The sequence below is a fragment of the Bacillus sp. FJAT-27231 genome (assembly GCF_001183975.1).
GTDB lineage: Bacteria > Bacillota > Bacilli > Bacillales > Domibacillaceae > Pseudobacillus > Pseudobacillus wudalianchiensis.
On sequence record NZ_LFZU01000001.1, the window covers coordinates 3,017,328 to 3,200,813 of the forward strand.

173 protein-coding genes, 20 tRNA genes, 1 rRNA gene, 1 riboswitch and 4 other annotated features (1 of these 199 cut by a window edge) are annotated in these 183,486 nt (G+C 42.0%); of the genes, 45 read left to right on the top strand and 149 right to left on the bottom strand.

Features of this window, described 5'->3' with window-relative positions; all coding sequences use genetic code 11:
* On the bottom strand, nucleotides 1–137 hold the 5' end (the start) of the coding sequence (locus AC623_RS14475) for a hypothetical protein (protein WP_049663597.1). It extends 1,438 nt beyond the left edge of the window; the window shows 137 of its 1,575 coding nt (coding positions 1–137); its start codon is at nucleotides 135–137; its stop codon lies off the left edge, out of view.
* A 121-nt stretch (nucleotides 138–258) separates the two neighbouring features.
* Nucleotides 259–591, bottom strand: coding sequence for a hypothetical protein (locus tag AC623_RS14480; protein ID WP_156187051.1), 333 nt, complete (start codon nucleotides 589–591; stop codon nucleotides 259–261).
* Between the two features lie 171 nt (nucleotides 592–762).
* Between AC623_RS14480 and AC623_RS14485 the strand changes: the two genes are divergently transcribed.
* Nucleotides 763–1,521: an STAS domain-containing protein gene (locus tag AC623_RS14485; RefSeq protein WP_049663602.1), complete on the top strand. Its 759-nt coding sequence runs from the start codon at nucleotides 763–765 to the stop codon at nucleotides 1,519–1,521.
* 45 nt (nucleotides 1,522–1,566) lie between these two features.
* On the opposite strand, the gene AC623_RS21800 is transcribed toward AC623_RS14485, so the two are convergent.
* The 5 genes from AC623_RS21800 to AC623_RS14505 form a co-directional block, all read right to left on the bottom strand.
* Nucleotides 1,567–1,713: a hypothetical protein gene (locus AC623_RS21800; RefSeq protein WP_197091026.1), complete on the bottom strand. Its 147-nt coding sequence runs from the start codon at nucleotides 1,711–1,713 to the stop codon at nucleotides 1,567–1,569.
* Between the two features lie 73 nt (nucleotides 1,714–1,786).
* Complete coding sequence (locus AC623_RS14490; RefSeq protein ID WP_049663604.1) at nucleotides 1,787–2,347, bottom strand: GNAT family N-acetyltransferase; 561 nt, start codon at nucleotides 2,345–2,347, stop codon at nucleotides 1,787–1,789.
* A 26-nt stretch (nucleotides 2,348–2,373) separates the two neighbouring features.
* On the bottom strand, nucleotides 2,374–3,459 hold the full coding sequence (locus AC623_RS14495) for an acetyl-CoA C-acyltransferase (RefSeq protein WP_049663605.1): 1,086 nt from the start codon (nucleotides 3,457–3,459) through the stop codon (nucleotides 2,374–2,376).
* 4 nt (nucleotides 3,460–3,463) lie between these two features.
* Nucleotides 3,464–4,927 carry an AMP-binding protein gene (locus tag AC623_RS14500; RefSeq protein ID WP_049663609.1) on the bottom strand — a complete coding sequence of 488 codons (1,464 nt, stop codon included), beginning with the start codon at nucleotides 4,925–4,927 and terminating at the stop codon, nucleotides 3,464–3,466.
* Nucleotides 4,928–4,965: 38 nt separating this feature from the next.
* Nucleotides 4,966–5,520, bottom strand: a complete 555-nt coding sequence (locus AC623_RS14505; RefSeq protein WP_049663612.1) for a biotin transporter BioY — start codon at nucleotides 5,518–5,520, stop codon at nucleotides 4,966–4,968.
* A 247-nt stretch (nucleotides 5,521–5,767) separates the two neighbouring features.
* On the opposite strand from AC623_RS14505, the gene AC623_RS14510 reads away from it, so the two are divergent.
* Together AC623_RS14510 and AC623_RS14515 are read left to right on the top strand one after the other, a co-directional pair.
* Nucleotides 5,768–6,625 carry a TetR/AcrR family transcriptional regulator gene (locus AC623_RS14510; protein WP_049663616.1) on the top strand — a complete coding sequence of 286 codons (858 nt, stop codon included), beginning with the start codon at nucleotides 5,768–5,770 and terminating at the stop codon, nucleotides 6,623–6,625.
* A 44-nt stretch (nucleotides 6,626–6,669) separates the two neighbouring features.
* Nucleotides 6,670–7,890 (top strand): MFS transporter, encoded by a 1,221-nt coding sequence (locus tag AC623_RS14515; protein ID WP_049663617.1) that lies wholly within the window; start codon nucleotides 6,670–6,672, stop codon nucleotides 7,888–7,890.
* A gap of 57 nt (nucleotides 7,891–7,947) precedes the next feature.
* Here AC623_RS14515 and AC623_RS22135 read toward each other — a convergent pair whose 3' ends face one another.
* From AC623_RS22135 to AC623_RS14560, 8 genes are all read right to left on the bottom strand, one after another.
* Nucleotides 7,948–10,002: a PAS domain S-box protein gene (locus AC623_RS22135; RefSeq protein ID WP_049663621.1), complete on the bottom strand. Its 2,055-nt coding sequence runs from the start codon at nucleotides 10,000–10,002 to the stop codon at nucleotides 7,948–7,950.
* Nucleotides 9,974–10,843 carry a CheR family methyltransferase gene (locus AC623_RS14525; protein WP_049663622.1) on the bottom strand — a complete coding sequence of 290 codons (870 nt, stop codon included), beginning with the start codon at nucleotides 10,841–10,843 and terminating at the stop codon, nucleotides 9,974–9,976. The genes AC623_RS22135 and AC623_RS14525 overlap by 29 nt, the downstream gene beginning before the upstream one ends.
* Nucleotides 10,844–10,850: 7 nt before the next feature.
* Nucleotides 10,851–13,571 (bottom strand): response regulator, encoded by a 2,721-nt coding sequence (locus AC623_RS14530; RefSeq protein WP_049663625.1) that lies wholly within the window; start codon nucleotides 13,569–13,571, stop codon nucleotides 10,851–10,853.
* A gap of 352 nt (nucleotides 13,572–13,923) precedes the next feature.
* The gene (locus tag AC623_RS14535) at nucleotides 13,924–14,352 is read right to left on the bottom strand and encodes an RDD family protein (RefSeq protein WP_049663627.1); all 429 of its coding nucleotides are present in this window, start codon (nucleotides 14,350–14,352) and stop codon (nucleotides 13,924–13,926) included.
* A 25-nt stretch (nucleotides 14,353–14,377) separates the two neighbouring features.
* Nucleotides 14,378–15,781 carry a M48 family metallopeptidase gene (locus tag AC623_RS14540; RefSeq protein ID WP_049663628.1) on the bottom strand — a complete coding sequence of 468 codons (1,404 nt, stop codon included), beginning with the start codon at nucleotides 15,779–15,781 and terminating at the stop codon, nucleotides 14,378–14,380.
* Nucleotides 15,782–16,409: 628 nt separating this feature from the next.
* On the bottom strand, nucleotides 16,410–16,955 hold the full coding sequence (locus tag AC623_RS14550) for an MFS transporter (protein WP_049663634.1): 546 nt from the start codon (nucleotides 16,953–16,955) through the stop codon (nucleotides 16,410–16,412).
* Nucleotides 16,952–18,388: an FAD-binding oxidoreductase gene (locus AC623_RS14555; RefSeq protein ID WP_049663637.1), complete on the bottom strand. Its 1,437-nt coding sequence runs from the start codon at nucleotides 18,386–18,388 to the stop codon at nucleotides 16,952–16,954. The genes AC623_RS14550 and AC623_RS14555 overlap by 4 nt, the downstream gene beginning before the upstream one ends.
* A gap of 261 nt (nucleotides 18,389–18,649) precedes the next feature.
* A complete protein-coding gene (locus AC623_RS14560) occupies nucleotides 18,650–20,137 on the bottom strand; it encodes an N-acetylmuramoyl-L-alanine amidase (RefSeq protein WP_231603513.1) in 1,488 nt (495 codons plus the stop codon).
* Nucleotides 20,138–20,388: 251 nt separating this feature from the next.
* Here AC623_RS14560 and AC623_RS14565 point away from each other — a divergent pair, with 251 nt between their 5' ends.
* The gene (locus AC623_RS14565; protein WP_049663641.1) at nucleotides 20,389–20,532 is read left to right on the top strand and encodes an acid-soluble spore protein N; all 144 of its coding nucleotides are present in this window, start codon (nucleotides 20,389–20,391) and stop codon (nucleotides 20,530–20,532) included.
* A 51-nt stretch (nucleotides 20,533–20,583) separates the two neighbouring features.
* Here the strand turns inward: AC623_RS14565 and AC623_RS14570 are convergent, their stop codons facing one another.
* Together AC623_RS14570 and AC623_RS14575 are read right to left on the bottom strand one after the other, a co-directional pair.
* Nucleotides 20,584–21,402 (bottom strand): squalene/phytoene synthase family protein, encoded by an 819-nt coding sequence (locus AC623_RS14570; protein WP_049663644.1) that lies wholly within the window; start codon nucleotides 21,400–21,402, stop codon nucleotides 20,584–20,586.
* A 278-nt stretch (nucleotides 21,403–21,680) separates the two neighbouring features.
* Nucleotides 21,681–23,264: an S-layer homology domain-containing protein gene (locus tag AC623_RS14575; protein ID WP_049663648.1), complete on the bottom strand. Its 1,584-nt coding sequence runs from the start codon at nucleotides 23,262–23,264 to the stop codon at nucleotides 21,681–21,683.
* A 363-nt stretch (nucleotides 23,265–23,627) separates the two neighbouring features.
* Between AC623_RS14575 and AC623_RS14580 the strand changes: the two genes are divergently transcribed.
* Complete coding sequence (locus AC623_RS14580; protein ID WP_049666668.1) at nucleotides 23,628–24,647, top strand: AI-2E family transporter; 1,020 nt, start codon at nucleotides 23,628–23,630, stop codon at nucleotides 24,645–24,647.
* Between the two features lie 257 nt (nucleotides 24,648–24,904).
* Nucleotides 24,905–26,386, top strand: a complete 1,482-nt coding sequence (locus AC623_RS14585) for an amino acid permease (protein WP_049663650.1) — start codon at nucleotides 24,905–24,907, stop codon at nucleotides 26,384–26,386.
* A gap of 48 nt (nucleotides 26,387–26,434) precedes the next feature.
* On the opposite strand, the gene AC623_RS14590 is transcribed toward AC623_RS14585, so the two are convergent.
* From AC623_RS14590 to AC623_RS14635, 9 genes are all read right to left on the bottom strand, one after another.
* On the bottom strand, nucleotides 26,435–27,109 hold the full coding sequence (locus AC623_RS14590; protein WP_049663652.1) for a hypothetical protein: 675 nt from the start codon (nucleotides 27,107–27,109) through the stop codon (nucleotides 26,435–26,437).
* A 101-nt stretch (nucleotides 27,110–27,210) separates the two neighbouring features.
* The gene (locus AC623_RS14595; RefSeq protein ID WP_049663654.1) at nucleotides 27,211–28,425 is read right to left on the bottom strand and encodes a S1C family serine protease; all 1,215 of its coding nucleotides are present in this window, start codon (nucleotides 28,423–28,425) and stop codon (nucleotides 27,211–27,213) included.
* A 632-nt stretch (nucleotides 28,426–29,057) separates the two neighbouring features.
* Entirely contained in the window at nucleotides 29,058–30,449 is a 1,392-nt protein-coding gene (locus AC623_RS14605) for a sensor histidine kinase (protein ID WP_231603516.1), read from the bottom strand.
* Nucleotides 30,439–31,113: a response regulator transcription factor gene (locus AC623_RS14610; RefSeq protein WP_049663662.1), complete on the bottom strand. Its 675-nt coding sequence runs from the start codon at nucleotides 31,111–31,113 to the stop codon at nucleotides 30,439–30,441. Before AC623_RS14610 ends, AC623_RS14605 begins: the two co-directional genes overlap by 11 nt.
* Nucleotides 31,114–31,190: 77 nt before the next feature.
* Nucleotides 31,191–31,700, bottom strand: coding sequence for a DUF1648 domain-containing protein (locus tag AC623_RS14615; RefSeq protein ID WP_049663664.1), 510 nt, complete (start codon nucleotides 31,698–31,700; stop codon nucleotides 31,191–31,193).
* Between the two features lie 56 nt (nucleotides 31,701–31,756).
* The gene (locus AC623_RS14620; protein ID WP_049663666.1) at nucleotides 31,757–32,200 is read right to left on the bottom strand and encodes a GNAT family N-acetyltransferase; all 444 of its coding nucleotides are present in this window, start codon (nucleotides 32,198–32,200) and stop codon (nucleotides 31,757–31,759) included.
* A gap of 18 nt (nucleotides 32,201–32,218) precedes the next feature.
* Nucleotides 32,219–32,536, bottom strand: a complete 318-nt coding sequence (locus tag AC623_RS14625; protein WP_049663667.1) for a hypothetical protein — start codon at nucleotides 32,534–32,536, stop codon at nucleotides 32,219–32,221.
* Between the two features lie 131 nt (nucleotides 32,537–32,667).
* Nucleotides 32,668–34,383, bottom strand: coding sequence for an assimilatory sulfite reductase (NADPH) hemoprotein subunit (gene cysI / locus AC623_RS14630; protein WP_049666670.1), 1,716 nt, complete (start codon nucleotides 34,381–34,383; stop codon nucleotides 32,668–32,670).
* A gap of 28 nt (nucleotides 34,384–34,411) precedes the next feature.
* Nucleotides 34,412–36,232: an assimilatory sulfite reductase (NADPH) flavoprotein subunit gene (locus AC623_RS14635; protein ID WP_049663668.1), complete on the bottom strand. Its 1,821-nt coding sequence runs from the start codon at nucleotides 36,230–36,232 to the stop codon at nucleotides 34,412–34,414.
* A gap of 372 nt (nucleotides 36,233–36,604) precedes the next feature.
* Here AC623_RS14635 and AC623_RS14640 point away from each other — a divergent pair, with 372 nt between their 5' ends.
* The gene (locus tag AC623_RS14640; protein ID WP_049663670.1) at nucleotides 36,605–37,042 is read left to right on the top strand and encodes a YueI family protein; all 438 of its coding nucleotides are present in this window, start codon (nucleotides 36,605–36,607) and stop codon (nucleotides 37,040–37,042) included.
* A gap of 260 nt (nucleotides 37,043–37,302) precedes the next feature.
* Here AC623_RS14640 and AC623_RS21555 read toward each other — a convergent pair whose 3' ends face one another.
* The 4 genes from AC623_RS21555 to AC623_RS14655 all read right to left on the bottom strand — a co-directional run bounded on the left by AC623_RS21555 (nucleotide 37,303) and on the right by AC623_RS14655 (nucleotide 39,686).
* Nucleotides 37,303–37,455, bottom strand: coding sequence for a hypothetical protein (locus tag AC623_RS21555; RefSeq protein WP_156187053.1), 153 nt, complete (start codon nucleotides 37,453–37,455; stop codon nucleotides 37,303–37,305).
* Nucleotides 37,456–37,771: 316 nt separating this feature from the next.
* Complete coding sequence (locus AC623_RS14645) at nucleotides 37,772–38,857, bottom strand: M42 family metallopeptidase (protein ID WP_049663671.1); 1,086 nt, start codon at nucleotides 38,855–38,857, stop codon at nucleotides 37,772–37,774.
* Between the two features lie 77 nt (nucleotides 38,858–38,934).
* Nucleotides 38,935–39,423, bottom strand: a complete 489-nt coding sequence (locus AC623_RS14650; protein ID WP_049663673.1) for a dUTP diphosphatase — start codon at nucleotides 39,421–39,423, stop codon at nucleotides 38,935–38,937.
* Between the two features lie 14 nt (nucleotides 39,424–39,437).
* The gene (locus AC623_RS14655) at nucleotides 39,438–39,686 is read right to left on the bottom strand and encodes a DUF1294 domain-containing protein (protein ID WP_049663675.1); all 249 of its coding nucleotides are present in this window, start codon (nucleotides 39,684–39,686) and stop codon (nucleotides 39,438–39,440) included.
* Nucleotides 39,687–39,840: 154 nt separating this feature from the next.
* On the opposite strand from AC623_RS14655, the gene AC623_RS14660 reads away from it, so the two are divergent.
* Complete coding sequence (locus AC623_RS14660; RefSeq protein WP_049663676.1) at nucleotides 39,841–40,050, top strand: hypothetical protein; 210 nt, start codon at nucleotides 39,841–39,843, stop codon at nucleotides 40,048–40,050.
* Nucleotides 40,051–40,131: 81 nt separating this feature from the next.
* Here the strand turns inward: AC623_RS14660 and rplT are convergent, their stop codons facing one another.
* The 21 genes from rplT to AC623_RS14765 all read right to left on the bottom strand — a co-directional run bounded on the left by rplT (nucleotide 40,132) and on the right by AC623_RS14765 (nucleotide 61,186).
* Entirely contained in the window at nucleotides 40,132–40,491 is a 360-nt protein-coding gene (rplT, locus tag AC623_RS14665; RefSeq protein WP_049663679.1) for a 50S ribosomal protein L20, read from the bottom strand.
* Between the two features lie 32 nt (nucleotides 40,492–40,523).
* The gene (rpmI, locus tag AC623_RS14670; RefSeq protein WP_041097707.1) at nucleotides 40,524–40,724 is read right to left on the bottom strand and encodes a 50S ribosomal protein L35; all 201 of its coding nucleotides are present in this window, start codon (nucleotides 40,722–40,724) and stop codon (nucleotides 40,524–40,526) included.
* Nucleotides 40,725–40,747: 23 nt separating this feature from the next.
* Nucleotides 40,748–41,266 (bottom strand): translation initiation factor IF-3, encoded by a 519-nt coding sequence (gene infC / locus AC623_RS14675; protein WP_176713617.1) that lies wholly within the window; start codon nucleotides 41,264–41,266, stop codon nucleotides 40,748–40,750.
* Between the two features lie 77 nt (nucleotides 41,267–41,343).
* Nucleotides 41,344–41,473 (bottom strand) — a sequence feature (ribosomal protein L20 leader region).
* A gap of 121 nt (nucleotides 41,474–41,594) precedes the next feature.
* Nucleotides 41,595–43,535 (bottom strand): threonine--tRNA ligase, encoded by a 1,941-nt coding sequence (gene thrS / locus AC623_RS14680; RefSeq protein ID WP_049663682.1) that lies wholly within the window; start codon nucleotides 43,533–43,535, stop codon nucleotides 41,595–41,597.
* 51 nt (nucleotides 43,536–43,586) lie between these two features.
* Nucleotides 43,587–43,814: a binding site (T-box leader), on the bottom strand.
* A gap of 63 nt (nucleotides 43,815–43,877) precedes the next feature.
* The gene (dnaI, locus tag AC623_RS14685) at nucleotides 43,878–44,810 is read right to left on the bottom strand and encodes a primosomal protein DnaI (protein WP_049663686.1); all 933 of its coding nucleotides are present in this window, start codon (nucleotides 44,808–44,810) and stop codon (nucleotides 43,878–43,880) included.
* Nucleotides 44,810–46,198: a replication initiation and membrane attachment family protein gene (locus AC623_RS14690; protein ID WP_049666672.1), complete on the bottom strand. Its 1,389-nt coding sequence runs from the start codon at nucleotides 46,196–46,198 to the stop codon at nucleotides 44,810–44,812. Before AC623_RS14690 ends, dnaI begins: the two co-directional genes overlap by 1 nt.
* A gap of 85 nt (nucleotides 46,199–46,283) precedes the next feature.
* Nucleotides 46,284–46,742, bottom strand: coding sequence for a transcriptional regulator NrdR (gene nrdR / locus AC623_RS14695; protein ID WP_049663688.1), 459 nt, complete (start codon nucleotides 46,740–46,742; stop codon nucleotides 46,284–46,286).
* A gap of 117 nt (nucleotides 46,743–46,859) precedes the next feature.
* Nucleotides 46,860–47,237, bottom strand: a complete 378-nt coding sequence (speD, locus tag AC623_RS14700) for an adenosylmethionine decarboxylase (protein WP_041097721.1) — start codon at nucleotides 47,235–47,237, stop codon at nucleotides 46,860–46,862.
* Between the two features lie 283 nt (nucleotides 47,238–47,520).
* Nucleotides 47,521–48,549 carry a glyceraldehyde-3-phosphate dehydrogenase gene (locus AC623_RS14705; RefSeq protein ID WP_049663691.1) on the bottom strand — a complete coding sequence of 343 codons (1,029 nt, stop codon included), beginning with the start codon at nucleotides 48,547–48,549 and terminating at the stop codon, nucleotides 47,521–47,523.
* Nucleotides 48,550–48,780: 231 nt separating this feature from the next.
* Entirely contained in the window at nucleotides 48,781–49,095 is a 315-nt protein-coding gene (locus AC623_RS14710) for a hypothetical protein (protein ID WP_049663692.1), read from the bottom strand.
* Nucleotides 49,088–49,297: a helix-turn-helix transcriptional regulator gene (locus tag AC623_RS14715; protein WP_049663694.1), complete on the bottom strand. Its 210-nt coding sequence runs from the start codon at nucleotides 49,295–49,297 to the stop codon at nucleotides 49,088–49,090. Before AC623_RS14715 ends, AC623_RS14710 begins: the two co-directional genes overlap by 8 nt.
* Before the next feature lie 137 nt (nucleotides 49,298–49,434).
* Complete coding sequence (gene coaE / locus AC623_RS14720; protein WP_049663696.1) at nucleotides 49,435–50,037, bottom strand: dephospho-CoA kinase; 603 nt, start codon at nucleotides 50,035–50,037, stop codon at nucleotides 49,435–49,437.
* Nucleotides 50,038–50,056: 19 nt separating this feature from the next.
* Entirely contained in the window at nucleotides 50,057–50,689 is a 633-nt protein-coding gene (gene ytaF, locus AC623_RS14725; protein WP_049663697.1) for a sporulation membrane protein YtaF, read from the bottom strand.
* A gap of 66 nt (nucleotides 50,690–50,755) precedes the next feature.
* Nucleotides 50,756–51,592 (bottom strand): DNA-formamidopyrimidine glycosylase, encoded by an 837-nt coding sequence (gene mutM / locus AC623_RS14730; protein WP_049663699.1) that lies wholly within the window; start codon nucleotides 51,590–51,592, stop codon nucleotides 50,756–50,758.
* Nucleotides 51,593–51,624: 32 nt separating this feature from the next.
* Entirely contained in the window at nucleotides 51,625–54,252 is a 2,628-nt protein-coding gene (gene polA, locus AC623_RS14735; RefSeq protein ID WP_197090978.1) for a DNA polymerase I, read from the bottom strand.
* Nucleotides 54,227–56,026 (bottom strand): two-component system histidine kinase PnpS, encoded by a 1,800-nt coding sequence (gene pnpS / locus AC623_RS14740; protein WP_049663702.1) that lies wholly within the window; start codon nucleotides 56,024–56,026, stop codon nucleotides 54,227–54,229. The genes polA and pnpS overlap by 26 nt, the downstream gene beginning before the upstream one ends.
* A complete protein-coding gene (locus tag AC623_RS14745; RefSeq protein ID WP_049663703.1) occupies nucleotides 56,023–56,736 on the bottom strand; it encodes a response regulator transcription factor in 714 nt (237 codons plus the stop codon). The genes pnpS and AC623_RS14745 overlap by 4 nt, the downstream gene beginning before the upstream one ends.
* A gap of 162 nt (nucleotides 56,737–56,898) precedes the next feature.
* The gene (mdh, locus tag AC623_RS14750; RefSeq protein ID WP_049663705.1) at nucleotides 56,899–57,840 is read right to left on the bottom strand and encodes a malate dehydrogenase; all 942 of its coding nucleotides are present in this window, start codon (nucleotides 57,838–57,840) and stop codon (nucleotides 56,899–56,901) included.
* Between the two features lie 90 nt (nucleotides 57,841–57,930).
* Entirely contained in the window at nucleotides 57,931–59,220 is a 1,290-nt protein-coding gene (gene icd / locus AC623_RS14755) for an NADP-dependent isocitrate dehydrogenase (protein WP_269429939.1), read from the bottom strand.
* Between the two features lie 97 nt (nucleotides 59,221–59,317).
* Complete coding sequence (gene citZ, locus AC623_RS14760) at nucleotides 59,318–60,436, bottom strand: citrate synthase (RefSeq protein ID WP_049663715.1); 1,119 nt, start codon at nucleotides 60,434–60,436, stop codon at nucleotides 59,318–59,320.
* Nucleotides 60,437–60,730: 294 nt separating this feature from the next.
* Nucleotides 60,731–61,186 carry a DUF441 domain-containing protein gene (locus AC623_RS14765; RefSeq protein ID WP_049663717.1) on the bottom strand — a complete coding sequence of 152 codons (456 nt, stop codon included), beginning with the start codon at nucleotides 61,184–61,186 and terminating at the stop codon, nucleotides 60,731–60,733.
* A gap of 107 nt (nucleotides 61,187–61,293) precedes the next feature.
* On the opposite strand from AC623_RS14765, the gene ytvI reads away from it, so the two are divergent.
* Nucleotides 61,294–62,424: a sporulation integral membrane protein YtvI gene (gene ytvI, locus AC623_RS14770; RefSeq protein ID WP_049663720.1), complete on the top strand. Its 1,131-nt coding sequence runs from the start codon at nucleotides 61,294–61,296 to the stop codon at nucleotides 62,422–62,424.
* Nucleotides 62,425–62,453: 29 nt separating this feature from the next.
* Here the strand turns inward: ytvI and AC623_RS14775 are convergent, their stop codons facing one another.
* The 8 genes from AC623_RS14775 to dnaE form a co-directional block, all read right to left on the bottom strand.
* The gene (locus tag AC623_RS14775) at nucleotides 62,454–62,840 is read right to left on the bottom strand and encodes an FxsA family protein (protein ID WP_049663725.1); all 387 of its coding nucleotides are present in this window, start codon (nucleotides 62,838–62,840) and stop codon (nucleotides 62,454–62,456) included.
* 165 nt (nucleotides 62,841–63,005) lie between these two features.
* Complete coding sequence (gene pyk / locus AC623_RS14780; RefSeq protein ID WP_049663726.1) at nucleotides 63,006–64,766, bottom strand: pyruvate kinase; 1,761 nt, start codon at nucleotides 64,764–64,766, stop codon at nucleotides 63,006–63,008.
* Nucleotides 64,767–64,794: 28 nt separating this feature from the next.
* On the bottom strand, nucleotides 64,795–65,754 hold the full coding sequence (gene pfkA, locus AC623_RS14785) for a 6-phosphofructokinase (protein ID WP_049663728.1): 960 nt from the start codon (nucleotides 65,752–65,754) through the stop codon (nucleotides 64,795–64,797).
* A 213-nt stretch (nucleotides 65,755–65,967) separates the two neighbouring features.
* The gene (accA, locus tag AC623_RS14790; RefSeq protein WP_049663730.1) at nucleotides 65,968–66,918 is read right to left on the bottom strand and encodes an acetyl-CoA carboxylase carboxyl transferase subunit alpha; all 951 of its coding nucleotides are present in this window, start codon (nucleotides 66,916–66,918) and stop codon (nucleotides 65,968–65,970) included.
* Entirely contained in the window at nucleotides 66,915–67,787 is an 873-nt protein-coding gene (gene accD, locus AC623_RS14795) for an acetyl-CoA carboxylase, carboxyltransferase subunit beta (protein WP_049663733.1), read from the bottom strand. The genes accA and accD overlap by 4 nt, the downstream gene beginning before the upstream one ends.
* Nucleotides 67,788–67,863: 76 nt before the next feature.
* Nucleotides 67,864–68,472, bottom strand: coding sequence for a FadR/GntR family transcriptional regulator (locus AC623_RS14800; RefSeq protein WP_082174438.1), 609 nt, complete (start codon nucleotides 68,470–68,472; stop codon nucleotides 67,864–67,866).
* A 4-nt stretch (nucleotides 68,473–68,476) separates the two neighbouring features.
* Complete coding sequence (locus AC623_RS14805; RefSeq protein WP_049663735.1) at nucleotides 68,477–69,715, bottom strand: NAD(P)-dependent malic enzyme; 1,239 nt, start codon at nucleotides 69,713–69,715, stop codon at nucleotides 68,477–68,479.
* Between the two features lie 107 nt (nucleotides 69,716–69,822).
* Nucleotides 69,823–73,173: a DNA polymerase III subunit alpha gene (gene dnaE / locus AC623_RS14810; protein ID WP_231603518.1), complete on the bottom strand. Its 3,351-nt coding sequence runs from the start codon at nucleotides 73,171–73,173 to the stop codon at nucleotides 69,823–69,825.
* Between the two features lie 146 nt (nucleotides 73,174–73,319).
* Between dnaE and AC623_RS14815 the strand changes: the two genes are divergently transcribed.
* A complete protein-coding gene (locus AC623_RS14815; protein WP_049663739.1) occupies nucleotides 73,320–73,655 on the top strand; it encodes a YtrH family sporulation protein in 336 nt (111 codons plus the stop codon).
* Entirely contained in the window at nucleotides 73,652–74,161 is a 510-nt protein-coding gene (ytrI, locus tag AC623_RS14820; RefSeq protein WP_049663741.1) for a sporulation membrane protein YtrI, read from the top strand. The genes AC623_RS14815 and ytrI overlap by 4 nt, the downstream gene beginning before the upstream one ends.
* A 64-nt stretch (nucleotides 74,162–74,225) precedes the next feature.
* Here the strand turns inward: ytrI and AC623_RS14825 are convergent, their stop codons facing one another.
* Entirely contained in the window at nucleotides 74,226–75,167 is a 942-nt protein-coding gene (locus AC623_RS14825) for a DHH family phosphoesterase (protein WP_049663742.1), read from the bottom strand.
* A 96-nt stretch (nucleotides 75,168–75,263) separates the two neighbouring features.
* On the opposite strand from AC623_RS14825, the gene AC623_RS14830 reads away from it, so the two are divergent.
* Nucleotides 75,264–75,569, top strand: coding sequence for a YtpI family protein (locus AC623_RS14830; RefSeq protein WP_049663745.1), 306 nt, complete (start codon nucleotides 75,264–75,266; stop codon nucleotides 75,567–75,569).
* Nucleotides 75,570–75,746: 177 nt separating this feature from the next.
* Here the strand turns inward: AC623_RS14830 and AC623_RS14835 are convergent, their stop codons facing one another.
* A complete protein-coding gene (locus AC623_RS14835) occupies nucleotides 75,747–77,060 on the bottom strand; it encodes a DRTGG domain-containing protein (RefSeq protein WP_049663747.1) in 1,314 nt (437 codons plus the stop codon).
* 114 nt (nucleotides 77,061–77,174) lie between these two features.
* Complete coding sequence (locus tag AC623_RS14840; protein WP_049663749.1) at nucleotides 77,175–77,855, bottom strand: metal-dependent hydrolase; 681 nt, start codon at nucleotides 77,853–77,855, stop codon at nucleotides 77,175–77,177.
* Between the two features lie 144 nt (nucleotides 77,856–77,999).
* Between AC623_RS14840 and AC623_RS14845 the strand changes: the two genes are divergently transcribed.
* Both AC623_RS14845 and AC623_RS14850 read left to right on the top strand, forming a co-directional pair.
* Nucleotides 78,000–79,094 (top strand): M24 family metallopeptidase, encoded by a 1,095-nt coding sequence (locus tag AC623_RS14845; RefSeq protein ID WP_049663751.1) that lies wholly within the window; start codon nucleotides 78,000–78,002, stop codon nucleotides 79,092–79,094.
* Between the two features lie 81 nt (nucleotides 79,095–79,175).
* A complete protein-coding gene (locus tag AC623_RS14850; RefSeq protein ID WP_049663753.1) occupies nucleotides 79,176–79,625 on the top strand; it encodes a universal stress protein in 450 nt (149 codons plus the stop codon).
* Nucleotides 79,626–79,792: 167 nt separating this feature from the next.
* On the opposite strand, the gene argH is transcribed toward AC623_RS14850, so the two are convergent.
* The gene (gene argH, locus AC623_RS14855; RefSeq protein WP_049663755.1) at nucleotides 79,793–81,187 is read right to left on the bottom strand and encodes an argininosuccinate lyase; all 1,395 of its coding nucleotides are present in this window, start codon (nucleotides 81,185–81,187) and stop codon (nucleotides 79,793–79,795) included.
* Nucleotides 81,184–82,398, bottom strand: coding sequence for an argininosuccinate synthase (locus tag AC623_RS14860; RefSeq protein ID WP_197091018.1), 1,215 nt, complete (start codon nucleotides 82,396–82,398; stop codon nucleotides 81,184–81,186). The genes argH and AC623_RS14860 overlap by 4 nt, the downstream gene beginning before the upstream one ends.
* A gap of 209 nt (nucleotides 82,399–82,607) precedes the next feature.
* On the opposite strand from AC623_RS14860, the gene AC623_RS14865 reads away from it, so the two are divergent.
* From AC623_RS14865 to AC623_RS14875, 4 genes are all read left to right on the top strand, one after another.
* Entirely contained in the window at nucleotides 82,608–82,907 is a 300-nt protein-coding gene (locus AC623_RS14865) for a hypothetical protein (protein ID WP_049663758.1), read from the top strand.
* Nucleotides 82,908–83,082: 175 nt separating this feature from the next.
* A complete protein-coding gene (locus AC623_RS21165) occupies nucleotides 83,083–83,214 on the top strand; it encodes a subunit I/II of b(o/a)3-type cytochrome C oxidase (RefSeq protein ID WP_065408784.1) in 132 nt (43 codons plus the stop codon).
* Between the two features lie 14 nt (nucleotides 83,215–83,228).
* Nucleotides 83,229–83,717: a cytochrome c oxidase subunit II gene (locus tag AC623_RS14870; protein ID WP_049663762.1), complete on the top strand. Its 489-nt coding sequence runs from the start codon at nucleotides 83,229–83,231 to the stop codon at nucleotides 83,715–83,717.
* Nucleotides 83,714–85,366, top strand: a complete 1,653-nt coding sequence (locus AC623_RS14875) for a b(o/a)3-type cytochrome-c oxidase subunit 1 (protein ID WP_049663765.1) — start codon at nucleotides 83,714–83,716, stop codon at nucleotides 85,364–85,366. The genes AC623_RS14870 and AC623_RS14875 overlap by 4 nt, the downstream gene beginning before the upstream one ends.
* A 90-nt stretch (nucleotides 85,367–85,456) precedes the next feature.
* Here AC623_RS14875 and AC623_RS14880 read toward each other — a convergent pair whose 3' ends face one another.
* Entirely contained in the window at nucleotides 85,457–86,308 is an 852-nt protein-coding gene (locus AC623_RS14880; protein WP_049663766.1) for an EcsC family protein, read from the bottom strand.
* 253 nt (nucleotides 86,309–86,561) lie between these two features.
* On the opposite strand from AC623_RS14880, the gene AC623_RS14885 reads away from it, so the two are divergent.
* On the top strand, nucleotides 86,562–87,155 hold the full coding sequence (locus AC623_RS14885) for a YitT family protein (protein WP_231603521.1): 594 nt from the start codon (nucleotides 86,562–86,564) through the stop codon (nucleotides 87,153–87,155).
* A gap of 105 nt (nucleotides 87,156–87,260) precedes the next feature.
* Here AC623_RS14885 and AC623_RS14890 read toward each other — a convergent pair whose 3' ends face one another.
* From AC623_RS14890 to sppA, 7 genes are all read right to left on the bottom strand, one after another.
* Nucleotides 87,261–88,451, bottom strand: coding sequence for an acetate kinase (locus tag AC623_RS14890; RefSeq protein WP_049663770.1), 1,191 nt, complete (start codon nucleotides 88,449–88,451; stop codon nucleotides 87,261–87,263).
* A 61-nt stretch (nucleotides 88,452–88,512) separates the two neighbouring features.
* Entirely contained in the window at nucleotides 88,513–89,502 is a 990-nt protein-coding gene (locus tag AC623_RS14895) for a class I SAM-dependent methyltransferase (protein WP_049663772.1), read from the bottom strand.
* Nucleotides 89,503–89,757: 255 nt separating this feature from the next.
* Nucleotides 89,758–90,258: a thiol peroxidase gene (tpx, locus tag AC623_RS14900; protein WP_049663773.1), complete on the bottom strand. Its 501-nt coding sequence runs from the start codon at nucleotides 90,256–90,258 to the stop codon at nucleotides 89,758–89,760.
* A 109-nt stretch (nucleotides 90,259–90,367) separates the two neighbouring features.
* Nucleotides 90,368–90,799 carry a GerW family sporulation protein gene (gene ytfJ / locus AC623_RS14905; protein WP_049663774.1) on the bottom strand — a complete coding sequence of 144 codons (432 nt, stop codon included), beginning with the start codon at nucleotides 90,797–90,799 and terminating at the stop codon, nucleotides 90,368–90,370.
* 27 nt (nucleotides 90,800–90,826) lie between these two features.
* Nucleotides 90,827–91,447 (bottom strand): DUF2953 domain-containing protein, encoded by a 621-nt coding sequence (locus AC623_RS14910; protein ID WP_049663776.1) that lies wholly within the window; start codon nucleotides 91,445–91,447, stop codon nucleotides 90,827–90,829.
* Nucleotides 91,448–91,587: 140 nt separating this feature from the next.
* A complete protein-coding gene (locus AC623_RS14915) occupies nucleotides 91,588–92,181 on the bottom strand; it encodes an RDD family protein (protein WP_082174440.1) in 594 nt (197 codons plus the stop codon).
* Nucleotides 92,182–92,192: 11 nt separating this feature from the next.
* On the bottom strand, nucleotides 92,193–93,203 hold the full coding sequence (sppA, locus tag AC623_RS14920; protein ID WP_049663778.1) for a signal peptide peptidase SppA: 1,011 nt from the start codon (nucleotides 93,201–93,203) through the stop codon (nucleotides 92,193–92,195).
* Between the two features lie 144 nt (nucleotides 93,204–93,347).
* Between sppA and AC623_RS14925 the strand changes: the two genes are divergently transcribed.
* A complete protein-coding gene (locus AC623_RS14925) occupies nucleotides 93,348–94,148 on the top strand; it encodes an NAD kinase (RefSeq protein WP_049663780.1) in 801 nt (266 codons plus the stop codon).
* Between the two features lie 574 nt (nucleotides 94,149–94,722).
* On the opposite strand, the gene rarD is transcribed toward AC623_RS14925, so the two are convergent.
* From rarD to ezrA, 5 genes are all read right to left on the bottom strand, one after another.
* Nucleotides 94,723–95,652: an EamA family transporter RarD gene (gene rarD / locus AC623_RS14930; protein WP_049663783.1), complete on the bottom strand. Its 930-nt coding sequence runs from the start codon at nucleotides 95,650–95,652 to the stop codon at nucleotides 94,723–94,725.
* A gap of 142 nt (nucleotides 95,653–95,794) precedes the next feature.
* Nucleotides 95,795–97,375 carry an acyl-CoA synthetase MbcS gene (gene mbcS / locus AC623_RS14935; RefSeq protein WP_049663784.1) on the bottom strand — a complete coding sequence of 527 codons (1,581 nt, stop codon included), beginning with the start codon at nucleotides 97,373–97,375 and terminating at the stop codon, nucleotides 95,795–95,797.
* 135 nt (nucleotides 97,376–97,510) lie between these two features.
* On the bottom strand, nucleotides 97,511–98,713 hold the full coding sequence (thiI, locus tag AC623_RS14940) for a tRNA uracil 4-sulfurtransferase ThiI (RefSeq protein WP_049663786.1): 1,203 nt from the start codon (nucleotides 98,711–98,713) through the stop codon (nucleotides 97,511–97,513).
* Between the two features lie 5 nt (nucleotides 98,714–98,718).
* Nucleotides 98,719–99,855 carry a cysteine desulfurase family protein gene (locus AC623_RS14945; protein WP_049663790.1) on the bottom strand — a complete coding sequence of 379 codons (1,137 nt, stop codon included), beginning with the start codon at nucleotides 99,853–99,855 and terminating at the stop codon, nucleotides 98,719–98,721.
* Nucleotides 99,856–99,996: 141 nt separating this feature from the next.
* The gene (ezrA, locus tag AC623_RS14950; RefSeq protein WP_049663791.1) at nucleotides 99,997–101,685 is read right to left on the bottom strand and encodes a septation ring formation regulator EzrA; all 1,689 of its coding nucleotides are present in this window, start codon (nucleotides 101,683–101,685) and stop codon (nucleotides 99,997–99,999) included.
* Nucleotides 101,686–101,875: 190 nt separating this feature from the next.
* On the opposite strand from ezrA, the gene hisJ reads away from it, so the two are divergent.
* Together hisJ and AC623_RS14960 are read left to right on the top strand one after the other, a co-directional pair.
* Nucleotides 101,876–102,694, top strand: a complete 819-nt coding sequence (hisJ, locus tag AC623_RS14955) for a histidinol-phosphatase HisJ (RefSeq protein WP_049663793.1) — start codon at nucleotides 101,876–101,878, stop codon at nucleotides 102,692–102,694.
* A gap of 30 nt (nucleotides 102,695–102,724) precedes the next feature.
* The gene (locus AC623_RS14960) at nucleotides 102,725–103,207 is read left to right on the top strand and encodes a GAF domain-containing protein (protein ID WP_049663795.1); all 483 of its coding nucleotides are present in this window, start codon (nucleotides 102,725–102,727) and stop codon (nucleotides 103,205–103,207) included.
* 92 nt (nucleotides 103,208–103,299) lie between these two features.
* On the opposite strand, the gene AC623_RS14965 is transcribed toward AC623_RS14960, so the two are convergent.
* A complete protein-coding gene (locus AC623_RS14965; protein ID WP_053104154.1) occupies nucleotides 103,300–105,126 on the bottom strand; it encodes a sensor domain-containing diguanylate cyclase in 1,827 nt (608 codons plus the stop codon).
* 422 nt (nucleotides 105,127–105,548) lie between these two features.
* Between AC623_RS14965 and rpsD the strand changes: the two genes are divergently transcribed.
* Together rpsD and AC623_RS14975 are read left to right on the top strand one after the other, a co-directional pair.
* A complete protein-coding gene (gene rpsD, locus AC623_RS14970; protein ID WP_049663797.1) occupies nucleotides 105,549–106,151 on the top strand; it encodes a 30S ribosomal protein S4 in 603 nt (200 codons plus the stop codon).
* A gap of 274 nt (nucleotides 106,152–106,425) precedes the next feature.
* Nucleotides 106,426–106,875: a hypothetical protein gene (locus tag AC623_RS14975; protein ID WP_049663799.1), complete on the top strand. Its 450-nt coding sequence runs from the start codon at nucleotides 106,426–106,428 to the stop codon at nucleotides 106,873–106,875.
* Between the two features lie 513 nt (nucleotides 106,876–107,388).
* Here the strand turns inward: AC623_RS14975 and AC623_RS14980 are convergent.
* From AC623_RS14980 to acsA, 6 genes are all read right to left on the bottom strand, one after another.
* Entirely contained in the window at nucleotides 107,389–108,207 is an 819-nt protein-coding gene (locus AC623_RS14980; protein ID WP_049663801.1) for a hypothetical protein, read from the bottom strand.
* A 15-nt stretch (nucleotides 108,208–108,222) separates the two neighbouring features.
* The gene (locus AC623_RS14985; RefSeq protein ID WP_049663802.1) at nucleotides 108,223–110,658 is read right to left on the bottom strand and encodes a heavy metal translocating P-type ATPase; all 2,436 of its coding nucleotides are present in this window, start codon (nucleotides 110,656–110,658) and stop codon (nucleotides 108,223–108,225) included.
* A 286-nt stretch (nucleotides 110,659–110,944) separates the two neighbouring features.
* Complete coding sequence (copZ, locus tag AC623_RS14990; RefSeq protein WP_049663804.1) at nucleotides 110,945–111,151, bottom strand: copper chaperone CopZ; 207 nt, start codon at nucleotides 111,149–111,151, stop codon at nucleotides 110,945–110,947.
* A 16-nt stretch (nucleotides 111,152–111,167) separates the two neighbouring features.
* A complete protein-coding gene (locus AC623_RS14995) occupies nucleotides 111,168–111,506 on the bottom strand; it encodes a metal-sensitive transcriptional regulator (RefSeq protein WP_049663807.1) in 339 nt (112 codons plus the stop codon).
* Nucleotides 111,507–111,711: 205 nt separating this feature from the next.
* Nucleotides 111,712–112,974 (bottom strand): tyrosine--tRNA ligase, encoded by a 1,263-nt coding sequence (tyrS, locus tag AC623_RS15000; RefSeq protein WP_049663808.1) that lies wholly within the window; start codon nucleotides 112,972–112,974, stop codon nucleotides 111,712–111,714.
* 57 nt (nucleotides 112,975–113,031) lie between these two features.
* Nucleotides 113,032–113,243: a binding site (T-box leader), on the bottom strand.
* 118 nt (nucleotides 113,244–113,361) lie between these two features.
* Nucleotides 113,362–115,080 (bottom strand): acetate--CoA ligase, encoded by a 1,719-nt coding sequence (acsA, locus tag AC623_RS15005; protein WP_049663810.1) that lies wholly within the window; start codon nucleotides 115,078–115,080, stop codon nucleotides 113,362–113,364.
* Between the two features lie 201 nt (nucleotides 115,081–115,281).
* On the opposite strand from acsA, the gene AC623_RS15010 reads away from it, so the two are divergent.
* From AC623_RS15010 to AC623_RS21560, 4 genes are read left to right on the top strand one after another with little or no spacing between them, the layout of a single operon-like run.
* Complete coding sequence (locus AC623_RS15010; protein WP_049663811.1) at nucleotides 115,282–115,914, top strand: GNAT family N-acetyltransferase; 633 nt, start codon at nucleotides 115,282–115,284, stop codon at nucleotides 115,912–115,914.
* 17 nt (nucleotides 115,915–115,931) lie between these two features.
* Nucleotides 115,932–116,579, top strand: a complete 648-nt coding sequence (locus AC623_RS15015) for an acetoin utilization AcuB family protein (RefSeq protein ID WP_049663812.1) — start codon at nucleotides 115,932–115,934, stop codon at nucleotides 116,577–116,579.
* Nucleotides 116,549–117,736 carry an acetoin utilization protein AcuC gene (locus tag AC623_RS15020; RefSeq protein WP_269429922.1) on the top strand — a complete coding sequence of 396 codons (1,188 nt, stop codon included), beginning with the start codon at nucleotides 116,549–116,551 and terminating at the stop codon, nucleotides 117,734–117,736. The genes AC623_RS15015 and AC623_RS15020 overlap by 31 nt, the downstream gene beginning before the upstream one ends.
* A gap of 53 nt (nucleotides 117,737–117,789) precedes the next feature.
* Entirely contained in the window at nucleotides 117,790–117,963 is a 174-nt protein-coding gene (locus tag AC623_RS21560; RefSeq protein WP_156187054.1) for a hypothetical protein, read from the top strand.
* Here AC623_RS21560 and motS read toward each other — a convergent pair.
* The 12 genes from motS to AC623_RS15080 form a co-directional block, all read right to left on the bottom strand.
* Complete coding sequence (gene motS, locus AC623_RS15025; RefSeq protein ID WP_049663815.1) at nucleotides 117,951–118,673, bottom strand: flagellar motor protein MotS; 723 nt, start codon at nucleotides 118,671–118,673, stop codon at nucleotides 117,951–117,953. The two genes, AC623_RS21560 and motS, sit on opposite strands and share 13 nt — an antisense overlap.
* On the bottom strand, nucleotides 118,670–119,479 hold the full coding sequence (gene motP / locus AC623_RS15030; RefSeq protein WP_049663816.1) for a flagellar motor protein MotP: 810 nt from the start codon (nucleotides 119,477–119,479) through the stop codon (nucleotides 118,670–118,672). Before motP ends, motS begins: the two co-directional genes overlap by 4 nt.
* A gap of 151 nt (nucleotides 119,480–119,630) precedes the next feature.
* Nucleotides 119,631–120,626, bottom strand: a complete 996-nt coding sequence (gene ccpA / locus AC623_RS15035) for a catabolite control protein A (RefSeq protein ID WP_049663818.1) — start codon at nucleotides 120,624–120,626, stop codon at nucleotides 119,631–119,633.
* Between the two features lie 72 nt (nucleotides 120,627–120,698).
* Entirely contained in the window at nucleotides 120,699–121,775 is a 1,077-nt protein-coding gene (locus AC623_RS15040) for a bifunctional 3-deoxy-7-phosphoheptulonate synthase/chorismate mutase (protein ID WP_049663821.1), read from the bottom strand.
* A 269-nt stretch (nucleotides 121,776–122,044) separates the two neighbouring features.
* A complete protein-coding gene (ytxJ, locus tag AC623_RS15045; protein ID WP_049663823.1) occupies nucleotides 122,045–122,371 on the bottom strand; it encodes a bacillithiol system redox-active protein YtxJ in 327 nt (108 codons plus the stop codon).
* 64 nt (nucleotides 122,372–122,435) lie between these two features.
* Entirely contained in the window at nucleotides 122,436–123,143 is a 708-nt protein-coding gene (locus tag AC623_RS22365) for a YtxH domain-containing protein (RefSeq protein ID WP_442853539.1), read from the bottom strand.
* Nucleotides 123,144–123,161: 18 nt separating this feature from the next.
* On the bottom strand, nucleotides 123,162–123,653 hold the full coding sequence (locus tag AC623_RS15055; RefSeq protein WP_049663825.1) for a DUF948 domain-containing protein: 492 nt from the start codon (nucleotides 123,651–123,653) through the stop codon (nucleotides 123,162–123,164).
* Between the two features lie 332 nt (nucleotides 123,654–123,985).
* The gene (gene murC, locus AC623_RS15060; RefSeq protein ID WP_049663827.1) at nucleotides 123,986–125,290 is read right to left on the bottom strand and encodes a UDP-N-acetylmuramate--L-alanine ligase; all 1,305 of its coding nucleotides are present in this window, start codon (nucleotides 125,288–125,290) and stop codon (nucleotides 123,986–123,988) included.
* A 206-nt stretch (nucleotides 125,291–125,496) separates the two neighbouring features.
* Entirely contained in the window at nucleotides 125,497–128,538 is a 3,042-nt protein-coding gene (locus tag AC623_RS15065) for a DNA translocase FtsK (RefSeq protein ID WP_053104155.1), read from the bottom strand.
* A gap of 150 nt (nucleotides 128,539–128,688) precedes the next feature.
* A complete protein-coding gene (locus tag AC623_RS15070) occupies nucleotides 128,689–129,498 on the bottom strand; it encodes a DUF1444 domain-containing protein (protein ID WP_049663828.1) in 810 nt (269 codons plus the stop codon).
* A gap of 84 nt (nucleotides 129,499–129,582) precedes the next feature.
* Nucleotides 129,583–129,894, bottom strand: coding sequence for a thioredoxin family protein (locus AC623_RS15075; protein WP_049663830.1), 312 nt, complete (start codon nucleotides 129,892–129,894; stop codon nucleotides 129,583–129,585).
* Nucleotides 129,895–130,393: 499 nt separating this feature from the next.
* Nucleotides 130,394–130,912, bottom strand: a complete 519-nt coding sequence (locus AC623_RS15080) for a DUF84 family protein (protein WP_049663832.1) — start codon at nucleotides 130,910–130,912, stop codon at nucleotides 130,394–130,396.
* A gap of 165 nt (nucleotides 130,913–131,077) precedes the next feature.
* Between AC623_RS15080 and AC623_RS15085 the strand changes: the two genes are divergently transcribed.
* Nucleotides 131,078–131,947 carry a hypothetical protein gene (locus tag AC623_RS15085; protein ID WP_197090979.1) on the top strand — a complete coding sequence of 290 codons (870 nt, stop codon included), beginning with the start codon at nucleotides 131,078–131,080 and terminating at the stop codon, nucleotides 131,945–131,947.
* 89 nt (nucleotides 131,948–132,036) lie between these two features.
* Here the strand turns inward: AC623_RS15085 and AC623_RS15090 are convergent, their stop codons facing one another.
* The gene (locus tag AC623_RS15090) at nucleotides 132,037–133,110 is read right to left on the bottom strand and encodes a M42 family metallopeptidase (protein WP_049663834.1); all 1,074 of its coding nucleotides are present in this window, start codon (nucleotides 133,108–133,110) and stop codon (nucleotides 132,037–132,039) included.
* Nucleotides 133,111–133,273: 163 nt separating this feature from the next.
* Here AC623_RS15090 and AC623_RS15095 point away from each other — a divergent pair, with 163 nt between their 5' ends.
* Entirely contained in the window at nucleotides 133,274–133,594 is a 321-nt protein-coding gene (locus AC623_RS15095) for a PepSY domain-containing protein (RefSeq protein WP_049663836.1), read from the top strand.
* A gap of 126 nt (nucleotides 133,595–133,720) precedes the next feature.
* Here AC623_RS15095 and AC623_RS15100 read toward each other — a convergent pair whose 3' ends face one another.
* Nucleotides 133,721–134,578: a YtnP family quorum-quenching lactonase gene (locus AC623_RS15100; RefSeq protein WP_049663838.1), complete on the bottom strand. Its 858-nt coding sequence runs from the start codon at nucleotides 134,576–134,578 to the stop codon at nucleotides 133,721–133,723.
* 150 nt (nucleotides 134,579–134,728) lie between these two features.
* Between AC623_RS15100 and AC623_RS15105 the strand changes: the two genes are divergently transcribed.
* On the top strand, nucleotides 134,729–135,304 hold the full coding sequence (locus AC623_RS15105; protein WP_053104157.1) for a YhcN/YlaJ family sporulation lipoprotein: 576 nt from the start codon (nucleotides 134,729–134,731) through the stop codon (nucleotides 135,302–135,304).
* Nucleotides 135,305–135,379: 75 nt separating this feature from the next.
* On the opposite strand, the gene trmB is transcribed toward AC623_RS15105, so the two are convergent.
* The 4 genes from trmB to thpR all read right to left on the bottom strand — a co-directional run bounded on the left by trmB (nucleotide 135,380) and on the right by thpR (nucleotide 138,625).
* Nucleotides 135,380–136,021 (bottom strand): tRNA (guanosine(46)-N7)-methyltransferase TrmB, encoded by a 642-nt coding sequence (trmB, locus tag AC623_RS15110; RefSeq protein WP_049663841.1) that lies wholly within the window; start codon nucleotides 136,019–136,021, stop codon nucleotides 135,380–135,382.
* 57 nt (nucleotides 136,022–136,078) lie between these two features.
* A complete protein-coding gene (locus tag AC623_RS15115) occupies nucleotides 136,079–136,855 on the bottom strand; it encodes a phosphotransferase family protein (protein ID WP_049663843.1) in 777 nt (258 codons plus the stop codon).
* A gap of 228 nt (nucleotides 136,856–137,083) precedes the next feature.
* A complete protein-coding gene (locus AC623_RS15120; protein WP_049663845.1) occupies nucleotides 137,084–138,058 on the bottom strand; it encodes an NERD domain-containing protein in 975 nt (324 codons plus the stop codon).
* Nucleotides 138,059–138,064: 6 nt separating this feature from the next.
* Nucleotides 138,065–138,625 (bottom strand): RNA 2',3'-cyclic phosphodiesterase, encoded by a 561-nt coding sequence (gene thpR, locus AC623_RS15125; RefSeq protein ID WP_049663846.1) that lies wholly within the window; start codon nucleotides 138,623–138,625, stop codon nucleotides 138,065–138,067.
* Between the two features lie 163 nt (nucleotides 138,626–138,788).
* Here thpR and cysK point away from each other — a divergent pair, with 163 nt between their 5' ends.
* Complete coding sequence (gene cysK / locus AC623_RS15130; RefSeq protein WP_049663849.1) at nucleotides 138,789–139,718, top strand: cysteine synthase A; 930 nt, start codon at nucleotides 138,789–138,791, stop codon at nucleotides 139,716–139,718.
* A gap of 120 nt (nucleotides 139,719–139,838) precedes the next feature.
* Here the strand turns inward: cysK and pepV are convergent, their stop codons facing one another.
* Nucleotides 139,839–141,263: a dipeptidase PepV gene (gene pepV, locus AC623_RS15135; RefSeq protein WP_049663852.1), complete on the bottom strand. Its 1,425-nt coding sequence runs from the start codon at nucleotides 141,261–141,263 to the stop codon at nucleotides 139,839–139,841.
* Nucleotides 141,264–141,678: 415 nt separating this feature from the next.
* Between pepV and AC623_RS15140 the strand changes: the two genes are divergently transcribed.
* Entirely contained in the window at nucleotides 141,679–141,900 is a 222-nt protein-coding gene (locus AC623_RS15140) for a DeoR family transcriptional regulator (protein WP_041097857.1), read from the top strand.
* A gap of 69 nt (nucleotides 141,901–141,969) precedes the next feature.
* Here the strand turns inward: AC623_RS15140 and AC623_RS15145 are convergent, their stop codons facing one another.
* The 3 genes from AC623_RS15145 to AC623_RS15155 all read right to left on the bottom strand — a co-directional run bounded on the left by AC623_RS15145 (nucleotide 141,970) and on the right by AC623_RS15155 (nucleotide 145,305).
* Nucleotides 141,970–142,689 carry a pseudouridine synthase gene (locus tag AC623_RS15145; protein WP_049663855.1) on the bottom strand — a complete coding sequence of 240 codons (720 nt, stop codon included), beginning with the start codon at nucleotides 142,687–142,689 and terminating at the stop codon, nucleotides 141,970–141,972.
* Nucleotides 142,690–142,710: 21 nt separating this feature from the next.
* Nucleotides 142,711–143,613, bottom strand: a complete 903-nt coding sequence (locus AC623_RS15150) for a DMT family transporter (protein WP_049663856.1) — start codon at nucleotides 143,611–143,613, stop codon at nucleotides 142,711–142,713.
* A 72-nt stretch (nucleotides 143,614–143,685) separates the two neighbouring features.
* A complete protein-coding gene (locus tag AC623_RS15155) occupies nucleotides 143,686–145,305 on the bottom strand; it encodes a putative polysaccharide biosynthesis protein (RefSeq protein ID WP_049663858.1) in 1,620 nt (539 codons plus the stop codon).
* 180 nt (nucleotides 145,306–145,485) lie between these two features.
* Between AC623_RS15155 and AC623_RS15160 the strand changes: the two genes are divergently transcribed.
* The 4 genes from AC623_RS15160 (at nucleotide 145,486) to AC623_RS15175 (ending at nucleotide 149,958) form a co-directional block, all read left to right on the top strand.
* Nucleotides 145,486–145,911, top strand: a complete 426-nt coding sequence (locus tag AC623_RS15160) for a MarR family winged helix-turn-helix transcriptional regulator (RefSeq protein ID WP_049663860.1) — start codon at nucleotides 145,486–145,488, stop codon at nucleotides 145,909–145,911.
* Nucleotides 145,912–145,978: 67 nt separating this feature from the next.
* On the top strand, nucleotides 145,979–146,635 hold the full coding sequence (locus AC623_RS15165; RefSeq protein ID WP_049663861.1) for an HlyD family secretion protein: 657 nt from the start codon (nucleotides 145,979–145,981) through the stop codon (nucleotides 146,633–146,635).
* 13 nt (nucleotides 146,636–146,648) lie between these two features.
* Complete coding sequence (locus AC623_RS15170) at nucleotides 146,649–148,418, top strand: DHA2 family efflux MFS transporter permease subunit (protein WP_049663863.1); 1,770 nt, start codon at nucleotides 146,649–146,651, stop codon at nucleotides 148,416–148,418.
* 286 nt (nucleotides 148,419–148,704) lie between these two features.
* Nucleotides 148,705–149,958, top strand: coding sequence for an NAD(P)/FAD-dependent oxidoreductase (locus AC623_RS15175; RefSeq protein ID WP_049663865.1), 1,254 nt, complete (start codon nucleotides 148,705–148,707; stop codon nucleotides 149,956–149,958).
* A gap of 35 nt (nucleotides 149,959–149,993) precedes the next feature.
* Here AC623_RS15175 and AC623_RS21175 read toward each other — a convergent pair whose 3' ends face one another.
* The 4 genes from AC623_RS21175 to AC623_RS15190 all read right to left on the bottom strand — a co-directional run bounded on the left by AC623_RS21175 (nucleotide 149,994) and on the right by AC623_RS15190 (nucleotide 154,665).
* Nucleotides 149,994–150,149: a YpzG family protein gene (locus AC623_RS21175; protein ID WP_077247147.1), complete on the bottom strand. Its 156-nt coding sequence runs from the start codon at nucleotides 150,147–150,149 to the stop codon at nucleotides 149,994–149,996.
* Nucleotides 150,150–150,419: 270 nt separating this feature from the next.
* On the bottom strand, nucleotides 150,420–150,725 hold the full coding sequence (locus tag AC623_RS15180) for a rhodanese-like domain-containing protein (protein WP_049663868.1): 306 nt from the start codon (nucleotides 150,723–150,725) through the stop codon (nucleotides 150,420–150,422).
* Nucleotides 150,726–150,741: 16 nt separating this feature from the next.
* Entirely contained in the window at nucleotides 150,742–153,153 is a 2,412-nt protein-coding gene (gene leuS, locus AC623_RS15185) for a leucine--tRNA ligase (RefSeq protein ID WP_049663871.1), read from the bottom strand.
* 45 nt (nucleotides 153,154–153,198) lie between these two features.
* Nucleotides 153,199–153,419, bottom strand: a binding site (T-box leader).
* Nucleotides 153,420–153,468: 49 nt separating this feature from the next.
* On the bottom strand, nucleotides 153,469–154,665 hold the full coding sequence (locus AC623_RS15190; RefSeq protein ID WP_049663873.1) for an MDR family MFS transporter: 1,197 nt from the start codon (nucleotides 154,663–154,665) through the stop codon (nucleotides 153,469–153,471).
* Nucleotides 154,666–154,854: 189 nt separating this feature from the next.
* Between AC623_RS15190 and AC623_RS15195 the strand changes: the two genes are divergently transcribed.
* Nucleotides 154,855–155,808, top strand: a complete 954-nt coding sequence (locus tag AC623_RS15195; RefSeq protein WP_049663875.1) for a TIGR01212 family radical SAM protein — start codon at nucleotides 154,855–154,857, stop codon at nucleotides 155,806–155,808.
* A 20-nt stretch (nucleotides 155,809–155,828) separates the two neighbouring features.
* On the opposite strand, the gene AC623_RS15200 is transcribed toward AC623_RS15195, so the two are convergent.
* The 4 genes from AC623_RS15200 to AC623_RS15215 form a co-directional block, all read right to left on the bottom strand.
* Nucleotides 155,829–156,014: an H-type small acid-soluble spore protein gene (locus AC623_RS15200; protein WP_049663877.1), complete on the bottom strand. Its 186-nt coding sequence runs from the start codon at nucleotides 156,012–156,014 to the stop codon at nucleotides 155,829–155,831.
* A gap of 85 nt (nucleotides 156,015–156,099) precedes the next feature.
* Complete coding sequence (gene mmuM, locus AC623_RS15205; protein ID WP_049663879.1) at nucleotides 156,100–157,044, bottom strand: homocysteine S-methyltransferase; 945 nt, start codon at nucleotides 157,042–157,044, stop codon at nucleotides 156,100–156,102.
* A 51-nt stretch (nucleotides 157,045–157,095) separates the two neighbouring features.
* The gene (locus AC623_RS15210; RefSeq protein ID WP_049663882.1) at nucleotides 157,096–157,914 is read right to left on the bottom strand and encodes a basic amino acid ABC transporter substrate-binding protein; all 819 of its coding nucleotides are present in this window, start codon (nucleotides 157,912–157,914) and stop codon (nucleotides 157,096–157,098) included.
* 262 nt (nucleotides 157,915–158,176) lie between these two features.
* A complete protein-coding gene (locus tag AC623_RS15215) occupies nucleotides 158,177–162,124 on the bottom strand; it encodes a tetratricopeptide repeat protein (protein WP_049663884.1) in 3,948 nt (1,315 codons plus the stop codon).
* Nucleotides 162,125–162,251: 127 nt separating this feature from the next.
* On the opposite strand from AC623_RS15215, the gene AC623_RS15220 reads away from it, so the two are divergent.
* Nucleotides 162,252–162,824 carry a tRNA (mnm(5)s(2)U34)-methyltransferase gene (locus AC623_RS15220; protein ID WP_049663885.1) on the top strand — a complete coding sequence of 191 codons (573 nt, stop codon included), beginning with the start codon at nucleotides 162,252–162,254 and terminating at the stop codon, nucleotides 162,822–162,824.
* Nucleotides 162,825–162,967: 143 nt separating this feature from the next.
* Here AC623_RS15220 and AC623_RS15225 read toward each other — a convergent pair whose 3' ends face one another.
* Genes AC623_RS15225 through AC623_RS15235 form a run of 3 tightly spaced genes read right to left on the bottom strand, consistent with a single transcriptional unit; the run spans nucleotide 162,968 to nucleotide 165,915 of the window.
* Complete coding sequence (locus tag AC623_RS15225) at nucleotides 162,968–163,969, bottom strand: LLM class flavin-dependent oxidoreductase (protein WP_049663888.1); 1,002 nt, start codon at nucleotides 163,967–163,969, stop codon at nucleotides 162,968–162,970.
* Between the two features lie 32 nt (nucleotides 163,970–164,001).
* Complete coding sequence (locus tag AC623_RS15230; protein ID WP_049663889.1) at nucleotides 164,002–165,096, bottom strand: tetraprenyl-beta-curcumene synthase family protein; 1,095 nt, start codon at nucleotides 165,094–165,096, stop codon at nucleotides 164,002–164,004.
* 9 nt (nucleotides 165,097–165,105) lie between these two features.
* A complete protein-coding gene (locus AC623_RS15235) occupies nucleotides 165,106–165,915 on the bottom strand; it encodes an alpha/beta hydrolase (protein WP_049663891.1) in 810 nt (269 codons plus the stop codon).
* Nucleotides 165,916–166,050: 135 nt separating this feature from the next.
* Between AC623_RS15235 and AC623_RS15240 the strand changes: the two genes are divergently transcribed.
* Nucleotides 166,051–166,578: a gamma carbonic anhydrase gene (locus tag AC623_RS15240; protein ID WP_049663893.1), complete on the top strand. Its 528-nt coding sequence runs from the start codon at nucleotides 166,051–166,053 to the stop codon at nucleotides 166,576–166,578.
* 27 nt (nucleotides 166,579–166,605) lie between these two features.
* On the opposite strand, the gene metK is transcribed toward AC623_RS15240, so the two are convergent.
* Entirely contained in the window at nucleotides 166,606–167,805 is a 1,200-nt protein-coding gene (metK, locus tag AC623_RS15245) for a methionine adenosyltransferase (RefSeq protein ID WP_049663895.1), read from the bottom strand.
* A 147-nt stretch (nucleotides 167,806–167,952) separates the two neighbouring features.
* A riboswitch (SAM riboswitch) is annotated at nucleotides 167,953–168,118 on the bottom strand.
* 238 nt (nucleotides 168,119–168,356) lie between these two features.
* Here metK and pckA point away from each other — a divergent pair.
* Nucleotides 168,357–169,943 (top strand): phosphoenolpyruvate carboxykinase (ATP), encoded by a 1,587-nt coding sequence (gene pckA / locus AC623_RS15250; protein ID WP_049663896.1) that lies wholly within the window; start codon nucleotides 168,357–168,359, stop codon nucleotides 169,941–169,943.
* A 39-nt stretch (nucleotides 169,944–169,982) separates the two neighbouring features.
* Here the strand turns inward: pckA and AC623_RS15255 are convergent, their stop codons facing one another.
* From AC623_RS15255 to AC623_RS15270, 4 genes are all read right to left on the bottom strand, one after another.
* Nucleotides 169,983–170,225 carry a DUF2584 domain-containing protein gene (locus AC623_RS15255; RefSeq protein WP_049663898.1) on the bottom strand — a complete coding sequence of 81 codons (243 nt, stop codon included), beginning with the start codon at nucleotides 170,223–170,225 and terminating at the stop codon, nucleotides 169,983–169,985.
* Between the two features lie 25 nt (nucleotides 170,226–170,250).
* Nucleotides 170,251–171,027, bottom strand: coding sequence for an alpha/beta hydrolase family protein (locus AC623_RS15260; RefSeq protein WP_049663899.1), 777 nt, complete (start codon nucleotides 171,025–171,027; stop codon nucleotides 170,251–170,253).
* A gap of 21 nt (nucleotides 171,028–171,048) precedes the next feature.
* Nucleotides 171,049–171,525, bottom strand: coding sequence for an RNA deprotection pyrophosphohydrolase (gene ytkD, locus AC623_RS15265; protein ID WP_049663901.1), 477 nt, complete (start codon nucleotides 171,523–171,525; stop codon nucleotides 171,049–171,051).
* Nucleotides 171,526–171,639: 114 nt separating this feature from the next.
* On the bottom strand, nucleotides 171,640–171,951 hold the full coding sequence (locus tag AC623_RS15270; protein ID WP_049663903.1) for a hypothetical protein: 312 nt from the start codon (nucleotides 171,949–171,951) through the stop codon (nucleotides 171,640–171,642).
* Between the two features lie 170 nt (nucleotides 171,952–172,121).
* Here AC623_RS15270 and AC623_RS15275 point away from each other — a divergent pair, with 170 nt between their 5' ends.
* Complete coding sequence (locus tag AC623_RS15275; protein ID WP_049663905.1) at nucleotides 172,122–172,370, top strand: DUF6154 family protein; 249 nt, start codon at nucleotides 172,122–172,124, stop codon at nucleotides 172,368–172,370.
* A 98-nt stretch (nucleotides 172,371–172,468) separates the two neighbouring features.
* Here the strand turns inward: AC623_RS15275 and AC623_RS15280 are convergent, their stop codons facing one another.
* Nucleotides 172,469–172,909, bottom strand: coding sequence for a Dps family protein (locus AC623_RS15280; RefSeq protein WP_049663906.1), 441 nt, complete (start codon nucleotides 172,907–172,909; stop codon nucleotides 172,469–172,471).
* 129 nt (nucleotides 172,910–173,038) lie between these two features.
* Between AC623_RS15280 and ytzI the strand changes: the two genes are divergently transcribed.
* A complete protein-coding gene (gene ytzI / locus AC623_RS21180; RefSeq protein WP_082174444.1) occupies nucleotides 173,039–173,203 on the top strand; it encodes a YtzI protein in 165 nt (54 codons plus the stop codon).
* A gap of 13 nt (nucleotides 173,204–173,216) precedes the next feature.
* Nucleotides 173,217–173,486, top strand: a complete 270-nt coding sequence (yidD, locus tag AC623_RS15285) for a membrane protein insertion efficiency factor YidD (RefSeq protein ID WP_049663909.1) — start codon at nucleotides 173,217–173,219, stop codon at nucleotides 173,484–173,486.
* A gap of 183 nt (nucleotides 173,487–173,669) precedes the next feature.
* Here the strand turns inward: yidD and AC623_RS15290 are convergent, their stop codons facing one another.
* The 5 genes from AC623_RS15290 to AC623_RS15310 form a co-directional block, all read right to left on the bottom strand.
* Entirely contained in the window at nucleotides 173,670–175,115 is a 1,446-nt protein-coding gene (locus AC623_RS15290; RefSeq protein WP_049663911.1) for an o-succinylbenzoate--CoA ligase, read from the bottom strand.
* A gap of 221 nt (nucleotides 175,116–175,336) precedes the next feature.
* Nucleotides 175,337–176,155, bottom strand: a complete 819-nt coding sequence (gene menB / locus AC623_RS15295; protein WP_049663912.1) for a 1,4-dihydroxy-2-naphthoyl-CoA synthase — start codon at nucleotides 176,153–176,155, stop codon at nucleotides 175,337–175,339.
* Between the two features lie 17 nt (nucleotides 176,156–176,172).
* Entirely contained in the window at nucleotides 176,173–176,982 is an 810-nt protein-coding gene (menH, locus tag AC623_RS15300) for a 2-succinyl-6-hydroxy-2,4-cyclohexadiene-1-carboxylate synthase (RefSeq protein ID WP_442853540.1), read from the bottom strand.
* Nucleotides 176,973–178,736, bottom strand: a complete 1,764-nt coding sequence (gene menD, locus AC623_RS15305; RefSeq protein WP_049663916.1) for a 2-succinyl-5-enolpyruvyl-6-hydroxy-3-cyclohexene-1-carboxylic-acid synthase — start codon at nucleotides 178,734–178,736, stop codon at nucleotides 176,973–176,975. Before menD ends, menH begins: the two co-directional genes overlap by 10 nt.
* A complete protein-coding gene (locus AC623_RS15310) occupies nucleotides 178,729–180,144 on the bottom strand; it encodes an isochorismate synthase (RefSeq protein WP_049663918.1) in 1,416 nt (471 codons plus the stop codon). Before AC623_RS15310 ends, menD begins: the two co-directional genes overlap by 8 nt.
* A gap of 253 nt (nucleotides 180,145–180,397) precedes the next feature.
* On the opposite strand from AC623_RS15310, the gene AC623_RS15315 reads away from it, so the two are divergent.
* Nucleotides 180,398–181,147 carry a TraR/DksA C4-type zinc finger protein gene (locus tag AC623_RS15315; RefSeq protein WP_049663919.1) on the top strand — a complete coding sequence of 250 codons (750 nt, stop codon included), beginning with the start codon at nucleotides 180,398–180,400 and terminating at the stop codon, nucleotides 181,145–181,147.
* A 55-nt stretch (nucleotides 181,148–181,202) separates the two neighbouring features.
* Here AC623_RS15315 and AC623_RS15320 read toward each other — a convergent pair.
* The 21 genes from AC623_RS15320 to rrf form a co-directional block, all read right to left on the bottom strand.
* Nucleotides 181,203–181,274: transfer RNA gene (locus tag AC623_RS15320), tRNA-Glu, on the bottom strand.
* Between the two features lie 4 nt (nucleotides 181,275–181,278).
* Nucleotides 181,279–181,369 (bottom strand) — tRNA-Ser (locus AC623_RS15325).
* Between the two features lie 10 nt (nucleotides 181,370–181,379).
* Nucleotides 181,380–181,454 (bottom strand) — tRNA-Asn (locus AC623_RS15330).
* 6 nt (nucleotides 181,455–181,460) lie between these two features.
* Nucleotides 181,461–181,534: transfer RNA gene (locus AC623_RS15335), tRNA-Ile, on the bottom strand.
* Between the two features lie 14 nt (nucleotides 181,535–181,548).
* A tRNA-Gly gene (locus tag AC623_RS15340) sits at nucleotides 181,549–181,622 on the bottom strand.
* Between the two features lie 8 nt (nucleotides 181,623–181,630).
* A tRNA-Phe gene (locus tag AC623_RS15345) sits at nucleotides 181,631–181,703 on the bottom strand.
* 34 nt (nucleotides 181,704–181,737) lie between these two features.
* A tRNA-Asp gene (locus AC623_RS15350) sits at nucleotides 181,738–181,814 on the bottom strand.
* A gap of 4 nt (nucleotides 181,815–181,818) precedes the next feature.
* Nucleotides 181,819–181,892: transfer RNA gene (locus tag AC623_RS15355), tRNA-Met, on the bottom strand.
* Nucleotides 181,893–181,907: 15 nt separating this feature from the next.
* A tRNA-Ser gene (locus AC623_RS15360) sits at nucleotides 181,908–182,000 on the bottom strand.
* 16 nt (nucleotides 182,001–182,016) lie between these two features.
* Nucleotides 182,017–182,093: transfer RNA gene (locus AC623_RS15365), tRNA-Ile, on the bottom strand.
* Between the two features lie 6 nt (nucleotides 182,094–182,099).
* Nucleotides 182,100–182,173: transfer RNA gene (locus AC623_RS15370), tRNA-Met, on the bottom strand.
* Between the two features lie 18 nt (nucleotides 182,174–182,191).
* Nucleotides 182,192–182,267: transfer RNA gene (locus tag AC623_RS15375), tRNA-Ala, on the bottom strand.
* A 37-nt stretch (nucleotides 182,268–182,304) separates the two neighbouring features.
* Nucleotides 182,305–182,378 (bottom strand) — tRNA-Pro (locus tag AC623_RS15380).
* Between the two features lie 15 nt (nucleotides 182,379–182,393).
* Nucleotides 182,394–182,470 (bottom strand) — tRNA-Arg (locus tag AC623_RS15385).
* A 13-nt stretch (nucleotides 182,471–182,483) separates the two neighbouring features.
* Nucleotides 182,484–182,572, bottom strand: a tRNA-Leu gene (locus AC623_RS15390).
* Between the two features lie 6 nt (nucleotides 182,573–182,578).
* Nucleotides 182,579–182,653 (bottom strand) — tRNA-Gly (locus AC623_RS15395).
* A gap of 35 nt (nucleotides 182,654–182,688) precedes the next feature.
* A tRNA-Leu gene (locus AC623_RS15400) sits at nucleotides 182,689–182,770 on the bottom strand.
* A gap of 7 nt (nucleotides 182,771–182,777) precedes the next feature.
* A tRNA-Lys gene (locus tag AC623_RS15405) sits at nucleotides 182,778–182,853 on the bottom strand.
* 4 nt (nucleotides 182,854–182,857) lie between these two features.
* Nucleotides 182,858–182,933: transfer RNA gene (locus tag AC623_RS15410), tRNA-Thr, on the bottom strand.
* Nucleotides 182,934–182,953: 20 nt separating this feature from the next.
* Nucleotides 182,954–183,029, bottom strand: a tRNA-Val gene (locus AC623_RS15415).
* Between the two features lie 9 nt (nucleotides 183,030–183,038).
* Nucleotides 183,039–183,154, bottom strand: a 5S ribosomal RNA gene (rrf, locus tag AC623_RS15420).
* Nucleotides 183,155–183,486: the final 332 nt, after the last annotated feature.

Here is a 183,486-nt window from a genome sequence, read left to right on the forward strand (position 1 = left end):
TCATCTGAGGTATTTGTCCGATAATATTGTTGCATCGACGGTTGAGGTATTCGGATTAATGGTTGAGCAATATACATCAATGGTTGAGCAATATGCATCAATGGATATTCATCCCAGTCGTTTCTCTCCTTTTTCATCTTTTTCCCTCCTTCCTTACAAAGGGTACATTCGCCACTTTTCTTCCTTATACTACAAATGTCTGATTAGGTTCTGTGGAAAGAAGCTGCCTAGATATTCAGGCAGCTTCTCTTATAAAACTTATTGGCCCCATCCTCCCGGATAATACGGATACTGCTGAGAATAATATGGATATTGCGAATGATATGGCATCGGTCTTGGTCTCGGTCTTGGATAACCATAGTGGTGATACGGATACTGTTGTGAGTAAGGGGAAGACTGGTGATAAGGAGAATACGGCTGCATTTGATATGGTTGCATTTGATATGGCTGCTGCATTTGGTACGGCTGCATTTGATATGGCTGCTGCATTTGGTACGGCTGCATTTGTCTATCATCTTCCAAATCGATGTTATTTATTTCTTCTTGTGCAATAAACTGATCATCTTCAAAATTAAAATTTTGGTAATGCAAAATAATGGCCCCCTTTATTTTTTGCCTGCCCTTTACCATATGCGCCTCATTCATAATATGTGTACGTCCTATCCAAACGAAATGTATGTCATGTATATTAGGAGTCTTAAGAAGTCTATGCTATATCTACGCTATAATGGAGCAACAAAAAAAGAGATAAGGTGAAAACTTATGAATGCAATCGGTCAATTACCATCAAACGTGTCTCTTTTACATGCCTTGGACAGTTTAGGTGAAAATATTATTATTGCTGATAAAGACTATACGATATGCTGGATGAACTCAGAAGCAGCCAGCTTACTATCAGCCATAGCTCCTCTTTATAACTTATCGAACGTAAAAGATATGATTGGTCAAAAGATGGATATGTTCCACTCCCAACCGGAATTTCAACGAAAGATTATGAAAGAGATAACTAAAAGCCACCGAGCGCGCATTACGATTCGCGACCGTTACGTTGCCGATATTGTGATCACAGCTATACAAGACGACAATCATAATGTGACAGGTTATATTGTGATCCTTATGGATGTAACAACGAAGGCAGAGGAAGAGGCAAAAAATGAAAAACTTATTCAAGCGTTGTCTGTTCCTATTTTAAAAGTGTGGAAAAAAACAATCGCTCTTCCTCTCATTGGGGAAATGGATGCTGTTCGTGCTGATAGAATTCTTACTTCCATTTTAAAAGAATGTGTAACACACGATATTCAATTTTCTTTAATCGACCTAAGCGGATTATATAGCTTTGACGAAGGAATTAGGGTACATTTACAACAATTGAATGATTGTTTAAATTTAATCGGAACAAAGTGTATTATTGTTGGCATTACCCCTGAATTAGCTATGTCAATTGGTGAGTTAAATACGAACATCCCAACTTTCAATACAGCTCATGCCGGCTTGGAGTATGTATTAAAGCATCAAAACTAAAAATTCTCCTTATCACAGCAAAAGTGATAAGGAGAATTTACTTGATTATTTTCTCAATTTGTTTTCTTCATCATAAGCAATCAGCACAATGTTCTCTCCTAATTCCTGTCTCAACTCTTGTTCCAATGACTGCACTCTTTGCAGGTGGTTTTTGTCCAGGTCAGCGACGGGGAAACGTTCGTATACACTCATTTCCATGGGCTCCTTTCGTTTATACTGCCCTTTATTTTTCCCGTCTGCCTTAGCATTATGCAGTGCTTGTGGCTCATTTGATTTTCGAATAAATACAGGTGTTCCGCAAGTCTTTTCCATCGACCGCTACGTCATCGTGACGCAAGGTGCCTTCTAAATAAAAACCGAGCTTTTCGGGGATCGCCCGGCTCTTGCTATTTTTTTCATCGCAGCGAATTTCCACCCGCCGTGCCTGTAACACGTCAAAGGCAAAATTCGTGAGTGCTTCAACCGCTTCCGTAATATAGCCTTTACCGCTTTGGCGCGTATCAATCCAATAACCGATTTCAAATTTCGGCACATTCCAGTTCATGCGGTGCAACCCCGTTGAGCCGATAAATTCTCCCGTTTCTTTATGAAAAATATGAAAGCGTAAATCTTTACGCGTTAAAAATTCAGCATGTGCCTCTCTTACATTGGCCTCTGTTTCCTCTAAGCTTTGTTTATGCTTCGCAAACGGCAGCCAGACTTGCAGCTCTTCCCTTGAGACATTGATTGCTTCATACACCATTTTTCCGTCTCCTGGCATTGGCATTCTAATCCATAGCCGTGCCGAGTAAAGTTCACTTGGGAAATCCAGCAAAATCGGTTCCACTTCTATCCCCCCATGGTATGGCTTTTTCACCTGATCGCTTCAAATAAAACGGCTGTGCCGACACCTCCGCCGCTCCCTAAGGCAGCAATTGCATAACGAGCTTCCGGCCTTCTTTGCATTTCATAAAACAGCCGTGTTACTAAAATAGCCCCCGATGCGCCATAGGGATGTCCAAGTGTCAGAGCCCCTCCCTGAACATTTAATTTATGAACAGGAATGTCGAGCTCTCGGGCACAAGCAGCTATTTTGACAGCAAAGGCCTCATTTATTTCTATTAAATCGATATCCTCGATCGTTAAATGATTACGTGCCAGCAGCTGCTGAATAGCCGGCACTGGAGCAATGCCTGGATAATGAGGATGAACACCAGCCACCTGGCTGTCAACAAAACGCATGACTGGCTGAAGTTGATGAGCTAGCGCGGTTTGTTCCTCCATAACGAGTACGGCGCTAGCTCCATCATGGATGCCGCAGCTATTAACGGCTGTTACTGTGCCGCCTTCTCTCTGAAAGACGGCTTTCGCTCTTTTGGCGAGTTTTTCAATATCTCGCCTCTTATAAAATTCCTCGTCGCTTCTTAAAGAACCCACTTGCATAATCTCTGGCTCATAGAGCCCTTCTTCAAAAGCTTTCCAGCTTCGTTCGCAGCTGATTCTTGTCCATTCATCCTGTTCTTCTCTCGTAATGGCATAATCTTGTGCTACATATTCGGCGGCCATCCCCATATCAGGATCACCAATGTGATCAGGGGAAAAACGGGCACGAGCCGGAAACGGGGAGGTACTTGTACTTTCCGTCCCGCCCGCTATATATACCTTCCCTGCCCCTCCTTGAACAAAATAACAGGCCATCCGAATCGCTTCCAAGCCAGCACTGCATTGACGGTCAATCGTCAACCCTGGTACAGAAAGCGGCAAATCAGCCTGTAATGCGGCTAAACGGGCCACATTCCCGCCAGGCCCAACAATGTTTCCTAAAATGACATCATTGACTTCAATCTCTATTCCCTTTGCCAGGCACTGAAGCAAAGGAGCTGCTAATTCATGTGGGGCCCATGATTTCAGCGCCCCGCTCTTTTTTCCAATTGGTGTCCGCTTAGCCTTCACAATCACTGCTTTATAAATGGGAGAACACCTCTTTTTCTAATTTTTCCTTCAATTGCGCCCGGGCAATTTTCCCGCCGGCTGTCATCGGAAACTCATCTAAAAAAAACCATCTTCGTGGAACCTTATAGGAAGTTAATCGTTCTTTACAAAGTTTTCTCAGTTCTTGCTTCATGGCTTCTCCTTTTACAACAGCTGTAATGACCTCTCCCCAATAAGAATCCTTCATTCCCACTACAGCCGCTAGTTCCACTTTCGGATGCATGGATAAGACTGCTTCGATTTCTTCAGGGAACACATTCATTCCTCCGTATAAAATCATGTTCTTCTCTCGCCCTTTTATGTACAAAAACCCTTCTTCGTCCAGGTATCCCATATCATCAACCGTGCTCCAGCCCTGTGAATCCTGCACCGGTTGTACGCCTGTTTCTTTTATATAGCCGATACAAACTAAATCGCTTTTTACGTAAATTTTCCCGGTTTCATATGGAGCTGCCGTTTCCCCGCCCTCTGTACGAACTTCAACCTCTACACCGTAACAGGGCTTGCCGACTGACTCTGGTTTCTCGCTATGTTCATCATTTGACAACACGGTCACGAAGCTTAACTCCCCAGCTCCATAGAATTCGAACATCTGCAGATGCGGGAACAGCCTTCGTATCTTCTGTTTCGAACCTTTTTCCCATTTCGCCCCCGAAGAAATAAACGTTAAAGGCTTCTCTACCATCTCTTCTTTTCTTAAGAGAGCCTCAATCATTGTCGGCACAAGATAGACAACGGTAATCGGGTAGTGGTGCATAATGCGCAACGTTTCAGACGAGGAAAACTTTTCCAATAAATAGACAGTGCCGCCTAAAAACAGGGTACTGATCGCTCCGTAGAGAAAATGAGAATGAAAAAGCGCACCCGGTATGAGTACACATTCATTTTCTGTAAGTCCAAAATCATATTCGTTGCATTTAAAACTAGCCAGCCAAGAGCGATGAGAACGGATAAACGCTTTCGGTTCTCCTGTAGAGCCTGATGTAAACCCCATGTAAAAAGGGGTCTCCTCCTCCACTTCTTCTCCCGAACGGGCTTGCATCCCATCTATTTCTTTTGACACTTTATCCCATGTAAAAACAGAGAAATGCGTAGAATCGATTTTTTTATGAAAGTTGCTGGTCGTTACGATAAAAGCGGGAGAACAAATGCGAAGCCGCTTTTCTAATTCATGACTATTCCATCTCGGTTCTAACGGAACAGCCGTCCAGCCAGCTGCTGCAGCTCCGGCAAATAATTGCAAAAACGGCAGTCCATTCTCCATGAGAATGCCTACCGTTTTGTTATGTTTTTTCTTTAACTCTAGCCAATTGGCCGTTTGCCATACGAGCGCATGCCAATCACGCCAGCTTACTTCCCGGTTTGATGTTTTTATCGCCAACTGTTCAGAATGACGACAGGCGTGATCAGCATAAATAGAAGTAATAGCCGACATCCATTCTGCCTTCCTTTCTGCTTAAGAGAACGCGTATTTTATCCTGCTTTTGCAAACTGTCTTGCAATAACCGTTGATTTTCTTAACTTATAGACTAAATAAGAAGCTACCGTTGCTTTCATAATGTCTCCTGGAATATAGACAAGACTGATTTTAATCGTATGAACAAGTGGAAGATCCATCACGAAAGCTTGTACCGGTATACCGAATAAATAAAGGGTAAATACACCAGCGGTTAAATTAACAAGCAAAATTTTCTTTAACGTTAGGACTTGAAAACGGGAAAGCAAAAATCCAAGTAAAGCCGCCACAATGGGATAGCTGAACAAGTAGCCAGCACTCGGTCCAACAAATACACCGATGCCTCCGCGGCCGCCCGATAGCAGCGGCAATCCGGCAGCAACTAGTAATAAGAAAGTAGCTTGACTCATAAATCCAAGCCGGGCACCTAAAATACCGCCAGCTAGAACAACACCTAATGTTTGCAGTACGATCGGTACTGGGGTAAATGACAATGTGATCGGTGGTACCATTCCCAATACGGCCATAACAGCTGCAAATAAAGCTACATATGTAATTTCTCTTGTCTTCACGCAAATTCCTCCTTATTCTCCCTATCTAATAAACTGAAAACACTGTCAGTTTATTATCGTCAAACAAATTTGTCAACTTTTTTTTTATCAGGTTAACAAATGTTTTATCATTAAATGATCTTTCCTATTTTCATAAAATATTTCGCTTACCGAAACTTTTCCGTGTAAATTAAGAAGCAAGTGTGTTAGAATGGAACAATCGTGACTACATGGTCAAATCAAAAACCGAATGGTTGGGATCATAAAAATGAATGAGAAAAAACGAAAAATCCTGCTTACTGCTATGAAGCTCTTTTCGAAAAAGAACTTTCACCAGACATCCATGCAGCAAGTAGCTGATGTATGCGGTATATCCAAGGGCAGCCTCTATACTTATTTCAAGTCAAAAGAAGAGCTGCTGCTGGATATTTTCTCTTATTATTATCAGTTGCTAAACGATCAAATTGCTGCTTCAGCCAAAGACAGTGATACGCCGCAGGAAGCTTTTATCCGCGAGATTGCTATTCGCATTCGTCACTATTGTCAATTTCAAGAGTTTTTCCTTATGCAGCTGCATGAAATTAAAGGATTGGAAGATAAGTCGCTGAACCAATATGTCCGGCAGGAAAACGCTAAATTACTTCGCAAAACGGAAAAAGGCATTGTCTCTGTATTCGGACAGGAAACCGCTCCGTATGCAGCTGATTTAACAGCTACTCTAAAAGGAATGCTCACTTCATATATGCGTGGTGTGATGGAAGAGGGAACCGCTTGTGATTTCAATGCGCTCGCTCATTTTTTATTTCTTCAAGTGGAAGCGGCAGCTCAAGCACTGATCGAAAAGCAGCCGGATCCATTTTTCGTTACGCCGCTTTTACAGGAGCTGGCGGATGGCGGTCAAGAGGAGACCGTACATCCACTCTATATTGTACGAAAAATGAAGGAGTCATCAGCTGCTCAGCAAGAGGCCATGATCGCGGAAACGATTGACATACTGGAAAAAGAATTAAGGGAATTAAAGCCGCGGCCTGCTCTGTTAGCTGGGATGATCCGGAATTTAAAAGACAACCAAGAGCTAGTCCAATTAGCGGGAGAGTTAGAAAGAATAATCGGTTTATATGAATAATGTGTTTAAAAATGAAGAGAGTGAAAAGAAAGTAGGCTGATAATATGTCACAAAAAAATGCACACCAATTCCCCCTCCTCATTTTAATGGCCAATATGTTTATCGTCATGACAGGTATCGGTCTTGTGATTCCTATTATGCCGACAATCATCCATCATTTTGGGGCTGGCGGGAAAACATTTGGCGCGCTAATTGCTACCTTTGCCTTAGCGCAATTTATCTTCTCTCCGCTTGCCGGAGATTTATCTGACCGGCTTGGCCGAAAAAAAGCGATTGTCTTTGGGTTGATTCTTTTCTCCTTCTCCCAATTTTTATTTGCTTTTTCACAGCAGCTTGTCTTGCTTTACATTTCACGTGTTTTTGGGGGCATTGGAGCTGCTTTTATGATTCCATCCATGATGGCTTTTGTGGCAGATATTACGACCGTAGAGACACGGGCAAAAGGAATGGGCCGGCTAGGGGCCTCCATGTCGCTCGGTTTTGTTGTTGGTCCAGGAATCGGCGGCTTTCTGTCCACGCTTGGTTTGCGGGCTCCCTTTTTTATTGCCGGAGTGGCTGCCGCTTTAGCTGCCCTTTTATCCATACTTTTTTTGAAAGAGCCAGAACGTGCAGCTATTCCAGCAGCTGCCCCTAAGAAGCGGGATCCTTTATTAAAGCAGCTGGCTCTATCAACAAAGAAACCATACTTTATTCTTCTTATGATGATGTTTACTCTTTCTTTCGGCCTTGCCAACTACCAGGCAACAATCAGCTTATATACGAACGTTAAATTTGGTTTTAGTCCATCTGATATTTCCATACTAATGGTCGTCGGAGGCTTAATCGGTGTTATCGTGCAAGCCTTTATTTTGGATAGAGCATTGAGGGTATTCGGCGAAGTTCGTGTGATGAATACGATGCTTGTCGTCGCAGCAGCAGCTATGCTTGCCTTGCTGCTTGCAACTGGATTTGTTTCGGTTCTTGCCATATCTGCCTTTTTCTTTACGGCTGCTTCTTTGCTGCGCCCGGCTATCAATACGACCGTTTCCAAAATGGCTGGAAGCGAGCAAGGATTCGCCGCTGGTATGAACAACGCCTATATGAGCATTGGCAATATGATCGGTCCAGCTCTTGCGGGAACCCTATTTGATATAAACATGGCCCTTCCTTATATATTCGGGGCTTTTATTATTCTTATTACACTCATGATTTGTATAAAATGGGCGCGGAGTTTAAAAAAGAAACAAAATTTGCGTACTAACTATCATCCCCGTTCGACTCCGTAACAAGACAAAGAAGCGAGGCAATCCCAAAGGTACCTAATACCATGGCATTGCCTCGCTTTAATTTTCTTCCGTTAGAGTAAAGCGAATGAAAAAGGTCGTTCCCTGCTCACTCGTTTTTAAATCAATGATGGCATGATGACGCTCCGCTACGCTATAGCAAATAGCTAGTCCCAGCCCCGTACCTGTATCTTTCGTTGTAAAGAAAGGTGTTCCGATCATTTCAAGCAGCTCCGGTTTAATTCCGTCTCCTTCATCTTTTACTTCCAACACGACTTGGTCTTCTTCCGTGTATGTTTTTAATACCAATTTCCCCCCAGGCTTCATTGCTTCCAATCCATTTAAAGACAGATTTAGAATTAATTGACTAATTTCTTTTTCATCTAGGTGAAATTCAGGGCATTCCCCTAACTGAAGTGAAACGAATTTGTCATTCATCAGGGCTTCTGCTTGGATTAATGGATACAATCCCTCAATCACTGGGTTAAGGTACTGGCGTTTCTTATTGCTCACCTTATTCTTCGCTAAATTCAAAAACTCCGTAATGATAGAGTTCGCTCTATCTAACTCCCCCAGCATTAAATCAACATACTTCACCATTAAACTTCCTGGATCGCTCTTTGAAAGCTCCAAAAACCCTCTAACCGTTGTCATGGGGTTGCGGATTTCGTGGGCGATGCCAGCTGCCATTTCTCCAACTAGATACAAGCGATCTAGCCGAGCTACCTCACTCTCCAACCGCACTCGCTCGGTAATATCTGTAACAGCACTTAACACACATGTTTCGCCTTGGATTTCAAGAATTTCAGTCGATAGTAATCCATGCCGTATGGCGCCTGATTTCGTTTGATACTGAATTTCAGCATTTTGTACACATTCGCCTTTTTTCAAATGGCCTACACCTGCGATATTAAGAATAGGAGCCGTTTGATTCAATACTTCTTCGTGAGTATAGCCAGTATGTTGGAGCCAGCTTTCATTGACATCGATGTACTTTCCGTCTTCTAATGTACGAAGTTCAATTAAAGAAGGACTCGATTGAAAAATTTTATAAAAGTGCTCTTTTGATAGCCGAAGAGCTTCTGCCATCTTCTCACGCTCTTCTACTTCTCTCCGCAGCTGCTCATTAGCAAGTGACAACTCCCTGGTTCGTTCCTCCACTAGTTTTTCCAAAATATCATATTGCCGCTTTCGTTCTTTCTCCATTTTTTTCCGATCTGTAATATCACGAATAGAACAAACGAAAAGATACTCTTCTTCGACCTGTGCCTCTCCGATCTGGATTTCAACCGGAACTTCTCTCCCCTCTTTATTCTTTACGGAAGCTTCAAGCAGCTGACCCGTCATTTCTCTTACGTAATCCATGAGCGAAGGGGAAAATCCAGGCAGAAGATTGACCATATGTTTTCCAAGAAGCTCACCTGTTGTATAGCCAAACATACGCGTAACAGCCGGATTAACTGACAAGATACAACCTTGCTCGTCGAAGGTAATAATCGTATCAAGCAACGTTTCACCAATCACTCGTGCTAATTCTTCATTTTTTCGTAAATTGTGCGTTGTCCGTTCTAGCTTCTCATTTACTTCCTTTAATTCATTCTGTCGCCGCACTTCACTTTGTTCTCTCACCTTTTTGTGATTTTGATAGATCTTCACAAATTGTTGAACCTTTAATTTTAATGTTTCAGGATGAAAGGGTTTAAATATATAATCGACTGCTCCGACACCATAGCCTTTAATGACATTTTCCATTGTCTGATTAATGGCTGTAATAAAGATAATCGGAATATACTTAGATTTTTCTCTTTCTTTAATAAGATTGGCCGTTTCAAACCCGTTGAGGCCAGGCATTTGTACGTCTAGCAAAATAACAGCAAATTCCTGTTTTAGCACATGTTTTAATGCTTCTTCACCTGAATTTGCACAGACGAGGTGATAATCAGGCGAAGCGAGTACCGCTTTCAATACGAGTAAATTTTCTGGATGGTCATCAACCATTAGAATATTCACCTTAGAATGACCCTCTTCTTCACCTTGCGGCTTTTCCTCCTCACTGCTTGCTGGCATGACCTCGGTGAATAAAGAACTATTGGATCTTTCTGTATAATTTTTCAATAGGGTCCACTTCCTTGTAAGAGTTTGCAATGCTCGTGAACTTAATTCCTTCCTTACTACCGAGCCCAAGAATCCCAGACTGGATCAAGCTTTCATGAAAAAGGTGATAGACACGATTCTGGAGCCGTTTATTAAAATAAATCATAACATTTCGGCAAATAATGACGTGGAACTCATTGAATGAGCGATCGGTGGCTAAATTGTGCTCAGCAAAAACAACATTTTTTGTTAAAGAAGGGTGAAAAGCTGCATTTGTCTGCTTAGCCGTATAATACTCGGAAAAAGCCCGCTTTCCTCCTGCTGCCAAGTAATTTTTTGTGTAGAGCTGCATTTTTTGCAAGGGAAATTCACCAGTTTGTGCATACGTCAGGACACCGTTATTCATGTCTGTCGCATAAATTGTGGTTTTTTCATATAATCCTTCTTCATGTAAAAGGATAGCCATAGAATATACTTCTTCCCCAGTAGAACAGCCTGCGTGCCAAATTTTAACAGACGGGCAGGTTCTTAAAAATGGAACGACCTTTTTTCGAAAGGCCAGAAAAAAGTTTGGGTCGCGGAACATTTCCGTTACATTAATTGAAAAGTCTTCAAACAATTTTTGCATAACAGAAGGGTCATGCAAGATCTTTTCTTGTAATCCTGAAATACTATCTACTTTCTCTGTGCTAACTCGGTTCCAAATTCTACGTTTCAAAAATGGAGGAGCATAGTCTCTGAAGTCAAATCCATAGTATCGATAAATTCCTTCCAGTAATAATTCTATCTCTACCATTTCCAATTCCTCATTCGTCATATATTCACGATAGTCCGCTTGCTCTTTTATTTTGTACACCCTCATCCTCCGCCTATCTATATAACCAAACTTGTATAATGGAAAATAGTTGTTCTAAATCAATTGGTTTACTGATATAATCCGAAGCGCCAGCATCAATGCACTGTTGCCGGTCATCTTTCATTGCTTTTGCTGTAAGAGCAATAATAGGCAAATGTTTAAATTTAGGCACTTCACGTATAGCCCGAATAGCTTCAAAGCCGTTCATTTCCGGCATCATAATATCCATAAAGATTAAATCAATCTCTGGATTTTTTTGTAGAAGCACGATCCCTTCCTTGCCGTTCTCTGCAAACATCACTTCCACCTGATACTGCTCAAGCGCTGCCGTTAAAGCAAATATATTTCTGATGTCATCATCTACGATCAATATTTTTCTTCCTCTAAATGCGAGCTGTCTCCTATCGGTTTCTTTTTCCTCATCCACTAACAACGAATAGGATAGCGGAGAGGGAAACTCTGTACTTGCTTCTCCCACAATGGCAGCTGCTGTCTCTTTTTCAAAAATAGAAGCCATTGCATGTTTCGTTTCTTGATAATCGGGTAAATGTAATGTAAATGTACTTCCACTATACTCTACACTATCTACTTCAATGAAACCGCCTAATAAATGAGCGATTTCCTTACTGATAGAAAGACCTAATCCTGTTCCTCCATATTTACGGCTAATAGTACCGTCGGCTTGTTGAAAAGCCTCAAAAATAATGTCTAAATTCTCTTTTGAAATGCCAATACCTGTGTCCTTAACGGTAAACAACACTAGACCTGACTGTTTATCCCTTGCGTTTTCAACTACTAAGGATACAGCTCCATGCTCAGTGAACTTAAAGGCATTGGATAATAAATTCTTTAAAATTTGCTGCACTCGCTGCTTATCCGTTCGAATCGTTTCCGGGAGACCCGCGGCCAGCTCAATATTAAATTGAATCTTCTTTTCGTGAGCTATAGGCGCAAATTGAGTCTGTACGAAGTCTTTAATGTCACTTACCTTTACATCTTCAAACACGACTTCCATTTTTCCTGCTTCTACTTTCGCTATATCCAAAATGTCATCAATTAAATTTAATAAGTCCTTTCCTGAAGTGAAGATCGTCTTAGCGTACTCTACTTGTTCCGACGAGAGATTGTTCTCGGTATTATCAGCAAGCATTTGAGCGAGAATCAGCAGGCTATTTAGCGGGGTCCGCAGTTCATGAGACATATTCGCTAGAAATTCAGACTTATATTGCGAACTAATTGTTAACTGCTTTGCTTTATCCTCCAACATTATTTTGATTTCTTCTAATTCCCTCGTTTTCTGCTCAGACTGTTCATTTTGCTCTTCAAGTTGTTCATTTACTGCTCGCAGTTCCTCTTGCTGCAATTGAAGCTCTTCAGACTGGCTTTGCAGTTCTTCATTCACCACCTGAAACTCTTCTAACAGCTTTTCGACTTTCATATGATTTAATGTTCGATTAATATTCATACCAATATTATCAATTACTTCTTGAAGGAACGTTTGTTCAAGCTGGCCAAATTCATTAAATGAAGCAAGCTCGATTACCGCCAATACCTCTCCGTGAAATTCTGCTGGTATCACGAGTATGTTGGAAGGCAGTGAAGAACCGAGACCAGACTCAATCTTTATATAATCGCCAGGAACTTGTTTAAGCGAGATCGTGCGATTTTCCAGTGCACACTGTCCAACAATTCCTTCCCCTAAATAAAAGCTCTCCTTTATAGAAGAATGAGTGTCCGCGTAAGCAGCCAGCTTTCGTAATTTCTCCTGCTCCCCTTCTCTCTCTTTTATGTAAAATGCCCCGTAATGGGCTCCTGAAATGCCCGCTACCTTATTGATAAACCATTGTGCTAATGCATCTAGATTATCGATCCCTGGATACATTTGCGCTACTTCAGCAATTTTAGTACTTAACCAGCTTCTTTCCTCTGCTTTATTTTTTAATTCTTTTTCTTGTTTAGAGTGTTCTTCAAGAGCTTGAGCCATGGAATTAAAGGCGGAAGCGATTTCTCCGATCTCATCCTTTGTCGTTACCTGTACACGCGGCAATTGCTCTGAGCTGTCAGAAGCTACTTCCTTCATAACGGAAGTTACCTTTCGCAAGCTCCCTGTTATGCTTCTTAAAATCCATGCTGTCACAGCGAGACCAACGAGGAATACAATGACTACATAGGTAAAAATAATTTGATTTGTCCACTGATACGTCTTAACAGACTTCTCCAATTCTTCATCGATCGTTTGCTTTTGAATTTTTTGCAACTCTCCAGCAATTCCACTCATTTCCTCTCTCACTTTTCGACTGTCATACCAGAAAATTTTTAACATTTCCTTATCTTGGCCGTTTTTTGCTAGAGTATCTGTTATGTCTTCTAGTTCACTATAGGTTCTACCTAATCTATTTAATTCTTTGATTAACTTTTGAGATTGTTTCCGTTTATCTAACTGCTCCAGAGAATCAATAGCTTTATGAACATTTTGAAGAGCCTGAGTTCTATTCATTTCTAACTCGTCTATTAATTCCTTCGGCGGATTGGAAATTAATCCTCTTGATTCGCGGCTAAATATATTTAATTCATTTTGAATGGTATTTGCTAAATTAAGCATCTCATAGTTTTTAACTGTAACATTTGTATTTTGGCTAAGTTGATTCATCATCACCATGAGAATAAAATATGAAAAAATGAACAATACAAAAAGAAAGCCAAATCCGATATATAACTTTGTTTTAAGTTTCATTTTATCCCCTTTCTTTGGCAGTTATTTTATGAGTACACAAGCTATAAATAGGAAGCAATAAAGACTTTTTGCGGATGTATTTAAAATAAGATAATACTTATATGATAAGTCCATAAGTTACAATTTTCAAACAGATTTTCCATTCTTCGGATATAATTCCTCTTAACGCTTTCCCATAACATTCTCTTTTAAAGTTTCATAGAGAAATCTAAGCTGAATTTTTTGTTTATAAAAAGATAACGAAAAAAGCTGGCTTCCTTCGAAGCCAGCTCAATCGATTTCATCTTACCTAAAAGAAAAGATTTCTTTAATCCTATTGAACGAGTTGTTTTTCATTCCTCCGAGCTCTCCCTTAAAGAGAAACAATCTTTGATGACTGAGGAGTGTCATGGGTTACGTAAGTGCCAGCGATGAAATCGTGAATCGCGCGCTTATCATCTCGCAACCCGACCATAAAAGCACTGATAATGATACCGATCCCTAATGTTAATACGTAGACGAGACCTGCTACAAGTGTCCGCAGCAGCATAGCCCCAATGCCTAGTTTCTCACCATTCACCTTGGCAATGCGAATCCCCATTATTTTCTTCCCTACTGTATATCCCGACCAAACAACAGGAATAATCAGCGCATAGAGGACATTCAGTGTATTGGTAAGTGGGTCACCTTCCAAATCCCCTGTAATAAAATAACTAATAACAGATAAAGGAATTCCAATAATAATTGCATCTAATAAATTAGCTGCTAACCTTCTCCAAAAACCCGCTGGTTGTCTAATCATGTAAATATTCTCTCCTTTTCACTAGTTAACTGACTTTCTTTAATAATTCAATAATAGGACGATTGCCTGATTCAATAGCATGCATTAAAGCGGTCATATTTCCGCTGTCCTTGTGCTTAGGATTCGCTCCTAGCTTTAGCAGTACAGCGACGGTTGACGGATCTTCACTAAACACCGCATAAAGTAAAGGAGTGGTTTCATCTTCTTCACTTTGATAATTTGGATCCCCTCCTGCTTCTGCCAATCTCTGCACCATCTTTGCATTCCCCTGCTCGGCAGCTTTCGAAAAAGGAGTCATCCCATAATAATCCTCTTCATTTGGGTCGGCACCAGCTTCTAACAGTTGATCCACCAGTTCTTTATTGTTATCCAACACCGCCCAGTGAAGTGGTGTATACCCTTGATTATCTGTTAGTTGGACGTCTTCTCCTTTTCTAATAAAAGCAGCAACTGCCGTTGTATCTCCCTTTACAACCGCTTCAATCATTGGAGGAATTGGCTCCGCCGCAGCTTCCTCTTCGTCATAGTTTTCAAAATCGTCTGCTAACATAAAATCAGCGGCTTTTTCCAATATATACACCCCACCGGCTATCACTAAGCCAAAAAACAGTCCAGCCATCGGCACCCATAACCAAACTAACTTTGAGGTTCTTCTGTGAATCATGACTTTCTCTGGCTCAGCGAAGAATAAAGCAATTTCATGAATTCGTTTAGGCAAGGGCGGATGTGTGGAAAGAACCTCGCTTAGCCATACAAAGAACCCCTTTTCCTTGTTCATCTGATCTAAATATTCCGCTCGATTGACCTGCTTATAGAGTACCTTGCCAACCGCAAAGATCGTTAAGCTCTTTTTAGCTGCCTCTCTATTATTGATATAATATGCAGCATAGCGATCACATGTGTACTCGCACGCTCGCAAATATAATTCGGCAATGCCTGGAATCCACATAGCTGGCAAGATAAATAGTGTTTTAGACAAATGATTACGCTTAATATGCGCCAGCTCGTGCGCTATGACAAAAGCTAACTCCTCTCTCGCTTGTTGCTGTGACAGTTCAAAAACTTCCGAATACAATACGACCATATTTCGCCCAAAAAAGCGGGTAGCAAATGCATTCAACACTCCTTGGGACTCCACGACATACACATCAGGTACATACAAAATGTCCATTTTCTTGCAAAGCTCTTTTACTTGCTCATACACATCTGGGAACTGCCTCTCCGTTAACTTTACAGCGTTTGTACGTATATATCCGATTGAGAGAGCATGTAAAAATAACGAGATAGCGAGCAGCCCAAGAATAATAAAAATACCTACAATGGAAAACAAAAAAACAGCATACGTAGCGACACTCAGTATAAGAACAAGCCAAAAATATTTTTGCTCATTTTTGTGAACGAGACTCTTAAGAGGCACATCTTGATTCATTTACTTATCATAGCTCCTTTATTTATCATCATCTTAGAATAACAACGGGCAAGAGAATATACTATAGGAATATAGTGGTAAATTAAGCTATTTTCGGAAAAGGAAAATGCTTTACTGCTAGGTTTTCAATAAATCTTATGAAGCCATTTCCTTCATTCCTCATCTCTTCTTTTCATTTCGTAACCTTCCTCAGCACTACCGCCTGTAAGACTCACTTTCCCATTGTCTACCGAATATAAATACGGCACATGCGGTTTATCTATAAAGACGACCTCCACTGTTTTGCTTGACCTTAAAAAGCTATTGTCCTGCATTAAGACCCAATCGGTATCTGGATATTTCTTTGTTAATTACTCATTCACCCACCCCTTGCTGCCATGCCATTCTTGAAGAGCATTCTCTTCCTTGTAAATGAGACAATACACTTCTGCAGTTGCCACGATGAGGGTAATGAATAAGAATAAAACTCTTCGTTTTTTCCATACGGGGCCGTTCCTGTCAATATAAGAACAGGCACTAGCAGAATAGAAAACAGAACGACACCATTAGGGCCTATCATTTTTCTCCTCCACCGCCGAATAACAGGCTAGAAAAAGATTCAACTATCCAGAGAGACGTATTGATTTCATTAAGAAGCAGCTTGTTCCGGCTTTTTGAATAGAATTATCCCACTCATTACGTAGATAAAAGAAGCTAAGTAAAAGATGGTCCCAATTGTAAGAAAATCAACAATATAGCCCGTTAAAATAATGGCTATAGCCGCTCCAATTGATGTCCATGTATGATAAGCGCCAATTTGTTGTCCCGCTCTTTCTTTCCTCACGTGACGGGCGAGTGAAGTTTTCTCTGTATTTTTCTGCAGAGCGCCTAGCAGCCCCATAAAAATTTGCAGCACATATACTTGCCATACCTCTGTGACAAGCGGAAAAAACAAGAGAATGACAGCCATTCCCCAGGTATATATCACAAGCAGAAGTTGATCACCTAACTGGTCAGCGCTTTTGCCAATAACCGGATAAGCGACAGCGGATGTTAATGCAAACAAGCCATACGCCCAGCCAAATTGCGCATAGCTCTCTCCCACATTTCGTAAAAGCAAAACGTAAAAAGGAAAAATCATGCTGCCTGCCATCATAATTAAGCTCTGCGATAAAATAAACCGTCGAAAATTCATTTTCCGTACTCCTCGTAAAATAAATTAATAAAGCGTTCAGCTGGATCATATTTTCTTTTCATGCAGAAAAACTCTTGGCTGCGAGGATAAGCCGTGTGCAGTTGTTCCATCGACGGATACGCATAATATGGCAAGTAATAGCTTCCCTTGTGATCGAGAGTAACATCAATCATCTTACGGATCACTCCCTCTGTTTGATCAATTTCTTTTGAAGACCTGCCTTGATTAATAAGCAAAACAAGTGCAAACATATCCTCCTTAGCATAAGACAATACCGCTTGTTCATCCTTTTCTACATATCGGATAGTAATGTTAAGTAAGTTAAATTCCTTCTCCTTCTCGAGCACAGTTCGCAAATCATCAATGTAATCCATGAATTCATTCACCGGAATGAAGTATTCCTGCAGCACCTCTGTCCGGCTGCCATTTTCATATTCCATAAACGCTGTTTCCGACCTCATCACATTGTTTCTGGTTTCAAGCTCGCCGTTCCCTCTTTCCATATAGATACGCTGAAGCTCCCAGAACTTGTTTTTGCCCCAATCGCTATAACGAGATAAGCCAAGCAGCAATTTCGGAGCCGCTACAATCCTGTCTTCCTTCAATGAACTGTGAGCGGCTAGCCCACTTTGGTCAGCAGCAAGTGTCCAATCGGTTACATACATTTCCTTTAAGTACGTATCTGGCGCCACAGAAATGCGAGCGAGATGCATTTTCACCTCCGGGTTGTCCGCCACTTTTTTAAAATAAGAAGTATATTCCTTGTAATCTATCATTCTCGTATTTTTTTCATATAGCTCATCTTTTGCCAGCGTCAAAGTAACATCAAGAATAACGCCAAACAGACCATACCCGCCGATTACTAGCGAAAAAAGCTGCTCGTTTTCTTCTCTGCTAACGTTGATAATATGACCGTCAGCTGTTAAGAGCCGAAAAGATTCAACAGTATCAATTAAAGAGCCATAACGGATATCCCGGCCATGAACGTTTACACTAAGCGAACCGCCAATCGTAAAAATGTTTTGTGACTGCATCACTTTTACTGCCAAACCATACGGATTAATATACTGTTGAATATCATCCCACGTTGCTCCACTTTGAACAGTTATCGTTCGTTGCTGCGGATCAAAACGGAGAACTTTTTTGTACTTTTTCATGTCAATGACGGTTCCATTTGGATAGTAAGTATGTCCTCCCTGACTATGCTGCATGCCAGCGATCGACAATTTATCCCCCGTTTTATTTGCCCGCCGTACGATATCCTGCAATTGTTTTTCACCCTCTGCCTGTTTGATGCTTTTCACAGCTATTGGCAGCAATCGTCCAGCATCTTCAGCCACTGGACGTAAAAGTTTTTGTTCATACATATAAATAGAGCCCGCAAAAAGCAGACTGTATCCAATAAAAAAAGAAACAATTACTTTTTTATTCATAAACGCGTCTCCTGAAAAAATTGTCTAATTTTATCTTAACATATGAATTAACAATATTTTATTTAAAATCAATAATTTGGAAATAACTTTTTTCAGGTATGCTTTATTTGGTTTTATACCTATTCAAACTATTTTTTGGGAAATAACTTAAAAAGGGAAACAGCATAGTAATCGGTCAATCTTCCCTGCTTTTTTCACAAAAAAAGGAAGCTCTCAAAAAGCTAGTGAATCATTAGCCTTTAAAAGAGCTTCTCTTCTACATTATTGTGCTACATCATAAAGGGAATCGACTTGATAACCTTTAGCTTTATAGTAATCTAAAATACCAAGATAGATTGCTTTAGCAGCAGCTGTACGCCAATAATCTGATTTTAGTTTTTGATTGTCGTTTGCATTATCGATAAAACCAAGTTCAGCAAGCGCCGCCGGCATACTGTTATATTTAATAACATAATAATTAGCTGTTTTTACACCGCGATTTTTTAATTGTAAAGCGTTCAGCATCCGTTGCTGGATTTTTGTTGCTAACAATTTACTGTCAGATACGTACGGGTTAGTAGCTGCGGCCGAGTAGTAGAAAGTCTCCGTGCCGTTACCTGCTCCATTGCTGGCATTCGCATGGATACTAACAAATACATTGCCGTTTTTGCTTTTAGCAAACTTTGTCCGATCAGACAATGATGGGAATGTATCACCTGTACGGGTCATGTACACTTTAAATGGCGTTTTCTTCAAAAATTCATTTACTTTTAACCCCGTATCCAAGACAACATCTTTTTCATTTATCCCAAAACCAGAAGCACCAGGATCGCTGCCGCCGTGACCCGGATCTAAAATAAGAATTTGATTAGCTAAACGCGGATCTGCCTTGTCAATCACATCAGGCTTCTCAGTTTTGTTATCTGTATTCTCATTTTTGTCTGGTGTGGCTGGTGGTGTAACCGGCTGATCGATTTTGGTATCTGCGACTTCTGTATTACGCAGGTAACTTTTATGAACAAACCCCGTAATATTATCTGCTTTCACATAAATCCAACTGCCTACTTCGTGACCGCCAAGTATTTTAATATTTTTTTGTAAAGAAGCAGCCTTCTTATAATTTGTGGACGGGCCTGTACGTACGTTTAAATTATTCGTGTTGACCCAAAACGTCTTCGTAAAACTACTCGTATCCTTTATGCGGAATTCGGGATTAATCGCACGTGCAAGAAAAACTGAGAAGTCTGCTCGGATAATTCTCTGACTCGCTCCAAATGTACCATCTTCCATACCACTTGCAATACCCCGGGACATTAATGACTTCGCCGCACTAGAAAGCGTTCCATCAAATGGATAGCCAAATGCCTTTGACAGCATAACAGCCATCTCACCACGTGTCACTTCTTGATTAGGAAGAAATTTATTTCCACCGTAACCGGATAAGAGCCCCTTATCTACCGCTGATTGAATATAACCTGACGAAAAGTTACCTGCTGGTACATCTTTAAAAATGGTTTCTCTCTTTTTACCATCTAATTGTAAAGCGCGGCCAATAAAAGTAGCTGCTTCTTCTCGGGTTACAATTTTATTACCGGCAAATGTTGTAGCTGATGAGCCAGTTGCAATTCCTCCTTCAGCTAGATAGTTCACTTCTTTTTGTGCCCGGCTAGGCACATCTGTAAAACCACTTGCTTGTGCTGTTGCATGAAATCCAAAAAGAGGAAGAACTAATAGAAATGCAAACATAACCAAAAACGGACTCTTCTTCACAATTTTGTCTCCCTTCACAAATTTTACCATTTTATTCTAGCACACACCTTTTCTTCTAGATATACAAATTTCGACTTCTACTATTTTTTTCGGTAAAAAGGGCGAGTTATGTAGCTTTCTATTTTCGTTGTAATAATAAAAATATTTTTGTAATGATATTGTAATAAATCAACTAGATAGAAATTATGAAAAAATAAGGAAAATAATTTTTTTGCTAATGGCAAAGCTATAAAACGAAAGGAGGAATTTTCATGAGCAAACCAAAAACAAGCAGAAATCAATTTGCTTCGAATGATACTGGCTCGCCCCCTACGTCCTTTGAGGGAAACAAAGGCAAGAAAATGCAGGACACTTCCGGAAAGCATGCTCAAGTGATTCAAACAAAAGGCGAGTAACAAATTATTTTATAAAAAAACAGAAAGCGGCACAGCCGCTTTCTGTTTTTCCTACTTCTCTATTACTTGACTGACCATTTCTGTTACTTCTGCTCTGCTCATTTTTTCTTTTCCTTTTTCTAAAGCATTAAGCGTACCATGAGCAAGGGCAAGGGGAATTTTACAAAAATTGAGGATGGAGCCTGATTTAATATCTTCTATATACACATCGGCTAAAGCTAGATTGCGCTTAGCATATTTAAACATATCATCTAATTCCCAGCCTTCAGGAAAGAAGCTGACACCGCGCTCTCGGTCTTCAATATGGTTGCGAAGAATATTGACAGACTGTAAACCGCGTCCATAAGCAATCGCCAATTGTTTATCCGTTTCTGTACCGTCGTACCACTTCCAAATATCAGAAAGCATCACTCCAACGAGACCGGCTACGTAGAAGGTATAGTCGTCCAGATCTTCCTCGTCTTTTACTTTCCATCCCTTCAGCGCCCAGTCTGCCATGCCCTGTGCCATTACAGAGGTGGCATTTAGCACAGTATCAACAACTGTTGCAGGGCAAAATTTAATCCAATCACCGAGCCGTACCGTCACTTCTGGCAAGTATGTGCGATAAGGCTCAATAATGGAATCAAATTTCTCTTTGTTAAATGATCCTTTTAAGATTTCGCTGATAGAGGTTAGCAAGCTATTTTTCGACGTTGATTCTAGTTCTGGATGATCTTCAATCTCATCGATCGCTCTCATACATAAGTAAGCTGATGCGACAGCTTCCTGCACACCCGGTGCAAGCTGGCTAATCGGAATGAAAAACGTCCTGCTCGTCTCCTTCAGCACGTTAATCGCATCTTTTTGTAAATCATTCGTTTCGCTCATCTTTTGCTGCCTCCTACTATTTTCGCTATTATGCGCTAAATATTCTCAAAAACCGATAGTTTTTTCACTTGTACTTGTATTTTAACATAAAATCTTTATTTCTTATTCAATTGATTTTTATAAAAGATAACCATAATATTTAGCCTATTTTCCAAGGGCAAGATATGCCATATAATTTTGGAGAACATCACTTCATGACCTTTAATATACTGGCTATTTATTATAACAAAAAAAGCCATCCCCGGCTGTCTTCCAGCAAGGAGATGGCAAAAAGCAGTTTATTGTTCTTCCTCTACATCAAAATAAATTTTTTCTACGCCTGTAAATGGAACAGTAGAATCTCCTAGTTTCACAGTTGAGAAGATCAGCAGTGCATGTTCTTGCTGATTGTAGAACATTTTATTGATATTTCCATATGTTCTAAGCTGATCAAAAGGTTTCATTGTCGTATAGTCATACGCTTGAATGTAATTTTTCTTATCAGCTGTGTATAACTCTCCGTACTGAGAATCAAAAGCAACAGAAGTGTACGGACGATCTAATTTTCCGAAAAAGACCATATCAGAACTTGGCGTAGCAGAAGAGCGGAAAATATGCCCTGTGCTGTTAAAGAGATACTTTCCATCCGGTGAAATGGTTAAGTCCTTGTTCAAAGCATAATCTCCATGATAAGGAGAACGCTGTTCTGGGCTTAATACTCCATCTGTAATCGTAAATGAACTCATGTTTCTTGGCGAAAGGGCGGTCGTGATAGTATAAAGTCTTTTCTGGGACGGATGCATTTGTAAAAGCGTTTGCTCATAGATCATTTGTGAGCTAAGAACTTCGCCCGTACTGCCATTATAGCTGACTAACTTCGTATGCTGTCCCGAACCTGATGAAATATAGACGATCCCATTATTATCCGCTTCAATATCGAATGGATCGATGTCAATATTAATGACTTTTTCTTGTTTCATTGTTGCCGCATCAATGACGGCAAACGCTCCTTGCTGGTCTTTATCAAACCAATAGGAACTATGCTTTCCCTTTAATTGTGTGACATATACTTTGTTATTCGCATAAGCAATTCTTTCCGCGGGGAGGCTCATTTCTACAGACTCTACTTCATACGTATCATAGTTAAGAGCAACGACCTCATTCATACTGCCATCTAATAGATAGATAATAGGCTCTGTTGGATTCATTGCATAATCAACGATATCAAAATCAAATAAAGCTTCTAAATACGTATCCGCAATTTCCGGATTATCTGGTTGAAAGGTTGGCTCAATGACCCGAGCCATAAAAGCGGAGAACTGAGCACGGTCAATTGTTTTTCCAGGCTGGAAGGTGCCATCCTTATACCCTACTGTAATATTGTTAGCTGCTAATGCAGAGATAGACCAGTAAGCTTTTGAAGACATCGGTACATCTTTAAATCCTTTTGGATAAATACCGCCTAATTCATAAGCTCTTACGAGAATAATCGCCATTTCAGCACGTGTTAAATTTCCACGTGGATCAAAGATATTATTCCCCTTACCATTAATAATCCCCATTTCTACTGCCTTTGCTACTTCTTCATAGCCACGGTCCCCCGGCTTGATATCCTTAAAATTCGGATTAGGCGCCTTGCCAAGCTCCGGTTTCATTTCACGTATAATCATCTGTACTGCCTGTACACGCTGAATAGGAAGAGACGGCCGAAATGTTCCATCCGGATAACCTAAAATAATTCCTTTACTCGTTAAAAACTCAATTTCTTTCTTAAAACTAGATACATCCTTAAATGATTGAACTTCTGCAGCCTGGCTATTACCTGGTAAAATAAGACTAATGACTAACAAAAAAGTGGCACATTTTGTTAATAACTTAGACAAATACAACTTCCTTTCTAAAATTTGTTAGCCCATATTATATCCTAGCCTAGATATTTATTCTCTAGTAAATTATAACTATTTATTTCTCAGTAAAGTATTCTTTTTCGATTTACAAGCAATCTGGTTACTACTATCAAATCTTTAAAAAGATTAAGCAACTTTTTATAGAAGAACGAAAATTAGGACATTACTATACAGTAAAGGGAAATATATCCTGCGTTATAGCCTTTCTCATAATTATTATGGGAAAAAACTCTCTAGCTACTTGTAAACTTTGCTCAGCGAGTTGATAATAAAATGAGATAGAACAAAGAAAGATTTTATAACAAAAGGTGAGAAACTTGCTAAGGAGTCATAATGGAAATGGATGAGATAAAAGGGTTTTTTCAAAAAAAAGGAGTTAAACGTATCTTTATCGCCAGTTTAATTATTTTAATTTTATTCCTCATGAGAAGTATGATCAATTTAATACTTCTTACATTTATATTCGCCTTCTTAATGAATCGTCTTGTAGAATTCGCAGCTAGGCGGATCCCGTTAAACCGCAGGCTCCTCGTTGTGTTGATGTATTCACTCATCGTTGGCCTGTTAACATTTGGGCTCGTGAAGTACTTACCTATTATTACCATAGAAATTGGTCAGCTTATTAAGCGTATTACAGCTTTCTATGCTCAGCCCCACGATAATATTTTTATGAACTACGTCGAGAAGATCATTTCCAGCGACCAAATCACTGCCTACCTAGAAAACGGTGTATCTTTCCTGCTTAAATCCTTTAGTGATATTAGCAAAATAAGCATTGATATTTTAATATCTTTAATTTTAAGCTTATTTTTCTTATTGGAAAAATCACGGCTTCAAGAATTCACAAGAAAGTTTAAAGAAAGTAAGATTGCCCCTTTCTATTATGAAATTGAATTTTTCGGGAAGAAATTCACACGCACTTTCGGAAAAGTGATTGAAGCGCAATTTATCATCGCTTTTGTCAACTGTATCTTATCCGTTATCGCGTTAACAATTCTAGGATTTCAGCAAATATTCGGATTAGCAATCATGATCTTCTTCCTTGGTCTTATTCCCGTTGCTGGAGTGATTATTTCACTCGTTCCTCTTTGTTTAATTGGGTATACTATTGGCGGCTTTATGAAAGTAATCTACGTTATTATCGCTATTGCCATTATTCATGCGATTGAGGCGTATATTTTAAATCCAAAACTGATGTCCTCTAAAACAGATTTACCTGTTTTTTATACGTTCGTTGTACTTCTCTTCTCAGAGCATTTTTTTGGTGTATGGGGATTGATTATCGGCATTCCGGTATTCGTCTTCTTGCTTGATGTTTTAGAAGTAACGAATAAAGAAAGCGGAGCCCCTTTATCTTAATAGTTTTTCCAAAAGCCCTTTTCTAAAAAAGAGGGCTTTTTTATTTGTTCCAACGCCCTGTTTGGTAAGGATCATTTACAAAATACAACATTTTCCGACAAAAAATGCAAAAAACTTCTTTTCTTTTTATCGCTTTCGTTTTATGATGTGTATACGCTTTCAGCAATCGCTTGTTTACTCTCTCTTTTGGAAAGGGTATGTAAGTAAAGCATAGTTACCATGCAGCATTTGTATTTCATCATCTTGGAGGTCAAACTATGAGTAATCAATCTTTGCAAAATGGTGCAGTTAGCCAAAATGGCGAATTAAAGAAAGGGTTGAAAGCAAGACATTTAACGATGATCTCGCTAGGCGGCTCAATTGGCACTGGTCTTTTCTTAGGAAGCGGATTTGCTATTTATTCAGCAGGTCCTGGAGGCGCTTTGCTTGCCTACCTTATTATTGGTGTTATGGTTTATTTTATTATGACAAGCCTTGCGGAGCTGGCAGCTCTTATGCCAACTAGCGGAGCATTTAGCACATATGCAACGAAGTTTATCGATCCTTCCCTCGGTTTTGCTTTAGGATGGAATTATTGGTACAGCTGGGCGATCACGCTTGCGGCTGAATTATCCGCCTCCACACTCGTTATGAAGTTCTGGTTTCCGAATAGCCCATCGTGGTTATGGAGCGGTTTATTTTTGCTATTGATCTTTGGATTAAATATATTATCTGTTAAAGGTTATGGAGAAGGGGAATACTGGTTCTCTTTTATTAAAGTAACGACCATTATTATTTTCATTATCGTTGGCTTTCTCATGATCTTTGGCATTATGAATGGTGGAGAGACGATTGGTTTCCACAACTTTACTGTCGGTGATGCACCTTTCCATGGAGGGATGCTAGCGGTCCTCGGCGTTTTTCTAGCAGCGGGATTCTCTTTTCAGGGCACTGAAATTGTGGGTGTAGCAGCCGGAGAAAGTGAAAACCCTCGTGAGAATGTTCCAAAAGCAACACGGACTATTTTTTGGAGAATTCTTTTATTTTACGTACTTGCCATTTTAGTCATTGGATTAATTATTCCTTATACAAATGAAAGCCTTAAGAGCGATAACGTTATGGTGAGTCCGTTCACACTCGTATTTGAAAAAGCGGGTCTTGCATTTGCGGCCTCTGTCATGAATGCCGTCATTTTAACGGCTGTCTTATCTGCTGGAAATTCAAGCTTGTATGCTTCTACCCGTATTTTATATGCTATGGCGAAAGAAGGACAAGCTCCTCGCCTCTTTGGCAAATTAAATAAACGCGGTATTCCAGTGGCTGCACTTGTAGCAACTACTTTAGTAGGCTTACTTGCTTTTTTTGCCTCCATCTTTGGAGACGGCGTTGTTTATATTTGGCTTCTCAATTCTGCTGGAGTTACAGGCTTTATTTTCTGGCTGGGTATCGCAGCAAGCCATTATCGCTTTAGAAAAGCTTTCTTGGCCCAAGGGTATTCACTTGATCAGCTTCCTTACCGGGCAAAGTGGTATCCGTTCGGACCTATTCTCGCATTTAGCATTTGCCTTGTCGTCTTACTGGCACAAAACTATCAAGCCTTTCTTGGCGGACATATCGACTGGACGAGCGTCGTTTCTTCTTACCTCGGTATTCCGTTATTCCTAGTCGTATGGTTTAGTTATAAATTCATCAAAAAAACAACGGTTGTTCCGTTAACAGAGTGTGAAATTGATATGGGTGAAGACACAGCAACTAAATAAATAAGAAAGAACCGCTTGCAGCTGCAGGCGGTCCTTTCCTATATGTGATTAGTTCTTCATTTTATGGCCATCGAAAGGGAGATGATCAACACCAAGGTCAGCCAACTGTTGTTTTGCTTTTGCGACAAGGTCTTTGGCTTTTTTCTTTGCATCTTCGTCCAGATTGGCAAATAAATCCTGTATTCCATATTTTTCCGGAAGCTTAACCCCTAATTTCTCTAATTGTGTATGGGCTTCCTCATGAGTGATGGTTCCTGCATGTTCCTTCTCCATGATTGCTTTAGCTTTTTCCTTTGTAGCTTCGTCTAAGTTAGCGAATAAATCTTCTCTACCATCTTTTGCTGGAACTTTACCCCCTAATTCTTCTAATTGAGTATGGGCTTCCTCACGAGTAATCGTGCCTGCTCTTTCTTTCTCTATAATCACTTCCGCTTTTTTCTTTGTAGCTGCATCTAGATTAGCCAGCATCTCTCTCTTGCCGACTTTTTCTGGAACCTTGACTCCAAGTGCTGACAGATCAGATTTCAGCTTGTCCATAATCTCCTGTACTTGTTTCTGTGTTGCACTATCGGCAGAAGCTTTTACCTTCTTCACCTGTTGGACTGCTGATGCCGTTGTAGCTGCTGGTTTGGCAGCTGCCAGTACAGAAGCTCCAGCTCCTCCCAAAACGCTTAAGGATAAAGCTCCTGTCATAACATAACTTAACACTCTGTTTTTTTTCATTAAAAATTCCTCCTTCATTTGTTTGCCTTATACGATGTTACTTTATCCGGCAATGGTGAAAAGACGGTGAAAAGGGAAGCTGCTTCAGCATTTTTTCTCTTTTACTTTTCGCTTAGCTTTAACGTCACGCTCATTTGCTTACCGTTTCGGTACAATCCTATTTCCACTTTTTCTCCTATTTCTGCTTTGGAATAAAGATACTTTCGAAATTCACTCGTATTGCTAACTTTTGTTCCATTCACTGATTGGATAACATCTTTTGCCTGAAGACCAGCGGATACAGCAGGTGAAGCAGTTTCCACTGCCGCAATGACTACTCCCTCCTTTACGTTAGCTGGTAGACCGAGCTGGCTTTGTAATACGGTATCTGGCAGCTCACTTACATCTTGAAGGCTGACACCAAGGTAAGGTCTTTTCACTTTTCCGTCTTTTAATAAATCCTTAATAATTGGCATGACATCTTCGCTAGGAATGGCGAACCCTAGTCCTTCTATGCCGCTTTCTGAAATCTTCATGCTGTTAATGCCGACGACTTGTCCAGCGCTATTAATTAAGGCTCCTCCGCTGTTACCGGGATTAATAGCGGCATCCGTTTGGATCACAGTCAGATCCCATTGGCCTTCCGATGTCGAAACAGGAATCGTTCGGTCTTTTCCACTCACAATCCCCTGGGTGACTGAGCTTGCCAAATCAAGCCCAAGCGGATTGCCAATCGCTGCTACTTGTTCGCCAAGCTGCAGCTTCGACGACTGGCCAAAAGCTGCTACCTCAGTCACGATGCTGCTATCTGTTTTTAAAATAGCTAAATCAGTCAATGGATCGGTTCCCACGATTTCTGCTGCTGCTCGCTTTCCATTTTTAAGGGCAATTTCTACTTTATCCGCTCCTTCTACAACGTGATTATTCGTCACGATAAAGGCGTGATTGCCCGACTTTTTAAATACGACCCCTGAACCAGTTCCAGCCTCCTGTTCATCTCCCTGTGCAGGATCATCGAACTGAAAAAAACCTGTCTGTTGTTTCTGAAGATTGACTACGCCAACAACAGCTTCATTAATCTTGCTAATGGCATTAACCATACTATTTGGAGTAGCGGCTGTTTGCTGTACATTTAATCCTGATTGATCTGCTTTATTGTTCTGCATAACAGCGGCGCTCCCTTTATCCATCGTTGGCAGTTCCCCGTTCGCCCCGAGAAAAGGGGATAAGTAAAGAACCGTTGCTCCCCCAACGATCGCACCTGTAAACGAAGTGAACAGCGGCTGAAGTCTTCCTTTTTTCTGGCGTTTTTCTTTTTTTGGTTCTTGTTCATACATATTGGCTGTCTCCTTTTCACTATAGATTCTTTATCTGATACAAATTTTATAAAACGTTAGTGAAAAGACGGTGAAAATGGATAAAAAAATAAATCGATTAATAAGGGTGATAAATCAAAGAAGGAGAAAATTAGGAAAGAATGTTAAAAGCCACATCATGGCTTCACGATGCGGCTTTTAACTTTTACACTGATTAGCTATTCAATTTTTTAGACAGACTAGTTGTCTTTATTAGCTCACTAAGCCTCTCATTTCTCTCGCGATCTAATTTTATTTTCTCATTCATGAATGTAATCACTTTTATAACGAAATAAATGCCCACTCCCGTAAGGACCAGATAAATTACAATAGGTAAAAAAGTGAAAAAGATAAAGAATCCGTCTGATGCGAACAGCGTGCCATTGAACATAAAAAACCCTCCTATTCAGTTGATGAAATGGGACTGTTATAAATCCCTCTATTTTATTAATCATAACATGAACAAAGTGGATAAGAATGGATAGATCCCAAATTTATCAAGTAGCGAAACAAATAAAGAGAAGGTTAGAGAATGATATACAAACAAAGACGGTTTTGATCGCTGGGCTCAAAACCGTCCTTTTCGATATAACATCATTCTATTTTGCTACCATCTACCCTTCCTGTATGATCGGCAGACGGACGATAAATGTGCTCCCTTTCCTTAGTTTGCTGTCTACTCCAATGGTGCCGCCGTGAATTGTAACAATCCATTTAGCAATCGAAAGACCGAGACCGTGGCCTCCCATTGCTCTTGATCGTGATTTATCTGAACGATAGAAGCGGTCAAAGATCCGGGTACAATCCTCTGGTTCGATACCGATGCCTGTGTCTTGTACCGTTATGGACAATTCTCTCTTATCCATCGTTAAAGAAAGATTGACCTTTCCTTCGTCCGGTGTGTACTTAATGGCGTTATCCAGCAAAATATAAAGAAGCTGGGTGAGCCGCTCCGGGTCACCGCTTACCGGTACGGCTGGAGGTGTGTCAAAATCGAGACTAATTTTTTTCTCTTGAGCCAGTGGGTAAACAGACTCTACCACTTTTTCGGCAGTTGGACGAAAATCAAACGGCTTAAGCTGATGTTCAATAATGCCCGAGTCACTTCGGGCTAGAACGAGCAGATCACTCACTAATTTTGTCATTCGCTTAACCTCAGTCTTCATATTGACAAGCAACTTGCGGACAAATGGATCTTCCTCCATTGAATCAGTCATTTCGATCGCATTAATAGAAGACAGCATAATGCTTAGCGGTGTACGCAGCTCATGCGAGGCATCACCAACGAATTCTCGCTGACGGGCAAATGCCTGGGAAATAGGGATCATCGCTTTCTTTGACATGTAACGGCTCATAAATAGAGCTACTCCAAAAAACAGAACAGCCAATATCACTAATACAATAAGAAGCCATTTAAATAGTTGATGAACAAATGTGATATCCTTCCCGATATATAACATGCCAATAAACTGGCCATTATAAAAAAGCGGGCGGCCGTCAATCATTAACTTCACTTTTGCATCATCGCCGATTCGGCGGGGGCCATGGCCTATTTCCTCTTTTTTCGGAACCGTAATTTGCAATGTTTCTTCTCGGACCTCATTTGTTCTTGGTATCCATCCTTGTAGCAGCTGCAACAGGTCCATACGCATTTGAGGAAGCATTTCCTGTCCCATTACAAGATTGCCCTCTCTATCTACCACGTAATAAAAAAACTGATCCACACCTGCTAAGACAATTTGCTGACTCTCAAGTCCCTGTAATTCTTTCAATGTGTTCTCTGCTAAATAATCCAATATAATTCTTGATTCGCGATGCGTTAATTCTCCGAGCTCACTTTTTTGATCTTCCATCACAACCACATAGACTAAGAAATAAACGATCACCACAAACAGGGCAAGAAACAGCATCATCAAACCACTGTAAAAGAAAGTGAGCCGGGATTGTGTATTCTCAAAGATGTCTGACTGTATGTTCTTTCTTCGTAACGACCACTTATTTTTCAATTTTATAGCCAACCCCTCTGATGCTATGGAGGACGTCTTGCTTTCCAAACATATCGAGCTTTTTTCGCAGCAGCTTTACCGTCGCATCAATGGTCTTCGTAGACACATCTGCATCATATCCCCATATCCGGTCTAAAATAACTTCACGCGGCAGCACTTGTCCTTGATTTTGTGCAAGCAAATCGAGTAATTGAAACTCCCGCGGACTAAGCTGGATTTTTTTGCCGTCATATTCAATCATTTGGCTCGTTCGATTGAGGAGGATGCCTTGAACTGTTATCGTCTCTTCTACAATAGGCGCATAATTCCGTCGAGACAACGCCCGCAGCCGTGCTAGCAGTTCATCGACTTCAAAGGGCTTAATAAGGTAATCATCCGCACCCGAATCGAGTCCTTCAATTCGGTCTTCCACCGTGTCCTTAGCCGTCAGCATGAGAATAGCTCTCGAATAACCTTCTTTCCGTAAGCGGCGACATACCTCAATCCCGCTACCATTTGGCATCATCCAATCTAGTACGAGCACATCATAATGAGAAGCAGTTGCATAATCATAGGCATCCTCGCCGGTCTTCACCCATTCTACACGATATCCGCCTTTTTTCTTCAGCATGTAAGCCGTTAACTCACCGAGCTGCTCGTCGTCTTCTGCTAAGAGAATGTTCATATCGGCTCCTCCTTTCTTTTATCTTTTTACTGTACTCTCTTTTAATGAAAAAAGAGTGAAAACGCACGGCAGGTTTCTTATTTATTCTTACCTATTTTGTTATTTCGATAAAGAAAGACACCGATCGTTCCAAGCATGACGATTAGAAAAATAGGGAGCTCAAAATAGCCTAGACCGGCTTCTTTCCCATGCGACCATTGTACGCTTTGCCAGCTCGTGTACACGAGAAATATAATGATCTCAGTTTTCACTATGTTCAGCATTAATCTCGTATTCATAAATTGCTGATCCTTGTTTTCTTCTGTTAAGTTAGGAATATTGTAGACATGCGGCATTTTCTCTAAAATGGTCATGCCTCCCCATAGCATCAGCGTAATCGCAGGGAGAAACCATACCATCCTCTTATTTCCCCATCCATCCGCTTCTCCTTTAGCATTAAAATGAATCGGTACTTGATCAGGCAGTGTTTGCCATTGCACAAATAAATAGATGGCATTTGCTATAATCAAAAGCAGCGAAACAACAGTGGATACTTTTTCAAAGGTTGTCTTTGATTCCTTTATTGCTGACCCATTGTCAACGCTCATCCTGTCCCTCCTTTGCGTCTTGTCATTCAGGCAGCCTCTTGTTTTTTGACATTTGCTTATAGTACGATCTTAAATACGCAGCTGACTTTATCATAGCCCATCTTTTCTGCATAAAATCGATGTGCCTCTTCTCGTTGCAGCCCTGATGATAGAGCAACACTTTCATAGTGATTCTTCTTTGCCCATTCATGGACAAATGTAAGCAGCTTTTTTCCATATCCATTAGAACGTCTAGAAGCGTCTGTGACTAAGTCGCATACCCACACAAACCTGCCATAATACAATGTGATCATTGGCTTAAAACCGACTGCTGCTACTATTTTTTCTTCCTCATATAAAGCAAATAATTTATAATGATCTTTCTCTTGCGCTTCAGAAACGAGGGCAAGATATGTTTCTTCATTCAAGTGGGTGCGCAGCTGTTTTATAACCGAAAAAGCCTCAAAAATGTCTTTTTGGCTCTTTAACTCTCGAATACTCGTATTCTTTGCCTTACTCATTCTGTTCCACTCTCTTTCTTAAGATTGTCGCATTCTTAAAAGCAGCTCTTCTATAATCGACCAGTTTTTCACCCATGTGAACAGACGGACAACATGAAAAGGCACGACAAGTACAATAACTAGAAGAACCGAAAAGAATACGACAAGACTAATGAATTTCATCTTGCCTGCTTCTCTGTAAATAATGGCTCTAAAGCTCACATAAGCTCCGATAAGCAAAAAAATGAACCCTACTGCTAACAGATACTCAACAAAGTTACTCAAGACAAAAGAAAGTCCGACAAACATCACTCCGATAAAAGAAAAAATAACAGACGATAAACTATGTACTTGCATACTATCTCCTTTTTACTCCATTGTACCAATTATTCGATCTAATGGGTACGACGCAAAAAAGCAGGAGCCTAGATAGCCCCTGCTTTCTATGAAAACAAGATAAACCCCTTTATTTGTTAACCGCTCTCCTATTAACTGTGGAAGTCTGTTCCAGAATGAACTTCCTTCACGATACCAGTCCGAATAACATAATCACCGAAATGTTCGCCTTCTTCCCGCTCTTTGGCATACTGGGAAAGAATCGGACGAAGAGAGGCTAAAATTTCTTCTTCTCCCAGATTTTCTTTATAAAGCTTGCTCAAACGATGGCCAGAAAATCCAGCTCCTAAATACATGTTGTATTTTCCAGGAGATTTTCCAATAAAAGCAATTTCAGCTAATGCCGGACGAGCACAACCATTCGGACAGCCCGTCATACGAATCGTAATTTCCTCTTCGTGCAAACCGGCCTCTTCTACAATGTCTTCAATTTTCCCAAGCAAATCAGGAAGATAACGTTCTGCTTCTGCCATTGCAAGTCCGCATGTTGGAAGGGCAACACAAGCCATTGAATTTCTGCGCAGCGCTGAATAATGCTTGCCGTCTGTAAGTCCGTATTGCTGAATGAGTTCAACAATTTGATCTTTCTTCTCATTTGTCACATTAGCGATAACGAGATTTTGGTTAGGTGTGAGTCGAAAATCCCCGGTGTGAACTTTAGCAATTTCTCTTAAACCAGTCATCAGCGGGTATCCTTCTAAATCGGCCACACGGCCATTTTGAATGAATAAAGTAAAATGCCAGTTGCCATCGCTTCCTTCCACCCATCCATAGCGATCGCCGTTATGGTCGAAGTGGAAAGAGCGTGCTTCTTCCAGCTCCCAGCCTAATCGCTTATGCAGCTCTTGTTTAACAGAGTCAAGTCCTAGTCGATCAACCGTATACTTGAAGCGAGCATACTTTCTAACAGAACGATCCCCGTAATCCCGTTGAATCGCAATCACTTTTTCTGCTACATCAAGAATTTTATCCGGCGTGCAGAAGCCAATAACTCTCGCCAGCTGTGGATATGTTTTTTTATCACCATGGGTCATTCCCATTCCGCCGCCGATCGCGACGTTGAAACCAGCTAGTTTTCCGTCTTCAATTACGGCAATAAAGCCTAAATCCTGCGAGAAAACATCTACGTCATTAGAAGGTGGGACAGCGATGCCGATCTTGAACTTCCGCGGCAAGTAAAGTGCTCCGTACATCGGCTCGACTTCTTCTTCTGGACTGCCTGCTACTTTTTCCTCATCTAGCCAAATTTCATGATACGCTCTCGTACGCGGTGAGAGATACTCACTCAATTCGCGAGACCACTCATATACTTCTGAATGAATCTCTGATTGATATGGGTTAGGATTGCACATTACATTCCGGTTAACATCTCCACAAGCTGCCAACGTATCCATTAAAACGGCATTAATTTCCTGAATGCTTTTTTTCATGTTCCATTTTAAAATACCGTGCATTTGGAATGCTTGACGAGTCGTTAACTTTAACGTTCCATTTCCGTACTTGTTAGCAATGTCATCCATGGCGAGCCACTGCTCTGATGTTGCTACACCGCCTGGAGCGCGTACCCGTACCATGAATTGATAGGCAGGTTCAAGCTTCTGGCGTTCCCGTTCATTTCTCAAGTCCCGGTCATCTTGCAAATAGCTGCCGTGAAATTTCATTAGACGATTATCATCATCTGGAATTCCTGCTGTAATCGGATCAGCAAGCGTTTCTGCAAGCGTGCCACGCAAATAGTCGCTCTCTTTTTTGATCCGTTCGACGTCACTCGGAGGACCTTCCGGCGCCTTTAGTACTTTATCTTCGATCATTGTCTTAGCTCCTTTCACTCAAGGCTTAATATACATCGCGCTGATATCTCTTTTGCTGCTGCATACCAGCAAGATAAGCCTCTGCCTGCTCCCGGCTTACGCCGCCTTCTTGTTCAATAATGCGAATCAGTGTTTCATGAACGTCATGCGCCATATTTTTTTCATCGCCGCAAATATACACCACGGCTCCTTCTTCAAGCCATTGGTAAAGATCTTGGCTATTTTCAAGCATTCGATGCTGAACATAGACTTTTTCTTCTGTATCCCTTGAAAAAGCAACATCCATTCTTGTTAGCACATCTTTTTTAAGCCATTGCTGCCACTCTGTTTGATAAAGAAAATCTGTCACAAAATGCTGATCACCGAAGAACAGCCATGTTTTCCCCTGAGCAGCCAATTCTTCCCGCTCTTGAAGAAATGCTCTGAACGGTGCTGCTCCTGTGCCAGGCCCAATCATAATAATAGGTGTATCAGGATTAGCTGGAAGCTTAAAGTTTTGGTTGCGTTGAATATAAACCGGCAAATAATCCCCTGGCTGAAGCCGCTCAGCACATTGGATGGAGCACACGCCTTTTCTGCTGCGTCCATGAGCATCATATCTTACTGTTCCAATCGTAAGATGCACTTCATCCGGGTTCGCTCTCAAGCTGCTGGAAATCGAGTAAAGACGAGCTGGCATTTTACGTAAAATGGAAACGAATGTGCTGGCTGGCACTTCCGCAAAATGAAAGTCTTGAACTAAATCAAGGAGGTCACGACCTTCAATGTAGGCACGTAATTCTTCCTCTTTTCCCGGTGATACTAGTTGGTGCAGCTGCTCATCGGAAGTGAGCTCTGTCGCTTTTTGAAGAAGCGGTTTCGTTAAGACTGTCACTTCATAATAAGAGATGAGCGACTCACGCAGTGAACGTGTTTCCCCTTGCTTGTTCACCGTGATTGTCTCATCAGGGTTCCAGTTCATTTTTTGGATGATAAGATCGACCAGCTCTGGCTCATTTTCCGGATAAATTCCTAGACTGTCTCCCGGTTCAAATTCCAGATTCGATCCCTCAAGAGATAGTTCAAGGTGTCTCGTCTCTTTGTTTGATCCTCGGCCATTTAAATTGATACTTTCAAGAACCTCTGCCTTAAAAGGGTTTGTTCGTGAGTAAACAGACTGCTCCGCCGCTGCTCCTGCTCCAACGGGCACTAACGGAGAAAAAGCTTCCTCAGCCTTTGCTTCACTTAAGCTATTTAAGACGCCTTCCAACCACTCAGCAGCCGGTTCGTCATAATCTAAGTCACAGTCAAAGCGCGGATAAAGACGCTGGGCGCCTAACTCTTCTAACCGCTTGTCGAAGTCTTTTCCGGTTTTACAGAAAAATTCATATGAGCTGTCTCCTAAAGAAAGAACAGAGAAGCGCAAATCCTTCAATTGCGGTGCCCGTCTGCCATGAAGAAACTCATAAAAAGAAAGGGCATTGTCTGGTGGATCTCCTTCTCCATGAGTACTTACCAAGATCAGAAGATTTTGAACCTTTTTAATGCTATTTGCTTTAAATTCATTCATCGGAGCAAGGGTGACTTGAAAGCCGCGCTCTTGTAATGTTGCTTTCACCTTCTCGGCAAGCCCCTGCGCGTTACCTGTTTGAGAACCAAAAAGAACAGTCACTTCTTTGGACACGGTCGGACCAGTTTGTTGAGAGCCAAGTTCGCTCCCTGCCACTTGCGGAAGGATAGTACCAGCTGATCCGGCAAGATACCCGCTCAACCACATTTTTTGTGGTTCTGTCAGCGTTGACAAAAGACGATTAAGGAGCTCTGATTGCTCCTGACTAAAAGGACTGTTCATTACTTGAAGTTGCAATGATATCCACCTCACAAAGGAATATAGATGATCAATCATTCACCCTTGAAGAATAAATGATTGTGTTCGCCACAATCAGTAAGATCATAAAGGAAAATAACTAAGAAAACGATGTCTCCCCTATTATTGACGCGGCTATGTACTAACGAGAAAAATCCACATCAGTGTCTGAATGATTAATTTTTATAATATATTCATTATTCCTATATGTCAAGTAGGTTTTATGCCCGCTTATTGTAATTATCCTACTCCTTTCTTCTTTTAAAAGGGGTTCTTGAACTAAATAATCCAAATGATTTTCCAAATTCACGAGAAAAGCATATTCTGTGATTAATCAAAATTATTCTTTATCAAAATGTGAGGAGCTCCATAATGTCTAAAAAGAATGTAGACGATATTTTGCAGGAAGGGATTTATGGCAAAAAGGAAATCAATCCTGAAGAACGGCGAAAGTTTCTTGGTACTTTAAGAGAAAGAATTGTAGCTGCACTGCTCATGGGTCAAGTGAGAGAAAAAGAGGTTTACCCGGAATTAATCAACCTTATGAAGGAACATCCTAACGCCAAATTGTATTTAAATGGAACACTGAATATGAGCTATTTAAAAAAATACATCACGGCCGCTGAAAAACACGAACTTCCGTACACGGTGGTTATAAACAAAAACGCTGACACCCACATCGGGCTCGTTTTGGCTTATGATTATGCGATCGATAAGGAAGACATTTTCCTTTCCAGACCGCAGCAAAAGCAACAAGCTAAAAAGAAAAGCAAATGGCCTTCTCTCTTCAAGTGGCTAAAGCGAAAATAAGATGAATGGATATGTTTTTTCCGAAAATAGAAAAGAGCTGTCATGAGATTCTTTCCATGACAGCTCCACCTTTGTATGTGAGAAAAATTAGCTGCTTTTTCAACTTTCTTTCGCGTTGATCAAGCGCCTTCCGCTTCGACGCACACGATGTGCTAGTGAGGGCGTTGCGACACGATGTCGCGCCTTTAGCCGTCGTTCCTTTTTTGTCCAGCTGCTGGTGCTTAGCGGCTAGTGGACTTCCTGCTCCTCTTTGCGATAAGTCAACATCGAATCACTCTCGCTCTTCGTGTTTCCTTTATCTCATGCGGAGCCGTCCAGTCCATACGCCGCTGATCAAGCACCCTCCGCTTTTCTTTTTGTCCAGCTGCTGGCTCTAGGGCGTACGGCGGTTTCGAAATTTTTATTGGAGTCAAAGAACGACTCCTATAGAAATTCCTCCAACCTCCTATCGCCCTGAACGAGCGCCTTCCGCTTTTCCTACTGTCCAGCTGCGCCTCCTTGCCCCTCGAGGTCATAAGCCGATCTGGCTGTGTGGCTGAAGAACGCCACTTCGCCATTTCGTCTTATGCTTGTCGGGGCAGAGCAGTCGGCTCCGCTTTTCTTACTGTCCAGCTACAGCGGCCAGCCCGTACGGCGGTTTCGGTCTCTCGGTCGGAGTCTGAAGAACGACTCCTTGTCGAGCCCTCCAACCTCCTATCGGGCTGATCAGGCCGCTTTCGCTTTTCTTTATTAATCAAATTTGATTTTGTTTACTGTGTCTTGGTCTAGTCGCAGGATGACTTCTCCGATGAGTTTGACGGCGTTTTCGTAATCGTCACGGTGAAGCATTGCGGCGTGTGAGTGAATATATCTTGTGGCAATCGTGATGGATAGACTTGGTACGCCGCCTGATGTTACGTGGATGGCACCAGAGTCTGTACCGCCGCCTGCCATAGCATCAAATTGGTAAGGGATGTTTAATTCGTCAGCCACATCGGTTACAAAATCGCGTAATCCTTTATGTGAAACCATAGAGGCATCATATAGGATAATTTGAGGGCCATCGCCCATTTTGCTCATCGCTTCTTTGCTGGAAACACCTGGTGTGTCGCCGGCGATTCCCACATCTACACCGAACGCGATATCTGGCTGGATCGCCTGGGCTGATGTCTTTGCCCCGCGCAGTCCCACTTCTTCTTGTACTGTTCCAACACCGTATACAGTATTTTTATGCTGTTTGTTCTTAATATACTTCATGACGTCAATGGCGATCGCACAGCCAATACGGTTGTCCCACGCTTTTGCAAGCAGCATTTTTTCATTGTTCATGACTGTAAATTCGAAGTAAGGTACGACCATATCGCCTGGACGCACGCCCCACTCTTGCGCTTCTTCTTTGCTCGATGCCCCAATATCGATAAACATATCTTTAATCTCTACTGGCTTTTTGCGCGCTTCAGGAGATAAAATATGCGGCGGCTTGGAACCGATCACTCCTGTGATATCCCCTTTTCTCGTTACAATGGTTACGCGCTGTGCAAGCATTACTTGGCTCCACCAGCCGCCTACTGTTTGAAAACGGAGGAATCCTTTGTCATCAATTTGTGTAATCATGAAGCCGACTTCATCTAAATGGCCGGCAACCATAATTTTCGGCCCATTTTCAGCTCCTGACTTTTTAGCAATTAAACTTCCCAGGTTATCTGTTGTTACTTCATCTGCAAACGGCTCTATGTATTTTTTCATAACGGCCCGTGCTTCACGCTCATTGCCGGCAATTCCTTTAGCATCCGTTAAATCCTTCAGCATCATCAATGTTTCGTCCATTTTAGCCATACACCATTCCTCCTGTTAAAAAATATGGATCCGTTTTCATTATACGTATTTCTCTTATATTATACAAAAATTTCCGCTTAATACCCTTGCTGCTGTCTTTCATAGTTGACTTCATTCTTTGCCACATAGGCTCCTTCTACTTCTTCTGCTGAGAACCCTAGCAAGCGGCCAAGTGTAAAATAGTTTTGAAGCAACTGTTGATATGTATCCGCTGACTTCTCCCGTTTGAATACATGAACTGCTTCATATACATGAAGAAACTGCTCTGTCACTGAACCTGCTGCCTCTGCTTCGGCTATAACTGCTTCTTGTTCTAAAGAGCATGTTAATCCAAGTGATAAAATAAAGTGAACACCATCTACGAATTCCTCTAAAATAAACTTGCGCTCACTTGGCTGTTTTAAACTCCAAAATTTAAAACAGCGTGTTTCATTCGCCAGTTCTCCAATCTCTACGAGCAAAGCCAGCACTTTTTTGTCAAACAAGTCAGCTTCTTGCAAGCCATGTTCTGTTTCAATGTATTCGTCGAGTGCCCGCTGCATGCGGAACAGCTTTAATAAATTCATCTTTTTTCCTCCATTCATGAAAAATAAACTAGTAGACCAAGATCAATTAACGCTAGGACAGGCATGCCATACTTAAACGATAGATGCTTTGTTTTATGGCGGTAGGTCTGCATAGCTATCCAGCTGCCAACTGCCCCTCCAATAAGAGCCAGCAGCCAAAGCGTTCTCTCACGCGTTCGCCATTTTCCCTGCTTTGCTTTTCGCTTGTCATTTCCCATTACCATATAACTGATTAGATTTATCAAAATAAAATAAATAAGCATGCACTCACTCCTCCATGTTAGTTTAGCAAAAAAATGGACTCATGGTGATGATGAATCGAGCGTAAAGATGGATTTTCATGTTCTTAATAATTGCATAACAATACAGGCTTGGGAGAACAATACAAAGAAGAATAACGGAAGCAGGTGAACATCCATGCCTCGAGAAAGAGCAAACATCCAAACGAACAATGGCGACCCACATTTTGATGGAAGATACGAAGGAATTATTAATGATCCTGAGGGTACGGCACAAATCGGCGTTCGGGTTGACGGCAAGCAGACAGAAAGCCCTTATGAGGTGACAAAACTAAAAGAAGATCCAGAAATGGACCGGTTCAAACGCTTTTTTGACGGTAAAAAATAAAATTAGCTTATAAACTATCTTCTTATTCATGCCTATAAAAAACAGGCCCGCTAAAAAGCGGACCTGTTTTTGAAAAACTTCTTATTTATTTAACTGAGCTTTAGCAGCGTCAGCTAATTGGTTGAACGCTTGTAAATCGCTAACAGCTAAGTCAGCAAGCATTTTACGGTTTACTTCGATACCTGCAAGCTTTAAACCGTGCATTAAGCGGCTGTAAGAAAGGCCGTTCATGCGAGCAGCTGCATTGATACGAGTAATCCAAAGCTTACGGAAGTCGCGTTTCTTCTGGCGACGGTCACGATAAGCATATTGTAAAGATTTCATAACCTGTTGGTTAGCTACTTTATATAAACGGTGTTTAGCACCGAAAAAACCTTTTGCTAATTTAAGAACTTTTTTACGACGTCTGCGAGTTACTGTTCCGCCTTTTACGCGTGGCATAATATTTCCCTCCTAAAATATAAGTGCTGGTCTTACTTAAGATTGTCTAGCATATGGCGAATGCGTTTGAAATCGCCTTTAGATACAAGAGTTCCTTTGCGGAGCTTACGCTTTTGCTTTGTAGATTTGTTGGCAAATAAATGGCTAGTGTAACCATGAGAACGTTTTAATTTACCAGAACCTGTTTTTTTGAAACGTTTCGCTGAGCCGCGGTGAGTTTTCATTTTTGGCATTTTCGTCTTCCTCCTCAAACTGATTACTTTTCGTTTTTAGGTGCTAATACTAAGAACATACTGCGGCCGTCCATTTTTGGCTTTGTTTCCACAGTAGATACTTCTTTACATGCTTCAGCAAAACGATCAAGTACGCGTTGGCCGATCTCTTTGTGAGTAATCGCGCGCCCTTTGAAACGAATGGAAGCTTTAACTTTGTCGCCTTTTTCCAAGAACTTAATCGCATTACGTAATTTTGTATTAAAATCGTGTTCCTCGATTGTCGGGCTAAGGCGGACTTCTTTCAAGTTAATAATTTTTTGATTTTTACGTGCTTCCTTATCCTTCTTCTGCTGCTCAAACTTAAATTTGCCATAGTCCATAATACGGGCAACTGGCGGTTTTGCATTTGGCGCAACAAGCACGAGGTCAAGGTTCACGCGTCCGGCAATCTCAAGAGCTTCGTTCTTTGATTTAACACCAAGCTGCTCTCCATTTTGGTCGATTAAACGGACTTCACGGGAGCGGATCCCTTCGTTTACAAACATATCTTTGCTAATAATGAGCCACCTCCAAGGTTTTTTAGAATAAACGATGCTATTCCGGAACACACATTGACACCCAGCGATTCTCGGTTTTTATGCAATAAAAAATGCGGGCATGAGTGCATACCCGCATAAAACGACATAAGTGTCATTTATCATTACATTCAAACCTGCCAACTGCTGATGCGTCAATCAGGTGAGAAGCGGGTGCTTCTTCTTGTTTATGTGTATTCAGTTCACCTTAGTATTATATCATAACGAGCATTATTCGTCAACTCATCGAAAGCAATTCAACAAAAACAATTCTAACAAAGTTTGTTTCATTAAGCAACACCTTTTTGAAATGTTATGCTTTTTTTGCTTCTTTTTTTATCATATCAATAAAATCGCTGAACGCCACTGTTTCCGATTTTTGCTCACCGTATTTACGAACATTGACGGAATTTGTTTCAATTTCTTTATCACCGACTACGAGCATGTACGGAATTTTTTGCATTTGCGCTTCACGGATTTTATAGCCGATCTTCTCATCGCGGCTGTCAAGCTCTACGCGAAGGCCTGCTGCACGCAATTTTTCCTGTACCTCTTTTGCATAGTCGAGATGAACATCAACAGAAACTGGAATAACTTGTACTTGGACCGGCGCCAGCCAAGTTGGGAAGGCTCCTTTGTATTCTTCAATTAAGAAAGCAACGAAGCGCTCCATCGTTGAAACAACACCACGGTGAATAACAACTGGACGATGTTGCTTGCCGTCCTCACCGATGTATGTTAAATCAAATCTCTCTGGGAGCAAGAAGTCAAGCTGAACAGTAGACAATGTTTCCTCTTTGCCTAGAGCCGTTTTTACTTGCACGTCAAGCTTCGGCCCATAAAACGCTGCTTCCCCTTCTGCCTCGAAGTAGTCAAGCCCCATTTCATCCATTGCTTCTTTCAGCATGCTTTGTGCCTTATTCCACATTTCATCATCATCGTAATATTTTTCAGTATCTGCCGGATCACGATAAGACAGACGGAATGAGTAATCATGCAGCTCGAAATCTTTATACACTTCTAAAATTAAATGAACTACTCGCTTAAATTCGTCTTTAATTTGATCTGGACGAACGAAAACGTGCGCATCATTCAATGTCATGCCGCGTACACGCTGCAGGCCGGAAAGGGCTCCTGACATTTCATAGCGGTGCATCGTGCCAAGCTCCGCAATTCGGATTGGCAGTTCACGATAAGAATGAATACCGTTTTTATAAATCATCATGTGATGCGGGCAGTTCATCGGGCGTAACACAAGCTGTTCGTTATCCATATCCATAATTGGGAACATATTTTCTTGATAATGATCCCAGTGACCACTCGTTTTATAAAGCTCTACATTCGCCATTACAGGCGTATACACATGGTGATAGCCTAAACTTTCTTCTTTATCGACGATATAGCGCTCGATAATACGGCGTATCGTTGCGCCTTTTGGCAGCCACATCGGCAGCCCCTGACCAACTTTTTGTGAGCTCATAAAAAGATCCAGCTCTTTGCCGATTTTACGATGGTCACGCTCTTTTGCTTCCTCAAGCATCTTCAAATGGTGCTCTAAATCTTCTTTTTTGAAGAAAGCTGTACCGTAAATGCGCTGCAGCATTTTATTGTCGCTGTTTCCACGCCAGTAAGCTCCCGCAATGCTCAACAATTTAAATTCTTTAATTTTATTTGTAGATGGAACGTGTACACCGCGGCATAAATCAAAGAATTCACCTTGTTCGTAAATGGTCACTGTTTCATCTTCCGGAATGGCATCGATTAACTCTATCTTATACTCGTCGCCAATTTCCTCATACAGTTTTTTAGCTTCATTACGGCTCACTTCTTTACGAACAACCTCTAAATTTTCGCCGATAATTTTTTTCATCTCTTTTTCAATTTTCGGCAGATCCTCTGGTGTGATGGATTCATCAAGGTCAATATCGTAATAGAATCCACCTTCAATGACAGGTCCGACACCAAGTTTCACTTTATCTTCCCCATACAGGCGCTTAATCGCTTGAGCCATTAAATGAGCTGTACTGTGACGAAGAATTTCCAAAGCGTCTTCATGATCTGGTGTGACAATTTCCAGGCTGCCGCTTTCTTCGATCGGTGTGCGCAAATCAAGCAGCTTGCCGTCTACCTTTCCAGCAAGTGCTTTTTTCTTTAAGCCCGGGCTGATTGATTGGGCAATTTCTTCTGTTGTTGTTCCTTTTGGAAACTCCTTGACTGATCCATCAGGAAACGTAATATTCAGCATTTCAGACATTTTCAACACTCCTTATTTTTTGACAAAATAAAAAACCCCGCCCTTCAAAAATGAAGGGACGAGGTTTATATCGCGATTCCACCCTACTTTTCAACAAAAAAACGTTGAAATCTCCAGATCAGATAACGGCTGCTGCCGGCGGTCCATTACTAACAGTGCTGTGTTCACGGCCGAAGTTCAAAGGTGGTAAGCATAGTCCTCGTGTTAGGAAAGTTTCAGCCTTGCTTTCCCTCTCTGGAAACCGTAAGAAAATACTCATGTCCTTATCAAAACTTGTCTCATTATTTACATGTATGACCGTATTATAGTCCTTGATTATCTAAAAATCAATAGACTTGCTTTTTATTTTCGACGATTGGTCCCTTTCATTTCCACAGGATTAGTCAAAGATTTAATTCTCTCCATGACCCGCTTAGCCTTCATCTCTTCCCTCTCCCCACGCTGGGAATGAGCTAAATGATGCTCGAGCTCCTTATAGCTGAAATTCGATGTGAAAAACGTCGGCAATCCCTCAAGCATACGGAACTGCAGAATCGTGCCAAGAATCTCATCGCGCATCCAGCTCGACATTGCTTCGGCACCGATATCATCAATCATTAGTACAGATGCTTTTTTAACGAGCTCAAGCTTCTCATTTATGGATTGATCATTAAGCGACTGCTTCATTTCTCGAACAAATTCTGGAAAATAGATGATTAAGGAGGAAACGTCTTTGTCCGCTAATTCATTCGCAATCGCACCTAGTAAATAAGATTTCCCAACGCCAAATAATCCGTGAATAAACAACCCTTTCATTTCACTGCCTTCAACATAGTCTTTCGTAAACTGCCGAGCCAGATTAATGGCTGGTATTCTCCCAAGGTCATTAAAATCGAGATCGGAAAAACGAGCATTCAAAATGTCTTTCGGTACATATAGACTTTTGATCAGCTTCTCATTCTTTCTCTGTTCATCATCACGAATTTTACGTGGACAGCGATGGTAGTCAATATCAATGCCGCCGCGGCGCCAAACAAGCTTTGGCTCAAAACCTTTCATCACATTAACGCATTCCTGAAGGCTTGGGCACTTTTCACAGGAGAAACTTTGCGTTTTATATTCGTATAGCTTCATTAAATGTTTATCCAGCACATCAGGAGTAATGTCGTCTTGATGCTCCCGCAAAAAAGCATAAACAGCCGGATCATTTAAAATCTCCCGACGCGTCTGTTCATATCTAGATTTAAAGTCCGGGGACTGCTTTAATTTATTCAGCGTCTCACCTATTCGCTTCATTACGATTTGTCACCTTCTTTCTCGGCCGTTTGATTTTTAATTTCTTCTACTAAAGCCTCCCTCATGGCTTTTAACTTTTCTTCATCATCAGGCGGAAGAGAGGTTGCCTTTTCCTCTTCATTAAACCAATAAGGCAGCTTTTCTGTACGAGTTACCCTTTGCTTTGGCTGTTGCTTGTTTTTTGCCCATTCAGCATACTGACGATGTTCATTTTTAGCAAGCTCCATCGCATCCTTTACCGTTTTTACTTTTTTACGGGCCCAGTGGGAAGCGATTTTTTCTATATAGCTTTTCGTCAGCTTCATATCAGTTTTCAGCATAACATATTGAATCAGAACATTAACAACACCAGCTGGCAGCTTATACTGAAAGAGTACGCCTTCAATCACTTGCATATCGGCACTTGATGGAAGACTGCCGGAAATATCAATCAACAACTGCCGCGGTGAAACCGTTTCTAAATAATAGATCAATTCTTCTTCTTTCGTTGATGGTTCACTTTGAACAGTACGCAGGGCCTCTGGCTGAGATAGATAAATGAGCTCAGGCAGCTGTTCATTCCGTTCAAGCTGATACCAATCACGGGCTGATTTACGTAATACCTCGATATCAATTTCATCCTTTTCATCGACGGCTGTAAGCAATAGGTTCTTCATTTCTAGTGGTTCAATTCCATAAAGATGGGCCAGTTTGACAATGGTCTCTTTCACGAGCGGTGTCAGTGCTGATTTAGCTACAACCACTCCTTGAAGAGAGCTTTCCAATAAGCTGAAATCAAATTGATCCACCTTCAAAGAAACCCCTTTTCTATCCGGCTTAGCCATAAACAGCTTGCCTTCCGAAAGAAGACTATCTTCCATCACATCACGGTCAAGCGGCGGCAGTCCGGCAGAAAAAACCTCCTGGAAATCTTTTGTAATTTCTAGATGATCATCCGTACACGTAATATCGTCTGAAAAAAACTCTTTCACTCTCAAAAAATGGGAACGGCCGATTTTTCGGTAAAGAAATACATTCAGCATCCCATCGTTAAAAAACTGTTCTGGTGTAAGCGGCGGCTGCAGTTCATATACGAACTCACGCAGATCGCCAGTCTTTCTAACGAATGTTTTTAATAATCCAAGCGCTTCTAATTTGAGTCGGGATTCATAAATCTCTTGAAGGTTTTGATCAAGAAAATTCATTAAATAATAGTGATTAGCTGTCTGCGAACGTAATCGATTTTCTTCTACTTCCGCCCAAAGTGTCATATATAAGCTAAAGCAATTCGTTCCGAGGAGTGGTTGATACAAGAACGTTAAAATACGCCGGTCCGTTTCATGAAGCATACCATTCAAGCAAACTATGTATTCATCCACCGGCTGAATTTCGTTCCAATGTCTTTTCATGTTCATCATCTAACCTTTCAATGTTGAAACTTCTTGTGCTGACCGATGAAAAAAAGCTAGAGAACGGGTCGTTGCCTCCAGCCTGTTATTTTTCTTTTTTAATTAATTCCTTTAATTCATCTAAAAACACATTAATATCCTTGAATTGGCGATAGACAGAAGCAAATCGCACATAGGCTACTTCATCAATGTCTGCCAGCCGGTCCATGACCATTTCTCCAACTTTTTCTGATTGAATTTCTGAAAATCCACAATTCCTAATTTCTTTTTCGACGTCCATCGTTAGTTTTTCAAGCTGCTCAAGTGAAACCGGACGCTTTTCACATGCTTTTATTAAACCGCGCAAAAGCTTGTCACGATTAAATTCTTCTCTCGTGCCTTCCTTCTTCACAACGATCAACGGCAAATCTTCCACTTTTTCGAAAGTCGTAAATCGATAAGCACAAGATTCACACTCCCGGCGCCTGCGGATCGAGCGTGCTTCATCTACCGGTCTTGAATCGATTACGCGAGTGCCATTATGCTGGCAGGCCGGACATTTCATTCTACCAACTCCGATTCTAAATTGATTACTCTCATCATATTAAAAAGAAACAAAATGCACAAGGCACTATCACGTAAATAAATGAAAGAGGTGTATGCGCGAGCATACACCTCTTTGTTATAACACACTTGCTTCTTGCTTCATTTGTACAGGGCCCATTCCCCGAGGCATTTCCATTTTTTCCTGCGTCTGTGCCTCCAGCGCCTCTGCAATGTAATTAGCAGCAATGTTAGGATCAAGGTCTCCGCAAGTATATACATCAATGCTCGCGTAGCCATGTTCTGGAAAGCTGTGAATCGTTAAATGCGACTCAGAAATAATGACGACACCACTTACTCCTTGAGGAGCAAATTTGTGAAACGCCACTTCCCGGATTTCAGCACCTGATTTTAATGCAGCATCCACAAAGATTTGTTCAATTGTTTCCATATCATTCAATTTTTCAAGATTGCAGCCCCAAAGTTCTGCAATTACGTGACGACCCATAGTATCCATGATCGCTTCCCCCTTTTACAATTTTTAGAGATTCGTTGTAAAAGTATAACCACCACGGGGGAAAGTTAGTCCGAAGAGGTCCTAACCCTTTAAGCGGTTATTTATTTCACGAAGATTAGTATACTGTGAACAGTTTAATTTTGCAACATCTTGTCAAACATTTTTCTAAAGGATTTTTTAGAAAATTCTATATACAAATAAAGGAAGCAGATAAAGCCCGCAGATCGTTATCTGCGGGCTTTATTTACTTTTAGAGGATATAGGCCAATCCTCTATTTGCAGATTATGCGTTTACTTCAACTTTTTTTTTCATATTTTCAGCAACATAGTTTACAAGGTCAACGACGCGGCAAGAATAACCCCACTCGTTGTCATACCAAGCAAGAACCTTCACCTTTGTTCCTTCCATTACGATCGTCGATAAACCATCGATGATAGAAGAATGAGGATTTGTATTGAAATCAACCGATACTAATGGTTCTGTTGTGAATTCGATGATTCCCTTTAATGGGCCTTCAGAAGCTCTGATGAAGGCATCGTTCACTTCATCTACCGTTACTTCACGCTTTAAGTCTACTACAAGGTCAACTAGAGAAACGTTAGAAGTTGGCACGCGCAAAGCCATACCGTGAATTTTTCCTTTTAATTCCGGAAGAACAAGGGATAAAGCCTTAGCCGCACCTGTAGATGTTGGGATAATGGATTGAGCACATGCACGAGCACGACGCAAATCTTTATGCGGGTTATCAATGTTGTTTTGGTCGTTTGTATAAGCATGAACTGTTGTCATTAGACCATTTTCAATGCCAAATGTGTCATTCAGCACTTTTGCTACCGGAGCCAGGCAGTTTGTTGTGCAAGATGCATTAGAAATAACCTCATGCTTTTCAATATCTAAGTCGTCCTGGTTAACACCCATTACGATTGTTACATCTTCGTTTTTACCTGGAGCAGTAAGTACGACTTTCTTTGCGCCAGCTTCTAAATGAAGAGCTGCTTTTTCACGGGCATTGAATTTGCCTGTTGCTTCGATTACAATATCAATGCCAAGTTCTTTCCATGGAAGCTCACGTGGATCACGGTTATTCACTAACTGAACACGCTTGCCATTTACGATTAGAGCATTTTCTTCTACTTGAACATCTCCATCGAACTTGCCATGATTTGTGTCATACTTAATCAAATGAGCAAGCGTTTCTGCAGGATAACTTGCATTCACCGCAACAATCTCAAATGTATCCTCTAAAATTGCTTTACGGAAGACCATTCTCCCGATACGTCCAAACCCATTAATCGCTACTTTCGCCTTCATACACTGGCTCCTCCTATATAAATAAATGTTATACTTAATTGTTTTTTTATCTGCAATTAGTATAACATATTTACCTCCAAGTGGAAGCCTAAAAACCGCAAAATGATAAATTTAACTATTCAGAAAATAATGCACAAATCAGCTGCTTAGCTAATGAAGGCTGAATGAATCATCATCTCTTTAATCGAGCTATTTCGATTGCATTCCCATTCGTTTCATTCCCGATCAGCTTTAGTTTTGACCGCTGAAATAAATGCTAGTAATGATAAGAGAAATGTTGTGCGCAACCCAGATACCGGTCATAAGAAAAAATGAGAAAGAGATACCGTCATACACAATAATGAATGCCCAAGCAACGAGTAGAATGATAGAGGTTACATTCCAGGCAGCTGCTTTCGAACGAGTCGTAACGTATTGCTGGCGTTCATCAAATAATCGTTTTTTCTCGCCGATACGACGGTTAATGAAATAAATAATAATGGTAATAATCACGCCAAGCAGTAAACCTGACAATCCTATTAAGTTATTTGCTGCTATTTCACTCAATATTCTCATCTCCTTCAAAAATAAATAAATCTTCAATATGACAATTAAACAATTGGGCAAGCTTATGGGCTAAAACGAGAGAAGGGTTATATTTGCCTTTTTCAAGCGAAATAATAGTTTGTCTTGATACATTTAACTTTTTTGATAGTTCTTCCTGCGTGATGTCTCTCTCTGTGCGTTTTTCCCGAATCTTATTTTTCATTCTTCCTCCCCTTCTCATTAGTAAAGTAAACTTTACGTAAAGTTTACTTTACTTTCATTCTAGTTGTCAAGCTAGCTTGACAACTAGAATGCTTTATTCATTTTATCCGTAAAAAAACCCGTTCACTGTGGAACGGGTCAAGGCGTCAGCTGCCAGTCTTCAATTATTTTCAGAAGCTGTTTTTTCGTTTGTTCAATCGTACCATTATTGTTAATCACCGCATCTGCCTTTTCTGCTTTTTCTGCAAGCGGCATTTGAGACGCAATGCGGGCTTTAGCTGCTTGTTCGCTTAGATTATTGCGGGCCATCAGCCTGTCCAGCTGCGTTGCTTCATCGGTATACACAACGATCACCTTATCTACCATCCATGTTAGTCCACTTTCATATAAAAGTGGAATATCCATGATAATTGTTTCCTTCCCCACTTCAATAGCGGCCTCTTTTTCAGCCATCATGAACTGGCGAACAGCTGGATGCACAATACTGTTTAATTTCTTTCTCTGCTTCTCATTATTGAAGATCATGTCACCCAAACGGCTTCTATCGAGTGAACCGTCGGGCAAAATAACGCTGACTCCAAATACTTCTGCAATCTGGGAAAGCGTCTGGCTGCCCGGCTCTACTACTGCCCGGGCAGCCACGTCCGCATCTACAATTACATATCCTCGTTCTTTTAATAAGCGGCTAACCGTGCTCTTTCCGCTTGCAATGCCTCCTGTTAGTCCAATGATTGCTGCCATTACTTTCCCCTCCAAACCTTTAAATCTTTAACGTGCCTAAAATAATGAGTAAAATGCCAGGAAAAAAGGAAAGTCGCTGTACCCATTGGATGCTCGCAAATTTTCGACCGCAAGCAAGACCGCCTGTCACAAACAACAAATTCATAATAGCGACGGCCGCTGCAAGCCCAATAGCTGAATAGCCGAGCATGGCAGCCCCTATTCCTGCCCCAAACGCATCTAATGACAGCGCGAAACCGAGTAGCAATGCCTCTAAACTGGTAATGGTGCCGGATTGATCCAGATCAGCAGCTGTCGGCCTTTTAAAAATATGAATGACCACCCCGAGCCGTTTCAATTCTAAATGAATAAGCTGTTTTTCTTCAAGATGCTCGTGCTTTTGCTCTTCCCGAAAAAATTGCCAAAGCACCCAAGCCCCGAGTGCAATTAGAATAATTCCGCCGATCCGTCCTGCTGCTGCCTCGCTAAACCAGCGGCTTATCCAATGGCCGGTCCCCATAGCAACGAGAAGTGCTGATGCCGAACAAAGCGATAAAATGATGGAAGACTTCACTGGCAATTTTAACTTTTTTAACCCATAAGCAAGACCTGCACTAAAACTATCTAAACTGACTGCCGCTGCCAACATAAACAACGAAAGATACCCATCCATCCAACAGCTCCTCCCCTGTCAAAACGTTACTGTAGTATATGGAAGGACAGATGGGAAGGTTCAGTCTTATCTAGGCGAAAGCGGCTGGCAGTTGGGACAAATATGGGTTCCTCTTCCGGCTGTTCTTATTTTTATGATCAATTCACCACAATGTTTACAAGGTTCTCCTTTGCGGCCATAGACGAAATGAGTCTCCTGAAAGGTGCCGGCTTGCCCTTGGCTGTTGACATACGAACGAACCGTGCTTCCTCCTTTATCAACCGCTTCTTTCAAGGTAGAGATAATTTCTTTATGCAGAATCTTGATCTCTTCTTCGCTGAGAGAATTAGCTTTCCTTTCAGGATGAATTCCTGCACGGAACAATGCCTCATCTACATAAATATTGCCGAGCCCGACAAACACTTTTTGATCAAGCAGCACAGCTTTAATATTTCTTTCTGTTTTCTTTAGCTTACTCTTTACATATTCAAGAGAAAAGTCCTCTGAAAATGGTTCAGGACCGAGCTGTGATAATGGTAGAGAATCGTGCTCTTTTCCCCGCTCAAATAAATGCATCGTCCCAAATTTACGCACATCACGGTAACGCAGCTGTGAACCATCTGTGAAGGTGAATAAAATATGGGTATGCGGCTCCTCTTCTTCTCCATCTTCATGCAGCCGGTATTTACCTTCCATTCGCAAATGCGACACGAGTGAATAATGATCGAGCGCAAAAATTAAAAATTTCCCTCTGCGCAATACATCGTGAATCGTTTCACCGACTAATGCATCAGCAAATTGCTCCGCCTGTTCAGGTTTTTTGATAATGTTAGACCATCGGATTTCCACTTGTTGAATCGTCTTGCCGACGACCAGCTGTTTGAGGGTACGCCGGACAGTTTCTACTTCAGGCATTTCAGGCAAGCTGCTCTCTCTCCTCTCTATTCTGTCTTTTATTATTTAGCATCGTACCATGTCGGCCCGTATGCATAATCTACTTTCAGTGGGACTTTTAATTGAATGGCCTGTTCCATTACTTCTGGAACAAGCTGCTTCATCGTTTCAATTTCTTCTTTTGGCACTTCAAAAATCAATTCATCATGCACTTGCAGTAACAGCTTAGATTGAAGCTTTTCCTTTTCTAGCCTTTCAGCCACATCAATCATAGCTTTTTTAATAATATCAGCGGCACTTCCCTGAATGGGTGTATTCATAGCTGTTCGCTCTCCGAAACCGCGCAAGTTAAAGTTACGGCTGGTGATTTCCGGAATATAGCGACGACGTTGCATCAAGGTAGTGACAAAGCCTTTCTCCTTTGCCTCCCGGATGATAGAATCCATATACTCTTTTACGCCTGGATACGTATGCAAATAGCGATCAATGAAAGTGCCTGCTTCTTTTCTCGTAATGCCAAGGCTTTGGGACAATCCATAATCGCTAATGCCATAGACGATACCGAAATTCACAGCCTTTGCCTGCCGGCGCATGTTACTGTCCACTTCATCCTGTGAGACATGGAACACATCTGCAGCAGTAGCCGTATGTATATCAAGATCATGTAAAAAAGCATCAATCAACTTCTCATCATTCGCGATATGAGCCAGTACACGCAATTCAATTTGCGAATAGTCAGCTGCGAAAATAACAGAATCGGGTTCTGATGGAATAAAAGCTTGACGAATTTTTCTTCCTTCCTCTAATCGAATCGGGATATTCTGCAAGTTAGGCTCTGTCGAACTTAACCGGCCTGTTTGTGTCAATGCCTGATTAAAGCGCGTGTGGATTTTGTGAGTATCCGCATCAACTACTTTAAGCAAGCCTTCAATATAAGTAGACTGCAGCTTGCCAAGCTGACGGTAATGTAAAATATGCTCGACAATTTCATGGGAGGGCGCCAGTTTTTCTAGAACCTCCGCTGACGTGGAGTAGCCTGTTTTTGTCTTTTTGATAGGCGGCAGCCCCAATTTTTCAAACAAGATCGTACCGAGCTGTTTCGGTGAGTTAATGTTAAACTCTGTGCCCGCAAGAGAGTAAATCGTCTGCTCAATGTCTGCCAGCTTGCTTTTTAGCTCCTCGCCCATTTCTTTCAGACGGTCTACATCAACTTGAACCCCTTCAGATTCCATATCAGCAAGAATAAAGGCAAGAGGCAGTTCAAGCTCATAAAGCAATTCAAGCTGCTGATTTTCCTCCAGTTCCTTCAGGCAAACTGATTTTAGCTCTTCAATGGCCGCTGCTTTGGAAGCAATATGCTCAGCATAAGTAGATTCTTCAGGAAGTCCGCGTTTAGCGCCTTTCCCATATACAGTTTCATCCGATTGAATAGATGAAATCCCATGCAGCTTCCCTACAGCCGCAAAATCTTCCGGCGACTCAGACGGGTTCAGTAAATAAGAAGCCAGCCAAACATCAAAGTCTATTCCTCTCAGCTCAATTCCATGCCGCCTTAACCCGATAATGGTCCGTTTCGCATCATAAACTGATTTTTTCCTCGTCTCATCCTCCGCCCAAGCTTTAAAGGCAGCTGATTGTAGTGCCGCTTCGGCAGGAATAAAGCACGTGCCCTTTTCTCCGCTTACTCCGAAGCCGACAACATCAGTACGATGGTAGTTTTCAGTGATCATTTCTAAATAAAAGGCCATTTCTCCGCTGAACAAGTCTTCTGTCACTTCAGAAACGAGCTCATAGCTCATTGTTTCATGAACAGGGGCTTCTTCTGCTGGTCGATCAAGCTTTTCAAGCAATGAATTAAACTCCAGTTCTTTAAACAGCTCATATACTCTTTCATTGTTGGATTCCTGATATTGCAAATCACTTAAGGAAAAATTAATAGGCACCTCTCGTAAAATGGTAGCGAGCTCTTTGCTCATAACAGCCATCTGCTCATGCTCACGCAATTTTTCCTGCAGCTTTTTACCACTTACTTCATCAATGGAGGAGAGCAGCTTTTCTACAGAACCAAATTGCTTTAACAACTTGATCGCTGTTTTCTCGCCCACTCCTGGAACACCTGGAATGTTATCAGAAGAATCCCCCATTAATCCTTTCATATCGACGATCTGTTCTGGCGTTAATCCATATTTTTCTTCTACATGAGCTGGAGTATATTCTTCAATATCGGTAATTCCTTTTCTTGTAATACAGACCGTTGTGGCATCCGAGGCAAGTTGCGTCAAATCTTTATCACCGGAATAGATTTTTATCTCATATCCATCTTTTTCTGCTTCAAGCGACAGCGTACCGATAATATCATCTGCCTCATAATTTTCTAATTCATATTGGGCGATCCCATATGCTTTTAATAATTCTCGAATATAAGGAAATTGCTCAGATAGCTCAGGTGGCGTTTTTTGTCGGCCGCCTTTATACTCATCGAATGTCTTATGTCTGAACGTTGTTTTTCCGGCATCAAAAGCGACGAGAAGATGAGTTGGCTGTTCCTCTTTTAATACCTTTAACAGCATCATCGCAAAGCCATATACAGCGTTGGTATGAACACCTTTATTATTATTCAGCAAAGGCAATGCAAAAAACGCTCGGTAGGCAATGCTGTTGCCGTCAATTAATACGATTTTTTTCTTCAAAGCGACCTTCCTCCTCATTCTGCTTTTTTAACGAAACGGTAAATGTTGTCCCTTCATTGGCTTTACTCTTAACAAAAATCTCGCCATCATGCGCTTCGATAATATGCTTAACAATCGCTAAACCGAGTCCAGTACCTCCTGAATTACGGCTTCTCGCTTTATCTACCCGGTAGAAACGCTCAAAAATCCGCGGCAGCTCTTCTGGATTCATCCCAATACCATTGTCTTCTACCTCGACAATTACCCGGTCATCCTCTTCAAATGCTCGAACTTCTATATGGCCGCCTTCTTGTGTATACAAAATGGCATTTGTCATTAAATTAAAGAACACTTGCTTTAATCGACCGCTATCTCCCTCAATCCATAAATTCTTTTCTAATTGAAGGGATAAATCAATCTGCTTCTCTTCAAACCGTTTTTGTAAAGATGGCAGCATATCCGTAATGAGTGCATCTACCGATAGCTGTGTGATATTTAAGGAAATTCCTTTTTGCTCAATCTTGGACAATTCTAATAAATCCATTACAAGCGATTGCATTCGTTTACTTTCTTTTAAAATAATAGTAAGAAACATCTTTAACGCTTCTTTATCTTCTAGCGCACCATCTAGTAAAGTTTCGGTAAAGCCTTTAATAGAAGTAATTGGCGTTTTCAATTCATGGGAAACGTTCGCCACAAAATCTTTACGCATTTGTTCAAGCTTTTTCAAACTTGTAATGTCATGGAATACAATTAGTACCCCTTTCCACTCGGCATTCGTCCCAATAATAGGTGCACCTGATACCTCAAAATGTTTCCTTTCGATGCCAAGCGGCAATAACAGCTGTCTGCGTACATTTTGTTCGGTCATGAAAACTTCTTCAACGATGTCAATAACTCGTTCATGAGGAATCGCCTCATGATACCTTTTCCTTATTAACTGCTTCTTTTCTAAATGAAAGTGACGTTTAAATGACTTATTGACCATCGTGATAAAACCGCGGTCGTCAATCAAAAGCAACCCGCTTTCCATATTTTCGATTAAAGTTGAAAGTCGGTTTTGATGCATTTCCTGCGCCTGCATCATCTCTTGTAAATTACGGGCAAGAATATTAATCGACGTATTCAGCATGCCAACTTCATCAGGTGGAATTTCATGCGTTCTCGCCCGATAATTCCCTTTTGCTAGCTCTATCGCTACCTTCGTTGCGGATTCGATTGGTTTCGTATAACGATTTGTAATTTTTGTACTAAACAATGTAAGCAAAACGAGAGAGGCTCCGAGTGAGAAAAGCAAAATTAGCCAAATTTGCCGGTAAATATTGTCTAGATCCTTGACCTTTGTATTTAATACAATCATTCCGTCCTTTTGGCCGTCTTTATTTTTTATCGTCCGCCAATGATAGTGTTCACCGAATTTATTAAAAAGAGATTCTCGATAGGCAGTAGAAGCCCCCATCCCAGCCAGCCTTTTAACAATTTCCTGATGATCAGAAATAGTCGAGTCATCAAAAGCACCACTATCAAAAACCAATTTTCCCGAAGCATCAGCAAGAGAGATTCGAACCTGCAGCTGTTTACTCCAGTCTTTTACCATATCCGTATTAAAAGCCTGCAAGCCGCCTTCCCGGTTAATTTGTCCTGCCAATACTTCTGTCTCTTTTTCTAAGCGCTCATTAAAGGTGGATAAATAATAGCCTTTGAACATTTGTCCAAGAATAATGCCGAGAGCAACTAGAACTAGAACCATTAAAGAGAGAAGGGCAAGCATTAGTCGGGTACGAAATTTAATCATGAAGGCTTTGGCTCCTCTAATTTATAACCTAATCCACGAATGGTTTTTATGTACTCTGGCTTTCTTGAATTTTGCTCAATTTTTTCCCGCAAATGACTTATATGTACATCGACAATTCTAGTGTCACCAGCAAAGTCGTATTTCCAAACAGCACTCAATAGCTGGTCGCGTGTTAACACACGGCCTTTATTCTCCATAAGGTAAAGCAACAATTCAAATTCTTTTGGAGTAAGCTCTAATAAATTCCCCTGGAAATACGCTTCATACTTCTCAGGATAAATTTCAATATCTGCCACAACGAGCCCTGTGTCCTCTGTAGGGATTTCTTCTATTTTCGGCACATGCTGCAAGCGGCGCAAAATAGCCTTAACCCGTGCCAGTAATTCTCTCGGGCTAAACGGCTTCGTCATGTAATCATCTGCACCAAGCTCAAGACCGAGTACTTTATCAAATTCTTCATCCTTTGCCGTCAGCATCAAAATCGGCGTTGACACTTTTCGCTGTCGCAGCTCTTTGCACACTTCCATTCCATCCAGCTTGGGAAGCATCCAATCTAAGACAAGCAAATCTGGAGATTCCTCTGTTGCTCTCTTCAGCGCTTCCTCTCCATCAAATGCTGTGATGACTTCATAGCCAGCTTGTTCTAAGTTATATTTAATGAGTGTTACAATGGATGGTTCATCATCTACAACTAAAACTTTTTTATTCATTTTGTCCCCCTTGGAAAGTAATTAGCCATTCCTTATCAATTATACCTTAACCTTTTCGCGTTGAAAAAGGAAGAACCCCAAGGCTTAAGCAATGGGTTTTCCTGACCTCTAGAAAAGGAAAAAGCCCATCAATAGAATTGACAGGCTTTCATATAGAACTACTTATTCAGAGAGAACATCCATAACGTTACGTACAGACTCTATTGATTTTTTCAAAGCAGCTTTCTCATCTTCAGTCAGTTCCAGTTCAATTACTTTTTCGATACCATCTTTACCAAGGATCGTTGGGACGCCCAGATACAGTCCTTCATAACCATACTCACCTTCAAGATAAGCAATAGCTGGAAGGATACGACGCTGATCTTTTAAAATGGCTTCAGCCATTTCAACAAGAGAAGCCGCTGGCGCATAATAAGCCGATCCATTACCTAAAAGGGAAACGATTTCGCCGCCTCCTTTACGTGTACGCTCAACAATGGCGTCTAGCCGATCTTTTGGAATGAGAGTTTCCAATGGGATGCCGCCTGCGTAAGAATAGCGAACAAGCGGAACCATATCATCACCATGACCGCCAAGCACGAAGCCTGTAACATCTTTAACAGACACATTTAATTCTTGAGCAACAAATGTACGAAAACGTGCTGTATCAAGAACACCCGATTGACCAATAACACGATTTTTAGGGAAGCCAGATTCTTTAAATACGGTGTAAGTCATCGCGTCTGCAGGATTTGTTAAGACAATAATGTGACAGTTCGGAGAGCTTTTTACGATTTCAGCTGTAACAGCCTTCATCACTTTTTGATTGGTTTGCACCAAATCATCACGGCTCATTCCTGGTTTGCGGGCAATACCGGCTGTAATGATTACGAGGTCAGAATCTTTCGTCTCTTCATAGCTGGATGTACCGATAATATTTGTATCAAATCCTTGCACCGGACTCGCTTCAAGCATATCGAGCGCTTTACCTTTTGTTGGTCCTTCAGCTTGCGGAATATCAACTAGTACAATGTCTCCGAGTTCTTTTTGTGCGAGTAAAAATGCCGTAGTGGCTCCTGTAAATCCCGCACCGATGACGGAAATCTTTTTGCGTTTTAAAGACATGGAAAGTTCCCCCCTTATAATTAGGTAATAGGTAAAGTGCAGAATATATGTAACACCGTTCTTCTTATAGAAGAACGGTGTTGCTTTGAATTAAAGATTTTTGATTAGTTCGTCAGCAAACTCAGAAGTTTTTACTTCTTTCGCACCGTCCATTAAACGTGCAAAGTCGTAAGTAACTACTTTAGATGCAATTGTTTTTTCAACAGATGCAGTGATGAGTTTAGCTGCTTCATTCCATCCTAAGTGTTCAAGCATTAATACACCTGAAAGTAGAACGGAAGAAGGGTTCACTTTATCAAGCCCTGCATATTTCGGAGCTGTTCCGTGTGTCGCTTCGAAAATAGCATGTCCTGTTTCATAGTTAATGTTTGCCCCTGGTGCAATTCCAATTCCGCCAACTTGAGCAGCAAGCGCATCAGAAATATAGTCACCATTCAAGTTCATTGTAGCAACTACATCGAACTCTTTTGGACGAGTAAGAATTTGTTGAAGGAAAATATCAGCAATTGCATCTTTAATGATGATTTTGCCAGCCGCTTCTGCATCAGCTTGTGCTTTGTTCGCCGCTTCTGTTCCTTGCTCTTCTTTAACTTTATCGTATTGAGCCCAAGTGAATACCTTATCGCCAAATTCTTTCTCGGCTAATTCATAGCCCCAGTTTTTAAAAGCGCCTTCCGTAAATTTCATAATGTTACCTTTATGTACTAAAGTAACAGATTTACGGCCTTCTTTAATAGCGTAATTAATAGCAGCACGTACTAAACGAGTTGTTCCTTCTTTAGAAATTGGCTTAATACCGATACCTGATGTTTCAGGGAAACGGATTTTATTTACACCCATTTCATTTTGCAAGAAGTCGATGATTTTTTTCACTTCATCAGAGCCTTCTTTGTATTCGATACCAGCATAGATATCTTCTGTGTTCTCACGGAAGATCACCATGTCTGTATCTTCGGGACGCTTAATTGGAGAAGGAACTCCATCAAAGTAGCGAACAGGGCGTAAGCAGACGAATAGGTCTAACTCTTGGCGAAGTGCTACGTTCAATGAACGGAAACCGCCACCGATTGGTGTTGTTAAAGGACCTTTGATAGCGATTAAGTATTCGCGAATTTGTTCTAAAGTTTCTTCCGGAAGCCATTCACCAGTTTTGTTAAATGCTTTTTCTCCGGCATATACTTCTTTCCATTCGATTTTTTTCTCGCCGTTATATGCTTTCTCAACAGCTGCATCTAGCACGCGGGAAGCTGCTGCCCAAATATCAGGGCCAATACCGTCCCCTTCAATAAATGGGATTACTGGGTTGTTTGGTACATTTAAAACTCCGTTTGTTACAGTAATTTTTTCGCCTTGTGTCATGAAAAATACCTCCAATTCCATAATCAAAGGTTAGAGGCATGCGCCCTCTAACCTCTCCTTTGTTACTCAATCTTTATTACAACAATTTTTTATGATTTTGTAAATATGAGTATGAGAGTTACTTGCGCTCACCAATTGGTACATACTCTTGCATACCAGGACCTGTGTACTCAGCACGTGGACGAATTAAACGATTGTTCGAGTATTGCTCCAAAATATGCGCGAGCCAGCCAGATACACGGCTTACCGCAAAGATCGGCGTAAACAAATCGTGCTCTATACCTAGGCTGTGATAAACAGATGCTGAATAGAAGTCTACGTTTGGCGGAAGCTTCTTCTGAGATGTCACGATCTCCTCAATCTGAGTGGACATATCGTACCATTGCGGCTCTCCCGTTAATTCAGTCAATCTTCTTGACATTTCTTTCAAATGCTTTGCACGAGGGTCGCCTTGACGATATACGCGGTGACCGAAGCCCATGATTTTTTCTTTATTGTTTAACTTGCTTAAAATATACGGTTCTACATTATCAACGGAGCCGATTTCAGACAGCATCTTCATTACTTGCTCATTGGCACCGCCATGAAGTGGTCCCTTTAAAGCAGAGATGGCTGCTGTTACACCTGAATAAACATCAGATAAAGTAGCTACACATACACGGGCTGTAAATGTAGAAGCATTTAATTCGTGGTCTGCATGCAGGACGAGTGCTTTATCAAACGCTTCCACTTCTACCGCTTCTGGCTCTTTTCCGGAAAGCATATAAAGGAAGTTCGCTGCTAAACCTAAATCCTTGCGTGGCGCTATTGGCTCTTGGCCTTTACGGATACGTGCAAACGCAGTGACTAGCGCAGGGATTTTTGCCTGCAAACGAACCGCCTTACGGTAATTAGCCTCTTCATTCATGACATCTGCTTCTTCATCATACAAACCGATCAAGGAAACAGCCGTGCGAAGGGCAGCCATTGGATGGACTTTATCAATTGGATACATTTTAAAGTGGTTAAATACTTCTTGAGGAAGATCATAGTTGTCTGACAGTTGCTGCTTTAGCTCATCTAATTCTGTTTGTGTAGGAAGCTTACGGTGCCACAGCAGATAAATCACTTCTTCAAAGCTTGCATTTTCCGCTAAATCATCGATGTTGTATCCTGCGTATGTAAGGGTGTCATCAATAATAGAGCTCACTGAAGATGTTGTTGCTACTACTCCTTCTAATCCACGAGCGGTCGTCATAATCATTCTCTCCTTCGACTGTTAATTTCCCCCATTGTTTTTTGAAACCCCCTCATCTACTGAGTGCCTGCTCAGTAAGGTTTCGTACAAAATACGAACATATAAAATACGAACATACAAAAGATTGCGCTTTCACCTGCTATTATAAACAATAAACTGGGATTTGTGAATGGAAAGTGTCTAAAAACATACAAAATCGTCATGGCCTCTCAATAAAACACGGGGAAAAAACATGCTATATTAATAAATTATTTTCCTTCCTTCAATCATTATACATTGGAATAGATGGAATTTCTAATGAAACCACTCGATAATCTTCATAGCTGTGTAAGCAATGCCCGCACCGATTAACGGACCAACCGCTACACCATTAAAAAGTGCGACCGCTGCAACGGTTCCAAAAACAAGTGCCGTCGTTATATGAGGATCCTCTGCTAGCAGCACCACTCCGCTTTTGCCGAGAAGAGCGACAAACACTCCAGAAACGAGGGCAATCCATGCATAAGGCGACTTCAACGAGTGACCAAGCTCTCTAAAACCAATCTCTCCAGTAGCAATAGGGACAAGTACAGCAATCGTGATAATCGTTACCCCCCAATTAATTCCTTTAGATTGAACAAGAGTAAAAATCTTATTGTCCAAACCAATTATTTTAAGTGCAAGCAGGACTATAATAGCAATAAGCAACGATTGATTTTTAGCCATTACAGCGATGACGAGCAGCATGAATAAAAATAAATAAGCCTGCATATGTTTCCCCCTTCCTTTTCATGCATTTTTTGTCGTTATAATACGAGCCATTTTTCTTTCTCTCCCTTGTCCCTCTTGATACAATGTGAAGCAGAGGAGGTGAGCTTGTGAACCCATCTAGTCGGCAAAGGCTCATGCGTTTACTCATTGTCATTGTTTCTGCTATGTTACTTATTGTCTCGTTATATTATATTACAAAAGTAACATATCCATTTATCATTGGCTTTGCTGTCGCTTTCCTTATACAGCCCTTCATTCGCTTTATGGAAAAGAAGGCCAGATTGCCACGCGCCGCCGCCGCCGTTACAGCGATTATTCTCATTCTAGCTGTTTTCGCAGGCGGAATTACACTTCTTATTGCTGAAATCGTTTCTGGCGCCAACTATTTTGCCTCTGTCGTTCCCCGCCACGTTCACGTTGTGGTCGAACAGATCGAGACAATGTTTGCTTCCCAAGTCATTCCGTTCTATGAACGAGCAGCTGGACTGTTTCATTCGCTTGATACTGGACAGCAAGAGACGATTTCTACAAATATCCGAGAAGCAGGAGAACAGTTCGCCTCAACAGCAGGAGAATTTATCCAAAACTTCTTTTTAAAGCTTCCTAAATTAATTTCCTGGATTCCTAATTTCGCGACTGCCTTAATCTTCTCATTTCTTGCTGCTTTTTTCATCAGCAAGGATTGGGAAAAGCTTCAACATCGTACAGTCAATTATTTACCTATAAAGGCACGAACAAGCTTGAGCAAGGTATTTGCAGCTTTAAAAAGAGCTTTATTTGGATTTTTACGTGCACAGTTAACACTGATTTCGATTACTACCTTTATCGTTCTGGTTGGGTTGCTTGTTTTGCGGGTCAACTACGCTATTACACTCGCTCTAGTAGCTGGACTTGTTGACTTGCTCCCGTATCTAGGGACAGGCACGCTGTTTGTACCATGGATCGCATATGAGTTTATCGCTGGGGATCCCGGGCTTGCGATTGGGCTGACTGTTTTATATGTGATCATTATCGTTCAGCGCCAGATTATGGAGCCAAAAGTACTGTCTTCAAGTATCGGGCTCGATCCGCTGGCAACACTGATTGCCCTCTTTGTCGGCTTTAAGCTTGCCGGATTTTTCGGCTTGATTCTCGGTCCAATTACGCTCGTGATTTTGAATGCCCTTCATAGTGCAGGAGTGTTCACCGATTTACGAGACTATATTATGGGGAAGGAAGTACCCCCTCCGGCAAAATAAAAAAACGTCAGTTTATCGCTGACGTTTTTTTATTTCATTACAATAACATTTCTATTTTGGAAGGTGCGGCGAAACAAACGCAGTAAAAGCGGCTTAAGCCCTTTGCGTGTATAAGGAAACAATAGCAGAAAGCCTGCAATGTCTGAAACAAACCCTGGGGCTAACAATAGCAGTCCACCAAATAAAACGCAGACTCCATCCATAACCGCATCACCGATAAATAGTCCCCTTTGGATATCTTCACGCATCTTTGTAACCGCCTGCATCCCTTGCTTCTTAGCAAAATAAGCTCCTAAAAATCCCGTTGTCAAAATCAGCAGAAACGTCGGTAACACGCCAATCGTTTTTCCAGAAAACATTAACAAACTAATTTCTAGTGCCGGGACAACAATAAAAACAAACAGTAGGTATCTCAACGGATATTCTCCTTTTTAGACAGGTTATGTTCCTCTTCATTGTATCATCCCTCAAGAGAGATCTGCAAAAATAGAGCAGTATTGTTCATTATTCCCGTGGGTTTGCTCACCATTCTGAACACACTAAAAAACCGACCAATAGCGGCTGGTCGGTTTTTTTGTTAGTTAAAGGACATTAGCATGCCCATTATAAATAATGCCTCTTGCTGCATCTACCGTAATTTCTTGGCCGTCTTTTAAAACAGTCATGGCATTTTCGACTCCAACAAGAACGGGTACCCCGAGATTAATGCCAACAACAGCCGCATGGCTCGTTAAACCGCCTTCTTCTGTAATAAGAGCTGCACATTTTTCAATAGCCGGCACCATATCTCTATCGCTGCCAATCGTAACGAGAATATCGCCTTCTTTTACCTTCTCAATCGCTTCTGCTGCACTTCTCGCCACCACTACTTTTCCGTAAGTGGACTTTCGTCCGATTCCCTGACCTTTCATTAAAATATCGCCGACAACATGGATTTTCATCAAGTTTGTCGTGCCTGCTTCGCCTACCGGAACACCAGCTGTAATCACGATTAGATCGCCATGCTTGATAAGACCGGTATTCAAGCTTTGCTGGACGGCAAGTTCAAGCATTTCATCTGTTGTCTTTACTTTCGGTCCGATATTTGGAAATACTCCCCAAACCAATGCCAGGCTGCGCGTTACCCGCTCACTGGACGTAACAGCTACGATTGGCGCTTTGGAGCGGTAGCGTGAAATCATTCGTGCTGTATGGCCGCTCTCCGTTGGTGTAACAATCGCTTGTACATCTAAATTATTAGCTGTATGAGCAACGGCCTGTCCAATGGCATCCGTCATCGTATGTCCGCTTACTTTACTGCGTGTCGATATAATCTCCGAGTAATTCAAAGCTGTTTCCGTACGGTCAGCAATGCTGTGCATCGTTTGTACAGCTTCAAGAGGGTACATACCGGCTGCTGTTTCTCCGGAAAGCATAATCGCATCTGTACCATCGAAAATAGCGTTCGCTACATCACTCGCTTCCGCCCGTGTTGGACGCGGATTGCGCTGCATGGAATCAAGCATTTGAGTTGCTGTGATAACTGGCTTGCCGAGAGTATTACAGCGTTGAATTAACCTTTTTTGCACGAGCGGCACTTCCTCAGCAGGAATTTCTACGCCAAGATCCCCGCGTGCTACCATCAAGCCATCGGACACATCAAGAATACTATCGATATTATCGACTCCCTCTTGATTTTCGATCTTCGGGATAATTTGAATATGGCTTGCCCCATATTGCTCAAGTAATTCATGAATTTCAAGAACATCGGATGCTCGACGGACAAATGAAGCGGCAATAAAGTCAACGTCCTGTTCAATGCCAAACTTAATATCCTCTGCGTCTTTTGCCGTAATCCCTGGGAGCTTGATCGATACGCCAGGTACGTTTACACCTTTTTTATTTTTTAGGGTGCCACTATTAAGTACTTTTGTTTGGATTTCTCCCTCTTGCTTATGAATGCCTGTCACCTCGAGGGCGATTAAGCCATCGTCTAAAAGAATTTTGCCACCTGGCTTTATATCATCTATTAATCCTTCATATGTAACTGAAAACTTTTCAGGCGTGCCGAGTACTTCACTCATAGACACTATTACCTGGCTGCCAGCAGTTAGTTCGATAGCATCATTCTCCATATTATGTGTACGAATTTCAGGTCCTTTTGTATCTAATAGAATCCCAATTGTTTTTCCCGTCTTTTTCGCTGCTTCGCGGATATTTTTAATCCGTTGTGCATGCTCCTCATGGTTTCCATGAGAGAAATTTAAGCGGGCAATATTCATGCCTGCCTCCATTAATTTTTCAAGCATGGACGGGCTTTCACTTGCCGGACCAATTGTACATACAATCTTTGTCTTTCTCATCTCTTGACAGCCTCCTCGTGAAAATCAATTAAATAGATAACTCTTTTGCTAACTGGGAAATATTTAAATCCAACTGATGTGGAAGGGCAAGAGCTTCTACAATGTCATAGTCTACCAACTTATTGTGTTCAATGCCAACTGCGCGTCCACCTTTTCCAGCTAACAAAAGTTCAACAGCTCTTGCTCCAAGTCTGCTTGCAAGCATACGGTCCGCAGCTGTTGGCGAACCTCCTCTTTGCATATGACCTAACACAGATACCCTCGTTTCGATACCGGTCATTCTCTTTACTCTCTCAGCAAATTCATTACCGCTCATGACTCCTTCAGCCACAATAATGATGCTGTGTCTCTTGCCGCGTTCTAATCCTTTTTGCAAACGCACTTTAATAGACTCCATGTCAAGCGGCTCTTCTGGAATTAAGATCGTTTCCGCTCCACCAGCAAGCCCTGCCCACAATGCTAGATCTCCGGCATTTCTTCCCATTACTTCTACGATAAACGTCCGCTCATGAGAACTAGCTGTATCACGGATTTTATCAATTGCATCAATGATTGTATTTAAAGCTGTGTCAAAGCCAATGGTAAATTCTGTGCCCGGAATATCATTATCAATGGTCCCCGGTACACCGACACATGGATAGCCAAGCTCGGTAAGTGCTTTTGCTCCACGGTAAGAACCGTCGCCGCCAATCACAACAAGCCCTTCAATTCCGTTTTTTTTCAACTGCTCTAAACCTTTCCTTTGTCCTTCTGCAGTTTGGAATTCAGGACATCTTGCTGAACGGAGAATCGTTCCGCCCCGATGAATAATATCACCAACAGAACCAACTTCCATCTTATGAATATTACCCGAAATTAACCCTTGGTATCCTTGATAAACTCCATATACCTCTAGATCATGATAGATAGCCTTACGGACAACAGCTCGAACAGCTGCGTTCATTCCTGGTGCATCGCCGCCGCTCGTTAACACTCCGATACGTTTCACATGGCTCCCTCCATCCTGCCTATATCTTAAAAAAAATATACAGCGACCTTTTTTACTGCTTTATTAGTCTCTTCTAAAATAACAGAAAGGTCTGACCTTCACAATGTTTATCAAAATTCCTTATAGATTACCTTAAAGTTATTCCCAAAAAAAGAACGTGCTTATCATCGTATCGCACGTTCTTTTTTCCCGCTGTGTATTTAACTAAAACAACTAGAGCGTATATTCTCCAATTTGTTTGTATTTTATATAACGATTGTCCAATAATTCGGGGATCGATAGCTGAAGCAGTTCCTGCAATGCCGGCTTCAACATTTGATCAATTAAAGCTGCCTGTTGAGCGATATTTCGATGAGCGCCACCGCTTACCTCAGGAATAATGGCGTCAATGACTCCAAGCTCCTTTAAATCACCTGCTGTGATTTTCATCGTCTCTGCCGCACGTTTTGCCTGGGAAGCATCTTTCCAAAGCAGAGCAGCAGCCCCCTCTGGAGAGATAACAGAGTATGTTGAATTCTCTAACATAAATAATTTATCTCCAATGCCTAGAGCAAGAGCGCCTCCGCTTCCACCTTCACCGATTACGATACAAATGACTGGCACTTCCATACCCGCCATTTCAAATAGGTTTCTCGCAATGGCTTCACTCTGGCCACGCTCTTCAGCCGCTTTTCCGGGATAAGCCCCTTTCGTATCAATAAGACAAATAATCGGACGCTTGAACTTTACTGCCTGGTTCATTAAACGAAGAGCTTTACGGTATCCTTCCGGGTGTGGCATACCAAATGTACGCTTGATATTCTCCTTCGTATCACGGCCACGCTGATGTCCGATCACTGTGACTGGCAGTCCATGGTATTTTGCTACTCCGCCAACGATCGCAGCATCATCGCCAAATAATCTGTCACCGTGAAGTTCCATAAAATCAGTAAATAAATGCTGAATATAATCAAGCGTTGTTGGACGTTCTGGATGTCGAGCCATTTGGACGCGATCCCATGGCGTCATGCTTTCATAAATGTCTTTTTCAAGCTTTTTCAAGCGCTGCTCCAGCTTTTCAATTTCTTCTGTTAAATCTACATCTGAAGTAGAAGTAAACTCTTTTAACTCAGCAATCTTTCCTTTTAGTTCCATTACTGGTTTCTCGAATTCTAAACCAATCATGCCAATTCACCACCCGGTTCATGTATATCGAGCAAAAAGGCGATCTTCTCTTTCATATCATGACGGTGAATGACCGCATCAAGCTGGCCATGCTTTAATAAAAATTCAGCCGTCTGGAAGTCTTCTGGAAGCTTCTCACGGATCGTCTGTTCAATAATCCGTCTGCCTGCGAATCCGATAAGTGCCCCAGGCTCTGCAAAGTTATAGTCTCCTAGCGACGCAAAGCTAGCAGATACGCCTCCAGTTGTTGGATGTGTCATAATAGAAATAATGAGTCCGCCATTTTCACTAAAACGTTTTAAGGCCACGCTTGTTTTAGCCATCTGCATTAATGAAAGAACACCTTCTTGCATTCTAGCTCCGCCTGAAGCCGTGAAAATAATGAACGGTACATTTCGTCGGCCTGCCTCTTCAATCGCTCTTGTAATCTTTTCACCAACAACGGATCCCATGCTTCCCATACGGAAATTAGCATCCATAATGGCCACGACTACTTCATGGCCTTCGACTTGGCCCACACCAGTTAAAATCGCTTCATTCATTCCTGTTTTTTGTCGATCTGCCTCTACCTTTTCCAGGTATCCCGGAAAGTTCAGCGGATTAGTTGAAGAAAGCGCAGCATCTAACTCTTGAAACGTTCCTTCATCGATAAAAGAATCACGGCGTTCAAGGGACGTCATGCCATGGTGATGACCACACTGCAAGCAAACATTTAAGTTTTTCTTTAGTTCTTTCGTGTACATAATCTTTTTACATTTTGGGCATTTTTGCATTATGCCTTCAGGTACGTCTTGCTTGCTGGCTTCTGTAGGTATCGTCGCATACTTTTTCTTTTTCGGTTTTTGTTTGTTAAATAAGTCTTTAATCAAGTTGCATCCTCTCCCTATAAAAAGCTTGAACATAGTTATGTGACTTTATGAGGCGGACGACAAAAAATAGAACAGCTTAAAGCTGCTTATAAGTATCAAAAATATCTTTTATATTTCTTGTCTTTATTATATAAATTAAGTGGACAAAGGCCTCTTTATTCATTAGCAGCCTATCCTCTTTATGAATCGCATCTGCATAATCGGACACGATTAGCCAGATTTTCTTTAAAAGTGAATTGCCATTTATACTCATTAAAAAAGTGAAGAAATCATGTTCTGTAAAGGACGCATCTTTTATTTTTTCAGTAAGCTCGGACATGTGCTTCTCAAGATCCGGCAACATGACCAAAGAAGACAAACAGCCCATTTCAATGATTTCTTTCGTTAAGCAGACGTCTTTTTTCGTCTGTTGCCTTTGTAAAATGAATGTGCTGAGCAGCTGAACGAGCTGATGGTCATTAAAGTCGCGAAGGAATGTTCCCTCTCCCCTTCTTGTCTCAATTAATCCAAGCAGTTCGAGAGCCCGCAGCGCTTCTCTAATAGAAGACCGCGAAGCAGACAGACGTTCAGACAGCTCCCGCTCTGATGGCATCTTATCTCCCGGAACCAATCCGTCTGCTGCGATCATGTCACGAATCTTTTCAACGACTTGCGCGAATTTTGATTGCGGTCGTTGATTTTCCATTGCTTTATTCACCTTTTCCGATTAAAGCCAATTGCATCGTACGTTGACGAATTTCCTCTGGATCTGCTTTTAAGCGGGCAACACCCGTTTCCATTGCTGCTTTTGCCACTGCTGCCGCTACAGCCGGCGCTACACGCGGATCAAATGGTCCAGGAATCACGTAATCAGCGTTTAGCTCTTTTTCATCAATCAAACCAGCGATGGCCGCTACAGCCGCATGCTTCATTTGTTCATTAATATGTGTTGCACGCACATCAAGCGCGCCACGGAAAATCCCTGGGAAAGCCAGCACGTTATTAACCTGATTCGGGAAGTCTGAACGTCCTGTTCCAATTACGCGGGCCCCTGCCATTTTTGCCTCTTCCGGCATTACTTCCGGAATTGGGTTTGCCATAGCAAAAATAATCGGCTCTGGGTTCATCGTTTGGATCATTTCTTTTGTTAAAGCACCGGCAACAGATACACCAATGAAAACATCAGCACCTTTAATAACATCTTCTAGTGAGCCCTCTTGGCGGTTGATGTTAGTAAACTTAGCTACTTCCTCTTTAACAGGGTTCATCCCTTCCTGGCGGCCCTCATAAATAGCTCCGCGTGAGTCACACATGACGATATCACGAACACCATAGCTCGCTAAAAGCTTAATAATGGCAATACCGGCTGCACCGGCACCGTTAGCCACAATTTTAATGTCTTTGAACTTTCTGCCCGTTAATTTAAGCGCATTGAGAAGGCCCGCCGCTGTTACAATAGCTGTTCCGTGTTGATCATCATGGAACACAGGAATGTTTGTTTCTTTCTTTAGACGTTCTTCGATTTCAAAACAATGAGGAGCAGCAATATCTTCTAAGTTGACACCGCCAAATGTTGGCTCCATTAATTTTACAGTTTCAATAATCTTTTCTGGATCTTCTGTATCTAAGCAAATTGGAAAAGCGTCTACACCGGCAAAGCTCTTAAATAGGACCGCTTTTCCTTCCATAACTGGCATTGCTGCCTCTGCACCAATGTTTCCTAAGCCAAGAACAGCCGTACCATTAGAAACAACTGCTACAGTATTTCCTTTAATTGTATAATCAAAGACGGTTTCAGGCTTTCCATAAATTTCCTTACATGGCTCTGCGACGCCTGGCGAGTAAGCAAGACTTAAATCTCTAGCGTTTCTCACTTTTGTTTTAATGCCAGTAGACAACTTCCCTTTATTTGTTTTATGCATATGCAATGCTTCTTCTCTAAGTGACATTCTTTTTTCTCTCCCTATTTCAGCAAGTCTAACCGCCTTCAGTGGTCAGACCACGTTTTCGTCTATTACACACAATAAACTATCGAAGATAAGTTGTAAAGTAATAATTATTTCAATACGACATTCTCTCTGCCGAGGATCATCGTCAATTCTTCTACTAATTGTTCTGTTGGCTTAACCGAATTTTTTTCATGAAGTTTAACGGTCTGCCGGTTCTTTTCATAGTGGAGCACGACAGGTGTTGCTCCTTTAAAGCGGTTGATTAATCGGTGAACGTCTTCGAGAATCAAATGCTCGTCCGGTGCTTCTGGTATTTTTATGTACAAGGTTTTGGCTCTTTCAGCTTGCCGCTCTTGCACTTCTTCTATGCTATGCACCGCTTTAATAATCAGCTGTTTCCCTCTGCTTCTTTCCTCTACGTTTCCTGTTAAATAAAGAATAGCGCCTTTTTCAAGAAGAGAGGAGCAGTTCCTATAGGAAGGCGGAAACAGAACACCTTCTATTTCACCGCTGCTGTCCGAACAGTGAAGAAAAGCCATGTTTTCCCCTTTTTTTGTACGAATGACTTTTACCTCATTTATGAAAGCACCGATGGAAACATGCCGGCTGCCCGGAGACAAATCCGTAGATGGGACAGCTCCTGACTGCCTAAAAAGCTGTTCGTATGGCTCTGTTGGGTGAGCTGACAAATAAAAACCAAGCACTTCTCTCTCATGCTGAAGTTTAGCTTCCATACTCATCGGTTCTGCTTGTGCATATTTCGGTTTTGGAAAAAAATCATCTTCTATAAATAAATCATCTTCCGCACTATATGTTGGCCGAATAAGCTGCGCATGTTCAATCGCAATATCAAGCGTGGTCAAAAGAACAGCCCGGTCTTCATTAAACTCATCAAATGCTCCTGCAAATAAGAGAGCCTCCAAAGCTTTGCGATTCACGATGTTAAGAGGCACACGGAGACAAAAATCAAACAAATCAACGAAAGGGCCTTTTTCCCGTGCCTCTATAATTGCCTTTAGCATCCCCGCTCCAATACCTTTGATGGCGGCGAGACTAAAGCGGATCTTGTTCTCTTCAGCTTTAAATGGATAATAACTATTATTGATGGAGGGGGGCAGCAAAGAAATTCCCATTCCTTTTGCTTCAGACACATATTGTTTTATTTTATCCTCATTGCCGATTGCAGAACTTAGTAGCGAAGCCATGAAAATAGTTGGATAATGAGCTTTAATGTACGCCATTCCATAGGCAATAAAACTGTAGGCGACTGCGTGGCTGCGGTTAAATCCATAATTGGCAAATTGAACAATTAGATGATAGATATCTTCTGCGACTTCTTTGCTATAACCGTTTTTCATTGCTCCTTCTACAAAATGGCGTCTTTCGCTGTTGAGCACGTCCTTTTTCTTCTTACTGACAGCCCGTCTTAAAAGATCTGCTTCTCCCAGCGAAAATCCTGCAAGTCTAGAAGCAATCTGCATAATTTGCTCTTGATAGATCAGCACACCATATGTAGGCTCTAAAATAGCTTGTAAATCTGGATGTGGGTAGTGAACCGGCTGATGCCCGTGCTTTCTCTCTATATAGAGAGGAATGCTTTCCATCGGACCCGGCCGGTAAAGTGCATTCACTGCTACAATATCCTCAAAATGATTTGGCTGCAGCTTCTTGAGCACGTTACGCATTCCCTCTGACTCTAGCTGAAAAATCCCGGTCGTTTTTCCTTCTCCAAGCAACTGAAACGTTTCTTTATTCTGTAAAGGTATATTCTGCAAAGTTAGTCTTTTTCCTTCAATATAATAAATTGAATCAAGCATTCTTTCAAGAACGGACAAATTGCGCAGACCAAGCAAATCAATTTTCAATAAGCCAAGCTCTTCAAGTGCGTCCATCGGAAATTGGGTCAGAAGTACTCCATCATGCCCTTCCTGGATGGGAACTAATTCAGTCAAAGGCTGATCAGTGATAACCATCCCCGCCGCATGGGTAGACGTATGACGCGGCAGCCCTTCAAGCGTCAAAGCGGTTTGATAAACCTTCTCATGTTCATTCGTTTCGTTCACCCACTCCCGGAAGCGGACAGAATCTGTGTAGTGCTGTTGAAGCGTAAGTCCAGGACGCGAAGGAATCATCTTAGACAACTGCTCAAGCTCTTTAGATGTAAAGCCGAATACTCTCGCCACGTCTCGTATGACTGCTTTTGCAGACAGCGTACCAAACGTAATAATTTGCGCGGCGTGAAGCGATCCATATTTATTAACAACGTAGCGAATGACCTCATCCCGCCGATGATCAGGAAAATCAAGATCAATGTCAGGCATCGTCACACGCTCAGGATTAAGAAACCGTTCAAACAGCAGGCCATATTCAAGCGGGTCAACGGTTGTAATACCGAGAACATAGGCAACGAGGGAGCCGGCGGCTGATCCCCTTCCCGGCCCTGTCAAAATAACCCTCTCTTTTGCAAATTTCATAAAGTCCCAAACAATAAGAAAATAGTCACAGAACTCCATTTTTTCGATCGTTTCCAGCTCGTATTCAAGACGATCAACGTACGCTTTCTCTGTGGAAGCCCCCACTTTTTCCAAACCTTTATAGCAAAGTTCCCGTAAATAGTCGGAAGCTGATTGATGATCTGGCAACGGATATTTAGGAAGCAGGCGGCGGCCGAATGAGATATCTACTTCACAGACCTGCGCAATTTTTTCGGTTTGTTCCAGTGCATCTGGTAAATCAGCAAATAAGTTCGCCATTTCTTCTTTCGACGATAAGTAAGCTTGATTATTGTCATCTATCTGCTTATCTGCTAATTTCACGCCATCCTTAATCGCTTCCAAACATTGAACGGCAAATGCATCTTCTTTATTTAAATAAGTGACCCGGTTAGAAACGAGCAATGGAATAGAAAGAGAGATACTTAGCTGCTTCATTTCCTCAATGATCGTTTCCTCGTTCTTTCTCTTGTGGCGCGCAATAGATAAGAAAAAGTGCTCTGGTTCAAATTGTTCTTTCAATAGCTGAGCAGCTTTCTTTGCCTGGACAGGATCCTTTAGAAGTAATTGTTCTACTTCCCCTTCTGCTCCCGGTGTAAAAGCAAATAACCCGGCAGAATAGCCTTTCAGCCATTTCAACGGAATTCCTTCTTTCGCTCTTGATTGAATAGCACTCGAAATTTTAAGCAAATGATGATAGCCTGTATTGTTTTTAGCCAATAAGACAAGTGGATAAGAACGGTCTTCCCCCATTACACTTTCAATATCAGCAATCAAACCAATAATCGGTTTGATCCCAACTCGTTTGCATGCTTTATAAAAAGGAATAACTCCATACATCACATTGCGATCCGTAATGGCAAGCGCACCGTAGCCCATCTCTTTCGCCTTTACAGTCAACTTGTCGATGGCTATGGCACTGGACAATAGGCTGTAGCCTGTCTGAACTTGCAGATGTGTAAACATCTTTCTCATCCTTCCTTGACACTTTTCGTCCCTAATGTCTTTCTCCATTATAAGACGGCCGCTGTAAAAAAGAAAATACGTTCTGGTTTCATAGGAACCTATCTTTTTACATATATAGTAGAAAGACAAGCTAATATGGAGGGTATATGGCGCAGACTTTTTTTGATGAACTGTTTAAATGTTATTTCATCGCATTTGGTGTTCTGCTTGGCGGCTCTTTGATCGGAGGGGTGGCGTCATTTGCCACCGGGAGACCGCTTCTTACCGGCATTTCACAAATTAGTGAGGGCTTGCGGATTTGGGCTATTATAGCAGCTATTGGAGGAACGTTTGATACAGTCTATAGTTTTGAGCGAGGTTTTCTAAATGGAGAAACGAAAGACTTATTTAAGCAGTTTCTGCTCATTTTGTCAGCAATGGGCGGAACGGCTACTGGAACAGCTATTATCGTATGGCTAACCGGGGAGCATATTTCACCATGAGAGTCCCCTCTTTGTACAGGCAAAAGAAATTACAGGTTTTGCTCGCCGGGGCAGCGATTGGTTTTTGCCTTAGCTGGCTGCTCTTTCTTTATCTGTTTGGTGCTATGCAGGAGAGGCAGGCTGCCTTATTAGAAAAACATAAAAAAACAATTGATGAATTAAAAGTACAACTAGACATCTGGCAGGAGGAATACAAAGAGCTAAATAAAAAAAACCTGCACAAGCTGACTGTGCAGGAAATCGAGATTGATATTATCAATTATAAAAAATATGGTATTGATGACGCTCAAAGTATTTTTTCAGCGAAAGAACAGATCAAGAAAGATCTATCTGTCTTATATGCTAAAGACCTGGAAACGGTTTATTCTCATAAAGAACTAATCAGGCAAACGATCGAAAATAAAACGTTAAAAATTAATAAACGCAGCTATTCCCTCCATGTAAAAGAATGGTACTTTTACACAACCGTTCATATCCAGCTGGAACTAGACCTAGAAGGCGGTTAACTCCTGTAAACGTGAAGAGTCGTGAAATTAGAAGAAAGCAAGCGCTGGTCAACAACTTAGATTCTTATCCATCTTCCCGGCAGAGTGCTTCTAGGTCAGCCGCTACGTTTTCTGCCTCTTCCCATGAGTAGACAGAAGCACCAGCAGCGAGCGGGTGTCCGCCTCCTTTATATTTTTTGGCGATTTGATTGATTACAAGCTTTTTCGAGCGCAAGCGGACACGAATTTGATCGGCCTCTTCGATAAAAAAGACCCACGCTTTAATTCCCTTTACATTGCCAAGTGAGCTGACGAGCAAAGATGCTTCCGAAGGGACTACATGGAATTCATCAAGAAGCTCTTTTTTTAGGGTAACAGAGGCCGCCCCGCTCGGTGACAAACTGAATGTTTGTAAGATGTAGCCTTGCAGCTTTAATACTTTCTCATCTGTTTCATACATTCGATTAAATAGCTCATTACGATCAAAGTTAAACTGAAGCAACTCTCCGGCAAATTCCATTGTACGCCGCGTAGTACTAGGATAAAGAAAGCGGCCCGTGTCACCAACAATACCTGCAAATAGCAGTCGAGCTGCCTCATCATTCAAACGCAATCCCTCATCTTGGCCGCTTTTATATAAATCATAAATCATTTCACTGACAGAGCTGGCAGATGTATCGACCCATAAAAGATCACCGTACGGATCCTCATTCGGATGGTGGTCAATTTTAATCAACTCTTTTCCAAGCCTGTAGCGCTGGTCACAAATTCTCTCCTGATTCGCTGTATCGCAGACAATCACAAGTGCCCCCTTGTATTCCTTATCTGAGATCACATCGAGTTTACGCAAATAAGCGAGTGTTGGTTCTTCCTTCCCGACCGTGTAGACTTTTTTATCAGGGAAAGAAGCGCGCAGCATCTCCCCTAAGCCGCCTTGCGAGCCATAAGCATCCGGATCAGGACGTACATGGCGATGAATAATGATCGTATTATACTCTTTTACTTTTTGAATAATTTTATTTTTCATTCCTGTCTCCTTTATGACATTCAGTTTTTTTCACTAGAATTTCTTCCCCATTCTCGTTACAATGAAGATATTTGAACAAATAATGGAGGAAAACCAATGCCCGTTTTAGCTTTTATTATTGTTTTATCGTTTGCTTTTTATATTTTCTACAAAGTTCAGTATGTTCGAAGCAGACGGCCGATGGAGAAAAAATGGCTATCCGCTAAATCTAGTATGGCCCTTGGCCTGTTTGTTGGTTTCTTTGGCCTAAATACATTATTTATCCAGCAGACGACAGTATCCTATATCGTAGCTGCTTTCTTTTTACTAATTGGCTTTTCTAGTCTGTGGGCAGGGTTCAAGGCCTACCGCCACTTCCTGCCTTATGCTCAAAGAGAAGCAGAAGAATTAAAAAATCAATAACTTACTGCGAAGGGGATGTCTGAACACAAAGAGGTGGAGACATCCTTCTTCTTGTTTTAATGAGCCCCACTGTTCTATCCCCGTATCTTCTATTGTATATCATTGTATTTATGAGGCTAAACACAAATTGCGCCCAAGCGTTTACTCTTAGATTCACAAGAAAGACGCAGCACACCTTTATTGCCTATCCAGTATTTGACACATCATGAGGGCTTTTCCGACGAGCATGCCTCCGTTGTAAACCTCAACGTCTACCTTTCCGAATTTTCGGCCGACTTCAAGCAAGTTTGGGCGAATCTCCAGCAAACTTTCCATTTGTACTGGCTTTGAAAAATAAATAGTAATGTTTTCTACCACAATATCGCCTTTTTTCTTGGCACGCAGGGAGCGTCTTGCAGCCTCTGTCACAATCGTAGTAAATACGCCATATGAAATGGCACCGAGCTGATTAGTCATTTGCGGTGTGACTTCGAATGTATAAATTTCTTCCGCTCGATCGCCCAACAAATCAATTTGATTGGTAATGGTGTCATCAAGGGTTTCTCCCATTTGCGGCTGTCTTTGAGCCATCTGAAGTGTTTTCAATACATCCTGCCGGCTAACAATTCCTTGGATCCGGTTTTGATCATCGACCACCGGCAAAAGTTCAATGCCTTCCCAAATCATCATATGCGCGGCAGCGGCTACACTTGTATTCATGGTGACGGTAATTGGCTGTTTGGTCATAACTTTTTCAATAGGCGTTTCTTTCTCAGCTCCCATGATGTCTTTTGCGGTGACGATCCCTTGCACTTTTAACTGGCGATCCAGCACAGGAAAACGGCTGTGAAGGGTTGTTTGATTTTTTTCCATCCAATGACTGACTTTATCGCCGATTGTCAACGAAACAGTCTGGTCAAAAGGAGTAAAAATGTCGCCTACTAACACAATCTCTTTTTTAATGAGTTGGTCATAGATGGCCCGGTTGATCATAGTAGCTACGGTAAATGTGTCATACGTTGTCGTAATGACCGGCAGTTCTAATTCGTCCGCAAGTTTCGTTACATGATCGTCCGCTTGAAATCCGCCAGTAATTAATACCCCTGCTCCGGCTTGTAAGGCCAGCTCATGTGCTTTCGTCCGGTTACCAACAATTAATAAGTTATCCGGTCCGGTATACCTCATCATCGCTTCAAGCTTCATCGCACCGATCACAAAACGGTTTAGCGTTTTATGAAGACCGGCCCGTCCTCCAAGCACCTGGCCATCAATAATATTCACGACTTCTGCAAAGGTCAGCTTTTCGATATTCTCTTTCTTTTTCTGTTCTATCCGAATGGTCCCGACACGCTCAATGGCTGAAACAAACCCTTTCGTTTCTGCATCTTTTATCGCTCGATAAGCCGTTCCTTCACTGACCGAGAGCGCTTTCGCAATTTGCCGAACAGAAATTTTTTCTCCAATCGGTAATCCCTCTATGTATTGTAAAATTTGTTCATGTTTTGTAATCAACTGTTTCACCTGTCCCTTTTAGACTCGCTAATACAGTTATTATACTTTGAAAAGGATAGGGATTCAATTCAATTAATAAAAGGCTGCAAGGTTCTTCTTGCAGCCTAAAGACTGTTACAATTCAATGGATTGTCCAGGTTCTAACACTGTGCCATTTTTCGCTTCCAGCTTTTCAACAAATGCATGTGGATCCTGTTTGATCGGCGGGAATGTATCGAAATGGATTGGAACTACCTGCTTTGCCTGTAAAAATTTTGCGGCCAACGCTGCATCATCCGGCCCCATTGTAAAATTGTCACCAATCGGAAGAAAAGCCACATCAATTGGATGCAATTCACCAATTAGCTTCATATCAGAGAAAATTCCGGTATCGCCGGCATGATAAATCGTTTTTCCTTCAGCCATTAATAAAACACCCGCTGGCATCCCCATATAAAGGAACGTACCGTCTTCCTGCTGGATTCCTGACCCGTGGAACGCTTGCGTAAATTTCACACGGCCGAACTCAAATTCGCGGCTCCCGCCGATGTGCATAGGATGCGCATTCACGCCTTGATGGCTAAGATAAATAGCCAATTCATTTACAGCAATTACGAGTGCATTGCTCTTTTTAGCAAGCTCTACTGTATCCCCCACATGATCGCCATGTCCATGCGTTAAAATAATGAAGTCCGGCTTCTCGTTTTCCACCTGTAAATCTGTTAAGTCATTGCCTGTGATAAATGGATCAATCAAAATCGTCTTCCCGTTTGTTTCCACCTTTACGATTGAATGTCCATGGTAAGATATTTTCATATGTAAAAACCCCTTTCTAAAAAATAGTTCCACTCCTACTATTCGATGAAACACTAAATTCCCCTTCATGTCTACTTATTTACTTACTCATGATTTATTGATACCCTTTTAGTTGGTAAGTGCATTGTCTAAGGAGGAAACAGCATGAACAAACGACTAGCGAAATTAATGGATTGGATGAAGGAAAAAGAAATTTCCTTTGCCTTTATTACCGCTCCGGAAAACGTCTTTTATTTAACCGGCTTTAGAAGTGACCCTCACGAACGGCTTCTCGGTGTTGCCGTATTCCCTGAGGCTGAGCCTTTTCTCGTCTGTCCAAAACTAGACGCATCTGATGCTAAAAACAGCGGCTGGACATTTGAAATCGTCAGCCATTCGGATATTGAAAATCCATGGGAAATGATTGAGACTCGAGTGAAAAGCCGTGTAAGCAGCGTTAAGCGGCTAGCGGTAGAAAAACAACATTTAAATGTGGAACGCTACGAAGAACTTTCTGGACGCTTCCCTAGTGCCGTGTTTGTGGCAGCTGAAGAAAAAATGCAACAGCTCCGCATGATAAAGGACAAAGAGGAACTCGCCTTCTTAAAGAAAGCAGCAGAATATGCTGATTTTGCTGTAAAAACCGGTGCCGATGCGATTCGCGAAGGCAAATCAGAATTGGAAATTCTTGCGGAAATTGAGTTTGAAATGAAGAAACAAGGCATTGCAGAAATGTCTTTTTCTACAATGGTATTAACCGGTAAAAATGCGGCTTCTCCACACGGAACGCCGGGAAGCACAAGAGTGCAAAAAGGCGATCTCGTCCTATTTGATCTGGGCGTTGTCTATGAGGGATATTGCTCCGATATTACCCGTACTGTCGCCTTTGGAGATATTTCGGACAAACAGCGTGAAATTTATGAAACAGTCTTAAAAGCTGAACAGGCAGCGGTCGCAGCTGTAAAACCAGGAATGATGGCAAAAGAGATCGACCTAACGGCTAGAAACATCATTGCAGAAGCGGGCTATGGAGACTTTTTCCCACACCGCCTCGGACATGGTCTTGGCATCAGTGTCCATGAGTACCCGGGCATTACAGAAACAAATGAACTTGTGTTACAGGAAGGCATGGTTTTTACAATTGAACCTGGAATTTATGTACCAGATGTAGCTGGCGTGCGCATTGAAGATGATGTTTATGTGACAGCAGACGGAGTCGAAATTCTAACATCCTTTCCAAAACAATTAACATTTGTTTAAATTATTTCATAATTTTGGACACGTCTGAGCTGTAACTTCTTCCCTTTTCATGTAAAATAAAAAGAAAAGGGGGAATCAATGATGACTATGAAGTATGAAAGTATTCTTGTAGCAGTTGACGGTTCAAAAGAAGCGGAATGGGCTTTTCGAAAATCAATCGAAATTGCTAAGCGCAATAATGCTGTACTCAACCTTGTACACGTGATTGATACCCGTTCTTTTGCAGCAATTGAAGCGTATGACCGTTCAATTGCTGAGCGAGCAACGACTTATGGCGGTGACTTGCTAAAGGAATACAAAGCAACAGCTGAGACAGCAGGGGTTCCAACCGTTAACACCTATGTTGAATACGGCTCACCGAAAGTTATCATCCCTAAAGATGCTGCCAAACAAGTAAAAGCAGACTTAATTGTATGTGGTGCAACTGGCCTAAATGCCATGGAGCGCTTCCTCATTGGAAGTGTTTCCGAACACATTACCCGTTCTTCTAATTGCGATGTTCTCGTTGTACGGACTGATAAAGGAGAATAAGCATGAAAACAAGCAGCCACTCCGCTCATTCGGAGTGGCTGCTTGTTTTTCCAAGAAGTTCTCTAAATTTTATAGATGGTTCTTTACTTCTGCGGAGTTGTTCATACTCCGTGCAGTTTGTTCATTACTTACGCCGAGTTCACTTTTTTAACTAAAAAAACAGCCCCTTACTTCTTAAGGGGCTGTTCGTCATTGATCAAGCGTTTAGCTGTCTCGATTTGGAGCTGAACCTGGTCGAAACCAGTGCCGCCTAAAGACTTCCTTCTTTTAACGGCCTCATATGGAGACAACACTCGATAAATGTCTTCTTCAATGCTCTCAGACGCTGACTTTAGCTCCTCTAAAGACAGGTCGGCAAGATAGCATTGATGTTGAATGCAGTGAAGCACAAGCTTTCCAACGATTTCATGTGCTTCACGGAATGGAATGCCTTTTGACGCTAAGTAATCAGCGAGCTCCGTGGCATTGGAGAAGTCATTGTGGACAGCTTCCTCTAAGCGGCCCTCATTCACCTTCATTGTCTGAACCATTCCTGTAAAGATTTTCAAGGAACCAATGATCGTATGTACCGTATCAAACATGCCTTCTTTGTCCTCTTGCATATCTTTGTTATAAGCAAGCGGCAAGCCTTTTAATACGGTGAGCAAACTGAACAGGTTACCGTAGACACGCCCTGTTTTTCCGCGGATTAATTCCGCCATATCAGGGTTTTTCTTCTGAGGCATAATACTTGAGCCAGTCGAGAAGGCGTCGTCCATTTCGATGAACTGGAATTCCTGGCTCGACCAAAGAATCATTTCTTCAGCGAGACGGGACAGATGCATCATTAAAATAGAGGAACTGCTCAGGAACTCAAGGATGAAGTCCCGATCACTGACTGCATCCATGCTGTTGGCATATACCCCGGAGAATCCGAGTAGATCTGCTGATAATTCACGATCAATCGGGAAAGTGGTTCCGGCAAGCGCTCCCGCCCCTAAAGGCGAGACATCTATGCGCTTCAATCCCTCTTGAAACCGTTCTTTATCACGTTGCAGCATCCAAAAATACGCCATTAAATGGTGGCCAAATGAAATTGGCTGTGCTCTTTGCAGATGAGTATAGCCAGGCGCAAGTGTTTCCACATGCTGCTCTGCTTTCTCCACAAGAGCTGTTTGAAACTGCTCGATTAATCCAATGATAAGTTTGACTTGCTTCTTCAAGTACAAATGCATATCAGTGGCAACTTGATCGTTACGACTGCGTCCGGTGTGCAGCTTGCCGCCAACCGCGCCGATTTCTTCGATCAAATATTTTTCCAAATTTAAATGGATGTCCTCTTGGGCAACCGAGAATGTTAATTCACCTTTTGAAGCTTTCTGCTGTAAAGCTTCAAGGCCGCCCAAGATTTGGTGCATTTCTTCTTCTGTTAAGATGCCTGTTTTTCCAAGCATCGTCACATGTGCTATGCTGCCTTGCAGGTCTTCAAAAACAAGCTCCTGATCAAAGTGGATAGAGGCGCCGAATTCATCTACCCATTCTTCTGCTGATTTTTGAAAGCGCCCTCCCCAAAGTTTACTCATTGATTAACTTTCTCTTTCTCTTGCTGAACCATAGAGTTCACTTTTGTCGGCAGACCCCATAGTTGGATAAATCCTACTGCTGCTTCATGGTCAAATTGGTCTTCTGTTGTATACGTAGCGAGCTTCTCATCATATAGTGAATACTCAGATTTTCTTCCCTCAACAATCGCATGACCTTTAAACAGTTTCACACGCACTGTACCTGTCACAAACTTTTGTGTTTCTTTTAAGAAGGCTTCAAGCGCTTTTTTCAAAGGAGAGAACCATAAGCCTTCATAAATAAGCTCTGTTAATTTCTTTTCAATGACTGGCTTGAAATGAGCCATTTCTTTTACAAGTGTTAAATCTTCCAGTTCTTTATGCGCCAAAATTAATGTCATAGCACCTGGGCATTCATATACTTCTCTTGATTTAATGCCAACAAGACGGTTTTCTACGTGATCGATTCTGCCAACGCCATGCTTGCCAGCAATTTCATTTAATTCAAGAATTAATTGAGCTAAAGAGTAGCTTTGGCCATTTAATGCAACTGGAACGCCTTGCTCAAATTGAATTTCAATGATTTCTGGAACGTCCGGTGTGTTTTCAAGAGAAGCTGTTAAATCATAAGCATCTTCCGGAGGAGCTGCCCATGGATCTTCTAAAATACCACATTCGTTGCTTCTTCCCCATAAGTTTTGGTCGATAGAGAATGGGCTGTCTAAGTTAATCGGAATAGGAATATTGTTTTGTTTTGCATACTCAATTTCCTCTTCACGTGACCATTTCCAGTCACGTACAGGTGCTAGTACTTCAAGATTTGGATTTAGTGCTTTAATGGATACTTCGAAACGAACCTGATCGTTTCCTTTACCCGTACATCCGTGAGCAACGGCGACCGCATTTTCTTGTTCAGCTACCTCTACTAGCTTCTTTGCAATAAGCGGACGGGATAGCGCGGATACTAGCGGGTATTTACCCTCATATAATGTATGGCCTTGAAGAGCAAGCAATGCATATTCATTTGCATATTCTTCTTTTGCATCGATCATGTAGCTGGCTACAGCTCCAACTTGCAATGCTTTGTTTTTAACAAACTCTAAATCTTTTCCTTCCCCTACATCTAAGCAGCAGGCTACTACGTCATATCCTTTATCTTTTAACCATGGAATGGCAACGGATGTATCTAGACCGCCGGAATAAGCTAAGACTACTTTCTTGTTCATTGTTATTTCCTCCTCTGAGCTGTCATCTATTAGTATAAATATACATTTAATTTTATTTTTATTCTTTTCTCTGAATAAAATATACCATTTTATTTTTCGCTTTTCAAGTACTTATTTGAAAAAAATTCATTTAGTTGAATAAATAATCATCTTTTTGATTTCTTTTGCCAAATTATTAGTAAACAGCTACGATAAAAGAAAAAAAGGAGTTTCCTATGCAGTTTCTTTTCGATGAACGTCTAGGTATTTCACTTCCCTATTCGTTGAAAGATTGGAGTGAATACTCTATAAATGAACAAGAATATATCTTGAATGAATGGGAAAAGATTCGCGGAAGCATTCCCGATCGAATTCGGGAACTCGAAAAAAAGATTAATGCCAAACAGGCAAATCTTGAACAAGAAGAAAGCTTTATCCTATCTTGTCGCCTTAATGAAGAAATTAGTGACCTTGCTTCTATTATTAATGACCTGTGGCTTTGGTTTCGTACGACACCCTCTCTAAAAAATGAATAGGGCATTAAAAAGACTGGCAGCGAAGGAATGCTGGTCTTTTTAATTTATTTTTTTAACGTCACGAGTTCTTCACATAACCGTGAAATAATCTTCACATTTATGTGAAAACAATCACAAGTTTTTGCAATAAGATAAAAGTAGATATTTTAACCCATTAGCAAAGGAGCATAATCACATGGAAAAAGACAAGGAAAAAACGTACAAAAAAGATTCCTTAAAAGGCACGCTCTTTTCTGTACTTGCTGTTGGCGGCTTCATCCTGTTGTCCTGGTTTACGGTGTGGAGTTTATTTTTATCTAGAATATGACTGGAGGAAGTTTTATGCATTTACACAAGTATGAAAAAATTTGGCTTGCCTTTGGAATTGGCTCACTCATTCTGTTTCTTGTCATTGTTGGGATTAATGCATTTGTAACGGGCCATCAACCGCCAAGCTCTGACAAAACCGTGGATCCACAAGTAGTGGGAGAGATCGCTCCCTTTAATAAACCCGGTTTGAAGAAAATCGGTGAAAATGAATATCAGCTTGTTGTGCTAACGTCTGCTTTTTCCTTTGATGTTGGGACACAGGATAAAGTAGTGGAAATTCCAAAAGGCGCAAAGGTTCATATTATTGCTACAACAAAAGACGTAGTTCACGGATTTGAAATTGCTGGTACAAACGCTAATATGATGCTTGAACCTGGCCATATTAGTGAAACAACTCAAACCTTTCGGGAAGAAGGAGAATTTACTCTCTTATGTAATGAATACTGTGGAAGCGGACACCATTTGATGCACGCTAAAATAAAGGTGGTTGATCAATCATGATCGAAACAGCAGTTAAAGTAAACAAGAAAGATGCAAAATTAGCGTTAGCCCATATCATTGTAGCATTTATCGCTTTATTTATCGGAGGATTGTGTGGATTTCTACAAGTATTAGTCCGTTCTGGAAAAGTACAATTACCGGGAGGAATCGGGTATTACCAAGTTCTCACCGCTCACGGTGTACTGCTTGCCCTTGTGCTAACAACATTCTTCATCATCGGCTTCCAGTTTGCCGGTATGAGCCGGACTGCCGGAGCTTTATCGAACAAAGCCCGCTTAACTGGCTGGATCGGTTTTTGGATTATGACGATTGGTACTGCACTTACTACATTTTATATTTTAATCGGAAAAGCTTCTGTTCTCTATACATTCTATGCACCACTTCAAGCTCATGTTGGTTTCTACATCGGCTTAGCTCTTGTCGTTGTCGGAAGCTGGATTTCAGGATTCGCGATGTTTGCCCATTATGCAAGATGGAAAAAACAAAATCCTGGTCAAGTTGGACCGTTATTAAGCTTTATGTCTGTTGTAAATATGGCTCTCTGGCTCATCTGTTCCTTAGGGGTAGCTGCAACCGTCTTACTTCAATTTATTCCTTGGACATTGGGATGGACAGATGGCATTAATGTATTAGTGAGCCGTACACTATTTTGGTATTTCGGACATCCGCTTGTATACTTTTGGCTGCTTCCTGCTTACATGGTATGGTATGTTGTTATCCCAAAAGTCATCGGTGGAAAGATTTTCTCTGATTCTCTAGCAAGAATGTCATTCATTCTCTTTTTATTCTTTTCTATTCCTGTCGGCTTCCATCACCAATTAACCGAGCCGGGAATTTCTCCGACTTGGAAATACATTCAGGTGGTACTAACATTGATGGTTGTTATTCCATCTCTTATGACCGCATTTAGTATGTTTGCAACGTTTGAGCGGTTTGGCCGTTCTAAAGGAGCAACAAGCTTATTCGGCTGGCTAAAGTTTCTGCCATGGAACGATGCTCGCTTCCTTGTTCCTTTTATTGGAATGGTTGCTTTCATTCCCGGAGGCGCCGGTGGTCTTATTAATGCATCGCATCAGTTAAACCAAGTCATTCATAACACGATTTGGGTAACCGGGCATTTCCATTTAACCATCGCTACGACAGTCGTTCTTACTTTCTTTGGGGCTGCCTATTGGCTCGTTCCCCATTTAACAGGAAGAACGTTTACGAAACAACTGAACCAACTCGCCATTGTTCAAGCAGTTGTCTGGTCTGTCGGGATGACAATCATGTCAGGAGCTATGCATTGGGTAGGTCTATACGGAGCTCCGCGTCGCTCTTCCTTCTCTGACTATGGAGGCTCTGCCCAAGCTGCTGATTGGATTCCTTATCAAATTGCTCAAGCTGTCGGCGGCTCTATGCTCTTCCTTGGTATTATACTCGTCTTGTATATTATCGTTCAACTTTTATGGTTTGCACCAAAAGGGGAAGAAGAATTCCCTATTGGCGAAGCAGAAGAAAAAGCAGAAAAAACACCGTTGTTCTTTGATAAATGGTGGTTATGGATTACGATTGTGGTCGTATTAATTTTACTAGCGTACAGCATTCCATTTACACATATGATCCAGGAAGCACCTCCAGGATCTCCGGGGTATAACAGACTCTGTTAATTCAGAAAAGCAAAAGGAGCTTGTTACGCGCCCTATTGGATAGGCTTTAACCTAAGAACCGGTTGGATACACGTATCCAACCGGTTTTATTCATTTAGTAGAGCTTGCCGCTTCTCTCTTTTCCAGCAGCCAGCGGTATTGATAGTACTTTTCAGCGAATTCAGTCATATTTTTTGTCATTCGATAATTTGTTCCAGCCCCAATGACTAAGCTAATGAGCGGCAGGTTTGCCATCTTTTTATTTTTAAACATCGCGATAGCGAGTAACTTCCCTAGCTGCTTCACCGGACCTTCCATCCATGTCAGATCGGTCAACTGTTCCGCTTCATTATAAAAATAAGGATGATCCCGTTCTTCTAATTCAATCAGCAGCTCTTGCCAGCCTTCTGCCTTCAACCGTTCCGGCAAAGCACCAGCGTGAAAGACTTTTAGAGAAGCGATCATTTCAAATGGCAGCTGAGGATCATAGCCATAGGTCATAGCCGTAATTTGGATAGCCCGCAAATTGAGAATAGCCATAGCCGCAAAGTCAGTACTGATTGGAATAGCTCCGCCTGTTCCAGTTATGCCTCCCTGAATGAGCGAATATAACCGATGTCTTGTTGATTGTTGACTATTTAAATAGCGAATCTGATCAATGGTTAACTTTTTTAAATCATCAAGTGTCTCCACATCTTCTCTGAATACACGAGCCGACGTTAAAATTCGTTCTCTCGCTTCATTTTGGAACTGCGAGCCTTGAAGCAGCGAGTGCATATGAAATAGCACGTTATCCAACTGTCCGAAAAAAGCAGAAAGCGTCTCTTCCGGTATAGCTGCCAGCGCACTGTTTAACCATCTTGAATATGTATATTGAAAATCATTGCCACCATAATCAGCAAGGGACTGTTCCCACGCCATAATTTCTTCCCATACGACTTTATCTCGTTCCGTCCAAGCCATATTTGCTTCCTCCTTCCATGCTGTTTCTCGTTCTTTTTATTTTCTATGATTGCCGAACAATTGTCAATTTCCGCTCCTTTAAAGGCAATTGTTCACTTTATAGCTGCGCTCGCCCTGCATAAAGGTTATTTCACTACTCCCTTCTAATTAAAAAGGGGCTACTTTCTAAATCTATATAAGCATTCGCGTTAGTCATTCCAGACATAGCCAATTCTCCACCTGCATATTTTTTAACAATAGAGTTGGACAAGGGGTGAAGAACATACTAAAAAAAGTAATTACCATCGGATTGGCAGCAGCGCTCATCGGAATAGGCATTAACGTATTTATCTTGCCCTTCCAGCTTCTTGAAGGAGGCGTTTTTGGAATTGGTTTATTAATTAACTATTTATGGGGTTTCAAAATCGGTATGACTATTATATGTGTGAATTTGCCTATTTATCTTCTTGCCTTTAAAATGGAACGCTCTTATTTCTTTAATAGTTTGTACGGAACTCTTTTTACCCCTATCGTGATCGACCTTCTTCTACCGTTAAAAGGAATGATTGAGCTCCCCATTTTGATGAGTGCCTGCGTTGGAGGGATGTTCATCGGAACAGGAACCGGCTTAATGCTGAGATATCGCTCATCTCCGGGCGGGATCGATTTATTGGCTCTTTTACTTTCAAAGCATTTTTCCGTTAATGCCGGTTTTTTTATTTTCTTTATCGACTCTCTTATCCTCACTTCCGGCCTATTGATTTTTAAAGACCGAATGATGATTTATTCTTTATTTACCGTTGTGAGTGTGGCCTTCCTAGTCACCGTCCTTACCTCTTTTCGCTCAATCAATGCCTATCTCAAATAAAACCTCTGGTATGGACATAGCCGAGCAGTCCTTTACCAAAGGTTTTATACCGTTATATTGCATTTATAAAAGACAAGACCAACTCATGGTCTCTATCCTTCAATTTTATAATCCCGCTAATTTTACTGTATCACAGGCGATCATGACTTCTTCATCTGTTGGAATAACGATCACCTTAACCGGAGAGTGAGGATAGTTAATAAAAGACTCTTGCCCGCGAACCTCATTGCGGGCTGGATCCCAGTACACCCCCATGAACTCTAGTCCGCGAAGTACCCGGCCGCGAATAACAGGGCTGTTTTCCCCAATGCCTGCCGTAAAGATGATAGCATCTACGCCTGACATACGCGCGGCATAGGATCCGAGGTATTTATGTATCCGGCCAGCGAATACTTCAAGAGCAAGCTCTGCACGTTCATTGCCTTTGGCTGCTTCTTCTTCAATGTCACGCAGATCACTTGAGAAACCAGATACTCCAAGCATCCCGGACTCTTTATTTAATACGTCGAGCACCTCATCCGCTGTTTTTCCTGTCTTCTCCATAATAAAAGGAATGAGGGCCGGATCGATATTCCCAGATCTCGTTCCCATTGTAACACCCGCAAGCGGCGTAAACCCCATGGACGTATCAATTGATTTACCGCCACTAATAGCTGCAATGCTCGCTCCATTTCCGAGATGACAAGAAATGAGGCGGAGCTGTTCAATTGGCCGTTCAAGTAATTCGGCTGCCCGCCGTGAAACATACTTGTGGGAAGTACCGTGAAAGCCATATTTACGAATCCCGTAATCTGTATAATAGTGATACGGCAAACTGTATAGGAAGGAGCTTTCAGGCATGGTCTGGTGAAAAGCTGTATCAAAAACAGCTACAGCCGGCACATCAGGAAGCACTTCTTTAAACGCACGGATTCCTGTCACATTTGCCGGATTGTGGAGTGGCGCTAAATCGGACAGCTGTTCAATCTTTTCGATGACTTCGTCTGTGATCATCACAGAGTCTGTAAATACTTCTCCTCCATGGACAACACGGTGGCCAATGCCATTGATCTCCTCAAGTGATTGGATAATCCTCATGTTGGTTAATTTATTTAAGAGAATTCGAACGGCTTCTGCATGGTTAGGAATATCCATGATTTCTTTTTGTTTATGTCCGTCTACGGTAATGTTGAATAAAGCTCGCGGCAGGCCAATTCTTTCTACAAGTCCTTTTGTGATGACTCGCTTTTCCGGCATATCAAACAGCTGAAATTTTAATGAGCTGCTGCCGGCATTGATGGCAATAACTTTTGACATAAAGACCTCCTCATTTTTGCAAAGTACTGGCACGACCGCCTTTGTCCAAGTTGTTTAATGATCACTTATTTTCTTTAAACCATGCTTCCAACTTCATCATGATAGACTGCATGGCTTGACGATCTTTCATAGACGGCATTGTCGCTAAAAATACTTGTTTCGGCGCAGGAATGCCCGCTTGCTGTTTTTGTAAAATCAAAATACTTTTAGCCGCCTGCTTGTTTTTAAACATCGTCATCGGCAATTGAATCAGTCCTTGAATATGAACAGTTTTTTGGAAAAAGCGATGTAATTTCTCAGCACCTTCTTCCTCAAACAAGCCGTTTGGAATGAGGAAAAACAGGTAACCACCAGGCTTTGTATGCTTCACGCTTTGTTCTATAAATAAATGATGAGCGTACGAATGGCCCTCTTCTGCTTTCAGTTCATAGTCTGCTGCTCTTCTATCATTTGGATACCAGCCGAATGGCAAGTCACAAATTACCGTATCAACTGGATCGATTAATAACGGTTCCAGTGCATCTTGATTATAAAATTGGACAGATTTCTCCAACAGATTTGCTCCGCACCAAGCGAGCTTTAGCAATAAATCATCTACTTCTACGCCAGCAGCCGTAATCGATGCTTCTGACTGGTGATTTAAAACGGTTAATAATAGATTACCTGTTCCAACGGCAGGGTCCAAAATAGCGAATTCTTTCTTACCGCTCATAAATTTCTCTAATAAATAACTCATGAACAAGCCGATAGAATCGGGTGTCATCTGATGATGCGGCTGAACATTCTCTTGCATGCCTTTTAAAATAGCGAACTGATAAGCTTGACGGATCTCCTCTTGTGAATAATCAGCAAGCTTCGTTTCCTCATATTTTTTCCATACCCGTTTCTTCGTAAAATCGCTCATTTCCTCTTGTAAAATTTTTTCTTGGAACAGGTTCTCAGCTGTTTCTGCTAAAGCATCCAAATATGTGCATTCCAGCTCTTGTTGAAGAATAGCAGCTGTTTCATCAAAACGATGAAATAAGTGTTCGACCGGGGAAATTTCGTTCATATTTGCTCCTCCTGTAAGCCGTTATCGATTAAAAAGACTGACCCCATAAAGAGCCAGCCCGAGAATGTAAACAAAGTCTACTTTATATACTATCAGGCTGGTTGAAAACATTTGTCTTTCGAGGCACAAAACCTGACAAGAAGCGGAGTGACCATCAAGGTCATGAACACCGCAGTCAGGCGGGCAACGAAGAAAGCGAGCGTTTGTCAACAGCCTAAGGCTGGCCCGTAAAGAGCCAGCCTTTCATTTTTATTTTTACTTGGCGTTTTTTGCTGCCTCAAGTGCTTTTTCGTAGTCAGGATGATTTGTTCCTTCACTTACATATTCTACGTATGTAACTTTGCCTTCGCCATTTACGACAAAAACGGAACGTGCCAATAGACGAAGTTCTTTCATGTGAACGCCATAAGCATCACCAAATGACATCTCGCGGTGATCAGAATAAATTTTCACATTTTCAAGTCCTTCTCCTGCACACCAGCGTTTTTGAGCGAACGGCAGGTCAGCAGAAATTGTAATGACTTCTACGTTATTTACTTTAGACGCTTCTTCGTTAAATTTGCGAGTTTGCTGCTCACATACTCCTGTATCAATGGAAGGAATCACACTGATTAAGCGTACTTTGCCGTTAGAATCAGCTAACGTCACCTCAGATAAATCCGTTGCAAGCACTTTAAAATCGGGTGCTTGATCGCCCACCTTTACTTCATTTCCAACCAGCGTAACTGGGTTTCCTTTGAATGTTACATTTGCCATATTCCTAATCCCTCCTCCATCTTTTTCACACTTAATATCATACTTGTTTGAAAGAGAGAAATGCAAGAAAAAGCCTTGCCGTTACCTGGCAAGGATGAACTCTCTTTTCTTAAATCGTATAATCTGAGGAAGGTTTTTTATTGGATGATTGTTTAGATTGATTTTTCTGATTGAGCATACTCTGAATTTTATCAATAACAGCTGGTGCTAAATCAATAATTTTATCAAGCAAGTGTGTATTTTCATCTAAGTGGAGCATGCGCACACCGCTTGAATTCACGATTAAAAAAGCGATAGGCGTAATGGATACACCGCCGCCGCTACCGCCGCCGAACGGGCTCTTTCCCTTTCCTTCACCCTGTTTATCAATCATAAACTCACTTCCCCCTGCCGCAAATCCAAAGCCGACTTTTGAAACTGTCATAATCACACTGCCATCGGGTGTCTCTACCGGATCACCGATAATGGTATTAACATCAATCATATCTTTTAAATTTTCCATAGCCGTCGTCATCAATCCTTCGATTGGATGGTCACTCATATTTATCCCTCCAGTTGTTTAAACGTTTTAAAAAAATAGGCCGGCAGTAGAGCTTTTCTTTCTGTGGCGCCGGTGAAGAAAAAGTTGAATAACTGCAGATATAGCATGCCCTATCCGAAAGGAAATCATACATGACCATTCCACCTTCCATACGGACTGGCCGAAAACTGGCGTTACCTCAAGCTCAGGTCTAGCGGTCATCTGCACCATACGATGTGCGGCTGAAATGACACTGCCTTTTAGAGCCCAAAGCGCTCCTGCTGCTGTCCCCGTCCAGGCTGCATCTTTCATTCCAACAACCGTCCTCCAAGAAAAAGTACGAATCTCTATTTTTTTGAAAAACGAACGAACGATGTATTGTAGACTTTCGATATATTCTAGCTTCTCCTTCACCTGTATGAGAAAATCCTCTGCCTCTCTAGGCGAGACTTCTTTATATTCTTTTTTTCTGACAGACTTAGATGTTTGTCCTTTCGTAAATGGAATGTAAAACGTGTAGGATAAAAGCCCATAAAAGAAGAAAAAACGAATATATGCTTCTGTCTTCTCAGGCATACGGAGAAAGTAAAAGAGGAGTTGGATTTTTAACAAGCACACAATGAATAAAAAGATCAGAAAAATAGCTAGTCCCCACCACAGATAAGCCATAACGCTCCCTCCTTTTCCGCTAAACAGTTTGTCCTTTGGAAAAAGAAAGTAAACATGATGAAAAACCCATATTGTTCAAATCACTGCCTAGAAAAACAAAGAAAGCCGCCGGCAGTCCGCCAGCAGCCTATAAAGCTTCCTTATAAAGAAGGAGCCGGTGTCTGAACCATTAATGTATGTTCATGAATGACTGTTGTTCCGGCAAAATAATCATGCAGCCCTTGCTTCTTTGATAAAAAGGCAATAAGTATATACAAAAATGGAATAGTTACGGATAAATAGCGGCCGATCCATTCCCGAAACAGAACAGTCTTCCAAGAAAGTTCGGAATCAGTTAATGAAATAACCTTTAAACCGAACACCATTTTTCCGATCGTTTGACCTTTCCACTTTGTCATCAAAACAAAATACAGATAAAAGACAAGAGCTGTGGCAATATTAACTGCTGAAAACAATCCACTATTTGCCACCTCAATATCTAATGCTCGGAATAGAGGATAAATGAAAAGGCGAGAAATGCTTCCGACGACGATTAAGTCAAGAAGATACGCCCAAAACCGCATCCAGAATCCAGCATAATGAAAAGCAGAAACAGCAGGTGGCAGCTTCTCTTCTACCACTAGATTCTCTTCAAGTGGTGTCTCTTCTGTTACGTATGCTGCGACTTCGTTATCTTCTTGCTCCTTGACATGCTTTTGTTCTTCAATTTCGTGATTCGAATCTTCTTTCATCATCTACCCCTCCTTTATTCCGCGTATAAATACATAAGCCGCGGAGAATTTGGATGTGAAAAGATCTTCATGAGCGCCTGTGCTTCTTCATTTCCACCAATCAACTGCTGTGCTTTCATCGTTAAGAAAGATGGAAAGCCAAAGTTTGGCTCGTACGTCACTACTTGGGCGCCTTTTAAATTTTTGTCTTTCTTTAACGCAGCAATCGTATCTTCAAGGTACCCAAAATCATCAATTAAATTTAGCTTTTTAGCCTGTCGGCCATCATATATACGTCCATCAGCTATTTTTTTCACTTGGTCTTTTGACAGTCCACGACCATTAGCGATGACATTGACAAAGCCATTGTAAGAATTGTTAATCATCGCTTGCAGGATTTTTCTTTCTTCTTCTGTCATTTCCCTTGTTGGGCTCATAATATCTTTGTGAGGACCGCTTTTGATCGTAACAAAATCCACTCCATACTTCTTGGCAAGCTTCGAGTAATTAACACTTTGCATAATGACTCCAAGTGAACCGGTTAACGTTTCAGGACTAGCGTAAATCTTATCAGCAGGAGCTGAAATATAGTAACCTCCAGAGGCGGCCATAGAGCCCATTGATACATAAACTGGCTTTTTGGCTTTTTCTTTTATTTCTAAAATCTTGTCGTGGATTTGTGCACTTTCTACTACTCCTCCACCTGGTGAGTTCACTTGCAGAATGACTGCTTTGATTGTGTCATCCTCCTGTACTTTATCAAGTTTCTTCATAAATTGCTGATGATTATAACCGGGTGAAGAAAAAAAGGACTCTGTCGTGCCTGTATCTTGGATAACTCCTTCAACTGGTAAGACGGCGATTTTACGGAAGGCATCCCCTTCCTCTTCTACTTGCTCAGTGAAATCTTCTTCACTGGCGCCCATAGCGGTTTCCAGAGCCTTTGAGATATCCGTTTTGACTGCTATAGAAGCTGTGTTGACAATAATGGACACAATAAATAACCCAGCAGCCAACGCAAGGGCAACTATTCTTTTTTTACTCAATTTACTCTCTCCTTCCCTATTCTGTAATCTGCCAGCTTCGAAAAATCGACTGGCACATGGTACACTAAAAAAGAGGTTCACCTTATTCTAACAAAACATTCAATCATAACCATACTAACTTTCCCAAAAAAAGGAGACTTTCTTATGGATGAACGTCGCAATGTCTATTTTTTTGAAACCCGTCGAGCTAATGTGGCAGAAAAAGTAACAGAATTAAAAAAGCTTGCGGAGAAAAATAACTTTATTATCGTCAACAAATCAGAAGAAGCAAACATTATCGTCAGCGTAGGCGGCGACGGTACATTTTTGCAAGCTGTCCAAAAAACCGGTTTCCGGGAAGATTGCTTATATGCGGGCATCTCCATCTTTAATGAATTAAATATGTATTGTGATTTCTATGCAAACGATACCGCAACCTTAATTGAAGTGATGTCAGAAGCAGAAATGGAAGTTCGCCGTTACCCCGTTTTACAAATTTCCTTGGATGAGGAAGCTGTTTTTTACTGTTTGAACGAATTCAGCATAAAATCCAGCATTATCAAAACAATGGAAATGAATGTCTATATCGATGATCTTCATTTTGAAGTATTTCGCGGTGATGGCATGATTATCGCTACACCTACCGGCAGCACAGCTTATAACAAATCGGTAAACGGTGCTGTTGTCGATCCGCTTCTTCCATGCATGCAAGTCAGCGAGCTGGCTTCACTGAACAATAAACGTTACCGCACACTCGGGTCCCCGTTTATCTTGAGCGGTGAACGCACACTCAAATTAGAAATGCTCAAAGGAAGCAACAACTACCCCATCATGGGCATCGACAACGAAGCACTGAGCATTCAGCATATCGAAGAAATCAACATCTCACTAAGCGACAAACGCATCAAAACCTTAAAACTAAAAGACAACTCCTTCTGGCACAAAGTAAAAAGAGCCTTTTTATAAGAAAAGCGGAAGGCGCTCGTTCAGTGCGACAGGAGGTTGAAGGAATTTCTGTTGGAGTCGCTCTTTGACTCCTGCAGAAATTTCGAAACCGCCGCACGCACTAGCGCCTGCAGCTGGACATAGAAAAGCGGAGCCGACTGCCCTGCCCCGACAAGCATAAGGCGAAATGGCGAAGTGGCGCTCTTCAGCCACACAGCCAGATCGGCTTATGACCTCGAGGGGCAAGGAGGCGAAGCTGGACATAGAAAAGCGGAGGGTGCTTGTTCAGCGGCGTATGGACTGGACGGCTCTGCATGAGATAAAGGAAACACGAAGAGCGTTAGCGATTCGATGTTGACTTATCGTAAGAAGGAGCAGGAAGTCCACTAGCCGCTAAGCACCCGCAGCTGGACATAGAGGAACAACGGCTAAAGGCGCGACATCGTGTCGCAACGCCCTCACTAGCACATCGTGTGCGTCGAAGCGGAAGGCGCTCATTCAGCTTCTATAGCTAAACTATGCAAAGCTAACTGTTTTCAAGAGTCTTTTTCCGCCTAAATAGGAAAAAGGAAGCGTCCAAACGGACATTTATCCGTTAGGCGCTTCCTTTTTCATGTTTCCTCGTAATAAGATGTCTTTTTTGATACCATTTCGTTTGGGCGAAAGTAAAAATAACGAGCGCAATCCAGATAAACGCAAAAGAGATGAATTGTACTCCCGAAAACGGCTCATGGTAAACAAATACGCCCAATAAAAGGGTCATCGTTGGCGTAATGTATTGCAAAATTCCAATCATAGATAATGGGATCCTCGGCGCTCCTGCTGCAAATAGGAGCAATGGCAACGCTGTGACGGCCCCGCCGAGCATTAATAATAAATCAGTAGAAAGCGAGCCAGAGAAAAGCGAAAGCTCAGCTTTTGTCCACCAATACATTAAAAAGCCGACAGCAATGGGGGTAACAGCAAAGGTTTCAAGTGTCAAACCGACAGCTGCCTCAACTTGAATTGTTTTTTTCATAAGTCCGTATAAAGCAAATGTTATCGCAAGACCGAGAGAAACCCACGGCAGCTGGCCATAGGCAATCGTAAGAATCGCCACACCAATTGCCGCAAAAAACACAGAAAAAACCTGCGCTTTAGACAAAGACTCTTTCAATACAAAAACCCCAAGGAGTACGCTCATAAGCGGATTAATATAATAGCCAAGACTCGTCTCAATCACGCGGTCACTGTTGATAGCCCATATAAATAAAAACCAATTGCCACTTACAAGAAAAGAAGCAATGACAAGGGTCATCGCTTGTTTCGGCTTTTCTTTCATTGTTCTCAGTGTAGCTCTTAAATTTCCTAGCTTTCTAGTAAACAAGAGAAGCAATGCCATAAAAACAAACGACCATAACACACGATTAGCAAGAATTTCATGAGCTGTTACGTGCTCAAGAAACTTCCAGTATATTGGAAACAATCCCCACAATAAATAAGCAAAAAATATATAGAGAGCTCCTATCTTTTTCTCTTCGTTCATGTGATCACCTATTTCTTTCTACTCCCGAAATAAATTCCATTATACTCCTTTCCTTTTAAAAATCAATAGAGCAGATAGAGAAATAATCAAACTGGATCAGTTAAAAAACCCGCTCAAGGAGCGGGCTTTTACTAGCGCAAGATTAACTTTTAACCTCCTGCTCAGCCTGACGCAATTCAATGCGGCGAATTTTGCCGGAGGTGGTTTTCGGTAATTCTTCAATAAATTCAATCTTTCTAGGATATTTATAAGGAGCTGTTAATTCTTTTACATGGTTTTGCAGTCTTTCTATCAGCTGCGGATCTTTAGCATCCACGCCGTCCTGTAACACAACAAAAGCTTTAACGATATGGCCGCGGATTTCGTCAGGGCTGGCAACAACCGCGCACTCCTTCACATCTGGATGCTTCACAAGCGCGTCTTCTACTTCAAATGGGCCGATCGTATAACCGGAACTGATAATAATATCATCTCCGCGGCCTTCAAACCAATAATAACCGTCTTCATCTTTTTTCGCTTTGTCGCCAGTTAAATAATAGTCTCCTCTAAATTGCATAGCCGTCCGTTCTGGATCCTTATAATAATGTTTGAACAAAGCTGGCGTATCGACGTGAACAGCAATATCTCCAACAATACCTGCTTCTACTGGTTCTCCGTCATCATTGATAATATCCACACGGTTGCCCGGCGTTGGTTTGCCCATTGATCCAGGCTTCACTTCCATTCCTTTTAACACTCCAATGACAAGCGAACTTTCTGTCTGGCCATAGCCATCTCGCACATCTACGTTGAAATATTTCCGGAATGTATCAATGACTTCACGGTTTAAAGGTTCTCCAGCCGACACAGCACTATGAAGGCTCGATAAATCATAGTCGGCTAAATTATCGACCTTCACCATCAGACGATATTCGGTTGGCGTGCAGCATAATACGTTAATTTTGTTTCTTTCGAGCAGTTCTAAATACTTTTTCGGCTCAAATTTGCCGTTATAGACAAAACCAGTGGCTCCCGAGCCTAATACGGATAAAAATGGACTCCATGTCCACTTTTGCCAGCCAGGGCCCGCTGTAGCCCATACCGTATCTCTGTCCTTAATCCCAAGCCAGTTAGGGGCTGCTGTTTTTAAATGAGCATATCCCCACGCATGCGTATGAACAACCCCCTTTGGATTGCCTGTTGTACCTGACGTATAAGGCAGAAAAGCAATGTCGTCCTTTGAAGTATCCACTATCTCTAATTCATCAGACGCTCGTTCCATCGCTTTCTCAAGATCTGTCCAGCCGTCTGCCTCACCTCCAAATGAGAAAGTTAGCAAGTCTGCTATTTTATCAACCTGTTTAAATTGCTCCACGAACGGTGCATAGCAGACAACCCCCTTCACACCAGCATGTTCAATTCGATAATTTAAATCTTTCGTGCGCAACAATTCTGCACTTGGAATAACAATCAAGCCGATTTTAAGGGCTGCTAGAAACACCTCGTATGCTTCAATTAAACGAGGCACCATAATTAAAATAGAGTCCCCTTTTTCTAAGCCGCTCTCAAGGAAAGCGTTTCCAATCTTATTTACGTTTTTAATTAACTTTGCATATGTAATCTCTTTTTTCTGGCCAGCTTCATTTTCCCACTTTAAAGCTAGTCGATCGGGGTCTTTTGCAAACTTCTCCACTTCCATCACAATGTTATACTTTTCAGGCGCAAGCAAGTCTTCTCTTTTCATGATCCTACCCCCTTCATAATATAGTTTCATTATACAGAATAATGGAAAACTTTGAAATATTTTAAGGACCGGATAAGAAATTTATCCAAGAAAAAAGCCCTAAAGCCGCCTGCTCTCCGACTTCAAGGCTTTTTTTTAAAGCAAATCAGAAAACTCGCTGTTTTCTTTTTCCTGCGGAAGCTCGATCGTCTCCATGTTTTCGATCGCCTCATCAATCATCTGTTCAAAATTAACAAAGCTCTCAAAATGCTGTACTTTCTCCAGCTTCGGTCTTGTTTTTGGTGACGGCGGTGTAAAGATCGTACAACAATCTTCGTAAGGTAAAATCGAGATGTCATGAGTGCCAATTTTGCGGGCTACATCAATAATATCAAGCTTATCCATAGCAATCAGCGGACGCAATACCGGTGTGGAAGTCACATCATTAATCGCTCTCATGCTTTCAAGCGTCTGACTTGCTACTTGTCCAAGACTTTCCCCTGTTACAATGGCAAGCCCTCCACATTTCTGGCGGATTTTATCAGCGATCGCGAGCATCATCCGTCTTGTCGAAGTCATTGTGTAATTTTCTGGTACCTGCGCTTGAATCTTTTGCTGAATAGCTGTAAAAGGAACGATATGAAGCTTAATTTCAGCTCCGTACGCTGTCAGCCGCTCAGCTAAATCCACGACTTTCTGCTTGGCCCGCTCACTCGTATACGGGGGGCTGTGAAAATGAATCGCTTCGATTTCAACTCCCCTTTTTAACATAAGATAGCCAGCCACAGGACTGTCGATCCCCCCTGAAAGCAGAAGCATGGCTTTTCCGCTTGCCCCCGACGGCAATCCAGCCGCTCCCGGATACTTTTCACAAGATAAAAAGACGCCGCCCTTTCGAACTTCTACAAGAATATTAATGTCAGGATTTTTTACGTCAACTGTTAATTCCTCTATATTTCTGAGCACATGGCTTCCGATCGCATAATTAATTTCATTTGTATCTAACTCAAACTCTTTGTCGGAACGGCGGGCAGACACCTTAAATGTTTTTCCCGGACTAAAATTCCGTTTAACAAGCTCCAGAGCAGCCGTTTTCATTTCCTCGATATTCTGGTCTGTCCGAACAACTGGGCTGAACGATTGAATGCCAAATACATTGCCCAGCCGCTCCTTCACCGCTTCAAACGGTGTATCATTCAAATGAATAAACATCCGGTCGCGGCCTAATTCGATCTTGATATCACGAAATTCTTTTAATACGAGCAGAATATTTTTTTTAAGCTTCGTAATAAATTGCTTGCGATTCCGCCCTTTTGTAGAAAGTTCGCCGTAGCGAATGAGTATACGGTCATAATTCATGATGGTCACCTCTGGACTTTTGTTAATGTAGGAATTGTTTCTGTTAGCACACGGATAAATGTTTGTGCTTCTTCTAGCGTATTTTCATATGATAAGCTTAGCCTCATGCTGCTGTCCGCGACACTTTCCGGCACCCCCATCGCCGTTAGCACCGTGCTTGTCTTTTTCTGTCTTGAAGAACAAGCACTTGTTGTAGACAAATAGCAGCCTCTCTCCTCAAGTGCATGAATCAGCACTTCCCCCTTTGTCCCAGCAATCGAAAAGTTTAAGATATGCGGTGCACAGCCCTCTTCAGGCGTATGAATCACGGTGCCTTTCATTCTTGTTAATTCTGAACGTAAATATTGCTGAATCTCTTTCATTTTCGAAAAGCCTGCCACTCGCTTTTCCTCTGTCAAACGCAGAGCTTTCGCCATTGCCACTACTCCGCCTGTGTTTTCCGTGCCGCTGCGCCAGCCGCTTTCCTGGTTGCCGCCAGATAAAAGCGGAGAAAGGTTCACTCCCTTTTTCTTATATAACAAACCGTTTCCTTTTAATCCGTGAAACTTATGGGCAGACAAAGAACAAAGATGAATGCCTTTAAGGTTTAATTCAACTTTCCCCCGCCCCTGTACATCGTCCACGTGAAATAAAACTTTTGGGTACCTTTTTAACAACTGACTGATTTCTTCTATTGGCTGAATCGTGCCCGTTTCGTTATTCACATGCATGATTGAAACGAGAATGGTGTTATCTGTCAGGGCGCTCTCTAGTTCTTGCACAGATATTCTGCCAGAGGCGTCCACCGGCAAATACGTAACACGAAATCCCAGATCCTCTAACTGACGGCACGCATTCAAAACAGCAGGATGCTCCGTCTTTTGGGTAACGATATGAGTTCCCCGTTGCTTATAAGCAAGCGCTGCTCCTTTTAAAGCCAGGTTATTCGCCTCCGTGCCTCCTGATGTAAAGATCATTTCTTCGGGCTGTCCACCTATTAGTGAGGCAATTTGCTTACGCGCTTCATTCAAAAGCCGATCCGCCTGCACACCAAGTTGATGAAGAGAGGAGGGGTTGCCAAAAAATTGTTCATTCACCTTTGTAAAAGCAGCCAAAGCCTCGTTATATGGTTTCGTCGTTGCGCTATTATCAAAATAAATCATGTTCGCACCTGCTTTATGTCAGTTTGTTCAGCTATTTATCATATCATAGCTGCGTTTTGAAGAAAACTTTACACTTGCCAGTTGCAGCTCAAAAAAGCGATTCCGGCTAAATGGACAGCTGCTTTGCCGGAATCGCTTCTCTTATTTTTTATTCATCATATCCTCAAGCTGCTTTAAGCCTTTTGGATCCACTTTATCAATCGCCGTAGCCGCTTCTTCTAAGGCAGAACGATAATCATAATTACGAAAAGCACGCTCGGCCTCGGAAAGCTGATCGCCGATCATCGGATGAGAACGCTTATATCTATTTCCATATTGAATGATCCGTTCAGCAAGCTCAGCTTGTTCAATCACTTCGACTGTTTTTCGTTCAAGATTGCTTACAGAAGAAACAGCCTCCCCTAATTTTTCCTGAACAGCTTTCATATTCAGCGGTTTTTCGTTTAACGCTTGGACTACATCTCCAATACGGCCAGTCGTCTCTTCCGTTAAGGATTGGTAAAACTCCGGTACGCCCGGCATATTGCTTTTGTTTACCATGCGGAAGATCTCATTAATCTTTTTGCGAAGCTCTGCCAGACTTTCACGTGCCGCCATTTCATCTTTGCGAAGCGTCTTTAAAAAGCGGCCGAAGCTTTCTTGTTCTTTCTGTAATTCTTCAAGCTGAGCTTTCAGCTCTTGTAATTCGTCATGTAAAAAAGAATATGCCGTATTTTGCTGCGTAATTTTTGCTTCAAGTAAGTCATACCTCTTAATGAGCCGGAAAATATCTTCTTCCAGCTTCCGAGGAACAATCCACTCTTCTTTAGCTAGCTGGTAGCTTTGGCGAACATGTTCAGTTTCTGTTTGCAGCTCCTCATTGGCATCCCTTATATTTTCTAACTGATTTCTTGTTGCTTGTTCATTTTTCACAATAAAATGTTTAGCATCGACTTCTTTTTCAAGCAGCTCATAAAAGAATTCTATATTATCTTTTACCTCTTGAATCCCTGCTTCTACCTCGCTCGTTTCTGTCTTTACGATAAAATCCTTATAAAGGGCCAACTGCTTGCGCAAGCTGGCCACTTCTTTCTCCAACTGCAAGTGGTCAAGTAAATAACCATTTTGTGTCATTTCTTTGTAGCCGGATTCAATTTCAGCTAACTGAGCTGGTAATAAATTAGTCGTTTCGGCCATTAAAACCGGTATGACTTCCATTTTATGTAGGATGGTGTCCATATCATGAGTTAGTTTTAAAATAATTTCTCTTGCTGCTAAGTAGTTTCCTTCATTCGTCAATTCTTCAAATTTATCAAACTCAGATGATAAAGCATCAAGCTGGATTTCAAGCAAGGAAGCCGCCTTGCCAAATGTATGGCGATGAGCAAGCAGCTGCTTTCTTACTGCCCGGCGCTTTTCCTTTAGCTCTTCGCTTTCCTTGCGATTGCTTTCTTCGCTGCCAATTAAGTCATTTAGCTCTGTTAGGATCCCGTTCACTTTTTGTTCGGCCTCTTCTAATCGATTCGCGATCGATTCATTTATTTCTTTCGATTTGCCAAATCGGAACTGATCGGCCCGCTCTTCTGCCTCAAACAATTTTTCTTCCACGTCTGCTAAATCAACACCCAGCACTTCATCCCATGTTTGACGCCAACGATCAAACATTTCTTCCGTCTGCCCTGTCATATTAAGCCGCTTTACCTTTGTCAGCTCATCTGTAACCGGGCGATTCATGATTTCTACTTTCCTTTTTTCCAATTCGTTAATGTCTTTGTATATTTTTTTTCTATTAAAATAGGCGATAACTGATAGAATAGCTGCTATTAAAATTGCAGCAATGATGAATTTCATCGTAAGCCCCCTGTTCTTCTGCCTGCAAAAGTAGTCGTTTCATCTATGTGTATTATATAAATTTCACTCAATTATTACTAATGATACCATAGGATGTGACATTTTTTGACGACAAAAATCGTTTTTTTTTAGCTGGTGCTTAAAATTTTTGTTACACTTGAATTATGACTATTTTTTCAGGGGGATGTTTATGAAAAGAGACGGACATATTCACACACCCTTTTGTCCTCACGGAACGAAAGACACGCTCGACAGTTATATTGAAGAAGCGATTAATCAGGGGTTTTCACAATTAACTTTCACGGAACATGCACCTTTGCCTTTCGGCTTCATAGATAGCACACCTACACAAGATAGCGGGATGGAGCTTGGAGATCTGGATGCTTATTTTTCTGCTTTGCAGCGGGTAAAAAAAGAATATGCGGCGGATATCTCGATCCAGGCCGGTCTGGAAGTTGATTATATCGAAGGCTTTGAAAAAGAAACGACCGCTTTTTTAGATGAATATGGTCCGCTTCTTGATGACTCTGTTTTGTCTGTTCACTTTTTAAAAGAACAATCCAACTGGTACTGCCTTGATTATAGTGCTGATGTATTCGAGGACATGATCGGCATTTTCGGATCCTTAACAGCTATTTACAAAAAATACTACGAAACGGTGCACCGCTCGATTAAAGCTGATCTTGGCCCATTCAAGCCGAAGCGTATCGGTCATATAACACTCGTCCACAAATTTCAGCATCGCTTTCCAAACGAAGTGAGCTTCGACCTAGAAATAGATTCTATTTTAACAGCAATTAAAGAGAACGGCTATGAGATTGACTTTAACGGCGCAGGTCTAATGAAACCATTGTGTTTAGAGTCTTATCCATCACCGGAAGTCGCTCAAAAAGCTTTGGATATGGGCATTTCGCTTGTCTATGGGTCAGATGCACACCAGGCAAAAGACATTGGCCAGGGGTATGACAAACTGTTTCCTCTGCCATCAAAATCAATTTCTCAATTATAAACACCATATTGAATAAAGGAGTAACAAAGTATGTTTCAAACAACTAGTTATACAGGGACGAAAGAAGAAAATTATAACCTCATGATCAAACAGCTGCAGGCATTACTTGAGGGAGAAAGCAATCAGATTGCTAATTTAAGCAACGCGTCTGCCTTGTTAAATCAATTTCTGGAGCGGGTTAACTGGGTCGGGTTTTACTTAACGGAAGGAAACGAGCTCGTCCTCGGCCCTTTTCAAGGTCTGCCAGCCTGTGTGCGTATTCCTTTCGGAAGAGGCGTCTGCGGCACTGCAGCTAGCGAAAAGAAAACACAACGTATTGCGGATGTGCATGCGTTTCCTGGCCACATTGCATGCGATGCCGCCTCTCAGTCAGAAATCGTCATTCCCTTAATAAAGGATGGCCACGTCTTCGGCGTATTAGATATTGACAGCCCGGAAAAAGACCGCTTTGATGAAATAGATGAAAAAATGCTTGAAGCTTTTGCTCTCGCTTTAGTAGAGTGCTTACAATAACCGATAATCTCTGTCTTAGCTTCCTCGCTAAGACAGAATTTTAATATCACTAGTTTTAAAAGCAAAAAGAGCTGATGAACACTCAGCTCTTTTTACACACAACAATGACTAATAATGCTTTTATTCTTCCCTGTCTTCTTCGCCTCGTATAGCGCCGTATCTGCATCGTTAAATAATTGCTTTTGAGAGGACGGATTCTTCCTTGACCAACAGGACAATCCGCAAGAAATGGTAACCGAAGGCTTTGTACTTACTGCTACTTTGCGTATAATGTTCTTAGCCGTTAGGGCCCCCTCTTCTATAGAACAGTTTGGTAAATAGATGGCTAGTTCTTCTCCTCCCCAGCGAGCCGCGACATCCTCTTCTCGAGTAGAATTCTTCATAATTCCCGCTATTTGAATCAAGATTTCATCACCCGTCTGATGTCCGTATGTGTCATTTACTTTTTTAAAATTATCAATATCCATTAATAAAAAGACACCTTTTTCGTCTTTCTCAAGCGATTTCTGAAGACATTGATCTAAGTAATTTCTCGAGTACAGCTTGGTCAAATGATCGGTTATAACCATCTTCTCTAATTTTTCTCTTAACATAGCATTTGCCAAAGCAAGCGTGGAATGATGGATAAGCGACTGCAAGAGCTTGTACATTTCAAAAGTAAAACTATAGGGCTCTTTTTTCAGCACAACGCAAAAGCCTCTAAGCTCATCTCCTTGCTCCATCGGCACAGCCATCATCGCGTGAAAAGTTAAACAGATGTTGTCCAATTTATTCGCTAATTCACCAATAAAAAAAGCCTCTTTCTCTTTTCTCAGCTTCTCAGAAACGAAATGAATCAATTCCTTTCCTTCTCGTTCATAGAAAAAAGGACTACTGCCCGACATCGTTTCAGTTTTCGTTTCGTTTAGAAAGATAAAGCCGACTGCACCGGCATGGAAAGAGCGAATAATTTGCGAGTGTAAGAAGTTAGTAACATCTGAAAAACGCAAACTTGAATTTAACTTGTGGGAGGCATCATTGATTAGCTGTAAATCTGCATTTAGCTGTCTTGACTGATCATAAAGCATGACCTTTTCGATCGCACCCCCACCTGCATCGGCGAGCATGCGAATAAACTCTTTTTTAGTTTCAGGAATGCCACGCTCCCTCAACAGCGTTACTTTCAAAACGCCGTATACTCCTTGTTTACCTATCAAGGGAGCATATAGAACGCTAGATGCCTCATCAACCTGAATGGTGCCAGTCGTATACGAAACCATGCCTGCTTCACTTACTTCATCAAAATTAAAGTGACTGACCGGCAGATCTGTATACGTCCCCTCCATAGCCATAAGAAAATGATAAGAGCAAGAAGGGAAAATTTTCTTCAGAGTGAATATAATTTCTCTTAATACAAACTCAACATCTGTGGAAGAGTGAAGTTTTCCTGTTACATTAAATAATTCCTTATATCTTGCCACTCTTCCTTCCATCTCGTAAACATAATTTGCCCAGTCAATAAGCCGGCTGCTTTCCTCAGCAAAAAATAACAGATCCTCTTCTGTAAGGTTGATCATGACATTTTTATCTGCCTGTAAAAATAAATATGTTTCTTTATTTTCACCAAAACCCGTTAACCGAAATCCTATATTATAAGGTCCGGGTATTGGCCAGTCATGTTCCTCCCCTTCTAAGAGAAGATATGGCTGTGTAAAAGCTTGTCTTAACGCTTCTTGATCTTTAGAGGTATTATTTAATACTGCCTCCGGATTGATTACAGGGAATATTTGTAACTGTTCAGTACAGAATTGTCTGCCTACAAGACAGAGCCACTTCTCTTGAAAATTCTCCATATTAAAAGTATCCTGAAAAGCGGACATCAAGTCATATAGCAATGCTTTCCAGCTTATCGCCCACTTACTTTCATAACGCTGATTCATGTAGTGATCACCTGCCATTCTAATTGCACAAAACAGCTGTCTTCCCTTTTCTTACTATTTCAAAGAGTTATCTATTATTGCAAATTTAAATACTTAAAGAACAATGCTGGCAACTAATAATAGGATAATTATACCACAATACCTAAGCCAAAAGACTTAATAAATTTATTATTTTTCTTATATTGTAATCCTTTCTTGACAGAACTGCCAGTCAATTATATACTAGCATTTGTGTAAAATAATGCAGCCTATGTGAACACCTTCATACGTTCATTTTGTTCCTTTGCCTTTTATGGCAAATGGTGTATCGCGTAACCCTCTGCTGCTGGGGCGATGGTACATGAAAATAAAATGGCTTGATTGCTGTCTCACACGGTTTTTATTTTACAACAAAATAAAAACATTAAAGGAGGAGCTATATTATGGCTCGCTATACTGGCCCAAGCTGGAAAATTTCCCGCCGTCTTGGAATCTCTCTAAGCGGAACTGGTAAAGAATTAGAAAAACGCCCTTATGCACCTGGACAACACGGTCCAAACCAACGTAAAAAATTGTCTGAATACGGACTTCAATTACAAGAGAAGCAAAAGCTTCGTCATATGTACGGTGTAAATGAGCGCCAATTTAAAAACTTATTCGTAAAAGCTGGTAAAATGAAAGGCGTTTACGGCGAAAACTTCATGATCCTTCTTGAATGCCGCCTAGACAACCTTGTTTACCGTCTTGGCCTAGCTCGTACTCGCCGCCAAGCACGTCAGCTTGTTAACCATGGTCATGTTCTTGTTGATGGAAAGCGCGTAGACATCCCATCTTACCAAGTAAAACCTGGTCAAACAATCTCTGTTCGTGAAAAGTCTAGAAACCTTGCTATCGTTAAAGAATCAATTGAAGTAAACAACTTCGTACCTGATTATTTAACATTTGATGCAGACAAGCTAGAAGGTACATTCACTCGCCTTCCAGAGCGTTCTGAACTTCCAGCTGAAATCAATGAAGCGCTTATCGTAGAGTTCTACTCTCGTTAATAATCTGGGTAGTAAACCTGGTTATGAAAAACCTGCAAAACGTTGTTATATCAATGTTTTGCAGGTTTTTTCTTTTCTTTGTATTTTTATTCCATCTCCCAATCATGCTATAATGATGCGACAACCTTCTTTCCTCATTAAAACTCCTTTTTCATATTTTTAACTCCGGAGCTTCCCAACAATATAGAAAATTAAATATCGATAAACTTTTCCCTATTCCCACTTTAAAACTCCCGGCATAAACTGTTCTAAAGCACGTAAGGAGGTATCAACTTTGCAACCTTCTCAGAACACTCAGCTAAGTTTGCCATCCCCGTCTCAGTGGGGGATCGACGCCACAGTAGGTGAAAGACCTATCGTTTCAGGTGCACTCATCATTAACTCTGTTGCCGGTAATCAGGTAAACGGAACCATTAATTTTCGCGGCACCTATATTCCAATTAGGGGATATTGGAATGAAAGAACCAAACAAATAAGATTTGATTCACCCTATGCCGCGTATTCTGGTCAATTATCTATATTTGATAATCCCTCTATTGGAGTTCGACAGTTTGTTTTAAATGGAATGCTTATAATGAAGCCTCCCTCTTTACAAGCAGGCGAGTATGGAACTTGGATTGCTACAACTAACACGGCTCTCACTGGTCCTCCTATGAGCACTTCTACCTTGCCGCCTGTTGGGGCCTTTTTAACATCAGATTATCTTTATGGGCCTGAACGTTAAACAGAAAGTGTTTCTATCTAAAAGTATCCTAGCATATGTGTTATTTCTCCTTTTGTTAGTTGCTCCCTGGGCAGAGCTCAAAACAAAAACTTAACTTACGAGTAACTGATATGTACTAAATAAACCTAAACGAGCGAGTGCCCAATTTGGCACTCGCTTGTTTAGGTTTCTAGTCTCTTTTTTCAGTTAACCCTTCCTGAAAAACACGCCCTAAAAGGGGGTGCCATCAACAAACTAGAAAGATGTAAAATCAATGGAAAAAATGAGTAATTTAATTCAGTCGATAAGTCCCTTTCAACTGTCACCTGATCAGCTAAAGTCTCTTTTCAAAGTACGCCCGCATTATTTACGAGATCTTTATGAAGAAATATGGAAATATAGAAACTTATCTTATACAGGCGTGTAAAATTCCAGAAAGCAGTTTACTTAAGCTAAATATCCGTTTGCTTGAATAGCAAATAAAATAAGGATGTGACAGGAAATTTCCTGTCACATCCTTTGTCTGCCTCGAGACTAATTAATTTTTATAACGTAAGGATACACTTGGACTTTCCCACCTTGTTTAAATTCAGCCCATACTTTGTAAATTCCAGGCTGTTCAAATTGTGTTTCAAATACAGGAGCTTCTCCTTCTAAGGGATGAACATGAAGGTAATTTTCAGCCTGTTCATCTAAAATGACCACATGCCCCATGGCTCCTAAATACGGTTCAATTTTTTCCTCGTCAAGATCAAATGTTAAGGTAACAGGCGTCCCAGCAGTATGGGCGCTCATATTCATTTTGACCGTTTCATTGCCTACTGTCTTCGTCAAATCTTTGTCTGGAATTACAGTATGTGCATGGTCATGAGAGGATGGAGCTCCTATAACTATTTCCAACGGTAAAACATGATAGGATAACTTTTTAGGCTTTATATCCACAAAAGCCTTATACGTCCCTTTCTTTAATTCTTGTTCTACTTGGAACTTTCCTGCTCCTATTCTTTGAGGATGTAAATGCCAGTACTGCTCTAGTCCTTCATCTACCACAATCAAGTGCAGAAGCTTTTCATGATTGACTTCAAGGTCGTCAACCGGATTTCCTTTTTGATCCTGAAGCATGATCGTTATATGTTTGTTCTCGTATTCAATACTCGCCGTTACATCACTTTTAACAGGTGGCACTTTTTCATGATGATCATGTGCAGCTTCCTTTGCCGCTTCGGGTTCGTTCTGTTGATGATACATTTCCGAAGACACCGATTTCCCTTTAGACGTTACATGATCGTATATCGTATAGACACCTATCACTGAAGTCAGGTATAAAATAGCTGCTATTGCCCACTTCTTCATCGTTTCACCCCTTTTTTACCCACGATTCATTTCGTTTACTTTCACTCTTTGTAAACGCAAAGCATTTAACACAACGGACACTGAACTAAACGCCATTGCTGCTCCAGCGAGCCAAGGAGCCAAGAGCCCAAGAGCCGCTACAGGAATTCCCAACGTGTTGTATCCAAACGCCCAGAACAAATTTTGCTTAATGTTTCTAATCGTTTTTTTGCTCATCATGATGGCATCCGCGATACTGTTCAAGTCGCCTCGCATCAGCGTAATATCTGCCGCTTCCATCGCTACATCTGTTCCCGTGCCGATCGCCATGCCAATATCAGCTATCGCTAATGCTGGTGCATCATTGATTCCATCTCCCACCATCGCCACGCGTTTCCCTTGCTGCTGCAATTTCTTGACTTGCTCCGCTTTTCCTTCTGGCAACACTTCAGCGATCGCTGCATCAATCCCCACTTCATTGGCAATCGCTTGAGCTGTTCTTCTGTTATCACCTGTTATCATGATGACTTCAAGACCAAGATCCTTTAATCGCTTAATAGCCTCTTTTGATGTTTCTTTGACAGTATCGGCCACCGCTATAATTCCCGCATACAGTCCATCAATCGCCACAAGCATAGCTGTTTTTCCGTTTTTTTCGAGCTGCTCCATCTGATCTTCAGCCGCTCCGATGTTAATTTGAAACTTTGCCATTAATCTTCTTGTGCCAATTAATATCTCTTTATTTTCTACTTTTGCTTTAATGCCAAAGCCCGGTATTGCTTCAAATTCCTTGATATCCAAAAGTGAAATATTTCTTTCTTTTATGCCTTGGACAATTGCTTCTGCTAATGGGTGTTCCGATTGTTTCTCAGCTGAACCGACTAATTGGGCAAAGACTTCTTCCTCTATATCCCCTTCAATGATGATGTCTGTTAAAACAGGTTTGCCATTTGTTACTGTACCCGTCTTATCTAAAACAACAGTTGTAATTTGATGAGTCATTTCAAGATGTTCGCCGCCCTTGAATAAAACACCATATTCTGCCGCCCGGCCTGAACCAGCCATGATAGAAGTTGGGGTGGCTAACCCTAAAGCACATGGACAAGCAATGACTAGTACAGCAATCAGTTTCTCTAAAGCGACAGCAAATTCGCCCGGACTTACCCATACGTACCAAATGAAAAATACGATAACGGCAATGCTCACTACAATCGGGACAAATATACCTGAGATATGATCCGCTAATCTTTGAATAGGAGCTTTTGAACCTTGTGCCTCTTCAACGACTTTAATGATTTGCGCTAAAGCTGTATCTCTGCCGACTTTTGTGGCTTTTATCTTTAGAAAACCATTTTTATTAATCGTTGCGCCAATAACATGATCCCCTGCCGTTTTATCGACTGGGACACTTTCTCCTGTAAGCATAGACTCATCAAGTGCAGAACGTCCCTCTATGATTTCTCCATCCACTGGTATCTTTTCTCCAGGTTTTACGTAAATCACATCGCCAACGACTACTTCGTCCAATGATATTTCTATCTCTGATCCATCTCTTAGCACCGTGGCTGTTTTCGCCTGCAAGCCCATTAATTTTTTGATGGCTTCTGAAGAACGGCCTTTTGCACGGGCTTCAAATAATTTTCCTAGGATAATCAAAGTAATTAACACAGCACTCGTTTCGAAATATAACTCCGGCATATGATGATTCGAACCGATAGAGAGGATCGCTAAATATAAACTGTAAAAATAAGCGGCCGATGTTCCTAAAGCGACTAATACATCCATATTGGCACTTTTATTTTTTAGTGCTTTATAGGCCCCTACATAAAATTGTTTGCCGATGATGAATTGGACAGGTGTAGCAAGAGCCAGTTGAACCCAAGGATTCATAAACATATCCGGCAGCCAGATAAAAGAAGTGAATTCAAAATGGCTAACCATCGCCCATAAAAGAGGAGCAGATAAAATGAAAGAAAAAATAAACTTTCCTTTTTGTTTTTCGATTTCCTTCTCCCGATAATCAGAGCTTTCGTTCATTTCATCCTGTTTGACTTTTGCTTCATAGCCAATCTTCTCAACACGATTCATCATCTCTTGAATACTCACCTGTGAAGGATTGTATTCCACTGTGGCTGTTTCCAAAGCTAAATTAACCGTTGCATTGTTCACGCCCTCTAATTTATTTAAGCCCTTCTCTATTCTTGTTGCGCAGGCTGCACATGTCATGCCAATTAAGTCAAACTCCGCTTTTTCCGACACAACATCGTATCCTAAATCTTTCACTTTCTTTTCGAAGTCCAAGACATTTGTAACAGAGGGATCAAACTTCACTGTCGCCTTTTCAAGAGCTAAATTGACTGTCGCTTCATTAACTCCTTCTAATTTGTTAAGACCTTTTTCTATCCTGGTTGCACAGGCTGCACATGTCATACCGGCAATAGGCATTTGCACTTCTTTTTGTTCTGAACGCATTGCACTTCCCCCTTGAAAGCTTTTTACTGACTGAAAGACAACTATCATTATTGATTAAACGGTCTTATCTGGTTCCTTAGCAAACCTGTTATATCATCATCACTTAATATGCAGCGAAATATTAAACTCATTGACCGATGCATTAGAATTTTATGGTGACTGTTCATACCATTATACTATACCCCCCTAACCTATGTGTCAATCATATTAAGTTTTTAAATATACTTTTGCCTTTACAGTAGGGACCTCTACAAAAAGAATGGATGTGCTTAGCACATCCATTCTTTTATTCAACGTCATATCCTTGATCGTCAATCGTCTCTTTAATTTTATCTAAGCTTACTTTGCCTGCGTCATATTGCACTTGCACTTCCCCATTTTCTAATGCTACTTTTACGCTATCAACTCCTGGTAATTCACCAACACTTCCTTCAACCGCTTTAATACAATGACCGCATGACATTCCGCTTACTTTTAATGTGATTGTCTCCATGTGATTCCCTCCGATATTATTTTTTCATTAACTTTTGTACTGTTACTAATACTTCATCGAGAACTTCAAGGTCGCCTTCTTGAATTCTTTCGAGAACACAACTTTTCATATGCCCTTCTAAAAGAATTTTTGCTACGCTATTGAGGGCTGACTGTGTAGCTGCGATTTGCGTAATTACATCATCACAATACGTATCTTTTTCAATTAACCCTTTAATCCCCCGAATTTGCCCTTCAATTCGATTTAAACGAGTCGTTAAGTTCTTCTTGACCTTGTCAGAATGGTGGCTCTTTCGGTCAGAACTAACGGAACCACAATGCTCAGTTTCTATCAACTCTTCGTTTTCATTATTCATAGGATGACCTCCTCACCATTAATATACAATACCCCCCTATTGTATGTAAAGAGATTTTGATTTTTAAAAAATACAAGTGTAAAATGACAACTTAACTAAAAGAGGAACTGTCTTTGTATTATATAGTTCTCTTGCTTACTTTATTTTACTCTCGTTAATAAGAAAGAGGAAGTTCCCTCACTAGTTGGAACTTCCTCTTTTTTACTTACTTGTATTTAATTAAGTAGTATTTCTTCTTGCCGCGACGGATGATCGTAAATTCGTCTTCCATTTTATCTTTTTGAGATAAGACGTAAGCTGTATCGGTTACTTTATCACCGTTAATAGAGATGGCACCGTTTTGAACATCCTCACGTGCTTGGCGTTTGGAGGAAGAAATGCCGGCTGCTACAAGCAAATCTACTAGACCAGCTTCTTCTCCACTTTCCTGCTCAAACGATGGCACATCCTTGAAGCCTTGTTTAATTTCTAAAGCCGTCAAGCTCTTAACATCACCGCTGAACAAAGCAGCGGTGATTTTCTGCGCTTGCTCTAGTGCTTCACTTCCGTGGATTAAGCGAGTCATTTCTTCAGCTAGCGCTTTTTGTGCTTTACGCAAATGCGGCTCTTCTTTAACAGCTGTTTCAAGCTCTTCAATTTCTGCTGGCGATAAGAAGGTAAAGATTTTTAAATATTTTACGACATCGGCATCAGCTGTGTTAATCCAGAATTGATAAAACTCGTATGGCGATGTTTTTTCCGGATCAAGCCAAATGGCGCCGCTTTCCGTTTTACCAAACTTCGTGCCGTCTGCTTTCGTAACGAGTGGAATTGTTAAGCCGTATGCTTTGTCGCCCTCTGGCTTCATTTTGCGAATTAACTCTAATCCTGTTGTAATGTTCCCCCATTGGTCACTGCCGCCGATTTGCATTTTACAATTGTGATGTTCATATAAATGCAGAAAATCCATCGCCTGTAAAATGGTATACGTAAACTCTGTGAAAGAGATACCTGTATCTAGTCTAGATGCGATCGTGTCTTTAGCAAGCATATAGTTTACACCAATATGCTTTCCGAAATCACGCAAAAATGTCACGATGTCCATGGACCCTGCCCAGTCATAGTTATTGACAAGCTTGGCGCCGTTTTCTCCTTCAAAGGTAAAAATTTGTTCAAGCTGCTTTTTAATGCAAGTCACATTATGTTGAACCATTTCAAGCGTCTGCAGTTTTCTTTCTTCCTTCTTGCCGCTTGGATCCCCAATTAGACCAGTAGCTCCACCGACAAGCACAATCGGACGGTGCCCATTATTTTGGAAACGGCGCAATGTTAAAAATGGCAGTAAATGGCCAATGTGCATACTATCAGCTGTTGGATCTACTCCACAATAAAGAGAGATCTTTTCTTTTTCTAACAGTTCTTTAATGCCCTCTTCATCTGTTTGTTGGTAAATAATGCCTCTCCATTGCAATTCTTCTAATAAATTCATGTGTCGTCTTCCTTTCTTTCCTGCATTTTTGCAAAAATAAAAACGCCCCTGCACTGCTGCAGGGACGCTATTAAGCGCGGTACCACCCAAGCTTGAGAATCTATTTCTCCACTTCATTTCGATAACGGTTCTTCCGTTTGCTGCTACAAATAACGTTCACAGCAAAAGCTCCAGGAGGTAATTCATTCAACTATTTGTACCGATTCCCACCAACCATCGGCTCTCTTCAACAGGGATAGCGAACTACTAGATCCTTTCATAGCTTGCGTATGTAAATGTATAGGTTCTATTTAAACAAAGCCATCTAAAAAAGTCAAACCTGTTTTCAAAAAAATCGGCTTTGAAACGTTTAATGAATAGTTTCAAAGCCGATATCGTTGACTATTATTAATCCTCCATTGTAGACAAGTCACCTGTAGGAAGATCAAGCTCCCACGCTTTTAAAACGCGGCGCATGATTTTTCCACTGCGTGTCTTTGGCAGTTTGTCACGGAATTCAATTTCACGAGGCGCTGCATGAGCAGCTAGTCCTGTTTTTACAAACTGGCGGATTTCTTCTTTTAATTCATCCGTTGGTTCATATCCTTCCTGGAGAGCAACAAATGCCTTAATAATTTCTCCACGAACAGGATCCGGCTTGCCAATAACGCCCGCTTCTGTAATAGCCGGGTGTTCAATTAACTTACTCTCAACCTCAAACGGACCTACCCGTTCGCCCGCTGTCATAATGACATCATCTACGCGGCCTTGGAACCAGAAGTAGCCATCTTCATCCATATAAGCAGAGTCTCCGGATACGTACCAATCCCCTGGCATAAAGTAAGATTCATATTTTTCTGGATTGTTCCAAATCGCCACCATCATAGACGGCCAGCCTTTTTTAATAGCGAGATTGCCCATCCGATTTGGAGGAAGCTCATTTCCGTGATCATCTACAATAGCTGCCTTCACTCCTGGGACTGGCTTGCCCATGGAGCCTGGACGAATGTCCATAGACGGGTAGTTACAAATCACAAGGGCACCTGTTTCTGTCATCCACCATGTATCATGAATGCGGCGGTTAAATACTTTCGCACCCCAGCGGATCACTTCCGGATTAAGCGGTTCTCCCACACTAACAATATGACGAAGGGAGCTTAAATCAAATTTCTTTACAATCTCATCCCCAGCTCCCATCAGCATACGAAACGCAGTTGGAGCACTGTACCAAACGGTAATCTTGTAATCTTCGATTGTTTGATACCAAGTTTCCGGCTTAAAGCGGCCTCCCACAATGACATTTGTTGTTCCTGTCAGCCACGGACCGAAAATCCCGTAAGATGTCCCTGTTACCCAGCCTGGATCAGCTGTGCACCAATAAATATCATCTTCCTGCAGGTCTAACACCCATTTAGCTGTCATGTATTGCTGAACCATCGCTCGGTGAACGTGCAGAACGCCTTTCGGTTTGCCTGTTGATCCAGATGTGTAATGAAGAATCATGCCGTCATCTAAATCCATCCATTCAATATCAAACGAAGCATCGGCTTCTTTTATTTTTTCATTAAAATCTATATATTTTTCACCAGCCGGTACGTTATCGCCGACGACAAAAATCTTTTCTAAATCGGGTAAATCGTTAACAGGCACACGGTCAAGCAGTTCAGGGGTGGTTACGAGCACTTTCGCACTGCTGTCTTCTAAACGGTCACGAACGGCTCCTTCCATGAAAGCTTCAAAGAGTGGACCAACAATGGCTCCGGCTTTGATTGTACCAAGTACAGTGAAATATAACTCTGGTGAACGTGGCATAAATACGAAAACACGATCTCCCTTTTCCACTCCACCTGCTGTCTTCAATACATTAGCTGCCTTGTTCGTATATTCTTTCATTTCTGCGAACGTATACTTTTCATTCCTGTCAGCATCTCTGTAGTAGAGCGCGACTTTCTCTTTAAGATTGGACTCTGCATGACGATCAATTGCCTCGTAAGCGATATTGATCTTCCCAGTTTCAGACCAAGAAAATTTCTCCTCAGCCTCTTTCCAATCGAATGAAGCATACAACTCATCGTAATCTTTTAAATTATAATTTCCTTCTTGCACCGTTAGAGTTTCCAATTTCATAAGACCGTTTCCCCCCTATGTAAGAATACACCACCATTATATCTCAATTTTCCATTTTTCACAATTTTGAAACAAAAAGTTATCTATTTATCTACTATTCGTCATTTTAAGAGCAGACAATTACGAAAATTTAGTGAAAACGCTTTGCAAAAGGTAAAATCAGGTATAATACAGGTATGGAATGATGAAGGCGGTGACTTGATGAAGCACAGAAAAGAGTATCATTCACAAGAAGTAACCATGGCAGAGGGCAAAATCATGATTGAAGGACCAGTTTCTGCAGAAGCATTAGCTGCTATGACCTTTCATGAAGGGCTGATTGCTTTTCGCCAGCCTAAACAGCAGCATCAGGCGCTTATAGAAATTGCTAAACTTCCGGAAGGGCGTATTATAATTGCCCGCAATGATGACGTTATTGTCGGTTATGTAACCTACCTCTATCCTGATCCACTGGAAAGATGGTCGGAAGCTAACCTTGATAACTTGATTGAACTAGGAGCGGTCGAGGTTGCTCCTCCTTACCGTGGTGCGCAGCTCGGCAAAAATATGATTCAGCTGTCGATGCTTGATGAAATGATGGAGCACTACATTATTATTACAACCGAATACTATTGGCACTGGGATCTGAAAGGGACTGGATTGAATGTTTGGGAGTATAGAAAAATAATGGAAAAAATGATGAATGCCGGCGGCTTGGTATGGTATGCAACAGATGATCCTGAAATCAGTTCACATCCTGCAAATTGCTTAATGGTACGGATCGGGAAATATGCGGATCAAACGGCAATAGAGCGGTTTGATCAAGTTCGCTTCATGAATCGCTTTATGTATTAACCAAGGGGGATGGATAAATGATAGTCGAACAAATTATGCAGCAGACAGTCTATACATTGTCTCCGGACGATAAGATTGGTACAGCGCTGCAATTATTCAGGGATAAAAAGATCCGTCATGTGCCAATTGTAGATGAAAAAGGGGCACTCGTCGGCATTGTAACGGATCGTGATGTGAAAGACTCCACACCGTCTATTTTAAAAAAGGATTTAAGTGAAGAAGAGCTAAATAAACCACTCTCTTTAATTATGCAAAGAGATGTTGTGACCGGTCATCCGCTTGATTTTGTGGAAGATATTGCTGCCGTCTTCTATGAATATAACATTGGCTGCATGCCGATTGTTCAAGGAGGAGAAATCGTCGGCATTGTAACAGAAACAGATGTGCTCCATACGTTTGTTGAGCTGACTGGCGCCAATCAACCTGGCTCCCGTATCGAAATTAAGCTGCCTAATAAACCAGGCGAACTGTTTGATGTAGTAAGCATTCTTAATAAGCGGCGGGCAAATATTCATAGCGTATTGGTGTATCCGGATAAAGAAGATGAGAATTCGAAAATTGTTGTATTCCGTGTACGAATGATGAATCCAATTGGTGTAATTGACGATTTAAAGAAGGAAGGGCACGATGTGCTATGGCCAAATATGCCGGGCATGCCTTCATGAAAAAAGAAGCAGTATTCGTTTATTCGGATCAGCTGCTTTCCTACAAATTTTCCGAAAATCATCCCTTTAATCAATTCCGGCTTACCTTAACCCTCGACTTGCTAAGAAAAATAGATAAAATTCAAGAAAGTGATATCGTTCCTCCCCGTATCGCAACAAAAGAAGAATTACAGCTTATCCATGATGCTGCCTACGTAGAGGCTGTTCAAAAAGCCGGCAGAGGCGAGCTGTCTCTTGATATAGCGGAAGGATATGGCTTAGGGACAGAAGATACACCAATGTTTGAGGGCATGCATGAAGCCAGCGCTCTTCTTGTCGGGGGCACCTTAACAGCTGCCGATTGGGTCATGCAAGAAAAAGCTGCTCATGCCCTGCATTTAGGGGGTGGACTCCATCACGGTTTCCGGGGGAAAGCATCGGGTTTTTGCATCTACAATGACAGTTCCGTCGCCATTAAATATTTGCAGGAAAAGTATCATGCCCGTGTTTTATACATTGATACAGATGCTCATCATGGCGACGGCGTCCAATGGTCTTTTTACGACGATCCCGATGTGTGCACACTATCTATCCATGAAACTGGCCGTTACTTGTTCCCAGGCACAGGAAATGTAAACGAACGCGGACAAGGCAAGGGCTATGGTTTTTCTTTTAACCTTCCCTTAGATGCGTTTACGGAAGATGAGTCATGGCTTGAGGCTTATGAAACCTCTATATGGGAAGTAGCCGACTTTTTTAAACCTGATGTGATCTTAACGCAAAATGGAGCGGATGCTCACTTCTATGACCCACTTACCCATTTATCGGCCTCCATGAACATTTATAAGCGTATCCCCGAAGTTGCTCATCAAGTCGCTCATCAATATTGTGACGGACGCTGGATCGCTGTCGGCGGAGGCGGCTATGACATATGGAGGGTCGTTCCACGGGCCTGGGCATATATTTGGCTAGCGATGACTAGACACTCAGATGTATCGGGTCCCCTGCCAAAAGCGTGGCTTGAACAATGGCAGCCTAAATCACCGGTACAGCTTCCTGCTGAGTGGAACGATCCTCCAGGCGCCTATCCTGCTATCCCTCGAAAACCAGAAATCGAGGAGAAAAATCGGCTAACCTTGAAAAAAATGCTTTATCCGCTTCGCCAACAAAAAAAATAAGCATCATCCTCAGCCATGCCCTCTTATAGTGAATCGGGGGGAAGATAGGCAAAATGCTAAAACTCACTCATCCGTCGATTTGGTCTTTTACTTTTGGCCATCACCGATGCTGGATCTACGGAATAAAAATTCAACCTGTCTATTTAAAAACAACAAAAACGCTTGAAGCGATTCAAGCGTTTTTGTTTGCTGATGATAGGCTAGTGTCATTCGCTCATTCTTTATAAGTTGGATCAGAGATGACAATCTGTACCCGACGATTCTTTTGCATATTTTCTTCATTCGTATTAGGAACGAGCGGCCGTGTGTCCCCGTAGCCGACAGCGATGAACCGTTCAGAATCAAGACCATTATTATCAATAAAAAATCGAATAACACTGCTTGCCCGCGCGCTCGAAAGTTCCCAGTTAGATGGATAGATCGAGTTTTTAATCGGCCGATTATCTGTATGTCCTTCTACTTTTACAAGGTTAGGGATGTTCTTTAGAAGCTTCCCTGTTTTCTCGAGAAAAGGATAAGCCTCCTGCAAAATAACGGCGTCTCCTGTGCCGAAAACAATTTGCTCCTGCAGGACAAGTACAACTCCCTGTTCATTCCTAATCGCTGCAGCCGTGTCTTCAAGTCCGTTCTCTTTTAAGTATTTCTTCACTTCTCTCGCAAGCTTATCAAGTGACTGTTCATTGAGATCGGCTTCTTTCTTATTCATCTCTTCAGATGGATATTCTCCGGGCACAATCGAATCATTTGTTTGAAAGATAGCTTGCTCATTAAACGACTGAGCAATTGATTTAAATTTAATTATATCAATTTGCGACATAGAGAAGAGTAAGATAAAAAATACTAAGACGAGTGTGACAAGGTCAGAAAACGTCACCATCCATTTTGGGGCCCCTTTTTGCTCCGGTCGTTTGCGAGAGGGACGGCGACGACTAATCATAGCTCTGCCGCCTCACCTGTAGTCAACGCGCTCACTGTCTTTCCTTCACTTCCAGCTAAAAACGCCTGCAATTTCTCTTGAAGAATCTTAGGATTTTGCCCCGATTGTACGCCTACGACTCCTTCGATAATGATTTCACGGAAGAATATTTCTTTTTCCGTTCTTAGTTCCAGCTTTGCAGCCATCGGTAAAAAAACAAGATTAGCAAGCAATGAACCATAAAGTGTAGTGATCAAAGCTACGGCCATATTAGGACCGAGGGAAGTAGGATCATCCAAGTTTTTCAACATAAGCACGAGCCCAATTAAGGTGCCGATCATTCCCCAGGCCGGTGCATAATCCCCGGCTTTTTCCAGCATACTTCTTTTCTTTCGATGGCGTTCTTCTAAAGCAAGAATTTCAGCGTTCATAATATCTACGAGCATATCCTGCTCGATGCCGTCAATCGCCAGCAACATGCCTTTTCTCAAAAAGGGATTCTCTTCTTTTTCCAATTCTTTTTCAAGTGTTAACAGCCCTTCACGACGAGCTTTCTCAGACAGTTCTACGAATCGTTGAATGAGTGCTTCTAAATCGAGCTCTTCTTCACGAAACGCTTGTTTTGCAACGGTAAACAGATGCTTTATTTCACTCAATGGAAAGTTAATTAACAAACCAGCAGTAAGTCCGCCAAGAACGATTAAAATCGATGGCAAATGAATAAATGACGTAAAGCTGCTTAAGCCCCCGCTCGTTAAAACGGCAAATGCTAGTAAGGTAATCCCCAGAAGGATGCCAATTGGTGTCAATGCATCAAATTTTTTCATTGGTTCTCCCCTATCCCCTATTACAACTGCATTTTCTCTCTCTATTTATAGTTAGTTGGTGATTTTCACTGCAGGCGGACGCTTTCCGACGCCATGAACTAGTGAAAAACCAACTCTTTCTCTTTAACAGAAACTGTTATTGAAAAAATTCTTATTTCGTTGATCCTCTTGTTTCAATGCGGTGAGGCAGAACAACAATTGGACTTTCTACTTCTTCTTTATTCATATATTTTGTTAAGAGCCTCATGGCAACTGCTCCAATATCATACAATGGCTGCACAACAGACGTTAGCTGCGGGCGAACCATTAAAGCAAGCTTTGTGCTTTCAAAGCTAATTACTTCTAGTTCCTCAGGGATTTTCACACCGCTATCCTGGGCACCATGAATAACACCAAGTGCCATTTCATCTCCGTTGGCGAAGACGGCTGTCGGTTTGACAGAAGCCGTTTCTAGCTTGTGCCAAGCTTCTATTCCAGATTCATACGTGTAATCACCGTCCACCACTAACTCCTCTGTCAGCGACAGGTTAGCGGCAGCGAGTCCTTCTTTGTAGCCCTCTAACACATATTGGCTGATCGTATCATCAAGTGGCCCATCAATAAAGGCAATATGTTTATGGCCTTTTTCTGTTAGTGAGTTCACCACATCAACGGCTGCTTCCCGATAGTCAATATTGACGGACGGTATTTTTCCTGTCGGCTCTAGGGACCCTGCCAATACAACAGGAACAGGAGAACGTTCGAACTCTTCTACATGCTCCTGTGTAATCCGGCTGCCCATAAAGACGAGTCCATCTACTTGTTTACCGAGCATCGTGTGAATTAAGCGGATTTCTTTATCCTTATTTTGATCAGAGTTACTTAAGATAATATTGTACTTATACATTGTAGCGATATCTTCAATTCCTCTAGCAAGCTCTGCATAGAAGATGTTTGAAATATCCGGAATGATTACGCCAACTGTTGTTGTTTTCTTACTCGCTAGTCCACGAGCAACCGCATTTGGACGATATCCGAGTCGCTCAATTACTTCTAGAACTTTTTTTCGGGTCGCTGGCTTTACATTCGGGTTTCCATTTACCACCCGGGACACCGTAGCCATGGAGACACTCGCTTCCCTTGCTACATCATAAATTGTTACATTCATTTTTATATCTTCTCCTTCATATTAGCTTTTATCTCTATCTTAACAAAAAAAACTCCTGTGAATACACAGGAGTTACGCTTTTACAGGAATACTTTGAAGAACTTCTTTATAAAATTCATCAAATTGTTGCAAATTCATTTGCTGAGCAGAGTCAGAAAGCGCTACTGCCGGATCTGGATGAACTTCTGCCATTACTCCATCTGCTCCAATAGCTAATGCTGCTTTTGCTGTTGGAATCAATAAATCACGACGTCCTGTTGAATGTGTCACATCTACGAAAACAGGCAAGTGAGTTTCCTGCTTCAAGATTGGCACCGCCGAGATATCAAGCGTGTTCCGTGTCGCACGCTCGTATGTGCGGATACCACGCTCACAAAGCATAATTTGGTCATTACCACGAGAAATGATGTATTCAGCTGCATTGATGAATTCTTCAATCGTAGCAGCAAGACCCCGCTTCAGCAATACTGGTTTTTTCACACTTCCAGCTGCTTTTAACAATTCAAAATTCTGCATGTTGCGGGCTCCGATTTGGATCACATCAATGTATTCGCAAGCTACTTCAATATCAGCTGGGTTAACAATCTCACTGACAACGGCAAGATTGTATTCATCTGCTACTCTCTTTAAGATTTTCAATCCTTCTAAACCAAGACCTTGGAAATCGTAAGGAGAAGTACGCGGCTTAAATGCCCCACCGCGGATTAATTTTAACCCTTTATCTTTAATGGCTTGTGCCACCTCAGCTACTTGTTCATATGATTCTACAGCACATGGTCCGAACACGAATGTCGGTGAACCATCTCCAACTCTCTCGCCGCGAATCTCTACGATTGTGTCCTCAGGCTTCTTCTTACGTGAAACGAGAAGTGCCTTTCGATGGTCATCTTGTTGCAATTCCAAGCCTGCTTTAAAAATTTCTTTAAACAAATGCTCAATTGTTGAATTTTCGAATGGACCGCTATTGCTTTCAACAATCTTATTCAGCATCGCTCTTTCGCGGACAGGATCATAACGGTTGACACCCTGTTTCTCTTTCACTCTTCCAATTTCCTGAACAAGTGTAGCTCGCTCGCTAATAAGGCTTAGCAATTCCGTATTTATTTCATCAACACGTTGTCTTAACTGGTCTAGTTCCTGGTTACTCACAATTATCATCCTTCCGCTCTAATATATTATCCACAATTCCCTCTAATCAGCTGCTATGTTTCCCCGTTTAAGCTTCACTCTTTCGCCGGCTGAAAAAATAAAGCAAGAGAAAAATAATCATTTTTAATGTTAGGGATTATTATAAAACAAACATTCTGAAATGTCACGAATATTTTTCTTTAATTATTAGACGCTTTTAAGCGTTAAAGTAAAAAAGTGAGTAAAACGTTTAAAAAGAGGGGTTTTCCCCTCTTTCTAAACGCCTTATTTTATTTTTGGGAACTTACTTGTTCTAATTGCTCCTTTGTAATTTTCCAGTGGGATTCATTCCAGATAGGCTGCCCCTTTTCGAACAAAAATGCTTGTGGGGACTGGTGAATAATATTATACTCCCCTGCTATGTAATTAGACAGCTCTCTTGAATCCTGAACAGCTAGGTAATACCCTCTTTCTTCAGGGTGCTCATGTAAAAAGGCCTGATATTCATTAAAAGCGCTCGAGCTTACCGGGCAAGTTGTACTATGCTTTAGAAAAAAGAAACGCTTGTTTTCTTCGACCAATCTTTCAAAATCAGCAATTAAGTCTACTTTTTCCATAAAAGTCACCTTCCCATTTAAAGTTTCATTAATAAAAAAAACAGCGGACAAGCCGCTGTTTTTTTTATTTGTTGTTCTTCTTATTATTTTGCTTGCCATTAGTTGAATTATTTTTATTTGAAAAATCATTATTGTTCTTAACAGCATTATTTGGCGCGTTATGGCCGCCGCCCTGTACCTTTTCATCTACACCTACATCTGCTGAATTAGCATAAACAGAAGGAGATGGCTTAGATGATTGATTAGAGGAGCCTGCTGAGCCTGATTGAGAGCTATTAGAAGATCCATTGGCTCCGTTGACACTCTTTTCTGTTTGATCAAATGCTTTTTTTGTTTCTTCTAACTTTTGAGTGACAGAATCTTTAACAGAGTCGGCTGTTTCTTTTGCCTTGTTCATCATATCATCTGTACTGCCATTGCCTGTTGGCATGACTGTTTTAACTTTATCCATTAAGACACCGGATTGTTCTTGAACAGATTGAGACAAAGTAGCTGTTTTGTCTTTCGCCGCTGTTGCAAGATTACTGCCTTTTTCCTTTGCCATTTCGGTCCATCCGCTAGCTCGTTCCTTCAACGTGCCAGCTTGAGAATTAAAGTCTTCGCGCAGTTCTTTTCCAGACTTCGGAGCCATGAATAACGCAGTGGCCGCACCAACAAGTCCACCGACAAGGGCACCGATTAAAAAGTCTTTCGTGTTCATCGTACCGTCATCATAGATGTTGCCTGATTCATAATTATCGTACTTTACGTTTGGCTTCTTCATTTGTCCCATATTCCTCTCTCCTTTTCCTTAATAGTTTGGCTGGCGAGTTACAGGTGAAGTTGACTCTGGGGCAGATAATTCTCTGGCATTCACCTTAGCCGACTGCTCTTCTTTTCCGTCTTTAAATTTTTCGACGAGTTGTTTAACAATATTCCCCCACTGTACTGCTTGAGAAATTTTATATTGATTTTTCTCCATTTGTGAGGCAACTGTTGTTGTTACTTTATTAATAGACTGGTTCAAGTTTTGAACTGTTGAACCAACATCTTTAATAGCATACACAACTGTATTTAACTGTTCTGTTTTATGCTGGACATCTTCAGCGAGGGCATTCGTCTTATGTAATAGCTCTGTTGTTTCCGCTGTGATTCCCTGCATTTGACCTTCCAATCTGTCTACTGTTCTGGAAAGACTGTCTAAAGTTTTGTCAACTGATTTTAAAGTTTTTGACAAGTTTAAAACAAGAATTAAAAAAGCAATCGCTGCTATGGCAGCACTCAAATACAAAATAATTACCACTATGCGACACCTCCTACAAAGTTCTTAATTACTATACACTAAAGTTACCCCACAAACAAAAGCTTAAACACTGATAACTTCTCTCAAACGTTATTTTTTCCTGCTTATTTGCTTAAAAAGCATAAAATGTTCACGGTTTAGCCACAGCTTTTTATTAGGCTCTATTAGACTTAGTTGTTCATTTTTGCTACAGGAGGCTGCGGAACATAGTCCTTCCGCTGCGATCAACTATTAAAAAAGAATCCCCCACCTTAACAAAGCCCTTTATTAAAAAGAAAAGCTGCCGGAAAATCCCGGCAGCTGACGAGAAAATGACAGCTGCCACCTTCTCATTATTGTTCATTCAAATACTTTTCATACGCAGACTGAAACTTTTGAATGTCTCCTGCCCCCATAAAGATTAAGACGCCATCTTTATGTTTAGAAAGGGAAGAAGTATCTCCTTCCTTAAGCAAAACAGAGCCAGGAACTCTTTTCTGTAGATCTTCAATCGTCAACTGACCTTGATGTTCACGTGCCGAACCGAAAATATCACACAAGTACACAGCATCTGCCCCACTCAGGCTTTCGGCAAAATCGTCTAAGAAGGTTTGCGTTCTTGAGAACGTATGTGGTTGGAAAATCACGACAATTTCTCTATCTTGATATTTTTGGCGTGCTGAATTAATGGTTGCTTTAATCTCCGTTGGATGATGAGCATAATCATCTATCAGCACTTGCGTTCCGATTGTTTTCTCTGAAAAGCGCCGCTTCACTCCTCCGAACGTAAGCAGTCTTTCTTTCACAATCTCCGTATCAATTTCTTCATATTGACAAAGCGCAATAACAGCCAGCGCATTTAAAATGTTATGATCACCGAATGTCGGAATTTTAAATGAAGCATAGAATGTATGGCGCACAAAAACATCAAATGTCGTGCCGCTTGAATCATGTTGGATATTGCGGGCTTGAAAATCATTTTCTTCCGCAAATCCATAAAAAACAACCGGTACTTTGGCATGGATTCGCTGTAAATGTTCATCGTCTCCACACGCAAAAATGCCTTTTTTCACTTTCAAGGCCATCTCCTGAAAAGCAGAGAATACGTCTTCCACATCAGAAAAGTAGTCCGGATGATCAAAGTCAATATTCGTCATAATGGCGTAGTCGGGAGCATAAGACAAGAAATGGCGGCGGTATTCACACGCTTCAAAGGGAAAATATTCCGCTTCCTTTTCTCCTTTGCCCGTACCGTCTCCAATAAGGAAAGAAGTTGGCTTTGCTCCGCTAATCACATGAGCGAGCAAGCCTGTCGTCGATGTTTTCCCGTGAGCACCCGTTACCGCAATACTTGTAAAGCTCTGCATAAAATCTCCAAGAAAGCGGTGATAACGGATCACAGGCAGTTGTAATTCGTTCGCTCGTTGAATCTCCTCATGATCATCTGGAAAAGCATTGCCAGCAATAACAGTCATGCCAGGCTGAATATTATCGGCCCGAAATGGCAGGATCGGAATGCCCGCTTCCTCCAGTGCTTTTTGAGTAAAAAATGATTTATCAACATCAGAACCTTGCACTTGTTCACCTTGATCATGAAGTACCTGTGCAAGGGCGCTCATTCCCGAGCCTTTAATTCCAACAAAGTGGTATGTTGTCATAATAGAACCTCCAGCATTCGTCTATCCGTAAGCATTATATGTATTTTAAGCCGTTTTGCCCTTTTATAGACGACGGACAGTTAGCATTTTACATTGAAACATTATAACACTTTTTTGAGCGGCTGACTATGCAGCCTTTTGCTCCTTATGAAAAAAGGGAGGCTGCATGCAAGCGTTGCCTCCACATATTTCCTCAAAAGGGAATATCAGTTTGCATTTGAATCATGAAGTGTTTGCAATTCCTCTTCTGTTAAAAGAACTTCTCGCGGTCGGCCAGCCCGTTGTCCAGATACGAATCCTTGCGTTTCCATCATCTCGATTAATCGTGCGGCCCGATTATAGCCAATTTTAAAATGACGCTGTAAAAGCGATGTAGACGCGCCTCCCTGTTGAACGACAAATTCACAGGCTTCTGGAAAAAGTTCATCTTCCGTTTCTGAAATGGCGGCTTTTTGTAAAAGCTCTTCCTGCTCAAATAAATAATTGGGCTCTTGTTCTTTGCGCACATGCGCGACGATAGTATCAATTTCATCATCAGACACAAATGTACCTTGCAAGCGGACCGTTTCTGATGCTCCATTGTTTAAAAAGAGCATATCTCCACGGCCGAGCAGCTTTTCTGCACCACCTGTATCAATGATTGTACGTGAGTCTACCTGTGAGGACACCGAGAAGGCAATCCTCGTTGGGATATTCGCTTTAATTAAACCAGTAATAACGTCAACAGAAGGACGCTGTGTAGCGACAATTAAATGAATACCACATGCCCGAGCTTTCTGAGCAATCCGGCAAATCGCCTCTTCTACATCAGCTGGCGACATCATCATTAAATCTGCCAGCTCATCAATAATAATCACAATATAAGGCAGGTGCTCACTTTTTCTTCCATGCTCCGCTGCTTTCTCATTGTATTTCGTAATATCCCGAACGCCGGCATGAACAAATAATTCATAGCGCCGTTCCATTTCCTCCACTGCCCACTTCAAAGCAGCTGTTGCCGCTTTTACATCGGTAATGACAGGGCTGACTAAGTGAGGAATGCCATTGTAAGGAGCCAGTTCTACCATTTTAGGGTCGATCAGCATCAATTTTAGCTCATGCGGAGCTGCTTTATATAAAAGACTAACAAGGATCGAATTGATACAGACACTTTTCCCTGAACCAGTCGCTCCCGCAATTAAGCCATGCGGCATTTTCTTTAAATCGAGCACAACCGGCTCACCAGAAATGTCAAGGCCGAGCGCCGATGTAAGCGGCGAAGCATTCTCTTTAAATGCCTGACTCGAAATAATTTCGCTAATTTGCACAGGACGGCCCTCTTTATTTGGCACTTCAATCCCAATCACTTGTGTGCCCGGGATCGGCGCCTCAATTCGAATATTCCGTGCAGCAAGACTTCGTTTAATATCATCTGTTAAATTGGTAATCTTGCTTACCTTCACGCCTCGCTCCGGCTCTACTTCAAACCTGGTGACGGATGGCCCGACAGTCACATTTACAACCGAAGCCTTTACGTTAAAGTTCTTGAAGGTTTCATTTAATACCTCACTTTGGGCATCTACGAACTCCCCGCTCATTTCTTTTACAACAGGAGGAGCTAAGTAGTCCTCGTAAGGAAACACGTAATATTCGGGTTCAGAGCGATCCTCGCTGTCTGCTGCAGGCACCTCAGGCTCCGTCGGTTGCAGTAAGGTATCTTCTACCCTTTCTTCAACATGGCAAATAACGTCGCTTGCTTCTGCAACAGCCGGCTCTTCCGGCAGCTTGGACGGTTCTTCCTTTCTTTGTTTCCATAATTCCCGGTCTTGCTTCAGCATAAGAACATTAAATGGTGTTTGCTTTCTCTTGCGGCTTCTTTCCTCTGCTCGAGACACTCTTTTTTCTTCTGGCAGTTTTCCATCTGGATTTTCCGGCGGAGCTGGCTTTTCTGTTATTTCAACTTGTACAGCTCCTTCCTCTACCAACGAAGCAGCGGATTCTTCTTTGTATATTAGGTCTGCTGGTTTTGCAGCTGCCTCTTCTTCCTTGTATACCGATTCTGCCGGTCTCGCAGCCATTTCTTCTTTGTACACCGGTTCCGCTGTTCTCGCAGCTGCTTCTTCTTTGTGTACCGGTTCTACTGGTCTGACAGCTGCCTCTTCTTCCTTGTATACCGATTCTGTCGGTCTCGCAGCCATTTCTTCTTTGTACACCGGTTCCGCTAGTCTCGCAGTTGCTTCTTCTTTGTGTACCGGTTCCACTGGTCTGGCAGCTGCCTCTTCTTCCTTGTATACCGATTCTGTCGGTCTCGCAGCCATTTCTTCTTTGTACACCGGTTCCGCTGGTCTCGCAGCTGCTTCTTCTTTGTGTACCGATTCTACTGGTCTGACAGCTGCCTCTTCTTCCTTATATACCGACTCTGTCGGTCTCATAGCTACCTGTTCTTCTTTGGATGCCAGTTCTGCTAGTCTCACAGCTGCTTCTTCTTTGTATACCGGTTCTGCTGGTTTTGCAGCTACTTCTTCGTATACTGATTCTGCTGGTTTCGCAGCTATCTCTTCTTTTGCAAATGATGAAACAGCTTCTACATCAAAAGCTTTTTTCTTTTCCTCTGATTTGAATAAAAGCAATGGTTCTTCTTTTTCCGGTAATGTTGGTGCTGGCTCTTCCTGTTTAGCTGAATCAGCTGCTGTAAATATCACTTTTTCTTCCTTATCGATTTTTATTGTTTCCGCCTCTACTTTTTCTTTAGAAACAGGTAGACTCTCTTCTTCTCTAGCAGCAACTGGAGTTACTTCGACTTGATCATACGGTTCCTCCCTATCTTCCGCCTTGTTTTTCGGCCGTTTTTGAAAGCCGTATATAGGGGATGGGACCTCTGTAGGCTTAAAAGGCCCAGGAGAGACTTTGTAAGTTGGAATTGGTTTAGTCGGCTGTTTAGCACGCGGCTCTTCTTTCTTTACAGAACCGTGCTCTTGTTCCGGGCTATTGCCGAGGAACTCTTGTTTTTCCAAACGTACCTTTCTTTCCCGTCGGGGCTGAATGGCCTCCTGTCTACGGCCTCGTAATTCTCTTGAAGGGTAGCGATAAGCTATTCTAGTTTTCATTTCCTGTGACTCTTGCAGCCGTTCAGAGGACAAAGAAAAATCCGGCTGTTCGGCTGTTCTTTGCAGAGTCACTTCTTTTTGTTGAAGCAGCTCAACCGGCTGTTCAACTTCTTCATCTATTTCTTCACGAAACAATCCGATTATTCTCTTAAAAAAACTCATTAAAATCACCTTTTCTTTTTAAAATCCCTTCTTATTTTAACAGCTTTTTCCGCTAGGATGATAGCAAATAAAGACATTTGAGACTTTTGCACCGAAAAGCACAAAAACCTTGAAAGCGTCTATCCACTTTCAAGGTTTTTTACATACCGCTTATTTATTTTCTCGTTCAACCGCTCGATTCTTCGCCATAATAAAGATCGGTTCTAGCGTTCCTTCTTCATAAATGAAAGAAAGAGCGGTAATGGGAACATGGCCGCCTGTGAAAAAGCTCATCGTCATTTGAGCCAGCACATCATAACCTGTTTCATTACGAATATCTCCAATAATGAGTACATCGCCGTGTGGAACGGCTACCGTCATTTCCCCCTGTACCTGCTCCGCCATTTCTTTTAGAAACTTATCATTTAAAATTCGGCTGGCGTCATAGCCGTCGTTCGTATTGAGGAAATAAAAGATGCTGCCTGCTACTTCGTCTCGTTTTACGTTTGTTGGCAAAGAACGCAGATTAAAGCGCGCCATTTCACGAAGCCGTTCTTTTGTCCAGCCTTCTTTTTTCATTAATCGCTCATCAATCAAACGATAGGTCTTTCCAAGATCGAGTGCATAATAAATATTTGTTTCTGCTGTATGTTCATCAATAAAAAACGGCACTCCTTCTTCCACTTCCTTAGGAAATGAAGTAGAGCGAATAACAGGGAAAATATTCTTTTCCTGATCCGATAAAGAATGATCTGTGCCCATGACAGCTAATGCTTCTTCTACATAGTAGATAACCTCATCAATGGCTTTTTCTTTTTTCTCATGCCATTTAGCCACAATACCTGGCAATGAAACGGTTATCCCTTTTCCAGATTCTTCATTTTCAATTCGCAGCTCGTCTTTTTCTCTGTCAAATAAAAACGAACGATTTTCCTGCTGTAACCGTTCTTCAAGAATACGTCTTAATTTTTTCGAGTCCACCATTTCTCTCCTTTCTCAAGAAAGACGCCTGGTTAGCCGGCTGTTAAGGTAATAGGCTGTGCCGGTGAACCAGACGGATATGCTTTATAGTCTTTCGATAAACTGCTCGATCTCTTCCTTTGTCTTCCGATTTTTGCTAACAAAACGGCCAAGCTCTTCGCCGTTTTGGAAGGCAACAAAACTTGGTATACCAAAGATATCCATACTGATACATAAATCAAGAAAATCGTCCCGATCTACATAAATAAAAGTATATTCATTATATTTTTCTTCGATTTCTGGCAGTACCGGTTCAATCACCCGGCAGTCCGGGCACCAATCAGCAGAAAATAAAAAGATATGCTTCCCTGATTCTTTTAATTGCTGGAATTCTTCCATTGATGCTAGTTTCTTCACCCTTACTTCCCTCCCATTGAAATGGTCATTTAGCTGAGGTTGACCAGCCTTTCTTTCTCATAGTTTCAGATATGAGTAAGCTTATCATAAGGGGTGCCGCAAATGAAGCAGAAAGTCTTACAGAAACACCCTTGTCTCAAAGCTCATGGCCGAAAAGATCTTCATCTGTTAAATCATCGTATGAACAATGCCAATGGTGCCACAGCATAAGCTTCCTGCTAATCCGCCGGGCGTGATCCCTTTTTTCAGCCAATAGGCTTCCAAAATCATTTTTCCTTACACCTTTTGGCTAGTGAGAAGACCTTGGCAGCTTGTTTTTGCGACAAAGGAAGCAGCTACCAGGCTGTTTACAAACGCTCGCTTTCTTCGTTGCTCGCCTGCCTGCGGTGCTCATGACCCTGCTGATCACTCCGCTCCTCGTCAGGTCTCGCGCCTCGAAAGACAAACGTTTTCAACTAGCCTGAGGGATTGAACATAGACTTTGTCTACACTCTGGCACTTACTTCTTATTTATTAACAAAAATTGTCCTAACAGTAATTTTGCCACATGAAGAAACATTTCATCCCTCGTGACAAGTCCGTTTGTAAAAACGCCAATAGCCCCTTCGTGCTGGCGGATTTCTTCGCGGGCAGTAAATCGCTCCATAACAGGGCCAAGCTCTTCGCCGCTGCGAAGTTGTTCAGCTATCGTTGGGGGCAGTAAAATCCTAGCTCCTCCTGCTGTTATAATAACCTGCTCTTCAACAGCAAGCGCTCCCCAGTTGCACAAAAACAGGCCTGCGTCTGTTTCCATGACTCCGCCTTCAAGGCCGATCCCGATATCAGCATTCGCTTCTGTTAGAGCATTTTTGGCCCGGTTGACGGCTCCCTGCCTCGTTTCTTCATCGGAAAACGGCTGTTCACTTACGTTAGACGGAACCGATATACTCTCTATTTCTGCTTGTAAGCCGGCCGCTTCAACCGCTTTCTCCAAAGCTAGCTTTTTTGCTCTATTTAATGAACCAATAGCAATTCTCAAGTGATCCCTTCTTTCTTTTATAAAAGGCTGTATTCAAGATGAATATAGCCTTGTGAAAACATCATCACTACAAATTATAAGACGGGAATAAATTTCAAACAACTTCACGATCTTTGAGTATTCGTCTCCGGTATTGCTAATAAGATGGATTAAGGAGGAATGACAGTGGATACTGAAGATTTATGGATGGGAGGCTTTTTTCAAAAAGAAATCAAGAAAACAGCTAATTACCCTCAGCTCCGCGGGGAAGATACAAACCAGAAATATTTTCGTCCCTCCCGCCTGCCCGCTTTGAACACTCGCGTTCGTTCGTTTACTTTTTTTAATCCATACTACACAAAACCTCCAGAGGACATCCAGTTGCCTTCTACTTTAACGGCTGCACCGGAGGATACAATTTTAAATTATTTTAGCGTATTGCGAGAAGCAGCCTATTTTTCTGAAGGAGAAGGAGGAGGTTGCGGCACAGTAGGAATGGCAGCCATCCCTTATCCAGTCGCTTACCAATTTCTTGATAAAGAATATCAAAAGAGAGTGAGCTATGAAAAATTCTTTCACTCTTTCCGCGGAATCGGCCATATTACTTTAATTAAATTAAATAAGGTGAAAACTTCGCATTATTTTGTTGAGCTAGAGACGATTGAAGGAAGCGCGAAGGACGTTACTTTTTTTGCTTATTATTACGGTTTTATAACGGTTATAAAAGAAAAGGAATCGTATAAAATTCACGATATGACCTTTCACGGTGAAGACTTTCTATGTGCACCTTATCATGGATGGGATCACGAAGCGGAGGCAGTCGTAGACGTTAAATACGGTGAATGGTGCAAGCTTGTAAAGAAGAGATACCCTACTTATAAAAATAATTATGTGAAACATATTTATGTTCACGGGACAGACGGCCACGATTACCTGTTCGTATTTTTTGAATTAACCAATGGCACAGATGTGGAAATCGCTCAATTTAAAAGGAGAGCCAATGGGAGGTGGATACCGATAAAAATAGATCCTGAGAAATGCCTCAAGCAACGATAGAAGGTGAATTTACTGAGTCTTTCCAGCAAGCTAAGACCTGCTTCACTGAGGGCAGGTCTTAGACTGTTTTCATCTATCTTGTACTTTACTCAACTTCCTGCCTTTAACGAAGCAACTGTCGCTTTGTCACTTGTTTTTACAAGACGAACAAGCAATTCTTTTGCTGCAGCATAATCATCTACATGAATGATGGAAGCGTGTGTATGAATATAGCGTGAACAAATGCCAATAACGGCGCTTGGCACCCCTTGATTAGACGTATGAACACGTCCCGCATCTGTCCCTCCCTGCGAAACAAAGTATTGATAAGGGATATTGTGGCTTTCCGCTGTATCTAAGATAAATTCCCTCATACCGCGGTGAGTCACCATCGTTCTGTCAAAAATACGCAGGAGTGCTCCTTTGCCGAGCTGGCCAAATTCTTTTTTATCCCCCGATGCGTCATTTGCAGGACTGGCATCAAGAGCATAGAAAATATCGGGCTTAATCATTTCAGCCGCTGTTTGGGCGCCGCGCAGGCCGACTTCCTCTTGTACAGTTGCACCAGAATAAAGCGTATTCGGCAGCTTTTCCCCCTTCAGCTCTTTCAGCAATTCAATCGCAAGCCCGCATCCGTAACGGTTGTCCCACGCCTTAGCCAGGATTTTCTTCTCGTTCGCCATTGGCGTGAAAGGAGATACCGGCAGGATAGACTGCCCCGGCTTAATGCCGATTTTCTTCGCATCTTCTTTGTCATCGGCTCCAATATCAATGAGCATATTTTTTATCTCCATCGGTTTTTTGCGCTGTTCTTCACTTAATAAGTGAGGAGGGATTGAGCCAATAACCCCGATAACAGGACCGTTGTTCGTCATAATTTGTACACGCTGAGCGAGCAGGACCTGTCCCCACCAGCCGCCAAGAGGTTGAAACCGAATCATTCCATTGTCAGTAATTTGAGTAACCATAAAGCCCACTTCATCCATATGGCCAGCCACCATCACAACAGGCTCATGATCTTCTCCTTTTCTTACGCCAAAAATACTGCCTAGACCATCTTGCACAATGTCATCGGCGTACATTTCTAACTGTGTACGCATAAATCGGCGCACGTCATGCTCGTTTCCAGGAGCCCCCGGCAGTTCGGTTAACGTCTTAAAGAGTTCTAGCGTTTCTTTATTCATGCTCTAATCTCCTTTTCAAGTCTCGATTGCCTTCATTCTACAGAAAATTGGACTAGACTTCCAGTTTGACTATGACGATTTTCTGAACATGAAAGACAGAAGTTTCAGCATTTTTCAAATTAAGGTATACTTATATCAATCTATAAAAATAGGGGTGAAAAATATGAATACGAATTGGGGTACATTTATTTTAGGAGCAGTTGCAGGTGCTGCAGGTGCCGTACTCGTACAGCAAAGTTTAACAAAGACTACATACGTCTCCGCGGAAAGAGCATTAAAAGAAGTGAAAGAAGCATTTAAATCAGAAGGCACGATCGATGGATCTTGGATTAAAATGAAGCCAGAACCAATCAAGAAAGTCGGCATGGACAAAATGGTATACAAAGGCGGAGTTTCCCGCACCATTGGCCAAGAAAGAGAGCAATTTGAATTTATTGCTGACTCTAAAACCGGCGCCATTATGGACGTATATAGAACTTATTAAGCCGAAGCTGCTTTTTGACACTCTCAGGCTGATGGAATGTTTTACCTTTCAGGACCTGAACTTAATGGAAAGTGAACGTTTATTAACAGCCTGAGGGCTGTCCTTAATAGGCAGCCCTTTTGATCATTAATTTTCAACAGCCGCTTTTTCTCTCTTTACTGCCTCGATCATCTCTCCGTGTTCATTCCACTTCACTGCACGGTATACAGCATCATGATAAAAGAAAAACCAAGCGTTTCTTTCCATTCCTTCCGGCAGCCATTTTTGTTTAGCTGCAATCGAATCCATTGGATAATCATCATACGCCAGTACCCATAGCACATTTTGGTGGGCATGTGTCGGCATCAGATCTGCCATATGAATGAGCCATTCTCCGTTACGCTCCATTGTAATAATCGAATGACCGTTACTGTGGCCGCCTGTATGAATCATTTTGACTCCTTTAATTGGCTCGATCTCTTCCTTATAGGTTTGAACTTGCTCCTCAATTGCTTCCCAATTTTCCTTCCAATACGTGTTTTTAGAACGAATATTAGGGTTTCTCATCTCATCCCATTCGATTTCTGATGTATAAATGACAGCATTCGGAAAAGCAGGCACAAGCTTGTCCCCTGTCCGTTTTGTTAATCCGAGTGCATGGTCAAAATGCATGTGAGTCATTAGAATGATATCGATATCGGCAGGCGTGATGCCTAATTCAGCCAATCCTTCTTCCACCTTTGATTCTTCATGCACTCCATAATTGCGAATCTGCTTATCGGTTAACCGGCCGTTTCCAATTCCCGCTTCAATTAGAATATTCTTTCCATCCATTTGAAAAAAAATAGGATCCGTTCGTAATGTCACTTGATTCTTTTCATTACTGTCGTATTTTTTTGACCACAATGGCTTCGGCACCACCCCAAACATGGCGCCTCCATCCATGTTGGTTACCCCGCCATTTAACCATGTTAATGTTAAGCCCCCCACTTTTAGTTCTTCCAATTTATAATCCCCCCTTCATGTATACGCATTCATTGTAACATTTCTTAGAATATTGTGTCATTTGATGGAATGACTGCAAACGGTTAGATGAATAATTCCTTCCTGTTCTGCTCAACTTAAAGGTGTACATTAACGAAAGGAGTCTATCTCATGATAAAGCTAAGATATATGATCATTGCATTTTTACCGTTTGTTTTGTTATTCGGATGTAACAAGACAAATTCAGTGGATGAACGCCAAGGCATAGATATTGAAAATGCTCGATATAACCCTCCAAATAATCAAACGTTTGATGGGGATCGAAATGATCGGAATAATCAAAGCCGTACGCTCACTACTGATGATAACAACGGTAACAACATGGTTAACGACAACAATAACAACAATAACAACGGCATGGAAGTATCGGATCAGGCAGAGAGCCAATTGGAGAAGTTAAAAGAAGTACGCGCCGCTAAAGTAATTGTCACGGATCATACTGCCTATGCAGCGGTAATGCTGAATAATGGAAATCAAGACAAACTGACTAACCAGCTTGAAGACAAAATCGCGAATGAAGTAAGAAAATCGGATCGCAGCGTTCAAAAGGTATACGTATCAGCCAATCCGGATTTCATGCAGCGGATGCGGGATTATGGAGATCGGCTCAATGCAGGTCATCCAGTAGCAGGATTATTTGATGAATTTACAGAAACGGTACGCCGAGTATTCCCAGATGCCCGTTAAAGTAATTCCTATCCTAAAAAAAGATGTCTTAGCAGATTGAACCTGCTAAGACATCTTTTTGCACTTTAAAGAGCACTATGAACGAAACTGCGCTTCTACCCTATAAATCCGCTGGCCCCTCTGGGAAAATTTCTCTTCATATTCTGTCATAATATTGCCTTCATAATCACTCTTGTGAAGATCGAGACTTAAGAATGTAAGCAGCATTCCATAAGCAGAAAAGCTTTGCAGAGAGTATTCAAATAAGCCTTGATTATCTGTTTTAAAATGAATTTCTCCACCATCCGGCATAATATCCTCATACAGCTTTAAAAACGATCGATACGTCAAACGCCGTTTTTCATGACGTTTTTTCGGCCATGGGTCTGAAAAATTCAAATAAACGCGGCTAACATCTCCCTTGGCAAAATACTGGTCAAGATTTTTAGCATCTACGTTTAACAACTTCACATTCGGAAGCTCTGCTTCAATAAGCCGGTCTAAAGCCGTCACAATGACACTTTCATACAGCTCGATTCCGAGAAAGTTAACGTCCGGATGAGCTTTTGCCATTTCCGTAACAAATTGGCCTTTCCCCGTTCCTACTTCAATGTACAACGGGTTATCATTATTAAACACCTGTTTCCAATCGCCTTTATGATCTTCCGGCTTTGGAACAATATATTGCGGGTAGGCCTCGATTTTTTCCCGAGCCCACGGTTTATGTCTTAATCGCATTCTGGCACCTCATTAAAAAATGTTTCGTTCAAACCATATCACGCTTATCCGTTACATTCAAGAAAGAATATGCGCTAAGTCACGAAAGCCTTCTTTCACCTCTCGGCTGCGGCCTGTTTCTTTATTCCATTGGAGCGATAAAAGCGTCTGGGCTAATACATACCACTTCATTCGTAAGCCTAGATGCGGAGTGTAGACGAGGCCATACTGAGCGAGCCAGCTTTCCCACTGGCTTTCCTCAATGTATGTATACAGCATCATCCCCAGATCAACAGCCGGATCGGCAATTAACGCTCCATCCCAATCAATTAAGTATAGCTCATCTTCATCTGATAATAACCAATTATTATGATTAATATCTCCGTGGCAAACAACATACTCTCCATGGCCAACCTCGGAAAGCCGGCTTCGAAGGAATCGAAAGGCCCTTTGGACATCTTCATCACTTTGTATTTCCTCATCAAGCTGCCGTTCAATCTCTGCTAGGATCATCTCAGGTTCTACCGGCTCTTTTCCAAGCTTTTCAAGCATGGACAACAACGGCTGGGAAGAATGAATCTTACTCATTAGCCTCGCTACCCGGCTATCTCCCATCTCTATTGGAGCAAGCTCACGACCTTTGAGCCAATGCTGAGCTGTAATGACATCTCCGTTTTCCAGTCGTTTTGTCCAGATCAGCTTCGGAACAATCCCTTCAACCGACAAAACCGCCAAAAAAGGAGACGAATTTCTTTTTAAGAATAATTGCTGTCCTCCATGCTTGGCCGCATAAGCCTTTCCGGTTGCTCCGCCGGCTGGAGTGATTTCCCAATCTTGTCCAAGTAAGTGTTCCACCGTTAGTCACCTTCATTTTTGTTGGGCTTCTTTCGCACCCGAATAAAAAAGACAGCTATCGATTCTTCCTACAATAGCTATCTTCGTACTATGACAGGCTGCATTTTTTATTCTGTCATCTACGCGTTCATTTTAAAAGTTATCTAATATTTTATCACGAAATAGTTTCTTCGGCTAGGTATTTCGCGCATGCTTATGAATAGACATTTGATGAAGAAGATACTTTTTTTATTCTTTCTTATCCTCCGCCTCATTCATAAACAAAAATCCAGGGTCTTCATCCCATTCTGGCCGTCGGACACTCGTTGTTTTCCCAAAGTCGAGAATGCTTTTCGCTGCTTTCAATTGAATATTTTTTAACGGAGAAGGCATGCTTCTCATACGATTAAACCAATCTGGAAAAGTTCGGCTGTCTATGATGTCCAGCCCATACGGCGCGCCTGGGTAATCAATGAACCCATTACGGGAGACGATCGCTTTTTTTACCGGAAAGTCAAGCTCCTGCAATTGAAATAAATTCTTTACTACAGCTTCCATCCGGCTCATTGCGAGCATTGGACTCAGGACTCTTCCTTCCTCCTTCCCGCTTCTCTTAAGCCAAAAATGCTCTGTAGAACCAACGTACACGGCTTGTTCTTCCTCTTCCAAAAATGTCAAACACCAGGCTTCCGTTGGGGCTAATAAAATGACATCCAGTTCCATCGGCGCCTTTTTCAACTGAAGAACAGGCTCATACAACAAAAGAAAGCTGTCCGGCAGTCTTTGCAGGAAAAACCTTAACCGCTCATCATGAAAATATCTTGGGTCAATATACGATTTTTCCCGTACGGTTGAGCTGGCCCATTTCACTTGAAAAGTAAATAACTGTTCGAGAAACTGCTGTTTTAATTCCTCTAAGTTAGCCGCTGAGCTAACTTGAATCGTTTCAAACAGGGACTGCTCTTCTTCTGCAGTAGCAGCTTCCTCGTCTTTGCCAAACCGGAAAAGGGACTTTAGTTTATGTACCATTCCTGGTTCTTCGGCTTCTTCCTCGGCCTCCTCAATCGTCAGGGTATCCAGCTCCTCTTTCCAGCGATTCCGCTCCCAGAATTGCCGCATGCTTTCCCACTGTTGTTTTTTAAGCCGGGCAAACTGGGCCGGATAATGAAAAACGTCTGTTTCATATCTAGAAATGTAATCCTGTAGCTTAATCAACTGCGCCATGTTTCTTTATTCCTTTCCCTCACCTTTATGTAATTCTATTTTTTCCTTTATTTTATATTTCGGACTCCTATCCAAATAAGTTTCGTATAAAACAACAGATTCTGCTAAAAAATTTTCCTTTAGCTCTAATGGCGGCAATTGAAAAGACGTTTCCCCCTTCCATTTTCTAGCGATTGTAATGTGAGGACGAAACGGTCTGTTGTCAAGAGTAAACCCTGCTTCTCGACATGCTGCACTTACAGTTGCCTGTAATTGATTGAGACGGCTTTCCTCTTGCACGCCCGCCCAGAAAATACGCGGCTCTGTCTTTTTACCAAAAAAACCGAGATGGTCAATGACGAGAGGAAAGGCTTCTATTTCTTTTTCTTTTATAAAAGAAGCCATAAGTGAAATAGCCTTCTGAAGCGGCTCTTCTTCTGCTGCTCCTAGAAAAGCCAACGTCAGATGTAAATCTTGCTCATGAACAAAACGAGCAAATGGAAGCTGCTGCTCTTGGATCCTTTGATGAAGATCCTGTTTTAATTCCAATGGCAGAGGAAGGGCAAAGAAATAATGATTACGACTCATGTCAGCTACCCCTTTATCAGTGATTTTCCCTCTATTCTACCAAACGCGTTGGATGTTTCCAAATCGAAAAAAAAACGTATATTCCTATCTGTATTGATTGGATTAATACGAATTAATATGCTAATAATAGAAGTAAGAAAAATGGATGGAAGGATGAACAACAGTGAAAACCGTTAACAACATTGCTGAGTTAATCGGGGACACTCCCCTTGTAAAATTAAACCGTTTAGCCTCTGAACAGGGAGCGGATGTATATTTAAAGCTGGAATTTTTTAATCCAAGTAAAAGTGTAAAAGACCGGGCTGCCTATAACATGATCGCAGAGGCCGAAAAAGCCGGTTTGCTAAAGCCAGGAGCGACTATTATCGAACCAACGAGCGGCAATACGGGCATCGGGCTTGCTATGAATGCCGCAGCTAGAGGCTATAAAGCTATTTTAGTGATGCCTGATACGATGACAAAAGAACGAATTAACCTTTTAAAAGCGTACGGGGCAGAAGTGGTACTGACACCAGGCGATGAAAAAATGCCCGGCTCGATTCGAAAAGCAGAAGAGCTTGCAAAAGAGATTCCTAATAGCTTTGTTCCGATGCAATTTGATAATCCGGCTAACCCGGATGCCCACCGGAAAACAACAGCAGTAGAAATTTTGGAGGCTGTAAAGCAAATCGGCAAGAACCTCGGGGCTTTTGTCGCTACAGCTGGCACAGGCGGCACTATTACCGGGACAGGTGAAGTATTAAAAGAACAGATTCCCGACTTAAAAGTTCACGTAGTAGAGCCTGCTGGTTCTCCTGTCTTATCCGGCGGCAAACCAGGTAAGCATAAGCTCGTTGGCACAAGCCCTGGCTTTATTCCAAATACACTGCATGAAGATGTGTACGATTATATTTATAAAATTGAAGATGAGGATGCCTATGAAACGGTGCATCGTCTCGCCCGTGAAGAAGGAATCCTCGTAGGTCCTTCATCAGGTGCCGCTTGCTATGCCGCTATCCAAACAGCGAAAACCTTAACGAAAGACGATATTGTCGTATGCATCGCCTGTGATACAGGTGAGCGCTACTTATCAAGTGATTTATTCCAGTCATAATAAAAACGCCCTTCCAACTGGTGGAAGGGCGTTTTTATTTGGTTCTCAGGTCAGTATTTAAAGTTTTTTGGTCAGTAAACTCCCGGTATTGGCCAGTAACCTTCCCAAAAACATAAGTAATTATTTTTCTCCTGCTAGCTCCCAAATAGTTTGAGCATAAATAGCGGTCGCTTTTAGCAAGTCCTCAATAAACATGTATTCATCTTTTTGATGGGCAACGTCCTCCCGTCCAGGGAACAGTGCGCCAAATGCCACTCCTGTTTTTAAACTGCGGGCATAGGTGCCTCCTCCAATAGATAAAAGCTCTGCTTTCTCTCCCGTTTGTTCCTCGTACACTTTACAAAGCGTCTGAATGAATGGATGATTTTGGTCGACATGATGTGGAGGACTGTCGGAAAAATTCTCAATCTTGAAGCGCTCCTCAGCCAGACGTTCGGTTAACAACGCTTTTTGCTCCTCTAGTTGAAACGTAACAGGATAACGCATATTCAAACCAAGTCTTCCTCCAGTATCTTCATGAAATGCCAGCTTCCCTACATTGATGGTTAAGTCACCCGTTATTTTATCGCTATAGTCTATCCCTAACTTTCTTCCACGGGATTCTTCGAAGAAAAACCGGCTCGTGAACTGAAAAAAGTGAGCCGCTTTTTTATCAAGTTCTCTGCCAGCTAAGAACTCTGCCAAATAAAGGCCGGCATTTTTCCCAAGATCTGGCTCCATCCCATGAGCAGAAACACCTTTCAATTCTAAAATTAACCTTCCATTGTCAATATAGGAGCGGTCATCCAATCCATGCTCATCGACAAACGCCCGGTAGCTTTGAATCACTTCTGTCTGTCCGCGGTTCACGGTTACCGCGGCTTTTGCATAATCAGGTACCATATTATATCTTCTGCCTGCTTCAAAAGAGTGAACAATGATGTCACCAGAGCGCCCCTGGGTAAGCTCATCAGACTGTTGAACAACGTCAAAATCAGCAATTCCTTTTTCTGCAAAGATGATTGGAAAGTCTGCATCCGGAGCAAAACCGACAGCTGGCATTTCTTCTTTTTCAAAATAACGATCCACACAACGCCATTCGCTTTCCTCGTCCGTACCGATAATCATTCGTACTCGCTTATGTAAAGGCAAACCAAGCTCTTTCACAATTTTCATGGCATAGTAAGCAGCCATTGTCGGTCCTTTGTCATCGATAGCCCCTCGTCCAAATATCTTTCCATCCTTTATTTCTCCACCAAACGGATCGGTTGTCCAGCCGTCTCCTTCTGGTACAACATCCACGTGACACAAAATACCAACAAGTTCTTCTCCCGTTCCGAACTCTACATGACCAGCTAGATTGTCCACATTTTTTTCTGTAAATCCATCTTTCTGCCCGAGGTTCAGCATAAAATCAAGTGCTTCTTTTACCTGTTCGCCAAGTGGAGCATCTGGGGTCCCTCTTTTTTCATCAAGCACACTTTTGATGGCGATTAGAGACTGCAAATCCTGCAAAAGCTCTTCTTTCCTCTTTTCTACTTCAGCCTGCCAATTTATTTCTTGCATGTATATTTCCTCCTATCCATCTTTTTCTTTATTTTACCTTTATTGTCCCTAAAAAAGAATAAATACCTCTTCATTCGCCAGCTCTGTTAAAAATGAATACTTTTAATCCTTGATTGGAGCGGAAAGCGCCCGTCTGCAGGAAAAGCAACCATTCAAACTAACAATAAAAGTTTCTCTCTAATTGTTAGTTTTATAAAAAAAAGGGTACATACTATATGAAGAATCATGAATTTAAGTATTTTTTCTAGAAAAATGAATATAAATGAGGTAAAATACAATTGTCAGACATCTTATATCTCTAGTAAAGGAGTTGTCTGCGACACATTAACTACATATGTACCGGGAAGCATACCGCTTCTCTATAAACCGTCGTCTGTTGTATTGCCTCTGTGAAAAAAGATGAGGGAGTGGTTATTTGAAACCTTCAACAAATCGGATGCTAAATCGGATCAAATCAGTCTATATGTTTATTAAAGAAAACGGGACTGTTTCGACTCAGGAAATCGTGGATGAATTTGGTATCACTCCTCGCACCATTCAAAGAGATTTGAATGTGTTAGCTTACAACGACTTGGTCATTAGCCCAAGCCGTGGCAAGTGGACAACGACACAAAAGAAAGTTCGAATGACGTCATGAACAAGCCCCTGCCTGAATTGGCAAGGGCTTTTTTTGTTATAGGCTTTGTTAGCCATAAATGCTTTGCTGTTACTCTTTCCCGGCACCTTTTAAAAGCGCTACCTCTTCCTCCGTCAGCTCCCGATACTCGCCAAGATCGAGTTCTTCATCAAGCTGAAGCGGCCCCATAGAAATCCGCTGTAAGTAGACGACTCTCTTGCCAACAGCTTCAAACATTCTTTTTACTTGATGAAACTTTCCTTCTGTAATAGTGAGCTCAATATCTGAACGCAGACCGCTTTTTAAAATAGTTAATTCACCCGGCTTTGTTATATATCCATCGTCGAGCGTCACACCTTTCCGAAAAGCTTCACGGTCCTCTTCTGTTACTTCACCGTCAATAACGGCAAAATACGTTTTCGGCACATGCTTTTTAGGAGAAAGCAACTGATGAGCAAGCACACCGTCGGTTGTTAACAGCAGCAAGCCTTCCGTGTCTTTATCAAGACGGCCGACTGGAAACGGATTAAATACAGCATGTTCAGCTTCCAGTAAATCAACAACCGTTTCCTCCCTCGTATCTTCTGTTGCTGAAATCACACCTGGTGGTTTATTCATCATTAAATAAATAAACTCACGATAAAACACTTCTTCCTCATAGAGCATAATATGATCGTTCGTTGGGTCGACATGCTGTTTAGCATCTTTGATTACTTCTCCATTGACTGTAACCGCTCCAGCCTTTAACAGCTGCTTCACTTCCTTGCGGCTTCCATGGCCTATATTTGCCAATAATTTATCAATCCTCATCCCAATCCTCCGTTCCTTTTATTACTTCGCTCGAGATAACATTAATACCGTTATGATAATACAAGCCGTTCCAAACCACTCGCCAAAACCGAATGGAACGCCCAATAAAAAGACAGACAAAAAGACGGCAGACAGCGGTTCAGCACAAGCGAGCAGGCTTGTTTCTGATGCCCGTAAATAATGAAGGCTCTCCACATAAAAGTAAAAAGCTAATAAGGTGCCAAACACAATCACAAAGCTCACTCCGGCTACTGTCGCCAAGGAAATAGTCCCTTCAAATTTCCAAGGAGGATGGATAAAGCTGAATGCTACCCCGGCTACTGTCATGGCCCATCCAACTACTAAAATGGATCCCCATCTTTTCAACAATTCGAGCGGGTGCAGCGTATAAAAAGTAAGGGCTACTGCCGAGCTCAATCCCCACACTAATGCTTTCCCGGAAATCGTCAGCTCGTTTAGGTTTCCGCCTGTTACTAAAAAGAACGTTCCCAATACAGATAAAAGAACAGCGATGATCTCCTTGGATGCCGGCCTTGCTTTTGAACGAATAGCGAGATAGAGTACAATCAACACCGGAGCTAGATATTGAAGTACGGTCGCGGTCGCGGCATTTCCACTTTTAATCGCTGCGAAAAAAGTATATTGCACACCAAGCATGCCAAGCAGACTAAAAAGAACAAGAGACGGCCAACTGAAGCGGTCCCTCCACATATCAAAGATTGCTTTCTTTTCTTTTATCGCCGCGAAGAGGAGCAAGAGCAAGCCCGCTAGCAGCAATCTCGCTGTTACAAGCCATTCTACCCCAACTCCCTGCTTTTGAAAAAGAAACTGGGCGATCACACCTGATGCACCCCAAAATAAGGAACTGGCGAGAACCATAATAATTCCCTTTGTTCGTGATGGATAGGCAAGCTCTTTTTCCATATTTCTCCTCCTCTCTTTTTAATAAGAAAAGCAGTTTCCTTTAAAAGGAAGCCTGCTTTTCTCGTCCATCATTCAAGCTTTTGCTTTTCTAAATTTATTTTTTATCCGATCAAGCCTTGCGCCAAGCAAGTCATTCGCCAAACCAGTCCGGAAGCTTAAGAAGAAATAAACGACTGCTCCGACTGTCGCACAAATCGCGATCAAAAGCGTACTCTGAATTTTGCTATCGATAGCAAAGAGCGGATGGAGAACAACATACACACCAAACACGACAGCTGCCATAATCAAATTAAATAAGGTAATCTGACCGATCTTCCCTCCGATAGACCGAAGCGAGTAACCGGCATAGTATCTAATCACAAGCAGGTTAATAATAATGGAAGCACCGTATCCGATCGCTGTTGCGTAAATAGCGCCTTCCCCTTGGAACAATTTAATAAGCGGAATATTAAGCGCAAATTTTAACAGAATACCGAACAGCAGGCTCAGCACAGTGAAGCGCTGTTCATTGATTCCTTGTAAAATAGCAGCAGTTACGGTAAAGAGAGCGAACAAGATCGCAACAGGCGCATAAGTCCGTAAAATATCTGTACCTAGACTGCTATGTTCATAAAAGGCTGTATAAAAAGGCTCGGCCAGCAGCATAATACCTACAACAGCCGGAACAGTTAAAAACAAGAGCACTTGAAACGTCTGATCTAGCTGCCTTTTTACCTTATCGGCTTCACCCGATACGAAAGAGCTGGTAACGAGCGGCACAAGCGTCATGGCAAAAGCCGTTGCTAACGAAACAGGAATAATAACAATTTTTTGCGTACTGAAATTGACGATTCCGAAAACTGTATCCGCTACTTTTGCCTGTCCGATGGCTGACATCGCTCGGTTAAATGTCACTGTATCAACAAGCTGATAAAGCGGAATGGCAATCCCAACGAAAATAAACGGAATGGCATAGACGACGATCTCGCTGTAAATATCGAACAGCTTCACCTCTACCTTGCTTTCGTCCTGCTTGAGCAGTTCATCCAAATGCTGTTTTCGCTTCTTCCAGTACCAAAACAGCACAAGCAAACCGAATACGGCTCCAACAAACGCAGCAAAGGTGGCAACGCCAATCGCTTCCACAACCGTCCCTTTTAATATGTTTAAAACGACATAAGCACCGGCAAGTAAAAAGACAATACGGGCAATTTGTTCAATAACTTGCGAGACAGCCGATGGCCCCATAGACTGATGCCCTTGGAAAAAGCCACGCATTAAACTCATAAACGGAACGATAATAAGAGCAAAGCTGACCGCACGAATAACATACGTTACTTCCTCTACCGTATAAATTTGTTGTTGGTCAACGATCATAATGCTCGCGAACCACGGAGCACAAGCATACATAATAAGAAATGACAAGAAGCCTGTAATGGACATAATCATAAGTCCCGATTTAAACAACCGACGGCCAACCGCATACTCACCAAGCGCATTATATTTGGCAATAAATTTAGATACAGCGAGCGGTACACCAGCTGTCGCTATACTGATGAAGATGGTATACGGCACATATCCATATTGATATAATGATGTCGCTTCTTCTCCAACAATCGAGTAAAATGGTATAACATAAAACAATCCGAGAAACTTTGAGATAAATGTTCCTAATGTTAAAATGAATGTTCCTCTAATCAACTTCGAAGACATAAAGATTCCCTTTCCATTCTTCTAAAATAAATGCAAATGCTAAAAATCAGTTTACCTCTTTCCTACCGTTCAAGCAATTTATTAAACAAAAATTTTATTATTTAACAAAGTAAATAGTTGACTTAGTTAAGTATTTTCTTTTAGAATAGGCTAGTGCAAAAAGCCGCAAGGAGGATGATCATGGAGAACAATCGGCACACGAAAGAGAAAATGAATGAACTGGCGGCTGTCCTACGGGCATCTTTCAGGTCATTTAAGCGTGAACTGTCGGTTATGATTGGTGATAAGCTTACAAATAACGAATACTCTGTTTTAAAGTTGCTCTCCTCTCCGGATGTAAAAACAGTCACAGAAATTTCAAAAGAGCTCAGTGTATCTGTCAGTCATATCACAAATTTAACGGACTCACTCGTTAAAAAAGAACTGATTAGGCGCCAACGTTCCACAACAGATAGAAGGATCGTTGAGATTTCCCTGACTGAAAAGGGGGCAGAACTCACCAATGAACTGAAAGAGAAAAACGTTGAGTTTCTATATGAAAAGTTTGGGCAGCTCACACCGGAAGAGCTCAACACATTCATTGAATTATTTAAAAAGATTCAATGATTTTTTTGATTAATAGTTAATAAAGTTAACTATTAATGTTATGAACATTTAAAGGAGTTGTATCGAAGTGAATGTAAAAAAGCTCATTTTTTTAAACATTTTAACGATTGTTATTTTAATCGGCGGCGGTTTTCTCGGTTATTACTTTTTCACTCAGACCAATAACTACGTAAAAACGGATAACGCCAAAATTGACGGCCAACAAATGGCAGTTGCTGCTCCAGCGGCTGGGAAGCTCGTAAGCTGGAATGCAGAATTCGGCAAGAAATACAGAGCTGGCACTAAGCTTGGTGAAGTTGAAACTCAGTCTCCTACTGGAACAGGCACAATAAAAGTTCCGGTTACTCTGCCACAAGATGGAACAATTGTTGAAGAAAAAGCTGTTAAAAACAGCATGGCGGCTGCAGGTACACCACTTGCTTATGCTTATGATTTAAATAACCTTTGGGTAACAGCAAATGTAGATGAAACAAAAGTTGAAGATCTTTCCGTTGGTGAAAAAGTAGATATTTATGTAGATGCGTATCCTGATACAACATTAACAGGAAAAGTGAAAAAAATTGGTCTTGCGACAGCGAATGTATTCTCTATGCTGCCATCAAGCAATTCAACAGCTAACTATACGAAAGTTACACAAGTCGTGCCGGTAACCATTTCAATTAACGATCAAAAATCATTGGATATCGTACCCGGCATGAATGTTTCCGTTCGCATTCACAAATAAGGAGGAGGGATAAATGGCATCAGCTTTTCTAATTGGTTACGTTATTTTATCCGTTATTGTGGTCGCTTTTGTTAATAAGCGTCTAGCCGCGAAACGCAGAAAAAAAGAAACAGCTTTGCCTGTTATAGAAGCAGAAACATCTCAACAAGCAGCTGTTGCTGTCCAGCAGGAAACCATCTCTTCGAAAACAATACAGCCTGAAAACATTCAGGAAGAAGCTCAGGAAGAAATAGGGGCTGAAGTAGCCCGTGAAATTCATTCTCCAGAAGAAGAACCTAAAAAGCGAACTGGAGCTGTTCTGGCCGTTTTATTATTCGGAATGTTTATTGCAATTTTAAACCAAACATTAATTAACGTGGCACTGCCCGTTATGATGAGCGACTTTAATGTATCAACAAGTACGGCTCAGTGGTTGATGACCGGCTTTATGCTTGTCAATGGGATCATGATCCCAATCAGTGCCTTTCTAATTCTAAAATACGGTTTTCGAAAGCTCTTTATTTTATCTATGCTTTCCTTTACAATTGGCTCTCTCATCTGTGCTGTTTCCGGAACATTCACAATCATGATGATCGGCCGTGTTATTCAAGCAATCGGTGCAGGTGTACTTATGCCGCTTGGAACAAATGTCTTTATGACGCTTTTCCCTCCAGAAAAGCGCGGAGCTGCCATGGGAACAATGGGGATTGCGATGATTCTTGCTCCCGCGATCGGCCCGACGCTTACGGGGTGGGTAATCCAGCATTATGAATGGAATCTTATGTTTTATGGCATGTTCATTCTCGGTATAGTGGATATCCTTCTGGCGACCCGCCTATTCCACCTTAAGAGTGAAACAGTTGATTTGAAACTTGATGTGTTCAGCCTTGTTACCTCTTCTATCGGATTTGGCGGTTTGCTATACGGCTTTAGTGAAGCCGGCAACAATGGATGGGATAGCGCAGAGGTTATCTTATCGATTATTATTGGGATTATCTCTCTCGTGATCTTTGTTTGGAAACAGCTTGTTTCAGAAACACCTATGCTTAACATGAATGTATTTAAATTTAATATGTTCACCTTTACCCTTCTGATCAACTCCATCATTACGATGGCATTGTTCGGCGGTATGCTGCTCTTGCCTGTTTATTTGCAAAATATCCGCGGGTTTACACCAATGGAATCAGGCTTATTGCTTCTTCCTGGTGCCTTGATTATGGGGCTGATGGGACCCATTGCCGGGAAGATATTCGATAAATACGGCATTCGCTGGCTTGCTGTGGTTGGATTGGCGATTACAACATATGGAACCTATGAATTTACCCATTTGACAGCCGACACTCCATACCGCAGCATTCTCATGATTTACATTTTGCGCTCATTTGGGATGTCCCTTATCATGATGCCGATTATGACAGCTGGAATGAACGTGCTGCCAATGAAGTTAATCGCTCACGGCACAGCGATGTCTAATACGATTCGCCAAGTTGCTGGCTCAATTGGAACAGCTTTTCTCGTTACGATTATGACGAGACAAAGTTCTTTCCATATGGCTGATTATGAAAACCAGGTTACGACGACGAATTCTTTTATTCAAAATAAAGTCGCTGCCTTAAGCCAAGCATTTGGCGGCGGAGAATCTGGTTATATGAAGTCTATTCTCACGCTGTATAGTGAAGGCATGAAACTGTCAACGATTAAAGGGATTAATGATGCCTTTGTCGTAGCTACCGTTTTGGCAGGTATTGCTCTGCTGCTCGCCTTCTTCCTGCCTTCTAAAAAGAAAGGAATAGCAAAACCTTAATGAATAGAACCCTCTAGCGGTTCTCTTTCAGGCTGTTGACAAACGCTCGCTTTCTTCGTTGCTCGCCTGTCTGCGGTGCTCATGACCCTGATGGTCACTCCGCTCCTCGCCAGGTTTCGCGTCTCGAAAGACAAACGCTTTCAATCAGCCTGACGGTATACAAAGTAGACTTTATTACAATCTTTGAAGAGAACCCCCTAGCGGTTCTCTTTTTTGTAATGATTGACAACTAGTGAATAAATCAACTACTATGAAAAGAATTGTTCAAGAAAGAAGGGTGTCCATAATGGAGTATGATGTAATTATCGTCGGCGGCGGTCCCTCCGGCTTAATGGCAGCGATTGCAGCAGGTGAGCAAAAAGCACGTGTATTACTTGTTGATAAAGGCAGCAAACTTGGACGGAAGCTCGCGATATCAGGCGGCGGCCGCTGCAATGTGACAAACCGTTTGCCTGTTGATGAGATTATTAAGCATATCCCCGGTAACGGGCGTTTTCTATATAGTGCCTTCTCCATTTTTAATAACGAAGACATCATTCGGTTCTTTGAAAACTTGGGTGTCGCTCTTAAAGAAGAAGATCATGGGCGTATGTTCCCAGTAAGCAATAAGGCCCAATCAGTCGTGGATGCCCTGCTTAACCGGATGAAGGAACTCCATATTGAGATTCGGGTCAATACAGCGGTAGCTGACCTTCTCTTTGAAAATGACCGTACGGCTGGAATTGTTTTACGGGATGGTCAAATTATCCGCAGCCACTCTGTTGTCATAGCGGCAGGCGGCAGCTCGGTTCCCCATACCGGGTCTACTGGCGATGCCTATCCGTGGGCAGAAAAAGCTGGCCACACCGTGACAGAGCTTTACCCGACTGAGGTGCCGGTCACTTCTGAAGAACCCTTTATTAAGGAGAAAAAACTGCAAGGGCTGTCACTTCGCGATGTAGCCGTCAGTGTCTTAAATCCTAAAGGCAAGCCCATTATCACTCATCGAATGGATATGATTTTTACCCATTTCGGCCTATCCGGGCCGGCAATCCTGCGCTGCAGTCAATTTGTCATCAAAGCACTCAAGAAAAGCAAAACAGGCGAAGTGTTTATGGCTATTGACAGCCTGCCTGATAAAAATGAAGAAAAATTATTTCAGGAAGTTCGCCAGCTGCTCGCTGACCATCCAAAAAAAGCAGTAAAAAATATCTTAAAGGGCTTGTTGCCTGAGCGTTATTTACTCTTTTTACTTGCCGAAGCGGGCATCGACGAAGAAATACCTGGCAACGGTGTCAGCACAGAAAAAATTCGACAGTTTGCTCACTTATGCAAGCAATTCCGCTTGGCCGTTAATGGCACGCTCCCGCTTGAAAAAGCCTTTGTAACGGGCGGCGGAATCTCGATTAAAGAAGTGGATCCGAAAACAATGGCTTCTAAGAAAATGCCCGGCTTATTTTTTTGCGGCGAAGTGCTCGACATCCATGGATATACAGGCGGTTACAATATTACTTCCGCCCTTATCACCGGCCGGCTTGCCGGTTTAAATGCAGCACAGTAAAAAAGCAGGGAAAGCTCCCTGCTTTTTACTTTATACTAACAAAACCGGTTTTCATTTGAGACGCTTTGGTTAATTCTTGTGCGCAACGACACCTCTGTGTGCCCGTTCACTTGTGAATTTGTCCGCTTCGGTCTCGTCCAATTATGGTGAAACTTCTGAGAGTTCGGATCAAGCCAATCTTTTCTGCTCATTACGCTCACCTCACCGGAAATTTGTAAAAGGATATTCACTCGCTGAATATCCTTTTTAGCATGTGTTAAATAGATCGAAGTATGACTGATTCTCAATATTTAACGCATAAGTCATGATATAAGCTTTTTAGTCCTGATATATTCTACCCGACTCTTGATATCGCCCACTTATCTATAGATATAGCCGCTCTCATTCCAGATAACATTAGCTGGATCATTCATTTTCCCACAAAAAACTGTCCCCTTATTAATAGGGGACAGCTGATCACTTTATTTTGTTTCTCCCGTCCATTCAAGCATGCCGCCTGTCATATTGCGGACCTTGAAACCTTGATCTTGCATATAGTAGCAGATGTTTTCACTGCGGCGGCCAGAACGGCAAACGAAAATGTATTCTTTGTCTTTATCAAACTGATCTAAATGCTCTGGAATAGTTCCCATGACGATGTGCTTAGCTTCTGGAATTTTTCCGCCAGCCACTTCCTCGTCTTCACGCACATCAACAATCTCTAATTTTTCTCTATTAGCTAGTTTTTGTTTCAATTCTTCTGGTGTAATTTGTGGAATTGGTTCCATATTCCCCACCCTTTCTTTAGTTCGCTACGATATTCACGAGCTTGCCTGGTACGGCAATGACCTTGCGCACTGTTTTGCCGGCAATTTGTTCTTGTACTTTTTCGTCGTTCATTGCAATTTGTTCCATCTCTTCTTTTGTTGCTTCTTTAGAGATCATTAATTTTGCTTTCATTTTGCCATTTACCTGAATAACAATTTCTACCTCGTCATCTACAAGCTTAGACTCGTCGTATGTCGGCCATGCCTGATAGCTGATCGTCCCTTCATGTCCTAGCTTTTCCCACATTTCTTCTGCTAAATGCGGAGCCACTGGAGAAAGTAATTTAACAAAGCCTTCCACATATTCTTTAGGAATCGCAGTTGCTTTATAGCCCTCGTTAATGAACACCATCATTTGAGAAATCGCGGTATTGAAACGTAAGTGTTCATAGTCTTCTGTCACTTTTTTCACCGTTTGATGGTATACTTTTTCAAGCTCATTGCCCGCATCAGTAATCTTTTCGCTCAATTCACCATTTTCTTGAATGAATAAGCGCCAAATACGGTCAAGGAAGCGGCGAGCACCATCTAAACCAGTTGTAGACCAGGCAATAGAAGCATCAAGCGGTCCCATAAACATTTCATATAGGCGAAGTGTATCCGCTCCATGACTTTCTACGATTTCATCTGGATTGACAACATTTCCTTTTGATTTACTCATTTTTTCGTTATTTTCGCCAAGGATCATTCCTTGGTTAAACAGCTTTTGAAACGGCTCTTTCGTATGAACGACGCCCAGATCGTATAACACTTTGTGCCAGAAGCGAGCGTACAATAAGTGAAGCACGGCATGTTCTGCTCCGCCGATATAAATATCAACCGGCAGCCATTCTCTTAGCTTGTCCTCAGCCGCAAGCGCTTCACTGTTACGAGGGTCGATAAAGCGCAGGTAATACCAGCAGCTTCCCGCCCATTGCGGCATTGTATTCGTTTCACGGCGGCCTTTTTTGCCTGTTTCCGGATCAACGATATTAACCCACTCATCAATATTAGCAAGCGGTGATTCACCTGTTCCACTCGGTTTAATTTCCGTTGTAACGGGAAGCATAAGCGGCAGTTCTTCTTCCGGAACTGTGCTCATTGTGCCATCTTCCCAATGGATAATTGGAATCGGCTCTCCCCAATAACGCTGGCGGCTGAACAGCCAATCACGAAGACGGTATGTTACTTTCTTCGTACCAATACCATTTTCTTCAAGCCACTCGATCATTTTTTGAATCGCTTCTTCTTTATTTAAGCCATTTAAAAAGTTAGAGTTTACATGTTCTCCATCACCAGTATACGCTTCTTTTTCAACGTCTCCGCCAGCCACTACTTCCTTAATCGGCAGATCAAATGTTTTAGCAAACTCATAATCACGCTCATCGTGTGCAGGCACCGCCATAATTGCACCTGTTCCGTAGCTCATTAATACGTAATCCGCAATCCAAATCGGCATTTTCTCGTCATTTACTGGGTTGATGGCATACGCACCCGTAAAAACACCTGTTTTCTCTTTGGCAAGGTCTGTACGTTCAAGATCACTTTTCGCTTTAATGTTGTCTAAATAGCCAGCAACAGCCTCTTTCTGTTCATCCGTTGTAATTTTCGCTACAAATGGATGCTCTGGCGCTAAAACAGCGTATGTAGCTCCAAAAAGTGTATCTGGACGCGTCGTGAATACCGTAAATGTTTCATCATGGCCATCGATCGCGAATGTCACCTCTGCTCCTTCTGAACGGCCGATCCAGTTGCGCTGCATGTCTTTAATGCTTTCCGGCCAGTCGAGCTCTTCTAAATCTTCTAGTAAACGGTCAGCATATGCTGTAATTTTTAACATCCACTGCTTCATTGGACGGCGTTCAACCGGGTGGCCTCCCCGCTCACTCTTGCCATCGATCACTTCTTCATTGGCAAGTACTGTTCCAAGAGCCGGACACCAGTTAACCGCTACTTCATCAATATAAGCTAAGCCTTTTTTATAAAGCTGCAGGAAAATCCACTGCGTCCATTTATAATACTCTGGATCTGTCGTATTAATTTCCCGGTCCCAATCATAAGAAAAGCCGAGTGACTTAATTTGACGGCGGAAGTTATTAATGTTTTGTTCAGTAAATTCTGCTGGATCATTTCCTGTATCTAGTGCATACTGTTCTGCCGGCAGACCAAACGCATCCCACCCCATCGGATGAAGAACGTTGTAGCCTTGCATCCGCTTCAGGCGCGATAAAATATCTGTTGCTGTATAACCTTCCGGATGGCCGACATGAAGGCCGGCTCCTGATGGATAAGGAAACATATCAAGCGCGTAAAATTTAGGCTGTTCTTGTTTTTCAGTTGTTTTAAACGTTTTATTGTTTTCCCAATAATGCTGCCATTTCTTTTCAATCTGCTGATGATCGAAACTCATCTGTAACACCCTTCCATGTTGAATATTAAAAAACTCCCGCCCCATAATTGGGACGAGAGTATAGTTCCCGCGGTACCACCCAGATTAGTGCCCTCAATCGGCACCCTGCTTTATGTCTTTAACGCAGATCAGCGGCAGGCACTACTAATTATGATTCGCACCTGCAATTCCAAAGGCGAGTTCATGAGGTTTCGGACTGGCTTGCACCTACCGCCAGCTCTCTAGAGCCGAAAGTCATCATTACTACTCCTTGTCATCATCTTTTGCTTATTCAATCTACGACTATTTTAGACAAAATTGCCCACAGTTGCAAGCTTAAAGAGCAGATATGGAAGGAGATGGGACTTCTTTTCTTTTTTTCAGCGGACGGTCGTAAACCATTGTTAAGCTGATACTAACAAGCAAGAATGCCATCAAAGTCACAAATAACACCGACATGCCGTATACGTCAACGAGGATTCCACCAAACACAGGGCCAAACATCCGCCCGGCTGTTGCCGTGCTATTCACGATCCCTTGATAAAATCCTTCCCGCCCTTTAGGGGATAGCTGACTGGCTACGGTTGGCACAGCCGGCCAGACGAACATCTCACCGACGGTTAAAATAAGCATCGCTGCTAAAAAGCCTTTAAAGTCGCTCGCAAAGGCCGTAATCCCGAATGATCCCATGAAAATAATAATGCCAATCACCATTTGCTTTTTCAAGTTATCTTGGAAAGTCCGGACGAAAAAGTTAACGAGTGGCTGGCCAAATACAATGAACAAACCGTTAATCGTCCACAAAAAGCTATATTCTCCTAAGCTGATATTAACTTCTTGTGTATAGTTTGCAATAGTCGATTGCCACTGTACGTAGCCAACCCAGCAAAGCATATAAGCTGTACATAATATAAAAAGAGCTGTAAGCTTGCTGCGGTTTTTTACTTTTCCATTTTCCGCAATGATATTTGTCTGTACTCCCGCAACATTGGCCATCTGACGGTAGCCAAAAGCGGCGATGAGAAAGAAAGCAGCAAACATAAGCATGTTCGCCATAAAGATATAATTAAATGAAAAGGAAGCAACGAATCCACCCATGGCAGACCCTAGCGCCACTCCCGCGTTTTGTGAGATGTAAATAGCGTTGAAGGCACGGCGTCCTCCCTCCGGCCAAATAGCACCGACAAGCGCATAGACAGCCGGAAAAATAACTCCTGTTCCAAAGCCAACAATCGTTAAAAAGATTACATAATGGGACCAGCCATGCCACATTGTCATGCCTGCCATCGCCATTAGGTTCAAGCCTGCTCCAAGTAAGATCGTTCGATAGCCGCCAAGCCGGTCAAAGAAAGCCCCGCCGAGCAAGTTGCCGACAACGTTAGCACCAGCATTTAACATTAAAACAATCCCTGCGACTGACAAGGATTTCCCTAATTCACCATGTATGTAAATGGTATTGAGAGGCCATAAGAATGAAGCACCTGTCACATTAATCACCATGCCGACTACTAGCAGCCAAACTGCTTTTGGCATACTGTATCCCCTCCTGTTTTATTCAATTATTTCGAGTGCCAAAATAGTATTGTAGAATGCCTACCCAATATTTTCAAGCTGTTTGCTGAACTTAAAATTCTGACTAATCCCCTTAAAATGGAGCTCGCTTTCTCTCGACTACTCATGATAAAATTTTCTTTATGCAGCAGAGAGGTGAGAAGAATAAACATGAATCCGTTTCCTTATGCAAGTGACAATAAACGTTACCATACATGGAATTACCATTTACGCCATCACTTTGGACACAAAGTATTTAAAGTAGCACTGGATGGCGGGTTTGACTGCCCAAATCGTGATGGCACGGTCGCATTCGGCGGCTGTACTTTTTGCAGTGCAGCTGGCTCCGGGGACTTTGCCGGCAGCCGGACTGATAGTCTGGAAAAGCAGTTCTGCGATATCAAGGAAAAAATGCACCGCAAATGGAAAGATGGCAAATATATGGCGTATTTTCAAGCTTATACAAATACCCACGCTCCGGTAGAAGTATTAAAAGAAAAGTATGAAACCGTTCTGAAACAAGAAGGAGTAGTCGGCCTGTCTATCGCCACCCGTCCAGACTGCCTTCCGGATGATGTCGTTGACTATTTGGCTGAACTCAATAAACGGACTTATTTATGGGTAGAACTCGGCTTGCAGACTGTCCATGAAAAAACAGCGGCTCTTATTAACCGGGCACACGACTTTTCTACTTACGTGGAAGGTGTAGAAAAATTGCGTAAGCATAACATTCGTGTCTGCTCTCATATTATTAACGGCCTTCCTCTTGAAACACCGGACATGATGATGGAAACTGCTCAAGCAGTGGCTAGTCTTGATGTGCAAGGGATAAAAATTCATTTGCTGCACCTATTAAAAGGCACACCAATGGTCAAGCAATACGAGAAAGGATTGCTCGAATTTCTATCACTCGACGATTACGTTAACCTCGTTTGCGACCAGCTGGAAATTTTGCCGCCAGAAATGGTCATCCATCGCATTACCGGCGACGGACCTATCAACTTAATGATCGGTCCCATGTGGAGCGTAGACAAATGGACCGTTCTGAACGCCATTGACGCCGAACTGCAGCGACGCGACAGCTGGCAAGGAAAAAGGGATCAGTCCCTCATCACTTCAAAGTGATGAAGGGACTGATCCCTTTTTTATGCTTTTTCTTCTTCTAAGTCTTTGATGGCGACTTGTGTTCTTTCTTCTAGCGGTCCTCTTAGGTGGACGGTTGCCATTTTTTCATCTTCATGCAATTCATCAATCCAAATGGAAACACCTTGGAATGTCACGTCAATATCTGCCGGTGAGGAAACGATTTGTTTTGCGCGTTGGATATCCACTTTGCTTACCTCCTAAATGATGTAATAAACCTATTTTTTGAAAGTAAGAAGATTTTATACATGTAGGCAAAATGGAAACGCCTTGTCATCTATCGGCTTTTGACCAAACGGCAATAGTTTTTATATTTTCAGGTCTTGTTCGACAGCATCCACCGATCAAGCGTGCACCACACTCATACCAATCCGCAATGTTGCTTGCGTAATCTTCTTTAGATGGCGCTCCAGACCACGTCTTAGTGGAGGCATCGTATATTTCACCTAAATTAGGATAAACGACAATGGGCTTTTCTGTGTGACCCGCTATGCTTTTAATCAATGAAGAAATATGTTCAGGAGATGTACAATTGATTCCAACAGCTGCTACTTGTTCATGCTGATCGAGCCAAGATGCACACTCCGCAATGGGAATGCCATTATTAATATGAAGATCATCTTTTGCACTAAAGCTAATCCACGCATAAGTTTTAGGAAACTCCTCTTCTAACAACCTAACAATCGCTTTAGCTTCTATCATATTAGGAATGGTTTCGCATGCCAGCACTTCCGCCCCTGCCTCAATTAAAGCTTTCATACGTGGTCTATGAAAATGAATTAGTTCCTCTTCCGTTAACTTGTAATCGCCACGATATTCTGATCCATCCGCGAGAAAGGCACCATAGGGTCCGATCGAAGCAGCTACAAACGGTTTTGGCCGGTTATCCAGATTTTCGAGCTGATTCCAAAATTCATCTCGTGCTTCTCTTGCTAGTTGGACAGACGTTTGAATCAAATCTAATGTTTCTTCTTCCTGCAGACCATGCTGGGCAAAGCCTTCGACTGTAGCTTGGTAACTCGCTGTGATAGCGCAATCTGCCCCTGCATGAAAGTAATCCATATGGACTTGTTTAATAATAGTTGGCTTTTCCATCAAAATCTTGGCTGACCACAGACTGTTATTTAAATCACAGCCATACTGCTCAAGTTCTGTAGCCATTGCTCCATCTAATACGATTAACGGAAATTTCTTCAAAATCGCTTCTATAGGGTTCATCATTGTTCCTCCGTTGGCAACATATTGATAATTAGCTCTCATTGCTGGCAATTATTGTGCGGTTTGCAACGCCTTTATGTCAGGCTCTGTTCCCAGCCATTTTTTGTATATTTTGCTATACGTGCCATTTTCGATAATTTTCTTAAGGGCTTTATCAACTTTAGGAGTTAATTCACTGTCTTTCGGCAGCATTAATCCGTAAAACTCTGCATTAAAATTTTTATGATCTTCGAGTGTTTTAAACTGCTCGTTTGGGTTATTTTTCAAGTATTCATTGATCACAGTGTTATCGGCGATGACGGCATCAACAGCACCGTTCTTCAATGACATAATAGACACTGCATCACTTTCATACTTTTTAATATCTGGGCTGTTTTTTCCTAAGATCTGTTCAGCCGCCATCTGTCCCGTTGAACCATTTAACACTCCTACTGTTAATTCTTTTAGGTCGTTTGCGCTTTTAACAGGGTTGCTTTTATCGGTCATAATCATGTGGGTAGACTGATAATAGGGAGATGAAAAGTCATAGGTTTGTTTCCGGTCATCACTAATCGTAATCGCACAAACGGCCAGGTCTATCTGGTCAGCTTGACGCGCACTTTCAAAAAGAGCATCCCACCCGATGTTTTTCACCTCATATTCATAGCCGGCCTCTTTCATAATGGCATCTACAATATCAATATCAAAACCGACAATTTTTCCTTTATCCATGTATGTAAATGGCGCATAAGCTGCGTCAGTCCCTACAATCACCTTTTTCTCTGCACTCTTCTCCCCAGTCTCCGTTTCTTCTTGTCCGCAGGCCGAAAGGAAAACTAAAAGACCGGCCATCCCTAAACCTAATATTAGTTTGCTAATTCTTTTCCTCATAATGCTTCCTCCAATTAGTGTAATAAAAATCAAACTGTAAATTTGCTTTCTAAACTAGGAGAAAGCACGGAAGAAAGCAGTGCGCTATCTATCCGCTTCTATCATTTCGAGATCCCCTAATGAAAAGATTTTACAATTGAGTAATTATTCTAAAAACAACTCATTCTCATAATACATTATTCCGCCCTTTTTTCAAGGAATAATTTCACCCTGCTTATGACGCCCAAAAGACCGGTGCATAAGCGCAGCCGGTCTTTTTCTTTTACTTATTGACTATTTCTTGTAACGCCGGATGGTCGTCCGCTAGTTCTTCTAGTTGGCTCCATACTCTTTCTTGCATTTCTTTAGGTAATTGTTCTGCACACTGTTTTGCTTTTTCTGTTTGGTCAAACTCCACATGAGCTAGGATCCTTCCAACATACCCTTCCACTTTATAAGGAGCCTTTTCAATAAGTGCCTCATATTCTTTTAGTGCTTCCTCTAGCTGGCCAAGCAAAAGAAATGAATCAGCCAGCATTTCTCGTACGTCTCCATCAGATGGATGGCGTTTCTTTAGTAAGAGAAGTTGTTCCTGAGCTTCTTTTGTATATTGCTCTTTACCGGTTTCTGCTCCATAACTTAGGGCAGCAGCTGCCGCTTTAAAACGCAGACGGTCATCATCATGAACATCGAGATAGCGTTTCAGCACTTTCCACGCCTCATCCGTGACCTCTCGTTCTATATAAAATAAAGCAAGTCGATCATAGCTTTCATGATGATCTGGATTTAACTCAATCGCTTTTTCATATAAAGCAATGATGACACTGATCAGCCCTACTGTTTTTAAGCCTCCCGTGATTTTTTTCCATATTCCCTGCTTCTCTTCTCTTAATTTTTCAGCATAAGGAACGAGTGCATCACCACTATTCCTGTACACAACCGCTGCCTCTTCGGATGACAATCCCATTTTCTGAATGAGCCTCTCGATTTTCAGCAGTTTTTTTGAGCTATATAATATTTTCATCCAAGGTTCATAGAGGGATTTATTATCCGATTCTGCTTGAATGAGGGCTGTAATGAGCATCAGCGCTTCTTTCACCCGGCCACTTTTGGAATACAGCTCCGCTAGTTTCGCTTTCAGCTCTACAGCCTCTTCTTTCTCAAGTAAACGGATCGCTTCGTCTGTTTCCAGCACTTCACTTAGAGCCCCAAGACGCCATTGTTCATCAATCATTCCCCGTAAATGATCCAAATGATTTTTCAGCTTCTCCCGTTCTGCTGGTGAAGACATCAACGCTGCAAGCTCCTTCATATTACACGCTTGCGGCATGGCCTCCAATACTCGAAAACGATATTTTTTTGCCTTGTCCATCTCGCCAAGCTCTTCATACAGACTCGCTAATTCATCATGGGCAGCTGTAAAGTCAGGATCAAGTTCTAGACACTTGAATAAATGCTGCTCGGCTAGATTCGTTTTTTCCACTGAACGATATAGCTTTCCGAGACGATAATGAGGAAAAGTACTCTGCGTGTCCATCTCCACTGCCTGCAGCAAAAGCGTTTCAGCAAGAGTTAGATTCTCCAACTGTTCTTGAAAGATCGCTTCATAACAGTAAAGGTCACTTAACGAATACTGAACTCGCAGCCTTTGTAAAAAAGCAAGCGCTCGGTGGGTAAATGGTGTCCCTTCTACGTACTCAACATAAAGCGAAACATGCTCTTCCAGCTCAGCGCCTTTCAAAAGGCCCTCCTCCATAAAACAAAGGCCAAGCTCTTTCTCGCTGTCTGCTTCCGCTTCTTCTATCATCATAGCACCGGCTCTTACGTATATATCGGGATGTTCAGAAGGCTGTCCATAGGAGCGGATGACAGTCTTTGCCCGCTGCCAGTCTCCCTGTTGAATAATCGACTGCGCCTCATATACAACTGCCTGCAAGTCACCGTTGGGATCAAGTTCAGCAGCGCGCCTGTAGGCTTCCTCTGCATGACTGTACAGCTCTCGGCCCATGCGCGTATGACCAATATATAACCAAATGATCCCTGTTTCTTCTTTTGGAACCTCCTCTGACCCGGTTTGCAAATAAGCTTCCGCTCGTTCCCACTTTTCTTCGTTCATGCGAATTTCTGCAATTCGCAAATAAGGATAGGGAACGGCCGGATTCATTTCAAGTGCTCGTTTGAACCAGGTAATCGCCCGGTTATCGTCCATTTCCATATAACAGCGTCCCACTTCATACACATAATAATGATCATTCGGATAATCTTCAGACAGCTTTTCGAACTCACTCAGTGCTTCTTGGTTGGCACCCGACTCCAGCAAAATAAGTGCGTGCGTCGATCGGGTGAATTCATCCTTTTCTGCCTGTTCAAGCGCTACAAGCGACCAATGTTGTGCTAGCTGAAACTGTGAAAGCTCCGCACAGCATCGGGCTAAATAGGCGTAAGCGGACGGCTGAAAAGGATCTTTTTCAAGTGAGCGCTTTAAATGGAAAATAGCGCGTTCAGGTTGATCATTTTGATAACCGACAATTCCTAAAAGAAAGTGCGCATACGCATTTTTTCGTTTGACCTGATCCATCACTTGCTGAAACTCCTTGCCGGTCTCATCATGCATATAATAAGAATGAGCCATGATCAGCTGGATCTCCTCATCCTCTTCACCAAACCGCTTTTTCACATGATCAAGCCACTTATTCAAATAGGGCTTCGCTTTCACATGTTCAATCATTGTTAAACCAATAATGGAGGAAAAAATTTCTTCCTCTTTCCCTATGAGATAAGCAAGAAAGTCCGTAACTGTCGCTTCCGCATCCTTCTCCATTTCTTCTAAGTACATGAATATTTCTTGAAAAAATTCATGGGTTTTCGGATCTAATCGTTCAAGCAGCCCTTTTTGCTCCTCCAGAACGAATACGATCGAAAGCTGCTCTTTTAACCGGTAGGTGTGCGGGACCTCTTCATAAGGGATAAACAACGTCTCTAGCTCATTCGGATCTTGGACTAACAGCACGCCTAACCGATCGTCGTAGCCGACAACAAGCTGAACATGTGAATTATTTTCGATCAATAGATCAAGCATGACAGGGCAGCCCGCATCGATAAAGTACTTATAAAGTTCAATTGTTCCTTTAAAGAAGGCTGATGAAAAGCCAAGTGACGCCATATAATCAATCGCTGTCATCAGCTTTGAACCCGTCACATCAAAAATGTGTTCAGCAATCTCATCCTGTGATATTTCCTTTCCGGCTGTCTGTAACATCATTGATAGCGTAGCTGGCACGCAATAATTCAATTTTTGCCGAATTGGCTCAATGGCAATCTCCCGGTAACTCCCCGCTTGATCAATGGTCCGCCCGCCGAGTGCTGTCTTTTTTAATACGGCTTTATTTTCTAAAATCCATTGTTCCAGCTTGCTCCATTGTTCCAGCTTGTATAACGCCTCTGCTTTTAAATAGATAAAATAATCTACATTTGTATGAAAAGGGTTTTCTTTGTTCCACTGGTCCGCATGATCAAGAATCGCTTGGAAGTTATCTGTTAAACGAAACCCTCTCATCTGCTCTAGCTGAAATACCGGACATTCTGGAAAAGCTTCAGCTCCTTTTTGCAGTACACGAAGCGCCTCTTTATGACGACCTTGTCTCGATAAGAGATCAGCGTACACAATCCAGCTAACATCCCCTCGCTCACTGAATGACAAATCAAGTCCCTTCTTCACTTCTCGTTCTGCCTGCTCCCAATCATTCGTTTCTAAATAAAAATCAGCTAGTTGGTCCGGGGATAAAAAGGCGCCTTCTTCTTGGATCAGACGAATATAATCTCTCGCTTCTTGATAGCGATATAGTTGGCAAAGTGTTTTGACGAGTAAAAGGTAGGCTATTTTTTTCTCGTCCGCTGTTAAAGATTCTTCCTCTTCATCAAATAAGCGTTGTTTCATTTTCGTTTCAGCCTCTAAGCTTCTTCCTTGCTCAAGCAGACGATAACAAGACCAAGAAAACGTACGGATAGACTGGAATCGCTTATTTGCCGCTGCCGCTAAAAAGTCGCTATAGCGATACATTCCACCCGCATCCGCTAAACGGATCAAGCGGTAGTACTCCTCTTCTGTTTCTATTTGCGCTAGCCACTCCTGAAGCGCTTTATAGGACTTTAGCGTCCAGAGCTGCTGAATTACCTGAATAAGATCGGAGACCATTTTAATGTCAGACGGCTTTGTGAAGACTATATTCAAAAGGCAACGCCCCTTCTTTTTAATTTTTTCGTTTGCTATCATTCTATTGATTATTTGCATTATACCAATAATCATTTATTTTAAGTATAATCATCGGAGATGGATTAATAGAAAGAGGAGAGACGTCATGAACTTAGATGGAATTTTACCATTTGCACGCATACTGTTAGAAAAAGCAGTAACGGACGGGAGCGCGGCTATTGATGCAACAGTTGGCAACGGCCATGATACTGTATTTCTAGCTAAACTCGTTGGTGAACGTGGCCGTGTCTTTGGATTTGACATCCAGGAGCAAGCATTAAAAAATACAGCTGTCCGCCTGCAGGAGCAACAGTTAAACGAACGGGTAATCTTATTTGACTGTGGACATGAACAAGCAGCTGCCGTTATTCCCGCTGAGTGGCAAAGACAGCTGAAAGGAGCGGTTTTTAACCTCGGCTATTTGCCAAAAGGGGATAAATCAATCGTGACTAGGCCGGATACAACCATTTCGGCTGTGAAACAGATTTTTTCCATGCTTGCATCTGGAGGGATCATTGTCCTCGTCATTTATCACGGTCATGAGGAAGGAGCTGTGGAAAAAGAGGAGCTGATCCGCTTTGTAGAAAGGATTGATCAGCAGGAAGCTCACGTACTTCGTTATGAGTTTATCAATCAGCTGAATAATCCACCATTTATTATAGCAATCGAGAAAAGATAACTTTTTCAGCTTGGATAAAATATCTTCGGTTTCGGATAATATATGCCCAGCTTTGGATAATAAATCTCCCACTTCGATAATAAGTCCCTTATTTTGGCTAATAAAAAAGCGAACACGGCTCATAAACGCCTGTGTTCGCTTTTTTATGTCCGAATAGCTTCTGCTAGCAGTTCAAATGACGTTAACTTGTCTTGAAAATCGTACATAATAGAGACAGCCATTATATTTTCTGTTTTATACTGTTCACTGATTTGCTCGTATTGTTCTCGTACACGCCGAGGACTGCCAACGACCATTCTCTTCCTGTTCTCCTGGATAAATTGGCGTTCATACTTACTATACTGGTAAGCTGCTGCTTGTTCTGGGCTCGGTACGCCGTTTGATTTCATTCCCTGAGCTGTCATCAGCAAGGATAAATCTAAGCTCGATGCCAGATGTTCTGCCTTTTCGTCTGTTTCGGCACAAATTGTAAACACTGCTGCCATACTCTTTGGCTTTGACAATAAGCAGGATGGCTGAAAGGAGCTATAATAAGCAGCCATATAGTCTGGCCCTCCGTCTCCATTAATAAATTGAGCAAACGTGTACGGAAGCCCTTTTTGCGCGGCAAGCATAGCACTTGAGCCGCTTGAGCCAAGCATCCAGACGTCCGGTACCGTTTGAACGAGTGGTGTAGCTTTTAGCCCCGGATAAGGTCCGCTCTCTTCATCCCCAGCAAGATAAGTCAACAATTCATCCACTTGTTCAGAAAAACGATCAACTTGACGGTATTCTCCTCTATTAAGTGCCAATGAAGCGATCGGCATGCCGCCGGGTGCTCTTCCGATTCCGGCATCAATTCTGCCTGGCGCCAGTCCTTCAAGCATCCGAAAATTTTCAGCTACCTTGTAAGAACTGTAGTGAGGCAGCATCACTCCGCCTGAGCCAATCCGGATAGTTTCGGTCTTCGCTGCTAAATAGGCCATCAGTACTTCCGGAGAAGATCCGGCAAGGGTGGAAGCATCGTGATGCTCTGACACCCAGAAACGCTCATACCCCAGCTTTTCGGCGTGGCTAGCTAGTTTGACCGTTTCTGCTAATGCTTCTTCCGCTGTTATTCCTTCTGAAATTGGTGATTGGTCTAATATGCTTAACTTCAATCCCACTGTAGACCGCCTCCATTCTCATTCACTGTCTTCTAATGAACCCTATGCTTTCCAAACCAGTGCGGAAACCACTGTTGCATCCGCCTGTATGTACGTCCATTTAGATAGAAAAATCGAGAGGCTGCTCCGCCTCTGCGAATTATTTTTTTAGAGATTTCTTGAATACCTTTATACTCATTGGCCTTTGAATCTGATAAATACATGCCAAGTAGCCCCCGATTGACCAGCCGGTGAAATTTCGCATGCTTTATTCCATTTACCCGTTCGTCCGCCTGCTCTATAAAATAAATGAACCGCTGGAACAATTGCTCCTCATTTTGATAATAAAAACAAAAGTTTAAATCGCCGCCTTCTTGATCCTCTTGCTGATCAATAAAATAATCCAGCAAAATATGAAGCCCTTGAATATAAGGGAAGTAGCTTTCTTTTATTTGCTGTGCCTCTTTAGACGTTAACGGTTCATCTAAGCTATATGCTACTAAACAGAAGATGGCAAGTGTTGAACCCGCACAGGCGGAAAATTCGTACCATTCCATCTGCGGCCAATCGCGTTGATTCTCTTTGAACCATTTGATTAAGCGCTCTTCTCTCTCTTCCTTTTTTACGTGCTTGTGTATTTGTAAATCACAGTAATAGCGACATAATTCTTTGAGAAAAGGAGAAATGATTTCATAGCCCATCATTTCAGCGAGCACGGACTGGCACGTCTTGACTAGTTCGACTAAATAGCCGCCGTCATTTTGATCTAAGCGATAGCGATAATAATGGCGCAGCGGCGCCCCTGGTGACAAAGCATCTTCCATCGCTTCATGAAGAGCCGCAAAATCAGCTGGATCAAGCGACGTACTGCGATCACAAAGATTATCAAGATAATCACTAATCGTCTGATAGGCAACAATGAAGCGAATAGCTTCTGTAAAGTTTTTCCCCGACAATAATGCCAGCACAGCCCCTCCCTCGCAATGAAATGTTTTATGAGTAATACTGGAGAGAGCCTGGCGGCGCAATTCTTCATTTGGAATCTCTTTCGCTTTTGCTTTCCAATAACATAGCTGTTCATGAACAATCGGAAAGACCCTTTTATACATGCTATGCATTAAGTGCAACGGTGTCATCGGGACTGGCATTTTGTCACCTCATTCCTCAATCACGTACCCTAATAAACGCAGTCTATTTTCTACAAATCCCTTAGCATAGTGAAAGACTTCTTCCCGTTCCGGTTCATTAAATATTTCATGATAAAGACCCGGCCACTCCTTATAGTGCATCTCTGATAAATCAAGACGATGAAACCACTTTCTCACACTTTTTTTATCAACGATTAAGTCATGTCCTGCTTGCATAACGAGAAGCGGAACATCTGGCACTGCCCCTGTCTTTAAGTCGGCTGTCTTCATCGCCTGAAGCAGTTCACGGTACCAGCGAACGGACACTTTGTTCACATACAGCATGTCCTCTTTATCAGCTTGTCTAACCTCTTCATTTCTTGTCGCCATTTCGACTGTCAATCCAGAAGAAAACTTTACTGAAGGAGAGAGTGAATTTAGCCCATGCGATAGAATGTCGACAATCTTTGGCGGGGTGTGAATCATCCCAAGACAAGGGGAAGATAAGATAACCCCTGCCGTTTCTACTTCCATTTCCTGAAGCAGCCGGATGGCAATTAGCCCTCCCATACTATGTCCTAATAAGAATAAAGGCAAATCAAACTGGTAGGCTGCCTGTACCCAGTCTTTTACTTCCTCGATATATTCATTAAAAGATGAAATGTGTCCTCTTTGTGCTCTCGATGTCATACCTTGGCCAGGCAAATCGCCCATTACCACATGAAAGCCGTTTCTGCGCCACATTTCAATCAGCCAGCCATAACGGCCATGATGCTCCATCGCTCCATGAATCATAACGATGACACCTTTCGGCTGTTGTTTTGTTTCCCATTTCCACATCACGCATCTTCCTCCGGCTTTTTATAGTCCTATACTTTTTACCTTCTATTATACAAATCAAATCGTTTTAGTTAAAATAATAAGCAAATTGATCCTGCTTATCTTTGGCGGGACAAATAAAGGAAGGGGAGAAAGATGATTTATCCTTATAACAATAAAACACCGAAAATTGCTGATTCCGCTTATATAGCGGATTACGTAACCATTACCGGCGACGTGACAATCGGCGAAGAAACCAATGTTTGGTTTAATACCTCTATTCGAGGAGACGTAGCTCCCACTGTGATTGGGAAAAAAGTCAGCATTCAGGATAATTCCGTGCTTCACCAAAGCCCAAACAATCCTCTCATCATTGAAGATGAAGTCACGATTGGCCATCAGGTAATCCTGCACAGCTGTAAAATTAGAAAAAATGCTCTTATTGGGATGGGATCCATTATTCTTGACAATGCTGAAATCGGTGAAGGTGCCTTTATTGGAGCTGGCAGTCTCGTTCCACAAGGCAAGGTCATTCCGCCTCACTCTGTCGCATTCGGACGGCCAGCAAAAGTCATTCGTCCAGTGAACGAGGAAGACCGAAAAGACATGGAACGCATTGTAAGAGAATATGTAGAAAAAGGACAATATTATAAAAGTATACAGAAAAAGCCTGAAGACTATTAAAAAGTCTCCAGGCTTTTTGATTTTTCATTAGTTTGCTGCTTGTTCTTTTAAGAGGTCAGCTTTATCTGTTCTTTCCCATGGAAGATCGACATCTGTACGGCCAAAATGTCCGTAAGCTGCTGTTTGCTTGTAAATCGGACGGCGAAGTCCAAGCATATTAATGATACCAGCTGGACGAAGATCAAAGTTGCTGCGAACAAGTTCCACAAGCTGCTCCTCAGAAACCGTTCCAGTACCGAATGTATCAATGGCAATCGATACAGGCTGTGCTACACCAATCGCATAAGCGAGCTGCACTTCACATTTATCAGCCAGGCCAGCAGCAACAATATTTTTCGCTACATAACGAGCGGCATAAGCTGCTGAACGGTCTACTTTTGTTGGATCTTTACCGGAGAATGCTCCACCGCCATGGCGTGCATATCCGCCGTATGTATCCACAATGATTTTTCGGCCAGTTAAACCAGCATCCCCTTGAGGTCCGCCAATAACGAAACGGCCCGTTGGATTAATAAAGAATTTTGTATTCTCATCAATTAATTCAGCTGGGACAACTGGATTAATCACTTGCTCACGCAAATCGCTTTGAATTTGTTCAAGCGTTACTTCCGGATGATGCTGCGTTGAAATAACGATAGTGTCAATTCTTACTGGCTTATCGTTCTCATCGTATTCAACGGTTACTTGTGTTTTACCATCTGGACGCAAATAATTTAGCGTTTCTTCTTTTCTTACTTTTGTCAGCTGGCGGGACAATTTATGAGCAAGTGAAATCGGCAGCGGCATTAATTCTTTTGTTTCATTACAAGCAAAGCCAAACATTAAGCCTTGGTCGCCTGCGCCAATCGCTTCGATTTCTTCATCACTCATTTGGCCTTCACGAGCTTCAAGAGCAACGTCTACCCCTGCTGCAATGTCAGGAGACTGCTCATCAATAGATGTCAGCACACCACAAGTGTCTGCATCAAATCCATATTTTGCACGTGTGTAGCCAATTTCTCTTACTGTTTCACGAACGATTTTATTAATGTCCACGTAAGAAGATGTTGTAATTTCCCCTGCTACGAGTACAAGCCCAGTTGTAACAGATGTTTCTGCCGCTACGCGTGCATTTGGATCTTTTGACAAGATTTCATCCAGGATGGCATCAGAAATCTGATCACAAATTTTGTCCGGATGCCCTTCAGTAACTGACTCTGAAGTAAAGAGACGACGATTTTTAGTCATGAAACTTCCTCCTTAAAAATGATCAACGAAACTGCCGATCGTTAATGGTACGGTACTCATTTTCCCTAAGTTTATCCTTTTAAAAATAAAAAAACCCCTCCTGAAATAAAGAGAGGAAAGGTTGGTCTTGTCAACATAGGCCTTTCACTCTTATCGCTCAAGGTTTTGCCCTTGCTGCAGGTTAGCACCTTTGTCTTGAAAATAATCTTATAATGATATAAGTGCTGGTCAGTCTCTGTTATGACTGCCGCCTATAATCAAGCAGGTTGCCGGGCTTCATTGGGCCTGTCCCTCCGCCAGCTCAGGATAAGAGTATCCGTTCAAGGTTACATCATACGTAATCCCTCTGGCAATGTCAACAGATTTAGTGTAAAATCTCTTTGTTTTTTCCGGTTTCTTTTCATAAAGAAGGGAACAATTTGTTAATAAAAAGTCACAAAAAAAAATAAATGAATAGTATAGACTATTAAATGTAATGTGTTATACTATTTTTGAGTAAACGATTAAGATGCCAATTCATTTAAATTCAGATAAAGGATGGTTATTTATTTATGAAAACTGCTAGTGTTTCAAACGAAATTTTGGAACTTTTAAAAGGTGCTAACGTAACAATGCAGCCATCTGTGCCGCTGCTCGTAGAAAAAGTACTTAATCGCAAAGAAGGCGTTCTAACTGCTTCTGGAGCAGTAAGTGCTGAAACGGGAAAGTATACAGGGCGTTCTCCTAAAGACAAGTTTATCGTTGAAGAACCATCAACAAAAGATAAAATTGATTGGGGTCCCGTGAACGAACCGATTTCTTCAGAAGTATTTGATCAATTATACACGAAAGTGATCAACTATTTAAAGGAGCAAGAAGAACTATTCGTATTCAAAGGATTTGCAGGGGCTGATCCAGCTCACCGTCTTCCAATCCAAGTGATCAATGAATACGCATGGCATAACTTATTTGCTCATCAGCTTTTCATTCGTCCGACTGAAGAAGAATTAAAAGATCATCAAGCAGGCTTTACAATCGTATCTGCGCCGAACTTCAAAGCAGATCCTGCAGTAGATGGCACAAAATCAGAAGCATTCGTTATCATTTCTTTTGAGCGCCGCATTGTGTTGATCGGCGGAACGGAATATGCAGGAGAAATGAAAAAATCAATCTTCTCTGTAATGAACTATCTACTTCCAGAAAACGACATCTTATCTATGCACTGCTCAGCAAACGTTGGCTATGAAGGTGACGTAGCATTGTTCTTCGGTCTTTCAGGTACAGGTAAGACAACGTTAAGTGCTGATCCAAATCGCCGCTTAATCGGTGATGACGAGCATGGCTGGTCTGCGAGCGGCGTGTTCAATATTGAAGGCGGCTGCTACGCTAAAACAATCGGACTTTCTCGTGAAAAAGAACCACAAATTTTTGATGCGATCCGTTTCGGTTCGGTCCTTGAGAATGTGGTACTTGATGAACAATCCCGCATTCCAGATTACAATGATAACAGCTTGACAGAAAATACTCGTGCTGCTTATCCATTACAAGCAATTGATAACATCGTTGACCCAAGCGTAGCCGGTCATCCAAATACAATCATTTTCTTAACAGCTGATGCATTCGGCGTTCTGCCTCCAATCAGCAAGTTAACAAAAGAGCAAGCAATGTATCATTTCTTGAGCGGATACACATCTAAGCTTGCTGGTACAGAGCGTGGAGTCACTTCTCCGCAAGTAACATTCTCTACATGCTTCGGCTCACCATTCCTTCCGCTTGAAGCAACACGCTATGCGGAAATGCTCGGTGAGAAAATCGATGAGCACAACGTTCAGGTGTTCCTCGTGAATACAGGCTGGACTGGCGGCGAATATGGCGTTGGTTCTCGTATGAAACTCGCTTATACACGCGCAATGGTTCAAGCAGCTCTAGAAGGCGAATTAAATAACGTTGAAACGTATACAACAAAAACATTTGGCCTGCAAATTCCGCTTCACGTACCGGGTGTACCGGATGAAGTTCTAATTCCGCGTAAAGCTTGGGCAGACGAAGATGCCTTCATGACAAAGGCTGCAGAACTTGCTGGCAAGTTCCGTGAAAACTTCAAAAAGTTCAATAACGTTTCGAAAGAAATTATCGAACTTGGCGGACCACAAATCTAAATATCCAATAAAAAGGCACCGTATTCCGGTGCCTTTTTATTAGTTGATTGAATTTAAGGAAACGAGCCTGTAAAGGATTTCTGTTTGATCTTTTTGCCACTCTACTTTTTCAATAACAGCCGTTCCGGTAATATCCCCGTCTTTTGTTTTATATACATTAATTGGAATATCAATTGGATAAAGCCGATAACCTTCTTTTTTCAGAGAAAACAAATTTTCTTCCTTTCTCTGTTCTCTTCCTTTTGTCACGATGATTGTATTTAATTCCATTGGCATCCCCATGCCCTTCCCCTCCTTGGCATTCTTTTTATCGTTGTTTTTTCATCCAAGCGCATAAATCTGTCACGATTTTCCGGTTTACAGCCGGTGGGAAATAATGATCATATTGATCAAAATACCACGTTTCAGCCGGATGTTCCACCTGTCTTAACCGTTCTTCCAAGCGAAACGCATGCTCAGGTGAAACATTTTCGTCTTTTAGCCCGTGAATAATTAACACAGGGGCTTTTAACCTCTCAAGCTGGTAAAGTGGTGTGCGCCAGCTGTATAGCTCTTCCTGCTTATAAGGGCTTGCGCCGATCACTCTTTTCATCATTCTCCGTAAATCTTTTCTTTCCTCATAGGTTAACACCATATCGGACACGCCGCCCCACGTCACGACAGAAGCGGCCTGTTCTTTTTCAATGGCCGTAAGCAAGGCCATAACGCCGCCTCGGGAAAATCCAAAGATATGTACTCGGTTCGTTACACGCGGGTGGGCCTGCAATAATTCAAAGCCAGCAAAAGCATCTTCCCTATCTTCTCCAGCAAAATCTTCATTTCCTTCTCCCCCGCGATTACCGCGATAAAAAGGAGCAAAAACAATGAAACCTTCAGAGGCAAACTGGGCAATACGTGCTGGACGAACCATGCCGACGTTTTTAATGCCTCCCCGTAAATAAAGAAAACCATCATATGTACCTTCCGCTGCCGGCTCTGCGAGTAAGCCTTTGACTTTTAGTCCACCTGACCAATAAGTAATCATAGACAGAACAACATGCGGATTTGGAGAAGGAAAACGAAAGCGCTCAATGATTCTTTTCATATTATCACCACACATTTATCGTCATTTCAGCCATTGTTTTTCCTTTAGAACGTCTAACGTCTTTTCGACTACTTCATCTTGCATCAAAAAGCTAAAACAGTCGTTCATTCTTTCTGTGAGTAAGTTCTCTCCGAACAAAACCGGGCCTTCTGTTTCTAAATAATCATCTTTTCTTTCTATCTTCCCTATTTTTGCAAAAAAAACCGCCTTTACAAAAGGGTTTTTGGACCGCCTGACAAAATACTCACCTACAAACTTCAGCTCCTCCACAAGCGCTCCCGTCTCTTCAAAGACTTCGCGCCTTGCTGCCTCCTCGATTGTCTCCCCGTCCTCTACCTTGCCTCCCGGAAATTCTAATCCGCGTTTTGGATGAAGTGTCAGCAGCCACTTTTCCTCAAAGCGACAAAAAACAATGACATGCCGGGCTGACAATGAAAAGGCCTCACGCTGAAAAGCGAGTGTCACCCGGCAGCCATTTTTATCGATGAATTCAACCATGCCTTCCCCCTGCTTCTATCGTCAACCTTCACAAACAGATTGCTTGTAAAGTTTCTTCAGTTTGAATTCATTATACCTTATTTTTCTTTGCCAAGGCTATTAAAGTCCTGCTTATTAAAAGTCTCCCATTTCTCTTATGTGCTGTTTTGCCTCTTCATCTCCAAGCTCATAAATCGTTTGATAGACTTTTCTTAAATGAGCATCATACTGATCATTTTCGGTATCTTTATGGTATTCACGATACGGAATATGAGCGCGAAGAAAGTTGGCCACTTCTACTGAATAGTTAGCGTCAAATAACTCCCTTAAAGACGTAATTTCTTCATCTGTTGCATAAATTTTGAAGTTCCATGGGGAGACTGTCGGATTCCGCATAATCTCTCCCGTCTCAATCGCGATATAGTAAACATTTTTTTCTTCCTGCATGTTAGACACCTCCTTTGCTTATCGTTCCCCGTCTACCTATAAAAATGAATGAGACAGAACATTTTTTGATTCGACGGGTTCGTTGGTTTATTCGGCTGAATTGGGGTATAAATGTTAATAAAGGGACAAGAGAACGAATATACTATCCTAAAGCAAAGGAGAAGATCAACTTGAAATTGGTAGATGAATTATTCGAAATTTACCGTGGAAAGCTTCAAGGAACAGAAGAAGACCTAGATATGATTACATTGGCTGTACTTGAACAACTGTCGCAAAGAGAGATGTTAAACATTATTAAAGAATTAAATGAAGAGGAGTTAGCCTACTTTTTCCGTCTTTACCTATTTGAAGCATTAAAACAGAGATTTGATATGTATGATGCCGGAAATGATTTCGGTGATAAACGCCTGTACCATTAAATACATAAAACTGCTCCCTTAATGGGAGCAGTTCTTCTTTATATCTTAATATAAACAAAAAGGATGCCTCGGCTAGGGCATCCTTTTCAACTTTATGCTTATTTTCCTAAGAACGACTTTAACATCCATACGTGCTTTTCAAGGCCCTGGTGAATCGAAAGCAGCATATCACCTGTTGTTTCGTCATTTACCTCTGCCGCAAGATCCATGGCTTCTTTTAATTCATTAATCATTGTGGTGAAATCATCTACTGTGGATTGGACCATTTGTTCTGCTGTTTCTCCGCCTTCTGCCTCATTTACAGAAGCCATCTGCAAGCTTTCTTTCAATGTGGCTACTGGTTTCCCTTCTAGCGCTAACAAACGCTCTGCTAATTCATCAATGTGGACACCTGCTTCTGTGTAGAACTCCTCAAATTTTTCATGAAGCGCGAAGAACTGCGGTCCTTTTACGAACCAGTGATAATTATGTAATTTGGTATACATCACTGTCCAGTTGGCAATTTGCTTGTTTACACTTTCTATTAATTGTTTAGACATATTCTTCATTCCTCCTGTTAATTATCCTACTCTTCAGTTATTACCACTCTTTGCAGCTTTTAAAACTAACGATTCTTTTCTGCAAGCGGCCTAAAAAAATGGTATGATAGTCATGGGAGGGGAAGTTAATTGGTTATTATTATGATTTTGTCGGTTATCATTATTGCGGTCGTTATTGCGCTATCTGTCTTCACAGTGAATAAAGGCTATGCATTTAAACATACAGTCGATCCGCTTGAGAACAATCCGCATTTACAGCAGGAACCCGATAAAGAAGAATCAGACCTAAAATAAAGGCAGAGGTTTTATGCTCAAAAAACTTTTTATGATCCTTATCCGCTTTTATCAAAAAGTAATATCTCCTTTAAAACCACCTACGTGCCGATTCTATCCGACCTGCTCTCATTACGGCCTAGAAGCGGTCAAACGGTTTGGTGCCTGGAAAGGCGGATATTTGACGATTGTCCGTATTTTAAAATGCCATCCCTTTCATCCGGGCGGCTTTGATCTTGTGCCAGAAACTTGGGCAGACCGTAAGAAAAAGAAGCAGTTGCCTGAAAGCAAAACGAATGGATAGGAGAGGCTTCTATTGAAAGCGAACGTTTGTCAACAGCCCAGGCTTCTTTCTATTTTTCATTGTCTGCTTGCCGTTATAAGTGTGAGCCATTAATCATACATCATTTAAAAAGATGAGGCGAAACATCAGTTGGTACTGATGTTAACCTCATCTTTTTTAGCGATCGGAACGTGTTCTTCCGCATCATTTATCTTCCTTAAACCTCGTTTTCAATTCACGGCGCAGCAGCTTTTTAGAAGCGTTTCTCGGCAAAGATTCTAACTTCACAAAATAAGCGGGACACTTATACTTCGCTAGCCGTTCTTCACAGAATGCCCTTAACTCTTCTATTGTTACTTGTTTTTTCTCAACGATAAAGGCTGCCGGGACCTCTCCCCATCTCTCATCAGCGACTCCGGCAACACCAACCTCTCTAACCGCCGGGTGACTGAGCAAAACAGCTTCTATTTCCGCTGGATAGATGTTTTCTCCACCTGAAATGATTAAATCTGAACGGCGGTCTAGTACGAATAAGAATCCTTCTTCATCTACATAACCAATGTCCCCAGTATGGAACCAACCATCCGTAAAAGCAGCCTGATTCGCTTCCTCCCGATTCAAGTATCCCGCCGTCACATTTGGACCTTTAACAAGGATTTCCCCTTCTGAACAAGGCGGAGCATCAATCTTTAATTGACATGGAAACAGCGGCTTTCCAGCTGATCCAAGCTTTGTTAAGCTATATTCTGGCGGCAGCGTCACAATTTGTGAGGAGGTCTCTGTCATCCCGTATGTTTGAAATACTGGAATCTTTTTCTCTGCACAGGTCTCAAGCAGCGGTTTAGGAGCCGGCCCGCCGCCAAGAAGCATGCAGCGGAAATTAGGATGATAGCTGCCTTCTAACGTCTCTATAAGACGACTTAGCATCGCTGATACTACAGAAATAATTGTCCCTTCTCCCCGTTTAAGCGCCTCATTAATTTCATTTTCATCAAAGTGAGTATACAAACGGAAAGGCATGCCATAGAGAACGCTGCGCATTAAAATAGAATAGCCGCTTATATGAAAAATAGGCACTGCGCAAAGCCAGCAGTCATTCTCGTGTAATCCAAGATTGAAGGCTGATCCGGTTGCGCTCCACCAATGGTTGCCATACGTTTGCCGAACACCTTTCGGCTTTCCTGTTGTACCAGACGTATACATAATCGAACAGGTATCACCAAGGGAAAACTCATCTCTGCTTTTGAACTCCATAGGAGATAAAATAGCCGTCACATCTTTTCGGATGAAGGTGTCGTCTAATTGATCGACAGTTTGCTGATACAGCGGGTCATAAACAATAGCTGCTATTTCAGCGTCTTCTAGCTGCCACATCAATTCGTTTGTCGTTAACCGATGATTCAGAAGAACAGCTTCGGCTCCTAATTGCTGAAGAGCATGAATAACACATACAGCATTCGGAGTGTTTTGGACAAGAAGCCCGATTCGGTTTCCCTTCTTTAATCCTTCTCTTTCTAATTCTGCTGCCCAGCTCAGTGATTTTTTATACAATTGGGCAAATGTCCAGGTGCTTTCTTCAAAAAACAGAGCCGGACGATCAGGGGTTAAGAAAGCTCGCTGTTTTAACCAGTTCGGCACTCTTTCGGCCATTTCTCATTCCTCCTGCCTCACCTGACTGACAAAAAAAGCTTGATGGCTGCCCATCAAGCTTTCACATTTACCCGCCAGCCGGGGAATATTTTATTCATGGTAAAAATTAGTGACACTCTTATTCAAGCCAGTCTTTATACGTTAGACATATGGCTAAAAAGCGCCTATTTCACTAGCCTGTCTTATTCTTGCCTGCCTTAAACAGGTGTTCCCATTTTCTATTAAGGGAATCTAGGGAATTGGCCAAAATCTGGCTTGCGTTTTTCTTTAAACGCATCTCTTCCTTCTTTTGCCTCGTCCGTTGTATAGTAAAGCAATGTCGCATCCCCAGCAAGTTGTTGAAGGCCAGCAAGACCGTCTGTATCGGCATTCATCGCTGCCTTAAGGAAACGCAAAGCAGTTGGGCTCTTCTCAAGCATTTCTTCACACCATTTTACTGTTTCCGCTTCTAATTGATCTAATGGAACAACCGTGTTCACAAGACCCATATCAAGTGCTTCCTGCGCATTGTACTGGCGGCACAAGTACCAAATTTCACGTGCTTTTTTATGACCGACGATACGAGCTAAATAACCAGAACCATAACCAGCATCAAAGCTGCCGACTTTTGGACCCGTTTGACCGAACACCGCATTTTCTGCTGCGATCGTTAAATCACACACAACGTGAAGAACATGTCCGCCGCCAATTGCATAACCCGCTACCATCGCAACTACTGGCTTTGGAATAACACGAATTAACCGTTGTAAGTCTAATACATTCAAGCGTGGAATTTGGTCTTCACCAACGTAACCGCCATGACCGCGTACTTTTTGGTCTCCGCCTGAGCAAAATGCTTTTTCTCCAGCGCCTGTTAAAACAATGACACCAATTTTTTCATCATCCCGTGCGTAAGCAAAAGCGTCGATTAATTCCATTACCGTTTTAGGACGGAAAGCATTATGTACCTCAGGACGATTAATCGTTACCTTCGCAATACCGTTATATGTTTCGTACAAAATGTCTTCGTATTCGCGTTCGCTAACCCAATTAATAGCCATCTATTATTTCCTCCTTATTATGTATGGGATAAAAACTCCTTTATTATTGTACCAAACTTCGCGGAATCTTCCACATGAATCGCATGCCCTGCTCTGTTTATTTCTTTCCACACAGCTGAAGGAAGCAACTGAGCCATTTCAGCAGCAATCTTTGTAAACTTTTTATCCTCTGTGCCAGTGATCAACAGCACCGGCATAGAAAGCCTGGGCAGAGCTTCCCACCAAGAGGGCTGCGAACCTGTTCCCATCCCCTTTAACGAGCTGCTAAGCCCCTTAACAGAATTCTGTAACCGCTGCTGTCTGATCGCTTCTCGCTGTACACTTGGCAATGTACGCTGTGTCGCAAATAAGGAAATCTCCTGCCAGTAATCGATGAAGGCTTCCATTCCTTCCCGCTCTATTCTCTCAGCAAGAGCGGCGTCTCCTTTTCTGCGCTGTAAGCGTTCCTCCTCCGTTTTTAAACCGGGAGAGGCACTCTCTAGCAACAAAGATTCGACAGCGTCTGGAAATAAGGCAGCCATTGTAAGCGCCAGCCTTCCTCCCATGGAATAGCCTAACAGATGAAACTTAGCATAACCTAGCTTGTTCATGAGCTCGATCATATCTCGGGCTGCTAACTCAATCTTGTATCTTTCTTCATCTGCCGGACAGCTGCTTTTCCCATGGCCAATAATGTCAACCGTTACACACAGGTAATGATCTCTTAAATATGCGATCGTTTCTGTCCAAGTGTCTACATTCCCAGTAAATCCGTGCAATAATAGCAAAGGTTTTCCTTTGCCGCTTACTTCAACATAATATCGGCAGCCGTGGACTTCTATTTCCAAAAGCCCTCACCTGCCGTCAATTTATTCATTTCCTGGGAAACTTTCTCCCATAATTCGCGGTGAGCCACTACATTTTTTGCTCGATCGGTAATAGCTTCAATAATGAGTAAACCACCCGCTTTAGCTGCTTTAGCCATACTGTTGTCTAAAGAAGCTAAATCTGTCACCCGCTCATAATCTCCCCCATAAAGTTTCGCTGCATGAGAAAAATCAAGATCTGCTGGAGTGCCAAACAGCAATTCAAAGTGCTTCTGTTCTCCCGCCTGCGGCAAATAAGAAAAAATGCCTCCGCCGTTATTATTAATGACAATAACCGTTATATTGATCCCATTCAACTTAGCAGCTAACAAACCATTTAGATCATGGAAAAGAGACAAATCTCCCACAATTAAATACAGCGGGGAAGTAACAGCTGCCGCTCCAAGCGCACTAGACACTAATCCATCAATTCCATTCGCTCCCCGATTGGCCAGCAAACGGATTCTGCGCTCGTCTGTGAAAAAGAACGAATCTAAATCGCGAATAGGCATACTATTGCCGACAAATAAGGCCGACTGATCAGGGAGGCGCTGTAATACCTCATAAAACAGCTTGCCCTCATCCAGTTCTGCATGTTCCCCTACACTTTGCATAATGGTTTTAGCTGCTTGATTAATGTGCATCCAATTTTCCAACCAAGAACTTCGGTCTCTTTGCTCGTTCAGGTGCGCGGATAAGGATTGGCAAAAAGCACTTTCATCGGCAGCAAGCATATGAGTAGCCACTCCAATCGGCTCTCTCCAACCACCGCCGCTGTCAACTACGCAATGAACGATAGCAGCATGTCTGCCAATAAATTGGGTAAGGGCTTTTGATACAGGCATCGCTCCAAAACGAAGCACAATATCAAAGGAAGCCTCTTGCTTGATTTTCTCATTTCGCAGAAAAGCATCATAACTGTCTATAATTAAGTGAGAATGAACCTCTCCACTCCGTAGGCCAGACAGCGGATCTGCTAATATAGGGTAGCCCAGCTTTTCAGCTAATTCCACTACCGTTTTTTCAAATCCCTCAGATTGCTGTTCCCCACAAATAATCAAACCTTTTTCCTTTTCCTTAAAAATAGCCGCAAGTGCCTCTATCTCCTGCTTGGGAAGTATACGCATTCCTTCACTAAGATGGATTGCCGGCAAGTCTTCCGTCTCTAACCGCTCAAATAAACCATCATATTGGGGAAGGAGAGGCTCACGAAATGGAAAATTCAAATGGACAGGTCCAGCTGGCGACTGCTTCGCTATATAGATGGCTTTTGCAGCTGTGATCCGAACATAACGCAGCATATGCTCCTCTGCATCCGGCAGGGCCATCTCAGCAAACCACTTTGCATGGGTTCCATAGAGACGATTTTGATCAATAGATTGGGGCGCTCCTACTTCTCTCAGCTCATGCGGCCGATCAGATGTAAGCACGATAAGCGGAATACGCGCATTTTTTGCTTCCGCTACAGCAGGTAAGTAATTAGCTGCAGCCGTACCTGATGTACATAACAAAGCTGTCGGTTTTCCGGAAGCTTTCGCTAACCCGAGGGCAAAAAAAGCGGCTGACCGCTCATCGATCTGAACATATACTTTTATGTCAGGGTGCTCAGCTAACAAAAGCGCCATAGGAGTAGACCGCGAACCCGGGCTAATCACGGCGCTTTCTACTCCTGCTTTCACAAGCCCATCGATGAAATGGGCGTTATATAACGTTAAATCTTTTTGTTTATTATTCATGAGCTATTTCTCCTAACGCCCGCAACATCGGTCTGAGCTTAATTCGTGTCTCCGCTAGCTCGCTCTCCGCCTCCGAATCGGCAACAATCCCACAGCCTGCATATAAAAAGGCCTGTTGTTTGCTTAATAAGCCTGAGCGAATAGCAACAGCAAATTCACCATTTTTCCGATAATCCATCCAGCCGACAGGAGCAGCATAAAACCCTCTATCCATTCCCTCAAGCTGACGAATAACAGGAAGTGCCTTCTCATTTGGCAGTCCGCCTAGTGCAGGGGTCGGATGGAGCCTTTCAACAAATTGCAAAATCGAACGATTCTCCTCGGTAAAACCGGTAACAGGCGTATATAAATGTTGTATGTCCCGTACCTTCATTAATCCAGGAACAGAAGGGATATTTACCGTGTAGCATAAGCGTTCCATTTCCTTCTTAATCATTTGAACGACATAATCATGCTCAATCCGATTTTTTTCATCGTTAAGCAACTCATTTCCTAATGCTGCATCCTCTATGTCGTTCTGTCCTCTTTTAATTGAACCAGCAAGACATGTAGACAAAGCAATCTCGTTTCGCTTACGAACCAATCGTTCAGGGGACGCCCCTAAAAAACAGGATTCCATTGCTTCTAATGAAAAAATAAAGCTGTCAGGCTGTTGTTCAATGAGTCGTTCTAATACTTGATCATGAGCAATTTCTTGATCAAAATTAGCAACAATTTTTCTGGCAAGAACTACCTTTTTCAAATCACCATCTAAGCGAATTTGTTTCACTGCTTGACCGACTGCCTGTTTCCACTGCTCTGTATCTTTCTCTTCTAGAGAAGTTAACATCGTTCCCTCTTCTGAACGTTCTATGTTAACCCGTGAAAGAAGACAGTCCTTTTTCACTTCTAATTTATCAATGAGCTCTTCTAACTCATCAGAAGGGCAAATAACATTGGTCGTTACATAACATTCTCCTTCATATATTGTCAGCATATACTCTGGCAAATAAAAAAAGGTAGATGAAAATGTAGACCATTCTTCCTCTTGTCTCTGCTCTGGATCAAAAGAAAAACCGCCAAACAAAACAGGCCCTATTCCGTAAGCATCGAAAGAATTGTGAATAAATGCACTTTCAATCATGTCATTCCACTTTTTCTCGGCCGCTGCATAACGTGATTGATCCTTTTTCTCATTACGAACAGTATAAATATTGCCTAAACCGACAATTTCCACTTCTCCATCGCGGTCTTTCCAAAAAAAACGTTCTCCCGCATAAAGAGCTCGTCCGCGTTTATAAAATTGTAAAGAATCCATCCAATCAATTTTTTCGACATAACTAAATAGAGCAGTTTGCTTATTAGGCTGCTTTTCACGAATCGATTGTATAAAAGCTTCTTTGATCGGCTGGCTTTTTATAGTAGACAATGAACTCTCCTCCATTGCACTTAAATCAGTTATTCATTCTAGTCAAACCTATTTAAAGATACACCTCCAGAACTCTTCCTGTCAATGATTCCCCCTTATTTATACCATACCGCCTTGACCATCACCTGTTTAGTGTACCCGTTATTTTTCACACCACTATCTTATGTTTCAATTAAAGAAAGAAAGGAAATAAGAAAGATAAGAAGAGCTTTTCGAATAGTTGTCCAGTAGATGAGATAAGGATGTGAAAGTAATGTTATCAAAAGAACAAAAGCAGCTGCTGAAAGATGATTTGCTTACGCAAAAAGAACAGCTTATTCACCATAAAGACAGAGAAGGAACAGAGCCTGAAGCGGGCAGTGAACGAGACACAACAGGCGAACTCTCTATGTATGATAACCATCCCGCAGACATAGCGACAGAGCTGCATGAACGGGAAAAAAATCTTGCTTTAAGTGATCACCATAACAACGAACTTGAAAAAGTAGTAAGAGCATTAGAAGCAATGGAGAAGGATCAGTATGGAAAGTGTCTGGAATGTGGCAAGGATATCTCCTTTGAGCGATTGCAAGCCGTACCAACCTCCCTCTATTGTGTAGAGCATACTCCTAAAAAAACAATAGCTAACGATCGTCCAGTAGAAGAAGAAATACTTCAGCCAGGCGGAAATGGTCATTTTTTGCATAGAGATAAGGAAATAAAAGACTATGAAGATAGCTTTCAAGAAGCAGCAAAATACGGTACATCAGAAACGCCTTCTGACTTTACGAGAGGCCATCGAGACTACAATGACTTATACGAAGACATAGAGGAGGTAACAGAGGGATTTACAGAAGAATATGAGAACTTCACAGCAACAGATATAGAAGGTGAGCATGAAGGTTTTTATCGTTCTACAAAAGAACAAAGATATGTAGAAGAATTGGATGAGGAAGGAATCGAATCACCATTAGGAAACATTCCTTACAAGAAAAAAGACAGCTATCTAGAAGATCATAAATAAAAAATCCACTTGTCGTCTAAGCGACAAGTGGATTTTTTATATTGAAACAATTTTATGACCCCTACGGGATTCGAACCCGTGTTACCGCCGTGAAAGGGCGGTGTCTTAACCGCTTGACCAAGGGGCCTTTATGGCGGAGAAGGAGGGATTTGAACCCTCGCGCCGCTTACGCGACCTACACCCTTAGCAGGGGCGCCTCTTCAGCCTCTTGAGTACTTCCCCGTAAAAATAATGGCTCCGCAGGCAAGATTCGAACTTGCGACCGATCGGTTAACAGCCGATTGCTCTACCACTGAGCTACTGCGGAATGAAGTGGGCCTGAATGGACTCGAACCATCGACCTCACGCTTATCAGGCGTGCGCTCTAACCAGCTGAGCTACAGGCCCATTTAAAATAAAAATGGAGCGGGTGATGGGAATCGAACCCACGACATCAGCTTGGAAGGCTGAGGTTTTACCATTAAACTACACCCGCATAAAAGGTGGCTCAGGACGGAATCGAACCGCCGACACATGGATTTTCAGTCCATTGCTCTACCGACTGAGCTACTGAGCCATCATTATAATAGTTTTTAAGTTATATGTATAAATGGCGGTCCGGACGGGACTCGAACCCGCGACCTCCTGCGTGACAGGCAGGCATTCTAACCAACTGAACTACCGGACCAAGATTGCGGGGACAGGATTTGAACCTGCGACCTTCGGGTTATGAGCCCGACGAGCTACCAGACTGCTCCACCCCGCGACGATCATTATATAGTGGCGGAGGAAGAGGGATTCGAACCCCCGCGCGGTTTAACCCGCCTGTCGGTTTTCAAGACCGATCCCTTCAGCCAGACTTGGGTATTCCTCCACTATGACTATTCAAATGGTGGACCTTGCAGGACTCGAACCTGCGACCGGACGGTTATGAGCCGTCTGCTCTAACCAACTGAGCTAAAGGTCCAATAAGTAGCGGCGGAGGGGATCGAACCCCCGACCTCACGGGTATGAACCGTACGCTCTAGCCAGCTGAGCTACACCGCCAAAATGAATAATTAAATTTGGTGGAGCCTAGCGGGATCGAACCGCTGACCTCCTGCGTGCAAAGCAGGCGCTCTCCCAGCTGAGCTAAGGCCCCATTTTATATGACGACTGCTTTCTAGCAGTGCTGGATATCGGGAAGACAGGATTCGAACCTGCGACCCCTTGGTCCCAAACCAAGTGCTCTACCAAGCTGAGCTACTTCCCGGCTACTTTTATATAATGGCGCGCCCGAGAGGAGTCGAACCCCTAACCTTTTGATCCGTAGTCAAACGCTCTATCCAATTGAGCTACGGGCGCTTAGTTTTGTAAATGGTGCCGAGGACCGGAATCGAACCGGTACGGTAGTCACCTACCGCAGGATTTTAAGTCCTGTGCGTCTGCCAGTTCCGCCACCCCGGCATTTTATGGAGCGGAAGACGGGATTCGAACCCGCGACCCCCACCTTGGCAAGGTGGTGTTCTACCACTGAACTACTTCCGCACAAAAAATGCATTTCTTCTATTAAATATAGTAAGTGCGGGTGAAGGGAGTCGAACCCCCACGCCTTGCGGCGCCAGATCCTAAGTCTGGTGCGTCTGCCAATTCCGCCACACCCGCATATAAATGGTGAGCCATGAAGGACTCGAACCTTCGACCCTCTGATTAAAAGTCAGATGCTCTACCGACTGAGCTAATGGCTCTTCGTGGTGCCGGCAAGAGGACTTGAACCCCCAACCTACTGATTACAAGTCAGTTGCTCTACCAATTGAGCTACACCGGCATATACACTTTAACAATGTATGGTGGAGGATGACGGGTTCGAACCGCCGACCCCCTGCTTGTAAGGCAGGTGCTCTCCCAGCTGAGCTAATCCTCCGATATGTATGCCTGGCAACGTCCTACTCTCACAAGGGGAAGCCCCTCACTACCATCGGCGCTGAAGAGCTTAACTTCCGTGTTCGGGATGGGAACGGGTGTGACCTCTTCGCTATCGCCACCAGACTATTTAAGACATTTACTATTATAACAAAAAATTCTCGTTTGGCAAGCTTTTTTTGTTCCTTCAAAACTGGATAATATGTTTCAGTAACCGGCAATACCGTGCCATGGTTTGTTGCTTTTACGCCGTGCGGCGTTGTCCAGCTCCAGCAGCCAGACTCTCGGTCATAAGCCATCACGTCTGTGTGGCAAAGAACGCCACTTCGACGGTCCGTCTTATGTCTGCTGAGTCTAAACGGCTGCTTCTGCTTTTCGTTGGTTAAGTCCTCGATCGATTAGTATTCGTCAGCTCCACGTGTCGCCACGCTTCCACCTCGAACCTATCTACCTGATCA

Coding starts and splice junctions, on each gene's coding strand:
- AC623_RS21165 (WP_065408784.1), top strand. CDS start 83,083: ATGGAAAAAGACAAGGAAAAAACGTACAAAAAAGATTCCTTAAAAGGC.
- dnaI (WP_049663686.1), bottom strand. CDS start 44,810: ATGAAGCGAATAGGTGAGACGCTGAATAAATTAAAGCAGTCCCCGGAC.
- AC623_RS14825 (WP_049663742.1), bottom strand. CDS start 75,167: ATGAAAAATAAAATTATTCAAAAAGTAAAAGAGTATAATACGATCATT.
- AC623_RS14530 (WP_049663625.1), bottom strand. CDS start 13,571: ATGAAACTTAAAACAAAGTTATATATCGGATTTGGCTTTCTTTTTGTA.
- AC623_RS14550 (WP_049663634.1), bottom strand. CDS start 16,955: ATGAATTTTCGACGGTTTATTTTATCGCAGAGCTTAATTATGATGGCA.
- AC623_RS15150 (WP_049663856.1), bottom strand. CDS start 143,613: ATGGAAAAAGAGCTTGCCTATCCATCACGAACAAAGGGAATTATTATG.
- AC623_RS15270 (WP_049663903.1), bottom strand. CDS start 171,951: ATGCAGGAAGAAAAAAATGTTTACTATATCGCGATTGAGACGGGAGAG.
- menB (WP_049663912.1), bottom strand. CDS start 176,155: ATGGCTATTAATTGGGTTAGCGAACGCGAATACGAAGACATTTTGTAC.
- thrS (WP_049663682.1), bottom strand. CDS start 43,535: ATGTCTGAAATGCTGAATATTACGTTTCCTGATGGATCAGTCAAGGAG.
- AC623_RS15235 (WP_049663891.1), bottom strand. CDS start 165,915: ATGTGGAAATGGGAAACAAAACAACAGCCGAAAGGTGTCATCGTTATG.
- ytfJ (WP_049663774.1), bottom strand. CDS start 90,799: ATGAGTGACCATCCAATCGAAGGATTGATGACGACGGCTATGGAAAAT.
- AC623_RS14745 (WP_049663703.1), bottom strand. CDS start 56,736: ATGAATAAAAAAGTTTTAGTTGTAGATGATGAACCATCCATTGTAACA.
- trmB (WP_049663841.1), bottom strand. CDS start 136,021: ATGCGATTAAGACATAAACCGTGGGCTCGGGAAAAAATCGAGGCCTAC.
- AC623_RS14620 (WP_049663666.1), bottom strand. CDS start 32,200: ATGAGTAAGGCAAAGAATACGAGTATTCGAGAGTTAAAGAGCCAAAAA.
- dnaE (WP_231603518.1), bottom strand. CDS start 73,173: ATGTTTACACATCTGCAAGTTCAGACAGGCTACAGCCTATTGTCCAGT.
- AC623_RS14640 (WP_049663670.1), top strand. CDS start 36,605: ATGTCTAAAAAGAATGTAGACGATATTTTGCAGGAAGGGATTTATGGC.
- mdh (WP_049663705.1), bottom strand. CDS start 57,840: ATGTCTTTAAAACGCAAAAAGATTTCCGTCATCGGTGCGGGATTTACA.
- AC623_RS14995 (WP_049663807.1), bottom strand. CDS start 111,506: ATGAATAATGAAAACGAAGAGTTGATAGAAACTGAGCATTGTGGTTCC.
- AC623_RS14540 (WP_049663628.1), bottom strand. CDS start 15,781: ATGAATCAAGATGTGCCTCTTAAGAGTCTCGTTCACAAAAATGAGCAA.
- AC623_RS15260 (WP_049663899.1), bottom strand. CDS start 171,027: ATGAAAAGAATCATTGAGCGCTTTCGTTTTCCTTCTCCAAATCCGCAT.
- AC623_RS14590 (WP_049663652.1), bottom strand. CDS start 27,109: ATGAAAAAAAACAGAGTGTTAAGTTATGTTATGACAGGAGCTTTATCC.
- AC623_RS15195 (WP_049663875.1), top strand. CDS start 154,855: ATGAATCCGTTTCCTTATGCAAGTGACAATAAACGTTACCATACATGG.
- AC623_RS14610 (WP_049663662.1), bottom strand. CDS start 31,113: ATGAACATTCTCTTAGCAGAAGACGACGAGCAGCTCGGTGAGTTAACG.
- AC623_RS14650 (WP_049663673.1), bottom strand. CDS start 39,423: ATGAATTTATTAAAGCTGTTCCGCATGCAGCGGGCACTCGACGAATAC.
- AC623_RS14615 (WP_049663664.1), bottom strand. CDS start 31,700: ATGAGCGTTGACAATGGGTCAGCAATAAAGGAATCAAAGACAACCTTT.
- AC623_RS14800 (WP_082174438.1), bottom strand. CDS start 68,472: ATGGAAAATCAACGACCGCAATCAAAATTCGCGCAAGTCGTTGAAAAG.
- AC623_RS15020 (WP_269429922.1), top strand. CDS start 116,549: ATGGCCAAATATGCCGGGCATGCCTTCATGAAAAAAGAAGCAGTATTC.
- thiI (WP_049663786.1), bottom strand. CDS start 98,713: ATGAATTATGACCGTATACTCATTCGCTACGGCGAACTTTCTACAAAA.
- AC623_RS15210 (WP_049663882.1), bottom strand. CDS start 157,914: ATGAGGAAAAGAATTAGCAAACTAATATTAGGTTTAGGGATGGCCGGT.
- AC623_RS14485 (WP_049663602.1), top strand. CDS start 763: ATGAATGCAATCGGTCAATTACCATCAAACGTGTCTCTTTTACATGCC.
- AC623_RS14965 (WP_053104154.1), bottom strand. CDS start 105,126: ATGAATCAGCGTTATGAAAGTAAGTGGGCGATAAGCTGGAAAGCATTG.
- pepV (WP_049663852.1), bottom strand. CDS start 141,263: ATGCAAGAAATAAATTGGCAGGCTGAAGTAGAAAAGAGGAAAGAAGAG.
- ezrA (WP_049663791.1), bottom strand. CDS start 101,685: ATGAAATTCATCATTGCTGCAATTTTAATAGCAGCTATTCTATCAGTT.
- ytxJ (WP_049663823.1), bottom strand. CDS start 122,371: ATGGAAAAAGTAGACTTAATTGCTGATTTTGAAAGATTGGTCGAAGAA.
- AC623_RS14815 (WP_049663739.1), top strand. CDS start 73,320: ATGGCGCAGACTTTTTTTGATGAACTGTTTAAATGTTATTTCATCGCA.
- AC623_RS14845 (WP_049663751.1), top strand. CDS start 78,000: ATGAACAAACGACTAGCGAAATTAATGGATTGGATGAAGGAAAAAGAA.
- murC (WP_049663827.1), bottom strand. CDS start 125,290: ATGACAACATACCACTTTGTTGGAATTAAAGGCTCGGGAATGAGCGCC.
- AC623_RS15290 (WP_049663911.1), bottom strand. CDS start 175,115: ATGGCCGAAAGAGTGCCGAACTGGTTAAAACAGCGAGCTTTCTTAACC.
- rpmI (WP_041097707.1), bottom strand. CDS start 40,724: ATGCCAAAAATGAAAACTCACCGCGGCTCAGCGAAACGTTTCAAAAAA.
- speD (WP_041097721.1), bottom strand. CDS start 47,237: ATGGATACTATGGGTCGTCACGTAATTGCAGAACTTTGGGGCTGCAAT.
- AC623_RS15065 (WP_053104155.1), bottom strand. CDS start 128,538: ATGAGTTTTTTTAAGAGAATAATCGGATTGTTTCGTGAAGAAATAGAT.
- AC623_RS14915 (WP_082174440.1), bottom strand. CDS start 92,181: ATGATGAAAGAAGATTCGAATCACGAAATTGAAGAACAAAAGCATGTC.
- AC623_RS14830 (WP_049663745.1), top strand. CDS start 75,264: ATGCCCGTTTTAGCTTTTATTATTGTTTTATCGTTTGCTTTTTATATT.
- nrdR (WP_049663688.1), bottom strand. CDS start 46,742: ATGAAATGTCCGGCCTGCCAGCATAATGGCACTCGCGTAATCGATTCA.
- AC623_RS14805 (WP_049663735.1), bottom strand. CDS start 69,715: ATGTCACTTAGAGAAGAAGCATTGCATATGCATAAAACAAATAAAGGG.
- AC623_RS15315 (WP_049663919.1), top strand. CDS start 180,398: ATGTTATCAAAAGAACAAAAGCAGCTGCTGAAAGATGATTTGCTTACG.
- AC623_RS15190 (WP_049663873.1), bottom strand. CDS start 154,665: ATGCCAAAAGCAGTTTGGCTGCTAGTAGTCGGCATGGTGATTAATGTG.
- AC623_RS14580 (WP_049666668.1), top strand. CDS start 23,628: ATGGATGAGATAAAAGGGTTTTTTCAAAAAAAAGGAGTTAAACGTATC.
- AC623_RS15155 (WP_049663858.1), bottom strand. CDS start 145,305: ATGTCTTCGAAGTTGATTAGAGGAACATTCATTTTAACATTAGGAACA.
- AC623_RS15105 (WP_053104157.1), top strand. CDS start 134,729: ATGATAAAGCTAAGATATATGATCATTGCATTTTTACCGTTTGTTTTG.
- AC623_RS14625 (WP_049663667.1), bottom strand. CDS start 32,536: ATGCAAGTACATAGTTTATCGTCTGTTATTTTTTCTTTTATCGGAGTG.
- ccpA (WP_049663818.1), bottom strand. CDS start 120,626: ATGAATGTAACAATTTATGATGTAGCAAGGGAAGCGAGTGTCTCCATG.
- AC623_RS14645 (WP_049663671.1), bottom strand. CDS start 38,857: ATGGCTAAAATGGACGAAACATTGATGATGCTGAAGGATTTAACGGAT.
- AC623_RS15160 (WP_049663860.1), top strand. CDS start 145,486: ATGGAGAACAATCGGCACACGAAAGAGAAAATGAATGAACTGGCGGCT.
- ytaF (WP_049663697.1), bottom strand. CDS start 50,689: ATGGATGGGTATCTTTCGTTGTTTATGTTGGCAGCGGCAGTCAGTTTA.
- leuS (WP_049663871.1), bottom strand. CDS start 153,153: ATGAGTTTCGATCATCAGCAGATTGAAAAGAAATGGCAGCATTATTGG.
- AC623_RS14690 (WP_049666672.1), bottom strand. CDS start 46,198: ATGAAAAGACATTGGAACGAAATTCAGCCGGTGGATGAATACATAGTT.
- rarD (WP_049663783.1), bottom strand. CDS start 95,652: ATGAACGAAGAGAAAAAGATAGGAGCTCTCTATATATTTTTTGCTTAT.
- coaE (WP_049663696.1), bottom strand. CDS start 50,037: ATGGCAGCAATCATTGGACTAACAGGAGGCATTGCAAGCGGAAAGAGC.
- AC623_RS14515 (WP_049663617.1), top strand. CDS start 6,670: ATGTCACAAAAAAATGCACACCAATTCCCCCTCCTCATTTTAATGGCC.
- mmuM (WP_049663879.1), bottom strand. CDS start 157,044: ATGAACCCTATAGAAGCGATTTTGAAGAAATTTCCGTTAATCGTATTA.
- acsA (WP_049663810.1), bottom strand. CDS start 115,080: ATGAAATTGGAAACTCTAACGGTGCAAGAAGGAAATTATAATTTAAAA.
- AC623_RS14865 (WP_049663758.1), top strand. CDS start 82,608: ATGCAGTTTCTTTTCGATGAACGTCTAGGTATTTCACTTCCCTATTCG.
- ytrI (WP_049663741.1), top strand. CDS start 73,652: ATGAGAGTCCCCTCTTTGTACAGGCAAAAGAAATTACAGGTTTTGCTC.
- AC623_RS14535 (WP_049663627.1), bottom strand. CDS start 14,352: ATGATTAGACAACCAGCGGGTTTTTGGAGAAGGTTAGCAGCTAATTTA.
- thpR (WP_049663846.1), bottom strand. CDS start 138,625: ATGAGTCGTAATCATTATTTCTTTGCCCTTCCTCTGCCATTGGAATTA.
- hisJ (WP_049663793.1), top strand. CDS start 101,876: ATGAAAAGAGACGGACATATTCACACACCCTTTTGTCCTCACGGAACG.
- AC623_RS14565 (WP_049663641.1), top strand. CDS start 20,389: ATGAGCAAACCAAAAACAAGCAGAAATCAATTTGCTTCGAATGATACT.
- motS (WP_049663815.1), bottom strand. CDS start 118,673: ATGATTAGTCGTCGCCGTCCCTCTCGCAAACGACCGGAGCAAAAAGGG.
- AC623_RS21560 (WP_156187054.1), top strand. CDS start 117,790: ATGCTAAAACTCACTCATCCGTCGATTTGGTCTTTTACTTTTGGCCAT.
- AC623_RS14925 (WP_049663780.1), top strand. CDS start 93,348: ATGGATGAACGTCGCAATGTCTATTTTTTTGAAACCCGTCGAGCTAAT.
- AC623_RS14880 (WP_049663766.1), bottom strand. CDS start 86,308: ATGGCTTGGACGGAACGAGATAAAGTCGTATGGGAAGAAATTATGGCG.
- AC623_RS14980 (WP_049663801.1), bottom strand. CDS start 108,207: ATGAAGAAGTGGGCAATAGCAGCTATTTTATACCTGACTTCAGTGATA.
- citZ (WP_049663715.1), bottom strand. CDS start 60,436: ATGACGACCGCTCGTGGATTAGAAGGAGTAGTAGCAACAACATCTTCA.
- AC623_RS14510 (WP_049663616.1), top strand. CDS start 5,768: ATGAATGAGAAAAAACGAAAAATCCTGCTTACTGCTATGAAGCTCTTT.
- pyk (WP_049663726.1), bottom strand. CDS start 64,766: ATGAGAAAGACAAAGATTGTATGTACAATTGGTCCGGCAAGTGAAAGC.
- mbcS (WP_049663784.1), bottom strand. CDS start 97,375: ATGAAAAGAGAAGACTTGCTTGCGCCTGAAAAGTATAACATTGTGATG.
- AC623_RS22365 (WP_442853539.1), bottom strand. CDS start 123,143: ATGGGACAAATGAAGAAGCCAAACGTAAAGTACGATAATTATGAATCA.
- AC623_RS15095 (WP_049663836.1), top strand. CDS start 133,274: ATGAATACGAATTGGGGTACATTTATTTTAGGAGCAGTTGCAGGTGCT.
- AC623_RS14875 (WP_049663765.1), top strand. CDS start 83,714: ATGATCGAAACAGCAGTTAAAGTAAACAAGAAAGATGCAAAATTAGCG.
- AC623_RS15180 (WP_049663868.1), bottom strand. CDS start 150,725: ATGGAACCAATTCCACAAATTACACCAGAAGAATTGAAACAAAAACTA.
- AC623_RS21175 (WP_077247147.1), bottom strand. CDS start 150,149: ATGAGCAGAAAAGATTGGCTTGATCCGAACTCTCAGAAGTTTCACCAT.
- AC623_RS15120 (WP_049663845.1), bottom strand. CDS start 138,058: ATGGCGCAGTTGATTAAGCTACAGGATTACATTTCTAGATATGAAACA.
- rplT (WP_049663679.1), bottom strand. CDS start 40,491: ATGCCACGCGTAAAAGGCGGAACAGTAACTCGCAGACGTCGTAAAAAA.
- AC623_RS14870 (WP_049663762.1), top strand. CDS start 83,229: ATGCATTTACACAAGTATGAAAAAATTTGGCTTGCCTTTGGAATTGGC.
- AC623_RS21800 (WP_197091026.1), bottom strand. CDS start 1,713: ATGAGTGTATACGAACGTTTCCCCGTCGCTGACCTGGACAAAAACCAC.
- AC623_RS14570 (WP_049663644.1), bottom strand. CDS start 21,402: ATGAGCGAAACGAATGATTTACAAAAAGATGCGATTAACGTGCTGAAG.
- rpsD (WP_049663797.1), top strand. CDS start 105,549: ATGGCTCGCTATACTGGCCCAAGCTGGAAAATTTCCCGCCGTCTTGGA.
- AC623_RS15255 (WP_049663898.1), bottom strand. CDS start 170,225: ATGGGGATGCCAATGGAATTAAATACAATCATCGTGACAAAAGGAAGA.
- AC623_RS14715 (WP_049663694.1), bottom strand. CDS start 49,297: ATGAAAAATAAGATTCGGGAAAAACGCACAGAGAGAGACATCACGCAG.
- metK (WP_049663895.1), bottom strand. CDS start 167,805: ATGACTAAAAATCGTCGTCTCTTTACTTCAGAGTCAGTTACTGAAGGG.
- AC623_RS14655 (WP_049663675.1), bottom strand. CDS start 39,686: ATGCTTATTTATTTTATTTTGATAAATCTAATCAGTTATATGGTAATG.
- pckA (WP_049663896.1), top strand. CDS start 168,357: ATGAAAACTGCTAGTGTTTCAAACGAAATTTTGGAACTTTTAAAAGGT.
- AC623_RS15090 (WP_049663834.1), bottom strand. CDS start 133,110: ATGAATAAAGAAACGCTAGAACTCTTTAAGACGTTAACCGAACTGCCG.
- AC623_RS14555 (WP_049663637.1), bottom strand. CDS start 18,388: ATGAATAAAAAAGTAATTGTTTCTTTTTTTATTGGATACAGTCTGCTT.
- AC623_RS14985 (WP_049663802.1), bottom strand. CDS start 110,658: ATGCGTTCAGAACAAAAAGAAGTGCAAATGCCTATTGCCGGTATGACA.
- AC623_RS14585 (WP_049663650.1), top strand. CDS start 24,905: ATGAGTAATCAATCTTTGCAAAATGGTGCAGTTAGCCAAAATGGCGAA.
- AC623_RS14945 (WP_049663790.1), bottom strand. CDS start 99,855: ATGATTTATTTTGATAATAGCGCAACGACGAAACCATATAACGAGGCT.
- AC623_RS15170 (WP_049663863.1), top strand. CDS start 146,649: ATGGCATCAGCTTTTCTAATTGGTTACGTTATTTTATCCGTTATTGTG.
- AC623_RS15010 (WP_049663811.1), top strand. CDS start 115,282: ATGAAGCACAGAAAAGAGTATCATTCACAAGAAGTAACCATGGCAGAG.
- pnpS (WP_049663702.1), bottom strand. CDS start 56,026: ATGATTAAATTTCGTACCCGACTAATGCTTGCCCTTCTCTCTTTAATG.
- copZ (WP_049663804.1), bottom strand. CDS start 111,151: ATGGAGACAATCACATTAAAAGTAAGCGGAATGTCATGCGGTCATTGT.
- motP (WP_049663816.1), bottom strand. CDS start 119,479: ATGAAAAAATTTGATGCATTGACACCAATTGGCATCCTTCTGGGGATT.
- AC623_RS15175 (WP_049663865.1), top strand. CDS start 148,705: ATGGAGTATGATGTAATTATCGTCGGCGGCGGTCCCTCCGGCTTAATG.
- AC623_RS14525 (WP_049663622.1), bottom strand. CDS start 10,843: ATGAGGGTGTACAAAATAAAAGAGCAAGCGGACTATCGTGAATATATG.
- AC623_RS14660 (WP_049663676.1), top strand. CDS start 39,841: ATGCCTCGAGAAAGAGCAAACATCCAAACGAACAATGGCGACCCACAT.
- AC623_RS14765 (WP_049663717.1), bottom strand. CDS start 61,186: ATGCAGGCTTATTTATTTTTATTCATGCTGCTCGTCATCGCTGTAATG.
- AC623_RS15015 (WP_049663812.1), top strand. CDS start 115,932: ATGATAGTCGAACAAATTATGCAGCAGACAGTCTATACATTGTCTCCG.
- tpx (WP_049663773.1), bottom strand. CDS start 90,258: ATGGCAAATGTAACATTCAAAGGAAACCCAGTTACGCTGGTTGGAAAT.
- accA (WP_049663730.1), bottom strand. CDS start 66,918: ATGATTGGTTTAGAATTCGAGAAACCAGTAATGGAACTAAAAGGAAAG.
- AC623_RS15220 (WP_049663885.1), top strand. CDS start 162,252: ATGAACTTAGATGGAATTTTACCATTTGCACGCATACTGTTAGAAAAA.
- AC623_RS14840 (WP_049663749.1), bottom strand. CDS start 77,855: ATGAAAATATCTTACCATGGACATTCAATCGTAAAGGTGGAAACAAAC.
- icd (WP_269429939.1), bottom strand. CDS start 59,220: ATGGAATTGGAGGTATTTTTCATGACACAAGGCGAAAAAATTACTGTA.
- yidD (WP_049663909.1), top strand. CDS start 173,217: ATGCTCAAAAAACTTTTTATGATCCTTATCCGCTTTTATCAAAAAGTA.
- AC623_RS15230 (WP_049663889.1), bottom strand. CDS start 165,096: ATGCCAGTCCCGATGACACCGTTGCACTTAATGCATAGCATGTATAAA.
- tyrS (WP_049663808.1), bottom strand. CDS start 112,974: ATGAATTTATTAGAAGAATTGCAATGGAGAGGCATTATTTACCAACAA.
- menD (WP_049663916.1), bottom strand. CDS start 178,736: ATGAATAATAAACAAAAAGATTTAACGTTATATAACGCCCATTTCATC.
- argH (WP_049663755.1), bottom strand. CDS start 81,187: ATGAGTAAACTTTGGGGAGGGCGCTTTCAAAAATCAGCAGAAGAATGG.
- AC623_RS14895 (WP_049663772.1), bottom strand. CDS start 89,502: ATGAACGAAATTTCCCCGGTCGAACACTTATTTCATCGTTTTGATGAA.
- AC623_RS14595 (WP_049663654.1), bottom strand. CDS start 28,425: ATGTATGAACAAGAACCAAAAAAAGAAAAACGCCAGAAAAAAGGAAGA.
- AC623_RS14910 (WP_049663776.1), bottom strand. CDS start 91,447: ATGGCTTATCTGTGGTGGGGACTAGCTATTTTTCTGATCTTTTTATTC.
- ytkD (WP_049663901.1), bottom strand. CDS start 171,525: ATGGTTGAATTCATCGATAAAAATGGCTGCCGGGTGACACTCGCTTTT.
- AC623_RS15145 (WP_049663855.1), bottom strand. CDS start 142,689: ATGAGGATTGATAAATTATTGGCAAATATAGGCCATGGAAGCCGCAAG.
- AC623_RS14960 (WP_049663795.1), top strand. CDS start 102,725: ATGTTTCAAACAACTAGTTATACAGGGACGAAAGAAGAAAATTATAAC.
- AC623_RS14705 (WP_049663691.1), bottom strand. CDS start 48,549: ATGAAGGCGAAAGTAGCGATTAATGGGTTTGGACGTATCGGGAGAATG.
- AC623_RS14890 (WP_049663770.1), bottom strand. CDS start 88,451: ATGTCAAAAGTTATTGCCATCAATGCCGGCAGCAGCTCATTAAAATTT.
- AC623_RS15240 (WP_049663893.1), top strand. CDS start 166,051: ATGATTTATCCTTATAACAATAAAACACCGAAAATTGCTGATTCCGCT.
- AC623_RS14850 (WP_049663753.1), top strand. CDS start 79,176: ATGACTATGAAGTATGAAAGTATTCTTGTAGCAGTTGACGGTTCAAAA.
- AC623_RS14500 (WP_049663609.1), bottom strand. CDS start 4,927: ATGTCGGCTATTACTTCTATTTATGCTGATCACGCCTGTCGTCATTCT.
- AC623_RS15280 (WP_049663906.1), bottom strand. CDS start 172,909: ATGTCTAAACAATTAATAGAAAGTGTAAACAAGCAAATTGCCAACTGG.